This window comes from Erwinia sp. 9145 (genome assembly GCF_000745075.1).
In the GTDB taxonomy this organism is placed as follows: Bacteria; Pseudomonadota; Gammaproteobacteria; order Enterobacterales; family Enterobacteriaceae; genus Erwinia; species Erwinia oleae.
Window position 1 is genome coordinate 2,756,215 of sequence record NZ_JQNE01000001.1, and the last position, 230,686, is coordinate 2,986,900.

General features: G+C 55.5%; 198 protein-coding genes, 5 tRNA genes, 3 rRNA genes, 1 other RNA gene, 2 pseudogenes and 1 other annotated feature (1 of these 210 cut by a window edge). Of the genes and pseudogenes, 77 read left to right on the plus strand and 132 right to left on the minus strand.

All coding sequences use genetic code 11. The features are described 5' to 3' along the window. Nucleotides 1-35: 35 nt before the first annotated feature. The 4 genes from rodZ to ndk all read right to left on the minus strand — a co-directional run bounded on the left by rodZ (nucleotide 36) and on the right by ndk (nucleotide 3,591). Nucleotides 36-1,034, minus strand: coding sequence for a cytoskeleton protein RodZ (rodZ, locus tag FA91_RS13155; RefSeq protein WP_034916376.1), 999 nt, complete (start codon nucleotides 1,032-1,034; stop codon nucleotides 36-38). Continuing rightward, nucleotides 1,024-1,755, minus strand: a complete 732-nt coding sequence (gene pilW / locus FA91_RS13160; protein WP_051937166.1) for a type IV pilus biogenesis/stability protein PilW — start codon at nucleotides 1,753-1,755, stop codon at nucleotides 1,024-1,026. Before pilW ends, rodZ begins: the two co-directional genes overlap by 11 nt. Nucleotides 1,756-1,830: 75 nt before the next feature. After that, nucleotides 1,831-3,000: a bifunctional tRNA (adenosine(37)-C2)-methyltransferase TrmG/ribosomal RNA large subunit methyltransferase RlmN gene (locus FA91_RS13165; protein ID WP_034916378.1), complete on the minus strand. Its 1,170-nt coding sequence runs from the start codon at nucleotides 2,998-3,000 to the stop codon at nucleotides 1,831-1,833. A 159-nt stretch (nucleotides 3,001-3,159) separates the two neighbouring features. Beyond that, the gene (gene ndk, locus FA91_RS13170; protein ID WP_034916379.1) at nucleotides 3,160-3,591 is read right to left on the minus strand and encodes a nucleoside-diphosphate kinase; all 432 of its coding nucleotides are present in this window, start codon (nucleotides 3,589-3,591) and stop codon (nucleotides 3,160-3,162) included. 241 nt (nucleotides 3,592-3,832) lie between these two features. Here ndk and sseA point away from each other — a divergent pair, with 241 nt between their 5' ends. Then, entirely contained in the window at nucleotides 3,833-4,678 is an 846-nt protein-coding gene (sseA, locus tag FA91_RS13175; RefSeq protein ID WP_034919300.1) for a 3-mercaptopyruvate sulfurtransferase, read from the plus strand. Between the two features lie 41 nt (nucleotides 4,679-4,719). Here sseA and sseB read toward each other — a convergent pair whose 3' ends face one another. From sseB to trmJ, 5 genes are all read right to left on the minus strand, one after another. After that, nucleotides 4,720-5,487: an enhanced serine sensitivity protein SseB gene (gene sseB / locus FA91_RS13180; protein WP_034916381.1), complete on the minus strand. Its 768-nt coding sequence runs from the start codon at nucleotides 5,485-5,487 to the stop codon at nucleotides 4,720-4,722. Between the two features lie 68 nt (nucleotides 5,488-5,555). Next, entirely contained in the window at nucleotides 5,556-6,839 is a 1,284-nt protein-coding gene (gene pepB / locus FA91_RS13185; protein ID WP_034916383.1) for an aminopeptidase PepB, read from the minus strand. Between the two features lie 160 nt (nucleotides 6,840-6,999). Beyond that, on the minus strand, nucleotides 7,000-8,202 hold the full coding sequence (locus FA91_RS13190) for an IscS subfamily cysteine desulfurase (protein WP_034916385.1): 1,203 nt from the start codon (nucleotides 8,200-8,202) through the stop codon (nucleotides 7,000-7,002). A 93-nt stretch (nucleotides 8,203-8,295) separates the two neighbouring features. Further along, nucleotides 8,296-8,793, minus strand: a complete 498-nt coding sequence (gene iscR, locus FA91_RS13195; RefSeq protein WP_034916386.1) for a Fe-S cluster assembly transcriptional regulator IscR — start codon at nucleotides 8,791-8,793, stop codon at nucleotides 8,296-8,298. A 116-nt stretch (nucleotides 8,794-8,909) separates the two neighbouring features. Continuing rightward, nucleotides 8,910-9,686 carry a tRNA (cytosine(32)/uridine(32)-2'-O)-methyltransferase TrmJ gene (gene trmJ / locus FA91_RS13200; protein WP_034916389.1) on the minus strand — a complete coding sequence of 259 codons (777 nt, stop codon included), beginning with the start codon at nucleotides 9,684-9,686 and terminating at the stop codon, nucleotides 8,910-8,912. Nucleotides 9,687-9,804: 118 nt separating this feature from the next. Here trmJ and suhB point away from each other — a divergent pair, with 118 nt between their 5' ends. After that, a complete protein-coding gene (gene suhB / locus FA91_RS13205; protein WP_034916390.1) occupies nucleotides 9,805-10,608 on the plus strand; it encodes an inositol-1-monophosphatase in 804 nt (267 codons plus the stop codon). A 39-nt stretch (nucleotides 10,609-10,647) separates the two neighbouring features. On the opposite strand, the gene FA91_RS13210 is transcribed toward suhB, so the two are convergent. Then, the gene (locus FA91_RS13210) at nucleotides 10,648-11,625 is read right to left on the minus strand and encodes a nickel/cobalt transporter (protein ID WP_034916391.1); all 978 of its coding nucleotides are present in this window, start codon (nucleotides 11,623-11,625) and stop codon (nucleotides 10,648-10,650) included. Then, nucleotides 11,616-12,236 (minus strand): DUF1007 family protein, encoded by a 621-nt coding sequence (locus tag FA91_RS13215; protein ID WP_034919301.1) that lies wholly within the window; start codon nucleotides 12,234-12,236, stop codon nucleotides 11,616-11,618. Before FA91_RS13215 ends, FA91_RS13210 begins: the two co-directional genes overlap by 10 nt. A gap of 163 nt (nucleotides 12,237-12,399) precedes the next feature. Here FA91_RS13215 and csiE point away from each other — a divergent pair, with 163 nt between their 5' ends. Further along, a complete protein-coding gene (csiE, locus tag FA91_RS13220; protein WP_034916393.1) occupies nucleotides 12,400-13,668 on the plus strand; it encodes a stationary phase inducible protein CsiE in 1,269 nt (422 codons plus the stop codon). A gap of 56 nt (nucleotides 13,669-13,724) precedes the next feature. Here csiE and glyA read toward each other — a convergent pair whose 3' ends face one another. From glyA to purL, 6 genes are all read right to left on the minus strand, one after another. Beyond that, nucleotides 13,725-14,978 (minus strand): serine hydroxymethyltransferase, encoded by a 1,254-nt coding sequence (gene glyA, locus FA91_RS13225; RefSeq protein WP_034916395.1) that lies wholly within the window; start codon nucleotides 14,976-14,978, stop codon nucleotides 13,725-13,727. A gap of 278 nt (nucleotides 14,979-15,256) precedes the next feature. Next, entirely contained in the window at nucleotides 15,257-15,595 is a 339-nt protein-coding gene (gene glnB, locus FA91_RS13230) for a nitrogen regulatory protein P-II (protein ID WP_004159160.1), read from the minus strand. Between the two features lie 118 nt (nucleotides 15,596-15,713). After that, nucleotides 15,714-17,048 (minus strand): two-component system response regulator GlrR, encoded by a 1,335-nt coding sequence (gene glrR, locus FA91_RS13235; RefSeq protein WP_034916396.1) that lies wholly within the window; start codon nucleotides 17,046-17,048, stop codon nucleotides 15,714-15,716. Then, nucleotides 17,045-17,773 (minus strand): two-component system QseEF-associated lipoprotein QseG, encoded by a 729-nt coding sequence (qseG, locus tag FA91_RS13240; RefSeq protein WP_231566773.1) that lies wholly within the window; start codon nucleotides 17,771-17,773, stop codon nucleotides 17,045-17,047. Before qseG ends, glrR begins: the two co-directional genes overlap by 4 nt. Before the next feature lie 2 nt (nucleotides 17,774-17,775). Then, the gene (locus FA91_RS13245) at nucleotides 17,776-19,203 is read right to left on the minus strand and encodes a HAMP domain-containing sensor histidine kinase (RefSeq protein ID WP_034916398.1); all 1,428 of its coding nucleotides are present in this window, start codon (nucleotides 19,201-19,203) and stop codon (nucleotides 17,776-17,778) included. Between the two features lie 578 nt (nucleotides 19,204-19,781). Next, complete coding sequence (gene purL, locus FA91_RS13250; RefSeq protein ID WP_034916400.1) at nucleotides 19,782-23,669, minus strand: phosphoribosylformylglycinamidine synthase; 3,888 nt, start codon at nucleotides 23,667-23,669, stop codon at nucleotides 19,782-19,784. Nucleotides 23,670-23,937: 268 nt separating this feature from the next. Here purL and mltF point away from each other — a divergent pair, with 268 nt between their 5' ends. Continuing rightward, nucleotides 23,938-25,395, plus strand: a complete 1,458-nt coding sequence (mltF, locus tag FA91_RS13255) for a membrane-bound lytic murein transglycosylase MltF (protein ID WP_034916401.1) — start codon at nucleotides 23,938-23,940, stop codon at nucleotides 25,393-25,395. A gap of 4 nt (nucleotides 25,396-25,399) precedes the next feature. On the opposite strand, the gene tadA is transcribed toward mltF, so the two are convergent. The 4 genes from tadA to murQ all read right to left on the minus strand — a co-directional run bounded on the left by tadA (nucleotide 25,400) and on the right by murQ (nucleotide 28,873). Continuing rightward, complete coding sequence (gene tadA, locus FA91_RS13260) at nucleotides 25,400-25,897, minus strand: tRNA adenosine(34) deaminase TadA (RefSeq protein WP_072032306.1); 498 nt, start codon at nucleotides 25,895-25,897, stop codon at nucleotides 25,400-25,402. Between the two features lie 68 nt (nucleotides 25,898-25,965). Then, nucleotides 25,966-26,604 carry a phosphatidylglycerophosphatase C gene (yfhb, locus tag FA91_RS13265; RefSeq protein WP_034916402.1) on the minus strand — a complete coding sequence of 213 codons (639 nt, stop codon included), beginning with the start codon at nucleotides 26,602-26,604 and terminating at the stop codon, nucleotides 25,966-25,968. Between the two features lie 3 nt (nucleotides 26,605-26,607). Next, nucleotides 26,608-27,969 carry a PTS transporter subunit EIIC gene (locus FA91_RS13270; protein ID WP_034916404.1) on the minus strand — a complete coding sequence of 454 codons (1,362 nt, stop codon included), beginning with the start codon at nucleotides 27,967-27,969 and terminating at the stop codon, nucleotides 26,608-26,610. Further along, on the minus strand, nucleotides 27,956-28,873 hold the full coding sequence (murQ, locus tag FA91_RS13275) for an N-acetylmuramic acid 6-phosphate etherase (RefSeq protein ID WP_034916406.1): 918 nt from the start codon (nucleotides 28,871-28,873) through the stop codon (nucleotides 27,956-27,958). The genes FA91_RS13270 and murQ overlap by 14 nt, the downstream gene beginning before the upstream one ends. Nucleotides 28,874-29,062: 189 nt before the next feature. Here murQ and FA91_RS13280 point away from each other — a divergent pair, with 189 nt between their 5' ends. Continuing rightward, nucleotides 29,063-29,902, plus strand: a complete 840-nt coding sequence (locus FA91_RS13280; RefSeq protein WP_034916408.1) for a MurR/RpiR family transcriptional regulator — start codon at nucleotides 29,063-29,065, stop codon at nucleotides 29,900-29,902. Nucleotides 29,903-30,370: 468 nt separating this feature from the next. Beyond that, complete coding sequence (locus FA91_RS13285; RefSeq protein WP_034919308.1) at nucleotides 30,371-30,622, plus strand: YfhL family 4Fe-4S dicluster ferredoxin; 252 nt, start codon at nucleotides 30,371-30,373, stop codon at nucleotides 30,620-30,622. A 2-nt stretch (nucleotides 30,623-30,624) separates the two neighbouring features. Here the strand turns inward: FA91_RS13285 and acpS are convergent, their stop codons facing one another. The 11 genes from acpS to rpoE all read right to left on the minus strand — a co-directional run bounded on the left by acpS (nucleotide 30,625) and on the right by rpoE (nucleotide 39,955). Continuing rightward, nucleotides 30,625-31,005 (minus strand): holo-ACP synthase, encoded by a 381-nt coding sequence (gene acpS / locus FA91_RS13290; protein WP_034916410.1) that lies wholly within the window; start codon nucleotides 31,003-31,005, stop codon nucleotides 30,625-30,627. After that, nucleotides 31,005-31,736: a pyridoxine 5'-phosphate synthase gene (gene pdxJ / locus FA91_RS13295; RefSeq protein ID WP_034916412.1), complete on the minus strand. Its 732-nt coding sequence runs from the start codon at nucleotides 31,734-31,736 to the stop codon at nucleotides 31,005-31,007. Before pdxJ ends, acpS begins: the two co-directional genes overlap by 1 nt. 70 nt (nucleotides 31,737-31,806) lie before the next feature. Next, the gene (recO, locus tag FA91_RS13300; protein WP_034916414.1) at nucleotides 31,807-32,541 is read right to left on the minus strand and encodes a DNA repair protein RecO; all 735 of its coding nucleotides are present in this window, start codon (nucleotides 32,539-32,541) and stop codon (nucleotides 31,807-31,809) included. Nucleotides 32,542-32,545: 4 nt separating this feature from the next. Next, nucleotides 32,546-33,451, minus strand: a complete 906-nt coding sequence (era, locus tag FA91_RS13305) for a GTPase Era (protein WP_034916416.1) — start codon at nucleotides 33,449-33,451, stop codon at nucleotides 32,546-32,548. Beyond that, complete coding sequence (gene rnc / locus FA91_RS13310; protein ID WP_034916418.1) at nucleotides 33,448-34,128, minus strand: ribonuclease III; 681 nt, start codon at nucleotides 34,126-34,128, stop codon at nucleotides 33,448-33,450. Before rnc ends, era begins: the two co-directional genes overlap by 4 nt. A 133-nt stretch (nucleotides 34,129-34,261) precedes the next feature. Continuing rightward, nucleotides 34,262-35,224 (minus strand): signal peptidase I, encoded by a 963-nt coding sequence (lepB, locus tag FA91_RS13315; RefSeq protein WP_034916419.1) that lies wholly within the window; start codon nucleotides 35,222-35,224, stop codon nucleotides 34,262-34,264. 26 nt (nucleotides 35,225-35,250) lie between these two features. After that, nucleotides 35,251-37,050 (minus strand): translation elongation factor 4, encoded by a 1,800-nt coding sequence (lepA, locus tag FA91_RS13320; RefSeq protein ID WP_034916421.1) that lies wholly within the window; start codon nucleotides 37,048-37,050, stop codon nucleotides 35,251-35,253. 234 nt (nucleotides 37,051-37,284) lie between these two features. Continuing rightward, nucleotides 37,285-37,749 (minus strand): SoxR-reducing system protein RseC, encoded by a 465-nt coding sequence (gene rseC / locus FA91_RS13325; protein ID WP_034916422.1) that lies wholly within the window; start codon nucleotides 37,747-37,749, stop codon nucleotides 37,285-37,287. Continuing rightward, complete coding sequence (rseB, locus tag FA91_RS13330) at nucleotides 37,746-38,699, minus strand: sigma-E factor regulatory protein RseB (RefSeq protein ID WP_034916423.1); 954 nt, start codon at nucleotides 38,697-38,699, stop codon at nucleotides 37,746-37,748. Before rseB ends, rseC begins: the two co-directional genes overlap by 4 nt. Next, nucleotides 38,699-39,349, minus strand: coding sequence for an anti-sigma-E factor RseA (gene rseA, locus FA91_RS13335; RefSeq protein ID WP_034916425.1), 651 nt, complete (start codon nucleotides 39,347-39,349; stop codon nucleotides 38,699-38,701). Before rseA ends, rseB begins: the two co-directional genes overlap by 1 nt. A gap of 30 nt (nucleotides 39,350-39,379) precedes the next feature. Beyond that, nucleotides 39,380-39,955: an RNA polymerase sigma factor RpoE gene (rpoE, locus tag FA91_RS13340; RefSeq protein WP_034916427.1), complete on the minus strand. Its 576-nt coding sequence runs from the start codon at nucleotides 39,953-39,955 to the stop codon at nucleotides 39,380-39,382. Between the two features lie 465 nt (nucleotides 39,956-40,420). Between rpoE and nadB the strand changes: the two genes are divergently transcribed. Continuing rightward, nucleotides 40,421-42,013, plus strand: a complete 1,593-nt coding sequence (gene nadB / locus FA91_RS13345) for an L-aspartate oxidase (RefSeq protein WP_034919309.1) — start codon at nucleotides 40,421-40,423, stop codon at nucleotides 42,011-42,013. On the opposite strand, the gene FA91_RS13350 is transcribed toward nadB, so the two are convergent. Next, nucleotides 42,014-42,751, minus strand: a complete 738-nt coding sequence (locus FA91_RS13350) for a tRNA1(Val) (adenine(37)-N6)-methyltransferase (RefSeq protein WP_034919312.1) — start codon at nucleotides 42,749-42,751, stop codon at nucleotides 42,014-42,016. 132 nt (nucleotides 42,752-42,883) lie between these two features. Here FA91_RS13350 and srmB point away from each other — a divergent pair, with 132 nt between their 5' ends. Next, nucleotides 42,884-44,209 carry an ATP-dependent RNA helicase SrmB gene (gene srmB / locus FA91_RS13355; RefSeq protein WP_034916429.1) on the plus strand — a complete coding sequence of 442 codons (1,326 nt, stop codon included), beginning with the start codon at nucleotides 42,884-42,886 and terminating at the stop codon, nucleotides 44,207-44,209. A 110-nt stretch (nucleotides 44,210-44,319) separates the two neighbouring features. Here the strand turns inward: srmB and grcA are convergent, their stop codons facing one another. Then, nucleotides 44,320-44,703 (minus strand): autonomous glycyl radical cofactor GrcA, encoded by a 384-nt coding sequence (grcA, locus tag FA91_RS13360; RefSeq protein ID WP_034916431.1) that lies wholly within the window; start codon nucleotides 44,701-44,703, stop codon nucleotides 44,320-44,322. A gap of 279 nt (nucleotides 44,704-44,982) precedes the next feature. Here grcA and ung point away from each other — a divergent pair, with 279 nt between their 5' ends. Further along, nucleotides 44,983-45,663: a uracil-DNA glycosylase gene (gene ung, locus FA91_RS13365; RefSeq protein ID WP_034916432.1), complete on the plus strand. Its 681-nt coding sequence runs from the start codon at nucleotides 44,983-44,985 to the stop codon at nucleotides 45,661-45,663. A 37-nt stretch (nucleotides 45,664-45,700) separates the two neighbouring features. Here ung and grpE read toward each other — a convergent pair whose 3' ends face one another. Next, entirely contained in the window at nucleotides 45,701-46,282 is a 582-nt protein-coding gene (gene grpE / locus FA91_RS13370) for a nucleotide exchange factor GrpE (RefSeq protein WP_034916434.1), read from the minus strand. Nucleotides 46,283-46,406: 124 nt separating this feature from the next. Between grpE and nadK the strand changes: the two genes are divergently transcribed. From nadK to bamE, 3 genes are all read left to right on the plus strand, one after another. Continuing rightward, a complete protein-coding gene (nadK, locus tag FA91_RS13375) occupies nucleotides 46,407-47,285 on the plus strand; it encodes an NAD(+) kinase (RefSeq protein ID WP_034919315.1) in 879 nt (292 codons plus the stop codon). An 86-nt stretch (nucleotides 47,286-47,371) separates the two neighbouring features. Further along, the gene (recN, locus tag FA91_RS13380; RefSeq protein WP_034916436.1) at nucleotides 47,372-49,033 is read left to right on the plus strand and encodes a DNA repair protein RecN; all 1,662 of its coding nucleotides are present in this window, start codon (nucleotides 47,372-47,374) and stop codon (nucleotides 49,031-49,033) included. 290 nt (nucleotides 49,034-49,323) lie between these two features. Continuing rightward, nucleotides 49,324-49,674 carry an outer membrane protein assembly factor BamE gene (gene bamE, locus FA91_RS13385; RefSeq protein WP_034916438.1) on the plus strand — a complete coding sequence of 117 codons (351 nt, stop codon included), beginning with the start codon at nucleotides 49,324-49,326 and terminating at the stop codon, nucleotides 49,672-49,674. 77 nt (nucleotides 49,675-49,751) lie between these two features. Here bamE and FA91_RS13390 read toward each other — a convergent pair whose 3' ends face one another. Next, complete coding sequence (locus tag FA91_RS13390; RefSeq protein ID WP_034916440.1) at nucleotides 49,752-50,039, minus strand: RnfH family protein; 288 nt, start codon at nucleotides 50,037-50,039, stop codon at nucleotides 49,752-49,754. Then, complete coding sequence (locus FA91_RS13395; protein WP_034916441.1) at nucleotides 50,032-50,466, minus strand: type II toxin-antitoxin system RatA family toxin; 435 nt, start codon at nucleotides 50,464-50,466, stop codon at nucleotides 50,032-50,034. The genes FA91_RS13390 and FA91_RS13395 overlap by 8 nt, the downstream gene beginning before the upstream one ends. 158 nt (nucleotides 50,467-50,624) lie before the next feature. Here FA91_RS13395 and smpB point away from each other — a divergent pair, with 158 nt between their 5' ends. The 3 genes and pseudogenes from smpB to FA91_RS13405 form a co-directional block, all read left to right on the plus strand. Beyond that, a complete protein-coding gene (smpB, locus tag FA91_RS13400; RefSeq protein ID WP_034916442.1) occupies nucleotides 50,625-51,104 on the plus strand; it encodes an SsrA-binding protein SmpB in 480 nt (159 codons plus the stop codon). A gap of 49 nt (nucleotides 51,105-51,153) precedes the next feature. Further along, nucleotides 51,154-51,517: a transfer-messenger RNA gene (gene ssrA / locus FA91_RS20545) on the plus strand. Between the two features lie 192 nt (nucleotides 51,518-51,709). After that, nucleotides 51,710-52,594: pseudogene (locus tag FA91_RS13405) on the plus strand (integrase arm-type DNA-binding domain-containing protein); the annotation flags it as partial. A gap of 9 nt (nucleotides 52,595-52,603) precedes the next feature. On the opposite strand, the gene FA91_RS13410 reads toward FA91_RS13405, so the two are convergent. Continuing rightward, a protein-coding gene (locus tag FA91_RS13410) for an IS3 family transposase (RefSeq protein ID WP_156103083.1) occupies nucleotides 52,604-53,778 on the minus strand; the annotation gives its coding sequence in 2 pieces (ribosomal slippage) (nucleotides 52,604-53,511 and nucleotides 53,511-53,778; 1,176 coding nt in all). A 226-nt stretch (nucleotides 53,779-54,004) separates the two neighbouring features. Between FA91_RS13410 and FA91_RS13420 the strand changes: the two genes are divergently transcribed. Both FA91_RS13420 and FA91_RS13425 read left to right on the plus strand, forming a co-directional pair. Further along, the gene (locus FA91_RS13420; RefSeq protein WP_034916448.1) at nucleotides 54,005-55,243 is read left to right on the plus strand and encodes an AAA family ATPase; all 1,239 of its coding nucleotides are present in this window, start codon (nucleotides 54,005-54,007) and stop codon (nucleotides 55,241-55,243) included. A gap of 11 nt (nucleotides 55,244-55,254) precedes the next feature. Next, nucleotides 55,255-55,782 carry a hypothetical protein gene (locus FA91_RS13425; RefSeq protein ID WP_034916450.1) on the plus strand — a complete coding sequence of 176 codons (528 nt, stop codon included), beginning with the start codon at nucleotides 55,255-55,257 and terminating at the stop codon, nucleotides 55,780-55,782. 918 nt (nucleotides 55,783-56,700) lie between these two features. Here the strand turns inward: FA91_RS13425 and FA91_RS13430 are convergent. Next, nucleotides 56,701-57,972 (minus strand): hypothetical protein, encoded by a 1,272-nt coding sequence (locus tag FA91_RS13430; RefSeq protein WP_034916451.1) that lies wholly within the window; start codon nucleotides 57,970-57,972, stop codon nucleotides 56,701-56,703. 377 nt (nucleotides 57,973-58,349) lie between these two features. Between FA91_RS13430 and kdpF the strand changes: the two genes are divergently transcribed. The 6 genes from kdpF to kdpE are packed head-to-tail and all read left to right on the plus strand — an operon-like array spanning nucleotide 58,350 to nucleotide 66,139. Beyond that, nucleotides 58,350-58,439 carry a K(+)-transporting ATPase subunit F gene (kdpF, locus tag FA91_RS13435; RefSeq protein WP_034916452.1) on the plus strand — a complete coding sequence of 30 codons (90 nt, stop codon included), beginning with the start codon at nucleotides 58,350-58,352 and terminating at the stop codon, nucleotides 58,437-58,439. Beyond that, nucleotides 58,439-60,124, plus strand: a complete 1,686-nt coding sequence (kdpA, locus tag FA91_RS13440; protein WP_034916454.1) for a potassium-transporting ATPase subunit KdpA — start codon at nucleotides 58,439-58,441, stop codon at nucleotides 60,122-60,124. The genes kdpF and kdpA overlap by 1 nt, the downstream gene beginning before the upstream one ends. 18 nt (nucleotides 60,125-60,142) lie before the next feature. Continuing rightward, nucleotides 60,143-62,185, plus strand: coding sequence for a potassium-transporting ATPase subunit KdpB (kdpB, locus tag FA91_RS13445; protein WP_034916456.1), 2,043 nt, complete (start codon nucleotides 60,143-60,145; stop codon nucleotides 62,183-62,185). 10 nt (nucleotides 62,186-62,195) lie between these two features. Then, nucleotides 62,196-62,771 (plus strand): potassium-transporting ATPase subunit KdpC, encoded by a 576-nt coding sequence (kdpC, locus tag FA91_RS13450; RefSeq protein WP_034916458.1) that lies wholly within the window; start codon nucleotides 62,196-62,198, stop codon nucleotides 62,769-62,771. A gap of 9 nt (nucleotides 62,772-62,780) precedes the next feature. Next, nucleotides 62,781-65,471, plus strand: coding sequence for a two-component system sensor histidine kinase KdpD (kdpD, locus tag FA91_RS13455; protein ID WP_034916459.1), 2,691 nt, complete (start codon nucleotides 62,781-62,783; stop codon nucleotides 65,469-65,471). Then, on the plus strand, nucleotides 65,471-66,139 hold the full coding sequence (gene kdpE, locus FA91_RS13460; protein WP_034916461.1) for a two-component system response regulator KdpE: 669 nt from the start codon (nucleotides 65,471-65,473) through the stop codon (nucleotides 66,137-66,139). The genes kdpD and kdpE overlap by 1 nt, the downstream gene beginning before the upstream one ends. A 26-nt stretch (nucleotides 66,140-66,165) precedes the next feature. Here kdpE and FA91_RS13465 read toward each other — a convergent pair whose 3' ends face one another. Next, a complete protein-coding gene (locus tag FA91_RS13465; RefSeq protein ID WP_034916463.1) occupies nucleotides 66,166-66,528 on the minus strand; it encodes a helix-turn-helix domain-containing protein in 363 nt (120 codons plus the stop codon). A gap of 109 nt (nucleotides 66,529-66,637) precedes the next feature. Here FA91_RS13465 and FA91_RS13470 point away from each other — a divergent pair, with 109 nt between their 5' ends. From FA91_RS13470 to speG, 3 genes are all read left to right on the plus strand, one after another. Further along, a complete protein-coding gene (locus tag FA91_RS13470; protein WP_034916465.1) occupies nucleotides 66,638-67,369 on the plus strand; it encodes an SDR family oxidoreductase in 732 nt (243 codons plus the stop codon). A gap of 407 nt (nucleotides 67,370-67,776) precedes the next feature. Further along, nucleotides 67,777-68,643 carry a nucleoside-specific channel-forming protein Tsx gene (locus FA91_RS13475; RefSeq protein WP_034919319.1) on the plus strand — a complete coding sequence of 289 codons (867 nt, stop codon included), beginning with the start codon at nucleotides 67,777-67,779 and terminating at the stop codon, nucleotides 68,641-68,643. A 119-nt stretch (nucleotides 68,644-68,762) separates the two neighbouring features. Then, on the plus strand, nucleotides 68,763-69,329 hold the full coding sequence (speG, locus tag FA91_RS13480; RefSeq protein ID WP_034916467.1) for a spermidine N1-acetyltransferase: 567 nt from the start codon (nucleotides 68,763-68,765) through the stop codon (nucleotides 69,327-69,329). 35 nt (nucleotides 69,330-69,364) lie between these two features. Here the strand turns inward: speG and FA91_RS13485 are convergent, their stop codons facing one another. After that, nucleotides 69,365-69,784 (minus strand): hypothetical protein, encoded by a 420-nt coding sequence (locus FA91_RS13485; RefSeq protein ID WP_034916469.1) that lies wholly within the window; start codon nucleotides 69,782-69,784, stop codon nucleotides 69,365-69,367. A 162-nt stretch (nucleotides 69,785-69,946) separates the two neighbouring features. Beyond that, complete coding sequence (locus FA91_RS13490) at nucleotides 69,947-70,282, minus strand: DUF2002 family protein (RefSeq protein ID WP_034916470.1); 336 nt, start codon at nucleotides 70,280-70,282, stop codon at nucleotides 69,947-69,949. Nucleotides 70,283-70,498: 216 nt separating this feature from the next. Here FA91_RS13490 and FA91_RS13495 point away from each other — a divergent pair, with 216 nt between their 5' ends. The 12 genes from FA91_RS13495 (at nucleotide 70,499) to emrB (ending at nucleotide 83,718) form a co-directional block, all read left to right on the plus strand. Next, nucleotides 70,499-70,831: a DUF883 family protein gene (locus tag FA91_RS13495; protein WP_034916471.1), complete on the plus strand. Its 333-nt coding sequence runs from the start codon at nucleotides 70,499-70,501 to the stop codon at nucleotides 70,829-70,831. A gap of 265 nt (nucleotides 70,832-71,096) precedes the next feature. After that, nucleotides 71,097-71,336: a glutaredoxin-like protein NrdH gene (gene nrdH / locus FA91_RS13500; protein WP_034916473.1), complete on the plus strand. Its 240-nt coding sequence runs from the start codon at nucleotides 71,097-71,099 to the stop codon at nucleotides 71,334-71,336. Beyond that, nucleotides 71,333-71,743: a class Ib ribonucleoside-diphosphate reductase assembly flavoprotein NrdI gene (nrdI, locus tag FA91_RS13505; RefSeq protein WP_034916474.1), complete on the plus strand. Its 411-nt coding sequence runs from the start codon at nucleotides 71,333-71,335 to the stop codon at nucleotides 71,741-71,743. Before nrdH ends, nrdI begins: the two co-directional genes overlap by 4 nt. Further along, entirely contained in the window at nucleotides 71,740-73,863 is a 2,124-nt protein-coding gene (nrdE, locus tag FA91_RS13510; protein WP_072032308.1) for a class 1b ribonucleoside-diphosphate reductase subunit alpha, read from the plus strand. Before nrdI ends, nrdE begins: the two co-directional genes overlap by 4 nt. 24 nt (nucleotides 73,864-73,887) lie before the next feature. Further along, a complete protein-coding gene (nrdF, locus tag FA91_RS13515) occupies nucleotides 73,888-74,847 on the plus strand; it encodes a class 1b ribonucleoside-diphosphate reductase subunit beta (protein ID WP_034916476.1) in 960 nt (319 codons plus the stop codon). A gap of 381 nt (nucleotides 74,848-75,228) precedes the next feature. After that, nucleotides 75,229-76,428 (plus strand): glycine betaine/L-proline ABC transporter ATP-binding protein ProV, encoded by a 1,200-nt coding sequence (proV, locus tag FA91_RS13520; RefSeq protein WP_034916478.1) that lies wholly within the window; start codon nucleotides 75,229-75,231, stop codon nucleotides 76,426-76,428. Next, entirely contained in the window at nucleotides 76,421-77,596 is a 1,176-nt protein-coding gene (proW, locus tag FA91_RS13525; RefSeq protein ID WP_034916480.1) for a glycine betaine/L-proline ABC transporter permease ProW, read from the plus strand. Before proV ends, proW begins: the two co-directional genes overlap by 8 nt. Nucleotides 77,597-77,659: 63 nt before the next feature. Beyond that, nucleotides 77,660-78,655, plus strand: a complete 996-nt coding sequence (gene proX, locus FA91_RS13530; RefSeq protein ID WP_034916482.1) for a glycine betaine/L-proline ABC transporter substrate-binding protein ProX — start codon at nucleotides 77,660-77,662, stop codon at nucleotides 78,653-78,655. A 133-nt stretch (nucleotides 78,656-78,788) separates the two neighbouring features. Continuing rightward, entirely contained in the window at nucleotides 78,789-79,973 is a 1,185-nt protein-coding gene (locus tag FA91_RS13535; protein ID WP_034916484.1) for an MFS transporter, read from the plus strand. A gap of 325 nt (nucleotides 79,974-80,298) precedes the next feature. Next, on the plus strand, nucleotides 80,299-80,844 hold the full coding sequence (gene mprA / locus FA91_RS13540) for a transcriptional repressor MprA (protein WP_034916485.1): 546 nt from the start codon (nucleotides 80,299-80,301) through the stop codon (nucleotides 80,842-80,844). A gap of 148 nt (nucleotides 80,845-80,992) precedes the next feature. Further along, nucleotides 80,993-82,165, plus strand: a complete 1,173-nt coding sequence (emrA, locus tag FA91_RS13545) for a multidrug efflux MFS transporter periplasmic adaptor subunit EmrA (RefSeq protein WP_034916486.1) — start codon at nucleotides 80,993-80,995, stop codon at nucleotides 82,163-82,165. Nucleotides 82,166-82,182: 17 nt separating this feature from the next. Beyond that, entirely contained in the window at nucleotides 82,183-83,718 is a 1,536-nt protein-coding gene (gene emrB, locus FA91_RS13550) for a multidrug efflux MFS transporter permease subunit EmrB (protein WP_034916487.1), read from the plus strand. A gap of 49 nt (nucleotides 83,719-83,767) precedes the next feature. Here the strand turns inward: emrB and aldA are convergent, their stop codons facing one another. Both aldA and FA91_RS13560 read right to left on the minus strand, forming a co-directional pair. Continuing rightward, nucleotides 83,768-85,207 carry an aldehyde dehydrogenase gene (gene aldA, locus FA91_RS13555; protein ID WP_034916488.1) on the minus strand — a complete coding sequence of 480 codons (1,440 nt, stop codon included), beginning with the start codon at nucleotides 85,205-85,207 and terminating at the stop codon, nucleotides 83,768-83,770. Nucleotides 85,208-85,437: 230 nt separating this feature from the next. After that, nucleotides 85,438-86,472 carry a tRNA/rRNA methyltransferase gene (locus FA91_RS13560; protein ID WP_034916490.1) on the minus strand — a complete coding sequence of 345 codons (1,035 nt, stop codon included), beginning with the start codon at nucleotides 86,470-86,472 and terminating at the stop codon, nucleotides 85,438-85,440. A 183-nt stretch (nucleotides 86,473-86,655) separates the two neighbouring features. On the opposite strand from FA91_RS13560, the gene trxC reads away from it, so the two are divergent. The 5 genes from trxC (at nucleotide 86,656) to FA91_RS13585 (ending at nucleotide 92,367) form a co-directional block, all read left to right on the plus strand. Further along, nucleotides 86,656-87,075 (plus strand): thioredoxin TrxC, encoded by a 420-nt coding sequence (gene trxC / locus FA91_RS13565; protein ID WP_034916492.1) that lies wholly within the window; start codon nucleotides 86,656-86,658, stop codon nucleotides 87,073-87,075. 77 nt (nucleotides 87,076-87,152) lie between these two features. Further along, nucleotides 87,153-87,845 carry a tRNA-uridine aminocarboxypropyltransferase gene (locus FA91_RS13570; RefSeq protein WP_034916493.1) on the plus strand — a complete coding sequence of 231 codons (693 nt, stop codon included), beginning with the start codon at nucleotides 87,153-87,155 and terminating at the stop codon, nucleotides 87,843-87,845. 69 nt (nucleotides 87,846-87,914) lie between these two features. Continuing rightward, the gene (locus tag FA91_RS13575; protein WP_034916494.1) at nucleotides 87,915-90,563 is read left to right on the plus strand and encodes a bifunctional acetate--CoA ligase family protein/GNAT family N-acetyltransferase; all 2,649 of its coding nucleotides are present in this window, start codon (nucleotides 87,915-87,917) and stop codon (nucleotides 90,561-90,563) included. 113 nt (nucleotides 90,564-90,676) lie between these two features. Beyond that, a complete protein-coding gene (gene pssA, locus FA91_RS13580; RefSeq protein ID WP_034916496.1) occupies nucleotides 90,677-92,032 on the plus strand; it encodes a CDP-diacylglycerol--serine O-phosphatidyltransferase in 1,356 nt (451 codons plus the stop codon). A 14-nt stretch (nucleotides 92,033-92,046) separates the two neighbouring features. Further along, the gene (locus FA91_RS13585; protein ID WP_034916498.1) at nucleotides 92,047-92,367 is read left to right on the plus strand and encodes a YfiM family lipoprotein; all 321 of its coding nucleotides are present in this window, start codon (nucleotides 92,047-92,049) and stop codon (nucleotides 92,365-92,367) included. On the opposite strand, the gene FA91_RS13590 is transcribed toward FA91_RS13585, so the two are convergent. From FA91_RS13590 to rluD, 8 genes are all read right to left on the minus strand, one after another. Then, on the minus strand, nucleotides 92,368-93,666 hold the full coding sequence (locus FA91_RS13590; RefSeq protein WP_051937168.1) for an MFS transporter: 1,299 nt from the start codon (nucleotides 93,664-93,666) through the stop codon (nucleotides 92,368-92,370). Between the two features lie 260 nt (nucleotides 93,667-93,926). Continuing rightward, a 5S ribosomal RNA gene (gene rrf / locus FA91_RS13595) occupies nucleotides 93,927-94,042 on the minus strand. Nucleotides 94,043-94,118: 76 nt separating this feature from the next. Next, a 23S ribosomal RNA gene (locus FA91_RS13600) occupies nucleotides 94,119-97,025 on the minus strand. Between the two features lie 217 nt (nucleotides 97,026-97,242). Then, nucleotides 97,243-97,318 (minus strand) — tRNA-Glu (locus FA91_RS13605). Between the two features lie 70 nt (nucleotides 97,319-97,388). Beyond that, a 16S ribosomal RNA gene (locus tag FA91_RS13610) occupies nucleotides 97,389-98,930 on the minus strand. Together the 16S, 23S and 5S rRNA genes with 1 tRNA gene alongside form the textbook arrangement of a ribosomal RNA operon. Nucleotides 98,931-99,384: 454 nt before the next feature. Continuing rightward, nucleotides 99,385-101,958, minus strand: a complete 2,574-nt coding sequence (gene clpB / locus FA91_RS13615) for an ATP-dependent chaperone ClpB (protein WP_034916499.1) — start codon at nucleotides 101,956-101,958, stop codon at nucleotides 99,385-99,387. Between the two features lie 124 nt (nucleotides 101,959-102,082). Next, nucleotides 102,083-102,808 (minus strand): purine nucleoside phosphorylase YfiH, encoded by a 726-nt coding sequence (gene yfiH / locus FA91_RS13620; RefSeq protein ID WP_034916501.1) that lies wholly within the window; start codon nucleotides 102,806-102,808, stop codon nucleotides 102,083-102,085. Beyond that, nucleotides 102,808-103,785, minus strand: a complete 978-nt coding sequence (rluD, locus tag FA91_RS13625) for a 23S rRNA pseudouridine(1911/1915/1917) synthase RluD (protein WP_034916503.1) — start codon at nucleotides 103,783-103,785, stop codon at nucleotides 102,808-102,810. Before rluD ends, yfiH begins: the two co-directional genes overlap by 1 nt. A 129-nt stretch (nucleotides 103,786-103,914) precedes the next feature. Here rluD and bamD point away from each other — a divergent pair, with 129 nt between their 5' ends. The 5 genes from bamD to FA91_RS13650 all read left to right on the plus strand — a co-directional run bounded on the left by bamD (nucleotide 103,915) and on the right by FA91_RS13650 (nucleotide 108,543). After that, nucleotides 103,915-104,646, plus strand: a complete 732-nt coding sequence (bamD, locus tag FA91_RS13630) for an outer membrane protein assembly factor BamD (protein WP_034916504.1) — start codon at nucleotides 103,915-103,917, stop codon at nucleotides 104,644-104,646. A 266-nt stretch (nucleotides 104,647-104,912) separates the two neighbouring features. Continuing rightward, nucleotides 104,913-105,245 (plus strand): ribosome-associated translation inhibitor RaiA, encoded by a 333-nt coding sequence (raiA, locus tag FA91_RS13635; protein ID WP_034916506.1) that lies wholly within the window; start codon nucleotides 104,913-104,915, stop codon nucleotides 105,243-105,245. A 92-nt stretch (nucleotides 105,246-105,337) separates the two neighbouring features. Further along, nucleotides 105,338-105,463: a sequence feature (Phe leader region), on the plus strand. Between the two features lie 20 nt (nucleotides 105,464-105,483). Beyond that, the gene (gene pheA / locus FA91_RS13640) at nucleotides 105,484-106,644 is read left to right on the plus strand and encodes a bifunctional chorismate mutase/prephenate dehydratase (protein ID WP_034916508.1); all 1,161 of its coding nucleotides are present in this window, start codon (nucleotides 105,484-105,486) and stop codon (nucleotides 106,642-106,644) included. 107 nt (nucleotides 106,645-106,751) lie between these two features. Then, nucleotides 106,752-107,810 carry an ABC transporter substrate-binding protein gene (locus FA91_RS13645; RefSeq protein WP_034916509.1) on the plus strand — a complete coding sequence of 353 codons (1,059 nt, stop codon included), beginning with the start codon at nucleotides 106,752-106,754 and terminating at the stop codon, nucleotides 107,808-107,810. After that, on the plus strand, nucleotides 107,803-108,543 hold the full coding sequence (locus FA91_RS13650) for a substrate-binding domain-containing protein (RefSeq protein ID WP_034916511.1): 741 nt from the start codon (nucleotides 107,803-107,805) through the stop codon (nucleotides 108,541-108,543). Before FA91_RS13645 ends, FA91_RS13650 begins: the two co-directional genes overlap by 8 nt. 6 nt (nucleotides 108,544-108,549) lie before the next feature. Here the strand turns inward: FA91_RS13650 and tyrA are convergent, their stop codons facing one another. Next, the gene (gene tyrA / locus FA91_RS13655; RefSeq protein ID WP_034916512.1) at nucleotides 108,550-109,671 is read right to left on the minus strand and encodes a bifunctional chorismate mutase/prephenate dehydrogenase; all 1,122 of its coding nucleotides are present in this window, start codon (nucleotides 109,669-109,671) and stop codon (nucleotides 108,550-108,552) included. Nucleotides 109,672-109,673: 2 nt separating this feature from the next. Then, a complete protein-coding gene (locus tag FA91_RS13660; protein WP_034916514.1) occupies nucleotides 109,674-110,744 on the minus strand; it encodes a 3-deoxy-7-phosphoheptulonate synthase in 1,071 nt (356 codons plus the stop codon). A gap of 355 nt (nucleotides 110,745-111,099) precedes the next feature. On the opposite strand from FA91_RS13660, the gene FA91_RS13665 reads away from it, so the two are divergent. Further along, nucleotides 111,100-111,618, plus strand: coding sequence for a GNAT family N-acetyltransferase (locus FA91_RS13665; RefSeq protein ID WP_034916516.1), 519 nt, complete (start codon nucleotides 111,100-111,102; stop codon nucleotides 111,616-111,618). 128 nt (nucleotides 111,619-111,746) lie between these two features. Here the strand turns inward: FA91_RS13665 and rplS are convergent, their stop codons facing one another. From rplS to ffh, 5 genes are all read right to left on the minus strand, one after another. Continuing rightward, nucleotides 111,747-112,094: a 50S ribosomal protein L19 gene (gene rplS / locus FA91_RS13670; protein WP_034916518.1), complete on the minus strand. Its 348-nt coding sequence runs from the start codon at nucleotides 112,092-112,094 to the stop codon at nucleotides 111,747-111,749. Nucleotides 112,095-112,126: 32 nt separating this feature from the next. Next, complete coding sequence (trmD, locus tag FA91_RS13675; protein WP_051937170.1) at nucleotides 112,127-112,909, minus strand: tRNA (guanosine(37)-N1)-methyltransferase TrmD; 783 nt, start codon at nucleotides 112,907-112,909, stop codon at nucleotides 112,127-112,129. 35 nt (nucleotides 112,910-112,944) lie between these two features. Beyond that, nucleotides 112,945-113,493, minus strand: a complete 549-nt coding sequence (gene rimM, locus FA91_RS13680) for a ribosome maturation factor RimM (protein WP_034916519.1) — start codon at nucleotides 113,491-113,493, stop codon at nucleotides 112,945-112,947. Nucleotides 113,494-113,511: 18 nt separating this feature from the next. Beyond that, complete coding sequence (gene rpsP, locus FA91_RS13685; RefSeq protein ID WP_034916521.1) at nucleotides 113,512-113,760, minus strand: 30S ribosomal protein S16; 249 nt, start codon at nucleotides 113,758-113,760, stop codon at nucleotides 113,512-113,514. 135 nt (nucleotides 113,761-113,895) lie between these two features. Beyond that, entirely contained in the window at nucleotides 113,896-115,257 is a 1,362-nt protein-coding gene (ffh, locus tag FA91_RS13690; RefSeq protein WP_034916523.1) for a signal recognition particle protein, read from the minus strand. Nucleotides 115,258-115,449: 192 nt separating this feature from the next. On the opposite strand from ffh, the gene FA91_RS13695 reads away from it, so the two are divergent. After that, a complete protein-coding gene (locus FA91_RS13695; RefSeq protein ID WP_034916525.1) occupies nucleotides 115,450-116,241 on the plus strand; it encodes an inner membrane protein YpjD in 792 nt (263 codons plus the stop codon). 25 nt (nucleotides 116,242-116,266) lie between these two features. Beyond that, nucleotides 116,267-117,553 (plus strand): HlyC/CorC family transporter, encoded by a 1,287-nt coding sequence (locus tag FA91_RS13700; protein WP_034916527.1) that lies wholly within the window; start codon nucleotides 116,267-116,269, stop codon nucleotides 117,551-117,553. 40 nt (nucleotides 117,554-117,593) lie between these two features. On the opposite strand, the gene luxS is transcribed toward FA91_RS13700, so the two are convergent. From luxS to FA91_RS13790, 18 genes are all read right to left on the minus strand, one after another. Then, complete coding sequence (gene luxS / locus FA91_RS13705) at nucleotides 117,594-118,109, minus strand: S-ribosylhomocysteine lyase (protein WP_034916528.1); 516 nt, start codon at nucleotides 118,107-118,109, stop codon at nucleotides 117,594-117,596. 152 nt (nucleotides 118,110-118,261) lie between these two features. Further along, complete coding sequence (gene gshA, locus FA91_RS13710) at nucleotides 118,262-119,863, minus strand: glutamate--cysteine ligase (protein ID WP_034919327.1); 1,602 nt, start codon at nucleotides 119,861-119,863, stop codon at nucleotides 118,262-118,264. Between the two features lie 175 nt (nucleotides 119,864-120,038). Continuing rightward, nucleotides 120,039-120,611, minus strand: a complete 573-nt coding sequence (gene yqaB, locus FA91_RS13715; RefSeq protein ID WP_034916530.1) for a fructose-1-phosphate/6-phosphogluconate phosphatase — start codon at nucleotides 120,609-120,611, stop codon at nucleotides 120,039-120,041. Between the two features lie 354 nt (nucleotides 120,612-120,965). Next, nucleotides 120,966-121,042, minus strand: a tRNA-Arg gene (locus FA91_RS13720). A gap of 149 nt (nucleotides 121,043-121,191) precedes the next feature. After that, nucleotides 121,192-121,268: transfer RNA gene (locus tag FA91_RS13725), tRNA-Arg, on the minus strand. A gap of 80 nt (nucleotides 121,269-121,348) precedes the next feature. Then, nucleotides 121,349-121,425 (minus strand) — tRNA-Arg (locus FA91_RS13730). A gap of 3 nt (nucleotides 121,426-121,428) precedes the next feature. After that, nucleotides 121,429-121,521: transfer RNA gene (locus FA91_RS13735), tRNA-Ser, on the minus strand. A gap of 311 nt (nucleotides 121,522-121,832) precedes the next feature. Further along, a complete protein-coding gene (gene csrA, locus FA91_RS13740) occupies nucleotides 121,833-122,018 on the minus strand; it encodes a carbon storage regulator CsrA (RefSeq protein ID WP_026112062.1) in 186 nt (61 codons plus the stop codon). Between the two features lie 247 nt (nucleotides 122,019-122,265). After that, the gene (alaS, locus tag FA91_RS13745; protein WP_034916534.1) at nucleotides 122,266-124,893 is read right to left on the minus strand and encodes an alanine--tRNA ligase; all 2,628 of its coding nucleotides are present in this window, start codon (nucleotides 124,891-124,893) and stop codon (nucleotides 122,266-122,268) included. Nucleotides 124,894-125,031: 138 nt separating this feature from the next. Next, on the minus strand, nucleotides 125,032-125,547 hold the full coding sequence (locus tag FA91_RS13750) for a regulatory protein RecX (RefSeq protein ID WP_034916536.1): 516 nt from the start codon (nucleotides 125,545-125,547) through the stop codon (nucleotides 125,032-125,034). Nucleotides 125,548-125,683: 136 nt separating this feature from the next. Then, the gene (recA, locus tag FA91_RS13755) at nucleotides 125,684-126,751 is read right to left on the minus strand and encodes a recombinase RecA (protein ID WP_034916538.1); all 1,068 of its coding nucleotides are present in this window, start codon (nucleotides 126,749-126,751) and stop codon (nucleotides 125,684-125,686) included. A gap of 88 nt (nucleotides 126,752-126,839) precedes the next feature. Then, nucleotides 126,840-127,334 carry a nicotinamide-nucleotide amidase gene (pncC, locus tag FA91_RS13760; protein WP_034916540.1) on the minus strand — a complete coding sequence of 165 codons (495 nt, stop codon included), beginning with the start codon at nucleotides 127,332-127,334 and terminating at the stop codon, nucleotides 126,840-126,842. Between the two features lie 128 nt (nucleotides 127,335-127,462). Further along, on the minus strand, nucleotides 127,463-128,542 hold the full coding sequence (gene mltB, locus FA91_RS13765) for a lytic murein transglycosylase B (protein WP_034916542.1): 1,080 nt from the start codon (nucleotides 128,540-128,542) through the stop codon (nucleotides 127,463-127,465). A 192-nt stretch (nucleotides 128,543-128,734) separates the two neighbouring features. Beyond that, nucleotides 128,735-129,412 carry a respiratory nitrate reductase subunit gamma gene (gene narI / locus FA91_RS13770; protein WP_034916543.1) on the minus strand — a complete coding sequence of 226 codons (678 nt, stop codon included), beginning with the start codon at nucleotides 129,410-129,412 and terminating at the stop codon, nucleotides 128,735-128,737. A gap of 2 nt (nucleotides 129,413-129,414) precedes the next feature. Beyond that, entirely contained in the window at nucleotides 129,415-130,137 is a 723-nt protein-coding gene (narJ, locus tag FA91_RS13775; RefSeq protein ID WP_034916544.1) for a nitrate reductase molybdenum cofactor assembly chaperone, read from the minus strand. Then, nucleotides 130,134-131,678 carry a nitrate reductase subunit beta gene (gene narH / locus FA91_RS13780; protein WP_034916546.1) on the minus strand — a complete coding sequence of 515 codons (1,545 nt, stop codon included), beginning with the start codon at nucleotides 131,676-131,678 and terminating at the stop codon, nucleotides 130,134-130,136. Before narH ends, narJ begins: the two co-directional genes overlap by 4 nt. Further along, nucleotides 131,675-135,436 (minus strand): nitrate reductase subunit alpha, encoded by a 3,762-nt coding sequence (locus FA91_RS13785; protein WP_034916548.1) that lies wholly within the window; start codon nucleotides 135,434-135,436, stop codon nucleotides 131,675-131,677. The genes narH and FA91_RS13785 overlap by 4 nt, the downstream gene beginning before the upstream one ends. 301 nt (nucleotides 135,437-135,737) lie before the next feature. Continuing rightward, nucleotides 135,738-137,132 (minus strand): NarK family nitrate/nitrite MFS transporter, encoded by a 1,395-nt coding sequence (locus tag FA91_RS13790; protein WP_034916549.1) that lies wholly within the window; start codon nucleotides 137,130-137,132, stop codon nucleotides 135,738-135,740. A gap of 373 nt (nucleotides 137,133-137,505) precedes the next feature. On the opposite strand from FA91_RS13790, the gene narL reads away from it, so the two are divergent. Genes narL through dcuR form a run of 3 tightly spaced genes read left to right on the plus strand, consistent with a single transcriptional unit; the run spans nucleotide 137,506 to nucleotide 140,477 of the window. Beyond that, the gene (narL, locus tag FA91_RS13795) at nucleotides 137,506-138,108 is read left to right on the plus strand and encodes a two-component system response regulator NarL (protein WP_051937439.1); all 603 of its coding nucleotides are present in this window, start codon (nucleotides 137,506-137,508) and stop codon (nucleotides 138,106-138,108) included. Between the two features lie 18 nt (nucleotides 138,109-138,126). Beyond that, the gene (locus tag FA91_RS13800) at nucleotides 138,127-139,758 is read left to right on the plus strand and encodes a sensor histidine kinase (RefSeq protein WP_034916553.1); all 1,632 of its coding nucleotides are present in this window, start codon (nucleotides 138,127-138,129) and stop codon (nucleotides 139,756-139,758) included. Then, on the plus strand, nucleotides 139,755-140,477 hold the full coding sequence (gene dcuR, locus FA91_RS13805; RefSeq protein WP_034916554.1) for a two-component system response regulator DcuR: 723 nt from the start codon (nucleotides 139,755-139,757) through the stop codon (nucleotides 140,475-140,477). The genes FA91_RS13800 and dcuR overlap by 4 nt, the downstream gene beginning before the upstream one ends. On the opposite strand, the gene FA91_RS13810 is transcribed toward dcuR, so the two are convergent. Next, complete coding sequence (locus FA91_RS13810) at nucleotides 140,471-141,433, minus strand: FAD:protein FMN transferase (RefSeq protein WP_034916555.1); 963 nt, start codon at nucleotides 141,431-141,433, stop codon at nucleotides 140,471-140,473. The two genes, dcuR and FA91_RS13810, sit on opposite strands and share 7 nt — an antisense overlap. Nucleotides 141,434-141,478: 45 nt before the next feature. Next, entirely contained in the window at nucleotides 141,479-144,256 is a 2,778-nt protein-coding gene (locus FA91_RS13815) for a flavocytochrome c (RefSeq protein WP_034916556.1), read from the minus strand. Between the two features lie 579 nt (nucleotides 144,257-144,835). Between FA91_RS13815 and FA91_RS13820 the strand changes: the two genes are divergently transcribed. Further along, on the plus strand, nucleotides 144,836-146,347 hold the full coding sequence (locus FA91_RS13820) for an anion permease (protein ID WP_034916558.1): 1,512 nt from the start codon (nucleotides 144,836-144,838) through the stop codon (nucleotides 146,345-146,347). A gap of 131 nt (nucleotides 146,348-146,478) precedes the next feature. After that, the gene (gene fumA / locus FA91_RS13825) at nucleotides 146,479-148,125 is read left to right on the plus strand and encodes a class I fumarate hydratase FumA (protein WP_034916560.1); all 1,647 of its coding nucleotides are present in this window, start codon (nucleotides 146,479-146,481) and stop codon (nucleotides 148,123-148,125) included. Between the two features lie 261 nt (nucleotides 148,126-148,386). Here the strand turns inward: fumA and FA91_RS13830 are convergent, their stop codons facing one another. Beyond that, nucleotides 148,387-148,968: an ABATE domain-containing protein gene (locus FA91_RS13830; RefSeq protein ID WP_034916562.1), complete on the minus strand. Its 582-nt coding sequence runs from the start codon at nucleotides 148,966-148,968 to the stop codon at nucleotides 148,387-148,389. Nucleotides 148,969-149,201: 233 nt separating this feature from the next. On the opposite strand from FA91_RS13830, the gene FA91_RS13835 reads away from it, so the two are divergent. The 7 genes from FA91_RS13835 to FA91_RS13865 all read left to right on the plus strand — a co-directional run bounded on the left by FA91_RS13835 (nucleotide 149,202) and on the right by FA91_RS13865 (nucleotide 160,372). Further along, the gene (locus FA91_RS13835) at nucleotides 149,202-150,074 is read left to right on the plus strand and encodes an alpha/beta hydrolase (protein WP_156103084.1); all 873 of its coding nucleotides are present in this window, start codon (nucleotides 149,202-149,204) and stop codon (nucleotides 150,072-150,074) included. A gap of 500 nt (nucleotides 150,075-150,574) precedes the next feature. Next, the gene (locus FA91_RS13840; protein ID WP_034916565.1) at nucleotides 150,575-151,036 is read left to right on the plus strand and encodes a GNAT family N-acetyltransferase; all 462 of its coding nucleotides are present in this window, start codon (nucleotides 150,575-150,577) and stop codon (nucleotides 151,034-151,036) included. Nucleotides 151,037-151,489: 453 nt separating this feature from the next. Continuing rightward, a complete protein-coding gene (locus FA91_RS13845) occupies nucleotides 151,490-153,052 on the plus strand; it encodes an aspartate aminotransferase family protein (protein ID WP_034916567.1) in 1,563 nt (520 codons plus the stop codon). Beyond that, entirely contained in the window at nucleotides 153,045-154,337 is a 1,293-nt protein-coding gene (locus FA91_RS13850) for a lysine N(6)-hydroxylase/L-ornithine N(5)-oxygenase family protein (RefSeq protein WP_034916568.1), read from the plus strand. Before FA91_RS13845 ends, FA91_RS13850 begins: the two co-directional genes overlap by 8 nt. A gap of 1 nt (nucleotide 154,338) precedes the next feature. Continuing rightward, a complete protein-coding gene (locus FA91_RS13855; protein ID WP_034916570.1) occupies nucleotides 154,339-156,693 on the plus strand; it encodes a GNAT family N-acetyltransferase in 2,355 nt (784 codons plus the stop codon). A 94-nt stretch (nucleotides 156,694-156,787) separates the two neighbouring features. Beyond that, complete coding sequence (locus tag FA91_RS13860; protein ID WP_034916571.1) at nucleotides 156,788-158,023, plus strand: MFS transporter; 1,236 nt, start codon at nucleotides 156,788-156,790, stop codon at nucleotides 158,021-158,023. 231 nt (nucleotides 158,024-158,254) lie between these two features. Further along, on the plus strand, nucleotides 158,255-160,372 hold the full coding sequence (locus FA91_RS13865) for a TonB-dependent siderophore receptor (protein ID WP_034916572.1): 2,118 nt from the start codon (nucleotides 158,255-158,257) through the stop codon (nucleotides 160,370-160,372). Between the two features lie 137 nt (nucleotides 160,373-160,509). Here FA91_RS13865 and FA91_RS13870 read toward each other — a convergent pair whose 3' ends face one another. Then, nucleotides 160,510-162,114, minus strand: coding sequence for an HrpF/NolX family T3SS translocon protein (locus FA91_RS13870; protein ID WP_231566774.1), 1,605 nt, complete (start codon nucleotides 162,112-162,114; stop codon nucleotides 160,510-160,512). Nucleotides 162,115-162,352: 238 nt separating this feature from the next. Between FA91_RS13870 and mutS the strand changes: the two genes are divergently transcribed. After that, entirely contained in the window at nucleotides 162,353-164,908 is a 2,556-nt protein-coding gene (mutS, locus tag FA91_RS13875) for a DNA mismatch repair protein MutS (protein ID WP_034916573.1), read from the plus strand. Between the two features lie 229 nt (nucleotides 164,909-165,137). Further along, entirely contained in the window at nucleotides 165,138-166,460 is a 1,323-nt protein-coding gene (locus FA91_RS20110) for a hypothetical protein (RefSeq protein WP_156103085.1), read from the plus strand. Between the two features lie 57 nt (nucleotides 166,461-166,517). Here FA91_RS20110 and rpoS read toward each other — a convergent pair. The 8 genes and pseudogenes from rpoS to ftsB all read right to left on the minus strand — a co-directional run bounded on the left by rpoS (nucleotide 166,518) and on the right by ftsB (nucleotide 172,975). Next, a pseudogene (rpoS, locus tag FA91_RS20555) lies at nucleotides 166,518-167,512 on the minus strand (RNA polymerase sigma factor RpoS). 50 nt (nucleotides 167,513-167,562) lie between these two features. Further along, nucleotides 167,563-168,681, minus strand: coding sequence for a murein hydrolase activator NlpD (gene nlpD, locus FA91_RS13895; protein WP_034916576.1), 1,119 nt, complete (start codon nucleotides 168,679-168,681; stop codon nucleotides 167,563-167,565). Between the two features lie 143 nt (nucleotides 168,682-168,824). Next, a complete protein-coding gene (locus FA91_RS13900) occupies nucleotides 168,825-169,451 on the minus strand; it encodes a protein-L-isoaspartate(D-aspartate) O-methyltransferase (RefSeq protein WP_034916577.1) in 627 nt (208 codons plus the stop codon). Next, nucleotides 169,445-170,206 (minus strand): 5'/3'-nucleotidase SurE, encoded by a 762-nt coding sequence (gene surE, locus FA91_RS13905; protein ID WP_034916579.1) that lies wholly within the window; start codon nucleotides 170,204-170,206, stop codon nucleotides 169,445-169,447. The genes FA91_RS13900 and surE overlap by 7 nt, the downstream gene beginning before the upstream one ends. 239 nt (nucleotides 170,207-170,445) lie before the next feature. Beyond that, nucleotides 170,446-171,495: a tRNA pseudouridine(13) synthase TruD gene (gene truD / locus FA91_RS13910; protein WP_034916581.1), complete on the minus strand. Its 1,050-nt coding sequence runs from the start codon at nucleotides 171,493-171,495 to the stop codon at nucleotides 170,446-170,448. After that, entirely contained in the window at nucleotides 171,495-171,974 is a 480-nt protein-coding gene (ispF, locus tag FA91_RS13915) for a 2-C-methyl-D-erythritol 2,4-cyclodiphosphate synthase (RefSeq protein WP_034916582.1), read from the minus strand. Before ispF ends, truD begins: the two co-directional genes overlap by 1 nt. Then, nucleotides 171,974-172,672, minus strand: a complete 699-nt coding sequence (gene ispD / locus FA91_RS13920) for a 2-C-methyl-D-erythritol 4-phosphate cytidylyltransferase (RefSeq protein WP_034916583.1) — start codon at nucleotides 172,670-172,672, stop codon at nucleotides 171,974-171,976. Before ispD ends, ispF begins: the two co-directional genes overlap by 1 nt. Before the next feature lie 3 nt (nucleotides 172,673-172,675). Beyond that, a complete protein-coding gene (ftsB, locus tag FA91_RS20790; protein WP_034916585.1) occupies nucleotides 172,676-172,975 on the minus strand; it encodes a cell division protein FtsB in 300 nt (99 codons plus the stop codon). A gap of 195 nt (nucleotides 172,976-173,170) precedes the next feature. Here ftsB and FA91_RS13930 point away from each other — a divergent pair, with 195 nt between their 5' ends. The 3 genes from FA91_RS13930 to FA91_RS13940 are packed head-to-tail and all read left to right on the plus strand — an operon-like array spanning nucleotide 173,171 to nucleotide 175,453. After that, a complete protein-coding gene (locus FA91_RS13930) occupies nucleotides 173,171-173,932 on the plus strand; it encodes a basic amino acid ABC transporter substrate-binding protein (protein ID WP_034916587.1) in 762 nt (253 codons plus the stop codon). Between the two features lie 47 nt (nucleotides 173,933-173,979). After that, nucleotides 173,980-174,744, plus strand: a complete 765-nt coding sequence (locus tag FA91_RS13935; protein WP_034916588.1) for an amino acid ABC transporter permease — start codon at nucleotides 173,980-173,982, stop codon at nucleotides 174,742-174,744. Continuing rightward, nucleotides 174,731-175,453 carry an amino acid ABC transporter ATP-binding protein gene (locus tag FA91_RS13940; RefSeq protein ID WP_034916590.1) on the plus strand — a complete coding sequence of 241 codons (723 nt, stop codon included), beginning with the start codon at nucleotides 174,731-174,733 and terminating at the stop codon, nucleotides 175,451-175,453. Before FA91_RS13935 ends, FA91_RS13940 begins: the two co-directional genes overlap by 14 nt. 4 nt (nucleotides 175,454-175,457) lie before the next feature. Here the strand turns inward: FA91_RS13940 and FA91_RS13945 are convergent, their stop codons facing one another. The 9 genes from FA91_RS13945 to cysJ form a co-directional block, all read right to left on the minus strand. Beyond that, on the minus strand, nucleotides 175,458-175,775 hold the full coding sequence (locus tag FA91_RS13945; RefSeq protein ID WP_034916592.1) for a DUF3561 family protein: 318 nt from the start codon (nucleotides 175,773-175,775) through the stop codon (nucleotides 175,458-175,460). 52 nt (nucleotides 175,776-175,827) lie between these two features. Further along, nucleotides 175,828-176,436 (minus strand): adenylyl-sulfate kinase, encoded by a 609-nt coding sequence (gene cysC, locus FA91_RS13950; protein WP_034916594.1) that lies wholly within the window; start codon nucleotides 176,434-176,436, stop codon nucleotides 175,828-175,830. A 1-nt stretch (nucleotide 176,437) separates the two neighbouring features. After that, nucleotides 176,438-177,865 (minus strand): sulfate adenylyltransferase subunit CysN, encoded by a 1,428-nt coding sequence (gene cysN, locus FA91_RS13955; RefSeq protein WP_034916595.1) that lies wholly within the window; start codon nucleotides 177,863-177,865, stop codon nucleotides 176,438-176,440. A gap of 9 nt (nucleotides 177,866-177,874) precedes the next feature. Then, complete coding sequence (gene cysD / locus FA91_RS13960; protein WP_034916597.1) at nucleotides 177,875-178,783, minus strand: sulfate adenylyltransferase subunit CysD; 909 nt, start codon at nucleotides 178,781-178,783, stop codon at nucleotides 177,875-177,877. Between the two features lie 9 nt (nucleotides 178,784-178,792). Then, the gene (cysG, locus tag FA91_RS13965; RefSeq protein ID WP_034916599.1) at nucleotides 178,793-180,199 is read right to left on the minus strand and encodes a siroheme synthase CysG; all 1,407 of its coding nucleotides are present in this window, start codon (nucleotides 180,197-180,199) and stop codon (nucleotides 178,793-178,795) included. Nucleotides 180,200-180,435: 236 nt separating this feature from the next. Continuing rightward, nucleotides 180,436-181,401, minus strand: a complete 966-nt coding sequence (locus tag FA91_RS13970; protein ID WP_034916600.1) for a UV damage endonuclease UvsE — start codon at nucleotides 181,399-181,401, stop codon at nucleotides 180,436-180,438. 158 nt (nucleotides 181,402-181,559) lie between these two features. After that, nucleotides 181,560-182,291, minus strand: coding sequence for a phosphoadenosine phosphosulfate reductase (gene cysH / locus FA91_RS13975; protein WP_034916602.1), 732 nt, complete (start codon nucleotides 182,289-182,291; stop codon nucleotides 181,560-181,562). A gap of 12 nt (nucleotides 182,292-182,303) precedes the next feature. Continuing rightward, entirely contained in the window at nucleotides 182,304-184,016 is a 1,713-nt protein-coding gene (gene cysI / locus FA91_RS13980) for an assimilatory sulfite reductase (NADPH) hemoprotein subunit (RefSeq protein WP_034916604.1), read from the minus strand. Then, nucleotides 184,016-185,821: an NADPH-dependent assimilatory sulfite reductase flavoprotein subunit gene (gene cysJ, locus FA91_RS13985; protein WP_034916606.1), complete on the minus strand. Its 1,806-nt coding sequence runs from the start codon at nucleotides 185,819-185,821 to the stop codon at nucleotides 184,016-184,018. The genes cysI and cysJ overlap by 1 nt, the downstream gene beginning before the upstream one ends. 301 nt (nucleotides 185,822-186,122) lie before the next feature. Here cysJ and queD point away from each other — a divergent pair, with 301 nt between their 5' ends. Next, nucleotides 186,123-186,482: a 6-carboxytetrahydropterin synthase QueD gene (queD, locus tag FA91_RS13990; RefSeq protein WP_034916607.1), complete on the plus strand. Its 360-nt coding sequence runs from the start codon at nucleotides 186,123-186,125 to the stop codon at nucleotides 186,480-186,482. Between the two features lie 30 nt (nucleotides 186,483-186,512). Here queD and FA91_RS13995 read toward each other — a convergent pair whose 3' ends face one another. From FA91_RS13995 to FA91_RS14060, 14 genes are all read right to left on the minus strand, one after another. Then, nucleotides 186,513-188,153, minus strand: coding sequence for a TadE/TadG family type IV pilus assembly protein (locus FA91_RS13995; RefSeq protein ID WP_156103086.1), 1,641 nt, complete (start codon nucleotides 188,151-188,153; stop codon nucleotides 186,513-186,515). Continuing rightward, entirely contained in the window at nucleotides 188,144-188,440 is a 297-nt protein-coding gene (locus FA91_RS20115) for a hypothetical protein (protein ID WP_156103087.1), read from the minus strand. Before FA91_RS20115 ends, FA91_RS13995 begins: the two co-directional genes overlap by 10 nt. 89 nt (nucleotides 188,441-188,529) lie before the next feature. Then, on the minus strand, nucleotides 188,530-189,096 hold the full coding sequence (tadF, locus tag FA91_RS14005) for a tight adherence pilus pseudopilin TadF (RefSeq protein WP_034916611.1): 567 nt from the start codon (nucleotides 189,094-189,096) through the stop codon (nucleotides 188,530-188,532). Further along, nucleotides 189,083-189,613 (minus strand): TadE/TadG family type IV pilus assembly protein, encoded by a 531-nt coding sequence (locus tag FA91_RS14010; protein WP_034916613.1) that lies wholly within the window; start codon nucleotides 189,611-189,613, stop codon nucleotides 189,083-189,085. Before FA91_RS14010 ends, tadF begins: the two co-directional genes overlap by 14 nt. A gap of 26 nt (nucleotides 189,614-189,639) precedes the next feature. Further along, complete coding sequence (locus FA91_RS14015) at nucleotides 189,640-190,395, minus strand: tetratricopeptide repeat protein (protein ID WP_034916615.1); 756 nt, start codon at nucleotides 190,393-190,395, stop codon at nucleotides 189,640-189,642. After that, entirely contained in the window at nucleotides 190,388-191,233 is an 846-nt protein-coding gene (locus tag FA91_RS14020) for a type II secretion system F family protein (RefSeq protein ID WP_051937179.1), read from the minus strand. Before FA91_RS14020 ends, FA91_RS14015 begins: the two co-directional genes overlap by 8 nt. Before the next feature lie 3 nt (nucleotides 191,234-191,236). Next, the gene (locus FA91_RS20120) at nucleotides 191,237-192,169 is read right to left on the minus strand and encodes a type II secretion system F family protein (RefSeq protein ID WP_051937181.1); all 933 of its coding nucleotides are present in this window, start codon (nucleotides 192,167-192,169) and stop codon (nucleotides 191,237-191,239) included. Between the two features lie 3 nt (nucleotides 192,170-192,172). Beyond that, nucleotides 192,173-193,450, minus strand: a complete 1,278-nt coding sequence (locus FA91_RS14030) for a CpaF family protein (protein WP_034916617.1) — start codon at nucleotides 193,448-193,450, stop codon at nucleotides 192,173-192,175. A 3-nt stretch (nucleotides 193,451-193,453) separates the two neighbouring features. After that, on the minus strand, nucleotides 193,454-194,578 hold the full coding sequence (locus FA91_RS14035) for a hypothetical protein (RefSeq protein ID WP_034916619.1): 1,125 nt from the start codon (nucleotides 194,576-194,578) through the stop codon (nucleotides 193,454-193,456). Nucleotides 194,579-194,596: 18 nt separating this feature from the next. After that, nucleotides 194,597-195,043 (minus strand): hypothetical protein, encoded by a 447-nt coding sequence (locus FA91_RS14040; RefSeq protein ID WP_034916621.1) that lies wholly within the window; start codon nucleotides 195,041-195,043, stop codon nucleotides 194,597-194,599. Between the two features lie 12 nt (nucleotides 195,044-195,055). Next, entirely contained in the window at nucleotides 195,056-196,381 is a 1,326-nt protein-coding gene (locus FA91_RS14045) for a pilus assembly protein N-terminal domain-containing protein (RefSeq protein ID WP_051937184.1), read from the minus strand. A gap of 2 nt (nucleotides 196,382-196,383) precedes the next feature. Next, a complete protein-coding gene (locus FA91_RS14050; protein WP_156103088.1) occupies nucleotides 196,384-197,136 on the minus strand; it encodes an SAF domain-containing protein in 753 nt (250 codons plus the stop codon). After that, nucleotides 197,133-197,579, minus strand: coding sequence for a prepilin peptidase (locus FA91_RS14055; protein ID WP_034916625.1), 447 nt, complete (start codon nucleotides 197,577-197,579; stop codon nucleotides 197,133-197,135). The genes FA91_RS14050 and FA91_RS14055 overlap by 4 nt, the downstream gene beginning before the upstream one ends. Before the next feature lie 35 nt (nucleotides 197,580-197,614). Beyond that, nucleotides 197,615-197,860 (minus strand): Flp family type IVb pilin, encoded by a 246-nt coding sequence (locus tag FA91_RS14060; protein ID WP_051937186.1) that lies wholly within the window; start codon nucleotides 197,858-197,860, stop codon nucleotides 197,615-197,617. Between the two features lie 307 nt (nucleotides 197,861-198,167). On the opposite strand from FA91_RS14060, the gene FA91_RS14065 reads away from it, so the two are divergent. Beyond that, the gene (locus FA91_RS14065; protein ID WP_034916626.1) at nucleotides 198,168-199,538 is read left to right on the plus strand and encodes a PLP-dependent aminotransferase family protein; all 1,371 of its coding nucleotides are present in this window, start codon (nucleotides 198,168-198,170) and stop codon (nucleotides 199,536-199,538) included. On the opposite strand, the gene queE is transcribed toward FA91_RS14065, so the two are convergent. The 6 genes from queE to rlmD form a co-directional block, all read right to left on the minus strand. After that, a complete protein-coding gene (queE, locus tag FA91_RS14070; protein ID WP_034916628.1) occupies nucleotides 199,525-200,196 on the minus strand; it encodes a 7-carboxy-7-deazaguanine synthase QueE in 672 nt (223 codons plus the stop codon). The two genes, FA91_RS14065 and queE, sit on opposite strands and share 14 nt — an antisense overlap. A gap of 177 nt (nucleotides 200,197-200,373) precedes the next feature. Further along, complete coding sequence (gene eno / locus FA91_RS14075) at nucleotides 200,374-201,669, minus strand: phosphopyruvate hydratase (RefSeq protein WP_034916629.1); 1,296 nt, start codon at nucleotides 201,667-201,669, stop codon at nucleotides 200,374-200,376. Nucleotides 201,670-201,750: 81 nt separating this feature from the next. Continuing rightward, nucleotides 201,751-203,388 (minus strand): CTP synthase (glutamine hydrolyzing), encoded by a 1,638-nt coding sequence (gene pyrG, locus FA91_RS14080; protein ID WP_034916631.1) that lies wholly within the window; start codon nucleotides 203,386-203,388, stop codon nucleotides 201,751-201,753. Between the two features lie 195 nt (nucleotides 203,389-203,583). Next, nucleotides 203,584-204,366: a nucleoside triphosphate pyrophosphohydrolase gene (mazG, locus tag FA91_RS14085; protein WP_034916632.1), complete on the minus strand. Its 783-nt coding sequence runs from the start codon at nucleotides 204,364-204,366 to the stop codon at nucleotides 203,584-203,586. 20 nt (nucleotides 204,367-204,386) lie between these two features. Beyond that, complete coding sequence (gene relA, locus FA91_RS14090) at nucleotides 204,387-206,615, minus strand: GTP diphosphokinase (protein WP_034916633.1); 2,229 nt, start codon at nucleotides 206,613-206,615, stop codon at nucleotides 204,387-204,389. 31 nt (nucleotides 206,616-206,646) lie between these two features. Then, on the minus strand, nucleotides 206,647-207,945 hold the full coding sequence (gene rlmD, locus FA91_RS14095) for a 23S rRNA (uracil(1939)-C(5))-methyltransferase RlmD (RefSeq protein ID WP_034916635.1): 1,299 nt from the start codon (nucleotides 207,943-207,945) through the stop codon (nucleotides 206,647-206,649). Nucleotides 207,946-208,052: 107 nt separating this feature from the next. Between rlmD and barA the strand changes: the two genes are divergently transcribed. Then, nucleotides 208,053-210,779 (plus strand): two-component sensor histidine kinase BarA, encoded by a 2,727-nt coding sequence (gene barA, locus FA91_RS14100; RefSeq protein WP_034916638.1) that lies wholly within the window; start codon nucleotides 208,053-208,055, stop codon nucleotides 210,777-210,779. A gap of 24 nt (nucleotides 210,780-210,803) precedes the next feature. Here the strand turns inward: barA and FA91_RS14105 are convergent, their stop codons facing one another. From FA91_RS14105 to FA91_RS14130, 6 genes are all read right to left on the minus strand, one after another. Further along, complete coding sequence (locus FA91_RS14105) at nucleotides 210,804-211,946, minus strand: glycerate kinase (RefSeq protein WP_034916639.1); 1,143 nt, start codon at nucleotides 211,944-211,946, stop codon at nucleotides 210,804-210,806. A 73-nt stretch (nucleotides 211,947-212,019) separates the two neighbouring features. Continuing rightward, entirely contained in the window at nucleotides 212,020-212,904 is an 885-nt protein-coding gene (garR, locus tag FA91_RS14110) for a 2-hydroxy-3-oxopropionate reductase (protein WP_034916640.1), read from the minus strand. Nucleotides 212,905-212,930: 26 nt separating this feature from the next. Continuing rightward, nucleotides 212,931-213,701 carry a 2-dehydro-3-deoxyglucarate aldolase gene (gene garL / locus FA91_RS14115; protein WP_034916641.1) on the minus strand — a complete coding sequence of 257 codons (771 nt, stop codon included), beginning with the start codon at nucleotides 213,699-213,701 and terminating at the stop codon, nucleotides 212,931-212,933. A gap of 17 nt (nucleotides 213,702-213,718) precedes the next feature. Then, on the minus strand, nucleotides 213,719-215,059 hold the full coding sequence (gudD, locus tag FA91_RS14120) for a glucarate dehydratase (protein ID WP_034916643.1): 1,341 nt from the start codon (nucleotides 215,057-215,059) through the stop codon (nucleotides 213,719-213,721). 24 nt (nucleotides 215,060-215,083) lie between these two features. Then, complete coding sequence (locus tag FA91_RS14125; RefSeq protein WP_034916644.1) at nucleotides 215,084-216,421, minus strand: enolase C-terminal domain-like protein; 1,338 nt, start codon at nucleotides 216,419-216,421, stop codon at nucleotides 215,084-215,086. 9 nt (nucleotides 216,422-216,430) lie between these two features. Continuing rightward, nucleotides 216,431-217,777: an MFS transporter gene (locus tag FA91_RS14130; RefSeq protein WP_034916645.1), complete on the minus strand. Its 1,347-nt coding sequence runs from the start codon at nucleotides 217,775-217,777 to the stop codon at nucleotides 216,431-216,433. Between the two features lie 520 nt (nucleotides 217,778-218,297). On the opposite strand from FA91_RS14130, the gene garD reads away from it, so the two are divergent. Then, nucleotides 218,298-219,857, plus strand: coding sequence for a galactarate dehydratase (gene garD / locus FA91_RS14135; RefSeq protein ID WP_034916647.1), 1,560 nt, complete (start codon nucleotides 218,298-218,300; stop codon nucleotides 219,855-219,857). Between the two features lie 39 nt (nucleotides 219,858-219,896). Here garD and FA91_RS14140 read toward each other — a convergent pair whose 3' ends face one another. The 4 genes from FA91_RS14140 to syd form a co-directional block, all read right to left on the minus strand. Then, complete coding sequence (locus tag FA91_RS14140) at nucleotides 219,897-220,346, minus strand: flavodoxin (RefSeq protein WP_034916648.1); 450 nt, start codon at nucleotides 220,344-220,346, stop codon at nucleotides 219,897-219,899. Between the two features lie 17 nt (nucleotides 220,347-220,363). Further along, nucleotides 220,364-221,149, minus strand: a complete 786-nt coding sequence (truC, locus tag FA91_RS14145) for a tRNA pseudouridine(65) synthase TruC (RefSeq protein ID WP_034916650.1) — start codon at nucleotides 221,147-221,149, stop codon at nucleotides 220,364-220,366. Continuing rightward, a complete protein-coding gene (locus tag FA91_RS14150) occupies nucleotides 221,149-221,475 on the minus strand; it encodes a YqcC family protein (protein ID WP_034916651.1) in 327 nt (108 codons plus the stop codon). The genes truC and FA91_RS14150 overlap by 1 nt, the downstream gene beginning before the upstream one ends. Before the next feature lie 571 nt (nucleotides 221,476-222,046). Next, nucleotides 222,047-222,607: a SecY-interacting protein gene (syd, locus tag FA91_RS14155; protein ID WP_034916653.1), complete on the minus strand. Its 561-nt coding sequence runs from the start codon at nucleotides 222,605-222,607 to the stop codon at nucleotides 222,047-222,049. Nucleotides 222,608-222,718: 111 nt separating this feature from the next. Here syd and queF point away from each other — a divergent pair, with 111 nt between their 5' ends. The 3 genes from queF to xni all read left to right on the plus strand — a co-directional run bounded on the left by queF (nucleotide 222,719) and on the right by xni (nucleotide 225,926). Next, nucleotides 222,719-223,564 carry an NADPH-dependent 7-cyano-7-deazaguanine reductase QueF gene (gene queF, locus FA91_RS14160; RefSeq protein ID WP_034916655.1) on the plus strand — a complete coding sequence of 282 codons (846 nt, stop codon included), beginning with the start codon at nucleotides 222,719-222,721 and terminating at the stop codon, nucleotides 223,562-223,564. 170 nt (nucleotides 223,565-223,734) lie between these two features. Continuing rightward, nucleotides 223,735-225,099, plus strand: coding sequence for a nucleotide 5'-monophosphate nucleosidase PpnN (gene ppnN / locus FA91_RS14165; protein WP_034916656.1), 1,365 nt, complete (start codon nucleotides 223,735-223,737; stop codon nucleotides 225,097-225,099). Nucleotides 225,100-225,140: 41 nt separating this feature from the next. Beyond that, nucleotides 225,141-225,926 (plus strand): flap endonuclease Xni, encoded by a 786-nt coding sequence (gene xni / locus FA91_RS14170; RefSeq protein ID WP_034916658.1) that lies wholly within the window; start codon nucleotides 225,141-225,143, stop codon nucleotides 225,924-225,926. Here the strand turns inward: xni and rlmM are convergent. The 4 genes from rlmM to FA91_RS14190 form a co-directional block, all read right to left on the minus strand. Then, the gene (gene rlmM / locus FA91_RS14175; RefSeq protein WP_034916660.1) at nucleotides 225,923-227,017 is read right to left on the minus strand and encodes a 23S rRNA (cytidine(2498)-2'-O)-methyltransferase RlmM; all 1,095 of its coding nucleotides are present in this window, start codon (nucleotides 227,015-227,017) and stop codon (nucleotides 225,923-225,925) included. The two genes, xni and rlmM, sit on opposite strands and share 4 nt — an antisense overlap. Next, nucleotides 227,010-227,405, minus strand: coding sequence for a DUF423 domain-containing protein (locus FA91_RS14180; RefSeq protein ID WP_034916662.1), 396 nt, complete (start codon nucleotides 227,403-227,405; stop codon nucleotides 227,010-227,012). Before FA91_RS14180 ends, rlmM begins: the two co-directional genes overlap by 8 nt. 58 nt (nucleotides 227,406-227,463) lie before the next feature. Beyond that, on the minus strand, nucleotides 227,464-228,381 hold the full coding sequence (locus FA91_RS14185; RefSeq protein WP_034916664.1) for a transcriptional regulator GcvA: 918 nt from the start codon (nucleotides 228,379-228,381) through the stop codon (nucleotides 227,464-227,466). Between the two features lie 340 nt (nucleotides 228,382-228,721). Further along, nucleotides 228,722-228,946 (minus strand): YgdI/YgdR family lipoprotein, encoded by a 225-nt coding sequence (locus tag FA91_RS14190; protein ID WP_034916665.1) that lies wholly within the window; start codon nucleotides 228,944-228,946, stop codon nucleotides 228,722-228,724. A gap of 219 nt (nucleotides 228,947-229,165) precedes the next feature. On the opposite strand from FA91_RS14190, the gene csdA reads away from it, so the two are divergent. Both csdA and csdE read left to right on the plus strand, forming a co-directional pair. Further along, the gene (gene csdA, locus FA91_RS14195) at nucleotides 229,166-230,374 is read left to right on the plus strand and encodes a cysteine desulfurase CsdA (RefSeq protein WP_034916667.1); all 1,209 of its coding nucleotides are present in this window, start codon (nucleotides 229,166-229,168) and stop codon (nucleotides 230,372-230,374) included. Continuing rightward, nucleotides 230,374-230,686 carry the 5' portion of a cysteine desulfurase sulfur acceptor subunit CsdE gene (csdE, locus tag FA91_RS14200; RefSeq protein ID WP_034919350.1) on the plus strand. Its footprint extends 128 nt past the window's final position, so 313 of the gene's 441 nt are visible here — the first part of the coding sequence; the start codon lies at nucleotides 230,374-230,376; its stop codon lies beyond the right edge, outside the window. Before csdA ends, csdE begins: the two co-directional genes overlap by 1 nt.

Genomic DNA, 230,686 nt, shown 5'->3' on the forward strand with positions numbered 1-230,686 from the left:
GTGTTTCTCCACAATTACTCGCGACCGCGGCTGCGTCAGGACGCACCCACGGACAGGCGAGCAACCTGGTTTGAACGGATAAAACGACTCAGGTCGACTGGCTGCCCCTGATACTGGATCTGGACTGCACCCGGCGCGCCGATTTTCAGGCGATATGGCGCAGTACCTGAAAGACTGAGTTTACCACCGCTGCGCTGCATACCGCTGAACAGTTTTTTACCGGCAGCATCGGTCACTTCAAGCCAGCAATCCTGGCTAAAATTCATTACCAGCGCGTTAGGATCGGCGGCTGGCGCGCCAACGTCGGCAGCGCCGGTCGGCATCTGGCCGTTGGTGGCATTATTATCAACGTTAGCCTGTGAGGGCGAAACGGCAACCGGCTGGCGGCTGGCATCAGGTGCCGCCGCTGGCGCAGGCTGCGCACTGTTAGCTGCCGCGTCATTTGCCGGTGCGTTGTTCACGGCGGGTTCGGACGGCGTGGGCGCGGAAGGCGCCTGAGCGGTCGCGCTGTCAACGGGTTGAGCGCTGTCAGGCGTGCCGTTTTCCAGCGGGATCGACTGACCGTCGCCGCTGCCGCTGGAGGCATTTTGATCGGCCATTGACACCAAATCGTCCTGCGCGGCCTTGTGATTTTGCCACCACCATGCGCCCGTCAGCCCGACCACGACAAACAGCACCAGCCAGGTGAAAATCATCAGCCAGCCGTCGCGTTTTTTACGCCGTTTACCCAGAGAGAAACTCTGCATTGGCTCAACTTTCGCCGCGCGGACGGGGGCCTGCTTAGCCATCATTGGCAGCAGTTCCTCTTCCGGCACGTGCACCAGCCGCGCATAGGAACGAATGTAACCACGCAGGAAGGTAGACGCCAAATCGGCGGGTGATTTGTCCTCTTCAAGGTCGCGAACGGTGGTCAGTTTCAGACACAGACGCTCGGCAACGTTCTGCTGAGTCAGCCCCATCTGCTCACGGGCTTCACGCAGGCGGGCGCCCGTTGAATTTACTGCTGATTTTTCTTGAGTGGCTTCAGTATTCATTAGCTAAAAAATGCAGGTGCTGTTTCGATTGTGGAAAATTTCGCGCCAGTTCGTCTCCGGCAGAGGCAATGCCTTCCGGTTGCTGCGCCAGCGCGGCGAAGCGAATCTCTAGCCACAGACTTTGTGCCGAAGCCGCAAAGCTGCGTTGATAAACGTCTAACAGAAGCCGCGACGCGTCACGCTCCCTCTTGTCAATTCGCCTTTCGGCTTCAGCCAGCAGTGCCAGACCTTTGTCAGGAACCTGCATTACTGCTTCATCAAACGAGGCGGCTGCTTGCTGCCATTCGCCCTGGGCGAGATAGCAGTAACCGGCATTTTCTGCCGCATCCGCCCGGCTGATGTTTCCAGATAATTCAGCGGCTTTGCTGAAATAGTGCCGGGCCGTCTCATACTGCCTTAAACGACACAGAAACGCACCGTAATTATTGAAGACGCTGCCGTTTTGTGGCGCGAGCTTCAGCGCCGTCTGGTAGGCACGCATCGCATTTTTTTCATCCAAAGCCTGCTGGTGATAGCGTGCTATCGCCAGATGCGCGCGATAGTCCTCAGGCGCCAGCGCAACCGCCTGTCGCAGGTTGCGCTGTGCGGCGGCAAGGTCGTTCACCGCCAGGTATTCAAGCCCTAACTGTAGCCGCGTCTGCGCCAGCTCGCTATGCGGATGTGGCATCGCGCATCCTGTGAGCAGCACAGCAAGCAAACACGCCGGTATTCCTTTACCCATATGGCCTCCAGACTTTCCTGTCAGCGCATTATCTTACGCCCATCATGGCGGCAGGGACAATGGTGTCGCCTTATTTCAGAGCGCTTTCACAGAAATGGCGTCACCGGCCATTTTTTTCCGCAGCGTGCGCTTGGTGCGGTCAACCACTTCCCCCGCCAGCTGTCCGCAGGCCGCATCGATATCATCGCCGCGCGTCTTACGAACAATGGTGGTAAAGCCGTACTCCATCAATACCTTAGAAAAGCGATCGATGCGGCTGTTTGAGCTACGACCATAAGGCGCGCCAGGGAAGGGATTCCACGGGATCAGGTTGATTTTGCACGGCGTATCTTTCAACAATGCGGCCAGCTCGTGAGCGTTATCGGTGCTGTCATTGATGTGATCGAGCATCACGTACTCAATGGTTACCCGGCCCTGATTGGCGTTTGATTTTGAAATATAACGGCTGACGGCGCCGAGGAACGTTTCAATATTGTACTTTTTATTTATCGGAACAATTTCGTCACGAATCCGATCGTTTGGCGCGTGCAGGGATATCGCCAGCGCCACGTCAATCATATCGCCCAGCTTATCCAGGGCAGGCACCACGCCGGAGGTGGAAAGCGTCACGCGGCGTTTCGACAGCCCGAAACCAAAGTCGTCGAGCATGATTTCCATTGCCGGAACAACATTATTGAGGTTCAGCAGCGGCTCGCCCATACCCATCATCACCACGTTCGTGACAGGACGCTGCCCGGTCACTTTTGAGGCGCCAATAATTTTCGCAGCGCGCCAGACCTGACCAATAATTTCCGAAACGCGCAGATTGCGGTTGAAACCCTGCTGCGCGGTCGAACAGAATTTGCATTCAAGCGCGCAACCCACCTGCGAAGAGACGCACAGCGTGGCGCGATCTTTTTCAGGAATATAGACGGTTTCGACCTGCTGACCGCCAACGGTGATGGCCCATTTGATGGTGCCGTCGCTGGAGCGCTGCTCTTCGGCGACTTCCGGCGCGCGGATTTCGGCCAGCGTTTTCAGCTTGCCGCGAAACACTTTGTTGATGTCGGTCATCTGATCGAAATCATCGCAGCAGTAGTGGTAAATCCACTTCATGACCTGATCGGCACGGAAGGGTTTTTCGCCGAGGCTGGCAAAAAATGCGCGCATTTCCTTGCGATTGAGATCGAGCAGGTTCACTTTCTGGTTGACAGGCGCGTCGGCAAGGGTGACGGCAGATGACGGAGTGACAATAGATTCGGACATAATATTCTCTGGCCTCGTTGTTACACGTTATGGCGCTGGGGTAGATAGTAGATAAAAGAAACGCCCCTGCGGAGTGCAGGGGCGCGTATTGTACAGGCCGACGACGACAGGTTCAAAGGGCGTGAGTCAAATAAATTGTAAACGCCCTTTTACATCATATTAACGCGTGCGCGGGCAAATCTCGTTTTCGCCAAAAAACCAGGCGATTTCGCGGGCAGCCGATTCCGCGGAATCAGAACCGTGCGTGGCGTTTTCGGTGAAGCTGTCAGCAAAGTCGGCGCGCAGCGTGCCTGCCAGCGCATTGGCCGGGTTGGTCGCGCCCATCAGATCGCGATGGCGCTGAACGGCGTTTTCGCCTTCCAGCACGGAAACCACGACCGGGCCAGAGGTCATGAACTCAACCAGGCCGTCGAAAAAAGGCTTGCCCTGATGTTCCGCGTAAAATCCCTCGGCCTGCTCTTTGCTCAGGTGCAGCATTTTGCTGCCGACAATTTTAAAGCCAGCGCTCTCAAAACGGTTGAAAATGGCACCAATTACGTTTTTTGCCACCGCGTTAGGTTTTACGATGGAAAATGTACGTTCAACAGTCATACGGACCCCTTTTTTGATATCGAATTGTGTGGCGTAAAGCCTTCCCGTAAACGGCGCTGATTATAGGAGGCATCGCCAGCCTTGCCTATCGGATAAACAACAATTTATTAAAAAAATTCGATCCCGGTTTCTACAATTTTCCAACTTCGGTCACCATTAATAACGCACGCGCAGAGAACATCTTGAGATGGCGTTAAAGATAGCCGACACTGATTTCTTTATTATTTATCACGAGGCCGCTATGACTCGCTCCTTTTTTGTTACCGCCGAATGGCTGGCGGAACATCTTTCAGATAATGCCGTGCAGGTGATTGATGCCCGTATGCTGCCACCGGGTCAGGAACTGGTGCGCGATATCACGGAGGAATATCTGGCGAAGCATCTGCCCGATGCGCCTTTTTTTGATATCGAAGCCCTGTCCGATCACACCAGTCCGTTTCCGCACATGCTGCCCAGAGCAGAGCGGTTCGCGGTCGCCATGCGCGAGCTGGGCGTCAACAGCGACAGGCATCTGGTGGTTTATGATGAGGGGAACCTCTTCTCCGCGCCCCGTGCCTGGTGGATGCTGCGCCAGTTCGGCGCAGAGCAGGTGTCGATTCTGGCGGGCGGCCTGAAAGGTTGGGAGGCGGCGCAGTTCCCGCTGGTCAGCGGGCCGGTTTCGCTACCCGAAGCGGAATTCGACGCCAGTTTCGATCCTGACGTGGTGCTGCGCCTGACCGACGTGCTGTTGCTGAGCCATGAAGGCGGCGCGCAGATTGTCGATGCGCGCGCCGCCAATCGCTTCAGGGGCGAAGTGGATGAGCCGCGTCCGGGGCTGCGTCGCGGCAGAATTCCGGGCAGCCTGAACGTGCCCTGGAACGATCTGGTGGAGAACGGCGAGCTAAAGTCAGAGGATGCGCTGAGGGCGATTTTCCGGCAGCAGGGCGTAAATCTTGCCGGGCCGATTGTCGCCAGCTGCGGGTCGGGCGTCACGGCGGTGGTGGTGATGCTGGCCCTGAGCAGCCTGGGCGTGCAGCAGGTGCGCCTCTACGACGGATCGTGGGGCGAATGGGGAAGCCGGGACGATCTGCCCGTGGCGCTGGGCTGAAGCGGATAATGCAGGCGGCGGGCGCCGCCTGCATATACATGTCAGGCAGGAAGATTGGTGACCTTAAATTCGCGCAGAAAACTGCCCCACCTGCGCTCGTAAAACGGCGTGATGTGCGCGGTGAAAAAGTGGCTGATGCCTTTTTCGTTTTCCACCACCTGGCAAATATCAACCGGCTCGTCTTCCAGCAGCGTATCGGTCGCCACATCACCGGCCGCCTGAATAATGGCGTCAATGTTGCTGTCCGCTTCAATGCCAATTAACAGATTTGGACGATCGTCCGCCGCTTCCTTGATGTGCGCAATATAGGCGCGCCGTACCTGCTTATATTTGGCAAAAAGCTGAGTCAGCGAGGCAATTGTCTGCGCCGGTGGTTCAGCAATTTCCGACAGCAGCAGCGATGTGCCACCCTCAATCACCGTCTGCTGGCTCAGCGCGTTGCCGCCTTCGCCCAGCAGGCTGGCTATCTCTCGCGGCGTAAACTCTTTACCGGAAGGCAGCCTGGGATTGAGAAACAGCGTTTCGCCCAGCGTCATTTCAAACAGTGTTTTTACCGGCATCACCAGAAAGGGCTGCGGCGTGGTGATCGCCTGTTCCATGGCGTTAACGGAGGAGAAAAAAGGAATAACGCTGGTGCCGTCCTCTTTTTCCCAGTGAAGCAGATCGGCCTGCGCGGCATCCTGCTCCGCGCTTTCGCCGGGAACCCAGACGCTCGCCGCCAGCAAAAGGGAGAAAAATTCCGGGCGGTGCGCCGGTTCCGTCGCCGCCAGGGCAAGCACCTCTTCGAGGCGCTGATTTGTTTCATTCATAACGGGTTCCAGAGATAAAGCGGGCGGCCGGCTCGCCGCCTCACGGTGTCGTTCGGGTTACTCACGGCTTATTTCAACAGCAGATTCGCCACGCTGCGAACGCCAAGACCGGTCGCGCCAGCGGACCACTGATCCACCGCGCCTTTACGGTAGGTCGCCGAACAGTCAATGTGTAACCAACCTTTCTGATAGCTTTTCACAAAATGCGAGAGAAACGCTGCTGCGGAACTGGCACCGGCGGTATGCGACGGCGCCGCAATATTGTTCAGATCGGCAAAGTTGGACGGCAGATGGTTACGGTGGAACTCCGCCAGCGGCAGCCGCCAGAACGGTTCATTTTCACCGGCGGCGCTCTCCAGCAGCGACTGCGCCAGCGCATCATCAAAACTGAACAGCGCGTGGTAATCATTGCCCAGTGCGGTTTTCGCCGCGCCGGTGAGAGTGGCCGCGTCAATCAGCAGTTCAGGGTTCTGTTCGCTGGCATCAATCAGACCATCCGCCAGTACCAGGCGGCCTTCGGCATCGGTGTTCATCACCTCAACGGTTTTGCCATTACGATATCTGATAATATCACCAAGGCGGAACGCGTTGCCGCTGACCATATTGTCGGCACAGCACAGCCAGAGCTTCACGCGCTTTTTCAGCCCGCGGGCGATCGCCAGCGCCAGCGAACCGGTCAGCGTGGCCGCGCCGCCCATATCGGACTTCATCGAATCCATTGAGCTGCTCGGTTTCAGGCTGTAGCCGCCGGTATCAAAGGTGATGCCTTTACCGACCAGGCAGGCAAACACGGGCGCATTGTCATCGCCGGTCGGATTGTAATCCAGCGCCAGCAGCGCAGGACTGCGCGTTGAACCGCGCCCAACGGTGTGCAGCCCCATATAGCCCTGTTCGCGCAGGTCATCACCTTTGGTAATGCGATAGCTGACTTTGTCACCGCCGATATCTTTCAGCAAATCCACAGCGCGTCGGGTGAGTTGCTCAGGACTGAGATCTTCCGCAGGCAAATTAATCGTATCGCGCACCCAGTCGATGATCTTCAGGCGATGGGTAAACTCGCGGCCGTCGGCATCGTTAAGCTCCGCCCAGTCAACGGTACGCTCGCCTTTCGGGCCGCGGTATCCCTGCCAGAACGCCCAGCTTTTTTCCAGATCCCACTCGCCGCGCAGGCTGACATGACGAATGCCCTGCCCGTCAATTTTGCGCGCGGCACGCTGAATGATGGCTAAAGGATCGCCGCCGTTAAGATGAATAGTTAAACCGCTGTCGTTGCTGGTCAGGATAGCTTTTTCACCCCAACGCGCGTCCGCCGCTGCCGTTGACAGGGTTATATTCATAGGCGTGGTTGTCATCGCATGGCTCCTTATCAATGTTGTTAGTCCGTTTTCAAAACGGTTGGTCATAACAATAAACCTTTATTTGCCTTCGTCTAACCCGTCAGAAGAATTAAACGTAAAACGGGCCGAATCAACATTCGGCCCGTCGGTTTGAAGCAATAATAGCAACGGCTGCTCAGCGGCGCACGGATTCACTGCCCTGCTGCTGAAAAGCCTGCCATTCCGGTGAGGTTTCACGCAGGCGGGTGACCGACTGACGGATCAGCTGAATGGCATAATCCACCTCTTCTTCCGAAGTGAAACGCCCCAGTGAAAAACGCAGCGAACTGTGTGCCAGCGCCTCCGGCAGGCCCATCGCACGCAGCACGTAAGAGGGTTCAAGGCTGGCCGAGGTGCAGGCTGAACCGGAAGAGACCGCCAGATCCTTCAGCACCATGATCAGCGACTCGCCATCAACGTAATCGAAACTGATATTAAGAATATTCGACGCGCCGCCCGCTAAATCGCCATTCACCTGTAGCGCGCCGATATCGCTGATGCCGTTCCACAGGCGCAATCTGAGCTCGCCCAGCCGCGCCATTTCCGCGTGCATCTCTTCCCTGGCGATACGAAAAGCTTCGCCCATACCAACAATCTGATGAACCGGCAGCGTGCCGGAACGCATGCCGCGCTCGTGGCCGCCGCCGTGGATCTGCGCCTCGATACGTATTCGCGGCTGGCGTCGCACATAAAGCCCACCCATGCCTTTCGGACCGTAGAGTTTATGCGCGGAGAAGGACATCAGGTCGACCGGCAACTGCGTGAGATCGATTGGCAATTTACCGACGCTCTGCGTGGCATCAACATGGAAAATAATGCCGCGCGCGCGGCACAACTCACCCACCGCAGCGATATTCTGCACCACGCCGGTTTCGTTGTTGACGTGCATGAGGGAAACCAGAGTGGTGTCGTCGCGCAGGGCGGCTTCCAGCGTGTGGAGACCGATTATTCCGTTGGATTGCGGCGCGAGGAACGTGACGTCAAATCCTTCACGCTCAAGCTGCGCACAGGCGTCCAGCACGGCTTTGTGCTCGGTCTGGCTGGTGATGATGTGCCTGCCCTTCTCCTGCGCGCTGTGTGCTGCGCCCTTGATGGCCAGGTTGTCGGACTCGGTGGCGCCGGAAGTGAAGACGATTTCACGGGGATCGGCGCCAATCAGTTCCGCAATCTGATTGCGGGCAACGTCTACCGCTTCTTCCGCCTGCCAGCCAAAACGATGCGAACGCGAAGCCGGATTACCAAAGGTTCCGTCGCGCGTGAGAAACTGCATCATCTTCTCTGCCACGCGCGGATCGGCGGGCGTGGTGGCGGCATAATCGAGGTAAATCGGTAACTTCATTGCGTTGGTGCTCCGTACGGCGCGATTGCGCGAAAATCGTGACACCGATTATCGCGCAGCGCCCGCCGTGGCTACAACGGGCTTTCGCAATAATCAGGCACGCAGATTGATGTTAATCGTTTCATGCACACGGCCAACCGGCACGCGATTTTTCTCAACGCTGTTCTGACGATCCGCCACGTCGAGGATCTCCTGGTTGTTAACCAGTTCGGCCAGAGAAATGTTGTTTAAAAAGTCGCTGATGCGTTCGCTCAGATCGCGCCAGAGAACGTGAGTGAGGCAACGCTCGCCGCCCTGACAGCCCTCTTTACCCAGACATTTGGTCGCGTCCACCGACTCGTCAACCGCCGTAATCACTGCGCCAACGGCAATAGCGCTCGCATCTTTGCCCAGCAGGTAACCGCCGCCAGGACCGCGTACGCTCGACACCAAACCATTTTTACGCAGGCGGGAGAATAGCTGCTCCAGATAAGAGAGGGAGATGCCCTGGCGTTCAGAAATATCAGCCAGCGGCACCGGCCCTTCGTGGGAGTGCAGTGCAACGTCCAGCATAGCGGTAACGGCATAACGGCCTTTGGATGTCAGTCTCATGGCGTAACGACCTCGGTTGTACCCGATAAGGGTTTTAACAAAAAGATGGCGCCAGTCTGACATTCCTGAGTGTTTTGGTCAACTATTTAACCAGGTAAAACACTCAAGTATTTAACTTACTGTTTATTCTCAGAACCTTCCGTTTTACCGGCGGACTTTGCCTGCTGTTTATCCGTTTTTGGCTTCTCCAGCGAGGAGAGCATCCCGCGTAAAATGTTTAATTCGTCGCGTTCAGGACGCGCGCGCGTGTACAAACGACGCAGCTTGCTCATCACCTGGCCGGGGCTGCCTTCGCGAATAAAACCGCTGGACAGCATCATCTGCTCCATGTGCTGATAGAAGCGTTCCAGATCGTCCACCAGCGGATAAGGCGAGGCCTCGTACTGCGGTTCAGGCATTACCTGAGACTGCAAAAACGCCATGCGTACTTCGTAAGCAATGATCTGCACCGCCATCGCCAAATTCAGCGAGCTGTAGTCAGGATTGGCAGCGATCGCCACATGATAGTGGCACTTTTGCAGTTCGTCGTTAGTCAGGCCGACGCGCTCGCGGCCAAAGACCAACGCAACCGGTGCCTGCTGGCCCTCTTCAACGCTTTTAATGCCGCACTCGCGCGGGTCAAGCATCGGCCAGGGCAGCGAACGTGAACGCGCGCTGGTGCCAACCACCAGACTACATCCGGCAAGCGCCTCGTCGAGCGTGTCAACAATATGGGCGTCCCCAATGACGTCGCTGGCGCCGGCGGCCAACGCAATTGCCTGCGAGTCGGGTTTAACCAGCGGATTGACCAGATAAAGATTAGTCAGCCCCATGGTTTTCATCGCGCGGGCGACGGAACCCATGTTGCCGGTGTGGGAGGTTTCCACCAGTACGATTCGGATATTTTGCAGCATAGAAAGTCTGACTCAGGAGATAATTTGCGAATGCTATCATATTTTCAGGACATTTTACGAACCCCCTGCTATAATCCGCGCCGTTTTCCCGTTCTTTAACATCCAGTGAGAGAGACCGATGCATCCGATGCTCAACATCGCCGTGCGCGCTGCGCGCAAGGCCGGTAATGTAATTGCCAAAAACTATGAAACCCCTGACGCCGTTGAAGCCAGCCAGAAAGGCAGCAACGATTTCGTTACCAATGTTGATCGCGAGGCGGAGCGCCAGATTATTGAGGTGATCCGTAAATCTTATCCGAAGCACACCATTATCACTGAAGAGAGTGGTGAACTGCCCGGCGAAGATCAGGATGTGCAATGGGTTATCGATCCGCTGGATGGCACCACCAACTTCATCAAACGTCTTCCTCACTTCGCTGTATCCATCGCCGTGCGCCTGAAGGGCCGCACCGAAGTCGCCGTGGTTTACGATCCTATGCGTAACGAACTGTTCAGCGCAGTGCGCGGCCAGGGCGCGCAGCTTAATGGCTATCGCCTGCGCGGCAGCACCGCCCGCGATCTGGACGGCACCATTCTGGCGACCGGTTTCCCGTTCAAAATGAAACAGCACGCCACGCCTTACATCAATATTGTTGGCAAGCTGTTTACCCAGTGCGCTGATTTCCGCCGTACCGGCTCCGCCGCGCTGGATCTGGCCTATGCGGCTGCCGGTCGCGTGGATGGCTATTTTGAGATTGGCCTGAAGCCGTGGGATTTCGCTGCCGGTGAGCTGCTGGTGCGCGAAGCGGGCGGTCTGGTCACCGATTTTACCGGCGGTCACGGCTACCTGACCTCCGGCAATATCGTGGCCGGCAATCCGCGCGTGGTGAAAGCGATGCTGGGCAGCATGCGCGATGAGCTGAGTGAAGCGCTGAAACGCTGACGTTCTGGCCGCACCGTCGCCGGTGCGGCTGATTCAGGGTCAAAATAGTGGGCGGATGCCGCCGGACATCATCGGCGTGGCGCTCAGCCACAGCATAACGCCCGCAACAATCAGCAGCAGGCCGCCGCAAAGCGACAGACACAACACGCCCCTCTTCTGCCAGCCCGGCGCAGAATCTGTCCGACACAGCTTCAGCGCCAGCGCACGCGACATCTGCACCAACAGCGCCATCAGCGAAACGGTCAGCGCCGTTCCCAACGCCATCACCAGCGCGGAAAGCACGCCCCATCCGTAAACGCCAATCACTTTGGAAAAAAGCAGCATCATTATGGCGCCTGAACAGGGCCGCAGCCCCATCGACAGAACCACCATAACCTGCGTTTTCAGGCTGACTGCCTGCGCGAGCGCTGCGTCGTCCGGCACGTGCTGATGACCGCAGCCACATCCCGCATGATGCTGATGATCCACAGGCAACATACGTTTATACACCGGTGGTCGCAGCGTCTGCCGGAGGTTTTTTACCGCGCGCCAGCACACCGACAGCCCAAGCGCTACCACCAGCAGATAGCTGCCTTTTTCCAGCCAGAAGCTGCTGAGATGGAGCTGACGTGACGACAGGCCCAGCGCGCCCAGCAACACCGTCACCAGGCCAATCGCCACCAGGCCCTGAACAACGGCGGCGGCAAGCGTCAGCCGCAGGCTGGTTTTGACGCGTGTGGGATGCGTAGCCAGAAACGTGGCGATCACCACCTTGCCGTGCCCCGGCCCCGCCGCATGCAGCACGCCGTAGATCAGGCTGAACGCCATCAGCGCCAGACCTGCCTGATGCGGTGCGGCGGCAACCTGTTGCAGCAACAGGGTCATCTGCTGGTGCAGCGTTTTTTGCCAGAGCGTGCTTTGCAGCAGCAGGCGGGGCCAGCTCAGCCAGAGCAGCAACCCGCCGCCGGAAATGATCACGGCCAGCGCCAACAGCGGCCAGACGCGTCGCGTGATGGCAACGGTTGGATTTACCGACACGTCAGCGTGACCGTTTGTGCAAACTGCCGACCAAGATCCATCTCCTCGGGCGGCGCGTCGGCTTTATCGAGCGACAGCGCATACGCCTTCATTGAGGCGTCCGGCGCGGGCGTGTTCAGTGAGAGTTGACACTTACCCGCTAATGACGGCGGCAGATGCAGTGATTTTTCAGAATCGTAGGTCATATCCACAAAATAAGTTGGATCGAAGGTTGAAAATACGTAACGCTGGCTCGCCAGCGGCTGCGGTTTATCCAGCGGCAGCACGAACGTCAGCGCCGCCTTTGCGCCCTGTCGGGAAAGATGATACTCCGGCGGCAGATTGCCAAATTTCACCGGTTTTCCCTCGTGTCTGAACTCGCTGAAATAGTGTTGGCCGAGCACGTTCGCCATCACTTCCGCCGCCAGCTTTTTCCAGATTTCGCTGTCGGGTTTGGCCTTGCCCGCATCATAAAGCAGATCGGCAGAGGTGATTTCATCCATCACCCAGACCATTTTCAGTCCGGTAAGCTGGCTGTCTTTCTCCACCGGCGTCACCTGCATCGCAATAAAGCTGTGAGGATGTGACCAGGCCACCGGGCAGGCCGCAAGGGCGACGGCGAAAAAAGTGATCTTAGCAAAAACGTTATAACGTAACAAATTCAATTCTTTTCCCTTTGTGAATAATTATTCTGTGATCCACCTAAAAACCTGTAAAAAAAAGTGGCCCGTTTGCGCTGTCGCAGAATTTTGCAGGCTACGCTTAGCGGTAACTCTTTTTACGGAATGGCAGACGATGAGCTCACCCTCACCCACTTCTTCTGCATTTTCCAGCCCGCAGCGTCACTGCCACCTGATGTTGATGTTTTATCTCCCGGAAACGGTTGTCACCCTGGATTCACTCAGCCAGCTCAACGGTGTCGATCGGTCTGTTACCCGGCAAGATATAGCGAAGGTTGACGCGGAAATCCAGCGCTATCACCGGCTCGGTCTTGTTGAGGATGCCGATGGCAGCTACCGGATGGCCGGTGCGGAGTTGGATCAACGACTGTGCCTGTTTCACTGGCTGAGACGGGCGTTGCGGCTTGCGCCTGATTTCGTACAGGAGCGCTTCACCCCTGCGCTCAGGCGACAGCTTAAAGCACGGCGTGTTAATACCGCGCTTTATGATGAACGCAACCTTAGCGCATTGATCCTGCACTGCGCGCAGGGGCTTTCCCGGGAATTCACCCCGCGCAATCGCCTGTTTCTCCAGCTTTTTATGCAGCATTCTCTTTGCCGGGATGTCTGCGCGACGTTCAGCTCGCCGCAGCGTAGCTGGCTGGTCGGACGGCAGGAGTACCCTGTCGCGGAGAGAGTTATTCGCCACTGGCAAAAACGCTGCGATCCGGCGCCCGACCTCAGCCAGGCCTGGCTTTTTGCGCTGCTGTTCAGCCAGCTCCATGTCCCGTCAATGGCGGCGGCGAAACATGAACACGAGCAGCAGGTGCTGGAGCAGGTCAGGGAAACCATCGCGCGTTTCGAATCGCTTTCAGAGATGCAGTTCAGCGACCGAGAAGGTCTGTGCAGCCAGCTTTATACCCATCTGGCGCAGGCGATGGAGCGATCGCTGTTCGGTATCGGCATTGATAACAGCCTGACGGAAGAGGTCGCCCGCCTCTACCCGCGCCTGTTGCGAACCACGCAAACGGCGGTGGAAGCGTGCGAACAGCGTTACGGCCTGCGTTTTTCGCAGGAGGAGCTGGCGCTGATTGCCATTATTTTTGGTGCCTGGCTGATGCAGGACAACGTGCTCCAGGAGAAGCAGGTGCTGCTGCTGACCGCGCATGACAAGGCGCTGGAGCAGCAGGTTGAGCAGCAGCTCAGAGAGCTGACGCTACTACCCCTGACCATTAAATACCTCAGCGTTGGCGATTTTCAGCGTGACAGCGCGCCAAAAGGCACCGCGCTGGTCATCACGCCTTACGCCACGCCGCTGCCGCTCTATTCGCCGCCGCTCATCCATGCCGAGCTTCCTCTCCAGGCGCATCAGCAACAGCGCATCCGGCTGCTGCTGGAGTCCTGATGTGCAAAAAAAAGCCGGGGCGCTGTGGCCCCGGCGAGAGTCGTTGAAGCAAAAAATCAGGCGTAAACCGGGAAGCGTGCGCAAACTTCCAGCACCTGCTTCTTCACGCGCTCAATGGTGCCTTCGTCGTTGATATTGTCGAGAATATCGCTGATCCAGCCGGCAAGTTCACGAACTTCCGCTTCTTTAAAGCCACGACGGGTAACCGCAGGCGAACCAATACGCACCCCGGAGGTGACGAACGGACTTTTTGGATCGTTCGGCACGCTGTTTTTATTAACGGTGATATTGGCACGTCCCAGCGCCGCATCGGCTTCTTTGCCGGTCAGGTTTTTCTCAACCAGATCCAGCAGGAACAGGTGATTGTGCGTACCGCCGGAAACCACGTTATAACCGCGCTCCAGGAATACGTCGACCATCGCCTTGGCATTTTTCGCAACCTGCTGCTGGTAGACTTTAAATTCAGGCTCCATTGCTTCTTTCAGCGCGACGGCTTTACCGGCGATGACGTGCATCAGCGGGCCGCCCTGTCCGCCCGGGAACACCGCAGAATTGAGTTTCTTGTACAGCTCCTCGTCGCCGCCTTTTGCCAGGATCAGACCGCCGCGCGGACCAGCCAGCGTCTTGTGCGTGGTGGTGGTGACGATGTGCGCGTGTGGCACCGGATTCGGATAAACGTCTGCGGCAATCAGGCCGGCAACGTGCGCCATATCAACAAACAGCCATGCACCAATGCTGTCGGCGATTTCACGCATTTTTGCCCAGTCGCAGATGCCGGAGTAGGCAGAGAAACCACCGATGATCATTTTCGGCTGGTGCTTCTGCGCCTGCGCGGCCAGATCGTCGTAGTCGATTTTGCCGGTTTCGTCGATGCCATAAGGCACCACGTTGTAGAGCTTACCGGAAAGGTTGACTGGCGAGCCGTGCGTCAGGTGGCCGCCGTGCGCCAGGTTCATACCTAAAATGGTGTCGCCGGGCTTGAGCAGCGCGGTATAGACGGCGAAGTTGGCCTGTGAGCCAGAGTGTGGCTGTACGTTGGCGTAATCCGCGCCGAACAGTGCTTTGGCGCGATCGATAGCAAGCTGTTCCACAATATCGACATATTCGCACCCGCCGTAATAGCGTTTGCCCGGATAGCCTTCCGCGTACTTGTTGGTCAACTGAGAACCCTGAGCCTGCATCACGCGCGGACTGGTATAGTTTTCTGAAGCAATCAGTTCAATGTGCTCTTCCTGACGCACTTTTTCCTGCTCCATTGCCTGCCATAATTCGGCATCATAATCGGCAATATTCATCTCACGCTTTAACATCCGCATCTCCTGAATCAGCTAACTTTAATCGGCGATAAACCGCCCGTCCGGGCAGGGGCACCAGTGTAAACTTTTTTGCCTGTTGAGGGATAGCCTAAAACGCGCTTTTAACGCAAACGATTGCACGCGCCGCTGTAAGGCGTTTTTGTTCATTTCTGGCAGGTAAAAGCATCCGGAAATTTCTTCATTCCCCGGATGAATTTTTCGCGCCATCAAAGGTGACATCGACAAAAAAGCCGTCCTGACAGGACGGCTTTTTCAAATTCAACCAGAGGAGATCAGATCGCTTCTTCGTCTTCTTCACCGGTACGGATACGCACCACGCGGGCAACATCGTAGACAAAAATTTTACCGTCACCGATTTTGCCGGTTTGCGCCGTGCGCATAATGGTATCCACGCAGGTGTCGACGATATCATCGGCAATGACGATCTCAATTTTTACCTTCGGCAAAAAATCAACCATATACTCCGCGCCGCGATACAGTTCGGTATGGCCTTTCTGGCGACCGAATCCCTTCACTTCAGTGACGGTCATACCGGTGATACCCACCTCGGCAAGCGCTTCGCGCACGTCATCGAGCTTGAATGGTTTGATTATTGCGTCAATTTTTTTCATGGCAGGCCCTTCCTCCGTCGGAGGCTAAATCCGATCGTCAATTGAGCAGCGGTCATCCCGATCCGCTGCGCTCAGGTGGATAAATTAGCATATCCCGTCAGATAAACCGCACGGAAAATTATGCTTTAAAATCTGATGCATCCAGTTCGTGCCGCGACAGCAGCTTATAAAACTCGGTGCGGTTGCGTCCGGCCAGACGCGCCGCGTGCGTCACGTTGCCTTTGGTCATCTGGAGCAGCTTGCGTAAATAGTTTAACTCAAACTGATTCCTCGCCTCGGCAAAGGTGGGCAAAACGGTATTCTCTCCCGCCAGCGCCTGCTCGATCAGCGCTTCGCCAATCACCGGCGAAGAGGTCAGCGCCACGCACTGTTCAATCACGTTGACCAGCTGACGCACGTTGCCCGGCCAGCTGGCGGTCATCAGCCGTTTCATGGCGTCGGTAGAGAAGCTGCGTACGAAAGGTTTGTGCCGTTCGGCCGAGAGCCTGAGCAGATAGTTTGCCAGCAGCGGAATATCTTCTGAACGCTCGTGCAGGGCGGGAAGCTTCAGGTTCACCACGTTCAGGCGGTAGTAGAGATCTTCACGGAACTCGTTTTTCTCCATCGCTTTCGGCAGGTCGCGGTGCGTGGCGGAAATGATCCGCACGTCAATCTCCAGATCGTGATTGCTGCCCAGCGGACGCACTTTTCGCTCCTGCAAAACGCGCAACAGCTTAACCTGTAGCGCCTGCGGCATATCACCGATCTCATCCAGAAACAGCGTGCCGCCTTCGGCGGTTTGCAGCAGGCCTTCCCGGCTGCTGACCGCGCCGGTAAAAGCGCCTTTCGCATGGCCGAACAGTTCCGACTCCAACAGCTGCTCCGGTAGCGCGCCGCAGTTGATCGCCACAAACGGCTGACCCGCACGCGGGCTGGCGGCATGAATCGCCTTCGCCAACACCTCTTTACCGGTGCCGCTTTGCCCGTTAATCAGCACGCTGACGTCGGACTGGGCAACCATTCGCGCCTGTTCAAGCAGACGGAGCATCAGCGGGCTGCGGGTAACAATATTTTCCCGCCAGCTCTCATCGCTGGCCGGCGCGCGATGCGCCAGCGCCTGGTCGATGGCGCTGTAAAGCGCATCGCGGTCAACCGGCTTGGTCAGAAAGCTGAAAACGCCCTGCTGCGTGGCGGAAACCGCCTCCGGGATTGAACCGTGCGCGGTGAGGATGATAACCGGCATACCCGGCTGCTGCCGCTGGATTTCGCCAAACAGCGCCAGCCCATCCATCTCATCCATACGCAGATCGCTGATCACCAGATCGATCTTGTCGCGCGTCAGCGTTTTCAATGCTTCCGGGCCGCTATGCGCCGTCTGCACGTTAAAACCTTCACTGGCCAGGCGCATGCCGAGTAGCTTCAGCAGGCTGGGATCGTCATCAACCAGCAGTAAATTGGCGGATTTTTTCATCATGGCTGCGTGGCGTCCTGTGTCGCATTTTCCGGTGTGTTGCCGTTCCCTTCCGCTGGAGCGGCGTTATTGTCGCCGTGACCGCTGTCGCTGGCATCCGGCGAGCGGCGCGATGACAGCTGTCGCTCAATATCGGTCAACGTTTCAAGCTTGCGCCGCGTGAGATCCAGTTCGCGGGTCTGGGCGCGCTGCTGCTGTCGCAGCGCATCCAGTTGCGCATCGCTGCTTTGCTGGAGATGATGATAGCGCGTGCGCTCCTCGGAGAGTTGCAGCAGATTAACCTGATTATCGCGCCAGAGCTGGATCAGCGGCCTGATCGATGCCGGATAGTCGCTGATAAACGCATCCAGCCTGAGCAGATATTGTCGGCGCTCTGCCGGCGTGACGTTGCCGTTTGCCAGCAGCACGCCCTGTTTGAGCGCGCCATACCAATGGGTCGCGGGCCAGCGGCGCGCTTCAGCTCTCGCCTCGGCGGGCGACAGCCGCACGGCGCAGTCTATTGCCCGCTGCCAGTACAGACCGCTCTGCATCTCTTTTTCATCGTTGATTTGCCAGATCTGCGGGCATTCGGTTTGCGGGTAGTTCACCATATTGATTTCAGGTTCAACCGCTTTGTGGCTGCCGTGCGCGCCAGGGCCGGGTTTTGTTGTCGTACAGGCCACCAGCATCGTCGACAGGATACCTATCGCCGCCGTGCGCATCGCGGAAAAAATCATTTCTGTGCTCATTATTATTCAGCCCCGGCGATGTCATTAAGTTCAATACGAAAGCAGACGGCGGCCTCGTCGTCGGTCACCAGCCGGAGTTCGCCCTGCAAACGGTGGATACAGTCTTTGGCGATACTCAACCCAAGGCCGCTTCCCTTTACCGCGCCTTTGCGCTGCTGGCTTCCCTGAAAGAAAGGTTCGAAGATCATCGCCTGCTCGGCCGCAGGTACGGGCGTGCCGCTGTTCGCCACGTCGATAATAATCTTACGGCCCATGCGACGGCTGCGGATCCAGACGGTGCCGGACTCACCGCCGTAATGTATTGCATTAGAGTAAAGGTTATCGATAGCCCGCGCCAGTAGCTCAGGTTCGGCGTGACAGACGGTTTCTGCCAGCGAAATCTCTGTTTGCATTGATTTGGCGCGCGCCGTCAGGCTGTGCGTGGCAACAATCGAATCCACCAGCGGCGGCAACCTCACCGGCTCCCGCGCGACCGCGCTGTCGGAGAGCTTGCGATTGTAGTCCAGAAGTTGCTCAATCAGCCGTTGCAGATGGCGGCTGCTGTCATCAAGGATGTTAACCACCTCAAGCTGATCGGCGGTAAGCGGCCCGACCACTTCGTCCGCCAGCAGCGCGGTGCCTTCACGCATACTGGCCAGCGGCGTTTTCAGTTCGTGCGAAATGTGTCGCAGAAATTCATGGCGCTGCGACTCCAGCCAGGCCAGCCGCTCGCTCAGCCACAGGATGCGCTGCCCTAGCGAACGCAGCTCGCGCGGCCCTCTGGCGGCAAGATTGTGCCCGGACGGCCTGCCTTCACCCAGGCGATTGATCATCCGTTCAATGGCGTTCACCGGCCCGATGATCATGCGGGTGAACAGCAGCACCAGCCCAAGACTGAGCAGAAAGAGGATCAGCGCCTGCCAGCCGAAATACTGGCCGCGGGCGGCAATTTCACGCTGAAGCTGTAAACCACGCGCAAACGCCACTTCACGCGTCAACTGTACCAGGCGGCCGTTGGCGGAAGAAAAGACGTCCAGCTCACTGCCGGCGGCGGCAACGGGACTGCTGTTTTCGCAGGCGATTTTTGTCAACTGCGACAGCGACTGGCGCAGCGAGGCCCCGACGGCGGCATCGGGCAGTACGCCGTCATGCGCATCCAGCATCTGCGCATATTTCACGCGCTGCGTTTGGTAAAGCCTGGCGAGCATCGGATCGTCCAGCACGCAATACTGCCGGTAGCTACGCTCCAGTTCCAGCGCCGTGCGCGCCATCGCTTCGCTGCGGCGAACGTCGGTCAGCGTGGTGCGATTGGTCTCCGCCGCCCGGTCGCTCAGCGCGGAAAGGCTCTCCCAGGCCTGCCAGGCCAGCACCAACAGCGGCAGCAGCACCAGCAAAAAGGCCATCAGCACCAGCTGGCGCAGGGAACGGGGAAACAGACGCCATTTTTTCACGGTTTGCTCTCATCTTTTCTGTTGCAGCAGATGCTAGCCGAGTGAGGAGAGAGAAGGAAGCCCTGTGCTGAAACGAAAAATGGCAGATTCAGAGAATCTGCCATTCGCCCGTGCATCACGGAAAATTAGGTGGTGCCTTACTCAACGTTGCGTCCGATGCTTGATAAAGCCACAGCGTGGACTGTTATCGGTGAGGTGGACGGCAGGCACCGTATTGTGCGTCATTCAAAGTGTTATGAAGCGCTTGTCCGCTTGCGCAGGGCTGTCATAGCGAGGCGAATGAGCCACTGAATATAAGATAGCAATAACTATGCCACATGCACGAAATAATTTTAATCTATTGATATTGTTGATTTTATATTTTTATGACGCATTCCATATTAACGGAATATGCCGCCGCAGCGTTAAAGCTGTCGCCTGATGGCAACAGTCAGGCGCGGATTAATTTTTTTGCTGAGAAATCAATGTGCTATATGTCTCCGAACAGAGACGGCGGAAAACGCTGCTGTTGCCAGTATGCAACACTGCCTTAAAAAAAGAGCAACCGCGCCGGGTTGCTCTTTCGTTTAACGGCTCATTCAGCCCAGCTGCCGACGCGCATTGCGGAAAATGCGCATCCACGGGCTGTCTTCGCCCCACTCCGCCGGATGCCAGGAATTGCTGACGGTCCGGAACACGCGCTCAGGATGCGGCATCATAATGGTGACCCGGCCGCTCTCGTTAGTGACGGCGGTGATGCCGTTTGGCGAACCGTTCGGGTTCGCGGGATAGTGCTGCGTCACCTTACCGAGGTTATCCACATAGCGCAGCGCCACCAGTCCTTTGTGCTCAAGCGTTGCCAGATGCGTCTCATCGCGCACCTCAACAAAGCCTTCGCCGTGAGAAACGGCAATCGGCATGCGGGAGCCGGTCATGCCAGCCATCAGCAGCGACGGACTGGCCGACACCTCCACCAGACTGAAGCGTGCTTCAAACCGCTCGGACTGATTGCGCACAAAACGCGGCCAGGCCTCGCTACCGGGGATCAGCTCGCGCAGATTCGACATCATCTGGCAGCCGTTACACACGCCAAGCGCCAGCGTCTGCGGGCGATGGAAGAAGGTTTCAAACTCGTCGCGTACGCGACTGTTGAACAGTATCGATTTCGCCCAGCCTTCACCGGCGCCCAGCACGTCACCGTAGGAGAAGCCGCCGCAGGCAACCAGCGTGTGGAAATCCGTCAGGTCGCGACGACCCGCCAGCAGATCGCTCATGTGTACGTCGATAGCATCAAACCCGGCGCGGTGGAAGGCCGCCGCCATTTCAACATGCGAGTTCACGCCCTGCTCGCGCAGTACGGCAACTTTTGGCCGCGCTCCGGTCGCAATGAACGGCGCCGCCACATCCTCTTCCGGACGGAAGGTCAGCGACACGTTCAGTCCCGGATCGGCGTCGTTTTTCTTCGCCTCATGCTCCTGATCGGCACACGCCGGGTTGTCGCGCAGGCGCTGCATCTGCCAGGTGGTTTCCGCCCACCAGGTGCGCAGCGTGGTACGGCTTTCGCTGTAAACCGTCGAGTCGCCGGCGGTGATGACAAAGCGATCGCCTGGCTGCGCATGGCCCAATACGTGCAGGCAGTCGGTAAGGCCGTTATCGGCAAAGATCTGTTTCACGCGATCGCGATCGGCTTCGGCAATCTGGATAACCGCGCCCAGCTCTTCATTGAACAGCGCCGCCAGCGCATCGCTCCCCAGCGCGGCGATATCCACCTCAATGCCGCAGTGGCCTGCGAAGGCCATTTCCGCCAGCGTCACCAGCAGGCCGCCGTCTGAACGGTCGTGGTAAGCTAACAGCGTCTCTTCTGCCACCAGCGTCTGGATTGCCGTGAAGAAGCCTGCAAGCTGCTGCGCATCGTGCACGTCAGCGGTTTTATCGCCCAGTTGACGATAAACCTGCGCCAGCGCCGTGGCGCCCAGCGCGTTCGCCCCGCCGCCCAGATCAACCAGCAACAGCGCATTATCGCCGCCGGTTTTCAGTTCCGGCGTGACGGTGCGGCGCACGTCCTCCACACGGGCAAAGGCGGTGATCACCAGCGACAGCGGCGAGGTCATTTCGCGCTGTTCAATGCCCTGCTGCCAGCGGGTTTTCATCGACATGGAATCCTTGCCCACCGGGATGGTAATGCCCAGCGCCGGACACAGTTCTTCGCCCACGGCTTTCACCGCCTCATACAAACCGGCGTCTTCGCCCGGATGCCCGGCAGCCGCCATCCAGTTTGCCGAGAGTTTAATGCGCTTCAGCGAGCCAATCTGCGTGGCGGCGATATTGGTGATCGCCTCGCCCACCGCCAGACGCGCGGACGCAGCGAAATCAAGCAGCGCCACCGGCGCACGTTCGCCCAGCGCCATCGCCTCACCGTAGTAGCTGTCGAGGCTGGCGGTGGTCACCGCGCAGTCGGCTACCGGCACCTGCCACGGCCCGACCATCTGATCGCGCGCCACCATGCCGGTTACTGAGCGATCGCCGATGGTGATGAGAAACGTTTTTTCCGCCACCGTCGGCAAATGGAGCACGCGCTTCACCGCGTCCGCCAGGGTAATCTCATCGCGCACCAGCGGTTCGCCCTGCGCCTGTAGCGTGCTGACGTCGCGGGTCATTTTTGGCGTTTTACCCAGCAGCACGTCCAGCGGCATATCGATTGGTTTATTGTCGAAATGGCTGTCGGCGAGCGAAAGGTGCAGCTCTTCTGTCGCTTCGCCAATCACCGCATAGGGCGCGCGTTCGCGCTGGCAAAGGGCATCAAACTGCGCCAGTTTTGACGGCGCAATGGCCAGTACGTAGCGTTCCTGCGATTCATTACACCAGACTTCCAGCGGACTCATGCCTGGCTCATCGCTGAGAATATCGCGCAGGTTGAAGCGGCCGCCGCGCTCGCCATCGCTGACCAGCTCCGGCATCGCGTTGGATAAACCGCCCGCGCCCACGTCGTGAATAAACAGGATCGGATTCTCTTCGCCCAGTTGCCAGCAGCGATCGATCACTTCCTGGCAGCGGCGCTCCATTTCAGGGTTGTCGCGCTGTACCGACGCGAAGTCCAGATCGGCATCCGACTGTCCCGATGCCATTGATGAGGCCGCGCCGCCGCCCAGGCCGATATTCATCGCCGGGCCGCCGAGCACGATCAGCTTCGCGCCGATGCTGATTTCACCTTTCTGCACATGATCGGCGCGAATGTTGCCGATACCGCCTGCCAGCATCACCGGTTTGTGATAGCCGCGCAGTTCAACGCCGTTATGGCTGTTGACCTGTTCTTCATAGGTGCGGAAGTAGCCGGTGAGCGCCGGACGGCCAAATTCGTTGTTAAAAGCGGCGCCGCCAAGCGGCCCGTCGGTCATGATGTCCAGCGCGCTGACGATGCGTGCCGGTTTGCCAAAATCCTCTTCCCACGGCTGTTCAAAGCCGGGAATGCGCAGGTTGGAGACGGAAAAACCCACCAGCCCGGCTTTTGGTTTGGCACCGCGACCGGTTGCGCCTTCATCGCGGATCTCGCCGCCGGAGCCGGTTGCGGCGCCCGGCCACGGTGAAATCGCCGTCGGGTGGTTGTGCGTTTCCACCTTCATCAGAATATGCGCCTGCTCCTGATGGAAATCGTACTGCGCCTTGTCGTCGGCATAAAAGCGCCCAACCTGCGAGCCCTCCATCACCGCCGCGTTGTCTTTGTACGCTGACAACACGTGATCCGGCGTTTTTTCAAAGGTGTTTTTGATCATTTTGAACAGCGACTTCGGCTGCTGTTTACCGTCGATAATCCAGTCGGCGTTAAAGATTTTGTGACGACAGTGCTCCGAGTTCGCCTGGGCAAACATATAGAGTTCAATGTCATTCGGATTGCGTCCGAGCTTTTGAAACGCGGCCAGCAGATAGTCGATTTCATCGTCGGCCAGCGCCAGCCCGAGCCGCCGGTTGGCCTGCTCCAGCGCGCTGCGGCCTTCGCCCAGCATGTCGACGCTTTGCAGCGGCGCGGGTGGGTGATGAGCAAAAAGCTGCGAGGCCTGCTGAAGATCGGTCAGCACGGTTTCCATCATCCGATCGTGCAGCAGCGCCGCGAGCTGCGTCCACTGCGCGTCCGTCAACTGTGGCGCCGTCACGTAAAAGGCCAGGCCGCGCTCAAGGCGCTTCACCTGCGGCAGATCGCAGTTATGCGCAATATCGGTCGCTTTAGATGACCAGGGCGAAATGGTGCCAGGGCGCGGCGTTACCAGCAGCAGACGCCCTTCAGGCGCGTGTCCGGCAAGAGAGGGGCCATATTGAAGCAGCCGCTCAAGGCGCGCTTTTTCATCGGCGCTGAGCGGCGTGCTGACATCGGCGAAATGGACATACTCGGCGTATATATCGCTCACGGAAAGGTGAGCGTCCTGAAAGCGGGCCAGCAGTTTGGTTACACGAAATGCTGACAGAGCGGGCGAACCACGCAGAATTTCCATTATCAGAGATCTCTCTTTTGCGAAGCGCCGGACGACGCTTCTGGGCGCAACGGGGAAAACGGGCGCTATTATAGAGAATCCACACCGGTTACGAAACCGTTTGCGCAGAATTTATCGGGCCTGGAAACTGGCTGAAAAACACGCAATTCCGGATGATTTAAGTTGCAGAGGCGTGTTGAGTTGCGCAAAATGCCCCACGCTCAGGATCAATTAAAGACAATAAATACTGCCGTTACAGACAGAGACCTGCGCAAAATCGAGAGATAACTATTTGAAACGCCTTAAATTTAATTATCTTTTTATCGGGCTTGTCACCGTGCTGCTCGCGCTGGCGCTGTGGCCGTCGATCCCCTGGTATGGCGGATCGCAGGACCAGATAGAACAGATAAAATCGCGGGGAGTTCTGCGCGTGAGTACGCTGACCTCCCCGCTGACTTACTACACCGTCAACAAAGCACCGGCTGGTATGGATTACGAGCTGGCGAAGCGTTTCGCCGATTATTTGGGCGTAAAGCTGGAAATCACCCTGCGTCATAATCTTAACGAGCTGTTTGACGATCTGGAAGACGATAAAGCCGACGTGCTGGCCGCCGGATTGATTTACAACACCGATCGGCTGAGGCGCTTTCGTGCCGGGCCTACTTACTATTCCGTTTCGCAGCAACTGGTCTACAGAATGGGTAAGGCGAGGCCGAAAAACCTGGGCGATTTACGCGGTCGCTTAACGGTTGCCTCCGGCTCCGCTTATCTCTCCACGCTGCGTACGGTGAAACAGAATCAGTATCCCGATCTGGACTGGGCTATCGCCACCGACCAAAGCCCTAACGCGCTGCTTGAAGCCGTTGCCGATGGCAAGCTCGACTACACGGTAGGCGATTCCATCTCCATCGCGCTGCTCCAGCGTATTCATCCGCAGCTGGCGGTGGCGTTCGATATTACCGATGAAGAGCCGGTCACCTGGTACATGCAGCGCGATGAAGACGACAGCCTTTACGCCGCGCTGCTGGATTATTTCAACCAGATGGGCGAACAGGGCGCTATGGCGCGGCTGGATGAAAAGTATCTCGGGCATGTGGGCACCTTCGACTACGTGGACACGCGCACCTTTCTGCGCTCAATTGACAGCATTTTGCCTGGCGTTCAACCGCTGTTCGAGCGCTACGCCACCGCCATCGACTGGCGACTGCTGGCCGCCATCGCTTATCAGGAATCCCACTGGAACCCGCAGGCCACATCGCCTACCGGCGTGCGCGGCATAATGATGCTGACGCGTAATACCGCGGAGAGCCTCAGCGTGCGCGATCGTACCGATCCTGAACAGAGCATTCGCGGCGGCAGCGAATATCTTCGCCGTCTGATGGATAAGGTGCCGCAGACCATACCTGAAGACGAGCGCATCTGGTTTGCGCTGGCCGCCTATAACATGGGGTTTGCGCACATGCTGGACGCGCGCAAATTAACGGAAAAACAGAAGGGAAACCCGGACAGCTGGGCCGACGTCAAACAGCGGCTGCCGATGCTGAGCCAGAGACGTTATTACAGCCAGACCACCTACGGCTACGCGCGCGGGCAGGAAGCCTATAACTATGTGGAAAACATCCGTATTTATCATCTGAGCCTGGTGGGTTATTTGCAGGATCAGGAGCGCAAGCTGGCGCAAAAAGCGGCGGCGGAAGCCGCTCTGGGCGCGGGTTATCCCACGGTGGAACCGCAGGTGGCGCTGAACTGATGCGCTACATCCCGCGCTGTTGCTGCCGCAGCGCCTTTTTCTCGGCGCGGCGGTGGCGAAAAAAATCGCTCAGCATCGCGGCACACTCTTCCGCCAGCACGCCTTCCGTAAACGCCACCTGGTGATTCATGCCCGGATGCCCTAAAACATCCAGCAGCGATCCCACCGCCCCGGTTTTCTCATCCCGCGCGCCAAACACCAGCCGTCCGATACGACTGTGTACCATCGCACCGGCGCACATCACGCAGGGCTCAAGCGTGACGTAAAGCGTGGTATCCAGCAGACGATAGTTTTCCAGCACCGCGCCCCCCTGGCGCAGCGCCATGATTTCCGCATGGGCGGTAGGATCATGATGGCCTATCGGCCGGTTCCAGCCTTCGCCGATCGCGCGTTCGCCCTGCACCAGTACGGCGCCGACGGGCACTTCGCCCTCTTCCCAGGCACGGCGGGCCAGCATCAGCGCGTGGCGCATCCAGACTTCATCGGTCGCTGTGGTGTTCACCTGAGTCTCCAGCAAAAAAAACGCCGGGCATTATAGCCACGGCGCAGGTAAAGACGAAACAACTGATGCTACTCCAACTGCTGTAGCTGACCGCGCGGCGTCACCCGCCAGCGATGCTGGCAGAAAAACAGCAGCGGGTTGTCCTGTTTGCTGTCGCTGTAGCCGCTGTAAAGCTGGAGCGGCGTGCCAATCTTCTCCTCAAGCTGCGCAACCTTTTCGTGCCCCAGACAGCGCATCGCCAGCAGGCGTCCGCCATAGCCGCGCCGCATCTGGCTGGCGATCAGCTTCACACGCGGCAAAAAGGCGGAGTCGAAATAGACCTGTTCCACCAGCGGCTGCGGCGATCCGGTAATCAGCCAGACATCGGCATCGGCGCTGTTGAGATAGTCAATCATACGCTGCTGAACCACGGGAAAAGCGGTTACGCGCTGGCGAAACCACACGGCAAATGCCGCCTCGCGCTTTCTGAGCGCCGTTTCGCTGTGCCCGAAGGTTATCGCCCACAGCAGCAGGCTCATCGGCCAGCGAGCGGCTCGCCCCTTAATCAGCAGGCCCGCGCCGATAACCGGCAGCAGCGGCGCCACCAGTAGCAGGTTCAACGGCTGACGCCATAACAGATAGCGCATAAAGGTGCCAAACATGTCCTGCTGGTGCAGCGTGCCGTCCAGATCGAAAAACACCACGCGTCGCGCCTGACCGGTTGTCAAATATTACTCCTCAGGGTCATTAAATCCCATAAACCACGTAAATATGAAGCCGCCGATCACGGCGGCCAGACAGCCTGCCAGATAGAGCATCACTTTCCCGGAAACAATGGTCAGCGCCAGCGGCAGGCCGGAAAGTCCGAAGGTGATCACGGCGGCGACCTTGCCCGAGCTTATCAACGCGCCGCCAACGGCGCCACCCAGGCAGGCCGCGATGAACGGTTTGCCCAGCGGCAGCGTCACGCCAAAGATCAGCGGCTCGCCGATACCCAAAATACCGACCGGCAGCGCGCCTTTAATCAATTTTTTCAGCCTGTCGCTGCGCGTTTTCATCAGCACCGCAATGGAAGCACCGACCTGCCCCATGCCCGCCATGGCGAGAATCGGCAGCAGCGCGTTAAAACCGTGCGCCTGCACCAACTCCACATGAATGGGTACCAGGCCCTGATGCAGACCGGTCAGCACCAGCGGCAGAAAGGTGCCTGCCAGAACCGCGCCAACCAGCATGCCGCCGCGATCGATCGCCAGCGTGGCGCCGTGCGCTATCGCATCAGAGATCACTCCGCCCAGCGGCTGAAGCACAACTATAGCTATCGTTGCAGTAATAAGTGTAGTCAGAAGCGGATTAAGGATCAGCTCAACGGATTCCGGCAGCCATTCACGCAGCCGTTTTTCAATCCAGCACATCATCACCACCACGAGTAAAACGGCGATCACACCGCCTCTTCCCGGCTGTAGCGCTTCGCCAAACAGCGTAATTTGCGCAAGCTGCGGGCTGGACAAAATCCCTGCCATCACGCCGCCCATCGCGGTAGAGCCGCCGAAAACGCGCGCGGCGTTGACCCCCACAAGGATGTTCATGATCGCAAAAATGGCGGTGCCGAAAATGCCCGCCAGGCCAAGCAGGTTGGGATACTGACTGGCGAAATCGCCGACAACATCCGGACGTTTCAAAATGTTAATGATGCCCACAATCAGCCCGGACGCAATAAAAGCCGGAATTAGCGGAATAAACACGTTCGCTAACTGGCGTAAGGCGTCGCTCATCGGCGCTTTGTATTTTTTCTTCGCCTGCGCCCTGGCGCTGACAGGGTTTGATGTCGCGTCCGGCATCTGCCCGGTCATCAGGCCGCGCATCGCCTCCACCACTTTGGCCGACGCGCCCGGCCCGACGATAAACTGATGCTGTTGCCCCTGGCGGACATAGCCTTTAACGCCGTCCAGCTTGCGTAACGTCGGCAGGTCAACCTGCGCGTCATCGTTAACCTCAACGCGCACGCGCGTCATGCAGTTTTCCAGTTTATTAATATTTCCTGCGCCGCCCATTCCCTGTAATAGTTCGCCTGCAAGACGTTTAGCCTTTTCCATGACCTGATTCCTTTTCTTCCAGCGCCGCGCGCAAAAATCCGTTATGTTTTGCCAGCAGCTCGCCGGCCTGCTCAGCGGTAACGCCGCTCAGCAGCATCAGTATGGCATTCTTCACGTGGAAGTGGCTCTGACGCAACGCCGCTTCCGCGTCTTCGACGGCGCAGCCTGTCGCTTCACACACCATACGGCAGGCGCGATCCACCAGTTTGACGTTGGTCGCCTGCATATCCACCATCAGGTTTTGATAAACCTTCCCGATTTTGACCATCGCCCCGGTTGAGATCATATTCAGCACCAGTTTTTGTGCGGTGCCGGACTTCAGCCGGGTTGAGCCGGTTAACGCTTCGGGGCCGACCACGGGCGAGATAGCAATATCAGCCTCCTGCGCAATCGGCGAGGCCGGGTTGCAGGAGATGGCGGCGGTGCGGCAGCCGAAAGCGCGGGCATAGCGCAGCGCGCCAATCACATACGGCGTGCGACCGGAAGCAGCAAGGCCGATCACCATATCGTTTTTGGTCAGGCCAAGCTGGCGGAGATCCTGCTCGCCCAGTTGCGCATTGTCTTCGGCCCCCTCCACCGCTTTCAGCAACGCGCCGGGGCCGCCCGCGATCAGTCCTACAATCAGGCCGTGCGGCACGCCGAAGGTCGGCGGGCATTCCGCCGCGTCCAGCACGCCCAGACGACCACTGGTGCCCGCGCCCATGTAAATCACTCTGCCGCCAGCCGTCAGTGAAGCCGCAGCGGCATCGACCGCTTTCGCCACCTCAGGCAGCGTCTGGCAAACCGCTTCCGCGACCGTGGCATCCTGCTGATTAAATTTTGTGACCATCGCAAGCGTAGTCAGACCGTCCAGGTTCATCGTATCGGCGTTGCGCGTTTCAGAAATAAGCGAACCAAGGTTCATGTAACGTCTCCAGTGAATATAAAATTCAATATAAATAAATCAATAAGGAATATTATATTCCTTCCCGGCGGCATTTTATCTTACTTTGCCCGTGAAATGTGACTCAGCTATCGATAAACTTAGCGCGATGTCGTTGGCAGGCTATGATCACACGTGTCCGTTGGCATCGCTATCAGGAGATATGAATCAATGAGTTCACTGCTGCGTATTCGTCAGCTCTACCCTACCCTGGCGTTAAATGAGCGTCGCCTGGCTGACTTTCTGCTGTCGCAGCCGGATCGCGCGCGGCACCTCAGTTCACAAAAGCTGGCGGAAGAAACGGGCGTCAGCCAGTCAAGCGTGGTGAAATTTGCGCAAAAACTGGGCTATAAGGGTTTTCCGGCGCTCAAGCTGGCCCTGAGTGAATCGCTGGCGGACAGAGATGCCATTACCGTTCACAATCTCATTCTGAGTGACGATCCGCTAAAAATTGTGGGTGAGAAGCTGCTGACGGAAAAGCTGTCGGCTATTCGCGCCACGCTGGATATTAACAGCGAAGAGATGCTGATGGAGACGCTGCGGCTGCTGCGGCAGGCCCGTCGCATTGTGCTGGTCGGCATTGGCGCGTCCGGTCTGGTGGCGAAGGATTTTTCGTGGAAGCTGATGAAAATCGGCATGAGCGCCGTTGCCGAACAGGATATGCATGCGCTGCTGGCCAGCGTTCAGGCGCTGGACGTGGGCGATCTGCTGCTGGCCATCTCCTATACCGGCGAGCGCCGCGAAATCAATCTTGCCGCGCAGGAAGCGCAGCGCGCAGGTGCCAACGTGCTGGCCTTTACTGGTTTTACGCCGAATACGCTGCAACAGTGCGCCACCCACTGTCTGTATACGGTCGCAGAAGAGCAGACCACGCGCAGCGCGGCGATCTCTTCGACCAGCGCCCAGCTGGCGCTTACCGATCTGCTGTTTATGGCGCTGGTGCAGCGCGATCCTGAACGCGCCTCAAGCCATATTCGTCACAGCGAAGCGTTGGTAAAAAAGTTGGTTTAGGTGGTCTGTATACATTAAGCGCCGATGGCAGCTTGCTGCCTTTAAACTCCCCGGCCGTCGGCGGTTTTTACTGCGTCACTGCATTATAATTTGACTATTGACGTTGATAATATTGATCCACACGGCTTGCTGCGGTTGAAAATCATCAGAATGTGCGCGCCGAAACAGATCCCTGGCATTAATCCGTTTTCATAAACTTACGACACCTCGTTAAACAGCCTTCCGCTGAATCAACACTTTTCCGCAAGGCATATTGCGACAGGTAATTCATCAGGCTGCCGTATTGATCGCCTGGGATACGTTGTTTCAATAAATAGAGAAGGCGCACAAAGAAGTTTGCCAGTTTATTTACGCACATCAGGGAATATCTCTTATAAGGCGGTCAACAAGACATTGGGAGCAGCGAGGGTCTGTGTTAAAATCCGCGCAACGCGCCGATCTTAATTGTTCTGATGATAATTGATTAAAATGGCTTTATTAATTACAAAACGCTGTATTAACTGCGATATGTGCGAGCCGGAGTGCCCGAACGAGGCGATCTTTATGGGCGACGACATCTATCAAATCGATGCCGATCGCTGCACGGAGTGCGTCGGTCATTACGATTCGCCGACCTGCCAGCAGGTCTGCCCGATCGATCACACCATCATCACCGATCCTTCACGTCCGGAGAGCCGTGATGAGCTGTGGGAAAAGTTTGTGGTGCTTGCCGCGTCGTAGCCTCAGCTTTCGATGATCACCGTCGCGCAGGCATAGTTGCGTTCGTCGGCCAGCGTAACGTGCACGTGCGCCACACCCAGTTTTTTTGCCACCTCCGCCGCATGGTCGAAGAAGCGCAGGCCCGGCTTTCCCAGCTCATCGTTGTACACTTCAAACTGATTAAACGCTAAACCACCACGAATGCCGGTGCCAAATGCCTTGGCCGCCGCCTCCTTTACCGCAAATCGTTTGGCAAGGAAGCGCACCGGCTGCCGATGCGCCTGGTACTGTCGCCATTCGTTTTCACTCAGTACGCGCTGTGCCAGACGCTGGCCTGAGCGGGCGATCACCCCTTCGATACGGGCGATCTCCACAATATCCGTTCCCAGTCCCAGAATCGCCATCAGCGGCGCGCTTCCCGCATCAGATCTTTCATTTCTTTTACCGCCTCTGCCAGCCCGCTCATCACCGCGCGCCCGATAATGGCGTGGCCGATATTGAGTTCGTGCATTTGCGGCAGCGCAGCGATGGGCTGCACGTTGTGGTAGGTCAGGCCGTGCCCGGCGTTAACCTTCAGCCCTTTGCTGTGCGCCCAGGCGGCCGCATCTTTGATCCGCCTGAACTCAGCGTCACGCGCCCGGCCCTCTTCCGCGTCGGCGTAGGCGCCGGTATGTATTTCTATGTAAGGCGCGCCGGTCGCCAGCGCCGCGTCGATCTGCTGATGATCGGCATCGATAAACAGTGAAACAGTAATACCGGCTTCTTTCAGGCGTGAAACCGCCAGGCTGATTTTTTCGACCTGACCGGCCACGTCCAGCCCGCCTTCCGTGGTCACCTCTTCGCGTTTTTCCGGCACCAGACAGCAGAAATGCGGTTTGAGCTCGCAGGCGATATCCACCATTTCATCCGTTACCGCCATTTCCAGGTTCATACGCGTCTGAATGGTCTGCCGCAGAATGCGCACGTCACGATCGGTAATATGGCGGCGGTCTTCGCGTAAATGAACGGTAATGCCGTCCGCGCCAGCCTGCTCGGCAACAAAAGCCGCCTGAACCGGATCGGGATAATGCGTGCCGCGCGCGTTGCGTACGGTGGCGATGTGATCGATGTTGACACCTAAAAGAAGTTCAGCCATGACGTTCCCCGGAAAATGCGTGATTGCGTATTATATCCTGTGCCGGACATCTGCCAAGACACCCGTTTTGCTATTGCGTGTCGGGCGGCGTGATGTCGCGTTTTTTTGGTGTGAACTGACGAAATAGCTCCTGACTTTTAAGCGGCTTGCCGCCCAGATAGGGCCGCAGCGCCATCCGCGTGAAACGTTTGGCAGCGCGCAGCGTGTCCCGATCGGGAAAGCTACGCTCACTGAGCGCCCGCAGCTCGCGGCCGGTAAAGGTTTTGTTGCCCATTACCAGGCTGGCGATAAATCCTCTCTCTTCGCGGTACGTATAGGTCATCGCGTCCGTGACTTCTTCTCCGCTGCCCGCGCAGTGCAGGAAATCAATGCCGTAACCAAGATGGCCGAGCATTGCCAGCTCGAAGCGGCGCAGGGCAGGCTCCGGGGAGCCGCTGGCAGAGGCCAGCGCCTGAAGACAGTGAAGGTAATCGTAGAAGAGTTCGGTAAAGGCGGTTTCCTGCTCCAGCACCCGTGACAGCAGTTCATTCACGTACAGACCGCAGTAGAGAGTCATACCAGAGAGAGGCAGCGCCAGCGAGATTGGCTCCGCGCCGCGCAGCGTTTTAACTTCACCACGGCCGCCCCAGCGCACCAGCAGCGGCGTAAAGGGCTGAAGCGCGCCTTTCAGGCTGGAGCGTTTGGCCCGCGCGCCTTTGGCAACCACGCGTATACGACCGTAGTTCTCCGAAAAAAGATCGAGCATAAGGCTGGTTTCGCTCCACGGACGTCCATGCAGGACAAATGCGCGCTGCCAGCCTTCCATCGGATCAGAGGTCGTCTATGTAGCCCAGACTGCGCAACGCCCGTTCGTCGTCCGCCCAGCCAGACTTCACTTTCACCCAAAGCTCCAGGTGAACCTTCGCCTCAAACATCTCTTCCATGTCCTTACGCGCTTCGATACCGATGGTTTTAATTTTGGCGCCTTTATTGCCAATGACCATCTTTTTCTGACCTTCGCGTTCCACAAGGATCAGGCCATGAATATCGTAACCGCCGCGTTCGTTGGTAACGAACTGCTCAATTTCAACGGTCACCGAGTAAGGCAGCTCCGCGCCAAGGAAACGCATCAGCTTTTCACGAATGATCTCTGACGCCATAAAGCGCTGGGAGCGATCGGTAATGTAGTCTTCCGGAAAATGGTGTTCGGCTTCCGGCAGGCATTTACGCGCAATGCTGGCAATGGTATCGACGTTTTTCCCGCTTTCGGCGGAGATCGGCACTATGTCCATAAAATTCATCTGCTGGCTGAGGAATTGCAGATGCGGCAGCAGAATACTTTTGTCAGTGATGTTATCGACTTTATTGATCGCCAGCAGCACCGGCACTTTGCCGTCTTTCAGCTTATTCAGCACCATTTCGTCGTCGGCCGTCCAGCGGGTGCCTTCCACAACGAAAACAACCAGCTCAACATCACCGATTGAGCTGCTCGCCGCACGGTTCATCAGGCGATTGATCGCCCTTTTCTCTTCGATGTGCAGGCCTGGCGTGTCCACGTAGATAGCCTGATACGCACCTTCGGTATGAATACCCATGATGCGGTGGCGCGTGGTTTGCGGCTTGCGCGAGGTAATAGAAACTTTCTGCCCCAGAAGCTGGTTCAGTAAGGTGGATTTTCCGACGTTCGGACGGCCTACAATCGCAATAAAGCCGCATCGGGTAGTTTGTTCGCTCATTCGAGTCCTAACTTGATCAGCGCCTGTTCGGCCGCTGCCTGCTCAGCTTTGCGACGGCTGGAGCCGGTTCCTACAACCGGTTCAGTCATGCCGCTCACCTGGCAGTGAATGGTAAATTCCTGATCGTGCGCTTCGCCCCGCACCTGCACTACCAGATAAGATGGCAGCGGCAGATGGCGACCCTGCAAATACTCCTGCAAACGCGTTTTTGGATCTTTCTGCTTATCGCCGGGACTGATCTGATCCAGACGACTGGTGTACCAGTAGAGGATCAGCTTTTCGACCGTCTGAATGTCACTGTCGAGAAATACGCCGCCAATCAGCGCCTCAACGGTATCGGCCAGGATCGACTCACGACGATAGCCGCCGCTTTTCAGCTCGCCCGGCCCCAGGCGAAGACATTCGCCGAGGTCAAACTCACGCGCCATCTCCGCCAGCGTATTGCCGCGTACCAGCGTGGCGCGCATGCGGCTCATATCGCCTTCATCAACGCGCGGAAAGCGGTGATAGAGCGCGTTGGCAATCACATAGCTGAGAATCGAATCACCAAGGAACTCAAGCCGCTCATTGTGCTTGCTGCTCGCGCTGCGGTGAGTAAGCGCTTGCTGTAACAGTTCCTGATGAGTAAAAGTGTAGCCCAGCTTGCGCTGAAGCCTGTTAATTACGATGGGATTCATGTGTTACCAGTGTCTGAATGCGTCAAAAATCTGCACACGGAACAGGGCTGGACGAACCAACACGAAACTGTTTCGTGTGCAGTGGCTTCCGGTCAGAAGCCACCCCCTTTATCACGCCGCCCGCAGGACGACGTTAATGAATACCGCCAATACGGCTCAGACGGACGCCGGTAGGCCACTCGCCTTCCTGCTTCTCAAAGCTCATCCAGATAGCAGTGGCTTTACCGACCAGATTCCGTTCAGGTACAAAACCCCAGTAACGGCTGTCCGCGCTGTTATCGCGGTTGTCGCCCATCATAAAGTACATGCCTTCCGGCACTACCCATGACGACTGCGGCTGACCCGGCTGCTGATAGTAAGAGCTTGCCTGGCTCTGCGCCTGGGTCACCAGCAGAATATTATGCGTCACCTTGTCCAGCGTTTCGCTACGCGCCGCCAGCCGCAGCCCGCCACGCATTGATTGCTCTTTCGGCACCTGATAAAAACCGTTGCCCACTTCATTGCCGTCAAAGCCGCTGAAGGTTTGAATGAAGTCGCCCGGCTGCACGTCAGAATAGGCGATCGGCAGCGCTTTTTCACAGTGCTGGCTCTCCGCGCAGGCAGGGTTGATCGTCACCGTTTTGCTGTTGGGATCGTAGCTGACGCGGTCACCCGGCAGACCGATTACGCGCTTAATGTAATCCATGCTGGGATCTTTCGGGTATTTAAATACCGCGATGTCGCCACGCTTTGGATGGCCGGTCGGGATCAGCGTCGTTTGGGTAATCGGATCTTTGATTCCGTAGGCAAACTTCTCAACCAGAATGAAATCGCCAATCAGCAGGGTTGGCATCATCGAACCGGACGGGATTTGAAACGGTTCGTAGATAAAAGAGCGCACCACGAATACCAGCAGCAGCACCGGAAACACCGACGCGGCGGTTTCGATCCAGCCCGGCTGTTTCGCCACAACCTTCTGCCCGTTTGCTCCTGCATCCGCCTCGGCGGCCGCAGCGGCGGCACGGCGGGCCGGCGCCCATTTGTAGCGGTCAATACACCAGATGATTCCGGTTACCAACGTTGCAATCGCCAAAATCAGGGCGAACATATTAGCCATTCCAGTTCCCTCGAAGCCCGCGGCCCTTATTTACTGTCTTTACCGACGTGGAGAATGGCAAGGAACGCCTCCTGAGGCAGCTCGACGTTACCGACCTGTTTCATGCGTTTCTTACCCTCTTTCTGTTTCTGTAACAGCTTTTTCTTACGGCTGACGTCGCCGCCGTAGCACTTCGCCAGCACGTTTTTACGCAGCTGTTTCACGGTTGAACGGGCAATGATGTGGTTGCCGATAGCGGCCTGAATCGCGATATCAAACTGCTGACGAGGAATAAGCTCCTTCATCTTTTCAACCAGATCGCGACCGCGGTAAGGCGCATTATCGCGATGGGTGATCAGCGCCAGTGCATCAACGCGTTCGCCGTTAATCAGCACGTCCACGCGCACCATATCGGACGCCTGGAAACGCTTGAAGTTGTAATCCAGCGAGGCGTATCCGCGCGACGTTGATTTCAGGCGGTCAAAGAAGTCCAGCACCACTTCGGCCATCGGGATTTCATAAGTCAGCGCAACCTGGTTGCCGTGATAAACCATGTTGGTCTGCACGCCGCGCTTTTCGATGCAGAGCGTGATGACGTTGCCGAGGTACTCCTGCGGCAGCAGCATATGACACTCGGCGACAGGTTCGCGCAGTTCTTCAATATTGTTCAGTGCTGGCAGCTTGGACGGGCTGTCAACATAGACCGTTTCACCTGCGGTAGTCAGCACTTCATAAACAACGGTGGGCGCCGTGGTGATCAGATCGAGATCGTACTCACGCTCCAGACGCTCCTGAATGATCTCCATATGCAGCAGACCAAGGAAGCCGCAGCGGAAACCGAAGCCCAGCGCCGTCGAGCTTTCCGGCTCGTAAAACAGCGAGGCGTCGTTGAGGCTCAGTTTGCCCAGCGCGTCGCGAAAGCCTTCATAGTCATCTGAGCTGATCGGGAAGAGGCCGGCGTAAACCTGCGGCTTCACTTTTTTAAAGCCCGGCAGCGATTTTTCGGCAGGATTGCGCGAAAGCGTTAGCGTATCGCCAACCGGCGCGCCAAGAATGTCTTTGATCGCACAAACCAGCCAGCCTACTTCGCCGCACTTCAGCACGTCGCGATCGACGCGTTTCGGGGTGAAAATGCCCAGACGGTCGGCGTTATATACCTGGCCGGTGCTCATCACCTTCACTTTTTCGCCTTTGCGCAGGCTGCCGTTTTTAATACGGATCAGCGAAACCACGCCAAGGTAGTTATCAAACCATGAGTCAATGATCAGCGCCTGTAAGGGGCCGTCAGGATCGCCTTCCGGCGCAGGGATATCGCGCACCAGGCGCTCCAGCACCTCCGGCACGCCCACGCCGGTTTTCGCGGAACAGCGCACGGCGTCGGTGGCGTCAATACCCACAATGTCTTCAATTTCCTGCGAAACGCGATCGGGATCGGCGGCAGGCAAATCGATTTTGTTCAGAACCGGTACAACTTCCAGATCCATTTCCATGGCGGTGTAGCAGTTGGCCAGCGTTTGCGCCTCAACGCCCTGCCCGGCGTCAACCACCAGCAGCGCGCCTTCACAGGCCGCAAGCGAACGGGAGACCTCATAGGAGAAGTCGACGTGGCCGGGCGTGTCGATAAAATTGAGCTGGTAAGTTTCACCGTCTTGCGCGTGGTAATCGAGCGTAACGCTTTGCGCTTTAATGGTAATGCCGCGCTCACGTTCAAGATCCATGGAGTCCAGAACCTGCGCAGCCATCTCACGTTCAGTCAGCCCGCCGCAAATCTGGATCAGGCGGTCGGAAAGCGTTGATTTGCCGTGGTCGATGTGAGCGATGATAGAAAAGTTTCTTATGTGCTTCATTATAGAGGTTTTTCTGCCTTACAAATGCTGGAACCATACCGGCTGGCGCCGACGGAGCGTGATATTACAGGCAGCGCTTTGCCCGAAAAAGTGCATTCTACACTACATATCAGGGTGGTGGAATCATCGCAGGCGGGCAATAATCCGCGGAAAAAAACTGTACGAGGGGATCGGGCTGGTTTTGCGGTAAAAATAGCGCATTTTGCAGGGAAACGTGCGCCGTCGCGGCGCGTTTCAGGCATCGCTCTCGACGCGCAACGCGTCAGGTGGAAGTGCAACGCTTAAAATTACCGGCTGATACGCGGCGCTTTTACCCAGATAGCTGGAAAGCCCCTTCGCGATGATGAAGCCGCCGACGCCGCCGAGCAGTGCGCCCGCCGCCGCCGCCAGATCGCTGTGAAACAGCATCTGAAACAGGCCGGCAAGAAGAAACAATCCCAGCAGCGGCGTCATATAGACTAACAGCGCGGAACTGAGCAGGCTTTTTTCTGCGATACCAAGCTCGATACGCTGACCGACCTTGAGCGGTTCAGCGCTCGCCACCTTCATCACGTGCGCGTTCTTCGGGCCCAGCTTATTCAGCATGTGGCTGCCGCATCCCTTGCGGGCCGAACAGCTGCTGCATGACGTTTTCATTTCTGAATGCAGCGTGGCGACGCCGTCCTGCCACGCAACGACCGTGGCCCATTCTCTCATCATCGCGCGGCTCCTGTATTAACGCTTTCAGCGATACGTTTAGCGGTTGACGGCGGCAGCTCACCCACCACCGTAATCTCTCTGTTATTGCGCACTTCCGTCTGTACGGTACGGCGTCCTGTGCGCAGGAGCTGCGCGGCGCTGTTTTTATCCGCTGCGCTGACGTTAACGGAGAAGCTGAACATACCATCGGAATAGAGGCGTGACTCTACCGGTTTGTTCAGCGACGGGATCTGTCTGCGGCTTTGCGTGATCTCTTTCATACCTGCCGGGAGCCAGCCTGGCCGCCAGTCAAAGGTCGCGTTTTCACTCACCGGCACGGAGAGCGACGGCGGCAGCTCCGCTTTTTCCAGCCCCTGCATCATGTTGCGGACGCCTTCATCGACGGCAAAACTCACCACGCGAAACTGTTCCAGCGTGTCGCCGTCGCGGTCGAGCAGGTCAATGCGCAGCGGCAGACGGGTGTCGCTGTCCAGCCAGACAATGTAACTGTAGCGGGTGCCGTCTCGCGCCACAATACGTATGACTTCACACATTTGATCGGCAATGCGCGCGCGCCCAACCGGTACAAAATCATAGTCTGCGGAAATCTGCTGAAAGTCAGCGTAGACCAGCGAAGGCAGCGCATCGACGATGTGGTCGCCCGCGAGGGTGAACGGCTCAAGGCCCGGTTCGAAATAGCTCACCTCTTTGCCACGCTGAATAATTTCACGGCGCGGCCCGTCCATTTGCAGCAGCTGCGCATAGACTTTCTCGTTCAGCACCGCATGGCGGTAACGCAGAGACTCAATGCCAAGCCTGGAAACGTTGATATAGGCGAGTTCATAGTTGAGGGACTGGCTGGCCTGCTCCATCTGTTGCAAGAGCGCCCCGGAGGTGGTTTCCGCCGGGGCGACGCTGGAGTATATCAGGCTGCCAGCCATAAGGCTGACGGCGTACCAGATTTGCTTCATTACTGCTGCTGAATTCCTAACGACTGATTACCCGGAACCTGAACGGCCGCCTGCTGCGCAGGATTTTGCTCTAACTGGAGCCTGTCCGCGTGCAGACGACGTTGCAACTCATAGTCCTGCAACATGGCATTGACCCGGCGACGCTGATCCTGCACCTGCTGCGTCGCGTTGTTGTTAGTCGCGCTTTCAGACGGCACGCCGAGACTTACCGGCGAGGCCTGGCCCATCATCGGCAGCGTGTTGAATACCGGCGAATCCGATTCGACCTGAGCGCCTTCCGGCTGGTTGTAGTGCTGCACGCCGACAATAACAGCCAGTGATACGCAGGCTGCCACGCCGACCTGGACGATCTGCGCCGCCCAGGGACGCGCTTTATGCCAGAAAGGCATATGCCGATACTGCTCAGGTTCGGGCTGCGCTTCCGGTATCAGCGGAGCGATATTTCTTACCGGCTCGTTTGCAATTGCAGAGGCGACGCGCGCAGCGATATCAAAATGAACGTGCTGCCCCACATCTCCACGCAGCGTATCGCGAATGAGATGATAGCTCTCCCACTCCCTCTGGAGCGATGCATCTTCAGACAGTGCGGTTAAAACTTCAGCGTTCGAAGTTTCTCCATCCATTAAAGCGGAAAGTTGTTCTTTCTGCATGCCTCAGTACCCTTCGTGTATCCGCCGTAACTAGCGTTGGATCAGCGGTTGGATTTTACTGTCGATAGCCTCGCGCGCCCGAAATATTCGGGAGCGGACTGTACCGACGGGACACTCCATAATGGCGGCTATTTCTTCATAGCTTAGACCATCCAGCTCCCGCAACGTGATAGCCATTCTTAAATCGTCGGGAAGCGTTTCGATGGTACGAAAAACGGTTTGTCGCAACTCTTCTGACAACATTAAGTTCTCAGGGTTCGAAATTTCTTTCAGCGCGCCTGCGCTTTCAAAGTTTTCTGCGTCAATGGCATCAACGTCGCTGGAAGGCGGACGGCGCCCCTGAGCCACCAGATAATTTTTCGCCGTGTTCACGGCTATCCGGTAAAGCCAGGTATAAAAGGCGCTGTCGCCGCGAAACGATTCCAGCGCGCGATACGCTTTAATAAAGGTTTCCTGCGCCACGTCAGGCACGTCTCCTGAAGGCACATAGCGGGAAACCAGACTCGCCACTTTATGCTGGTAGCGAATTACCAGTAAATTGAATGCTTTCTGATCTCCCTTCTGCACTCGTTCAACGAGAACCTGATCCGTTATCTGCTCGCTCATCCGAGGTAATGTCTCCCCAAACTCTGTGCCATGCGTTCCTGAACGACTCGCAAAAATTCATACTTTTCGAACAAGCTTTCGCTTTGATTAATCGCCATGAGTAAAGTTCCATTACGCCATTATATTTATGATGGAGGGCAGAAAACGTACGACCAGCGATGGTTTTTTTACTTTCTGTCTGGTCGAACAGCCACTACACTTTCTTCGTTACTTTTTCTGTAACCAGCCCCGCCACGCCGCAGAGTACCCCATGAAGCATGCTTTTTCATCTTTAAATCATGGCATTTCGTGACAGTTCGCCATAGTAAACGCTTTCTGTTTTGCTGTGTCTTTTTGCCGATCGCCTTATGGCGACGAACCGCGCGCAGATCCGCGAGTCAGTAGCAACAGAATGAAAAAAAGCATGTTGCATTACCTACAGGAGTGCTAAGCTCGGCAGACCCCTTGTTTAGTAAATTAAACATCATGATCTCTACTCCTGATTATTCATGCGATGTCCTTATCATTGGCAGCGGCGCGGCGGGTCTTTCTCTTGCGCTGCGGTTGGCCGACGCAAACCAGGTCACCGTATTGAGCAAAGGACCGCTCAGTGAAGGCTCAACCTTTTATGCGCAGGGCGGCATCGCCGCCGTTTTCGATGAAACCGACAGTATTGAGTCGCACGTTGACGATACGCTGATTGCCGGCGGTGGTCTTTGCGATCGCGAAGCGGTCGCTTTTATCGCCAGCAACGCGCGGCACTGCGTTCAGTGGCTGATCGATAAAGGCATGATGTTTGACAGGGACAAGCCGGATGAACGCTACCATTTAACGCGCGAAGGTGGCCACAGTCACCGCCGTATCCTGCACTGCGCTGACGCTACCGGGCGCGCGGTGGAAAACACGCTGGTAAGCCAGGCGATGGCCCATCCGAATATTCGGCTCATTGAGCGCAGCAACGCTGTCGATTTGATCGTTTCTGACCGGATAAATCTGCCAGGCGAACGTCGCGTGGTCGGTGCATATATCTGGAATCGCAACTCAGAGCGCGTGGAAACCTGCCGCGCGCGCGCCGTGGTACTGGCGACCGGCGGCGCGGCCAGAGTGTATCAATACAGCACCAATCCTGACGTGGCGTCCGGCGACGGCATCGCGATGGCGTGGCGCGCGGGCTGCCGCGTTGCCAACATGGAGTTCAATCAGTTCCATCCCACCTGTCTGTTTCACCCTGAAGCGAAAAACTTCCTGCTGACCGAAGCGCTGCGTGGCGAAGGCGCGGTGCTCAGGCGCCCCGACGGCACGCGCTTTATGCCTGATTTCGACCCGCGCGCAGAACTGGCGCCGCGCGATATTGTGGCGCGCGCGATCGATCATGAAATGAAGCGCCTTGGCGCGGCGTGCATGTATCTGGATATCAGCCATCAGCCCGCTGAGTTTATTCGTGCTCACTTCCCCATGATCGACGAAAAGCTGCAAACGCTGGGCTTCGACCTGACGAAAGAGCCCATTCCCATTGTGCCCGCTGCGCACTATACCTGCGGTGGCGTGATGGTCGATCACCACGGGCGAACCGACCTTAACGGCCTTTATGCCATTGGCGAAGTCAGCTATACGGGCCTGCACGGCGCGAATCGTCTGGCATCAAACTCGCTGCTGGAGTGTCTGGTGTATGGCTGGTCGGCGGCGGAAGATATCAGGGAGCATTTGCACGCCGCCGATCTGGTTGCAACCTTGCCGCAATGGGATGAGAGCCGGGTGGATGACTCGGACGAACGGGTGGTTATTCAGCATAACTGGCACGAACTGCGCCTGTTTATGTGGGATTACGTCGGCATCGTGCGCACCACGCGACGCCTTGAGCGCGCGCTGCGCCGTATCCGGATGCTGCAACAGGAAATCGATGAGTACTACGCGCAGTTTCGTATCTCCAATAACCTGCTCGAGCTGCGCAATCTGGTACAGGTGGCCGAACTGATTGTTCGCTGCGCAATGGCGCGTAAGGAGAGTCGTGGGCTGCACTTCACGCTGGACTACCCCGAGCCGCTCGACGTCGCCGCGCCGACCATTCTGTCGCCCTGATCAGCGGAACAGATAAAAATCCCGCGTCAGGCTGCAATGTGCATCAGAATAGCGCTGGTCGGGGCCGCGAATGGTCATCCTGTCGAGAAACTGCTCGCCCGGCGCCGGAGAGAGCGCCAGCAGCACGCGGTTCGGCGGGCGCGTCTCGTTGTCTGAAATATCAGTACGCGAACGCAAATGCCAGCCGCGCGACTGCGCCAGCGCCGCCAGCGCATTGCCCGCCTCCGCTGGCAGAATAACGCAGAAAAAGCCGTCTTCAGTGATCAGCGTTTCCGCGCAGGTCAGCAGCATATCGTGCGTCAAATCCGTGGTGTGGCGCGCCGAGGCGCGGGCAGCACTGGCGCATTCGGAGCCGGGCGAGAAATAAGGCGGATTGCTGACGATAAGGCTGTAACGCTGCTCGCAGCGCTGCGACCAGTGCAGGATATCGTCCTGCCAGATATGGATTCGGTTCGCCCACGGCGAGGCCTGAACATTTTCCTGCGCCTGCGCAGCGGCGTCAGCGTCAAGCTCAACGGCATCAATCGTGACGTCCTGAGCGGTTCGCTGCGCCAGCATCAGCGCGATCAAACCGCTGCCGCTGCCAATGTCCAGCGCGCGCCGGGCGCCGGCGACCGGTGCCCAGGCACCGAGCAGCACGCCATCCGTCCCCACTTTCATCGCACAGCGATCGTGCGCGACAAAAAACTGCTTGAAGGTAAAGCCGTTGGCACGTAAAACCGCTTTCTGTTGAGACATTTGATCGATCCGAAAAAGAAACGCCGCCAGCATAGGACAAAGTCAGCGCAAGGAAAAGTCATAAAGGCCACACAAACAGATGAAGATCGTGTTCAATCTGTCTATAATCAGCGCCCCAAACTGAGGTAGACCATGACTGTAACCACTTTTTCCGAACTCGAACTTGATGAAAGCCTGCTGGAAGCCCTGAGCGAGAAGGGGTTCAAGCGCCCGACCGCTATCCAGTCTGCTGCGATTCCGCCTGCGCTGGAGGGTCGTGACGTTCTGGGTTCGGCACCAACCGGTACAGGCAAAACGGCGGCCTATCTGCTGCCCGCTCTTCAGCATCTTCTTGATTTTCCCAGAAAGAAATCAGGCCCGCCGCGTATTCTCATTCTGACGCCCACGCGCGAGCTGGCGATGCAGGTGGCGGATCACGCGCGTGAACTGGCAAAGCACACGCATCTGGACATTGCGACCATCACCGGCGGCGTGGCGTATATGAACCATGCTGAAGTGTTCAGTGAAAACCAGGACATCGTGGTGGCTACCACCGGTCGTCTGCTGCAATACATCAAAGAAGAGAACTTCGACTGCCGCGCGGTTGAGACGCTGATCCTTGATGAAGCCGACCGCATGCTGGATATGGGTTTCGCGCAGGATATTGAAACCATTTCCGGTGAAACCCGCTGGCGTAAGCAAACCCTGCTGTTTTCCGCCACGCTGGAAGGTGAAGCGATTAAAGATTTCTCCGAGCGGCTGCTTAATGAACCAGTGGAGATTGAATCCGATCCGGCGCGCAGCGAGCGCAAGAAAATTCAGCAGTGGTACTATCGCGCTGATGATATTAAGCACAAAACCGCCATGCTGATTCATCTGCTCCGGCAGCCTGAAGTGACCCGCTCTGTGGTGTTTGTGCGTAAGCGCGAACGCGTTCATGAACTGTGCGGCTGGCTGCGTGACGCAGGCATCAATACCAGCTATCTGGAAGGCGAACTTGAGCAGTTTAAGCGGAACGAAGCGATCAAACGCGTTGTCGACGGCCGCGTCAACGTGCTGGTGGCCACGGACATCGCGGCTCGCGGCATTGATATTGACGACGTCAGCCACGTTTTCAACTTCGATCTGCCCCGCACCACGGATATCTATCTGCACCGTATTGGCCGCACCGCAAGGGCCGGTAAAAAAGGCACGGCGATTTCGCTGGTAGAAGCGCACGATCATCTGTTGCTGGGCAAAATCAGCCGCTACATTCAGGAGCCGTTGAAGGCGCGCACCATTGACGAAATGAAGCCGGTCACCCGTCCGCCTAATGAAAAGCTGAATGGTAAGCCGTCCAAAAAAGTGCTGGCGAAGCGTAAAGAGAAAAAAGAGAGCGAAGCAACCAGGCCACGCGTTAAACAACGCCATCGCGATACGAAAAATATCGGCAAACGCCGTAAACCCAGCGCGGCGCTGAAAACCGACGGCGATGAATAAATACGCGCCACAATAAAAAACCGCTCGATTTGAGCGGTTTTTTTATGGCAGTGACGCAAACAAATGCGGTTTTCAATGCAGAAAGCGGCGCAATCGCCTTAAAGTGACGCTTACAGGCTTTCAGTGAAGGTGCGTGCAATTACGTCGCGCTGTTGCTCAGGCGTCAGCGAGTTGAAACGTACGGCATAACCTGAAACGCGAATGGTGAGCTGCGGATATTTTTCAGGGTTTTTAACCGCATCTTCCAGCGTTTCACGACGCAACACGTTTACGTTGAGATGTTGACCGCCCTCAACGCGCACCTCAGGTTTAACCTCCAGCGGCACTTCGCGGTATTCGATGTCGCCCAGATCGGTGACGGCAACAATCTGATCTTCGCTATACTCTGCTTTGGCGCAAACGCAACGCGCTTCGTTTTTTTCGTCGTCCAGCAGCCAGAATGAATTTAACAGCGCGTTGTTGCTTGCTTTAGTGATCTGAATTCCGGTAATCATAAATTGCCTCCCAGGCAGTGCAGGCTGAGCATATCAGCACGGGTTAACGGGTAATTTTTTTCCGCAATGTGTGTTGTATATCAGCCCGCGCCCCTGCGCACCTTGATTCACATCAAAAAATGCCACTGACCAAAACGGCCATTGCGCTCAACTTTATGATTTATATCAAATTTAACCCACTCTCTTTTTCATATTTTTTTGTAAATATTCAAATAATTTTTAATTTTGCCTTTATTGCCGTGCACGTTAAGCTACTCCCAATACTTAAAGGAGGCAAAAATGGCCAATGCGCTGACCTGGCACGACGTGCTGGCAGAGGAAAAAAATAAACCTTATTTCACCGAAACCCTGACCGTCGTCGCTAACGAGCGCGCGGCAGGCAAAGTGGTTTATCCACCGCAGAAGGATGTGTTTAACGCTTTTCGCTTTACCGAACTCAGCGATGTTAACGTTGTGATCCTCGGGCAGGATCCTTATCACGGCCCCAATCAGGCACATGGCCTCTCTTTTTCCGTACGTCCCGGCGTTGCTATACCGCCCTCGTTAATGAATATGTATAAAGAGCTGGAAGCAGAGATCCCCGGTTTCGTCCGGCCAAATCACGGTTATCTGGAAAGCTGGGCGCGTCAGGGCGTATTGCTGCTCAATACCGTACTGACGGTGGAGGCGGGTCAGGCGCATTCTCACGCGCGCTTAGGCTGGGAAGCCTTTACCGACCGGGTGATCGCATTGATTAATGAACATCGGGAGGGCGTTGTCTTTTTGCTGTGGGGTTCACACGCGCAGAAAAAGGGCAGTATCATCGACAGGCAACGTCATCACGTACTTCAGGCGCCGCATCCGTCACCGCTTTCAGCACACCGCGGCTTTTTTGGCTGCGGGCATTTCGTTAAGGCGAATGCGTGGCTGGAAGAGCACGGCAAAAAGCCCATCGACTGGACGCCGCGGCTCCCTGAGTAAGCAAAAAAAAAGCACCGATGACGGTGCTTTCTTCCAGTCAGGATTTTGCTTTAGCCACCGCGACCATCGCCGGACGAAGCAGACGCCCGTTCAGCGTATAGCCACGCTGCATCACCATCATTACATGGTTTGGCGCAACGTCTTCGGATTCCATCATCGACATAGCCTGATGGATCTCAGGGTTGAACGGGACATTCACGTCACCCACCACTTCCACGCCAAACTTGCGCACCGCGCCCAACAGAGACTTCAGCGTCAGGTCGATACCTTCAACCATTGCCGTCAGTTCCGGATTGTCTTTATCGGTCATCTCCAGCGCGCGCTCAAGACTGTCGATAACGGGCAGCAGCTCATTAGCAAATTTTTCCAGCGCAAACTTGTGCGCCTTTTCAACATCCTGTTCCGCACGACGGCGAATATTTTCGATTTCCGCCTGCGCACGCAGCTGGGCTTCGCGAACACCGCCCTGTGATTCGGTCAACTGCGCCTCCAGTTCGGCAATGCGTTCATCACGCGGATCCACGCCTGCTGCCGTCTCTGCGTCCTGAGTGTGTGCCTGCTCCATCCCGATATCATCTGAGACTTGCTCGTTTGGTGTGTTCTGTTCTTTACTACTCATGAATTTCTCCGCGTTTATGCACATTCGTCTCGCTGGTTCGCTTATTATGGGGATCAGAATAACGGTTTCAAGGGAACCCGTCACATTGTCTGAAGGAGCAGGCCTCATGAGGAACGTCAGCAACATGAACAAGCACTTTAACTGCATTGGAATTGTAGGCCATCCGCGCCACCCAACCGCGCTGACCACGCACGAAACGCTTTGTCGCTGGCTGACGGCAAAAGGCTATGACGTCATTATCGAGCAACAAATTGCCCATGAGCTGAAGCTGGACGGTGTGGCGACGGGTACGCTCGCTGAAATTGGCAAACGGGCCGATCTTGCCGTGGTGGTGGGCGGCGATGGCAACATGCTGGGCGCGGCGCGGGGACTGGCTCGCTACGATATTAAGGTGATTGGCATCAACCGCGGCAACCTCGGATTCCTGACCGATCTGGACCCGGACAACGCTCAGCAGCAGCTGGACGACGTGCTGGAGGGAAAATATATTACCGAGAGCCGCTTTCTGTTGGAGGCGCAGGTATGTCGTCAGGGCTGCGAACCGCGCATCGGCACCGCCATTAATGAAGTGGTGCTGCATCCGGGGAAGGTGGCGCACATGATCGAATTCGAAGTGTATATTGATGAAACCTTTGCTTTTTCACAGCGCTCCGACGGGTTAATCATCTCGACGCCCACCGGTTCAACCGCTTATTCGCTCTCTGCTGGCGGCCCGATCCTGACGCCCTCTCTCGACGCCATCGCTATTGTACCGATGTTCCCGCATACGCTTTCTGCCAGGCCGCTGGTTATTAACAGCAGCAGCACCATTCGCCTGCGCTTTTCCAACATGCGCAGCGACCTTGAAGTCAGCTGCGACAGCCAGATTGCCCTGCCCATCCAGGAGGGCGAAGACGTGTTAATCCGTCGGAATGAGGATCATCTGAACCTGATCCATCCACAAAATTACAATTACTTCAATACGCTAAGTTCCAAGCTCGGCTGGTCAAAAAAATTGTTCTGAAATGCATCACGCCTCTTTACTGGTTATAAAACCAGTATATACTGTATGAAAAACCATATCTGTGTTTTCATACAGGAACGATAACTATGCTGGCACAACTGACCATCAGTAATTTTGCGATTGTTCGTGAGCTGGAAATCGATTTTCAACGTGGCATGACCGCTATAACCGGCGAAACCGGTGCGGGTAAATCTATTGCTATTGATGCGCTGAGCCTGTGCCTGGGCGGCCGTGCCGAAGCAGATATGGTGCGCCAGGGCGCGACGCGTGCTGATATCTGCGCCCGTTTCTCACTGAAAGATACGCCTTCCGCCCTTGCCTGGCTGACGGAAAATCAGCTTGATGAAGGGCATGAGTGCCTGCTGCGTCGCGTCATCAGCAGCGACGGTCGCTCACGTGGCTTTATCAACGGCACTGCCGTTCCCCTTTCTCAACTGCGTGATTTGGGTCAGTTATTGATTCAAATTCATGGTCAGCATGCCCACCAACTGTTGTTGAAGCCTGAACATCAGAAAACCCTGCTGGACGCCTATGCGGGTGAAAACGCGCTGATGCAGCAGATGGCGAACAGCTATCGCCAGTGGAACCAAAGCTGCCGCTCGCTGGCTAAACATCAGCAGCAGTCACAGGAGCGTGAGGCGCGCCGCGAACTGCTGCAATATCAGCTAAAAGAGCTGAATGAGTTTGCGCCTGTTGCCGGTGAATATGAAAACATTGATGAAGAGTACAAACGGCTGGCGAACAGCGGGCAGCTTCTTTCGACGAGCCAGCAGGCGTTAATGCTGCTGGCGGACGGCGAAGAGGCCACGCTGCAAAATCAACTCTATTCTGCACAGCAGCTGATTAATGAACTGCTGACGATGGATGACCGACTCAATGGCGTCAGTATGCTTCTCGATGAGGCCGCGATCCAGCTCAGCGAGGCCAGCGATGAGCTGCGCCACTATTGTGAAAAGCTGGAACTCGATCCTAACCGCCTGCATGACCTGGAGCAGCGCCTTTCCCGGCAGATTGCGCTGGCGCGTAAGCATCATATTTCACCGGAAGATCTCCCCGTTTTTCATCAGCAGCTGCTGGAAGAGCAGTCGCAGCTGGACAAACAGGAGAGCGATCAGGACGAACTGGCGCAGGCCGTCGCCACGCACCATCGGCTGGCGATGACCTGTGCGGAACAGCTTCACCAGCGACGCGCTCACTTTGCTCAGGAGCTGAGCGAGCTGATCACTGAAAGCATGCATACGCTCTCTATGCCACATGGCAAGCTGAGTATCGAGGTGCAGTTCAATGCCGATCATCTCACTGCCGAAGGCGCAGACCGCATTGATTTCCGCGTCAGCACCAACCCCGGTCAGTCTTTGCAGCCGCTCTCTAAAGTGGCTTCCGGCGGCGAACTGTCACGTATTGCGTTGGCCATTCAGGTGATTACTGCACGTAAAATGGATACGCCAGCGCTGATTTTCGATGAGGTCGATGTAGGCATCAGCGGACCGACAGCGGCAGTGGTGGGCAAAATGCTGCGTCAGTTGGGCGAATCGACGCAGGTTATGTGCGTGACCCATCTTCCGCAGGTCGCGGGCTGCGGCAACCATCATTTCTATGTCAGCAAAGAGACCGATGGCGCAATGACTGAAACGCATATGCAGCCGCTCGACAAACGCGCCCGCTTACAGGAGCTGGCCCGTCTGCTGGGCGGTAGTGAAGTGACGCGCAATACGCTGGCGAACGCAAAAGATCTTCTGGCGGCCTGATCGCCGCACTTTTTGGGGCAGCCGTGGTCATAACCGTGGTTCGTAGAGGTTTCAAACTGCGAAAAGGTTTATTATCATCACCTTCCTGGCGCCGTAACGGGCGTAATTACCAGAAGCAGATGATTGATGCTCAGGGCATCTGGCGCTATTGTTACAGCCACGCTGAACCTGAAGATTGCCTCACAGGGAAAATGACTCTTCCCTGCGTCAGACAATCAAGCTCAGGTTCAACCGGCAAATAAAACAGCCAGATGCCGAAGGTGTTGGCCCGAAAAGGAATAAAGAGACTTATGCGCTGTAAAACGCTGACTGCTGCGGCAGTGGTTGTTCTGATGATGGCAACCGCTGGATGTTCCACCCTGGGGCGCGTGGTTTATCGTCCGGATATTAATCAGGGCAACTACCTCGTTGCTACCGATGTTTCAAAAATTCACACAGGCATGACCCAGCAACAGGTTGCCTACACGCTTGGCACGCCGATGATGCGCGATCCGTTTGGCAGCAACGTCTGGTATTACGTATTCCGTCAGGAACCCGGCCATGAGCCTGTCACGCAGCAAACGCTGACATTAACCTTTGATGGCAATGGCGTTCTGACCCATATCGATAATAAACCTGCGCTGACAGACAAAAGGAAGTAACAGGAAGCATTCAGGCAGGAAGCCTGATGGTGGACATGCACCCCGGCGTCCTGCCGGGGAAAGTGCACAAATTAGCGCTATTTTTTAGCGGCACGCTCTGCACGTTGACGACGTAACTCTTTCGGATCGGCTAACAGCGGGCGATAGATTTCAATGCGGTCTCCGGCTTTCACCTCATCAGGCAGTTTGACCGGACGACTGAAAATACCGACCTTGTTCTGAGTCAGATCGATATCGCTGCGTATTTCAAGAATACCTGAGGCTTTAATCGCCTGCTCGACGGTACTCCCCTCTTCTACGTTGACCGTATAAAGATACTGCTTATCTGGCAGCGCATAGACGACTTCTACCGCGATATCAGGCACCGTAAACCTCTTTCGCCCGATGCGTAAAGGCCTGAACCATACTGCCGGCCAGCTCTTTAAAGATGCGACCAAAAGCCAGCTCAACCAGCATATTTGAAAATTCAAAATCAAGATTGAGCTCGACCTTGCAGGCATCCTCGCTGAGCGGCGTGAACTGCCAGCCGCCGGAAAGCTTGCGGAACGGGCCATCAACCAGTTGCATGTTAATACGTTGATTTTCCGTTAGTGTGTTACGGGTTACAAAGGTCTTACTTATCCCCGCTTTGGAAACGTCAACCGATGCAGTCATCTGCTGCTCGCTGGAATCAATAATTCGACTACCAGTGCACCCTGGAAGAAATTCCGGATAGGCATCAACATTGTTGACCAACCGGAACATTTTCTCTGCACTGTAGGGCACCAGCGCAGAACGACTGATTTGGGACATAGCGTTTCCTGTTAATTTTCAACCTGTAAATCATACCATCGCTGGCGGGCAAACAAAAATTCTCAGCCGCCTGGCTTCTGCTAGAATAGTTCGTCTCCCCCGCTTCGATGTGACAGGGGATGCCATTAATCCTTGCTTCATGTAAACTAAGTAGCACTATGACAAAGAAAAAACACAAACCCGGCTCTGCTACCATTGCCATGAATAAGCGGGCTCGCCACGAATACTTTATTGAAGAAGAGTTCGAAGCGGGTCTTTCGCTCCAGGGATGGGAAGTCAAGGCTCTCCGTGCCGGCAAGGCAAATATCAGCGACAGCTACATTCTGCTGCGTGATGGTGAAGCCTTTCTTTTCGGCTCGACTTTTCAGGCGCTCAGCGTGGCTTCATCGCACGTGGTTTGCGATCCAACACGCAGCCGCAAGCTTTTGCTAAAGCAGCGTGAGCTGGATACGCTCTACGGCAGAGCAAATCGTGATGGTTATACAATCGTTGCGCTCTCGATGTACTGGAAAAACGCCTGGGCCAAACTCAAAATCGGCGTAGCGAAAGGTAAGAAAGAGCACGATAAGCGCGATGACATCAAAGACCGTGAGTGGAAACTCGATAAAGCGCGCATTATGAAGCACGCAAATCGTTAAGTATCTGGCGCTATAGCAGGTTTTTCTGTTATACTGCCCGACAGTACTTGGGGCTGATTCTGGATTCGACAGGATTTGCGAAGCCCAAGGAGCATGCCGAGGGGCGGTTGGCCTCGTTAAAAGCCGCAAAAAAATAGTCGCAAACGACGAAAACTACGCCCTAGCAGCTTAATAACCTGCTCAGAGCCCTCTCTCCCTAGCCTCCGCTCTTAGGACGGGGATCAAGAGAGGTCAAACCTAAAAGAGATCGCGTGGATGCCTTGCCTGGGGTTGAAGCGTTAAATCCAATCAGGCTAGTTTGTTAGTAGCGTGTCCGTTCGCAGCTAACAGGCGAATGTAAAGACTGGACTAAGCATGTAGTGCCGACGGTGTAGTAATTCTGGACGCGGGTTCAACTCCCGCCAGCTCCACCAAATTCTTGATCGATGGCTACCAGAACCATCCGATGAAGTCCTGAGAGCCTGCAAGGCGTAAGCCCTGCGGGCTTTTTTGTATCTGTAACCTTCCGAATGGATCCGCCTGAATCCAGTGATAATTGGTACACGAATTGGTACACGTTATAATGTGGGCCAAAAACGTGTACCAATTATGGACGGAAACCAGTCATGCCGCGGATGACACGCCCCCTCACCAATAACGAAATCCTCAAAGCTAAGCCTCAAGAGAAAGACTTCACACTGCATGATGGCGATGGACTTTTCCTGCTCGTCAAAACATCAGGTAAGAAGCTGTGGCGTTTTCGCTACCAGCGACCAAATAGTAGTAGCCGCACAAATCTGAGCCTAGGCTCTTACCCTGCCCTGACGCTCGCTGTAGCATGCCAGATGCGTGACCAGTATCTGTCGCTACTTGCGCAAGGGATCGACCCGCAAAAACAGCAAGAGGAAGTATCAGAGCAACGACAAATTGAGCTGGATAGCATTTTTTCAGTTGTGGCCGGAAGGTGGTTCCAGCTCAAAAGCAAAAGCGTCACTGTGGATTACGCGAAGGATATTTGGCGATCGCTGGAAAAGGATGTCTTTCCCGCTATTGGTGAAATTCCTGTCCAACAACTTAAAGCTAGAACGATAGTAGAATCGCTTGAGCCTATCAAAGCGCGCGGAGCGCTTGAGACAGTTCGCCGGTTAGTGCAGCGCATCAACGAGATCATGATTTATGCAGTCAACACGGGGTTGATTGATGCGAACCCTGCTTCGGGCGTTGGTATGGCTTTTGAAAAACCAAAAAAACAAAAAATGCCAACACTACGACCGGAAGAACTGCCAAAGCTAATGCGCTCGTTAGTAATGTCCAATCTATCAATCACCACCCGATGTTTAATCGAATGGCAACTACTTATTCTTGTACGACCGTCAGAGGCCTCTGGAACACAGTGGGCAGAGATCGACTTGGATTTAAACCTTTGGGTTATTCCAGCGGAGCGCATGAAGGCTAAGCGCGAACATGTCGTTCCTTTATCGAAACAAGCTCTCGATATTCTTGAGGTTATGCTGTAGTGGTCAAGCAAAACTGGCCACGGCTTTAGAGTTTTTCCAGAACAATCGCTCTGATTCATTCGGCGTCAAACCACCATTATATTGATGAGGTCTGAGCTGGCTGTAATATCCTGTGATGTAATTCGTTATTGCCGTGCTGGCTTCGCTAAAATTCACGTAGCCGTTATCCGGTACCCACTCTGTTTTCAGGCTTCTGAAGAACCGTTCCATTGGGCTGTTATCCCAGCAATTCCCCCGGCGACTCAGGCTTTGCTTTATCTGACACCTCCACAGTAACTGCCTGAAATTCCTGCTGGTATAGTGGCTGCCTTGGTCCGAGTGATACAGTAAATTAGCCGGCTTTCCTCGCGCTTCCCAGGCCATTGACAGCGCTTTAGCTGTCAATGCAGAATCCGGGGAAAATGACATCGCCCAGCCAACCGGTTTACGGGAAAACAAATCGAGTACAACAGCCAGATAAGCCCAGCGTTTTCCCGTCCAGATATAAGTCACATCACCGCACCAGGCCTGATTAGGCTCGGTAACAGCAAACTGGCGATCCAGATAATTGGGGATCTCAATGTGTTCCTTAGACGCCTTCTTATAACGATGGCCAGGTTGCTGACAGCTGATAATATTGAGCGCTTTCATCAGCTTTGTTGCCCGCCAGCGGCTCAGTTTTATACCTTTGGTGGTGACCATCGCGGCAATGCTTCGCGCTCCTGCTGAGCCGTTACTTTCGCGATAAACTTCACGCACAAGGCTCAGTAATGCCACTCTTGTAGCGTCAGGCCTCTTTGGCTGCCGCCAGTATTTATAGCTGCTGCGATGAACCCCAAACACGTTGCACACAACGGCAACAGGAAACCGCGCCCTGAGTTTCTCAACTAATGAGAACTGTTCAGGGAGTCTGACATCAAGAGCGCGGTAGCCTTTTTTAATATATCCCTTTCCATTTCAACGCGTTGAAGTCTTTTCTTCAACTCACGTATCTCAATCTGCTCAGGTGTAATGGGTGACGCTACGGGTGATTTTCCCGCTCCCTCTTCTCTCAGTTGTCGAACCCATTTGTCCATCGTGGATTTGCCGACATTCATCGCAGTGGCAGCGGCGGCAACGGTGTAGTGCTGATCGAGTACAAGCTGGGCAGCTTCGAGGCGAAACTCGGGGCTAAAATTGCGCCTTTTACGTCCGGTCATAATGTCACCTGTTTTGACTATGAGGTGATGATATCACCTCTATTCAGGTGGCCAAATTCACTATGCCACTACATTATTAATGCAAAAGTTACATATCTAAGTTAAGAGAAAAGGACATTTCGAGAATGCGTCTTGTTGTGATAGATGCCAACTTAAGGCTAGACAGAACAGCCCCTAGTGCTATAGTAGGGCAAATTAAACAAAAATATGTCTAAGTGGGCTCAGTATGATTAAATGGTATAAATTCAAAAATTTTTACTCCTTCAAAGATGAGCAGTTTGTAGACCTGACTCTAAAGGCAAATTCATCTGAATCAAGCATGGATCTGCAATGGATAGATTGTCGTATAGCTAAAGTTCTGGCCGTCATGGGTCCAAATGGCTCGGGTAAGTCAAATCTATTGAAGCCTTTAGCTTTCTTGAGCTGGTTTTGTAGTGAGTCATTTAAATCCATGGACAATTCGGATGCATTACCATTTTATACACACATCTGTAACAAGGAATTACCTGCAGAGCTGGAAATTTGTTTTGTAGATTCAACAACAGTTGATGATAAAACTTTTACAGTCGAATTCAAATACATATTAAAACTTAAAAGAAACCTCATCCTTCATGAGGAAATAAAATATAAAACCAGCCGTTTATTCTCATCTATTTTCTATAGAAAATACGATGAAAAAACTCAGGAATATAAAGTAAGAAGCCATCCAGACTATACTGGAGAAAATGATTTCCCGGAAAAGGAACTCAAGACGCTACCAAAAAATGCTTCTGCCATTTCATATTTCAGGAGAAAGGATGACAACATTGTGGCTAATGCAATGCATAGTATTTTCTATAGCATCGAGAACAATTTAAATGTATTTGGAAAATCCAACTTCAGTTATGATAAAGTCCTAGAAGCAACAGAATATTACAATGATAACCCCGAAGTATTTGAAAAGGCAAAAAAATATTTAACACGCATGGATTTTGGCCTGGACGATATATTACTTAAGACTGAGGATATTATAGATAAAAAAACAGGTGAACATGAAACCAGAGTCATTCCCTATGGTGTTCACTCCCATAATGAAAATGAATTTAAGGTTCCATTCATTATGGAGTCGACGGGTTCGCAAGCTTGTTTTTACTTTATTTATAAATTACTAACTGCACTTCATTTTGGTGGAGTCGCAGTAATTGACGAACTTGATAGTGACCTTCACCCTTATATGATGAATGAGCTATTGGATATGTTTGCTAATGATGGAATCAACCGCCAACATTCCCAGCTCATATTTAGCTGTCATACACCTGAAATATTAAAAAAACTAAATAAGCACAATGTATATCTCGTAGAAAAAAATGATAGTGTAAGTGAAGCATGGAGACTCGATGATGTCCAAGGCTTAAGAAGTCAAGATAATCTTTACGCAAAATACATCACCGGTGCATTAGGTGGCGTACCAAATATTTGTATCTAAGGGATGTTAAAATGGCAAAGAAACAAAGCCTACGCCGCACAATGTGTAGAACTCTTCTTTTGGTTGGAGAAGGTTATGCGGAAAAAGCCTTTTTGTCGCACTTGAGATCCCTTTTCGCAAATGGCTCATTTAAAATTAGCATAGTAACCGCTGGAGGTAAGGGACCCGAGAATGTGATTGACCACGCATTAGGTTGTAAAAAATGTGATGGATACGATTTCGTCGTTGTTCTTATGGACACAGACTTAGTTTGCCCACCAATTTATGTTAAAAAGGCGTTGAGAGCAGGCCTAAATTTGGTGGGTTCAACACCATGCCTTGAGGGCTTGCTATTAGAAATCCTAGGCAAGAAGAAAAAAAGTTCCAACAATGGATGCAAGGATTTATTACATCCCTTATTAAGCGGTTCTTGCACAGATCGTGACAGTTACGCAGGGGTTTTTCCGCTCGAAATATTATCTTCCAGCAAAAATGAAAAGTTAATTTTCTTGATCGATTTTCTAAAAGGCAATGAAAGTAAATCAGTTAATTTACTATGATAATAGGGTCACCTTTTATTTATCATATGATTTTTTCTAAGGGGCATACCACTTAAAGTGGTATAAATCGCTACGGTTGTATTAAAGTATTTTTATATTAACTTCCGAAATGATATTTTATATCCATGGATATATTTTTGCCCCCATCCAAAATCATAACAGCCTTACAGTATGCGGCTATCTTAACTTATAAATCTGCGCATGCCACATTTGTCTACATAATTTTAAAACGTCCGCTTTTGGCTAAGGTGATCACCTATAGTGCACACTAATGCACATCCACCCTCAAATCATTCACCATATAAGCCTATGAATATAATACATAAAAATTAAAAGTGAACAGTGTGAACACTTTTCCCAGAAATCATTTTATTTTGGATTTAGCGCCGTGCATCCGGTATCCTAGCGCAGCCGTTCCGGGGTATGATCCAATAATTGGTACACGTTTAGGTACACGGCGCAAAGTTGAATTAACGAAAAACACTTAATTTCAAGAAGTTGCGAAAATTATTCAGACTCCGCCAGCTTTTAAAACAGCCACTTAGGGACGCAGACCAGACTAACATCTGTCTCGACAAAGAAAAAATGCACGTGCAATTTGATAAACCCCGGCTTTGTGAGTTCGGGATTTTTCTTTCATATAACTGACCGGTCGTCTTCGCGTAATGTTTGAATCTTTAATGCCGCAACATCAACGGTCAGATTCGTTTCTCGCTGCGTATGCGAACGTCGCGGCCACACTGCATACCGTTGCTGACGCCGGTGGTGTTAGTGGACGCCTCGTTGATCGAACAGATTTCAGCGGCAGGTGCCCTTTTCTCTGAATCGGCCGTCACTCGCAGGCTTATATCTGCCTATGTGTAGAATAGAAAATAACTTCATCTGAAAGCCAGCTGTCGCACAGGTAACAGCGGCGCCTCAAGCTGATTTTAGTTTCGCTTCGCCACCGACTTTGCATTGCCAAAGCTCTGATTGAGCGGGCTTGAGAACCAGGTCATCCTCGTCATCAAAATCATCATCGCTATCATCATTGTTGGAAGCAAAGCCATAATTTCGCTCAAAGCTGTCAGCAACTGACGCATTAAGTGGCGACACTGTAAGCTTTCCGTGCTGACTATGCGCTATTGCCATGCTTGCAGCTTGTTGCATCATGGCTTTGGCTGTCCCGGGGTAATCACTGTCAGCGACGACATGATGAATATAAACCTCTTTACGATCCATCCTTTCTACAACCATTAAACCAATCGGCTTTTGGCCCTGGCTACAGGTCATAAAATGAAAGTTATTGCTATGGTTATGATCATCTTTCACCAGGCGCAGGATGCCAACAGCATCAGCTGCACGTGGGTCAGAAGTTGGTTTTGAACGCAGATTTCCCAGCATCTTCTTGATGAAATTTTCGATACTGGCATCACGACCAGAACTAATATTGAGAAGGCATTGAACACCCTGGTTTTGTCCATGGGTTATCGAATAAGGAATGGATCCATTTCCCCCTGCCAGAGACGCGTTTTGGGGGAGCATCCATACGGGCTCGCCCTTCTCAAGCTGGGTGCGTTTGAGTACAGCATATGAGTTTCCATCCTTGTTTTTAACCTCAAAACGCAGTGAATCCCCTTTTACATAATTGCCCACCACTTTTGCTTTTTCGCCCTGAGACGTCAAAAACGGCACGATGTACAAAGCGTTTTGCCAGGCGGCATCCGGGTCCCGTCGGGAGTGAGCAAGTATACTTGTTTCATCGGCACGGCAGGCCACTTCCCCTGCATCGGCGCTGTCTGCGGTTGCGGCCGATCGAGGGTGACCTAACGTCAGCAAAGGTTTGCCTTGTTTATCATTGATACTTAAAAAACCTACTGTATCCGGCGCTGATCCCTCGCGCTGATAGTGTATGTTGGATGCCCCATAGCAGGGGCGGGCCAGAGCGAAATGTCCGCCCAGTTCGTCTTGCGAGATATCACTGACCGCTTCCCGGCCATCCAGTGCGCCCAGAACGACATCCAATAGCTGCAACTGGGCTGAAGTGAATCGCACTTTTTGCGGGTTCAGCCAGCTGCCGGTAAGGCGTAAAGCACTGCCCTTGTTCAGATGGCTGCTGACAGTAATGTCTTGCGGGACTGATGTGCGAGGTTTTTCGGCGAGAGACAGGTGGAGCTGAGCTGGTGATAAGCCCGAAACAGACAGCGGCATGAGATCGTCCTGAACAAATCGAAAAATACCTGTGTGGGCTTTACGGGCAAAGGGTTCCGGACAACCACTGCTTTCTCCAGGCGTTCTGAAAGCCCGCAAGAGATAAGTCCTGCGGGCTTTAATTTCCCCAGGTCTGAGACTGTCTCATTAAACGCGAACCTCTTAGACGTTTCACGAAGCATTATTATTTTACAGTGGCCACAACACCGTGACACGTCTACAAAAACCAGTTAAGCAGTTGACGGTACCTTCGTTCACACCCCTGACGCGCTCTCATTTTTATATTTTCTTTATATCCCTCCCCGGAGTCTTTACGACATTTATATTCACGCTTATTTAAAATCTCAACGTATTCACCCATAGCGGAGAGATGAAAAATGAGTACAGGCGGAATAACCGGCGTGGTGCTGGTATTGCTGTTGCTGGGCTATCTGTTTTATGCCCTTTTCAGAGCGGAGGCGTTCTGATGGCTACGGAAGGATTTTTACTACTGGCCTGTTTTATGGCGGTTTTACTGCTGCTGGCGAAACCGGTTGGCGATTACATGACCGTTATCGCACTCGATCGCCCCTTTAAAGGAGTGCAGAAAATTGAGCGCGCGGTATGGCGACTGTGCGGTATTTCGTCAGAAGAGATGAACTGGCGGCAATATCTTATCGCCCTGTTACTGTTTAATTCTCTGGGCTTCGCTTTTCTGTATTGCCTGCTTCTTATTCAACATCTGCTGCCGCTTAATCCACAGGCGCTGCCTGGTCTTTCATGGCATCTGGCGCTGAATACGGCGATCAGTTTTGTCACCAATACCAACTGGCAATCCTATGCGGGCGAAACCACCATCAGCACCTTCAGCACGATGGTCGGCCTCACCGTACAAAACTTTCTCTCCGCCGCAACCGGCATCGCCCTGCTTTTTGCGCTGATACGCGGTTTCTCGCGACACTCCACGCAAAACCTGGGCAATGCGTGGCGCGATATTACGCGCATCACGCTGTTTTTACTGCTGCCACTGGCGTTGACGATGGCGCTTTTTTTGGTCAGCCAGGGCGTTGTCCAGAACTTTGATGCTCCCGTTACAATCACCACGCTGGAAGGCGCACGGCAGACGCTGCCAATGGGCCCGGTGGCCTCGCAGGAAGCGATTAAAATGCTGGGCACCAACGGCGGCGGCCTGTTTAACGCTAACTCTGCCCATCCGTTTGAAAACCCAACCGCGCTGACGAATTTCATTCAGATGCTGGCGATCTTTCTGATCCCGGCCGCGCTCTGCTTTACCTTTGGTAACGTTGTCCGCGACAGGCGTCAGGGCACAACGCTGCTGTGGGCGATGAGCATCCTGTTTCTGCTCGCCGCCGCCGTGGTGATGCAGGCAGAACTGCGCGGCAATCCTCACTTTATTTCGCTCGGCGCAGATTCCGCCGCCAACTGGGAAGGGAAAGAGTCGCGCTTCGGCATTCTCACTTCAGCCCTGTTCGCCGTGGTCACCACCGCCGCCTCCTGCGGGGCGGTAAACGCCATGCATGACTCTTTTACCGCGCTCGGCGGCATGATCCCGATGTGGCTGATCCAACTGGGCGAAGTGGTGTTTGGCGGCGTGGGCGCTGGCTTGTACGGCATGCTGATGAATGTGGTGCTGGCGGTGTTTATTGCCGGACTGATGATTGGCCGCACGCCCGAATATCTGGGCAAAAAAATCGGCGTCAAAGAGATGAAGATGGCGGCGATTTACATTTTGATCACGCCGCTGCTGGTGCTGTCCGGCACCGCGCTGGCGATGATGACCGACGCCGGGCGCGCCGGGTTACTGAACCCCGGCCCGCATGGTTTCAGCGAAGCGCTCTATGCGCTCTCCTCGGCGGCAAACAATAACGGCAGCGCCTTTGCCGGCTTGTCGGCCAATACGCCGTTCTGGAATCTGCTGCTGGGTGCGGCGATGCTGCTGGGCCGCTTTCTTCCGTTCATTCCGCTGATGATCATTGCGGGCGCGCTGGCGGAACGAAAAACACAGCCCGCCAGCCCCGGCACGCTGCCCACCTACGGGCCGCTGTTCATCGCGCTGGTTATCGGCACCCTTCTGTTGGTGGGCGCGCTCACGTTTATTCCTGCGCTGGCGCTCGGCCCCGTTATCGAACATCTGCAACTGTTGGCGCATTAATCGCCGGAGAACACCTGTATGTCATCTCAGCATCTTTCCCGGGGGCGCAGCGGCATCATACGCACGGCGCTGCTGAACGCGTTGAAAAAACTGGATCCCCGCGTGCAGTTCCGCAATCCGGTGATGTTTGTCGTCTGGCTCGGCAGCGTGCTGACTACCCTGCTCGCCTGCGGCGTGTTCGGTGAAACCGATCGTTCAGGCTTCACCGCAGCCATCAGCGCCTGGTTGTGGTTTACCGTGCTGTTCGCTAACGTTGCGGAGGCTCTTGCGGAGGGAAGAAGCAAGGCGCAGGCCGAAAGTTTGAAAGGGATTACGCGCACCAGCCGGGCAAAAAAACTCTCGTCGCCAGAGCAGAGCGCGTTGCAGGAAAAGGTGGCCGCCGACAGCCTGCGCAAAGGTGATTATGTGCTGGTTGAAGCGGGCGACATTATTCCCTGCGACGGTGAAGTGCTGGCTGGCGGGGCCTCGGTGGACGAAAGCGCCATCACCGGCGAATCGGCGCCGGTGATCCGCGAGGCGGGCGGCGATTTCGCGTCGGTGACCGGCGGAACGCGCATTCTGTCCGACTGGCTGGTTCTCCGGTGCAGCGTCAATCCCGGCGAAACCTTTCTGGATCGCATGATTGCGATGGTAGAAGGCGCCAGCCGCCGTAAAACGCCAAATGAGGTCGCGCTCAACATTCTGCTGGTTTCGTTAACCATCATCTTTTTACTGGCGACCGCCACGCTCTACCCGTTCACGGCCTGGAGCGGCACACCGGTCAGCCTGACGGTGCTGGTGGCGCTGCTGGTCTGCCTGATCCCAACCACCATTGGCGCATTGCTTTCGGCCATCGGCATCGCCGGAATGAGCCGGATGCTTGGCGCGAACGTTATCGCCACCAGCGGACGCGCGGTGGAAGCGGCGGGCGATGTGGATGTACTGCTGCTGGACAAAACCGGCACGATCACCCTCGGCAACCGGCAGGCCACGCAGTTTTTACCGGCAAAAGGCATTACCGAAGAGGCGCTGGCCGATGCGGCGCAGCTCGCCTCGCTGGCCGATGAAACGCCGGAAGGCCGCAGCATTGTGGTGCTGGCCAAGCAGAAATTTAATCTGCGCGAGCGCGACCTGCAAAGCCTGTCGGCAACCTTCATTCCCTTTTCCGCCCAGACGCGCATGAGCGGCGTGAATACCGGGCAAACCCTGCTGCGTAAAGGCGCGGTGGACGCCATTCGCCGCCATGTCGAAAGCAATGGCGGCACTTTCCCGCCCGATGTGGAGGAGCAGGTATCGGCCGTAGCGCGCAAAGGCGGCACGCCGCTGGTGGTAGCCAGAGACAACATCGTAATGGGGGTGGTGGCGCTGAAAGATATCGTCAAGGGCGGCATTCGTGAGCGTTTCGCCGAACTGCGCAAAATGGGCATCAAAACGGTGATGGTGACCGGCGACAATCCGTTGACGGCGGCGGCAATTGCGGCGGAAGCCGGGGTGGATGATTTTTTGTCGGAGGCGACGCCGGAAGCCAAGCTGGCGCTGATCCGTCAGTATCAGGCGGAAGGCCGCATGGTAGCCATGACCGGCGACGGCACTAACGATGCGCCGGCGCTGGCACAGGCCGACGTGGCCGTGGCGATGAATTCAGGCACCCAGGCGGCGAAAGAGGCCGGGAATATGGTCGATCTTGATTCCAACCCGACCAAGCTGCTGGAGGTGGTGCATATCGGCAAACAGATGTTGATGACGCGCGGTTCGCTCACCACCTTCAGCATCGCCAACGATATCGCCAAGTACTTTGCCATCATTCCAGCGGCTTTTGCGGCCACCTGGCCGCAGTTAAACACGCTGAACGTCATGGCGCTGCATTCGCCCGCGTCAGCCATTCTGTCGGCGGTGATTTTCAACGCGCTGATCATCGTGCTGCTGATCCCGCTGGCGCTGAAGGGCGTGAGCTATCGCCCGATGCCCGCCGCGTCGCTGCTGCGTCGCAATCTGTGGCTTTACGGTGTCGGCGGCCTTATCGTGCCTTTTGCGGGCATCAAGCTTATCGATATGTTGCTGACCGTATCAGGTCTGGTCTGAGGTAATATCAATGAACGTATTTCGTCCCGCTGTTTCTCTTTTTCTTCTGCTGACGCTGATAACCGGCGTCGCCATGCCGCTGATGACGACCGGGCTGGCGCAGATAGGGTTTCCGGCTGCGGCAAAGGGTTCGCTGTTGCGCGCCGACGGCCAGGTGCGCGGTTCCGCGCTTATCGGGCAACATTTTACCCGCCCTGACTATTTTCAGGGGCGTCCCTCGGCCACGGCGGAAACGCCCTATAATGCGCTTGCGTCGGGCGGCAGCAACCTGGCGGGCAGCAATCCCGCGCTTGATGAAGCCGTCAGGCAGCGTGTAGCCGACCTGCGCCGCGCCAATCCGCAGGCCGGCGCGCGCGTGCCGACGGAGCTGGTGACCGCCTCCGGCAGCGGACTGGACCCGCATCTCTCCCCCGCCGCCGCGCGCTGGCAAATTCCACGCGTGGCGCAGGCGCGGCATCTGACGCAGGCGGAGACAGAACGTCTGGTCGCTGCGCATACCACGCGTCCGCTGTTATATTTTATCGGCGAGCCGGTTGTGAACGTACTCGAACTGAACCTGGCGCTGGATGCTCAGCGCAAGCCTTAAGGAAACGCTATGACGGACGATCCGCACCGCCCCAGCCCCGATGCGCTGTTGCTTCAGGCGGACAGCGCCAGCCGCGGCAGGCTGAAAATCTATTTCGGCGCCTGCGCGGGCGTGGGCAAAACCTGGGCGATGCTTCAGGAAGCGCGCCGTTTAAGGGCGCAGGGGCTGGACGTGCTGGTCGGCGTGGTGGAGACGCACGGTCGCGAGGAAACCGCCGCGCTGCTTGACGGGCTGGAGATTATTCCCCGCCGGGTTACCGACCGTAGCCGCCATCACGCGTTCGATCTCGACGCGGCGCTGGCGCGTCGGCCCGCTGTGATCTTAATGGATGAGTTAGCACATTCAAACGCGCAGGACGCGCGGCATCCCAAACGCTGGCAGGACATCGAAGAGCTGCTGAACGCCGGTATCGACGTACTGACCACCGTGAACGTACAGCATCTTGAGAGCCTGAATGACGTGGTCAGCGGCGTGACGGGCGTGCGCGTCAGGGAAACGGTGCCAGACCCTTTTTTCGATGCGGCAACCGACGTGGTGCTGGTGGATCTCCCGCCTGACGATCTGCGCCAGCGGCTGAAAGAAGGTAAGGTTTACGTGGGCGACCGCGCCGAGCGCGCCATCGAAAACTTCTTCCGCAAAGGCAATCTGTATGCCCTGCGCGAGCTGGCGCTCAGGCGCACCGCCGATCGCGTGGACGACCAGATGCGCGCGTGGCGCGACGCCAGCGGGCAGGATGAAAAAGTCTGGCATACCCGCGATGCGGTACTGCTGTGCATCGGCGCCACGACGGGCAGTGAAAAGCTGGTGCGCACCGCCGCCAGGCTTGCAGGCCGACTGGGCAGCGAATGGCACGCGCTCACCGTCGAAACACCGTCGATGTACCGAAAAGGCGTGGCGCGGCGGCGCACCGTTTTACACACGCTCCAGCTGGCGCAAAATATGGGCGCGGTCACGGCCACCCTCTCCGATCCTGATGAGGCGCAGGCCGTCCTGCGCTACGCCCGCGAACACAATTTAGGCAAAATTATTATCGGGCGGCCCACGCCCTCGCGCTGGATCTTTCGCCACTGGCTTTCCGGTCGTTTTGCCCGTCGCCTGAGCCTGCTGGCGCCCGATCTGGATCTGATCGTTGTCGCGCCTGATGACGCTTACCCCCCCAACAAAGGCGCTGTCGCTGAGGGGCGGGCAATCCATGAAAAGTGGCGGCAAAGGCTGCATGGTTGCCTGGCGGCAACCGCGGCCTGTACGTTTATTACGCTGTTCAGCAAAGTCTTCCTGCCCGGCTTTTCGCCCATAAACCTGGTCATGCTCTATCTGCTCGGCGTGGTGCTGATTGCCATGCGCTTTGGCAGACTGCCCTCCATTGTGGCGGCGGTGGTGAATATTGTGGCGTTCGACCTCTTTTTTGTGGCTCCGGAAGGGCAGTTCGCGGTGACCGATGCGCAGTACCTGGTGACGTTTTCCGTGATGCTGGTCGTCGGGGTGATAACGGGGAATCTGACCGCCGGTATGCGCTATCAGGCGAAGGTGGCGCGGCACCGTGAACAGCGCTCGCGCTATTTGTCGGAGCTTTCCGGCGGCCTGAGCCGTGCGCGCCTGCCTGCCGATATTGCGCAAATCTGTCAGCCGGTGGTCGGCGCGGCGCTTTTTTCCCGCTGTGAAATCTGGCTTCTGGATCACCAGGGCACGCCGGTTGCCCCGGAAAGCAGAACCCTCAGCACGCTGCCGGACGCCGGCATTATGAAATGGAGCGTTGATAAAGGACAGATTGCCGGTGCGGGAAGCGACACGCTTCCGGGCCTGCCTTATAAGATCGTACCGTTGCGCGCTTCCGCCGCCACGCTTGGGCTGATGATCATTGAGCCGGATAATCTGCGCCATCTGATGATCCCGGAGCAGCAGCGCCTGCTGGCTATGTTTGCCATGCTGATTACCGGCGCGCTGGAGCGCCTTGAACTGACCCGACGCGAACAGGCCTCGCGCGTAACGGCAGAGCGCGAGGAGCTGAGAAACGCCATCCTTGCTGCGCTGTCGCACGACCTGCGCACACCCTTAACCGTGCTGTTTGGCCAGTCTGAGATCCTGACGCTCGATCTCTCGGCTGAGGGATCGAAATATGCGTCGCAGGCCAGCGAAATCCGCCTGCAAACGCTGAGCACCATCCGTCTGGTGAATAATATGCTGGATATGGCGCGCATCGAGTCGGACGGATTTCGCCTGCGCACCGACTGGGTGGCGCTGGACGACGTGATTGCCAGCGCGCTGAAATCGCTTGAGGCCATACTGCCCGCGGAAAATGTCAGCCTGGATCTGCCGTCGCAGATGATTTTGCTTCAGGCGGACGGCCCGTTACTGGAGCGCGTCTTCGTCAATCTGCTGGAGAACGCCTGTAAATACGCCGGGCAGGCGGTGGGAATTACCGCTACGCGATGGCAGGATAAGGTTAAGATTGACGTGTGGGATAGCGGCCCGGGGGTTCCTGTCGGTATGGAGCAGCAAATTTTTGAGAAATTCACCCGTGGGCATGCAGAATCCGCCACGCCGGGCGTCGGCATGGGGCTGGCCATTTGTCGCACCCTTATTGAGATGCACGACGGCAAAATAGCGGCAGCGAATCGCCCTGAGGGCGGCGCCTGCTTCAGCATTACGCTTCCCCTGCCGCCGCTACCTGCCCTGGGCGAAGAACCGGATAATACGTAATGAAAAGTCTGCTGATCATTGATGACGAAAAACAGATCTGCCGCTTTTTGCGCACCGCGCTGGAAAGCGATGAAATAAAAGTGTTTGAGGCCCAGACGCTGGCGCGCGGACTGACCACCGCCGCCGCGCGCCAGCCTGACCTGGTGATCCTGGATTTGGGCCTGCCGGACGGCGACGGCGTCCGTTTTATCAGGGAGTTCCGTCAGTGGAGCGATAACCCGATTATCGTGCTGTCGGCGCGCACCGGGGAAGAGGACAAAATCGAGGCGCTGGACGCCGGTGCAAATGATTTTTTATCCAAGCCCTTTGGCGTCGGCGAGCTTCAGGCGCGGGTCAGAGTCGCCTTAAGGCGAAATCATGCCACCCGCGAGCAGGTGGTCAGCTTTGCCGATGTGGTGGTTAATCTGAGCGCGCATCAGGTGTCGCGCGCCGGCGCGCTGGTGCATCTGACGCCGATCGAATTTAAGCTGCTGGCGCTGCTGGTTAACAATCCCGGCAAGCTGTTGACCCAGGCGCAGATCCTGAAACAGGTTTGGGGGCCGAACGCTGACAACAGCCAGTACCTGCGTATTTATATGGGGCATCTGCGGCAGAAGCTGGAGCACGTTCCGGCGCGGCCCGAACACTTTATTACCGAAAACGGCATCGGATATCGTTTTGTTGAGTGACGCGTTGCCTGCCCGCCATAAACGCGCTATTCCCGCCGATCGTAGGCATCTTGCGCCCGTTCGATACTTCCGCCATGTGTCTGCGCCCATGAAATCAACGCCTTAAAAGGCTGCTGGAGCGTCTTTCCTAACGGTGTGATGGCATATTCTACGGCGATGGGCGACGACGTTATTACGCGCCGTGTGACTAACCCGTTTCTTTCCAGTCGCCTGAGCGCCTCCGTCAACGCTTTATGCGTAATAGGATTGAGCCGCCGCTTAATTGCGTTAAATCGTGCGGGTTCAGTACAGACTACGGTAAGGATCAGCACCGACCATTTGTTGGCAACCTGCTCAAGAATCGGTCGTGTCGCATTGATATCATTAAGTAAAGTTTCAACAGACTGCATCGTAACGGTTTCCTTCTGTATATCTGAGATATATCTGGTGCGTAATTGACATCAGATATACAGAATGTATTTTCTGAAGTCCATATCAGAGACATCAGAGGGCAGTAAAATGCAAAAATTAACAGGTAAAACAGCGGTTGTGACCGGTGGCGGCAGTGGGATCGGGCTGGCGATCGCTCAGCGCTTTGCCCGCGAAGGCGCGCACGTTTTTATTACCGGTCGTCGCCAGGCAGAACTTGATAACGCGGTGAAGCAGGCGGAAGGATCGATCACCGCTGTTCAGGGCGATATGACGAAAGAGGCGGATCTGGCCCGACTCTTTACCGCGGTTAAAGCACACAAGGGAACACTTGATATCCTTGTGACAAATGCCGGCGTCTCAGAACCCGCGATGCTGCATACGATTACGCCCGCCCACTACGACAAAATATTTAATCTGAACGCCCGCGCCACGCTCTTCACCGTCCAGGGCGCATTACCGCTGATGCCGCACGGCAGCGCAGTGGTACTCATCGGATCTATTGCAGGTTTTATCGGCACGCCCGGTTATGGTGTTTATGGGGCGTCGAAAGCCGCCACGCGTGCATTTTCACGTACCTGGACAAAAGAGCTTGCCGACCGTGGCGTTCGCGTAAATACGCTCAGTCCGGGGCCCATTGATACGCCAATGTTTGATGAAGTGACCGATGAGATGCGCAAAGCGTTAACCGACATGATCCCGTTGGGTCGCCTGGGTAAACCAGAAGAAGTGGCGGCGGCGGCGCTCTTTCTGGCGTCTGATGAAAGCAGCTACATCGCCGGCGCCGAATTATGCATCGACGGCGGGATGGCGCAGGTGTAATCACGCCGCATGGATAAAGTGAATGCCGCAGGGAGGCGGCGGTATAACCATAAGCTGCACTTATTGCTGTTCCCCCTGCCCTGTTCACCGTGCGCTGTTCTTTTTTTTGCGAGCGCTTATCGGTCTGCGCAAACCATTTCGACCGGCTGTGAAATATTTTTCCGTGTGGACATAAACACATCCCAATAAAACGTGATTTATATCACGTTTTCCCTTTTATTAAATGAAACAGAGTTTGACAAGTGTGAGCAATATCTATTTCCTAATGCGCGAATAACGGCACACTTGCCGCGTTCTTCACGGGTGCTTCCTGCTGACTATCAGCCACCCTTTCTCCCGACTGAAACTTAATAAGACCCGCGCAGTGGCGGCAGAACAGGGTCGTTAAGTATGTGGTAAAAAATAAAATGAAATATAAATTTCTGATGGCTGGCGCACTTGCGGCGCTCTCTTATAGCGTCTCGTCAACCGCTGCTTCTGAAGGCCCGGAGTTCGCCTCCGACTGGTGGCATCAGAGCGTGAACGTGGTGGGCAGTTATCACACGCGTTTCGGGCCGCAGTTTAACAATGATGTTTACCTCGAATATGAAGCCTTCGCCAAAAAAGACTGGTTCGATTTTTATGGCTATCTCGATCTGACCAACTTCTTTGGCACAGGCAACTCAAATGCTAACGGCATTTTCGATCACGGTTCACCCATGTTTATGGAGATCGAACCGCGTTTTTCCATCGACAAACTGACCAATACCGATCTGAGCTTCGGGCCATTTAAAGAGTGGTACTTCGCTAACAACTATATCTACGATATGGGCCGCAACAGCGATAACCGCCAGAACACCTGGTTTATGGGTCTGGGCACCGATATCGATACGCATTCAGACATCGGGCTGTCGCTGAACGTTTATGCGAAGTATCAGTGGGAAAACTACGGCGCCGCCAATGAAAACAGCTGGGATGGCTATCGCTTCAAGGTGAAATACTTCGTGCCGATCACCACCCTGTGGGGCGGTAACCTCGGCTACGTTGGCTTTACCAACTTCGACTGGGGTTCCGATCTGCGTGATAAAACTGACGCATCGCGCACCAGCAACTCCATCGCCTCCAGCCATATCCTGTCGCTGGGCTATGACCACTGGCATTATTCGGTGGTGGCGCGTTATTTCCATAATGGCGGCCAGTGGGCAGATGGTCAGGAGCTGAATTTCGGACGCGGTCCGTTTGAGGTGAAATCGACCGGCTGGGGTTATTACCTGGTGGTGGGCTATAACTTCTGATCCCCCTGCTTCCACGTCAGCGCAACCGCTGGCGTGGTTCTTTCCCCCGTTCATGACTGCTTTTTATTGCCCTCCGACGTATACTTCCTCAGAAAATATTATTTTTATGGAAGGTATTTATGTCAGCCATGCCTGTCGGAGACGGCGTAAAGCTTCGCCCCCTGGAACGCGAGGATTTACCTTTCGTTCATCAGCTTGATAATAACGCCAGCGTCATGCGCTACTGGTTCGAAGAGCCGTATGAGGCGTTTGTTGAACTGTCAGATCTTTATGATAAACACATTCACGATCAGAGCGAACGCCGGTTCGTGGTTGAACATGAAGGCAGCAAGGCCGGGCTGGTTGAACTGGTCGAGATTAACCACATTCACCGCCGCGCCGAATTTCAAATTATTATTGATCCTAACCATCAGGGTAAAGGACTCGGCAGCAAAGCGGCCCGTCTGGCGATGGAATACGGTTTTTCCGTGCTCAATCTTTATAAGCTGTATCTGATTGTTGATAAGGAAAACGAGAAAGCGATTCACATCTATACGCGCCTTGGATTTAAAATCGAAGGGGAGCTGATCCACGAATTCTTTATTAACGGTGAATATCGCAATACCATCCGCATGTGTATTTTCCAGCATCAATACCTGGAACATACCAAACCCACGCACGCTATGGTAAAACCGACCGCGCAATAGCGCATCAGGGCGGCCTGGCCGCCCCGTTTCTGTTATCAGCCGCGTGCGCCAACCGGATTCATAATGGTATGGACGTTTTCCGGCTCAATGTTGTACATGCCGCCGTTAAACGGATCGATAATCAACCAGCCGGGAACGCCGCCCAAAGGTATATTGCCAAAGATGTACCAGAGATTCGGGTGCTCCTGAAGCGGAATGGTTTTTGACACGTAGCCTTCCCGCTCAAGCATCAACAGATACTTCTTCTTACCAAAATAGGTGCCGTCGGATTTCAGCAGCGTTACGGTTTGCGGTGTTAAACCTTCGGCAACCGCCCGGCCCGTTTCATCCTGCACCACAAACTTCACGCCCGGCGGCCAGGTCTGAACAGACACATCCTGCGTTTTATCGCCAACGATGGTTGCGCAGCCGCTCAGTAACCATGCTGACGCCAGCACCAGTAACAGCTTTTTCATAAGGTTTCCTGCGTCCTGAAAGAGTTAAAAACAGTCTAAGCGTAAAGCGGCAGGTTTTCATTATTTCCGCCCGATAAGAGCAGGCGTAATAAGGGAAATTTTTAGCGGGTTATGGCGAATATCAGGACGAGGCAGGCGCGCGACGAATCGCCGCACGATAGGTTAGTCAAACATCTGCTTCAGGTAGCGCTCCAGCGCCGCACGCGAGCTGAAACCGTGAGGGATGCCGTAGTGATGCTGGCTGTCGTCGTTCAGATACATGGGAAACTGTACGTAATGTTCGCAGGTTTTGAGATCGGACGCGGGGTGGGCGAAATCATGGCTTTTTTCCTTCAGCACCGGGTGAATGATCAACGCCGTGCGACCCATTCGTGCTTCACGATTCACGTATACATAATCCTCACCGCGACGATATCCGTAGACTTTAGTCGTGACGGCGTCCCTCTCAAACCCCGCCTTTTCCAGTACGCGAGCAACCTCATCAGGGCGTAAATACATGCTTATTCCTCTACTAAACTGTCTGACCCGGCCACACCACGTTGTGCCCGGCAACCGCACGCAGTAGCGCACAATTGCGGGACACAGCCTACAACAGCGTGAAGGGCGGTCGCATTCGGATTAATCCATAAACGCGCCCTTTTATGCCCCGCTTCGCTAAAAGCGTGAAGGATAGTCTACAGTTAAGAGTGTGTTTCATTTCAAAGGGAAAGCATTATGTTTAACCGTGCGAGCAAGAAAGAAGACCTCGACATTGATATTAATCAGGACGTCACTGAGCTGGCCGACACCCTTGATGCATTATTAAAATCCTACGGCAGCAAGACGAAAGATGAAGTTGACGATGCCCGTTCGCGTGCCGAGACGCTGCTGAAGCAGACGCGCGCAAAATTAGGCGGCAGCAATCGTGTGACGAAAGTCGCGAAGGACGCGGGCGTGCAGGTTGACAGCTACGTTCGTGATAACCCGTGGTATGGCGTCGGTATCGGTGCCGCGCTGGGGGTATTTCTCGGCGCACTGATTGCGACAACCACGCAGTCACGCTACTAGTTCCTGACGTTTGTCTCAATCATCCCTGCGGCGAAAGCCGTGGGGATTTTTTTTTGCTGTCTGAATCCGCTTCCTGCCTGGCTTCCCCGCCTGACGGCTAAGAAAAGATTAAAATCCTTCAATGTGTAAGGTTGCATTTCACGACCACTATATCTAGTATTCAGATATCACATCAGCCACTACATATGGCGAAACGGCGGCGCGAGAAGCCAGAAGTCAACGCGTCAGAGCACGATAAAACCGGCCAACAAGGTGAATACGAATCATGCGCATTATTATTTACACAAAAGATAACTGTGTCCAGTGCAACGCCACGAAAAATGCAATGGATAAAAAAGGCATTGCTTATCAGGTGGTTAACCTTGACCAGCAGCCTGATGAGATTGAAGCGCTGCGCGCGCTCGGCTATCGTCAGGTGCCGGTGGTGATGAACGGGCAGGATCACTGGAGCGGTTTCCGCCCGGACAAGATCTCTGCGCTGAGTCAGACTGCCGCAGTTGCCTGATCGTGCTGGTCTACTTCTCCAGCCAGTCAGAGAACACGCACCGTTTTGTGCTGCGTACCGGCCTGCCTGCCCGCCGCATTCCGCTTGATCATGCGCAGCGGCTACGCATCGACCAGCCTTATGTGCTGGTGGTGCCCAGCTACGGCGGCGGTTCAAGCCGTGGCGCCGTGCCGAAGCAGGTGATCCAGTTTCTGAACGACGTTCATAACCGTGCGCTGATCCGGGGTGTTATCGCTTCCGGTAATCGAAACTTTGGCGAGGCCTACTGCCTTGCGGGCAGCATCATTGCGCAAAAGTGCGCCGTCCCCTGCCTCTATCGCTTCGAACTGCTGGGCACCGCCGACGACGTCGCAAACGTATATCAGGGAGTAACTGAATTTTGGCAGCGACAGAAAGTACACTCATGAATGCCCCAGCCGCGCTGGATTACCACTCGCTTAATGCGATGCTCAATCTTTATGACGCCGACGGCAACATCCAGTTTGAGAAAGATCGCGAAGCCACGCGCCACTATTTTATTCAGCACGTGCTGCCGAACAGCGTACAGTTTGCCTCCGTTGAAGAACGCCTGCGCTATCTTGTCGCGGAAGGTTATTACGAGGCCGGCGTGCTGAACGCGTACCCGTTCACTTTTGTTACCTCGCTTTTCGCGCAGGCGTATCAACGCCGCTTCCGCTTCCAGACCTTCCTCGGCGCCTGGAAGTTTTATACCAGCTATACGCTGAAAACCTTCGACGGTAAGCGCTACCTGGAAGGTTTTACCGAGCGCGTCTGTATGGTGGCGCTGACGCTGGCGAAAGGCGATCAGCCGCTGGCGCTGGCGCTGATGGAAGAGATGCTCTCCGGCCGTTTCCAGCCCGCCACGCCGACGTTCCTCAACTGCGGCAAACAGCAGCGCGGCGAACTGGTGTCGTGCTTCCTGCTGCGTATTGAAGACAATATGGAGTCGATTGGCCGGGCGGTGAACTCCGCGCTTCAGCTCTCTAAACGCGGCGGCGGCGTGGCGTTTTTGCTCTCCAACCTGCGGGAAGCGGGCGCGCCGATCAAGCGCATTGAAAATCAGTCCTCTGGCGTGATCCCGGTGATGAAAATGCTGGAAGATGCTTTCTCGTACGCCAACCAGCTTGGCGCGCGTCAGGGCGCGGGTGCCGTGTATCTGCACGCGCACCATCCCGACATCCTGCGCTTTCTGGATACCAAACGCGAAAACGCCGACGAGAAGATCCGCATCAAAACGCTGTCGCTGGGCGTGGTGATCCCCGATATCACTTTCCATCTGGCAAAAAGCAATCAGCCGATGGCGCTGTTTTCGCCTTACGACGTGGAACGCCTTTACGGCCTGCCGTTCGCCGATATCAGCGTCAGCGAAAAGTATGAAGAGATGCTCGCCGACGAGCGCATCCGCAAAACCTTTATCAATCCACGCGAGTTTTTCCAGACGCTGGCGGAGATCCAGTTCGAGTCCGGCTATCCCTACATCATGTTTGAAGACACGGTAAACCGCGCAAATCCAATTGCTGGCCGCATCAATATGAGCAATCTCTGCTCCGAGATCCTCCAGGTGAATACGCCAACCGACTATAACGACGATCTGAGCTATCGCCACATCGGTAAAGATATCTCCTGTAACCTCGGCTCGCTCAATATTGCCCACACCATGGATTCGCCGGATTTAGGGCGCACGGTAGAGATTGCCATCCGCGGCCTGACCGCCGTTTCCGATCAGAGCCATATCGTTTCCGTGCCGTCTGTCGAACGCGGAAATGCGCTGTCGCACGCCATCGGCCTCGGGCAGATGAACCTGCACGGCTACCTGGCGCGTGAGGGCATTCAGTACGGTTCTGAGGCGGCGCTGGATTTCACTAATCTCTATTTCTATACCGTTACCTTTCACGCACTGCGTACCTCAAACCTGATTGCCCTCGAACGCGGTGAGCGCTTTGCCGGATTTGAGGCATCCCGCTACGCCAGCGGCGACTATTTTGAGCAGTATGTGTCGCAAACGTGGCAACCGCGCACCGCCGAAGTCGCGGCGCTGTTTGCCCGCGCGGGCCTGACGCTGCCGACGCAGGATGACTGGCGCAGGCTGCGCGAGGCGGTAATGGAATTCGGCATCTATAACCAGAATCTTCAGGCGATCCCGCCGACCGGATCGATTTCCTATATCAATCACGCGACGTCCAGTATTCATCCGATCGTCTCGCGCATTGAGATCCGCAAAGAGGGCAAAACCGGACGCGTTTACTATCCCGCTCCCTTTATGAATAACGAAAATCAGGCATTTTATCAGGATGCTTACGATATCGGGCCGGAAGCGATTATCGATACCTACGCAGAAGCGACCCGCCATGTCGATCAGGGACTGTCGCTGACGCTGTTTTTCCGTGATACCGCCACCACGCGCGATATCAACCGGGCGCAGATCTACGCCTGGAAGAAAGGCATCAAAACGCTCTATTACATTCGCCTGCGCCAGATGGCGCTGTCAGGAACCGAAGTCGAAGGCTGCGTCTCCTGCTCGCTCTGACATGATAAAAGGCCAAAAAATACCATGACTTTACAACGCGTCCACGCCATAAACTGGAACCAGATTCAGGACGAAAAGGATCTGGAAGTCTGGAACCGCCTGACGGCCAATTTCTGGCTGCCGGAAAAAGTGCCGCTTTCCAATGATATTCCCTCATGGAACAGCCTGAGCGGCGAAGAACAACAGCTTACCATTCGCGTTTTTACCGGACTGACGCTGCTGGATACCATTCAGAATACCGTCGGCGCACCGGCGCTGATGGCGGATGCGCTGACGCCGCATGAAGAAGCGGTGATGTCCAATGTCAGCTTTATGGAAGCGGTACACGCGCGCTCGTACAGCTCCATCTTTTCCACCCTGTGCCATACCACCGATGTGGATGCCGCCTATGCCTGGAGCGAAGCGAACGCGCCGCTTCAGCGCAAGGCGGACATTATTCTTGCGCATTATCACCACGATGATGCGCTGAAGAAGAAAATCGCCAGCGTTTTCCTGGAGTCTTTCCTTTTTTATTCAGGCTTTTACCTGCCCATGTACTGGTCCAGCCGTGGCAAGTTGACCAACACCGCCGACCTGATCCGTCTGATTATCAAAGACGAGGCGGTGCATGGTTACTACATTGGCTATAAGTATCAGAAAGCGCTGGAGAAAGAACCACCCGAACGCAAGGAAGAGCTACAGCAGTTTGCAACAGAACTGCTGCTGGCGCTGTATGAAAACGAGGTCGAGTACACCGACGCGCTATACGGTGGGCTGGGCTGGGCGGAAGAGGTGAAAAAGTTTCTGCATTACAACGCCAATAAGGCTCTGATGAATCTGGGGTACGAGGCGCTTTTCCCGGCTGAGATTGCCAACGTCAATCCTGCCATCCTCGCGGCGTTATCGCCCGGCGCCGATGAAAACCACGACTTTTTCTCCGGCTCCGGCTCGTCTTATGTCATGGGGAAAGCCGTCGATACGGAAGACGAAGACTGGAACTTTTAACCCTTCCGCAGGCGGCTGAAAACATCAGTCGCCTTTATCCGTTTTGCAGGGAATAATAACACGTTGTTCCGCTGGCTGTTGTGAAAATAAATGGCGCTGTCCGCCTGCTTATTACTCGCATATTTTCTCTCCTGTTGTCAGGAATTCACCGCGTTGACGGCTTTTCCTCGCCGAAATATTCTTTTTTTTTCGTTGCCTCAAATCCGCCGTAATCCCTTACCCGCCCTGACTTTTTCGGGATACTCATCTCAAATACTACTTTCAGAAATTTCCATAAGGGTTGTCTCAGAATCTGAGTGTGCTAGGGTATAGGCCGCTAATATTCAGTCAGGGCTATTGAAAAATATAAGATATTCAAACAACCAGGAAACTAATTAATGCATGGCCATTAAACTTGAAGTAAAAAATTTATATAAAGTTTTTGGAGAAAATCCCGACCGCGCTTTTAAATATATTGATAAAGGAATAAGTAAAGAGGCGCTTCTTGAGAAAACAGGACTTTCTCTTGGGGTAAAAGATGCCAGTCTGGCCATTGAAGAAGGCGAGATATTTGTGATCATGGGGCTGTCCGGTTCCGGCAAGTCCACCATGGTTCGCCTTCTCAATCGTCTGATAGAACCCACCCGCGGCCAGGTCATTATTGACGGCGTCGATATCGCGAAAATATCTGAAAGCGAGCTGCGTCAGGTTCGGCGAAATAAGATCAGCATGGTATTCCAGTCATTTGCACTGATGCCTCACATGACGGTCTTAAATAATACCGCCTTCGGCATGGAATTAGCCGGTGTACCACTGGAAGAACGTCAGGAAAAAGCCATTGACGCGCTGCGTCAGGTGGGGCTGGATAATTATTCTCATGCCTATCCGGATGAATTATCGGGCGGCATGCGCCAGCGCGTAGGATTAGCGCGTGCCCTGGCCATCAACCCCGATATATTATTGATGGATGAAGCTTTCTCGGCGCTCGATCCCTTAATCCGCACCGAAATGCAGGATGAACTGGTTAAACTCCAGTCGCGACATCAGCGTACCATCGTCTTTATTTCACACGATCTGGATGAAGCCATGCGCATCGGCGACCGTATCGCCATTATGCAGGGCGGTGAGGTCATTCAGGTCGGCACGCCGGATGAGATCCTGAATAATCCTGCCAATGATTATGTGCGCACCTTCTTTCGCGGCGTGGATATCAGCCACGTGTTCAGCGCGAAGGATATTGCCCGTCGTAGCGCTGGCTCGTTGATGCGTAAGGCGCCGGGTTTCGGCCCGCGTTCGGCCATCAAGCTGCTTCAGGATGAAGACCGCGAATATGGCTACGTGCTGGAAAAACAGAAGTTTATCGGCGTGGTGTCAACCGATTCGCTGAAGGCGGCGTTGGCCGCGGGCGAAGGTCTGGAAGGGGCGCTGCTCTCCGCGCCCGTCGCCGTACCTGGCGATACCTCGCTGAACGATCTGCTGTCGCACGTTGCCGGGGCGCCCTGCGCGGTACCGGTGGTTGGCGAAGACAACCAGTACATCGGCATCATCTCTAAAGGCATGTTATTAAGGGCGCTGGACCGCGAGGGAGCAAGCAATGACTAAGCAATCAACCGATCCATGGGCTGCGGCTTCGGCGCAGCCTGACACAACACAGGCAGCCCCCGCTGCTGATGCCTCGCAAAATGCGGCGAGCAGCGATCCCTGGGCAACCGCGCCCGCCGACGGCGCATCGTCCGCGCCCGCTGATGCAGCAGGCGGCGGAGGCGACGCGTGGGGCTCGCCAGCAGGCGGCGGACACGACGCGGCAGCGAGCAGCGACTGGCTGAGCAGCGCGCCCGCGCCGCAGCCTGAACACTTCAATATTCTCGATCCGTTTCATAAAACGCTGATCCCGCTCGACAGTTGGGTCACCACCGGTATTGACTGGATCGTTACGCATTTTCGCCCGGTGTTTCAGGGCATTCGCGTGCCGATCGACTACATCCTCAGCGCCTTCCAGCATTTCCTCACCGGCATGCCTGCGCCGGTGGCGATTGTACTGTTCGCGCTGATTGCCTGGCAGCTCTCCAGCTTCAGCATGGGCGTTGCGACGCTGGTGTCGCTGATCGTGATTGGCGCGATTGGCGCCTGGTCGCAGGCGATGGTCACGCTGGCGCTGGTGCTGACCGCCCTGCTGTTCTGCGTAATTATCGGGTTGCCGATGGGCATCTGGCTGGCGCGCAGCGAGCGGGCGGCGAAGTTTATTCGACCGCTACTGGATGCGATGCAGACCACGCCGGCCTTTGTCTATCTGGTGCCGATTGTGATGCTGTTTGGTATCGGAAACGTACCGGGCGTGGTGGTGACGATAATCTTTGCCCTGCCGCCGATTATCCGCCTGACCATCCTTGGCATCCGCCAGGTACCGGCGGACCTGATTGAAGCGGCGGAATCTTTCGGCGCCAGTCCGCGCCAGATGCTGTTTAAAGTGCAGCTGCCGCTGGCCATGCCAACCATTATGGCGGGCGTGAACCAGACACTGATGCTCGCGCTGTCGATGGTGGTGATCGCCTCAATGATCGCCGTGGGCGGTCTGGGTCAGATGGTTCTGCGCGGCATTGGCCGGCTGGATATGGGTCTGGCGACCGTAGGCGGCGTTGGGATTGTGATCCTGGCGATTATTCTTGACCGCCTGACGCAGTCGGTTGGACGTGACAGCCGCACCCGTGGCCCGCGCCGCTGGTATGCGAGTGGCCCTCTGGGGCTGCTGATCCGGCCCTTCATCAAATAATTCCTCTCTTCTCGGCGGCGTGCCCGCACGCCGCCAGTGACGAAACATCAATAAGGACTCACTATGCGTAAGACAATACTTCTCGCCGCCACGTTAACCGCGCTGGCCGCCACCCAGGTTTCTGCTGCCGATCTGCCCGGCAAAGGCGTTACCGTAAAACCGGTGCAGAGCACCATTTCCGAAGAGACTTTCCAGACGCTGTTAGTGAGCCGCGCGCTGGAAAAACTTGGTTACACCGTTGAGCAGACCAATGAGGTCGATTACAACGTAGGCTACACCACTATCGCTGCGGGCGACGCCACCTTCATTGCCACCAACTGGAAGCCGCTGCATGACGATATGTATAAAGCCGCAGGCGGCGACGCGAAATTCTACCGGGCAGGCACTTACGTGCAGGGCGCCGCGCAGGGTTATCTGATCGACAAGAAAACCGCAGAAAAATACCACATCACCCGCATCGATCAGCTTAAAGATCCCAGGCTCGCGAAGCTGTTTGACAGCAACGGCGACGGCAAAGCGGACATGACCGGCTGTACGCCTGGCTGGGGCTGTGAAGCGGTGATCAACCACCAGATCAAAGCCTTTGAACTGAGCAACACCGTTGAGCACAATCAGGGCAACTATGCAGCGATGATGGCCGACACCATCAGCCGCTTTAAAGCGGGCAAACCGGTGCTCTATTACACCTGGACGCCGTACTGGGTGAGCGATGTACTGGTGCCGGGCCGTGATGTTGTCTGGTTACAGGTGCCGTTCACCTCCATGCCAGGCGAGCAGAAAAATGTGGAAACCAAACTGCCTAACGGTGCCAACTATGGCTTCCCGGTTAACTCTATGCACATTGTTGCCAATAAGGCATGGGCGGAGAAAAACCCGGCGGCGGCGAAGCTGTTCTCTGAGATGAAGCTACCGATTGCGGATATCAACGCGCAGAATTCCCGTATGCATCAGGGACAGTCTTCAGAAGACGCCATCAATGCGCACGTTGATGGCTGGATCAAAGCGCACCAGGCAGAATTTGACGGCTGGATAAAAGACGCGATGGCGGCGGCAAAATAATTCACGCCCTGCTGATCTGAGGCGGCCTGCGGGCCGCTTTTTTTATGGCAGCGCCGGGAAATTATCTTATGAATGAAATAGTTTTTTAGGTTATTATTCACCTTATTGCTATTTCCTGACCCTGTTGAGTACGATGAAATCTGTTCAGCCCGGACTAAATCCCGCTCTGGTTGCCCTGATGTCGCTGGCAACCGGCCTCGCCGTCGCCTGTAACTACTACGTCCAGCCGCTGCTGGCAACCGTTGCACATACCTTCGATCTCTCCGTCAATCAGGCAGGATTTATCGTGACCACCGCGCAGCTCGGTTACGCCGCCGGGCTGCTGTTGCTGGTGCCGCTGGGCGATATGCTGGAGCGCCGGGGGCTGATCGTGGTGATGACCCTGCTGGCGGCAGGCGGTATGGTGATTACTGCCCTCTCGCCCACGCTGCCGCTGATGCTGCTGGGCACTGCGCTGACAGGTCTGTTTTCCGTGGTGGCGCAGATTCTGGTGCCGCTTGCCGCGACGCTGGCCGAGCCGGCGAAACGCGGCAAAGTGGTCGGCACGGTGATGAGCGGGCTGCTGCTGGGCATCCTGCTGGCCCGCACCGTTGCGGGCGGACTGGCGCAGCTTGGCGGCTGGCGCACTGTTTACTGGGTCGCCAGCGTGCTGATGGCGTTGATGGCACTGGCGCTCTGGCGCTATTTGCCCCGTTATAAGCAGGCGGTCTCCCTCAACTATGGGCAGCTTCTTGGTTCCATTTTTACGCTGTTCATCTCCTCACCGCTGCTGAGAACACGGGCGCTAACCGGCTGCCTGGCCTTCGCTAACTTCAGCATACTGTGGACATCAATGGCCTTTCTGCTGGCCGCTGAGCCTTATCACTATTCCGAAGGCGCCATTGGTCTGCTGGGCCTGGTTGGCGCTGCGGGTGCGCTGGCCGCGCGTCAGGCCGGTTCACTGGCGGACAGCGGCAAAGCGAAGATCACCACTACCGTCGGGCTACTGATCATGCTGCTTTCGTGGCTGTTCACCGCGCTGGGCGGCCATTCGCTGATCGCATTGATCGTTGGCATTATCCTGCTGGATCTGGCGGTACAGGGCGTGCATATCACTAATCAAAGCGTTATCTATCGCGAGATGCCTGAAGCGCGCAACCGGCTTACCGCAGGCTACATGACCAGCTATTTCATCGGTGGCGCGGCAGGCTCATTGATCTCCGCCAGCGCCTATCATTTCGCAGGCTGGACGGGCGTCTGTGTGGCGGGCGTTATTTTAAACGTATTGAATTTACTGCAATGGTGGCGCGGCGCACATCATGAAGCGGTGAATTATTAGGCCGCATATAGTAAATATCAGAAATTTCTGCCTTATCGACCTGTTAAGCGGCTGGACACTTTGATAAGGTAAGGCTGTGGTTATGATCAGGCTCATATTTACGCGCGTAATTATAAGATGGGAAAACAGCCCCCGCCTCAGGCGCGCAATACTTATGGGATCTGACCACCCTTTTTAGCTTATCAAATTTTCCATTGATAGCACCCGCATCGACTTTCCGATGCTGTTCACCTTCCAGGTGACGGAGCAACCTGGACACGATTGACGGCGTCACCGCCCGCCGCCGTCATTATATTACTCGTTGCAAATTGTGAGGTTTTACCAAATGGAAAGTTCGTTTACTCCCATTGAACAGATGCTACATTTTCGCGCTAACCGTCACAAAGATTTTCCTTTGCAGGAGATCTTACTGACGCGTCTCTGTATGCATATGCAGAGCAAGCTGCTGGAAAATCGCAATAAGATGCTGAAAGCTCAGGGGATTAACGAGACGCTGTTTATGGCGCTGATCACGCTGGATGCACAGGAAGATCACAGTATTCAGCCTTCGGAGCTGAGTTCCGCGCTCGGTTCGTCACGCACCAACGCCACCCGTATTGCCGATGAGCTGGAAAAGCGTGGTTGGATCGAGCGTCGCGAAAGCGATAACGATCGCCGTTGCCTGCACCTGCATCTGACCGAAAAGGGTAAAGAGTTTCTTCGACAGCTTTTGCCGCCTCAGCATCAGAGCCTGCAACTTCTGTGGTCTTCTCTCTCCGCCGCTGAAAAAACACAGCTTGAAGAGATTACGCGTAAGCTACTGACCAGACTGGATAAAATGGATGAAGAGCAGGTGATTTCTTCACTCTCTCGCCAGAATTTGAAGCAATAGCATATTGTGCGACAACCGCGACGCCAGATATCGCTATTTTAGTGCACCCATTTTCGACCCATGCCAGCGCCAGTGCGCTGGCATTTTTGACTTCGGGCCTGACAAACCAGGCAGGCCCGTGATAGCAGATTAAAACGTGGAGAAAACCATGAGTGCAAATGCGGAGACGCAGAACCCGCAACAGCCGGCCAATAAAAAGAAAAAACGTAAAGGTGCGTTGCTTCTGCTGGCTGCGGTGTTGATTGTCATTGGCGTCGCCTGGCTGATTTACTGGTTCCTGGTGCTGCGTCATTATCAGGAGACCGATGATGCCTACGTGGCGGGGAATCAGGCGCAGATCATGGCGCAGGTTTCCGGTAGCGTGAACAAGGTCTGGTTCGACAATACCGACTACGTCAAAAAGGGTCAGGTGCTGCTGACGCTGGATAAAACGGATGCCGAACAGGCGTTTGAAAAGGCGCAGACCGCACTCGCCACCAGCGTGCGTCAGACGCATCAGATGATCATCAACGGCAGGCAGTATCAGGCCACCATCGAACTGCAAAAAACGGCGCTTGAACAGGCGCAGGCTGACCTGAAACGTCGTGAGCCGTTGGGCGCCGCCAATTTGATTGGCCGTGAAGATCTGCAACATGCGCGCAATGCCGTTGCGACCGCGAAGGCCCAGCTTGACGTGGCGATGCAGCAGTACAACGCCAATCAGGCAATGGTTCTGAATACCTCGCTGGAAAACCAGCCTGCGGTAAAACAGAGCGCCGCAGAACTGCGCGACGCCTGGCTGGCGCTGAAGCGCACCGAAGTGGTCAGCCCGATTGACGGCTTCGTTTCGCGCCGCAGCGTGCAGGTTGGCTCGCAGATCACCTCCACTACGCCGCTGATGGCGATTGTGCCCGCTAACAACCTGTGGGTGGACGCCAACTTCAAGGAAACCCAACTGGCGGGCGTGCGAATCGGCCAGACCGCGACCGTGGTCAGCGATATCTACGGCGACGATGTGACCTATCACGGCAAGGTGGTCGGCCTGGATATGGGCACCGGCAGCGCCTTCTCGCTGCTGCCCGCGCAGAACGCCACCGGCAACTGGATTAAGGTTGTTCAGCGCCTGCCGGTGCGTATCGAACTCGATCCGCAGGAAGTGGAAAAGCATCCGCTGCGCATTGGTCTTTCCACCCTGGTAACAGTGGATACCAGCAACGCGGACGGTGCCGTGTTGGCTACCAGCGCTCGCCAGACGCCCGCCTATCAAAGCGATGCGCTGGCGCTGGATCTGGCACCGGCCAACCAGATGATTGCTGAGATCATTCGTGCCAATGCGAACTGAGAAAGCGGGAGGCTGTTATGGCGCAAAAACCGCTTGAAGGCATGCCGCTGGTTCTGATGACCATCGCGCTGTCGCTGGCCACCTTTATGCAGGTGCTTGACTCAACCATCGCCAACGTGGCGATACCGACGATTGCCGGTAACCTTGGCGCGTCGAACTCGCAGGGCACCTGGGTTATCACCTCGTTTGGCGTGGCGAACGCCATTTCGATTCCGATAACCGGGTGGCTGGCGAAGCGCGTCGGTGAAGTGAAGCTCTTTGTCTGGGCCACGGCGGCGTTCGCCGTGGCTTCCTGGCTGTGCGGCATGTCAGAAAGCCTTTCCATGCTGATCTTCTTTCGCGTTATCCAGGGCGTGGTGGCCGGGCCGCTGATCCCGCTGTCGCAAAGCCTGCTGCTCAGTAACTATCCGCCCGCCAAACGCAGCATCGCGCTCTCATTATGGGCGATGACGGTAATCGTTGCGCCTATCTGCGGCCCGATCCTTGGCGGCTGGATCAGTGATAACTATCACTGGGGCTGGATCTTCTTCATCAACGTGCCGATTGGCGTCGTGGTGGTGATGCTGACGCTTCAGACGCTGCGCAATCGCGAAACTGCCACGGTGGTGCGTCCCATTGATATTGTCGGGCTGACGCTGCTGGTGGTGGGCATTGGCTCTTTGCAGGTAATGCTCGATCGCGGCAAAGAACTGGACTGGTTCAGCTCACAGGAGATCATCACCTTAACCATTGTGGCGGTGATTGCCCTGGCGGTACTGTTGATCTGGGAGCTGACGGACGACCATCCGATCGTCGATCTGTCGCTGTTTAAGTCGCGTAACTTCACCATCGGTTGTCTGTCGATAAGCCTGGCGTACATGCTCTACTTCGGCTCCATCGTGCTGTTGCCGCAGTTGTTGCAGGAGGTCTATGGCTACACGGCCACATGGGCCGGACTGGCCTCGGCGCCGGTAGGGATCATCCCGGTTATTCTGTCGCCGATTATTGGCCGTTTCGCCCATCGCCTTGATATGCGCAAGCTGGTGACCTTCAGCTTTATCATGTACGCCATTTGCTTTTACTGGCGCGCCTACACCTTTGAACCGGGAATGGATTTCGGCGCCTCCGCGTGGCCGCAGTTTATTCAGGGCTTCGCCGTGGCCTGCTTCTTTATGCCGTTGACCACCATTACCCTCTCCGGTTTGCCGCCGGAACGGCTGGCGGCGGCATCAAGCCTGTCGAACTTTACGCGAACGCTGGCGGGCTCCATCGGCACCTCGATCACCACCACCCTGTGGTCGAACCGGGAATCAATGCACCACAGCCAGCTTAGCGAGTCAGTGAATGCTTACAACGTGAATTCGCAGGAGATGTACCGCAAGCTGGAAGGGATGGGGATGAGCCACGATCAGGCGTCCTCATGGATAGCGCAGCAGATCACCAACCAGGGGTTGATTATTTCCGCTAACGAAATTTTCTGGGTATCGGCCGGGATATTCATTTTGCTGCTGGTGTTGATCTGGTTTGCTCGTCCGCCGTTCAGTTCCGGCGGTGGCGGCGGCGGCGCGCACTGACGTACCCTGATGCCAGTCAGCGAACCTGACTGGCATTTTTTATGGGTGATTAATCCTGCAACTGGAGGTAAGCAACGTGCGTCTGGAGATACTCCTCCAGCCCGTGACGCCCGTCCGCACCGCCGATGCCGGATTTGCGCCAGCCCGCGTGAAAGCCCTGCATCGCTTCAAAGTTCTCACGGTTGACGTAGGTTTCGCCAAATTTCAGCTTGCGCAGCGCAATGAAGGTGTTGTTGAGATCCCGCGTATAGAGCGATGAGGTCAGGCCATATTCGCAGTCGTTTGCCAGCGCGATCGCCTCATCCAGCGTTGTAAAGCTCATCACCGGCAGCACCGGCCCGAAAATCTCGTCCCGCACGATCTCCATATCCTGCCGCACATCGGTGATGATGGTCGGTTCAAAAAAGAAACCTTTAGTGCCAACGCGTTTACCGCCGAGCACCACTCTGCCGCCCTGTGCCACGGCGGTGGCAACCTTCTCCTCAACGCGTGCCAGCGCGGCGGCGGTGATCAGCGGCCCCATATCGATTTCCGCCTGCTCTGCCGGATCGCCAAATTTTACCGCTTTGAAAGCGGCGATCAGCGCAGTCATAAACCGATCGTAAATACCCGCCTGCACGTAGACGCGCTCGGCACAGTTACACACCTGACCGGTATTGATCACCCGCGAACTGACAATCGCCTTTACCGCTACGTCGATATCGGCATCGTCCATGACAATCGCGGGCGCTTTACCGCCTAACTCGAGGGAGACTTTTGTTACGTTTTTTGCCGCCGCCGTCATCGTCGCAATACCTGCGCCCACGCTGCCGGTCAGGCTGACCAGACCGACTTTCGGGTTGGATGCCAACGCCTGCCCCACTTCCGGCCCGTAACCATAGACCAGATTCAGCACGCCTTTTGGCAAGCCGACCTGATGCACGATTTCAGCAAAGATCCCGGCATTGTTTGGCGTCAGCTCGCTCGGTTTAATCACGATTGTGTTGCCGGTCACCAGCGCAGGCGCGGCTTTACGGGCAATCAGGAAAAACGGAAAGTTCCACGGCAAAATGCCGGTGGTCACGCCAATCGCCTTTTTGAAAACAAAGATGTTTTCATTGGCGCGGTCGCTGTTGACGATAGCGCCTTCGTAGCGCCGCGCCCACTCGGCCATGTAATCGAAATAGTCTGCGGTGAACATCACCTCGGTATGCGCCAGCGCGTGGGTTTTACCGCCTTCGGCCACCAGAGCGTTGGTCAGATCGGCCACACGCTCGCGGATGGCGCTGGCGAGCTTACGCAGCCAGCGACCGCGTTCTACGGCAGGCAACGCTTCCCAGGCCGGCTGTGCTGCATCGGCGGCGTTGATGGCCCGGTTGGCCTCCTGCGCGGTGCCCTGAGGGATACGCGACAGCAGCACTTCCGTTGCCGGGTTGATGACATCGATCCAGGTTTCTTCAGAATGAGCGACAAAGTCGCCGTTAATATAGTGCTGTAGATATGTTGTCATTTGCAAAATCTCCGATGCCATTTTGTTAAAACAATGTTTTTTGCAAATGCAGCGTGCAATGGTTCGTCATGTCACGCCTTCTTCCTGTTGCCACCTTCGACATCGGGCTGGCAGTGAGCTGAAGTTCGGCATGACAGAAACGACAAAACGAGGTGTTTATGGCAGGGAAGAGAGAGGTAAAAAAAATGCCAGTCAGCATTGACTGACTGGCACAGGCCTGGGTTTATACGTTATGCGTTCTGACGCCACCACTCCGCAAGCAGAATGCCGGTGGCCACCGACACATTCAGGCTCTCGACGTTGCCGGTACCGCCAATCGACACGTTCATATCGCCCTGATGCCAGATGCTTTCAGAAAGGCCGTCGCGCTCCTGCCCCAGCACCAGCACCATCTTCGCTGGCAGTTCCGCCTGCGCCAACGGCGTGCCTTTGTGGCTTGAGGTGGTCACGATGGTGTAGCCCGCCTTGCGGAATTCATCCAGTGCGCCGGCAAAGGTTTCGCCGCCGATCGCCTGTACGTGCTCCGCGCCGCCTTCTGCCGTGCGCACTGCCGCGCCCGACTCCAGCTGCCCGGCATCGTCCACCAGCAGCCCTTTAATGCCAAAGTGCGCGCAGCTGCGCATCATGCCGCCAAGGTTGTGCGGATTGCCGATGTCTTCCAGCGCCAGCACGCAGTCTTTCTGCTCCGCTCTGGCCAGCCAGTCTGTCACCGGCATTCCCATGCGTTTTTTAATCAGGAAGCAGACGCCGCCGTGGTGCTCCGTACCGGACGCTTTTTCCAACTCGTCCTCTTCCACAACGTGGTAAGCCTTGCGGTTGGCCGCCATCCACTTCAGTGCTTCGCGAAAACGCGGCGTGACGCTCTGAATGAACCACGCACGCACAATGCACTCCGGGCGGCTCTGGAACAGCGCCTGACAGGCATTTTCGCCATAAACGCGCGTTTCTTCCATGCGCTGACGACGGATCTGCGCCGGATCAATGAAGCTTTTACCGCTGATGCCGCCGTGATCGGGTTTATTTTCATCACTCCCGACCGGGGCCCGGGATACCGTGCGCCACGGCGAACCGCCCGCAAAATCGTCGTCGCGATCGCGCCCGCCGCGCGGTTTGCTTTCTGTGAAACGCGCCGGACGACGATCGTTGTCCTGACGCGATCCACCCTTACCGGTGCGAGGATTATGGCCGCGTTTTGGGCTTTCATCATCGCTGCGGACGTACATCACTTTGACTTTTCCGCTTTTACCTTTAAATTCGTCGTTCATTTTTCCTCCACCTGGCTGAGCGCGACGCGCGCAGGTTACCTGATGTAGCGGCGCTTAGCTATTAACTTCAGCGAAAGCGCGTTGCAAGTTTGCGACTATTATACCTATCGAACAAATCACTTTGTTGTCCTGAAACCTGAGAATCATACTTGAGACAACGTTATGTCAGGTTTGAGGTGAAGAATGAATACGGTTTGTGCATCATGCCAGGCAACCAATCGCCTGCCGCAGGAACGCGCAGAAGATGGCGCAAAATGCGGCCGCTGTGGCAGCCCGCTGTTTACCGGCGAAGTCATTAATGCCACCAGCGCGACGCTGGACAAATATCTTCAGGACGATCTGCCGGTGGTTATCGATTTCTGGGCGCCATGGTGCGGCCCCTGCGTTAACTTCGCGCCGATCTATAAAGAAGTGGCGGCCGAGCGCGGCGGCAAAGTTCGCTTTATCAAAGTGGATACCGAGGCAGAACCCGCGCTGAGCAACCGCTTTCGTATCCGAAGCATTCCTTCCATCATGTTATTTAAAGAGGGCCAGATGGTGGATATGCTGAGCGGCGCCATGCCTAAAGCGCCGTTTAACGCATGGCTGGACGAAACGCTTTAATGCTGCCTGACAGCCAGCGCCGCTGGCTGTGGCTGCCCTCTTTCCGCTAGAATGGCGTTTTCCTTCGATAACACTCTATGACTGAAAACGCCGTCCTCCGCCTGCGCGCCGAGCGCCTCGCCCGTGCCACCCGCCCCTTTCTGGCGCGCGGCAACCGCATTTTACGCTGTCAGCGCTGCCTGCTGCCGGAGAAAAACTGTCTGTGCGCCACGCTTCAGCCTCAGCAGGCGCGTAGCCGGTTCTGCCTGGTGATGTTTGACACTGAGCCGATGAAACCCAGCAATACCGGCCGTCTGATCGCCGACATTTTGCCGGATACGCAGGCGTTCGGCTGGTCGCGCACCGAACCCGATCCCGCGCTGCTTGCTGCGGTCAGAAACCCGGACGTGCAGCCGATGGTCGTCTTTCCCGCGTCCTACGCCGATGCGGACCGCCGTGTCGAAACCGCTCCGCCACAGGGCGGTAAGCCGCCGCTGTTTATCATGCTGGACGGCACCTGGACCGAGGCGCGCAAGATGTTCCGGAAAAGCCCGTGGCTGGATGCGCTGCCGGTCATGTCGCTCACGCTGACCACGCCCTCGCGCTACCAGCTACGCGAAGCGCACGGCGAGGGCCAGCACTGCACGGCAGAGGTAGCGGCAGAGCTGCTGATGCAGGCCGGCGACGACGCCGCCGGTAGCGCGCTATTTCATCACTTCGATCTTTTTCGACGCCGCTATCTGGCCGGCAAACCGTATCATCCTGCTTATCAGGCTGATTTAAAAATATAAGTGCTATGCCCGACTATCCTCTGTAAAAGCGTTTAGAATCGACCTGAAGGATCTCTTTGGGAGAAGAAAATGAGCCAACGTGGGTTAGAAGGGTTGTTAAAACCAGCGTCGATAGCGGTCATCGGCGCCTCAACACGTTCCGGTCGCGCCGGTTATCTGATGATGCGCAACCTGCTGGCAGGCGGCTTCAGCGGCCCCATTCTCCCGGTCACGCCGAAATATAAAGCCGTGTGCGGCGTACTGGCCTGGCGCGATATCGCCAGCCTGCCGCTGTCGCCCGATCTCGCGGTGATCTGTACACATGCCGATCGCAATCTCGAACTGCTCAACGCCCTGGGCGAACGCGGCTGCAAAGCCTGCATTATTCTTTCCGCGCCTGAAAGCCAGCTTGATGCACTGAAAAAGTGCGCCAGCGCGTGGCAAATCCGCCTGCTTGGCCCCAACAGCCTTGGCCTGCTCGCGCCCTGGCAGGGGCTGAACGCCAGCTTTTCGCCGGTGCCGATCGCCCGCGGCAAGCTCGCTTTTATTTCTCAGTCTGCGGCGGTCTCTAATACCATTCTGGACTGGGCGCAGCAGCGGCAGCTCGGCTTCTCCTGGTTTATCGCGCTGGGCGACAGTCTGGATATTGATGTCGACGACCTTCTCGATTTTCTGGCGCGCGACGGCAAAACCAGCGCCATTCTGCTCTACCTCGAACACCTGAGCGACGCGCGCCGTTTCGTTTCCGCCGCACGCAGCGCCGCGCGCAACAAGCCCATTCTGGTGATTAAAAGCGGCCGCAGCCCGCAGGCGCAACGGCTGCTGAAAACGCATGCGGGACTGGATGCGGCATGGGATGCGGCAATACAGCGCGCTGGCCTGCTGCGCGTACACGATACGCATGAACTTTTCTCCGCCGTAGAGACGCTGAGCTATATGCGGCCGCTGCGGGGCGAGCGATTGATGATCGTCAGCAACGGTGCCGCGCCTGCCGCGCTGGCGCTGGATCAACTGGATGCGCGTAACGGCAAGCTGGCGACGCTGAGCGATGAGATGCTCGCCACTCTGCTGCCTGCGGCAGCCGATGCGGGTAATCCACTCGATCTGAAAGACGACGCCACCGTGGAACGCTATCTGCAAACGGTGAGCCGCCTGATGGACAGCCAGGAGATTGACGCGCTGCTGATTATTCACGCGCCCAGCGCGGTGGCGCCCGCGACGGAAACGGCCCGACAGCTTATTGAAGCGATTGCACAGCATCCCCGCGCCCGACAGATGACGTTGCTCACCAACTGGTGCGGTGAATTTTCGTCGCAGGAGGCGCGACGGCTGTTCAGCGACGCGGGTATTCCTACCTACCGCACGCCGGAAGGCGCGGTAACCGCGTTCATGCATATGGTTGAGTATCGCCGCAATCAGAAACAGCTGCGCGAAACGCCTGCGCTGCCGGTTAATCTCACGGCCAATACCACCGATGCGCATCGTCTGATCCAGCAGGCGCTGGATGAGGGCGCGAACCGGCTGGATACGCATGAAGTGCAGGATATTCTGCGCGCCTATGGCTTAAATACGCTACCCACATGGATAGCCAGCGACAGCGCTGAAGCCGTGCACATTGCCGGTCAGACAGGCTACCCGGTGGCGCTGAAGCTGCGTTCGCCGGACATTCCGCACAAATCAGACGTTCAGGGCGTGATGCTCTATTTGCGGACGGCCAGTGAGGTGCAGCAGGCGGCGGATGCGATTATCGATCGCGTCAGGCTCACGTGGCCACAGGCACGCGTGCACGGCCTGCTGGTTCAGAGCATGGCGAACCGCGCGGGCGCGCAGGAGCTGCGCGTACTGGTGGAGCAGGATCCGGTGTTTGGGCCGGTTATCCTGCTGGGTGAGGGCGGCATTGAGTGGCAGACGGACAGACAAGCCGTAGTGGCGCTGCCGCCGCTGAATATGACCCTGGCGCGTTATCTGGTGATTCAGGCCTTAAAGAGCGGAAAAATTCGCAGCCGCAGCGCGCAGCAGCCGCTCGACGTCACGGGTATCAGCGAAGTGCTGGTTCGGGTATCCAACCTGATCGTTGACTGCCCGCAAATCGTCCGACTTGATATCCATCCTCTTCTCGCCGCCGGTAGCGAATTTTCTCTGTTGGACGTCAATATGCAACTGGCCGCGTTCAGCGGAGAGGCTGAAAGCCGCCTGGCTATCCGCCCTTATCCACACGCGCTTGAGGAGCGGATTACGCTGAAGAACGGCGAACGCTGCCTGTTTCGTCCAATATTGCCGGAAGATGAGCCGCTGCTGCGCGCGTTTATCGCGCAGGTGACAAAGGAAGACCTTTATTATCGCTACTTCAGTGAGATCAACGAGTTCACGCATGAGGATTTGGCGAACATGACGCAGATCGACTACGATCGTGAAATGGCGCTCGTTGCGGTTCGGCCGTTTCAGGGCGCGGATGAGATAATAGGCGTGACGCGGGCGATTTCCGATGCGGACAACATCGATGCCGAGTTTTCGGTGCTGGTTCGCTCAGATCTGAAAGGCCTGGGACTGGGGCGACGCCTGCTGGAGAAGATGATTGATTATACCCGACAGCACGGCCTTAACCAGCTCAATGGTATTACCATGCCCGGCAATCGCGGAATGATTACGCTGGCGCGCAAGCTTGGTTTTGCGGTTGACGTTCAGCTTGAAGACGGCATCGTCACTCTTTCATTGCCGCTTTCCGCACCGGCTGAATAACGTCTGGAAACGTAAAACTGGCCCACTTCGGCCTGACTGATGGTATTATTGCCAGTCAACGTGATGAATTTATGGCAAAAGCCATTCTATAAACAGAGAAGATACGCACTGTGATGTTGTCAAAATTTAAACGTAATAAACACCAACAGCACCTTGCGCAACTGCCAAAATTGTCTCAGTCGGTTGCCGACTACACCACGCTTTACTCTCCGGCCGATTTTCGTAAAACGCTCCTCGAAAAAATCGCTACCGCCACCCGCCGGATCTGTCTTGTCGCTCTCTATCTTGAAAACGATGACGCCGGACGCGCCGTTCTCTCCGCGCTTTATGAGGCGAAACGGCTGCGACCCGATCTGGAGGTGCGCATTCTTGTCGACTGGCATCGTGCGCAGCGTGGTCGCATTGGCGCAGCGCGCGGCGCAACCAATGCCGACTGGTATTGCGAAATGGCAGATCGGCATGCTGATATCGCGATCCCAATTTATGGCGTGCCGGTGAACACGCGCGAAGCACTGGGCGTGCTACATCTTAAAGGCTCAATCATCGACGATACGCTGTTCTACACCGGCGCCAGTCTGAACGACGTCTATCTGCATCAGCATGATAAATACCGCTACGATCGCTACCAGCTGATCCGCAATGTCTCGCTGGCGGAAACCATGATGCACTGGATCGATAAGAATTTGATCCAGGCAGAGGCCGTTCACCGTCTGGATCAGCATGAGCGCCCGAAAAGCCCGGAAATCAAAAACGAAACTCGTCAGTTCCGTCAGGAGCTTCGCGGCTTCGATTATGAATTTGTTGGCGACGCCAACAATGAACAACTGGCGGTAACGCCGCTGGTGGGCCTCGGCAGGCGTAGTCTGTTGAATAAAACCATCTACCATCTGATGCCCTGCGCCGAGCAGAAGCTGACCCTGTGTACGCCCTATTTCAATCTGCCCGCCATTCTGGTTCGGAATATTATCTGGCTGTTGCGTCGCGGACGAACGGTTGAGATCATCGTCGGTGATAAAACGGCCAACGATTTTTATATTCCGCAGGATCAGCCCTTTAAGGTGATCGGCGCGCTGCCTTATTTGTACGAAATTAACCTGCGCCGCTTCCTCAGCCGTTTACAATATTTTGTGAATAACGGCCAGCTTCAGGTTCGCCTGTGGAAAGACGGTGAAAACAGCTACCACCTGAAGGGCGTGTGGGTCGATGACGAATGGATGCTGATTACCGGTAATAACCTGAATCCCAGAGCCTGGCGGTTGGATCTCGAGAATGCGGTACTGATCCACGATCCCCTTCATCAGCTCACGGAACAGAGTGCGCATGAATTGGATCTGATCCGTCAACACACCACGGTAGTCCAGCACTTCCGCGATTTGGAAAGTATCGCCGACTATCCCCTCAAGGTGCGCAAACTGATCCGTCGCCTGCGCCGTATCCGCATCGACAGGTTGATCAGCCGCATTCTTTAACCTCAGGAGAGCCAATGCGTAAGCTGCTGCTACTGTTGACGCTGTGCTGCACCGGCTGTACCCATATGGCGCAGGACAGCTGGACCGGTCAGGACAAAGCTCAGCATTTCCTCTCCTCCGCATTTTTGACCGCTGCGGGCAGCAGCTACGGTGAACATCAGAACTGGCGCGAGCATCGCAGCGCCAGCTTCGGCGTGATGTTTTCTCTTGGCCCTGGCGCGATGAAAGAACTTTATGACAGCCGTGAAGGCGGTACCGGCTGGAGCTGGAAAGATTTTAGCTGGGATTTAGCCGGCGCTGCCACCGGCTATACGCTATGGAACCTGGGCCAATAATCAGAGCTGAATGCCCTTTCCTTTCCGATGTAATAACAACGAAACCAGAAATGCGACCGCGCCCATGGCTGACACATACCAGAAGAAGCTGGTTTCACTTCCTACCGATTTAAGCGACAGCGCCACGTATTCTGCTGAACCGCCAAATATTGCGTTCGCCACAGCATAGGAAAGCCCAACGCCCAGCGCACGAACCTCCGGCGGGAACATCTCCGCTTTCAGTATGCCGCTGATCGAGGTGTAAAAACTGGTGATTATCAGCGAAAGCATCACCAGCAAAAAAGCGATCCACGGGCTGGTGACGCTCTGCAACAGCGTCAATACGGGTACGGTACAAATTGCTGCAAACCCGCCGAAAATAAGCATAGAGCTGCGACGCCCAATCTTATCTGACAGACTGCCGATGACAGGTTGGATCAGCATGAAAATAAACAGCGCAGCGGTCATTATTGCGCTGGCCATTTTCGTGTCCATTCCCGAAGTATTAACGAGGTATTTCTGCATATAGGTAGTGAAGGTATAAAAACTCAGCGAACCGCCCGCGGTAAATCCCAGCACCATGATGAACGCTCGGCGGTTTTTCCAGATACCTTTCAGCGAGCCGGCGTCTTCATGTTCGCGTGTTTTACGGTCTGACGTCTCGTTAAGCGATCGGCGTAAATAGAGCGCAACAATGGCCAGCGCGGCACCCAGAGCAAACGGAATGCGCCATCCCCACGCGCGCAGCGCCTCTTCGCTCAGCACCTGTTGCAGCACCACCACGGTCAGCAGCGCCATCAACTGTCCACCAATGAGCGTAACGTACTGAAAAGAAGCATAGAAGCCCTTCTTACCTTCAATCGCGACTTCGCTCATATAAGTGGCGCTGGTGCCATATTCGCCGCCAACAGACAGTCCCTGAAACAGCCGTGCAAGCAGCAGAAGCGCGGGGGCCCAAATACCAATGGCATCGTAACCCGGCAGGCAGGCTATCACCAGCGAACCAAAACACATCATGCACACAGAAATGAGCATCGACTTTTTACGGCCGTGCCTGTCGCCAATATAGCCAAATAACCAACCGCCAATAGGCCTCATCAAAAAGCCTGCGGCGAATACACCTGCGGTTTGCAGCAGTTGGGTTGTGGTGTTGCCGGAAGGAAAGAAAACGTGGGCGAAGTAGAGCGAACAGAAAGAGTAGACGTAGAAGTCAAACCATTCGACCAGGTTCCCCGATGATGCCCCCACGATAGCCCAGATTCGCTGGCGTGTACTGACGTCGTGCTCTCCCGACTGCATGCCAGATTTATGATTATCCATTTTGATCCTTGCTGGAAATTGGCGATAAGAAAGAAACAGCAAGCAGCAGTAAACCGCATTAGCAGGATGTGAATAAATTGTTTTAATGTTCAGACTTCAGAAAATGTGAAGTTCGTTGGATTATAAGCCGGGTGTGCGAAGCGATCGTAACAGATTCAGGCAGGATAATTAATGTGAATGGGTTTCGTTTTTTCTCGTTTCTCGATGCATAAACGAAAAAAGCCTCATGCTTTCGCATGAGGCTTTTCCGTCTGTATGATGCCTGGCAGTTCCCTACTCTCACATGGGGAGACCCCACACTACCATCGGCGCTACGGCGTTTCACTTCTGAGTTCGGCATGGGGTCAGGTGGGACCACCGCGCTAAAGCCGCCAGGCAAATTCTGTTATCCGGAACATCCGCTGAAAATTCGTCTTCGTCTCTCAATACCACCAGAACGCTTCTGGCGTTGTAAGGTTAAGCCTCTCGGGTCATTAGTACCGGTCAGCTCAACGCATCGCTGCGCTTACACATCCGGCCTATCAACGTCGTCGTCTTCAACGTCCCTTCAGGAGTCGCAAGGACTCAGGGAGAACTCATCTCGAGGCTGGTTTCGCGCTTAGATGCTTTCAGCGCTTATCCGTTCCGCACTTAGCTACCGGGCAGTGCCATTGGCATGACAACCCGTACACCAGTGGTGCGTTCACTCCGGTCCTCTCGTACTGGGAGCAAACCCTCTCAATTCTCCAGCGCCCACGGCAGATAGGGACCGAACTGTCTCACGACGTTCTAAACCCAGCTCGCGTACCACTTTAAACGGCGAACAGCCGTACCCTTGGGACCTGCTACAGCCCCAGGATGTGATGAGCCGACATCGAGGTGCCAAACACCGCCGTCGATATGAACTCTTGGGCGGTATCAGCCTGTTATCCCCGGAGTACCTTTTATCCGTTGAGCGATGGCCCTTCCATTCAGAACCACCGGATCACTAAGACCTGCTTTCGCACCTGCTCGAGCCGTCACTCTCGCAGTCAAACTGGCTTATGCCTTTGCACTAACCTCACGATGTCCGACCGTGATTAGCCAATCTTCGTGCTCCTCCGTTACGCTTTGGGAGGAGACCGCCCCAGTCAAACTACCCACCAGACACTGTCCCCGCGCCGGATCACGGCGCAAGGTTAGAACACCAAACATTAAAGGGTGGTATTTCAAGGATGGCTCCGCGCAGACTGGCGTCCACGCTTCAAAGCCTCCCACCTATCCTGCACATCAAGGCTCAGTGTTCAGTGTCAAGCTGTAGTAAAGGTTCACGGGGTCTTTCCGTCTTGCCGCGGGTACACTGCATCTTCACAGCGAGTTCAATTTCACTGAGTCCCGGGTGGAGACAGCCTGGCCATCATTACGCCATTCGTGCAGGTCGGAACTTACCCGACAAGGAATTTCGCTACCTTAGGACCGTTATAGTTACGGCCGCCGTTTACCGGGGCTTCGATCAAAAGCTTCTCCTTACGGATAACCTCATCAATTAACCTTCCGGCACCGGGCAGGCGTCACACCGTATACGTCCACTTTCGTGTTTGCACAGTGCTGTGTTTTTAATAAACAGTTGCAGCCAGCTGGTATCTTCGACTGGCTTCAGCTCCGTCAGCAAGTGACTTCACCTACGCACCAGCGTGCCTTCTCCCGAAGTTACGGCACCATTTTGCCTAGTTCCTTCACCCGGGTTCTCTCAAGCGCCTTGGTATTCTCTACCTGACCACCTGTGTCGGTTTGGGGTACGATTCTGTGTTACCTGATGCTTAGAGGCTTTTCCTGGAAGCAGGGCATTTGTTGCTTCAGCACCGTGGTGCCTCGTCATCACGCCTCAGTGTAAAGTGAACCGGATTTGCCTGGAACACACACCTACACGCTTAAACCGGGACTACCGTCGCCCGGCCAACATAGCCTTCTCCGTCCCCCCTTCGCAGTAACACCGAGTACAGGAATATTAACCTGTTTCCCATCGACTACGCCTTTCGGCCTCGCCTTAGGGGTCGACTCACCCTGCCCCGATTAACGTTGGACAGGAACCCTTGGTCTTCCGGCGAGCGGGCTTTTCACCCGCTTTATCGTTACTTATGTCAGCATTCGCACTTCTGATACCTCCAGCAGACCTCACAGTCCACCTTCGACGGCTTACAGAACGCTCCCCTACCCAACAACGCATTCACGTCGCTGCCGCAGCTTCGGTGCATGGTTTAGCCCCGTTACATCTTCCGCGCAGGCCGACTCGACCAGTGAGCTATTACGCTTTCTTTAAATGATGGCTGCTTCTAAGCCAACATCCTGGCTGTCTGGGCCTTCCCACATCGTTTCCCACTTAACCATGACTTTGGGACCTTAGCTGGCGGTCTGGGTTGTTTCCCTCTTCACGACGGACGTTAGCACCCGCCGTGTGTCTCCCGTGATAACATTCTCCGGTATTCGCAGTTTGCATCGGGTTGGTAAGCCGGGATGGCCCCCTAGCCGAAACAGTGCTCTACCCCCGGAGATGAATTCACGAGGCGCTACCTAAATAGCTTTCGGGGAGAACCAGCTATCTCCCGGTTTGATTGGCCTTTCACCCCCAGCCACAGGTCATCCGCTGATTTTTCAACATCAGTCGGTTCGGTCCTCCAGTTAGTGTTACCCAACCTTCAACCTGCCCATGGCTAGATCACCGGGTTTCGGGTCTGTACCCTGCAACTTAACGCCCGGTTAAGACTCGGTTTCCCTTCGGCTCCCCTATACGGTTAACCTTGCTACAGAATACAAGTCGCTGACCCATTATACAAAAGGTACGCAGTCACCCCATAAATGAGGCTCCCACTGCTTGTACGTACACGGTTTCAGGTTCTGTTTCACTCCCCTCGCCGGGGTTCTTTTCGCCTTTCCCTCACGGTACTGGTTCACTATCGGTCAGTCAGGAGTATTTAGCCTTGGAGGATGGTCCCCCCATATTCAGACAGGATACCACGTGTCCCGCCCTACTCTTCGAACTCACAACGGCTGCATCTTCGTGTACGGGACTTTCACCCTGTATCGTGCGACTTTCCAGACGCTTCCACTGACGCAACCGCTGATGATGGTTCCGGGCTCCTCCCCGTTCGCTCGCCGCTACTGGGGGAATCTCGGTTGATTTCTTTTCCTCGGGGTACTTAGATGTTTCAGTTCCCCCGGTTCGCCTCGCAACACTATGTATTCATGTTGCGATGATGCAACGGATTGCACCGGGTTTCCCCATTCGGGTATCGTCGGGTATAACGGTTCATATCACCTTACCGACGCTTATCGCAGATTAGCACGCCCTTCATCGCCTCTGACTGCCAGGGCATCCACCGTGTACGCTTCGTCACTTAACCTCACAACCCACAAGCGTCCCGGAGGACACATGCTGTTGCAGGCATTTGAGAGACCCGACCATAGTGTTTGCGCCACTCTATACGCAGAGTGACCCACTATGTCGTTTTCAAATTTTCAGCTTGTTCCGGATTGTTAAAGAGCAAATATCACAAAGCCGACTTGATTAAGTCAGTTTTGGGATACTGAGTGATAACGTCTTTCACGCGTTATCGGAGATGGCGTCCCCAAGGGGATTCGAACCCCTGTTACAGCCGTGAAAGGGCAGTGTCCTGGGCCTCTAGACGATGGGGACTCTGATACTGTTGCTCATTACTTCTATCAGACAATCTGTTGTGGACACTGCGCAAAAAAGTATCTTCTGGTAAGGAGGTGATCCAACCGCAGGTTCCCCTACGGTTACCTTGTTACGACTTCACCCCAGTCATGAATCACAAAGTGGTAAGCGCCCTCCCGAAGGTTAAGCTACCTACTTCTTTTGCAACCCACTCCCATGGTGTGACGGGCGGTGTGTACAAGGCCCGGGAACGTATTCACCGTGGCATTCTGATCCACGATTACTAGCGATTCCGACTTCACGGAGTCGGGTTGCAGACTCCGATCCGGACTACGACGCACTTTATGAGGTCCGCTTGCTCTCGCGAGGTCGCTTCTCTTTGTATGCGCCATTGTAGCACGTGTGTAGCCCTGGTCGTAAGGGCCATGATGACTTGACGTCATCCCCACCTTCCTCCGGTTTATCACCGGCAGTCTCCTTTGAGTTCCCGACCGAATCGCTGGCAACAAAGGATAAGGGTTGCGCTCGTTGCGGGACTTAACCCAACATTTCACAACACGAGCTGACGACAGCCATGCAGCACCTGTCTCACGGCTCCCGAAGGCACTCAGGCATCTCTGCCCGATTCCGTGGATGTCAAGACCAGGTAAGGTTCTTCGCGTTGCATCGAATTAAACCACATGCTCCACCGCTTGTGCGGGCCCCCGTCAATTCATTTGAGTTTTAACCTTGCGGCCGTACTCCCCAGGCGGTCGATTTAACGCGTTAGCTACGGAAGCCACGAGTCAAGCTCACAGCCTCCAAATCGACATCGTTTACGGCGTGGACTACCAGGGTATCTAATCCTGTTTGCTCCCCACGCTTTCGCACCTGAGCGTCAGTCTTCGTCCAGGGGGCCGCCTTCGCCACCGGTATTCCTCCAGATCTCTACGCATTTCACCGCTACACCTGGAATTCCACCCCCCTCTACGAGACTCAAGCCTGCCAGTTTCAAATGCAGTTCCCGGGTTGAGCCCGGGGATTTCACATCTGACTTAACAGACCGCCTGCGTGCGCTTTACGCCCAGTAATTCCGATTAACGCTTGCACCCTCCGTATTACCGCGGCTGCTGGCACGGAGTTAGCCGGTGCTTCTTCTGCGGGTAACGTCAATGTGAAAAGTTATTCGCTCTTCACCCTTCCTCCCCGCTGAAAGTACTTTACAACCCGAAGGCCTTCTTCATACACGCGGCATGGCTGCATCAGGCTTGCGCCCATTGTGCAATATTCCCCACTGCTGCCTCCCGTAGGAGTCTGGACCGTGTCTCAGTTCCAGTGTGGCTGGTCATCCTCTCAGACCAGCTAGGGATCGTCGCCCTGGTGAGCCGTTACCTCACCAGCTGGCTAATCCCATCTGGGTTCATCCGGTAGTGTGAGGCCCGAAGGTCCCCCACTTTGCTCTTGCGAGATTATGCGGTATTAGCCACCGTTTCCAGTGGTTATCCCCCTCTACCGGGCAGATCCCCAGACATTACTCACCCGTCCGCCACTCGTCACCCGAGGAGCAAGCTCCTCTGTGCTACCGTTCGACTTGCATGTGTTAGGCCTGCCGCCAGCGTTCAATCTGAGCCATGATCAAACTCTTCAATTAAAGTCTGATTTGCCATCACATGGATGGCGATGCTCTGTGAATTAAAACGTCGTAATGAATTACGTGTTCACTCAACAAAGACTTGATAGTTCATCTGCCCGAAGGCTGTGATATCAATCCTGCGAGTGCCCACACAGATTGTCTGATAAATTGTTAAAGAGCAGTGCGAACGCGGCTTAACCGGCGGTTCGCGAGGTGGCGTATATTACGCTTTCCTCTTGCAGAGTCAACCCTGTTTTACAGAATTTTCTCTTCATCATCCAGCGCCGGGCGTCTGCCCTGCTGCCGTTCGATGGAGGCGCATTATAGGGATGCCTCCGGGGAAGGCAAGCGCTGATTTTAGAAAAACATACCGAACGCTTATTTTTTGCGCTGAAACAGGCGAATCCAGAGTTTTCAGGGGAATTAACCAACAAAAATGGGCCTTTCGGCCCACTTTGTTCACTAAAAATGTTTACTGGTGCGTAACAATTACACCTTCTTTCACATCCATTTCGATTGTTTTGCCCGGCACCAGTTCACCAGAAAGAATCTGCTGCGCCAGCGGATTTTCAATCTGTTGCTGAATCGCACGCTTGAGCGGCCTTGCGCCGTATACCGGATCGTATCCATTCTCGCCCAGTAATTGCAGTGCGGCATCGGTAATATGTAACGTATAGCCTTTGTCGGCCAGACGATCATAGAGCCGCTGAAGCTGAATTTTTGCAATAGAGGCAATATGCTGTTCGCCCAGCGGATGGAAAACCACCAGCTCATCAATACGGTTAATAAACTCCGGACGGAAGTGGTGCCCGACAACGGTCATCACCATATCCTTCATTTCCGGGTAGCTCAACGCCCCAAAGCGCTCCTGAATCAGGTCGGATCCAAGGTTAGACGTCATGATCACCACCGTATTACGGAAGTCGACGGTTCTGCCCTGTCCGTCGGTGAGCCGTCCGTCATCCAGTACCTGAAGCAGAATATTGAACACATCCGGGTGTGCTTTTTCCACTTCATCCAACAGGATCACCGAATAGGGTCGGCGTCGTACGGCTTCGGTAAGATAGCCGCCCTCTTCGTAACCCACATAGCCGGGCGGTGCGCCGACCAGACGCGACACCGCATGTTTTTCCATAAATTCAGACATATCAAGGCGCACCATCGCGTCGTCGCTGTCAAACATAAAGTTTGCCAGCGCTTTACACAGCTCAGTTTTACCCACGCCGGTTGGCCCCAGGAACAGGAACGAGCCGATGGGACGATTAGGGTCGGCCAGGCCAGCGCGACTGCGCCGAATTGCGTTAGAAACCGCCTCAACCGCTTCATTCTGCCCGATTACGCGCTGATGAAGTTCCTGTTCCATGCGGAGCAGTTTGTCACGCTCGCCTTCCATCATGCGGTCAACGGGAATGCCGGTCCAGCGCGCCAGCACGTCCGCAATCTCTACGTCGGTGACCCGGTTACGCAACAGCCGCATGGTTTTGCCTTCTGCTTGCGTAGCGGATGCGAGCTGCTTCTCAAGCTCGGGAATTTTGCCATATTGCAGTTCTGACATCTGCGCCAGATCGCCGGAGCGCCGTGCCTGCTCCATTGAAAGTTTTGCCTGCTCCAACTGCGATTTTATGGTTTGCGTGCCTGAAAGAGAGGCTTTTTCCGCTTTCCACTCCTCTTCAAGCTCGGAATATTCACTCTCTTTTTGGCCCAGCTCATTCTCCAGCATCTCCAGGCGCTTGATGCTGGCGTCGTCAGATTCCTTTTTCAGTGCCTGCTGCTCCAGCTTGAGCTGAATAATACGCCGCTCCAGGCGGTCAAGCGATTCCGGTTTGGAGTCGATCTGCATACGGATGCTGGACGCGGCCTCGTCAATCAGGTCGATGGCTTTATCGGGAAGCTGCCGATCGGCAATATAACGATGCGAGAGCGTGGCGGCAGCGACGATAGCCGGATCGGTGATCTGCACATGGTGATGCAGCTCATAGCGCTCTTTCAGGCCGCGCAAAATCGCGATGGTGTCCTCAACGCTCGGCTCGGCGACAAACACCTTCTGGAAACGACGCTCCAGTGCGGCGTCCTTTTCGATATACTGCCGGTACTCGTCCAGCGTGGTCGCGCCGACGCAGTGCAGTTCGCCGCGCGCCAGCGCGGGTTTGAGCATGTTACCGGCGTCCATAGCGCCATCCGCTTTACCGGCGCCGACCATGGTATGCAATTCATCAATAAAAAGAATGACGTTGCCTTCGTGTTTGGCGAGATCGTTAAGCACGCCTTTCAGCCGCTCTTCGAATTCGCCGCGATATTTCGCACCCGCTACCAGCGCGCCCATATCCAGCGCCAGTACGCGGCGCCCCTTCAGCCCTTCCGGCACTTCGCCATTAATAATGCGCTGCGCCAGCCCTTCGACAATGGCGGTTTTACCCACGCCAGGCTCGCCGATGAGCACCGGATTATTTTTCGTGCGGCGCTGTAGCACCTGAATTGTCCGGCGGATCTCTTCATCGCGCCCGATAACCGGATCGAGCTTGCCCTGCTCGGCGCGCTCGGTCAGATCGATGGTGTATTTTTTCAAAGCCTGGCGCTGGTCTTCAGCTCCCTGGTCGTTCACGTTCTCTCCTCCACGCATTTGCTCAATGGCCTGCGATAATTTATCGCTGCTGGCGCCGGCGGATTTAAGTAAATCAGCCAGTGAACCGCGTGAGTCCAGTGCAGCTAATACGAACAGTTCAGATGAAATAAAGTTGTCGGCGCGTTTTTGCGCCAGCTTGTCGCACAGGTTGAGTACACGGACAAGATCCGCCGACGGCTGCACGTCTCCGTCAGCGCCCTCGACCTGCGGAAGCCGTCCAATCGCCTGCTCTACACTGCTTTGCAGCGTTGAAACATTAACGCCCGCGGCGGTCAGTAAAGGACGAACGGAACCGCCCTCCTGATTGAGCAGGGCGCTCATCAGATGGAGTGGTTCGATAAATTGATTGTCGCGCCCGAGTGCTAAAGACTGGGCGTCGGCGAGAGCAAGCTGGAATTTGTTAGTAAGACGATCCAGGCGCATATTTCCCCCATTCAGGCCAAATTGCTACTGGAGATTAAATGAGGTCATCCCTCAAATTTTCAAGTTAATGGCCCAAATATTTTGGCGAAAAAAACAACAGCATGGATCGTCTTAGGGCGCCAGGTTACACCAACCAGATCAAACTTACCATACGGCCGGTGACGCCATCGCGTCGGAAGGAGAAAAATTGCTCAGTTGCGGAGAAGGTGCACAGCCCGCCGCCAGAGATATCACGGACACCTTTTCGCGCCAGACGCAAGCGTGCGAGCTGCCAGATATCGGCGAAATATTTGCGGCCTGAAGGGCGAAAAGCGACGCCGTCGTGGCGATGCTGCGCCATAAACGCCTCGCGGACTTCAGGCCCGACTTCGAAAGCATCCGGGCCAATAGCCGGCCCCAGCCAGGCGATAATCTCTTCCGGCGGACACGTAAAGGCATCTATCGTATTTTCAAGCACGCCCGCGCACAATCCGCGCCAGCCTGCGTGCGCCGCCGCCACCTCTTTGCCGTCCTGCGAGCAAAACAGCACCGGCAAACAGTCAGCGGTCATCGCCGCGCAGACCATGCCGCGCCGATCGCTCCAGGCTGCATCCGCCTCCCCTTCCTGCCTCTCACCCGTCAGGCGCAAAACGCGCGTACCGTGAACCTGGGTCAGCCACGCAGGCATGGCGGGAAGATCGGCGACGGTCGCCAGACGTTCGCGGTTAATCTGCACATCATGCGGGCTGTCGCCCACGTGATCGCCAACGTTGAGCGACGACCAGGGCGCCTGGCTGATGCCGCCAGCGCGCGTGGTGGAACAGGCACGCACGCTGGCGGGCGCGGGCCAGTCAGGAAAAATCAAAGACATTACCAGTCCATCTGATCTTTAAACTGTTCGGTATCATCCTTTAACGCGGCGATCAGATCGACCATATCCTGTGGAATTGGCGCATGCCACTCCATTTCGATACCGCTGATAGGATGGTACAGGCGCAGCATAGTCGCATGCAGCGCCTGACGATCGAACTGACGCAGCGTGGCAATGAAGGCGTCGGAAGCGCCTTTCGGCGGACGCGGGCGGCCACCATAAAGCGGGTCGCCAACCAGCGGATGGTTGATATGTGACATATGCACGCGGATCTGGTGCGTACGGCCGGTTTCAAGACGCAGGCGCAGACGCGTATGCGCGCGAAAGTGTTCCATGATGCGGTAGTGCGTGGTGGCCGGCTTGCCCATCGGATGCACCGCCATGTGCGTACGTTTGGTTGAATGACGGCTGATGGGCTCGTTCACTGTGCCGCCGGCGGTCATGCGGCCAATGGCAACGGCTTCATACTCGCGGGTTATCTCCCTCAACTGAAGCGTTTCCACCAGATGCGTCTGCGCAGGAACCGTTTTAGCGACCACCATCAGGCCGGTTGTGTCCTTATCAAGACGGTGTACGATACCGGCGCGAGGCACATCCATAATGGCAGGATAGTGATGCAGCAGCGCATTCAGCACCGTGCCATCGGGATTTCCGGCGCCGGGATGCACAACCAGATCGCGCGGTTTATTGATCACCAGAATATCGTCATCTTCATAAACGATATCGAGCGGAATGTCTTGTGCCTCCCACCGGGCGTCCTCTTCGATTTCTGCATCAAGAGTGATTTGTTCGCCACCCAGCACTTTTTCTTTGGGTTTGTCGATAATTACGCCGTTGACAGCGATACGACGGTCGAGAATCCACTCTTTTATGCGAGATCGGGAATAGTCAGGGAACAATTCGGCCAAAGCCTGATCTAAGCGTTGTCCGAGTTGCGATTCGGAGACCGTTGCGTTGAGTTTTACTTGTTGTGCCATAAACAGCTTCTTCGTTAACGTTGGGTTTTCACGGCGATGCCGTTTAATATAATGTGCTATCGTACTGGTCACTATCGGGAGCTTAATGGACAGCTTCCTGAATAACACTCTGAGGATAATCAAATCGTCATGACGCGTATGAAATATCTGGTGGTTGCAGCCACGTTGAGCCTGGTATTAGCGGGTTGTTCCGGCTCGAAAGAGACGGTGCCTGACAACCCGCCTTCCGAGATTTATGCTACAGCCCAGCAAAAACTCCAGGACGGTAACTTTAAAGGCGCCATAACGCAACTGGAAGCGCTGGATAATCGCTATCCATTCGGGCCTTACTCTCAGCAGGTTCAGCTTGATCTGATCTACGCTTACTACAAAAATGCCGATTTGCCGCTGGCGCAGGCCGCCATTGACCGCTTTATGCGTCTTAATCCAACGCATCCGAATATTGATTACGTGATTTATATGCGTGGTCTGACGGACATGGCGCTTGACGACAGCGCATTGCAGGGCTTTTTCGGCATCGATCGCTCCGACCGCGATCCCACGCATGCGCGCGACGCGTTCCATGACTTCTCTCAGCTGCTGCGGGGTTACCCAAACAGCCAGTACGCGACCGATGCCAGAAAGCGTCTCGTGTATCTGAAAGATCGTCTGGCTAAATATGAACTATCCGTGGCGCAATTCTACACTAAGCGCGAGGCGTATGTCGCTGTTGTTAACCGCGTAGAGCAAATGATGAAGGACTATCCTGATACGCAGTCAACGCGTACGGCGCTGCCGCTGATGGAAAACGCCTATCGTCATCTGCAACTGAATGCAGAAGCGGAGAAAGTCGCGAAGATTATCGCGGCCAATCCTGCGTAACTCTCAATGACGAAAAAGGCAGCCCGCGGGCTGCCTTTTTTATTCTTAAAGCTCGGGGTTCTGCGCGAACCCGCTGGGTTATCTCATCAATAATGCCCATCTTACTGGCTTGCAGCAACCTCATTTTGCAGGTTTACCGTGATGTCTCACAAATTTGTCATGATTGACAAAAAGTGACAAAAAAACACGATCTCAATCACCTGCCAGGGGCTTTTTAGGGTTATGCTAAATCTACATTCGACGGAAATGACAGAGAGGTAAGTACTATGGTTCTGAACATTACCAGCAAGCACATGGAGATCACCCCGGCGATCCGCCAACATGTCGAAGACCGTCTTGCCAAACTTGAAAAGTGGCAAACCCATCTGATTAACCCGCATATCATTCTTTCAAAGGAGCCGAAGGAATTCGTCGCCGATGCAACAATCAATACGCCGAATGGCCCGCTGGTCGCCAGCGCCAAGCATGATGATATGTATGTCGCCATTAATGAACTTATCAATAAGCTGGAGCGACAGCTGAATAAAGTTCAGCATAAAGGTGAAGCGCGCCGCGCGAACGCCAGCGTGAAAGACCTTAGCATCATTGATGAAGAGTAGAACGGCAAAACGACGCGCCTCAGGGCGCGTTTTTTATTGACAGAAATAAATTGCAGCGGTTACTTTACCCTTTCGACCATGCCGGACATGACGATGACCAGATTCCCGTTTTTCTTCGCATTCTTTTTTACCTTCCCCCGATCGGGAGGCCATTCGTCGTGTAAGAAGCCATGCGAAGACGAACAATAAAGCCTCCCGAAAAGGGAGGTTTTTTTTTGCATACCAGACAGGAAAGACTATGACCACTGACAATCCCTTGCTGGCTCTGCGCGATAAAATCACCGCGCTGGATGAAGAGCTGTTGAGTCTGCTTGCTCGCCGCCGTGAACTGGCGATCGACGTTGCTAAAACTAAAATGAACACACGCCGTCCCATTCGCGATATCGATCGCGAGCGCGACCTGCTTGAACGCCTGATTGCCTCCGGGAAAAATCACAAGCTGGACGGCCATTTCATTACCCGCGTTTTTCAACTTATTATTGAAGATTCCGTGCTGACTCAACAGGCGCTGCTGCAAAAACATCTCAACAATACCAGCGCTCAGTCGGCCCGTATCGCGTTTTTAGGGCCAAAAGGCTCCTATTCACATCTGGCAGCGCGCCGCTACGCCGCCCGTCATTTCGACAATTTTATTGAAAGCGGCTGTCAGAAGTTCCATGAGATTTTTCAACAGGTTGAAAGCGGGCAGGCAGACTATGCGGTGGTGCCGATTGAAAACACCAGCTCCGGCTCCATCAATGATGTTTACGATCTGTTGCAGCAAACCAGCCTCTCTATTGTTGGCGAAATGACGCTGCCCATCGATCACTGCGTGCTGGTGACCGGCACCACCGATCTGCAAAAAATTAAAACGGTTTACAGCCATCCGCAGCCTTTTCAGCAGTGCAGCCACTTCCTTCAGCGCTATCCGCACTGGAAAATCGAGTACACCGAAAGTACCGCGGCAGCAATGGAGAAAGTAGCCGCGCTCAATTCACCGGAAGCTGCCGCGCTGGGAAGCGAAGCAGGCGGCGCGCTGTATGGATTACAGGTTCTTGAACGTAACCTGGCAAATCAGCAGCAAAACATCACCCGTTTCATCATTCTTGCCCGCAAAGCGGTGGAGGTGACGCTTCAGGTGCCGGCTAAAACCACGCTGATTATGGCAACCGGCCAGCAGGCTGGCGCGCTGGTGGAAGCGCTGTTGGTGCTGCGTAAGCACAATCTGGTAATGAGCAAACTGGAATCGCGTCCCATTAACGGCAATCCCTGGGAAGAGATGTTTTATATTGATTTTCAGGGCAATCTTCGCGCCGAAGAGGTTGAGCAGGCCCTGCACGAGTTGATGCCTATTACGCGTTCGCTGAAAGTGCTGGGCTGCTATCCCAGCGAAAATATCGTGCCGGTAATACCGGAGTAGTCCCGCGCCCGGCAGACGGCCGGGCGTCATCTACCTCTTGAGAGTCATTCCCATGGAAACGCCATCGTTATATCATAAGGTATATAACGATATTTCAGAGGTTCTCTATGCGCGTTTTTTCCAGGGTGTGCTCGTCTGCTCTCTTTGCTTTACTCCTTCCTTTTGCCGCCCACGCCGACCGGCAGGTGACTGACCAGCTTGGCCGGCAGGTTACCGTTCCCGATCGCGTGGATCGCGTGGTTGTTCTTCAGCATCAGACCCTGAATTTACTGGTACAGCTTGATGCCACTGATACGATGGTGGGCGTTATGGCTAACTGGAAACAGCAATTGGGCGAGGGCTATGCGCGCCTGGTTCCTCAACTCAACAACATCGCTACGCTCGGTGACCTCACCCACGTCGACCTGGAAAAGCTGGTTGCGCTGCATCCACAGGTGGTTTTCGTCACCAATTATGCGCCGCAGGCGATGATCGATCAGATCCAGCATCTCGGCATCGCGGTGATTGCCATTTCCCTGCGTGCCGGTGATAAAGAACAGCAGAACAAACTCAACCCCGATCTGATTAGCGAAGAGCAGGCCTACAACCAGGGGCTGAAAGAGGGCATTCGTCTGATAGGCAACGTCGTGAATCATCAGAAGCAGGCAGAAACGCTGATTGAGGCAACGTTCCGGCAGCGCGCGCTTACCGAAGCGCGTCTGAAGTCGCTGCCTGACGCACAGCGCGTTCGGGCATATATGGCAAATCCCGATCTTACCACCTACGGCTCAGGTAAATACACGGGCCTGATGATGGCGCATGCGGGCGCGCTCAACGTTGCGGCGGCAACGGTAAAAGGCTTTAAGCAGGTGTCGATGGAACAGATCCTTGCCTGGGATCCTCAGGTAATATTTGTACAGGATCGCTACCCGCAGGTCATCGCCGAAATCAATCAGCAACCCGCCTGGCAGGCCGTGGACGCCGTACGGCACCATCGCGTTTACCTGATGCCTGAATACGCCAAGGCATGGGGTTATCCGATGCCGGAAGCAATGGCCCTTGGCGAACTGTGGATGGCGAAAAAGCTGTATCCTGAAAAATTCAGCGATATCGATATGCAGAAAAAAGCTGATGCGTGGTATCAGCAGTTTTACCGCACGCACTATGTCGGGGGAGCAAATGAATAAGATCCGCGTGCTGGCTGCCGGAAGCTTGCGGCTGGTCTGGCCCGTTCTGGTCGACGCGTTCGAAAAACAGCATCCTCCGCTGACCGTTGAGACGCTGTTTGGCCCGGCGGGGCTGTTGCGGCAGCGCTTTGAACAGGGCGAGCGCTGCGATCTTTTCGCTTCCGCCAATGTTGCTCATCCGCACACGCTGCTTCAGGAGGGCAACGCACTGAGCGTCAGCGTTTTTACCTGTAACCGGCTTTGCCTCACGCTGCTGCCGCACCTGAAGGCGCGATCACCGTTGGATCTGCTGAGCGATCCGAGCCTGCGTATTGCAACCTCCACGCCGCTCAGCGATCCCTCCGGTGACTACACCTGGCAGCTTTTCGACCGCGTTGAGCAGCAGCATCCGGGGATGGGAAACGGGCTGAAAAAGCGTGCATTGCAACTGGTCGGCGGTGCACAGAGTTCCCCGGTTCCGCCCGACGAGGTGGCCGGTTGCTGGCTGCTCAAAACTGGCCAGGCGGATATATTTATTGGCTACCGAAGCTATGCGCAGCGGGTAGAACAAGATCGGGCGTTTGCCCTCGTTGATCTTCCTGAATCGTGGCAGATCCGCGCAGATTATGCGTTCGCGATGTGCGAAGCGAAAGCCCGACCGCTGGCGAATTTTTTGTTATCGCCTCGCGCACAGGAAATTTTACAGGCAAGCGGTTTTGATCAGATAAGGAAAGGCCATCCGTTGGCCTTATGAATCAGATTAACGACGACTGTCGTTGGCCTGTCGCAGCAGGGCGCGGCTCTCTAACATGAAACGCTCAGCATAATCGCCAAACCAGTGCTCCACTTTACGAAAGCTGTCGATAAAGGCCTGTTTATCGCCCTGTTCCAACAAGGCAATGGCTTCACCAAAACGCTGGTAGTAACGCTTAATGAGCGCCAGATTGCTTTCAGAGGACATAATGATGTCCGCGTACAACTGCGGGTCCTGCGCAAACAGCCGCCCCACCATCGCCAGCTCCAGCCGATAAATTGGAGAAGAGAGCGCCAGCAGTTGCTCAAGCTGGACGTTTTCTTCAGCAAGATGCAGGCCGTAAGCGAAGGTGGCAAAATGGCGAAGCGCCTGAATAAACGCCATATTTTGATCGTGCTCCACCGCGCTGATGCGATGCAGCCGCGCACCCCAAACCTGAATCTGCTCAAGAAACCACTGATAGGCTTCCGGTTGACGCCCGTCGCACCACACCACCACCTGTTTCGCCAGGCTGCCGCTGTCCGGCCCAAACATCGGATGCAGGCCCAGTACCGGGCCGTGATGCGCCGCCAGCATCGCCTGAAGCGGCGAATTTTTCACCGACGCAATGTCAACCAGAATGCAGTCTTCCGGCAGTGGAGGCAGCTCCCTTATCACCTTTTCAGTCAGGTGGATCGGCACGCTGATGATGACCATTCCGGCATCGGAGAGCAGGCTCTCCGCCTCAGACCACTCCTCTTTATCGAGGATCTTCACCTGATAGCCGGAAAGCGTAAGCATTTTTTCGAACAGGCGCCCCATCTGCCCCTTACCGCCAACAATTACTATCGGCCGCAGCGTCGGGCAAAGCGTTTTAAAGCCCTTGTCGTTTTCGCTGGAATAGGATTCGCGCATTACCCGGCGCAAAACGTCTTCGATCAGGTCGGGCGGAACGCCCAGCTGCTCTGCTTCTTCGCGTCGCGAGGCCAACATTGAGGCTTCACGCTCGGGCACGTAGATCGGCAGCCCGTAACGACTTTTAACCTCGCCAACTTCAGCAACCAGATTCAGACGCCGCGCCAGAAGGTCGAGCAGCGCTTTATCCACTTCATCAATTTGATCGCGCAATGCGGTCAGTTCAGCCACCATAATCAGTCCTTACGTGAAGCCAGTACGCCGTCCAGATCCTGATGTATTTCACGCAGCAGCGTTTCGGTCGTTTCCCAGTTGATGCAGGCATCGGTGACGGAAACGCCGTAGCGCATCTCGCGCTTTGGCTGCTCGGAAGACTGGTTGCCCTCGTTCAGATGGCTTTCCAGCATCAGGCCGATAATTGAACGGTTGCCGTCTTTGATCTGCGCAATGGCAGATTCAGCGACGCCAGGCTGGCGGCGATAGTCTTTGTTCGAATTACCATGGCTGCAATCTATCATCAGTGACGGACGGAGTCCTGCCTGGCGCATCTCTTTTTCGCACTGCGCCACATCTTCCGGGCCATAGTTCGGATTTTTTCCACCGCGCAGGATCACATGACCATCCGGGTTGCCCTGCGTTTGCAGCAGACAAACCTGACCGCCCTGGTTAATACCCACAAACCGGTGAGGCATGGCGGCGGCGCGCATGGCATTGATGGCCGTTGCCAGGCTGCCATCGGTGCCGTTTTTGAAACCGACAGGCATAGAGAGACCAGAGGCCATTTCCCGGTGCGTCTGCGATTCCGTGGTTCTGGCGCCGATTGCTGACCAGCTGAACAGATCGCCCAGGTATTGCGGGCTATTGGGATCGAGCGCTTCGGTCGCCAGCGGCAGGCCCATTGCAACCAGATCGAGTAACAAACGACGGGCAATATGCAACCCTGCTTCCATATCGAACGAGTTATCCATATGCGGATCGTTGATCAGACCTTTCCAGCCAACAGTGGTGCGGGGTTTCTCAAAATAGACGCGCATAACGATATACAGCCGATCCTTCAGCTGTTCTGAGAGCGTTTTCAGGTGGCGGGCATAGTCCAGAGCGGCTTCAGTGTCATGAATCGAGCAAGGGCCACAGACAATAAGCAGGCGCGGATCTTTACCACTGATGATATTGGAAATCGTCTCACGCGAAGCAGCAACCTGCTGCTCTAAGGCAGCGTTAAGCGGAAACTGCTTTTTCAGCTCTTCCGGCGTGATTAAGATTTGTTCATCAGCGATATGTACGTTATTCAGCGCGTCTTTTTGCATGGTCGTATCCCTTAGCTCTCATTATGCTCGTTTCAGTCTTCGTTAAGATGAGGAGTAATGTATCATAATGCGTACAATACTCAAAGCCATCCTGTACATATATTATTACCACCATTAATGGCCTAAAAATATATTATATAAATCAAATGATTAATTTTTAGAACAAAGGCGAAACACTCATCAAGTGTAAATATAATATTACAGTAAAGATTTTCTTGTGATGCGCAAGCGCCATTTTCCTCTGATATAAACGAATTGGGTTTACGTCATAAGGTAACTTCGCGCAATTGAACATCGCGTAAAATCCCGATATAAATCAAGGTAACCCAGCGTAAAGATTGTCCGGAGAGATAATATGGAAATAGTGCTTCGTCCTTACCGCGAGGAAGACGCAACAGCCTTTACCCACGCAGTCCACGAATCGTTAGATACCCTTACTCCCTGGATGACCTGGGCACATGCTGATTTCACCGAGCAGGAAGCTCGTTGCTGGTTTGCCGTGACCCGACTGATGCGCGAAAAAGGCAGCGCGGACGAGCTTGGGCTGTTCGCGAAGGATGGCCGTCTGCTGGGCGGCGCGGGGCTGCGCTTTTCGCCCGAAGAACCTCATCTCTGCTCTATTGGCTACTGGGTGCGCAGCAGTGAACAACGGAAAGGGATTGCCAGCGAAGCGGTGCGACGGCTGGTCGCGCTGGCCTGGCAAACACCGAACCGTGACACCGTCGAAATTCTGGCGGCAGAGGATAACGTTGCCAGCCGTGGCGTTGCGGTGCGAAGCGGCGCGAAGTTTATGGGTATTCTGTACGGACTGGTGGTGTTAGACAGCGGGCCGGTCAATACCGCCGTTTACCATTTCCTGCGTCCTGAACGGTAAATGCAGCCTTCGTAAACTGCTCTCGCTCTGCCGTTGCAAAAATGGCGTGACCTGTAACTTAAAAAAAAGGGCTGACCCTGCGGTCAGCCCTCATGCTATTAACTTTCAGATGTCGCGTTAGCGAAACCTTAGTTAAGACGCTCTTTGATACGAGCAGACTTACCGGTACGCTCACGCAGGTAGTACAGTTTGGCTTTACGCACGGCACCACGACGTTTCACAGTAATGCTGTCGATTACCGGAGAGTGAGTCTGGAATACACGCTCAACGCCTTCGCCGTTAGAAATTTTACGAACAGTGAATGCAGAGTGCAGACCGCGGTTACGAATAGCGATAACCACGCCCTCGAATGCCTGCAGACGTTTCTTGGAGCCTTCAACGACCCATACTTTCACTTCCAGGGTATCACCCGGGCGGAAGGAAGGTACGTCCTGCTTCATCTGCTCTTGTTCAATTTGCTTGATAATGTTGCTCATAATTTAATCTCTTATCCTGGGTAAACTGATATTCAGGCGCCGCGGCCGTAGCCATCGTGCCCATCATCGTTATGTTGCTGTTTACATTCCTGCTGGAACTCTTTCAGCAACCTTGCTTGCTCTTCAGTCAGAGCCAGGTTTTCCAGAAGTTCAGGTCTTCTAAGCCAGGTGCGGCCCAGCGACTGTTTCAGACGCCACCGGCGAATTTCAGCATGGTTGCCCGACAGCAGAACTGGCGGTACTTCCATCCCCTCTAACACTTCAGGTCGGGTATAGTGCGGACAATCCAGCAACCCCTCGGAGAATGAATCCTCTTCGGCCGACGCCTGTTTGCCCAGCACGCCAGGTATAAACCGGGCGACGGAGTCAATCAACGTCATTGCTGGCAGCTCGCCACCACTGAGAACGTAATCACCAATCGACCATTCTTCATCGATTTCGGTTTTGATTACGCGCTCGTCAATCCCTTCATAGCGACCACAAACCAGAATTAACTTCTCGCTGGTCGCCAGTTCGCACACGCCCGATTGATCGAGCCTGCGACCCTGAGGTGACAGATAAATCACCTTCGCGCCTTCTCCTGCCGCCGCTTTTGCTGCGTGGATGGCGTCCCGTAAAGGTTGCACCATCATTAGCATTCCCGGTCCGCCGCCGTAAGGACGTTCGTCCACGGTGCGGTGCCGATCATGAGTGAAGTCACGAGGACTCCAGCTCTGAATGCTGAGCAGGCCATTTTTTACTGCCCGGCCGGTGACTCCGTAATCGGTAACAGCGCGAAACATCTCCGGGAAAAGGCTGATAATGCCAATCCACATCGATTTTGCCGGTGCCGTACCGCTCAGTTCGGAGCTCAAAAACCAGGATCCCAATCTACTTCGACGATGCGAGTAGTGAGATCGACATTCTTGATAACCTGTCCATCAAGGAACGGAACCAGCCGCTCCTTCGCACCAAATGCATCCTTCAGGTTTGCCTTTACGACGAGGACGTCGTTCGAACCGGTTTCCATCAGCTCAGTGATTTTCCCCAGATTGTAGCCTTCAGTGGTGATGACCTGGCAACCAATAAGGTCTTTCCAGTAATAATCACCGCTTTCCAGCTCAGGCAGCTGCTCAGAATCCACGACAATTTCGCAATTAGTCAGCAGACCGGCAACTTCGCGATCGTCAAAGCCTTTGACCTTGATGATCAGATCCTGATTGTGGCGCTTCCAGCCTTCCAGCTCGACAAGCTGCCATTGACCTGCGCGTTGAATAAACCACGGCTGATAGTCAAAAATGCTTTCGGCATCTTCGGTGGAGGAAAACACTTTGAGCCAACCACGGATGCCGTAGGCCGATCCCATCTTCCCTACGGTAATAGGGTTAGCAGGGGGCTGCGCGGCGAGTTGCTTGCTCATTTTCACCACCGTGACAGATTAAGCTGCTTTCTTAGCTTCTTTGATCAGCGCGCCAACGCGATCAGAGAGAGTAGCGCCCTGGCCAACCCAGTGCTCGATGCGATCCAGATCCAGACGCAGTGATTCAGCCTGACCTGATGCGATCGGGTTGAAGAAACCTACGCGCTCGATAAAGCGACCGTTACGTGCATTACGGCTGTCAGTAACGACTACCTGATAAAACGGACGCTTTTTAGCGCCGTGACGTGCCAAACGAATTGTTACCATAACATCCTCTTTAGTTAATAAAACAACCGGGCCCCATTGAGGGAACGGGGCCCGGATGCAATATAAAAAGCCCGAAAATTTTACTCATTTTGGCGTAAAAAGCAATCTAATTCGCCCTGAACCTTTTCGGCTGACTTAACGACCCGGGAAGCCAGGCGGCATCATACCCTTCATGCCGCGCATCATCTTCGCCATGCCACCCTTTTTCATCTTCTTCATCATGCGTTGCATGTCGTCAAACTGCTTGAGCAGGCGGTTAACATCCTGCACCTGTAAACCGGAACCGGTCGCAATGCGGCGCTTGCGGGAACCTTTAATAATTTCAGGCTTTTCGCGCTCTTTGCGGGTCATGGAGTTGATCATCGCTTCCATGCGCACCAGCACCTTATCGTCCATCTGTGACTTCACGTTGTCCGGTATCTGTCCCATGCCGGGCAGCTTGCCCATCAGGCTGGCCATGCCGCCCATGTTGCGCATCTGCTTGAGCTGGTCCAGGAAGTCATTGAGATCGAAGCCGTCGCCTTTTTTCAGCTTGCCGGCCAGTTTTTCAGCCTGCGCGCGATCGACTTTGCTTTCGATATCCTCAATCAGCGACAGCATATCGCCCATGCCTAAAATGCGTGAGGCGATACGGTCAGGATAGAACGGCTCCAGCGCTTCGGTCTTCTCGCCGACGCCCATAAATTTGATGGGCTTGCCGGTAATGTGACGAATGGAGAGCGCCGCACCGCCGCGCGCATCGCCGTCCACCTTGGTCAGCACCACACCGGTCAACGGCAGCGCTTCATTAAACGCCTTCGCCGTGTTGGCGGCGTCCTGACCGGTCATGGCATCGACCACAAACAGCGTTTCAACCGGATTGATGGCGGCATGAACCTGCTTGATTTCGTCCATCATCGCTTCGTCAACGTGCAGACGACCGGCAGTATCCACCAGCAGCACGTCATAAAACTTCAGCTTCGCCTGCTGTAATGCGTTTTTAACAATATCAACCGGCTTCTGACTGAGATCGGACGGACAAAAATCGACGCTGACCTGCTCGGCAAGCGTTTCAAGCTGCCGGATGGCCGCCGGACGGTAGACGTCGGCAGACACCACCAGCACCTTTTTCTTATGCTTTTCACGCAGGAATTTACCAAGCTTGGCGACGCTGGTGGTTTTACCGGCGCCTTGCAGGCCCGCCATCAGCACCACGGCGGGCGGTTGGGCAGCCAGATTGAGCGTATTGTTTTCCGCGCCCATCGCCGCGACCAGCTCGCTCTGCACGATCTTGATGAACTCCTGACCCGGCGTCAGGCTTTTATTAACGTCCTGCCCGACCGCACGATCTTTCACGCGGCCAATAAAATCACGCACCACCGGCAGCGCGACATCCGCTTCGAGCAGCGCCATGCGCACTTCGCGCAGGGTGTCTTTGATATTGTCTTCGGTCAGCCGTCCGCGACCGCTGACGTTTCGGAGGGTTTTCGACAGTCTGTCAGTTAAATTATCAAACATCGTCTCTCGCTCTGCGTAATGAGAGGTCGCCAGGCGACACAATGGCGCGGATTATAACAGAAGCAGCCTGGCTTGTGACCCGCAATTGAAAGCGAACCTTGCACAAACCTGAAACCCCGTTGAGATCGTTTGGAGCCAGGCGTCGCTGGCGCTATACTGCTCTTTTCCCGGACCGGCGGTACTGACACCTATATGTCTGTTTTTGCGATTCTGGCGCTGTTCGCCTACTCTTTCAGCCTTGCTCTGATTATTCCCAGCCTGCTGCGCAAACAGAGCGCGTGGCGTCGTCTGGCTATCCTTTCTGCGATTATCGCGCTTGTCTGTCACGCCGTGGCGCTGCAACAGCGCATCTTCGCCATGGACAGCGGACAAAACCTCAGCCTGCTGAATATCGGCTCACTGGTGAGCCTGCTGATTTGCATCATTATGACCATTGTGGCGTCGCGCAACCGCGGTTGGATACTGTTGCCAATCGTTTACAGTTTTGCCTTGATCAATCTGGCGTTTGCCACCTTTGTGCCCAATGCGTTCATCACGCATCTTGAAACGGCACCTGGCATGATGGTGCATATTGGGCTGGCGCTGTTTGCCTATGCAACGCTGATTATTGCAGCGCTCTATGCGCTTCAGCTGGCGTGGATTGACTATCTTCTCAAACATAAAAAGCTGGCGTTCAGCAGCGATATTCCTCCGCTGATGACCATTGAGCGCAAGATGTTCCACATTACCCAGGTTGGCGTGGTGCTGCTGACGCTGGTGCTCTGCACCGGCCTGTTTTATATGCAGGATCTCTTCACTCGCGAAAACGTTGATAAGGCGGTTTTGTCTATTCTCGCCTGGTTTGTCTATATTGTTCTGTTGTGGGGACACTATCACGAAGGCTGGCGTGGACGCCGCGTGGTCTGGTTCAACTGTGGCGGCGCCTTTTTGCTGACCATGGCCTACTTTGGCAGCCGGACGCTGCAACATTTCCTGACCTCCTGATCCCTGACTACAAGGAACTTCCTCGTTGGAACATGTTTCAACCACTGCCCTGATCATCACCCTGTTCATCATGATTATTGTTTCCGCCTGGTTCGCCGGTTCAGAAACCAGCATGATGACGCTGAATCGCTATAAGCTGCGCCACCTGGCGAAAAACGGCAACCGCGCCGCCCGTCGCGTAGAAAAACTGCTACGTCGCCCCGATCGGCTGATAAGCCTGGTGCTGATCGGCAACAACCTTGTCAATATTCTCGCCTCCTCGTTAGCTACCATTGTGGGTATCCGTCTGTACGGCAATGCGGGCGTGGCGATTGCCACCGGCATCCTGACCTTTGCCGTGCTGGTTTTCGCCGAGGTATTGCCTAAAACCATCGCCGCGCTCTACCCGGAAAAGGTTGCCTATCCCAGCAGCTTTCTGCTTGGGCCATTGCAGATAGTGATGATGCCGCTGGTTTGGCTGCTGAATACCATCGCGCGCATGCTGATGCGGATGGTCGGTATTAAAACCGAAGGCGCAATCAGTGCGGCGCTCAGTAAAGAAGAACTACGCACCATCGTTTATGAGTCGCGTTCGCTGATGTCGCGCCGCAATCAGGATATGCTGCTCTCGGTGCTGGATCTGGAAAAGGTCAACGTTGACGACATCATGGTGCCGCGCAATGAGATTGTCGGCATCAATATCAACGATGACTGGAAATCCATTGTTCGCCAGCTCACCCACTCTCCTCACGGGCGCATCGTTTTGCACCGCGACTCGCTTGACGACGCCATCAGTATGCTGCGCGTGCGTGAAGCTTATCGCCTGATGACCGAAAAGAAAGAGTTTACCAAAGAGGTGATGCTGCGCGCGGCCGATGAAATCTATTACGTGCCGGAGGGCACGCCGCTGAATGTGCAACTGGTAAAATTTCAGCGCAATAAGAAAAAGGTGGGACTGGTCGTTGATGAATATGGCGATATCAAAGGCCTGGTGACCATCGACGACATCCTTGAGGAGATCGTTGGCGATTTCACTACCTCCATGTCGCCCACGCTGGCAGAAGAAGTTATGCCGCAGAACGATGGTTCGGTATTGATTGAGGGCAGCGCCAACGTACGCGAGCTGAATAAAGCCTTCAACTGGACGCTGCCGGAAGAAGAAGCGCGTACGGTTAACGGCATGATACTGGAAGTATTAGAAGATATTCCGCTGCCGGATACCACCGTGCGTATTGGTCATTACGCGGTGGATATTCTCGCCGTGCAGGAAAACATGATTAAACAGGTGAGAATTACGCCGCAGACCTCGCTGAAGGATTCAGTGGGTTCGTGAAGGATATAGCGGGCGAACGCGCCGCCCGCTGTGGCATCGACTAAATGTGCAGCTCTTGCAGTTTTTCCTGCGGTAGCGCCAGCTCATCGTTACGATTGACACGAATATCATTACCAATAATATGACGCGCGATATCCTGCGCTTCATCCAGCGAATGCATCTGATACGTACCGCACTGATACTCGTTCAGTTCCGGGATCTTGTTCTGATCGCTCACTTTCAACACGTCCTGCATGGCTTCTTTCCACGCTTTCGCCACGCGCGCTTCGTCAGGCGTGCCAATCAGGCTCATATAAAAGCCGGTGCGGCATCCCATTGGGGAAATATCAATAATTTCAACGCCGTCGCCGTTCAGGTGATTACGCATGAAGCCAGCAAACAGGTGCTCAAGCGTATGAATTCCCCGCTCAGGCATCACTTCTTTATTGGGTTTACAGAAGCGCAGGTCGAACACGGTCAGCGTGTCGCCATGAGGCGTTTTCATGGTCTTGGCAACGCGCACAGCAGGCGCTGCCATGATTGTATGATCAACGGTAAAGCTATCCAGCAATGGCATATGGTTACCTCAACTTAAGAATTTATTTGTACGTCGGTGAAACTTTTTCTGTGGTGGCCGGTCTGAATTAATGAAAGACGCGCATTTTGTTATCATCATCCCTGACAACACAGAGATGTTACTTGGGCCACAGTGACGTGGCCTTTTTCTTTTCAGCTTCGGCTCTTCAGAAAATCTTCAAAACTAAGCGTATCACTCTCTTCAATTTCCTGCTGATTAACCTTCGAGCGTACGGCTTCCTGCATGAGCTGTGATTCATTGAGGATCTCCAGCGATTCTTCCGTAAGCTGATGACGATATTGCTCCGCCAGCGCCAGGCCGGTTCCGCAGAGACCATGCTCTTTCATCTGCGCCAGAATGCGCGCCGAGTAGGTTAATTCCGGATCGTCAAACGAAGCGACCAGCCGATCGCACACGTCCTGATAGTGACGTTCGCCCTGCTGACCGTCGAGCGTTTCAGCCACGCGACGCAGATCCTTAAACAGCAGCTTGCCTGTATCTGCCAGCAGCGTCTGCGCTTCACCGCAGCCAACGCCCAGCAGCAGACCCGGCTTGCGCCCTTCCAGAATCACGCGGTTCCAGTTTGCGCGGGTACAGAGCAGTTCGTCGCTGCTCATCTCCGGCGCCTCCGCCAGCGCGCACCAAATCAGGAACAGATCGAGAAAACGAACCTGGTTGGCATCCACGCCCGTTGCTGAGAACGGGTTAATATCCAAAGAGCGCACTTCAATATACTCAATGCCGCCGCGCAGCAGCGCATCGGAAGGATTTTCGCCAGAGCGGGTGACGCGCTTAGGGCGAATTGGCGCATACAGTTCATTTTCAATCTGCAAAACGTTGGTATTAAGCTGGAGCCAGTTGCCCTGCGCATCTTTGGTTCCCATGCGGGCATACTCTTCCGACGGCGTTTTTATTGCCGCCTTCAGGGCTTCCACATAGCCCGCCAGGCTGTTAAAGGTGATCCCAAGGCCGCTTTGCGACTTGTTGGTGTAGCCCAGATCGCTCAGGCGCAGTGAGGTTGCCCACGGCAGATACAATGTGCCGTTTTCGGTGCGTTCGAAAGGCAGTCTGGTCTCTTTTCCCTGCAAAAAAGAGGAACAGATGGCAGGCGACGCACCAAATAAATAGGGAATAATCCAGCCGAACCGATAGTAGTTACGGATCAGGCGCAAATAGCCGTCTGAGATCGCTTCCTGACCGCTTTTTTCGTCTTCCACGCCGGCCCAGGCCTGCCAGAACGTTAGCGGAAGAGAAAAGTTATAATGCACGCCGGATATAACCTGCATCAGCGCGCCATAGCGATTCTTTAAGCCTTCGCGATAGAGCGTTTTCATCCGGCCGATATTCGATTTGCCGTATTGCGCCAGTTGAATAGTCGCGCTGTCTTCAATCATGCACGGCATACTCATTGGCCACATATACTCTTCGCCCAGCTCGCGCGCCGTGTGACGATGAATATCGCGTAAAAAAACCAGCAAACGATCGATATCGTCATTTACCGGCGTAATAAACTCCAGCAGCGTTTCAGCAAAATCGGTGGTGATCCACTTGTGCGTTAACGCAGAACCAAGAGATTCAGGGTGCCCGGTCGTGGCCAGATGGCCATCGGGTCTGACGCGCAGGGTTTCGCGCTCAATGCCGCGACCAATGCCTTTTAATGCGTCAGGATGCGCTTCCAGCCAGGATAGCGCTTGTGATACGTCCGGGATCAAATTGACCTCCCGCTCGGAGATTGATTTATTATTGTTAAGCATAATGTTAATCGCAGCGCCGATTATTCGCGAATCATTGCCGCTTTTCCATGCCATAAGTGTATCAGCCATTAAGCTGTTGCTGTGTTGTGCCATCGCTCCCGCCATCTGCGGCAGAGAGCGGGCAATGATAATATGAGTCAGAAAGCCGGGCGTGGTATGACGTGCGGTCTCCAGCCTAACGCAGGCGAACATCCACAAAATCCATCCCTGCCGCCTGCGCTGCCTGAATGCCGAAATCCGCGTCTTCAAAAACGATGCAGCGCTGCGGAGCAACATTCATCAGTTCGGCGCAGCGCAAAAACGTTTCAGGCTCTGGCTTGTGGTGGGTGACATCATCTGCGCCGACGATAGCGTCAAAGTAGTCGCGCAGGCCGAGATGTCTGAGCAACGCATCCGCCATGGCGTGTTCGCTACCTGTGCCTACAGCCATTGGCCTGCGGCCTTTATAGGCCTTGACCACATCAATTAACGGCAAAGGGCGCACAGAATCGCCATCAAGCAGCATCTCTTTTACCGTCGCCGTTTTTTCCGCAGCCAGCGCTTTCGGATCGAGATCGGATTGATAGCCAGCGATCAGTACCTGAGCGATGCGCCAGCTTGGCGAGCCGTTCAGGCCGATAATGGCGTTTTTATCAAACGCCATGCCATTGCGTCCTAAAACAATATGCCAGGCTTCACGATGCGTCGGTTCGGTATCGAGGATGGTGCCATCCATATCAAATATCAGGCCTTCATAGCCATCGTACATAGTCTACTCCACCCTTGATTCAGGAAACCGATACTTTAGCGCAAAGAGCGCCCGTTGTCGCGGTCAGCGGACTAGCGTAAATCCCTTGAAATACAAAGGTATTTTTATTATCAGAATTTGGCGACGGTTAAACCGCAGGCAAAAAGAGAAGGTTAAACATAAGAATGAGTGTTGAAAGGCGGCGGGCGTAAAAAAGAGGAGAAAGGTAACGGACCTGTTGCGACAGTAAATACAGGGCGCGTCCGGGAGATGATTGGGCTGAAGTGTCCGTTGCTGTGGCAACGTTATCCGCCTGAGCTGGCTGTATCATTAACGTCGTTGCCAGTCCGGTGGTGCTATTGGTATTACAAAACATGGTGCATCCGGGAGGATTCGAACCTCCGACCGCTCGGTTCGTAGCCGAGTACTCTATCCAGCTGAGCTACGGATGCATTGGAAATGCTGAAGGGGTAGTGCGTAAAAACCGGGAAAAAAAAACAGGATGGGCTGTGCCTTACCCTTGCGGGCCGTTGCTGAAGCAACGTTATTCTCCCTGCTGCTGGCTGTACTACAACCTCTTTGCCAGCCGCCTTGCAAAATATGGTGCATCCGGGAGGATTCGAACCTCCGACCGCTCGGTTCGTAGCCGAGTACTCTATCCAGCTGAGCTACGGATGCAGTGTAAATTCTGCGATGACGCCAGGTGCCGACTGCTCACCGTTGATACAGGCTGCTAACGCTGCATCGTACTAAAAATATGGTGCATCCGGGAGGATTCGAACCTCCGACCGCTCGGTTCGTAGCCGAGTACTCTATCCAGCTGAGCTACGGATGCAAATGGCGGTGAGGCGGGGATTCGAACCCCGGATGCAGCTTTTGACCGCATACTCCCTTAGCAGGGGAGCGCCTTCAGCCTCTCGGCCACCTCACCATACGCACTCTTACGAGCTGTGCCTCTGAACGTTTCTGCTCATCGGTACTGCGTGGCGCACATATTACTTTGGCGGACTTATAAGTCAAACAATTTTTCCCCTTACGTGTTTGATTGCACAATTCCCACGCAATCCGGATGTTTCAGCGACAAAAAGGGTGATTTATCAACAATGAGAGTTTCATCAACGTGCAGAAAAGTGGGTAAGAAAACGTGAGCAAAAAGGGAGGAAACAGCGAAAAGCGGGAAAATCGAAGGGTGCGGGACAAAACCGGTAGCGCCTCGCTAAAAACAGCGAGACGCCTGATCCGTTAGTAACTCGTTGGCTGAGTTTTTTCGGCCTGAATACGCTGATAAATTTCTTCACGATGGACCGATACTTCTTTAGGGGCGTTCACACCAATGCGAACCTGGTTCCCTTTAACTCCCAGCACCGTTACAGTCACCTCATCACCGATCATGAGGGTTTCACCAACTCGACGAGTTAGAATAAGCATTCTTTGCTCCTTGAAAGATTAAAAGAGTCGGGTTAACTGTCTCCCGGCATTATCCATCATATAACGCTAAATGTAGACTATGACAATTACATCACAACTGCACCATCATACTCATACATTCTGCTGATAGTTAGTTTAGCCGAAATACACACCGCCAACCTGACTTTATGTTTATAGAGGCGCATCAATACAAGAAACGCCGCGGAGAACGCTCCTGCGGCGCCTTCTGAGACGCATTTTTATAGTCTTACAGTTTTGTATCAACCCATGACGCAACGCTGGACAGGGCCGCAGGCAGCGCCTGCGCATCGGTTCCTCCGGCCTGAGCCATATCAGGACGGCCTCCGCCTTTACCCCCGACCTGACGGGCAAGTTCGCCCACCAGCTCGCCCGCTTTGACGCGATCGGTTAAGTCTTTTGTAACCCCGGCAATCAGTGAAACTTTTCCGTCTGCGACGGTTGCCAGCACAATAATGGCGGACTTCAACTGGTTTTTCAGTTCATCCACCATCGTGCGCAGCATTTTTGGTTCTACATTGGCAAGCTCGCTCACCAGCAGCTTCACGCCGCGAACGTCAACGGCCTTGCTGCTTAACGATGCGCTCTCCTGCGCCGCCTGCTGATCCTTCAACTGCTGTAGTTCTTTTTCCAGCCCGCGCACCTGCTCAAGCATGGCGCGGACTTTCTCATTCAGATTGCTGCTGTTCGCCTTGATCAGGTGCGCAATGTCCTGAAGCTGTTCGCTTTGCGCATAGATCTGCGTCAGTGCGCCTTCGCCGGTTACGGCTTCGATACGGCGTACGCCTGCCGCAGTACCTGACTCAGAAAGGATACGGAACAGGCCAATGTCGCCTGTGCGACTGGCATGCGTACCGCCGCACAGCTCGGTGGAAAAATCGCCCATCGTCAGCACGCGTACACGGTCGTCGTACTTTTCGCCAAACAGCGCCATTGCGCCCTGCGCCTTCGCGGTGTCGAGATCCATAATGGTGGTTTCAACAGGAAGGTTGCGACGGATCTGCGCGTTGACGATCTCTTCAACCTGACGAATTTCCTGTGGCTTCATCGCTTCAAAATGTGAGAAGTCGAAACGAAGATACTTGTCGTTAACCAGTGAGCCTTTCTGCGCCACATGATGGCCCAGCACCTGACGCAGCGCGGCGTGCAGCAGGTGCGTGGCGGAGTGGTTCAGACGAATGCGATCGCGGCGGGCCTGGTTGACCTCAGCGGCAAGCCGCTCGCCAACGCGAACATGGCCGGAGGTCAGGCTGCCAATATGCCCTATCGCCTGCCCGTATTTTTGCGTATCGGTGACGGCAAAGCTCGCCGTTTTGCTTTTCAGCTCGCCGGTATCACCGACCTGACCGCCTGACTCGCCGTAAAATGGCGTTTCATCAAGCACGATGACGCCTTCCTGACCGGCAGCGATTTCACTGGCCGCCTGGCCGTTAACGAAAATCGCCTTCACCGTCGCGTTCAGTTCAAGCTGCTCATAGCCTTTAAAGCCTGACGCCTGATCAATGCGGATCACATTATTGTAATCGGTGCCAAAACCGCTGGCGTCGCGCGCGCGCTGACGCTGCTGCTCCATTGCCTGCTCAAAACCTGCTTCATCGATTTTCAGATCCCGTTCGCGGCAGACATCCGCCGTCAAATCAACCGGGAAACCGAAGGTGTCATAAAGGCGGAAAACGGTTTCGCCGTCGAGCGTGTCGCCCTTCAGATTATTCAGTTCTTCATCCAGCAGCGCCAGTCCGCGCTCAAGCGTTCTGGCGAACTGCTCTTCTTCGGTTTTCAATACCTGCTCGACCTGAGACTGCTGCCGCGCCAGCTCTTCACCGGCGGCACCCATCACCTCAATCAGCGGCGCAACCAGCTTCCAGAAAAACGTACCTTGCGCGCCAAGCATGTTTCCATGTCGAACCGCGCGACGAATAATACGGCGCAGCACGTAACCACGGTTTTCGTTGGATGGAATCACGCCATCCGCCACCAGGAAGGCGCAGGAGCGGATATGATCGGCAATGACGCGCAGCGATTTACTGGTCAAATCCGTTGCACCGGTGACGGCAGCAACAGACGCAATCAGCTTCTGAAAGAGATCGATTTCGTAGTTGGAATTAACATGTTGCAGTACTGCCGTAATACGCTCCAGCCCCATACCGGTATCAACAGAAGGCTTGGGCAGCGGCAGCATCGTGCCGTCGGATTGACGGTTGAACTGCATAAAGACGATATTCCAGATCTCAATATAGCGATCGCCGTCCTCTTCCGGACTGCCCGGAGGGCCGCCCCAGATGTGCTCGCCGTGATCGTAAAAAATTTCGGAGCATGGGCCGCACGGACCGGTGTCTCCCATCTGCCAGAAGTTATCGGAAGCGTAAGCGCTGCCTTTGTTGTCGCCGATGCGAATAATGCGCTCGCGCGGCACGCCGACTTCGTTTGCCCAGATATCAAACGCTTCATCATCGGTTTCATAAACCGTCACCCACAGTTTTTCTGCGGGCAGGTTGAACCACTGCGCACCGGTCAGCAGTTCCCACGCAAAGCCAATCGCTTCGCGCTTGAAATAGTCGCCGAAGCTGAAGTTACCCAGCATTTCGAAGAAGGTATGATGACGCGCGGTATAGCCGACATTCTCCAAATCGTTGTGCTTGCCGCCTGCGCGCACGCAGCGCTGCGAGGTGGTCGCGCGCGTGTAGTTGCGCTTGTCGCCGCCGAGGAAAACGTCTTTAAACTGGTTCATCCCTGCGTTGGTGAACAGCAGCGTCGGGTCATTGGTCGGGACAAGGGAGCTACTCGCTACAACCTGATGTCCTTTACTATGAAAAAAGTCGAGAAACGTCTGGCGAATCTCCGCCGTGCTCTTGCTCATAATTATCCTGGAATCTCGCTAACGGACGTCTCGTGCGTTTACTCCACCGGCAGAAAAGTGCTCCCTGCGGCGACACACGAACAAAAAGTGGTGAATAAGATAAATTTTCTTCAGTGGGAAGTAAAATCCCAATGGCGGTCATTCGTCAAAATTTGAGAAAATCTCGCGAATATCTTCAGAAAAGAAGCCCTTGCTCATTAAATAACGCTGCACTTTTGCTTTTTCTTTCCACTCCGTGGGGAAAGGCAGGCCGAACTTACGTTCCGCCACCTCAAAAGCGCGTTTTGCCCAGTCGATGTCTGCTTCATTAAGCGCCTGGTCGGCCAGCGCTTTATCCACCCCTTTTTGACCCAGCTCCATACGAATGCGCTGCGGCCCGTAACCTTTGCGGCTACGGCTGACCACGAACCGCCCGGTAAATCTCGCATCGTCCAGATAGTGATTTTCATAGCACCAGGCAACAACGCGCTCAAGCAGTTCTGGTGAGAGCGGTTCTGGTTCGCGCGACTGCGTTTTCGCAAAGGTGGCGGCGCGTTCAGCCGATAGCGACAGCTTGCGCCGAAGCTCTGCCTCGCTGTGATCACGCATAGCGAGAATACGTATCGCCCTGTCAAGAAAGCGCGAAAACTGGCTACGTTCAGTGATGTCTGACATTCAACTCCCTGCGTTTATGCTGCAAGCAGATTAAGGGTAGCGGGAAGAGATAAAAGAAGGAATAAAAAAAGAGCGGCTTTCAGGCCGCTCTGTCGTGTTAGTGCATTCATCGGCCGATAGTCTACGACCTGCGAACTCAGAAGTTTTCGTCAGCTTCGCTGGGTTCGTGAGCTTCCGCTTCAGTTGGGGTGAAATCGGGTTTGCTGTCTGCGCTGTTCAGCAGCGTAGCACGTAATTTGGTATCGATTTCGTTCGCAATCGCCGGATTTTCCTTCAGGAAATTACCGGCATTGGCTTTACCCTGACCGATTTTGTCGCCGTTGTAACTGTACCAGGCACCCGCTTTTTCAATCAGCTTATGCTTCACGCCCAGGTCGACCAGTTCACCGTAAATATTGATGCCCTCGCCGTACATAATCTGGAACTCGGCCTGCTTAAACGGCGCCGCGACTTTGTTTTTCACGACTTTGACGCGGGTTTCACTACCAACCACTTCGTCGCCTTCTTTGATCGCACCGATGCGGCGGATATCCAGGCGGACGGAGGCATAAAACTTCAGCGCGTTACCGCCGGTCGTTGTTTCCGGGTTACCAAACATAACGCCAATTTTCATACGGATCTGGTTGATGAAGATCAGCAGCGTGCCGGAGTTCTTAAGGTTACCCGCCAGTTTACGCATCGCCTGACTCATCATACGTGCCGCCAGGCCCATATGTGAATCACCGATCTCACCTTCAATTTCCGCTTTCGGCGTCAGCGCTGCAACGGAGTCGACGATAATAACGTCCACCGCACCGGAACGCGCCAGCGCGTCACAAATCTCCAGCGCCTGCTCACCCGTATCAGGCTGAGAGCAAAGCAGGTTATCAATATCCACGCCCAGTTTCTTGGCGTAGACCGGATCCAGCGCATGCTCGGCATCGATAAACGCACAGGTTTTGCCTTTGCGCTGCGCTGAAGCGATGACCTGCAACGTCAGCGTCGTTTTACCGGATGATTCCGGGCCGTAGATTTCGACAATACGCCCCATTGGCAGGCCGCCAGCGCCCAGCGCGATATCCAGAGAGAGCGAGCCGGTGGAGATAGTTTCCACATCCATGGTACGGTCTTCACCCAGACGCATGATAGAGCCTTTACCAAATTGCTTTTCAATCTGGCCCAGCGCTGCTGCCAGTGCTTTTTGCTTGTTTTCATCAATAGCCATTTCAACTCCTAATCAGGCGGGTAAAGCGTTCGCGGCTTTATTCGGTTAACTGAAAGCAATTATACTGTATAGCCATACAGTATCAAGTTTATTTTTTAAGAAAAAGGTCACGCAGCCTCAGGAGCGCGCAGGCCGTGGCCTGACGGCGAACCGATTCGCGGTCACCGGTGAAAATTTTGCACATGGCCTGCGTTGGCGATGTCTTGCAGGCGAAGCCAAACCAGACCGTGCCAACCGGTTTTTCCGCTGAACCACCTTCCGGCCCGGCGATACCGCTGACCGAAACGGCAAAGTGCGCATTTGCTTTTTGCCGCGCGCCTTCCGCCATTTCCCGCACCACCTGTTCGCTGACGGCGCCATAAGCCTCAAGCGAAGCCGTCGCGACGTTAACCAGTTCCTGTTTGGCGTCGTTGCTGTAGGTCACGAAGCCGCGCTCAAACCAGCCTGAGCTGCCGGGAACGTCGGTAAGCACTTTAGCAATCCAACCGCCGGTACAGGACTCCGCCGTGGTGACGGTCGCCCCGCCAGCTTGCAGAAGCGTGCCAATTTCAGTGCTGAGCTGCATGAGTTCTGCATCTGTCATGGGTGTTCCTTATTTCTTCAGGTAGGGCGGCCAAGCCTATCACCTTTCGCCGTCGGATCACGCTACAGGCAGCTGTTTTGCGAGCCTTTTCCCAATATCGCCCTTCATAAAGCGGTCAGGCGAACACCTTATAAACTGTCTTTCGCTTCACGTACCGCCAGCCCCAACTGCCAGACGGCCATCGCATAGTGGTTGCTGTGATTATAGCGGGTTATGGCATAGAAGTTCGGCAGCCCGAACCAGTACTGATAGTCAGTGCCCATATCGAAACGCAGCAGGCTGACCTGCTGGTCGCCAGCCAGTTTCACCTGCGGCGTAAAGCCTTCTGATGCCAGCGAAGCAACGGTGTAGCGCGTTTTAAAACCGGTTTCGCGCGTGGTGGCGAAGCCAGTCACCGGCACCGCGACCGTGCCGTTTTTCTGCCAGCCGTGCGCGTTAAAGTAGTGGGCCACGCTGCCAATCGCATCAACCGGATCCCACAGGTTAATGTGACCATCGCCGTTAAAATCAACCGCATAGCTTTTGAAAGAGGACGGCATAAACTGCCCGTAGCCCATGGCGCCCGCGTAGGAGCCGCGAAGATCGAGCGGATCGTCGCCCTCTTCCCTCGCCATCAGCAGGAAAGTTTCCAGTTCGGCACTGAAGAAGTCGGCGCGGCGCGGGTAGTTAAAGGCCAGCGTGGCAAGCGCGTCGATAATGCGCGTTTTGCCCATCACCCGTCCCCAACGGGTTTCCACGCCAATAATGCCGACAATGATTTCAGGCGGTACGCCGTAGATCTGATAAGCGCGCTGGAGAGCATCCTGATACTGATTCCAGAACGCTACGCCGTTTTGCACGTTTGAAGGCGTGATGAATTTACTGCGGTAGCGTATCCAGGCACCGTTCGGGCCGATCGGCCCCTGAACGACGGGCGCCTGCCTGTCCATCAGCCGGATCACCCAGTCGAGGTTTTTGGCCTGTGCAAGCACGTCGTGGAGCTGCTGGCGCTGAAAGCCATGCTCGCGCACCATCTTATCGATGAACTGCTCCGTCGAGGAGTTGTTGGCAAAATCGCCCGTCAGAGGGTGGTAATCGTGAGTAGGTTCAAGCTGAAAGCCGCCGCCAAACGGATTGCCCTGCGGCTCAACGGCCTGAGGCGGCTGAGGCTTGCTGCTACAGGCGGCAAGCATCAGCACGGCGGGAAAAATGAAAGCCAGATAGCGCATTGAATATCTCTGATGCGATGCGAAAAAGTAGTCGTCATGTTAATTGATTGAATAAGCAGAAGGAACGGGACACAGAAGATATTAGTGATTTTCGTTACTTTTTAACGCGCCGCAGCGTCAGAGAGAAACTTACAGAGGATAAGAACGGAAAAGGCCGGATTTCTCCGGCCTCAGGCTTACTGTTTCTGACCGCTAGCGACGATTACGCACCAGTTGATAGCGACGCGTAAGATACTCCACCGGCGCGCTCCAGATATGCACCAGGCGGCAGAACGGGAAGAGCAGGAACAGCGTCATGCCCAGTACCATATGCACGCGGTAAATCAGCGCCACGCCCTCAAGGTGCGCGGAAGCGCCGCCCTGGAAGGTGACCACCGCCTGCGCCCATCCCACCAGCTTCATCATTTCGCTACCGTCCATATGGTGGGCGGAGAAAGGAATGGTTAACAGCCCGAGGAGTGCCTGCGTCACCAACAGCACCATGATCAGAATGTCTCCGACGCTGCTGGTTGCCCGCACGCGTGGATTGGTCAGACGGCGCTTGAGCAGCAGCAGCCCGCCCGCCAGCGTCATCAGCCCGCACACGCCGCCGGCAATCATCGCCAGCTTCTGCTTCACGTCGATCGGCAGGAAAGATTCGTACATCCAGTGCGGCGTCAGCAGGCCGACGAGGTGACCAAAAAAGATACCGATGATGCCGATATGAAACAGGTTCGACGCCAGCCGCATCCCTTTTTTGTCCAGCATCTGGCTGGAGCCGGCGCGCCAGCTGTACTGACCGTAGTCGTAGCGTAACCAGCTACCGATCAGGAACACCGATCCCGCGATGTAAGGATAGATATCGAAGAATAAGCGAGAGAGAAATTGCATAATTAGTTTCCTGTAGATCGCGTTGTGGCCTGTGCCACGTCGAGATACTGTGGCGCAACCGCCCCGGCAAAGCGGCGCTGATGCGCGGCCTGCTGAGCAGATGCGCAGCCCTGTTCGCCAAGGAACTTAACCTGTTCCTCTTCCCAAACGGCATCCAGCGCCGCCGGCGTGTCGTCGCGGGCCTCTTTCGCCACCTGCGGTTGCAGGCTGGCGGCGTCCACGTCGGCGCCGGAGAGCGACACCAGCGCATCGAACAGCCCGGCGTACGGGCTTTGACGCTGCTGCAACCGGGCCGCTAACAGCGCGAGGATCGGCGCAATATCCTGCAATCCGCCGCGTGCGCGGTCAGCGCTGCCGCTGGAGAGGTACTCCAGATAGAGCGGCAGAAAGTCCGGCAGCTCTTTAGAATCAAGCTCCAGGCCATCTTCCCGATACTGATTGAGCAGATCGACCATCGCCTGTCCGCGATCGCGTGATTCACCGTGGACGTGCTCAAACAGCAAAAGCGACGTGGCGCGTCCACGATCGAACAGCTCGCAGTATTCCGCCTGCACGTCCAGCAGCGGACGTGCGCAAAACGTGTTGATAAAAGCAATCAGGCGGGCACAGTGCCGCGTCTCGAGCTCGCTGGCGGACGCCAGCGCGGCGATCAGTTCCCGGTGATTGTCGAACAACGCCCGATCGGGATAGTCGAGCAGCCGTGCGATAACGCGAAGTGCGATCATGACGCATCCTCCTGACGCGGAGTTCTGACCGTCACGTCGATAGCATCGATACGGCGGCTGTTGAACAGGTTGAACGTTGAATCACTGCCGCGACAGCCGTCGCCGAAACTGAAGCCACAGCTTTTGCTTTCCGGGAAGGCTTCACGCGCCAGTTCACGATGGCTTGACGGCACCACGAAGCGATCCTCGTAGTTGGCAATGGCGAGATAACGATACATCTCCTGCGCCTGTGCTTCGCTCAATCCCACCTGCTCCAGCGCGGTGGTATCCACTTTGCCGTCAACGGTTTCGGCGCGTTTGTAGTGACGCATCGCCAGCATGCGCTTCAGCGCCAGCAGTACCGGCGCGGTATCGCCCGCGGTCAACAGGTTTGCCAGATACTGCACAGGAATGCGCAGGCTTTCGACGTCGGGCAGCACGCCGGTGTGCGCCAGCGCGCCCGCATCCGCCGCAGACTGAATCGGCGACAATGGCGGCACGTACCACACCATCGGTAGCGTGCGGTATTCCGGGTGCAGCGGCAGCGCCAGCTTCCAGTCCATCGCCATTTTGTAAACCGGCGAACGCTGCGCGGCGTCAATGACGCTTTGCGGCACGCCGTCTTTCAACGCCTGCTCAATTACCGCCGGATCGTTGGGATCGAGGAAGATGTCCATCTGGCTCTGATAGAGATCTTTTTCGTTTTCTGTCGATGCCGCCGCTTCAATGCGGTCGGCGTCATAGAGCAGCACGCCGAGGTAGCGAATGCGACCGACGCAGGTTTCTGAGCAGACGGTAGGCTGGCCCGCTTCGATGCGCGGGTAGCAGAAGATGCACTTCTCAGATTTACCGCTCTTCCAGTTAAAGTAGATTTTTTTGTACGGACAGCCGGTCAGGCACATCCGCCAGCCACGGCATTTGTCCTGATCGATCAGCACGATGCCGTCTTCGCCGCGTTTGTAAATCGCGCCGCTCGGACAGGTCGCCACGCACGCCGGGTTGAGACAGTGCTCACACAGGCGCGGCAGGTACATCATGAAAGTGTTCTCGAACTGGCCGTACATCTCTTTCTGGATGTTGTCGAAGTTCTTATCCTTCGAACGTTTTTCGAACTCGCCGCCCAGAATCTCTTCCCAGTTCGGCCCGTTCTCAATTTTCTTCATCCGCTGGCCGGTGATCAGCGAGCGCGGACGCGCAATCGGCTGATGCTTGCCTTCCGGCGCGTTGTGCAGATTCTGATAGTCGTAGTCAAACGGCTCGTAGTAGTCATCCAGCGCGGGAACGTCCGGGTTGGCGAATATTTTTGCCAGCAGGCCGACGCGGCCGCCCATGCGCGGTTCCAGCTTGCCGTTGATTTTACGGATCCAGCCGCCCTTCCACTTCTCCTGATCCTCCCAGGCGTGGGGATACCCGACGCCGGGTTTACTTTCGACGTTATTGAACCAGGCGTACTCCATGCCTTCACGGCTGGTCCAGACGTTTTTACAGGTAACCGAACAGGTATGGCATCCGATGCATTTGTCCAGGTTCAGCACCATGCCGACTTGCGAACGAATTTTCATTGGTTTTTCTCCTGCTGGCTGCCCTGGCAATCGTCGGTGCCTTCGCCGTCTAACCAGTTAATGTTATTCATTTTTCTTACCACCACGAACTCATCGCGGTTAGAACCGACGGTGCCGTAATAGTTAAAGCCGTAAGAGAGCTGTGCGTAGCCGCCGATCATGTGGGTTGGCTTCGGACAGGTGCGCGTCACCGAGTTATGGATACCGCCGCGCTGGCTGGTAATTTCCGAACCGGGAATGTTCACGATGCGTTCCTGCGCGTGGTACATCATGGTCATACCGGCCGGCACGCGCTGGCTGACCACGGCGCGCGCGGTTAATGCGCCATTGGCGTTAAAGACCTCGATCCAGTCGTTATCAACGATGCCCAGTTCACGCGCGTCGTCTTCACTCATCCACACAATCGGGCCGCCGCGCGACAGCGTCAGCATCAGCAGGTTGTCGCTGTAGGTGGAGTGAATGCCCCATTTCTGGTGCGGCGTCAGGAAGTTGAGCGCCTTCTCCGGGTTGCCGTTCGGTTTTTTGTTCAGCAGCGGTTTGGCCGCGCGGGTATCAATCGGCGGACGATAAACCAGCAGGCTTTCGCCAAAGGCACGCATCCACTCATGATCCTGATAAAGCTGCTGACGGCCGCTCAGCGTACGCCACGGGATCAGCTCATGAACGTTGGTGTAGCAGGCGTTATAGGAGACGTGCTCATCTTCCAGGCCTGACCAGGTCGGGCTGGAGATGATTTTGCGCGGCTGCGCCTGGATATCGCGGAAGCGAATTTTCTCGTCTTCTTTGTTCAGGGCCAGGTGCGTATGGTCGCGTCCGGTAATGTCGCTCAGCGCCTGCCAGGCCTTAACGGCGACCTGACCATTGGTTTCCGGCGCCAGCGCCAGAATGACCTCGGCGGCGTCGATAGCGCTCTCAATTTTTGGCCGACCGGCTGCCGGACCTTCCGCTTTGGTGTAGTTAAGCTGTCCGAGGAAATCGACCTCTTTCTGGGTGTTCCAGCTGATGCCTTTACCGCCGTTGCCCAGTTTGTCCATCAGCGGGCCAAGCGAGGTGAAGCGATCCCAGGTGGCCGGGTAGTCGCGCTCAACCGCGATAATATGCGGCGCCGTTTTGCCCGGAATCAGTTCACATTCGCCTTTTTTCCAGTCTTTCACGTCGAAAGGCTGGCCCAGTTCGGCAGGCGAATCGTGCTGAATCGGCAGCGTAACGACGTCGGTTTCCACGCCAAGGTGGCCCACGCACAGTTCAGAGAACGATTTGGCAATGCCTTTGTAAATTTCCCAGTCGCTTTTGGACTCCCAGGCGGGATCGACAGCGGCTGAGAGCGGATGAATAAACGGATGCATATCCGAGGTATTCATGTCGTCTTTTTCATACCAGGTTGCCGTTGGCAGCACGATATCGGAGTAGAGACAGGTGCTGGACATGCGGAAATCAAGCGTCACCACCAGATCCAGCTTGCCTTCGCCGCCCTGGTCGAGCCACTCAACCTCTTCCGGCTTCATGTCGCCCTGCTGGCCAAGATCTTTACCCTGAATGCCGTTCTCCGTGCCCAGCAGGTACTTCAGCATGTACTCATGCCCTTTACCCGAAGAGCCGAGCAGGTTGGAGCGCCAGACGAACAGGTTACGCGGGAAGTTTTGCGGGTCGTCCGGCTGTTCGGCGGCAAAGCGCAGCGAGCCCTGCTTCAGGCTCTCCACCGTAAAATCAACCGGCGACTGGCCTGCGGCCTTCGCCTGCGCGGCGAGATGGAGCGGATTCACGTTCAGCTGTGGCGCAGAAGGCAGCCAGCCCATCCGTTCGGAACGTACGTTAAAGTCGATCAGGCTGCCGCTGAAGCGGGATTTGTCCGCCAGCGGAGAAAGCAGGTCGGCCGGTGACGTTTTTTCGTAGCGCCACTGACTTGAGTGGTTATAGAAAAAGGACGTGCCGTTCATGTGACGCGGCGGACGCTGCCAGTCAAGCGCGAACGCCAGCGGCGTCCAGCCGGTTTGCGGACGCAGTTTTTCCTGACCAACGTAGTGCGCCCAGCCGCCGCCGCTCTGGCCGACGCAGCCGCAGAAGATCAGCATATTGATCAGGCCGCGATAGTTCATGTCCATGTGGTACCAGTGGTTCATACCGGCACCGACGATGATCATCGAGCGACCACGGGTTTTTTCGGCGTTTTCTGCAAATTCACGCGCAATGCGGATGATGTTCTGACGCGATACGCCGGTGATCTGCTCCGCCCACGCCGGGCTGTAGGCTTTCACATCGTCATAGCTGCTGGCGCTGTTGGCATCGTCCAGACCGCGCTCCAGGCCGTAGTTGGCCAGCGTCAGATCGTAAACGCTGGTGACCAGCGCTTCGCTGCCGTCGGCCAGTTGCAGGCGTTTTGCCGGCAGCTTGTGCAACAGGATCTCTTCCAGCGCTACGTTGGTGAAGTTTTCATTAACGATGCCGCCGAAATACGGGAAGCCAACCTCAGCCACCTCGTCGTGGCTGCCGAGCAGGCTGAGCTGAAGCTCAACATCCTGCTGCGTCTGGCCGTCGCGCTGCTCCAGATTCCACTTCCCTTTCTCGCCCCAGCGATAACCGATTGACCCCTGCGGCGCGACCAGTTCGCCATTTTGCTGATTAATGGCGATCGTTTTCCACTCGGGGTTGTTTTCCTGGCCCAGCCCGTCAACAAGATCGCTGGCGCGCAGCATGCGGCCTGCGGCGTAGTGACCGCCTTCACGCGGTTCCAGCAGAACCAGCATCGGCATGTCGGTATAGCGGCGGACGTAGTCGGCGAAGTAGCTCACCTCACGACTCAGGTGGAACTCTTTCAGAATCACGTGGCCCATCGCCAGCGCCATGGCGGCATCGGTGCCCTGTTTTGGATTCAGCCACTGATCGCACAGCTTGGCGACTTCAGAGTAGTCCGGGGTCACGGCGACAGTTTTGGTGCCTTTATAGCGTACTTCAGTGAAAAAATGCGCGTCTGGCGTACGGGTCTGCGGCACGTTAGAGCCCCAGGCCATAATATAAGAGGAGTTGTACCAGTCGGCGGATTCCGGCACGTCGGTCTGCTCGCCCCAGGTCATTGGCGAGGCAGGTGGCAGGTCGCAATACCAGTCGTAGAAACTCAGGCAGGTGCCGCCGATCAGCGAGAGATAGCGCGCGCCGGACGCATAAGAGACCATCGACATCGCCGGGATCGGCGAGAAACCCACGATGCGATCCGGGCCGAAGGTTTTTGCCGTATAAATGTTGGACGCGGCGATCAGTTCGTTGATCTCCTGCCAGCTTGAGCGAACAAAGCCGCCGCGACCGCGCGCGACTTTATAGCTTTTCGATTTTTCAGCATCGCTGACGATAGAACCCCACGCCTCAACCGGATCGCTGTGCAGCGCTTTTGCTTCACGCCACAGTTTGATCAGACGCTTACGCATCAATGGATATTTCAGGCGGTTCGCGCTGTAGAGATACCATGAATAACTGGCGCCGCGCGGGCAGCCGCGCGGTTCATGGTTCGGCAGGTCAGGACGGGTACGCGGATAGTCGGTCTGCTGGGTTTCCCAGGTGACCAGGCCGTTTTTAACGTAGATTTTCCAGCTACAGGAACCGGTGCAGTTAACGCCATGCGTCGAGCGCACGATTTTATCGTGCTGCCAGCGGCTGCGGTAGCCATCCTCCCAGTCGCGGTTGGTATTCAGTGTCTGGCCGTGATTGCCAGAAAAAGGTGTCGCACCCTGTTTAAAGTAGCGAAACCGTTCGAGAAACTTGCTCATCCGGAGTTCTCCTGAAGGCTCTGTTGTTATAAGTGAAGCCTGGTGACATTGCTTAATCTGTGCGCAAGCGTACTGACGCCTGTACCGGTGCAGATTGACGGCGATCAACTGTTGCGGGTTGTAAAACCGAGGGATTTAGTCGGATTACCACTTCAGTGGTATAAAGCCAATCGACAATAACCACATGAAAAATAAGTGAAAAAATCAGCATTCATTGTGGGTTTCCGCTTATCACTCCTCACCCGGTTATTTAGGGGTAGAAGCCGATCGGCACGCTTTTCGCTGCCGATCGGTTTATCAATCAGCGGGTCTTTTTACGGCCATAGGCCAGCCAGGTGATCGCCACGCAGAGCAGGTAGAAGGCCAGGAACACCTTCATCGCATCGGCAGGCGAGCCGGTTAACGCCAGCGACATACCAAAGGTCTGCGGAATAAAGAAACCGCCGAGCGCGCCGATGGCAGAGATAAAGCCCAGCGCCGCAGAGGTTTCCGTCACGGCTTCATGCTGCGCGGTTTTGTCGCTGCCGCCGGCGGCTTTAACCCGCTCGATCGTCTGCTTACGGAAGATCGCCGCAATCATCTGGAAGGTTGAACCGCTGCCCAAACCGGCGTTAATGAACAGCACCATGAAGACGCTGTAGAAGGCGATAAATGAGCCAGGCTGGCCCTCGCCCGGCAGCGTGGTGAACAGCAGCGCGGTGAAGATCGCCATCACGATGAAGTTGAGCAGCGTCACGCGCACGCCGCCGAAGCGGTCAGAGAGCATGCCGCCTGCCGAACGCGCCAGCGCGCCGAGTAGCGGGCCGAAAAACGCATAGCGAAGAATGACCACGTCAGGAAACTGCGTTTTGGAGAGCATGGCGAACCCGGCGGCGAAGCCGATAAACGAGCCGAACGTTGCCAGATAGAGCACCGCCATGATCCACAGGTGAACCCGCGTCAATACGGGCAACTGCTCACGCAGGGAGGATTTCGCCGCAGAGAGATCGTTCATGCCGAACCAGGCGGCCAGCGTAGCCACAATCAGAAACGGCACCCAGATCCACGCCGCGTTTTCCAGCCAGATCGCCTCGCCGTCGCCAATATCCTGCGATGTACCACCGAAAAAGCCGAATACAGCAAAGGAGATAGCCAGCGGCGCAAAGAACTGCATTACGCTGACGCCAAGGTTGCCCAGACCGCCGTTGATGCCAAGCGCGCCGCCCTGCTTCTCTTTAGGAAAGAAGAAGCTGATGTTGCCCATGCTTGACGCAAAGTTCGCACCGGCAAAACCACACAGCAGTGCGATGATGACGAAGGTCTGGAACGAGGTGCCGGTATCCTGTACGGCAAAACCCAGCCACAGGCAGGGAATAAGCAGAATACCGGTGCTGAACGCGGTCCAACGGCGGCCGCCGAAAACCGGGATCACAAAAGAGTAAGGCACGCGTAACAGCGCGCCGGAAACGGCAGGCAACGCGGTCAGCAGAAAAAGCTGATCGGTGGTAAAGGTGAAACCGACTCTGGAAAGGTTAACCGCAACGGCACTGAACAGCATCCAGACGCAGAACGAAAGCAGCAGACAAAATACGGAGATCCATAAGTTGCGACGGGCAATACGTTTGCCGCGATGCTGCCAGAAGTCGGCATCTTCAGGCTGCCAGTCGGTCAGCACCGCGCCATTTTCAGGGCGTCGGGAGGGAGCAAGTTGTGACATAATCTTCTCATGAGTAAGGGAGTATTTGCCCACATCCTGCTTATCGCGTCCTGCACGCAGGTTGATGTAAATCAACGCGCTTGCAGGTAATTTTGCCGTGGTTTATGCCAGTTAACACCTGATAGGTAGAGGGTAATGATCGAGGATAGTGATGACTTTCATAACCTTACTAACGTCATTGCTTTTTCCGGAACCGCTCTCCCCTTTCAAATGAAATTAATGATTAACCCTTTAGTGGTATAGGGTTGGCTGCCGTTATGCGTAAAATAACGCCTCTTACTTTTTCCCCGCCCGGCTCGCCGTGGCACAGACCTGACGGAGAGCCGCCGTGAAAGAAGATGCCGCTACCATCTTACTGATTGACGATCACCCTATGCTGCGCAACGGCGTCAAGCAGCTGATTGGGCTGGACGATCGCCTGGAGGTGATTGGCGAAGCCAGCACCGGCGAACAGGGCGTCGCGCTGGCGGAAGAGCACGATCCCGATCTGATCCTGCTTGATTTGAACATGCCGGGAATGAACGGTCTGGACACCCTGTTGCAACTGCGTATGCTTGAGCTTTCCGGCCGTATCGTGGTGTTCAGCGTCTCTAATCATGAAGACGATGTGGTGAACGCGCTCAAACGTGGCGCGGATGGCTATCTGTTAAAGGATATGGAGCCGGAAGAGCTGCTAAAATCGCTGCATCAGGCCGCTGCCGGACAGATGGTGCTGAGCGAGACGCTGACCAACGTGCTGATTGCCAGCCTGCGGGAAAACCGTCCGGCTGAAGAGCGCGATATTGAGCAGTTGACCCGACGCGAGCGCGATATTCTTAAGCTTATCGCTCAGGGCATGACCAACAAGGCGATTGCGCGCCGCCTGTCGATCACGGAAAGCACGGTCAAAGTACACGTTAAACACATGTTGAAGAAAATGAAGCTTAAATCCCGCGTGGAAGCTGCGGTGTGGGCGTTGCAGAGCGGAAACGATTAACGGTCTTGCGGAGGCCAAATGGGCGAGACAGAGCAGTCATGGACGGTGCGCAAGCGCCCGATGAAACTCAGCACCAGCGTTTTTTTAATGGTCAGCTCGGTAATTATTTTAGTGCTGCTGAGCGTCCATTTACTCTACTTCTTTCAGGTCAGCGACATTGCTCGCGACAGCGTAAAAGATAAGGCGCTGGCGGTGGCGCGCACGCTGGCCACGTCCACTGAAATCCAGCGCGCGCTCACGCGGCCCCCGTCTGACAATATCATCCAGCCTGTCGCCACCGCGGTGCAAAAAAACAACAATCTGCTGTTTGTGGTGGTCACCAGCATGGACGGCATTCGCTATTCGCATCCCAATCAGCGTGCTATCAACCAGCATTTCATCGGTGATGATATTGATGCGGCGCTGAAGGGAAAAGAGAATGTCGCCATCAACCAGGGCATGCTGGACAAAGCGCTGCGCGTCTTTACGCCGGTTTATAATGCGCAGCGTCAGCAGATTGGCGTGATCGCCATCGGCATTTCACTGAGTAAAGTCACCCAGCAGATCAACCATACGCGCTGGAGTATCCTCTGGACGGCGCTGTTCGGCGCGATCGTGGGCGCGCTGGGTACGGTTTGTCTGGTGAAGATCCTGAAGCGCATTCTCTTCGGGCTGGAGCCCTACGAAATATCCACGCTGTTTGAGCAGCGCCAGGCGATGCTGGAATCAATTAAAGAAGGCGTGATCGCCGTTGACGATCGCGGCCACGTCACGCTGGTGAATCATCAGGCGCGGCGACTGTTTGAAAGCATGGACGATGACGACAGCGTCGGCATCATGCAGCGACGCGCCTCCGGCCCGCTACTGGATAACCTTTGCGACGTGCTGCGCACCGGTAAGCCACGGCGGGATGAAGAGATCAGTTTCAACGGCAGGCTGCTGCTCAGTAACACCGTGCCGGTGCGCAGCAACGGGCTGCTGCTGGGCGCGATTTGCACCTTCAGGGACAAAACGGAAATCAGCCAGTTGATGCAGCGCCTGAGCGGCATGGTGAATTACGTTGATGCCCTGCGCGAGCACTCCCACGAGTTTATGAACAAGCTGCACGTCATCCTGGGTTTACTGCATTTACAAAGCTATGAGAAACTGGAAGAGTACATTCTCAAAACCGCCAATAATTACCAGACGGAAACGGGATCGCTGCTTCAGCGCATTAAGTCGCCGGTCATCGCCGGTTTTCTGCTGAGCAAGATCAATCGCGCATCGGATAACGGGCTGCGGCTGCTCTTCAGTGACGACAGTTTTCTGCCTGACAGCGGCAATGAGCAGCAGGTTACCGGGCTTATCACGATCCTGGGCAACCTGATTGAAAATGCGTTTGATGCGCTCGGCCAGCAGCCGGACGGGGAAGTCAGCGTGCTGCTGCACTACCAAAACGGCTGGCTGTCCTGCGAAGTGAGCGACGACGGCCCCGGTATTCCGGAGGAAAATCTGGAAGCGATATTTGAAAAAGGGTTCTCATCGAAGGGAGAGCTGCGCGGCGTAGGGCTGTTCCTTACCCACCAGCAGATTCAAAACCTTGGCGGTAAAATTATGGTCGAATCTGAACCGGGCATTTATACCCAGTTCTTTGTGCAACTCCCCTGGGATGGAGGTAACGTAAGCGGATGATTAATGTGTTAGTGGTCGATGATGATGCCATGGTTGCCGAGCTGAATCGCTGCTATGTGGAGCAGATTTCGGGCTTTACCTGCTGCGGCACCGCCTCGACGCTACAGCAGGCAAAAGATATCGTGCTGAACGGTCAGCGAAGCGTCGATCTGATCCTGCTTGATGTCTATATGCAACAGGATAGCGGGCTGGACCTGCTGCCTGCGCTGCGCAATGCGCGTCGCGCTGTCGACGTTATCATCATCTCTTCTGCGGCAGACGCCGCAACCATCCAGCAGTCGCTGCACTATGGCGTGGTGGACTATCTGATTAAGCCGTTTCAGTTTTCCCGGTTTGAAGAGGCGCTCACCGGCTGGCGTCATAAGAGATCGCTGACGGAAGGCCAGCAGTATTTCGAGCAGGCCGACCTCGACGCGCTTTTACACGGCGCGCCCGTGCAAAGCAGCGCGGATTCCCAGCGGCTACCAAAAGGACTGACGCCGCAAACGCTGCGCACGCTGTGCCAGTGGATTGATGCGCATCCGGGCAGCGAGTTCTCAACGGATGAGCTGGCGGCGGCGGTAAACATCTCGCGCGTTTCCTGCCGGAAGTACCTGATCTGGCTGGCGAAATGCAATATTCTTTCCACCAACCTGCACTATGGACTGACGGGGCGGCCGGTGTATCGCTATCGCCTACAGGCGGAATATCAGGATCTGCTCAGGCAGTTTTGTCAGTAAACGCTCAGGCTGTAGTGGTTGTCGAGTTGAGTAAAGGTAAACTGCCGGGGCGAAGAGAAAACAATCCTGCCGTCTTTGGTAACAAAGATGGCTTCAATGTGCGGAACGTCAGCGAGATAAGCCAGGCCCTTCTCCACGCCCAGCCCGTAAATCAATGTGGTCCAGATATCGCCATCAAGCGAACGGTCGGAAACGATGGTCACGCTGTCGAGTTCGTTATCAAGCGGATAGCCGGTTTGCGGATCAAGAATGTGATGATAGCGACGTCCGTCATGCTCAAAGTAGCGTTCGTAGGTGCCGGACGTCACCACGGATTTGTTGTTAACGCGAATGATACCAAGCAGCGCGTCGTTGTCGTTGAAGGGCTTTTTCAAACCCACCGCCCATCCTTCGCCGCCCGCATCACCAAGCGTCTGCACGTTGCCGCCCAGGTTGATTAACGCGCTGGCGACCTGCTGCTGCGCCAGATACTTCCGCACCAGATCGGCGATATAACCCTTGGCGATGGCACCCAGATCGATCTCCATACCCGCCTGCTGAAGAAAAACCGACTGCGCATCGTCGTCGAGCACCACCTGATGCGGGTCGGTCAACGCCAGCAGCGCGATGATCTCGTCAGCGGGAGGAACCGTACTGCCCTGAAAACCGATTTTCCAGCGTTTCACCAGCGGGCCAATCGTGAAGTTAAAGCAGCTGCCCGGCAGTACGCTCACCTGCCGGGCCTGTTTGATCAAGGCAAAGACGGCAGGCGAGACGCGGACGGGATGCCGACCGGCGGCATGGTTAACCGCCATGACTTCGGAGTGAGCCCGGTTAACCGTTAACAGATCTTCCTGCTGCTTGATCAGACGAAAAACGCGCGCCGCGAGCTTTTCATCATGTTCAAACAGCTTAAGAAGGACAGGCGATCCCATCAGTACGGCGGAATAAGCATAAACGCCCTGCTCTGCGGTCATGATGCTTCTCAATCAGTTAAAGCGTCGGGCCCGAGGGCCCGACGATTAGCGCCGTGCCAGGGCAGCAGCGTTGCGGCCTGCCAGAATACCAAAGATGATGATATCCGCCACCGCATTCCCGCCGATGCGGTTCGCGCCGTGGATGCCGCCAACCACTTCACCCGCTGCCCAGGCGCCGGTGATCACCTGTTTCTGCGCATCGAGAACCGCCGTATCGGTATTGATCGTGACACCGCCCATAGTATGGTGCACGCCGGGCGCAATGCGGATGGCGTAGAACGGGCCTTCGCTCAGCGGATGACGCAGCGCGGTTTTGCGGCCAAAGTCTTCATCATTCTGATAGCGCACGAAATGGTTGTAGCGATCCAGCGTAGCGGTCAGCGCCTGCTGATCCATATTCAGCTTCACCGCCAGCTCTTCCGGCGTTGGCGCAACCTGAACAAAGCCTTTTGCGATATACTCATCGGCTGCTTTGTTGGCGGCGCGAACCTGATCGTCAAACACCACCCAGGCGCTTTTTTCCGGTAGCGCGATGATTTCTGCCGAAACCTTATCGCGGGTTTCCATTTCATTAAAGAAGCGCTGACCGGCCTGGCTGACCAGAATCGCCCCGCCGCCGCGAATGGCTTCAGAAATCAGGTAAGAGGTGGTCTGTTCCACGGTCGGGTGAATCTGAATCTCTCCCATATCTACCGTGTCTGCGCCCAGTTTCTGCAACATCGCAATGCCGCTACCGGTTGCGCCTTTGTGGTTAGTGGTCACAAAACCGTCCAGTTCAGGGCGATATTTCACCACCATTTCACGGTTGGCGCTGAAGCCGCCGGTGGCAACAATCACGCTTTTCGCATTCAGAATGCGGCTGTCATTGTATTCGTCCACCACTCTGACACCGGTTACCGCGCCGTTTTCATACAGGATTTCGTCAACGGCGGTTTCCAACAGCACTTCAATGTTGCGCTTGTTGATATTTTTCACCAGCCCGCTGATCAGGAAGCCGCCGACCGCGGAGCGATCCGCCGGACGGTGGGTGCGGTCGATGCTCATGCCGCCGGTGATGGTGATGTCGTTCAGTTCGATATCATGACTTGCCAGCCACTCAATGGCTTCGGGCGCCAGTTCAACAAACTCCTTCAGCAGCACAGGATTGTTTTTAAATTTACCGCCCTTCAGCGTCTCTTCGTAGAACAGCTCTTTGCTGTCATTGATGCCTTTCAGCTTCTGGAAGCGCGTTTCGGCGGCGTTCATGCCCACCGAGGCCTTAATGGTGTTGCCGCCAATGGTTGGCATCTTCTCGATGATCACCACGCGCGCGCCTTCGTCACAGGCCTGAATCGCAGCGGCCAGACCGGCGCCGCCGCTGCCTACCACCACCACATCGTAATTTTGCGGCGCCATCGGGTTGCCGCCTTCGTCAATCACATGCTCTTTACTGGAGGTGGCCAGCGCGCGCGATACCGCTTTTTTCAGCGCCTCGCTCTGGGTGGTGGCGCCGGTGATGGCATCAACGTGCGGGCTGTTTGCCACCAGAATGCGCGTACGCAGGCTTTCAAAGGTGGTGGTAAAGTCCACGTCGAGCGTATCGTCTGGCACCAGCATGATATCGGTGATGCGGTCGGTATCCAGAGTAACGTTGATTTTCAGCTTCAGCGCTTCGGCTTCAACTTTTTCCTGATAGACGCCGGCTTTGTATTTACGTCCGGCGGTGCTCATATCGCGGATCATGGCGTCAACCAGCGAGAAACGCCACAGCGGTTCAGGGATGTTCAGCGCTTCGCGTTTGGTGCTGTCAATAAACAGGTCGAGATGATCGTTATTAATGATGCGATCGGCCCAGTCCGGGTAGGCAATGCAGGCTTTACCAACGGCGATCAGGTCGAAGCCTTTTTCCAGCCCCAGTTCCGCATCAGCCTTGTTCACCACGCCGCCAACGCCGATGACCGGCACTTTCGCCAGCGTCTCTGAACGCATGGCGCGATATTTCTCAATCAGCGGCGTCGGGTCGTCACGATCGACGATTGAAGAACGCAGCAGCTGACCCACGGAGAAGTGCACGTAGTCCAGCCCGCGCGCGGCAAGTTTTTCCAGCAGGTACATGGTGTCGTCGAAGCGGATGCCGGGAACTTCAATCTCTTCCGGCGAAAAGCGGTAACCAATAATAAAGGTATCATCAGCAAAGCGCTCCGCCATTTTATGGGTGATTTCGAGCACTTCCAGCGGGAAACGGGCGCGGTTATCGCGGCTGCCGCCCCATTTGTCGTCGCGCTGGTTAGAGTTAGGTGAATAAAACTGCTGGATCAGATAGGTGTTCGCGCCGTGGATCTCCACGCCGTCGAATCCGGCTTTGATCGCACGGTTTACCGCATCGCCGAATTTGGTGATCATCACGTCAACTTCTTCAGCGGTAAGAGCTTTCGGCGTGGTGGCGCCTTCGCGCGGCGCGGCAATAGCGCTTGGCGCAACCGGCGTTCTGCCGCCGATCAGCTGCGGCTCAACCATCCTGCCGCCGTGATAGATCTGCAAAATCGCTTTCGACCCTTCGGATTTAATCGCCTCAGCGATTTTCGCCAGTCCGGAAATTTTGTTATCGCTGTCGATGGCGATAGCGCCAGGAAAGGCCGGGCCCAGCGGATCGATGAAGCAGCATTCAACGATCACCGTACCGATACTGCCCGCGCGATCGCGATAGTATTCAACCAGTTCGCTGGTGACGGTACCGTCGTAAAAGCCTGTGCAGGTGGTCATAGGCGCCATCAGCAGTCGATTTTTCAATACGGCGCCGTTTGGCAACGTAAGGGGATTGAGAATTGGCGTGAGCGTATTCATAAGATTAACTCCAAATATTAAAAGCCGGAATTCTTTATCGGTTTCATCTGTTATTCGTTTTTATTTAAAACCGATGACATGGGGTTAATATAACGGTGTTTTTAGTTTCAAAACCTGCAACTTTAGTTAATTAACTAATTAACCCCTTAATTTGAATTAATACCCCTTATGGGATAAATTTTAGTTTACTAGCTGTTAAATTAATAACGTTTTTTAGTAACATTTTATTTACCTCGATTTTAACAGGTAATACCCATATGTTACAGCCATGCAAAAAACCTATGTCAATCGCACCGTTAGAGCACATTTCATCCCAAAATAAGACGCCAGCCTGCAACATTTTTAACGTAACGGTGCGCTTTTTTCTAAATTAAAATCCGCCGCTTTCGAGCTTGATTCAGATCAAAATTTGCTGCAAAGAAAGGCGCATTATGTAATCATTAATGAGTAGCAGATGATTTATCTCTTTTTTAATAAAGAATCATCTACAGTTTGCCGATAATGCGCCTAAATAGAATTAAACGAATACGCGTTATTCCGCTCATCGCCGAATTTTCTTAACTACAAAAGACCAAGACTATGAAACAAATATCAACACCCACCGCTCCCGGAAAAGCGCCAGATGCGCCGAAAGGGAAAAAGAATGCACTGATATTTATGTTGCTCCCGATAGTGGTATCCGTACTGCTGCTGTTGATCCCGGTTCCTGAAGGTCTGGAACCCTATGCCTGGCACTTTTTTGCTATCTTTGTCGGCGTCATCGTTGGCCTGATCTTCGAACCGCTGCCCGGCGCCGTGATCGGTCTGACCGGCGTGGTGGTCATTGCGCTCTTCAGCCAGTGGCTGCTGTTCAGCCCGGCAGAGATTGCCGATCCGAAGTTCAAAATGGCCGCACAGTCTTTTAAATGGGCGGTGAGCGGCTTCGGTAACTCGACCGTCTGGCTGATCTTCGGCGCCTTTATGTTCGCTGCGGGCTACGACAAAACGCAGTTTGGCCGCCGACTGGCGCTGGTTCTGGTGAAGTATCTTGGCCGCCGCAGCCTCACGCTGGGCTATGCCATCACCTTCGCCGATCTGCTGCTCGCACCGTTCACCCCGTCTAACACCGCGCGAAGCGGCGGCACCATCTACCCGATTATCGCCAACCTGCCGCCGCTGTATGGCTCAAAGCCCAACGATCCCAGCGCGCGCAAAATTGGCTCGTACCTGATGTGGGTCGCCATTACCGCAACCTGTATTACCAGTTCAATGTTCTTGTCCGCGCTGGCACCGAACCTGCTGGCGCTGGCGCTGGTGAAAAGCATCGTGGGCTTTGACATCTCCTGGGGAAGCTGGTTTATCGCCTTCCTGCCGCTGGGCGTGCTGCTGATCCTGACTATGCCGCTGCTGGCCTACTGGTTCTATCCGCCAGAAGTGAAAGTGAACGACGAAGTACCGCGTTGGGCGAGCAGTGAACTGGAGAAGCTGGGCCGCCTTTCACGTAACGAAATTCTGCTGCTGGTGTTTGTCTGCTGCGCGCTGCTGATGTGGATTTTTGCCACCGCCTGGATTGAACCGGCGATGGCTGCGCTGCTGGTGATTGTGCTGATGCTGTGGACCGGCGTGCTGAACTGGAACGACATTACCAGCAACAAACCGGCCTGGAACACTTTCGCCTGGTTTGCCACCCTGGTGGCGTTGGCAGATGGTCTGGCGCGCGTTGGCTTTATCGCCTGGCTGGGTAAAGAGGGCGGCTCGCTGCTGACCGGTATTCAGCCGAACGTGGCGGCGGTGATGCTGCTGGTGGCGTTCTTCCTGCTGCACTATCTGTTTGCCAGCACCACGGCGCACACCACCGCGCTGCTGCCTGCCATGCTGACCATTGCGGCTTCCATACCCGGCATCAACATGCCCGTTTTCTGCCTGATGATGTGTACGTCGCTGGGCGTGATGGGCATCATCACGCCGTACGGCACCGGCCCAAGCCCGATTTACTACGGCAGCGGCTATCTGCCTACCAAAGACTACTGGCGGCTGGGCACCATCTTCGGCGGCATCTTCCTGCTCGCCATGATGCTGATTGCCTATCCGTGGATGGTAATGATGTTCTGATCCCGCAGTGGAATGAACGGTAATACTCCTTCACCTGTCGGCCCTGAAGGGTCGGCAGGACAACAACAAAAATGTCGCCGTGATGTTGTCCGGCCAGAAGCGCGGGCAACCTGTCATTAAGTGAGAGCACAATGTCGAACAAGCCGTTTTACTATCAAAATCCCTTCCCGCTACACCATGATGATACCGAATACTACCTGCTGAGCAGCGAGCATGTTTCCATCGCTGATTTTGACGGCCAGGAGATCCTGAAAGTTGAACCTGAAGCGCTGACGCTGCTGGCGCAGCAGGCTTTCCACGATGCATCCTTTATGTTGCGCCCCGCGCATCAGCAGCAGGTTGCCGATATTCTCAGCGATGCAGACGCCAGCGAAAACGATAAATACGTTGCCCTACAGTTTTTAAGAAACTCAGAGATCGCCGCCAAAGGCATTTTGCCAACCTGCCAGGATACCGGCACGGCCATCATTATGGGCAAAAAAGGCCAGCGCGTCTGGACCGGCGGCGGTGATGAAGCGGCCCTTTCTCAGGGCGTGTACAACACCTTTACAGAAGACAACCTGCGCTATTCGCAGAATGCCGCGCTGGATATGTACAAAGAGGTCAACACCGGCACTAACCTGCCCGCGCAGATCGATCTCTACAGCGTGGACGGCGACGAGTACAAGTTCCTGTGCATCGCCAAAGGCGGCGGCTCAGCCAATAAAACCTACCTTTATCAGGAAACCAAGGCGCTGCTCAGCCCCGGTAAGTTGCAAAGTTACCTGGTGGAGAAAATGCGTTCGCTGGGTACGGCCGCTTGCCCGCCTTACCATATCGCCTTTGTGATTGGCGGAACCTCCGCCGAAAGCACGCTGAAAACCGTTAAGCTGGCCTCCACCCACTACTACGACACGCTGCCTACCGAAGGCAACGAGCACGGACAGGCATTCCGTGACGTTGCGCTGGAGCAGGAACTGCTGGCTGAAGCGCAAAATCTGGGGCTGGGCGCGCAGTTTGGCGGCAAATACTTTGCCCATGATATCCGTGTGATCCGCCTGCCGCGCCACGGCGCTTCCTGCCCGGTCGGCATGGGCGTTTCCTGCTCGGCGGATCGCAACATCAAAGCGAAAATCAACCGCAGCGGCATCTGGATTGAAAAGCTTGAGGCCAATCCGGGTCGTTACATTCCTGCCGAACTGCGCCAGCAGGGCGAAGGCAATGCGATACAGGTCAATCTGAATCGCCCGATGCCGGAGATCCTCGCACAGCTTTCGCAGTATCCGGTATCAACTCGTCTGTCGCTGAGCGGCACTATCATTGTGGGTCGCGACATTGCTCATGCCAAACTGAAAGAGCGCATCGATCGTGGTGAAGGGCTGCCGCAGTACGTGAAGGATCATCCGATTTACTACGCCGGACCGGCCAAAACGCCGGAAGGTTACGCGTCAGGATCGCTTGGCCCGACAACAGCAGGCCGCATGGACTCCTACGTTGATTTGCTACAGGCCAATGGCGGCAGCATGATCATGTTGGCGAAGGGCAACCGCAGCCGTCAGGTTACGGATGCCTGTCATAAACACGGTGGATTCTATCTGGGCAGCATTGGTGGCCCGGCAGCCGTGCTGGCGCAGCAGAGTATTAAAAGCCTTGAATGCGTGGAATACCCGGAACTGGGAATGGAAGCTATCTGGAAAATCGAAGTTGAAAACTTCCCGGCGTTCATTCTGGTGGACGACAAAGGCAACGACTTCTTTGAGAAGATCCAGCAGAACCAGTGCGCGAAGTGCGTGAAGTAACCCTTCTCCCCTCCCGTTAGCGGGAGGGGTTTTTCCTCTTTTTATCTCACGCCCGCATAGCGCAGTCCTGCCGTCACCCGCGCGGCGCGGCGTATCCGTCTGCTGCGACAGGCCGACCAGCCCATCTGCCAGGCAAACCAGCACACTGCCTTTAACAACGCCCCTGCTCAAACACGCGTGTCTGAAAAGCATAAACACACCCACCTTCACTGCCGCGCCTGGCACCTTAACGGTAAGAGTCTGAAAAGCAAATCGAAGACGCTATTTTTGCTGCTGCCGGAAGCGGCTGACCTTGGCACGATTTCCACACAGCGCCATGCTGCACCAGCGGCGGCGATGCGCTTTGGTTCGATCATAAAACCACAGCGTGCATTCCGGATGTTCACAACGCCGCACCAGTTCAAAACGATTTTCGGCCAGCAGCGAGGCGGCAAGTTCAGCAACGGGCGCTAACAATGCTTCCGGCGAAGGCGTGCTATAACGGCGCTCCGTATGCAGCTCGCCATCGTCATCAGCCACTAATTGTTGATAGCTGCGGGCCGAGGCCAGAAAGCCGTTCAGCGTTGCAACATCCACCGCTGCGCCGGTTTTTTTCTTTTCCACCCCCTCCCTGATCGTCTCCCGCAGCCGTCGCGCCTGATGCAAAAGTTCACCCGGTTCAAATTCTGCTCTGCCAGCCGACACCTTCAGCGCCCGCGCCAGCCAGGTCAGAACATCCTGATCCGATTGCCAGAAGTCATAAGGCTGTCCTTCAACCTGCGCAACCGTATTCAGGAAATCGAGCGCCGGGTGATCCGCCACCAGCAGCGGCCCGCCAGCCTGTACGTGTGAATGAGAAGTCATGTCGTCTCCTGCCTGATCTGTTAATACGAATTGTAACCGATAAAAATTAAATTAAACAGTTACAAAGTTGAAACAGATAACCTGCTGAAAAATGAAAGTTTTCACGCGCCGCACGGCGGTAAGCAGCTGGCGCCCAGTGTGTAACCCTTAAAAACATATTTGAAAGGTTACATAATTCAGTTAGGCTGTAACTGTTAAATAATAACTTTATCAGTTACCAAAAAGGCGAAATGATGACCATAAATACTCACTATCCGGTTCACTACCGCGCTGTTGAAGCCGACAACCTTCAGGTTTTCTATCGTGAAGCAGGCGAGCCAACTCATCCCACGCTGCTGCTGCTGCATGGCTTTGGCGCGTCATCTCACCAGTTCCGCGAACTTATCCCGTTGCTGGCCGACAAATTTCATCTGATCGCGCCCGATCTGCCGGGTTTTGGTTTTACCGACGTGCCGGCTGAGCGTGATTATCACTACAGCTTTGACGCGCTTGGCCAGACGCTGACGCATTTTGTCGATGCGCTGGCGCTGAAACATTACGCACTTTATGTTTTTGATTACGGCGCGCCTGCCGGTTTACGCCTCGCGCTCAATTATCCCGACCGCGTCACCGGGCTGATTTCGCAAAACGGTAATGCCTATCTGGAAGGTCTGGGCGAGGCATGGGAGCCCGTTCGCGCTTACTGGGCCGATCCCTCTGCGGAGAATCGCAGCGTCGTTAATGATGCAGTGCTGAATCTGGAAGGTATTCGCTGGCAGTATCTGCACGGCGTGAAAGAGGCGGAGCGCGTGGCGCCGGAAACCTGGCATCTCGCCACCCGGTTTGTTGAACAGGCAGACAACAGGGATATTCAGCTGGATCTGTTTCTCGATTATGCCAATAACCTGAAGCGCTACCCTGACTTTCAGGCTTTCTTCCGAGAAACACAGTTGCCCACGCTGGTTATCTGGGGCAAGCACGATCCCTTTTTCATACCGGCCGGCGCAGAGGCGTATAAACGGGATAATCCCAACGCCGTCGTTGAATTACTGGATACCGGACACTTTGCGCTGGAAACGCACGTGGCGCAGATAGCCACGCGCATCCGCGAGGTACTGGACAACTAAGAAGGATTAAGGGTCTTCAGGCCCGTGGCGTTTGGTTTTTTTGTTCGCCGCGGGCCTGAAGAGGTGAGCTTTAATGAAATGAATTTCCCTGGTGCTGGTGTTGAAAAAATTCCCCGGTGCTGACATGCAATAACAAATAAAGAACGCTTTTATCGTGTGCGATTTAATTAATATCGCTTTTGTTAAGATTGATTCTGGCAGCAATTTTATTAAATGAACAGCGCTTATCGATTGCCATTTCCTATCGACATAACGAAATAAATTGATTAAAGGAAAAAGAAATATACACATCTCTATGTTTATTAATATATTTCACTGAATGCATTAAATTAATCACTTTTCCCTCTCGTTGAGATAGTGTTTATCACGCTCTTTACCGCAATAAAGCTTCCCTTTTTTATTTCATAACGAAATCACTGGTCAGAGGTTTTTTCGATTACCCGTTTTTTTTATAATTTGATAAAACAGATACTGACTTTGCCATCGCTAACGAGGTTCCGATGTTCTTGATCAGAGAAGATGATTTGTCAGGTGAAGACGTTCGCGCTCTTCTGGCACTGCATCTTGAAGGCATGCAGGCCAGTTCACCGCCAGAAAACGTCTTCGCGCTCGATCTGTCTGGCCTGCAAGTGCCAGAAATCACCCTCTGGTCTGCGTGGCAAGGCAGCGACCTTGCCGCTCTGGGCGCATTGAAGATGCTGCCGGATGGCAATGGCGAGGTGAAATCAATGCGCACCCACCCGGATTTCATCCGCAGAGGGGCGGCTAACGCTATTCTTAACACGATTATTGCCTCCGCAAAGGCAAAGGGCGCCCGGCGACTGAGCCTGGAAACCGGCCACGGCGAATACTTTGAACCTGCACTTGCCCTCTATCGTCGGCAGGGTTTCAAAGACGGTGCGCCCTTCTCACATTATGAACCCAACCCGTTCAGCCAGTTCCTCCATCTTGAGCTGACTTAAGCTCCGCACGGCGCGCTTCGCAGGGCGCAAAAAATCTCCTGTCATCTACAGCCGCAAGAGGTTGTCAGGCATGCCCTTCAGCCTGCCCCGGCACCTCACCTTGCTATCAGAAAAGTCTCCCCCTCTCTGCACGTGCCGGCTCGGGCAATCTTCTTCTGAATTAAGCGTTAACAATACTTATAAGAAAAAGTTACAACAATCCTATTGAATGATAATGATTGCTATTTATAATAGCATTCTCACAACAAACACCCGAGAATATACGTAAAAACCACACTAAATGAGTATATTTTAACGTTATGCAGCTAATTACTCTCATTTAATGAGGGTTTAGCGTTTTTCCGCTGGGAACGGAAGTTAGAAAAATTTAACTGTCGATCTTTCGCCAGATGTTCACGCTGCCATTTTTCTGTGGCGGCAGGGCCGCTTACGTCTTCAATAAAGGAACAGGATATGGTCTTACGTTCGCAAATTCAGCCGGCGCCTCGCCTGCATCTTTCTCATCAGGCTACCAAAGCTGAAGATTATATTTTCAGCGACCGGCAGTTGTCGGCATGGACGCAGCAGACGCAGGAAGCGCTGGCGCTGATGACCCACACGCTGAAAAGCGTTGAGAAACCCTTCAGCGGCATTCTTCCCCACGAGCTTGCCAGCCAGTTTAGCGAAGTGGATCTCGACAGCCCGCTGGGCAGCAACGATGCGGCGCTGGAGGAGTTGAAAACGCTCTACCTTCGCGACGCGGTCTGGTTCCATCATCCTAAATATGTCGCGCACCTGAACTGCCCGGTCGTGCTGCCTTCCCTGTTGGCTGAGCAGATTATGGCTGCGGTGAACAGTTCGGTGGATACCTGGGATCAGAGCGCCGGCGGCACGCTCATTGAACAAAAGGTGATTGACTGGACGCTCCAACGGATTGGTCTGCCTGCTTCTGCCGATGGAATTTTCACCAGCGGCGGCACCCAGTCCAACCTGATGGCAATGCTGCTGGCGCGCGATAGCTGGTGCGCATCTCACCATCCGGGTCACCTGATTAAACACCAGGGGCTGCCGCCGGATGCCGCGAAATGGCGCGTCTTTACCTCAAAACTCAGCCACTTCAGCATTCAGAAATCGATGGCGATTCTTGGGCTGGGCTACGATGCAGTCATCGCGGTGGATCACGACGAGCATTACCGCATGGATGCATATCAGCTGGAGCAGGAGATCCAGCGCTGTTATCGCGAAGGGCTGATCCCGATTGCGGTCGTCGCCACCAGCGGCACCACCGATTTCGGCAGCATCGATCCGCTTGAAGCCATCTCGACGCTGTGTCGGCATTACGGCCTGTGGATGCACGTTGACGCCGCTTATGGCTGCGGTCTGCTGGTGTCGGAAAATCACCGTCAGCGCCTTTCCGGCATTGAACGCGCAGATTCGGTCACCGTGGATTACCACAAGTCGTTCTTTCAAACCGTCAGCTGCGGCGCATTTTTCGTCCGTGACAAGCAAAACCTGAAGCATGTGACTCACCATGCCGATTATCTCAACCCGCTCAGCGCACAGCAGGATGGGACGCCAAACCTGGTGAATAAAAGCATTCAAACCACGCGCCGTTTTGACGCGCTGAAAATGTGGCTGACGCTGCGCATCATGGGCCCGGCCGCGCTGGGTGAAGCGTTTGACAACATTCTCAGCCTGACGCAGACCGTTCATCAGATGTTAAGCGAACATCCGTCGATTGAGGTGCTCCATGCCCCCGAACTGACCACGCAGATTTTCCGTTACCTTCCCCGACAGGGCATGAACGAGGCACAGGTCGATGAGATCAACGCCAACATTCGCAAGGCGCTGTTCCGCTCCGGCAACGCCGTGATTGCCGGTACGAAAGTGGACGGTCGCCAGTATCTGAAATTTACCCTGCTGAATCCCACCACCACGGCTGCCGACGTTGAAGACGTCATCAGCCTGATTGTGCACTACGGCCGTGAACAGGTCCGGGCCGCTGCGCTGAACCAGCGAGAAATGCGTTATGAATAATACTCTCTATGATTTTATCGGCATTGGTATCGGCCCGTTCAATCTGGGCCTGGCCTGCCTGAGCGAACCGGTCGACGGGTTAAACGGCGTTTTCCTTGACCAGAATGCCGGCTTTGACTGGCATACGGGCATGATGCTGGAAAGCGCGCATTTGCAAACGCCCTTCATGGCGGATCTGGTAACGCTGGCCGATCCTACCAGCCCTTACAGTCTGCTTAACTACATGAAGGTGACCGGGAAAATATACTCTTTCTACATCCGTGAAAACTTTTTCCTGATGCGTAAAGAGTATAACCAGTACTGCCAGTGGGCCTGTTCACGGCTCAGCAATCTGCGCTGGAACACCCGGGTGGAGTACGTCAGCTACGACGCGGAGCTGGAATGCTATCGCGTCCGCGCGGTGGATACGATGAGCGGCAGGCAGCAAACATGGCTGGGAAAACGTCTGGTCCTTGGCACCGGCCCCAGCGCATGGATGCCCGCCTGTAGTCGTCCGCACCGCGAACACCTCACCCATTCCAGCCAGTACCTGGTCAATAAGGCGGAATTGCAGAAGAAACGCTCGATTACCGTGCTGGGAAGCGGCCAGAGCGCGGCCGAGATCTATTACGATCTGTTAGGCGATATCGATCGTTTCGGTTATCAGCTGAACTGGATAACGCGCGCGCCGCGCTTCTATCCGCTTGAGTACACCAAGTTGACGCTGGAGATGACCTCACCGGAGTGGATCGACTACTTTCACAGTCTGCCAGCGGCAAAACGCGATGAGCTTAATGCGCGTCATAAGAATCTCTATAAAGGGATTAACAGCACGCTGATCAATGACATCTATGACCTGATGTATGTGAAACAGCTTGACGGCGAACTCGACGTTAATCTGTTCACGCACGCCGAACTGACCGCTATGCGCTGGCTGCCGGAGGGCGAGTTTGAACTGTCGCTGCATCACCAGGAGCAGGATCGCGCCTTCACCCGCCGCAGTGAAGGCATCGTGATGGCGACGGGTTATCACTATTCTCCGCCGATGTTCCTGGAAGGGATTGCTCAGCGTCTGCGCTGGGATGAGAAAGGCCGTTACGATGTGCAGCGTAACTACAGCATCGATCACCACAATCAGATCTTCGTGCAGAACGCCGAACTGCACACGCACGGCTTCGTCACCCCGGATTTGGGTATGGCCTGCTACCGCAACGCCGTTTTACTCCGCGAGATGACCGGACGCGAGGTCTATCCTGTCGAACGCCAGATCGCCTTCCAAACCTTTCCCGCAAAATCGGAGCGTTAAGATGTCACCACTCCCCCTTTTCAGCACCTCACGGCCGGCGGGCCGGTTTACGCTCCGGCCCATGCGGGCGGACGACGCCTCGCTGATTCACAGCTGGGTTACCCGCGACTACGCCCGCTTCTGGGGCATGCAGAACGACAGCCTCGATCAGGTTACCGACTTTTATCAACGGCTGACCGCTGATAATCCCCACGCCGCGCTGATTGGCTGCTGCAACGATCGACCGGCTTTCCTGATGGAGTTTTATCGCGCCAGCGAGGATGAGATCGGTAAGTTTTATTCGGCCCGGCCGGATGATTACGGCATGCACATTCTGATTGCGCCCGCCAGCACGCCAGTGAAGCAGTTCAGCTGGCAGGTCTTCACCGTAGTGATGGACTACATGTTCAGCCTGCCTGAGGTGAAGCGCGTGGTGGTTGAACCGGACGTGCGCAATAACAAAATTCACCCGCTCAACAAGCGCGCTGGCTTTCGCTACCAGCACACCATTGATATGGGCCACAAAACCGCGTGGCTGGCCTTTTGCCAGCGCGACGATTATCAACACGCCTTGCTACAGGAATCTCTGACGATGAACCAGACAACGCCACTGCTTACCGGCACCCACCTCTCCGGTGACAACTGGGCGCAGGCGAACCGCCTGCTGATCCGCAAAGCCATTGCCGAATTCAGCCATGAAAAGATCCTCGCGCCAGCCGATTTAGGCGTGGGTCGCTATGCGCTGGCCGTGCCGGGCGGTGAAGCCGAATACCACTTCAGCGCCCGGCGACTGGCGCTGGATCACTGGGAAATTGACGCCGCTTCGCTCGGCAAACAGGAAAACGGTCGCGCCCTGCCGCTGGATGCGTTGCAGTTCATCGTCGAATTCAATGAGCAGGCAGGCATTTCACAGGCGCTGCTGGCGACCTACATGGAAGAGATCAGCAGCACGCTGTGCAGCAGCGTATTTAAGCTGCAAAAAGACAATCCGGACAGCCAGGCGCTGGTGAAAGCGGACTTCCAGACCGTCGAAGCCTCAATGACCGAGGGCCATCCATGCTTTGTTGCCAACAACGGTCGTATCGGCTTTGATGCACGCGACTATCTGGCTTTTGCACCGGAAGCAGCCGCACCAATCGCTCTGGTCTGGGTGGCGGTTCACCAGCGCAATGCGCACTTCTCCAGCCTCAGCGATCTTGAGTACGAACAACTTATGCGTGAGGAACTGGGCCAGTCCGCCGTTGACCAGTTCAATGAGCGGCTGGTCGAGAAAGGGCTTCAGCCGAAAGAGTACCTCCTGATGCCGGTTCACCCGTGGCAGTGGCAGAACAAGTTGTTAACCGTCTTCGCGGCGGACATTGCCAATAACGACATTGTTTACCTGGGCACCGGTGACGACCGCTACCAGGCCCAGCAGTCAATTCGCACCTTTTTCAACCGCAGCCAGCCTGAAAAGCGTTACGTAAAAACGGCGTTGTCGGTACTGAACATGGGCTTTATGCGCGGGCTGTCTCCGTATTATATGGCCACCACGCCAGCGATTAACGAATGGCTTGAGGATCTGGTCAAAAAGGATACCTGGCTACAGCGCTGCGGCTTCCGCATTCTGCGCGAGGTGGCGGCCATTGGCTATCATAACCGCTACTATGAAAAAGCCGTTAAGGGCGACTCCGCCTATAAAAAAATGTTTGCCGCGCTGTGGCGCGATAACCCGGTTTCCGACCTCAAACCCGGCCAGCGCCTGATGACTATGGCCTCTTTTCTTCACCTTGATCGGCATCAGAACGCGCTGCTGCCCGCCCTGATTGCTGATTCCGGTTTACCGGCGGAACAGTGGATAGCACGTTACCTCACCTGCTATCTCAGCCCGCTGCTGCACTGTTTTTATCAGTACGATCTGGTGTTCATGCCGCACGGCGAAAATCTGATCCTGTTGCTGGAAAACAACGTGCCGGTCAGCGCATATATGAAAGATATTGGTGAAGAAATTGCCGTGATGAATCCGGATGCCGAACTGCCAGAAAGAGTACAGCGTCTGGCGGTAGACGTGCCGGAAAACCTCAAGCTGCTGTCGATTTTCACCGACGTTTTCGACTGTATTTTCCGTTTTGTCGGGGCGATCCTCGATCAATCCGGCACGCTGCCTGAGGAGAAATTCTGGCAGGCCGTCGCCCATTGCGTGAAGGAATATCAGCAGGCGCATCCGCAGTTTGCCGGTAAGTTTTCCCGCTACGATCTCTTTACGCCTGAGTTCAGCCGCTCCTGCCTGAACCGCCTGCAACTGGCCAATAATCAGCAGATGATCAATCTGTCCGATCCGGCTGAAAACCTGAAATTTGCCGGCACATTAGCCAATCCCATTGCCGGATGGCGTTAAAATTTCAGTAATGCGCACGTGATATGCTGTATGTTGGCGCGGCCGCTTTTCCGGCCGCGTTTTTGATCGTTTCACCTTCGGAAAAGGATCCCCAATGGCTTTTTTTGTACCCGTGTCGACCCTGACGCGACGACACTTACTTTTTCCGCTGTCGCTGGTGCTGTTTGAATTCGCAACCTATATCGCACACGACATGATCCAGCCCGGCATGCTGTTGGTCACGCAGGAGTTTCACGTCGGCCCTGAATGGGTTTCTGCTTCACTGACGGCCTACCTGACCGGCGGCATCGTGTTGCAGTGGCTGCTCGGCCCGCTCTCCGACCGGTTTGGCCGTCGTCCGGTGATGCTCTCCGGCGTGGCGTTTTTTATGCTGAGCTGCCTGGCAACGCACTGGGTACAAAGCATCGAGCAGTTCGTTTTACTGCGCTTTCTTCAGGGGATAAGCCTGTGTTTTATTGGCGCGGTGGGCTACGCGGCCATTCAGGAAGCGTTCAATGAATCGCTCAGCGTAAAAATAATGGCGCTGATGGCTAACGTGGCGCTACTGGCGCCGCTGGCTGGCCCGCTTGCCGGGGCGGCCTTTCTGACCGTTGGCGACTGGCGCACCATGTTTTGGTTATTTGCCGCCGTCTCGGCGCTGGCCCTGCTGGGACTCTGGCGCGCCATGCCCGAAACGGCAGGAGACAGCACCAGCTCGCTCTCGCTCAGCTCGCTGGGTAAAGGCTACTACGCGCTGCTGAAAGATCGCCAGGTGATTAGCGGCTCGCTGGCGATTGGCCTGGTCACCATTCCCTGTCTCGCATGGGTTGCTTTATCACCGGTGATCCTGATCCGCGACGAGGGGCTGAGCCGCATGGACTATGCGCTGCTTCAGCTTCCCGTTTTTCTGGCGATGATCGCAGGCAACCTGACGCTGGGCCATCTCGCCAGCCGCCTTCCCGTTGAACAGCCGCTGCGGCTGGGCGCCTGGCCGATCATTATCGGGCTGGGCATCGCCGCTGTCGCCGCCACCATCAATGCGCACAGCTACCTGTGGCTGACCGCCGGGCTGAGCATTTATGGTTTTGGCACCGGACTGGTCACTGCCGGGCTTTATCGTCTGACGCTGTTTTCAAGCAGCGCCGGGAAAGGAAGCGTGGCGGCGATGTTGGGGATGATCAGCATTGTGGTCTTCGCGCTGGGTATTGAAGCAGCCAAAGCCGCCTACTTTAGCGCAGGCAGCGGCGGATTCAGTCTGGTGAATGCCGCCTGTGGTTTACTCTGGCTGTGGCTGGTGCGGGCGTTTCTGCGCGAAAGCCAGCGCCGCATGCATGAAAAAACAATCTTATAACCGCTTTACCGCATTCTGCCTTCCTCAGGGCAGAATGCGGTCGTCAAAAACGCGATAACCCTACACTTTCTGTATGAAAATCCAGCACATTCATCACTTGAAATACATTGTTATAAAGATAATAATTCTCATTGCTATTAACACTCTCGTTTGCATCGCATGCCCGGATGTCCAACTGTTCTCCCCTACGCACGGAGAACAACCAAACTGATTTTTGTGAAGGAACTGATAATGAGAATGCCTTTTACCCTGAAGCGTTCTGTTCTGCTTTGCGCTTTCGCGCTTTCCGCCCCCGCGCTGACCTTTGCGGCGGACACGCTGGTAGTGACCGCTCAACCCGCTGAAACCGCCACCACGCCGACGGAAGGCTATACGGCAAAAACCAGCCAGGGCGCTACCAAAACCGATCGCCCGCTGATCACCACCGGCCAGTCGGTTTCCGTGGTGACGCGTCAGCAGATGGAAGACCAGGGCGCGATGGATGTTAACCAGGCGTTGAACTATACCGCCGGCGCCTTCACAAACTTCGCCGGGGCGGCCACGCGTTACGATACGGTTTCGCTGCGCGGCTTTCACGGTGGCGATGTGGATAACATCTTCCTCGACGGCCTGCGCCTGATGAGCGATCCGGGCAGCTACAACGTCCTTCAGGTCGATCCGTGGTTTTTAGAACGTATCGATGTGATCAAAGGCCCCTCCTCCGCCCTGTACGGCCAGACGGTGCCCGGCGGGCTGGTCATGGAAACGTCGAAGCGGCCGCAGTTCGCTCCCGAAGGCCATTTCCGCCTTTCGACCGGCACCAACAGCACCAACAGCGCGGCCTTCGATTACACCAACGCCATTAACGATCGGTGGGCGTTCCGCCTGACCGGCATCACCCGCAACAGCGATACGCAATACGACCACACCCGCGAAGAAAAATATGCGATTTCCCCGTCTCTGCTCTGGCAGCCGGATGAAGACACGTCGCTGCTGATGCGCGCCTATTTGCAAAAAGATCCCTCCGGCGGCTATCACAGCGCGGTGCCAGGTGACGGCAGCATTACCGAACACAACGGCCGCAAACTGAGCAACGGTTTTTATGATGGCGACAGTTCACTGGATCAGTTCAAACGTAACGAACAAATCTACAGCGCTGAATTTTCGCATCGCTTTAACGACACCTGGGCGTTTCGTTCCAACGCCAGCTATTCGCACTCCAATGTCGATCTCGACCAGGTGTACCAGATTGGCTGGGATACCACCGATCCTGACCTGCTGAATCGCTACTACTCCGGCTCACGATCCTCGCTGGACGCCTTCGCTATTGATAATCAGTTAGAGGCCGATTTCGCCACCGGTGAAGTCGACCACAAAGTGGTGCTGGGCGCGGAATATCATCAGTATAAAAACGACCTGTATGATGCTTCCGGTTTTGCCAGCCAGCTGAATGCCGTTACCGGAGAAGCCGTCGGCGTGAATCCCGCTTACGCGTTCTCCGCCTCGCAGCGCCGCTACTATCAGACCGGGGTTTATTTACAGGATGAGATGATCTGGAATAAATGGCATCTGGATCTCTCTGGTCGTTACGATCGTATTGTTTCCCAGACTGAAAACTACGATGTGAACAGCAAGTACCGTCGTCAGGACGACCATATTGGCGGCCGCGCGGCGCTGCTTTATGCCTTCGATAACGGCATTTCGCCCTATGCCAGCTACAGCCAGGCCATTACGCCGCAGTCACTCTCCGGTCAGGACGGTAACCTGCTCAAGCCGACCACCTCAGAGCAGTATGAGGCAGGCGTGAAATATCAGCCGGTGGGCACCTCCGATCTCTATTCAGTGGCCGTGTACGATCTGACGCAAAAAGATGTCGGCAACCGCGTCGTGGTCGGTTCCTACTATGAACCGGCAGGAAAAGTGCATTCACAGGGCCTTGAACTGGAAGCGCATAACCAACTCACGCCGCGTCTCAGCACCATCGCCAGCTATACGCTGAACCGCGTACGCTTTAAGGATTCCGTTGATGGCAATGATGGCCATACGCCGTACGTCACGCCAAATTCTATGGCATCGGCATGGGCGAAATATCAGTTTGACTATGGCCTGAGCGTCGGCGCTGGCGTGCGCTACATTGGCAAGCAGTGGGCGGATAACGAAAACACCACGCGTCTGCCTTCAGCGACACTGTTTGATGCGTCCGTCCGCGCCGACCTGGGGGCGTGGAACAGCAGCCTGAAAGGCGCCTTCGTACAGGTTAACGCCAACAATCTGACCGATCGTGACTATGTGTCCGCCTGTTACGGAACCGGTTATTGCTATTGGGGCGCGGAGCGTACCATCGTGGCCACCGTCGGCTACGACTTCTGACAGACAAAGGCCCGCCAGCGGGCCTTTCCCCTTATTTTCCCGTCAGACTGTGCGACTCGAACCGGCTGCTATTTTTATCGGATAACACGTCCGTTTTAACCCGCCGCAGCATCACCGGCACGGCACACAAGGCTGCATCAGCCCTGCGCCCAGACGCGCGGCCCTTCTATCTCCTGATTGCCTGTTGCGGCTGTTTTGGCAGCATCGGCGGCCTGATGAGCGCCCTCTTTCACGCCCTCCTTCACCGCTTCCTTCGCGCCCTGTTTCACACCCTCTTTTACCGCCGCAGTGACGGCAGCGCGCCCTGCCGTTGCCGCCAGGCCAGCCGCGCCGGCGCCTGGTATCAGCATCGACAGGCCGGTCGCCACGTAACTCAGAATATCAAGCAGCTTGAAGATGCCGCCGCCCTTCTCTTTTTTCGCGTCGGGCTGCGTCTCCTGACCCGTAGCCATATCCTGCTGCGCGGTCAGCTCATCAATGGTTTTCGGTGCGCCAGAAAGCCGATCCGGCTCGGCCACCTGATTGCTGCCTTTGCGAATAAAGGCGTCCAGATCGCCCTTGCCGATATTTTTATCATTCGCCTTATTGAAGAAGTTACCGCCCGCCCCGTGTTTACCGTTGTCCAGCATTGAAAACAGCATCGAGTTTGGCTGGCTGAGCAGGTTGGCCGCATCGCGCACCTCCTGGCTGTTTTTCGGATCGTTGGCGATTTTAGTCAGTTTATCCTGCTTGATGCCGCCACCTTTAAAGAAGATGTCTTCATTATTTTTAAGGGTGTCGACAGCCTTGCTCTCCTGCGGCGAAAGCTTGACGTTATAAGCCGCAAGGTCGCACAGCCGATCGCGGGATACGCTGGCGTTAGCATCCTGTTTGCCGGTGAGCTGCTGCCACTGGTCAGGGTGCTGCGTGAAATATTTTGCGGCAGCAGCCACCTGCGGCGGACATTTGCCCATATCCTGCGAACCGTCGGCAATCTTCTGTAAATTCTCCAGGTTCATCTTTTTCGGCAGGCTTTCTGAGTAGAGATACAGTTCACGCATGGCGTCATTGGACGACATCTCACGAGGAGGCGAGCCCGGTTTTGCATCGGACGGCACATAATCGTGCGTGTAGGTTTCTGCTTTCGCGTCGGCATATTGCTTAACGGCCGGGTTATCCTGCCACTGCCGGATGTCTTTTGAACTGATTTTGCCATCGCTCTTACCGTTTTTGGCCGGATCGATCGCGGCGAACATCTCCGGATCGTTGAGCAGCGTATCCAGCGCCTCTTTTGCGTCCGATGGCGTGGAAGGATCGTCACGCAGCTTCTCCAACCCTTCGCGGTCGTGCGGTTTTTTCAGCAGATCTTCATGCCGCCCCAGCGTCGTCACCACCTGCTCGAACGGCATCTTACCGCTTTCACCCTGCGTCGCGCTGGCATCGCCTCCGGCATCGCTCTGCGGCAGCGCAGCGGGATCCGCCATCATTGCGCCTGCGTTGCCAGAAAGCAGTCCCAGCACCGATGACATAATCTGGCTCATCAGCGTGTCGAGTGACTGTTTTCCACCCTGATTTTGTGGCAGAACGTCGTTATTATTCGGTGAGTCCGTCGTCCCGGTGCCGCCCGTTATCTGGGATGAGGTAAAAGAGATGACGCTGTTTTTCCCGGCGGCAACCGACGAAGGCGGCTGGCCGACAGTTTGCTGTCCCTGCGCGCCTTTTGGCGTGGTGAAACTGGAGGGTGAAAAACCGGACAGGCGCATAACATTAGCTCCGCATAAAGAATCGTCTCGCTGTGTGGCATTTGCCGGACAAAAGTTCCGCGCAGTCCGCCCGGCTTTGTCAATCTTTGCGAGTCGCCTTCCGGTTTTACAGGTGTCGCTTCCCCCTGCGCTGCGATAGACTAGCCTGCGTCAGACCCGATGCCAGACGCTGGCTGACTGTATAAAAAAACAAACGCAGAGATTTTACTTCTTCTTCGATGGAACGGATAAAAACCGCATGAACGATACCAGTAAATTCGCCGCCCACACGCCGATGATGCAGCAGTACCTGCGTCTTAAAGCCGAACATCCTGACATCCTGCTGTTCTATCGTATGGGCGACTTCTACGAGCTGTTTTACGACGACGCCAAACGCGCCGCGCAGCTGATGGATATCTCGCTGACCAAACGCGGCGCGTCGGCGGGCGAACCGATACCGATGGCGGGCGTTCCCTATCATGCGGTGGAGAACTATCTGGCAAAGCTGGTGCAGCTGGGCGAATCGGTAGCCATCTGTGAGCAGATTGGCGATCCGGCGCTGAGCAAAGGCCCGGTCGAGCGTAAAGTCGTGCGTATCGTCACGCCGGGCACCATCAGCGATGAAGCCTTGTTGCAGGAGCGCCAGGACAATTTGCTGGCGGCTATCTGGCAGGGTGCAGACGGCTTTGGTTATGCCACGCTGGATATCAGCTCCGGTCGCTTCCGCCTCGCAGAGCCAGAGGACGCGGAGACGATGGCGGCGGAGCTTCAGCGCACCCATCCTGCCGAACTGCTTTACGCCGAAGATTTTGCGGCAATGACGCTGATTGAGCATCGGCGTGGGCTGCGGCGTCGTCCGGTGTGGGAATTTGAAGTTGATACCGCGCGTCAGCAGCTCACGATGCAATTCGGCACGCGCGACCTTAGCGGTTTTGGCGTCGAGCAGGCGCCACGCGCGCTGCGCGCTGCGGGCTGTCTGCTGCAATATGTGAAAGACACCCAGCGCACCACGCTGCCTCACATCCGCTCGCTGACGATGGAACGGCAGCAGGACGGCATCATTATGGATGCCGCCACGCGGCGAAATCTGGAGATCACCCAGAATCTGGCCGGCGGTATCGAAAACACCCTGGCGTCCGTGCTGGACAAAACCGTCACGCCGATGGGCAGCCGCATGCTCAAGCGCTGGCTGCACATGCCCATTCGCAACGTTGAGGTGCTGACCCACCGCCAGCAAAGCATTGCCGCACTTCAGGATCTTAATGCGGAGGTTTCGCCGCTTCTGCGTCAGGTTGGCGATCTGGAGCGTATTCTTGCCCGGCTGGCGCTGCGTACCGCCAGGCCACGCGATCTGGCCCGCATGCGCCACGCTTTTCAGCAACTACCGCAGCTTGATTCACTGCTGGCGGACTCCGCCACGCCGCATCTGCAAACGCTTCGCGCGCAGATGGGGCAGTTCGATGAACTGCGCGAACTGCTGGAGCGCGCCATCATTGAAACGCCGCCGGTGCTAGTACGCGACGGCGGCGTGATAGCGCCAGGCTACGATGCAGAACTTGATGAGTGGCGCGCGCTGGCGGACGGCGCAACGGACTATCTGGATCGTCTGGAGGTGCGTGAGCGCGAAAAACTGGGACTGGATACGCTCAAGGTCGGGTTTAACGGCGTACATGGTTATTACATTCAGGTCAGCCGCGGGCAGAGCCATCTGGTGCCGATACACTACGTACGTCGCCAGACGTTGAAAAACGCCGAGCGCTACATCATTCCCGAACTCAAAGAGTATGAAGACAAGGTCCTGACCTCCAAAGGGAAAGCGCTGGCGCTGGAGAAGGCGCTCTACGAGCAGCTGTTCGACCTGCTGCTGCCGCATCTTGAGGCATTGCAACTGAGCGCCGCCGCGCTGGCCGAACTGGATGTGCTGGCCAACCTCGCCGAGCGCGCGTGGACGTTAAACTACGCCTGTCCAACCTTTAGCGACAAGCCGGGCATTCGCCTTGGCGAGGCGCGACATCCGGTGGTTGAACAGGTGTTGAAAGAGCCCTTTATTGCTAACCCGCTTTCGCTTTCCCCGCAGCGACGTATGCTGGTGATCACCGGCCCCAATATGGGCGGTAAAAGCACCTACATGCGCCAGGCGGCATTGATTGTACTGATGGCTTACATCGGCAGCTTTGTTCCGGCGGCGGAGGCGGAAATCGGGCCGGTGGATCGTATCTTTACCCGCGTAGGTGCGGCGGACGATCTGGCTTCAGGGCGTTCAACCTTTATGGTGGAGATGACCGAAACGGCCAATATTCTGCATAATGCCACCGGGCACAGTCTGGTACTGATGGATGAAATCGGGCGCGGTACCTCGACCTATGACGGCCTGTCGCTTGCGTGGGCCTGCGCCGAAAGTCTGGCAAGCCGCATTAAAGCAATGACGCTGTTCGCCACGCACTACTTTGAGCTGACCACGCTGGCTGAGCAGATGGAGGGTGTGACCAATGTGCATCTCGACGCCATTGAACACGGTGACACCATTGCCTTTATGCACAGCGTGCAGGATGGCGCCGCCAGCAAGAGCTACGGACTGGCCGTGGCGGCGCTGGCAGGTGTGCCGAAAGAGGTGATCAAACGCGCGCGTCAAAAGCTTAAAGAGCTTGAAAAGATGTCCGTCAATGCGGCCACAACGCAGGTCGATGGCGCACAGCTTCCGCTGCTGGTTGAGGAAACCTCTCCGGCGGTTGAAGCGCTCGAGGCGCTCGATCCTGATTCACTCTCGCCGCGTCAGGCGCTGGAGTGGATATACCGGCTTAAAGCGCTGGTCTGACCGTCGCCCGCCTTAACGGCGGGCTTTTTATTAACGTTCATCCGGTTGATCTCCCACTCATATTCACTATTCCTTTCCCTGACATGGAACATTCCCCTCTCGCCTCCCACGAAATGACAGTGATGAAGCGTTCATACAGGTTGCATTGCTTGCTGCTCTCTCCTTAATGAGCCGGGCGGTGTCAGGCCGTTTTATCTCTGTTGTTTATCCTAAACTAGTGGAGAACGTCATGAATATGAGAGTCAGTACGGGTGCATCATTTAAAGATGCTGCAAACCTCAGCGATTTCAATTCGCTTACCACGTTGCAAGGCGGTAAGAAGAGCGAGTCGCCTCTACCAGGAAAATTCGGCCCATTTATGTATAGCGGCGGCAGTGAAAAACCGAACCTTCAATCATTCGCATCGGAATATGATTCGCTTATTGATAAGCTGATGAAACAGGGTCAGGAAGAGTTAAAAAGAATGAAAGAGGAGCTGTCACAGCCGTCCTCTGAAGGTGAACAAGCTCCGTCGCCTGCTGCCTTTAACGACAATACCAGCGCCAGTGGAACCCAGAATACGATGAAGCAGTTGCAGGCGCTGCTTGAGAGCATCACGAAATTTATTCAGCAAAGCCAGCAATCTTCCGGCACCAGTAATCCATCCAGCACCGGTAATTCATCCGAGGCGCAACTCAGTAGTGCGCTGTCACAGCTGAAAGAGATACTTTCAGCTGCTGGCGCATCAGCAACCTCCGGCACGACCGAAACGGCCGCCACCGGCACGGAAAACAGCGGCCCTGCCATGCCGAAAGATGAGAAAGACACCAGCGTGCCCCCTTCCAGCAGTACCCTGTTCAAGAACATGGATGGTGATAACCGCTCTGCCGATCAAATTATCAATGACAACCCGGTGTTGAAAAATCTGGGTAATCAAAAAGATATCAAACAGGATAAATTAAAGGAGCAGTTTGGCGACTGGACCTCTGCTAATCCGGATGAGAAAAGCCGCGCGCTGGCGGCCAAAAACATGTCCTACTTCCTCAACGGCGTAAAAGGACTGAGCAACCGTGAAGGCGGCGATCGCGGCGATATACATAATAACGGTAAGATTGAAGGGTTAACCAAAGACGGCGATGCGCGTCACGGTACGGAAGCCGCGATCGTGAAAGACGTTGCCGAGCAGGGGCTGGATAAGATGTTCCCAAAAGATGGCAAGCTTACCCAGACCAATGACAAAATGGTTAACCTGAACGGCACCAACAAAAGCGGTTTCCAGGGCGTTATGCTCACATTAGGTAAAATATTTGCATTCTTCCCACCGCTGAGCAATTTCATGACCGGTATGGGCAAATCAGAAAGCTCCAATTTTGGCGATATGCTTAAAGAAGGGTTTAAAGGCTACGGCAAAACGTTACTTGATGGACTCAAAGGTATTGTTGAGGGGCTGAAGCGTGGCAAAATCAATCCTATCCAACTGGCACTGAGCGCTTACAAAGGCGAAGTGACCAATACATACGTTGCAAATGACGTTAAATCAGATGTTAAAGATAAATTTAAAGAGATAGTTTAATCAAATCTTAAGCAAAAAAAAGCGGTGGCAAATGCCACCGCTCTTCACATTACCTGATTATTCACGGAACAACGCTTCGATGCTCAATCCCTGACCCTGCAAAATTTCCCGCAGGCGGCGCAGACCTTCAACCTGGATCTGACGAACGCGTTCGCGGGTCAGACCGATTTCACGGCCAACGTCTTCCAGGGTTGCGGCTTCATAGCCCAGCAAACCGAAACGACGCGCCAGCACTTCACGCTGTTTGGCGTTCAGTTCGAACAGCCATTTAACGATGCTTTGTTTCATGTCATCGTCCTGCGTGGTGTCTTCCGGGCCGTTGTCTTTTTCGTCGGCCAGGATGTCCAGCAGCGCTTTTTCAGAATCCCCGCCCAGCGGCGTGTCAACTGAGGTAATGCGCTCGTTGAGGCGCAGCATACGGCTGACATCATCAACAGGCTTATCAAGCTGTTCGGCAATCTCTTCCGCACTTGGCTCGTGATCAAGCTTATGGGCAAGCTCACGCGCGGTACGCAGGTATACGTTCAGCTCTTTAACGATGTGAATCGGCAGGCGGATTGTGCGGGTGTTTGATTCATGATCGCCCGTTCAATCGTCTGACGAATCCACCAGGTGGCGTAGGTAGAGAAACGGAACCCTCTTTCCGGGTCAAACTTTTCTACCGCGCGGATCAGGCCGAGGTTACCTTCTTCAATCAGATCCAGCAGCGCCAGACCACGATTGCTGTAACGACGGGCAATCTTCACCACCAGACGTAAATTACTTTCAATCATACGACGACGCGATGGCACATCACCACGAAGCGCACGACGGGCGAAGAAAACTTCTTCTTCAGCCGTTAAGAGAGGAGAATATCCGATTTCTCCCAGATAAAGCTGCGTCGCATCAAGCACGCGCTGCGTGGCGCCCTGTGAAAGCAGCTCTTCTTCAGCTAATTCAGAGTCAGCAGGTTCGTTTCCGACAAGAGCTTTCTCATCAAAAATCTCAGCTCCGTTTTCATCCAATTCCGCGTCGTCATTTAAATCATTAACTTTCAGCGTATTCTGGTTCATAAGCGGCTCCTACCCGTGATCCCAAGGCAGAACGGCTTCGTTCTGCCAGTTTATCGCTGCGGTAAATAACGCAACGGGTTGACGGATTTCCCCTTGTAACGAATTTCAAAATGCAGTCGTACCGAACTGGTGCCGGTACTGCCCATGGTCGCAATCTTCTGGCCCGCTTTAACTTCTTGTTGCTCGCGAACCAGCATTGTATCGTTGTGAGCATAGGCACTCAGATAGTCATCATTATGTTTAATGATAATCAAATTACCGTAGCCGCGAAGCGCATTGCCTGCGTAAACAACACGCCCTGAGGCGGTCGAAACAATGGCCTGACCTCGCGATCCCGCGATATCGACGCCTTTATTGCCCCCTTCAGAGGCAGAGAAGTTGTCGATAATCTTACCGTCTGTCGGCCAACGCCATGTGCCCACCGGAGTGGAGCTGTTCGTTGTACTGCTAACGGTTGGGGCGGTAACCGGCGCTGTCGTCGTTGCGACAGTTTGTGTACCGGATGATGGCAACATTTTGCCTTCACTTGGTTTACCCGAATCCTCAGAATACGTAATAACTGGCTGATGTGCAACCGTTCCTCCAGCAACCTGTGTAGAGGTCGGCGGGGTCGGTACGCCGCCTGCCGTGGCGTCAGCGGCGGTGATGGCATTACCGCCGGTAATGGTGCCACCGGAGCCGTTACTAACCTGCAACTGCTGGCCCACATTGAGACCATAGGGGGCGGCCACGTTATTGCGCTGTGCTAAATCGCGAAAATCATTGCCGGTAATCCAGGCAATATAGAACAGCGTATCGCCTCGCTTGACCGTATACGTCTGACCGCTGTAGCTACCTTTAGGAATATTCCCATACGAGCGGTTGTAAACAATGCGTCCATTTTGGGTAGCAACGTTGCTTTCCGGTGTGGAATTCGTCATGACAGGCGCGCTGACCGGTGCCTGAACAGGCGCATTGGTCGAAATAGAAGCAGGACGATTAATCAACCCGCCGCCGCCCTCGCTACCGGCGGTACTCGCGCCAGCGGTGCTCATGTCTTCACCGCTGCGGCTGCCAACGGAACTGATCGGTGCCTGTGTGTTATCGCTTGAACAGCCTGTCAGGCAAAAGCCCACAAGCGAAACGGCCGCAATCCGGCGTAGTGTAAAAATTGGGCTTCCCGTGCTCATTCAAATCCCCCGTTACGGCAAAACTGTGACGGCTTCACGGCCTTGCCGGACGCCTGTTTACATAAAAGTTAAATTTTTGAGATAGTAACAACTTCGCCGTCCGCCTGCTATTCACAGATGTATGCAATTGCGTACGCAGGCGATCAGGCCAGATCGCCCTTGACCAACGGCACAAAACGCACGGCTTCGATAGTATTGACGGTAAAATCACCACCGCGGCGGCGAATGCGCTTCAGCTGCTGCTGCTCTTCGCCGACCGGCAAAACCAGAATTCCGCCGTCACTGAGCTGCGATATCAGCTCAATGGGGATCTCAGGGGGCGCCGCCGTAACGATAATCGCCTCAAAGGGGCCGCGCGACGGCCATCCCTGCCAGCCGTCGCCGTGGCGCGTGGAAACGTTGTGCAGATCCAACTGCTTCAGCCGACGTTTGGCCTGCCATTGCAGCCCTTTAATACGCTCAACAGAATAGACGTGTTCAACAAGGTGGGCCAGTATGGCAGTCTGATAACCTGAACCGGTGCCAATCTCCAGCACGCGCGATTCAGGCGTCAGCTCCAGCAGCGAGGTCATTTTGGCTACCATATAAGGCTGCGAAATGGTCTGACCGGAACCGATAGGCAGGGCGGTATTTTCCCAGGCCTTATGCTCAAAGGCTTCGTCGACGAATCGCTCGCGCGGCACCTCTTCGATGGCTTTCAGCAGCCGTTCGTCGTCAATTCCCTGCTGGCGGAGCTGGGCCAGCAGCGTATCAATGCGTCTGCTCACCATTCGAGGCTGACTCCGGCCGTTTCTAACCAGTCCGCCACCACGTCCTGCGCGCCGTGCGCGGTCAAATCCACATGCAGAGCGGTAACGGACACATAGCCTTCGTCAACGGCGGCAAAATCGGTATCCGGGCCGGCGTCAAACTTTTCACCCGGCGGCCCAATCCAGTAGAGCGTATTGCCGCGCGGATCCTGCTGTGGAATGACCTGGTCGCTGGGATGGCGGCTACCGCAGCGGGTCACGCGGATGCCTTTGATCTCAGACAGCGGCAGATCCGGTACGTTGATATTCAGGATACGACCGGTGCGCAACGGTTCTTTAAGCAGCGCGCGCAGAACAGAGCAGGTCACGGCGGCGGCGGTGTCATAGTGCAGATGTCCGTCGAGTGAAACCGCCAGCGCGGGCAGGCCAAGATGGCGGCCTTCCATCGCCGCGGCGACCGTGCCGGAGTAGATCACGTCATCGCCGAGGTTTGGCCCTGCATTAATGCCTGAAACCACAATATCCGGCTTCGGGCGCATCAACGCGTTGACGCCCAGGTAGACGCAGTCGGTCGGCGTGCCCATCTGCACAGCGATATCGCCGTTGGGGTAATGGAAGGTGCGAAGCGGCGTTTCCAGCGTCAGTGAATTAGAGGCGCCGCTGCGATTGCGATCCGGCGCAACAACCTGCACCTCTGCGAATTCCCGCAGTGCCGTCGCCAGCGCCTGAATGCCCGGCGCCTGAATACCGTCATCATTACTCAGCAATATGCGCATTTGCAGCTTAACCCTTTGATATTATCAGACCTGAAGCGGAAGCTCTGAACTTCATATCCGCTCAGGGTTCTGCCGGTCCTGGCGATCTGTTTCTCTGTGTTTGACTGAAGCATTCTAGCCGCAAGGCGCGGCCAGTGGTAGGGGCAAATGTTTAAACGATGCAGAGCGCCCTGACGACAACCTGCGGTGAGTTTACTCACCCTGCCTGCGGGGAGCGCCGCGAACGGCAGGCATAAAGGCTATTCGGCAATATCGATATTATCGCCCTGATCGGTAAGGACTTCACGCACCAGGCTGGTGGCAAAGCTGCCGGCGGGTAGCCAGAAACTCAGTTCGACGGTCGCCTCGTCCTGCCAGTGCCAGCGCAGGTCGCGCGGAACGACCAACTGTGCCCGGCGGGCGGCATCCACGCGCTCGCGCTCAAGCAGGGCGATCAGCGACGCTTCCGCGTTAAGGCTCTGCTGCTCAAACGCCAGTGCGGCGGACTGCGTGCCCCACGCGCCGCTGCCCGGTAGCGGCGCCGTGACCCGCAGCTCGCCGTTATCAACGCGTGACTGGAGCGTTTCCAGCTCCGCTTCATCCGCAACAAACCAGCTACCGCGCCCGGCGAGCTGTAGCGCATCGCCTGCCATCACCCTGCTCAGCGAGCCGTGCAGCGCCAGTCGGTCGCTCACGATCTGGTTAAACAACGCGCTGCGCGCCGCCGAGAGCAGGAAGCTGCGTTTATTGCGCTCACGGACGCGGATCTCATCTGCTGCCCAGCGGCGAGCCAGCGTCAGGTTGTTGCCCGCATGGCCGAAACGCTGTTCGCCGAAGTAGTTCGGCACGCCGCACGTGGCGATTTGCGTCAGACGCTGCGTAACGGTTTCGCGATCGGAAACGGCTCTTAACACCAGCCTGAAGGCATTGCCCTGCAAGGCGCCGGTGCGCAGTTTGCGGCGATGGCGCGCGCTCTCCAGTACCTCGCAGCCTTCAATATTAAAGGCTGAGAAATCCGGCGTCTCTTTGCCCGGAATGCGCAGGCAGAACCACTGTTCGGTGACGGCATGGCGATCTTTCATGCCGGCGAAACTGACGTCGCGCGGCGGGATACCGGCGAATTTCGCCAGCGCCTCGGCCACGAAGCGGGTATTGCAGCCGGTCTTGCGCAGGCGCACCAGCACCTGCTCCCCGTCGCCGTCCGGCCGGTAGCCGAGATCTTCAATGACCACAAAATCTTCCGGACTGGCCTTAACCACGCCGGTTGCCGCTGGCCGACCGTGCAGCCAGCTCAGCTCCTCTGCCCCCATCAGTCCGCCGCCCTGATCAACAGCGCCACCGCCTCGCAGGCAATGCCCTCGCCGCGTCCGGTAAAGCCCAGTTTTTCGGTAGTGGTGGCCTTAACGTTCACTTCATCCATATGGATACCCAGATCTTCTGCAATATGGATGCGCATCTGCGGAACGTGCGGCAGCATTTTCGGTGCCTGCGCGATGAGGGTGACGTCGACGTTGCCCACGCGGTAGCCTTTTTTTGCAATCTGACGCCAGGCCTCACGCAGCAGCTCACGGCTGTCGGCGCCTTTCCAGGCGGCGTCGGTGTCCGGGAACAGTTTGCCGATATCGCCAAGCGCGGCGGCGCCAAGCAGGGCGTCGGTCAGCGCATGGAGCGCCACGTCGCCGTCGGAATGCGCCAGCAGCCCTTTTTCATAAGGAATGCGTACGCCGCCGATGATGAGCGGGCCTTCGCCGCCAAATGCATGTACGTCAAAACCGTGTCCGATACGCATTACGCGCTCTCCTTATTATGTAATTGAGTCAGGTAGAAGGCGGCCAGCGCCAAATCTTCCGGCCGCGTTACCTTGATATTGTCGCTGCGGCCAGCGATCAGTTCGGGATGATAGCCGCAGTGCTCCAGCGCCGAGGCCTCATCGGTGATGGTCGCGCCTTCGTTCAGCGCCCGCTCAAGGCAGGCGCGCAGCAGGTCGGTGGGGAAAAACTGCGGCGTCAGCGCATGCCAGAGATCGTTACGATCCACGGTGTGGGCAATGCGATTTTTTCCCGGTTCGCCGCGCTTCATGGTGTCGCGAACCGGCGCGGCGAGGAGGCCGCCAACCCGGCTGGTGCGGGCAAGGGAGAGCAGTCGCGAGAGATCGTCGAGGTGCAGACAGGGCCTTGCCGCATCGTGTACCAGCACCCAGGACGAAGCGGTAACCGCCTGCAATCCGGCCAGCACTGAATCCGCACGCTCTGAACCGCCGGTGACGCGGGTCACGCGCGGATCGCGGGCCACCGGCAACGCGGAGAAATAAGGATCGCCCGCGCTGACGGCCACTACCACGCGGCCGATTGACGGATGCGCCAGCAGCCCCGCAATAGCGTGCTCAAGAAGGGTTTTATCGCCAATGGTGAGATACTGCTTAGGACGTTCCGCTTGCATGCGGCTGCCGATGCCGGCAGCGGGCACAATGGCTGTAATGCTGTTCATGGCTTATCGTTGCTGAGCACTGCGGCGGTTCTGATCCGGCACAAGCCGATAGAACGTTTCGCCGGGTTTGATCATTCCCAGCTCGTTACGTGCGCGCTCCTCAATTGCTTCAGAACCGCCGTTAAGATCGTCGATTTCTGCAAACAGCTGATCGTTTCGCGCTTTGAGTTTCGCATTATTGCCCTGTTGCACCGCAACATCTTCATTAACACGTGTGTAGTCGTGTATGCCGTTCTTGCCCAGCCAGAGCGAATATTGCAGCCAGCCGAGTAAGACAAGTAACAGCAGCGTAAGTTTTCCCATCCCCGCCCCCTGAAAAACGGCTCAATCATCCCATAACTTTCCGCCGGACTCCACCAGGCAAATGAAATTAAGCCAACAGTCCGCTAACACCTGCATCACTACGGCAAACAAAACTTGCCAGCCATCGCCGCAAAATGTATTTTTATGCACTTAAAATGCATAAATTTGAGTACCATTTCACTGCCAGGAGAAATCATGTTAAGAAAAATCGCTTTTATCGGCGTGGCGCTGTCGCTGTTTGTCGGCAGCGTGCAGGCTGAAACTTACGTCGTCGGTTCCGGCGGCACCTATCGCCCCTTTGAATACGAAAACAGTCAAAAACAGCTTGAAGGTTTTGATATCGACATCATCAAGGCCGTCGCCAAAGCAGAGAATTTTGACATCAGGCTGGTTAACACGCCGTGGGAAGGCATTTTCGCCACGTTAAATTCCGGCGATCGCGATATTATTATTTCCGGCATCACCATTACCGACAAACGTCAAAAAATGGTCGATTTCTCCGCGCCCTACTTCCCGGCCGAGCAGTCCATCGTTGTGCCTGCCAGCTCAACGATCAATTCCCTGGCCGCACTGAAAACGCATAAGGTCGGCGTGGTGAACTCCAGCACCGGCGATATCGTAGTTTCCGACGTGCTGGGAAAAAACAGCACCGATATCAAACGGTTCGACAACACGCCGCTGATGCTTCAGGAGCTGTATGAAGACGGCATCTCGGCGGCGGTCGGCGACGTTGGCGTCGTGAAATACTACATAAAAACCCATCCGGAGAAGAAGTTCACGCTGGTGCCTGATGCGAAGTTCGAACGTCAGTATTTCGGCATCGCCGTCGCAAAAGGCAACGATGCGCTGCGCGATAAGATCAACGCCGGTCTGAAGAAAATCATCGCCGACGGCACCTACGCAAAAATCTACAGCACCTGGTTCGATAACAACGTCCCCACGCTGCCCGCCCAATAAGTTACCCGACGCCATGTCACGTGGCGTCCACCTCACAGGATTGCTGTATGTCAGGATTTCGTTGGGAAATCATTCAGGAATATTTGCCGCTGTTTATCGACGGCGCGATCATGACTTTAAAATGCACCCTGATTTGCGTGATAACCGGTACGCTCTGGGGGCTGACGCTGGGACTGGGCCGTCTGGCGCAGGCGCCGCATGGCCCGTGGAAGCAGGTTTTACGTTATGCGGTGCAGCTTCCGGTTCGCATCTATATCAGCGCCTTTCGCGGTACGCCGCTGTTTGTGCAGATTATGGTGGTGCACTTCGCGCTAATCCCGCTGTTTATTAACCCGCGCGATGGCGTGCTGGTCAGCGGTGGGCTGATGTCCGCTGAGTTCGCGCGCGCGCTGCGATCCGATTACGGTGCTTTTCTCTCCTGCATTGTGGCGATCACCCTGAACGCTGGCGCTTACGTATCAGAAATATTCCGCGCCGGCATTCAGTCTATCGACAGCGGTCAGATGGAGGCGTCGCGCTCGCTGGGGATGACCTGGGGACGCACCATGCGCAAAGTTATCCTGCCGCAGGCGTTTCGCCGCATGCTGCCGCCGCTGGGCAACAATGCGATTGCCATTGTGAAAGACTCGTCGCTTGCTTCCGCCATCGGGCTGGCCGATCTGGCCTATGCAGCGCGTACCGTGTCCGGCGCTTACGCCACCTATTGGGAACCCTACCTGGTGATTTCGCTGGTGTACTGGGTATTTACCTTCCTGCTGTCGCTGCTGGTTCAATTACTGGAAAAGAGGTTTGGCAAAAGTGATTCACGTTGAAAATTTACAGAAAAACTTTGGCGATACCCACGTCCTGCGCGGCATCAGCTGCGATATACAGCCGCAGGAGGTGGTGTGCGTCATCGGCCCGTCCGGTTCCGGAAAAAGTACGTTTCTGCGCTGCCTGAACGGGCTGGAGAGCATTGACGGCGGCCACGCGGAAGTTAACGGCTTCGCGCTGGCGGATCCAAAAACCAATATCAACAGGCTGCGCGAATCGGTCGGCATGGTGTTTCAGCGCTTTAATCTGTTTCCGCACATGACGGTGATGCAAAACCTGATGATGGCGCCGATGGACGTGCTGAAGCTTTCACGCCGTCAGGCCCAGGCGCGCGCAACGGCGCTGCTTGAGAAGGTTGGCCTGAGCGACAAGCTCAACGCCTGGCCGAACAGCCTCTCCGGTGGTCAGCAGCAGCGTGTTGCTATCGCCCGTGCGCTGGCGATGGAGCCGAAGATCATGCTGTTTGACGAACCGACCTCGGCACTCGATCCTGAGCTGGTCGGCGAAGTGCTGGCGGTAATGAAAACGCTGGCCCAAGAAGGCATGACCATGGTTATCGTCACCCATGAAATGGCCTTCGCGCGCGAGGTCAGCGATCGGGTGATGTTTATTGATCAGGGGATCATTCAGGAGATGGGTTCGCCGGAGCAGCTTTTTACCGCGCCGCAAAACCCACGGACGGCGGCATTTTTAAGCAAAGTGCTGTAACCGCTTACCAGCCGCTCAGGAATGAAAACAGCAGCCAGAACAGGCAGATCACCATCGCCAGCGTCACGACGAGGGTCAGCAACAGGTGGCTGCGCAGCACAACGCTGGTGCCGATGCCAATCAGTACCGACACCGGCAGCAGTGCCAGAAACAGCGGCCAGGTATAGAGGAAGAAAAAAAGCGTGTTGGCGCCGTAAAGCACAAACGGGATCGCCAGCGCGAACCAGTACGAGGCGAAACCCACCACGCCTCCGGGGAATGACCAGGAGGGCTCCCGATCGCGATCGTCTTTACGGGCCAGCATCGGCGTCACGTTTTGCATAGGTGTCCTGTTGGCTTACGGCCCCGCATCTTCGACGGTTCGCCGTGGAGTCTCAGGCTTTGATGATATCGCGCTCGCGCAGCAGATCTAACACTTGAACCAGCAATTTTGTTACCAATTGTTCGCCATCCAGATGAATCTCCGCCCGTTCAGGCGCTTCATAGACGGCGTCAATGCCGGTGAAATTGCGCAGTTCGCCCGCCCTGGCTTTTTTATACAGCCCTTTTGGGTCTCGCGCTTCGCAAACGGCCAGCGGCGTATCAACAAAAACTTCGATAAACCCGCCTTCGCCCTGCATATCGCGCACCATCTGCCGCTCCGTGCGATGCGGCGAGATAAAGGCGCTGAGCACCACCAGTCCCGCGTCCACCATCAGCTTTGCGACTTCACCCACGCGGCGAATATTTTCTTTGCGATCGTCATCGCTGAAGCCCAGGTCGCGACAGAGACCATGGCGGACGTTGTCACCGTCCAGCAGATAGGTGCTGATGCCAAGATCGTGCAGCGCCTTCTCCAGCGCGCCCGCTACCGTGGATTTACCTGAGCCGGAAAGCCCGGTAAACCACAGCACCACGCCGCGATGGCCGTGCTGCTGTTCGCGCTCCGCACGCGTTACCGCGTGCGAATGCCAGATAACGTTTTCATCATGCTCAGCGGCCATATTATTTACCGCCCAGCAGATCGCGTGCGCCCCAGTGTGGGAAGTGCCGACGAACCAGCGCATTCAGCTCCAGTTCAAACGCGCTGAAATCGCCGCGTACCTGAACGCTCGCTTCCTGCGGTTCGCGGATCAGTCCGGCGCCGACGGTCACGTTGCTCAGGCGATCGATGAAAATCATGCCGCCGGTCACCGGGTTCTGCTGATAACTGTCCAGCACCACCGGCTCGTCGAAGGTGACATCGACCAGGCCGATACCGTTAAGCGGCAGGCTTTCCACGCTGTGCTGCGTCAGATTATTGATTTCAACCTGATGGCGCACCGCCTCGACGCGCGCTCGCGTTTTCTTACCGGCAATTTTCACGTCGAAGCTCTGGCCCGGCGACAGCGGCTGTTCGGCCATCCACACCACGTCAACGCTGGCCGCCTGCACGGGTTTCAGATCCGCGTCTGCCTCCACCAGCAAATCGCCGCGGCTGATATCAATTTCATCTTTCAGCACCAGAGTAATGGCTTCGCCCGCCTGCGCCTGCTGAAGATCGCCGTCGAAGGTGACGATGCGCGCCACCGACGACTCCACGCCGGACGGCAGCACCTTGACGCGCTGACCGACCGCTATCGCGCCCGACGCCAGCGTCCCGGCGTACCCACGGAAATCCAGGTTCGGACGGTTCACGTACTGCACCGGAAAACGCATCGGCTGCTGTTCAACAATGCGCTGCACCTCGACGGTTTCCAGCACGTCCAGCAGCGTCGGGCCGCTGTACCAGGCCATGGTTGCGCTCGGCGTCGCCACGTTTTCGCCTTCCAGCGCCGACAGCGGCACGAAGCGGATATCCAGATCGCCCGGCAGCTGTTCGGCAAAATCCAGGTAATCCTGTTTGATCTGCTCAAAGGTGTCCTGCGCGTAATCCACCAGATCCATTTTATTCACTGCGACAATCAGATGCTTAATACCGAGCAGCGTGGAGATAAAGCTGTGTCGCCGGGTCTGATCCAGCACGCCTTTGCGCGCGTCAATCAGCAGGATCGCCAGATCGCAGGTCGAGGCGCCGGTCGCCATGTTGCGGGTGTACTGCTCGTGCCCCGGCGTATCGGCAATGATAAATTTACGTTTCTCGGTGGAGAAGTAGCGGTAGGCCACGTCAATAGTGATGCCCTGCTCGCGCTCCGCCTGGAGGCCATCCACCAGCAGCGCCAAATCCAGCTTGTCGCCCTGGGTACCGTGACGTTTACTGTCGTTATGCAGCGAAGAGAGCTGATCTTCGTAGATCTGACGGGTGTCGTGCAGCAGACGCCCAATCAACGTACTTTTACCGTCATCGACGCTGCCGCAGGTCAGGAAGCGCAGCAGGCTTTTGTGCTGTTGGGCATGCAGCCAGGCTTCCACGCCGCCCTGGTCGGCAATTTGTTGTGCAATTGCGTTATTCATAACGGCTCCTCAGAAATAGCCCTGGCGTTTCTTCAGCTCCATCGAGCCTGACTGATCGCGGTCGATAACCCGCCCCTGACGCTCGCTGGTGGTCGATACCAGCATCTCTTCGATGATTTCCGGCAGCGTCTGCGCTTCCGACTCCACCGCGCCGGTCAGCGGCCAGCAGCCCAGCGTGCGAAACCGCACCTTGCGCTGCTTAATCACTTCACCAGGCTGGAGGTTGATGCGATCGTCATCAATCATCATCAGCATGCCGTCGCGCTCCAGCACCGGCCGTTCGGCGGCCAGATAGAGCGGCACGATCTCGATGTTTTCCAGGAAAATGTACTGCCAGATATCCAGCTCGGTCCAGTTGGAGAGCGGAAAGACGCGAATGCTCTCGCCTTTGTTGATCTGGCCGTTGTAGTTATGCCACAGCTCCGGGCGCTGGTTTTTGGGATCCCAGCGGTGGAAGCGGTCGCGGAAGGAGTAAATACGCTCCTTGGCGCGGGACTTCTCTTCATCCCGACGCGCGCCGCCAAACGCGGCATCAAAGCCGTACTTGTTCAGCGCCTGCTTTAACCCTTCAGTCTTCATGATGTCGGTGTGCTTCGCACTGCCGTGGACAAACGGGTTGATCCCCATCGCCACGCCTTCCGGGTTGCGGTGAACCAGCAGTTCGGCGCCGATTGCTTTTACCGTGCGGTCGCGGAAGTCATACATTTCGCGAAATTTCCAGCCGGTGTCGACGTGCAGCAGCGGAAACGGCAGCGTGCCAGGATAGAAGGCTTTGCGCGCCAGATGCAGCATCACGGAGGAGTCTTTGCCGATAGAGTACATCATTACCGGATTGCCAAACTCCGCCGCCACTTCACGGATGATATGGATACTTTCCGCTTCCAGTTGACGCAGGTGGGTGAGTCGTTGTTGATCCATTATCTTTCCTCAAGCCAAATTCACCACGGCGGAGTCCCGCCGTGCAGCATGTTGAAACCACGCCAGTTGCTGATGCAGATTGACCACTTCGCCAATCACCAGAAGCGCGGGCGTTGGCGCGCGATGCGCGAGTTCTTCGAGTTTTGCCAGCGTGCCGGTCAGCACCTGCTGGTCAGGGCGCGTACCGCGCCCAATCACGGCCACCGGCGTCGCCGCGTCGCGGCCATGACGGATAAGCTGTGCGGCGATCTCCGCCGCTTTAACCGTGCCCATATAAACCACCAGCGTCTGCCGCGCGCGGGCCAGCGACGGCCAGTCCATCCCGTCGCCATCGGCACGGCAGTGACCGGTGATAAACAGGGCGCTTTGCGCATGGTCGCGATGCGTCAGCGGAATGCCCGCGTAGGCGGTAGCGCCCGCCGCCGCCGTGATGCCGGGCACCACCTGAAAAGGAATGCCCGCCTCTACAGCGGCCTGAAGCTCTTCGCCGCCGCGACCGAAAATAAAGGGATCGCCGCCCTTAAGACGCACCACCCGCTTGCCCTTTTTCGCCAGTTCAACCAACAGGCGATTAGTCTCTTCCTGCGGAACGCTGTGCGCGCTGGCGCGTTTGCCCACGCAGATGCGGTCGGCGTCGCGACGAACCAAATCCAGTACCTCGTCACTGACCAGATGATCATAAAGCACTACGTCCGCCTGCTGCATCACCTGAAGGCCGCGAAGCGTCAACAGGCCCGGATCGCCCGGCCCTGCGCCAACCAGAATGATTTCACCCTGATTTTCTTGCGTATCGTTTAACTGCCTGTCGAGCGTCTGTTTCGCGCCCTCCAGATTGCCGGAAGCCACCTGGCTGGCGAACAGGCCACTGAAGGCGGCTTCCCAGAAACGGCGGCGATCCGACATTTTGCGATAGCGCAGCTTCACTTTGTCACGCCATGCCCCGGCGATCCCGGCCATCTGCCCCAGACTGGCCGGCAGCAGCGCCTCCAGTTTTTCGCGCAGCAAACGCGCCAGTACCGGCGCTGTTCCGCTGGAAGAGATGGCTACCACCAACGGCGAGCGATCGACGATAGAAGGAAAAATAAAGGAGCACCTGGGCTGATCGTCAACCACGTTGGCCAGCAGGTGACGATGCTGCGCGTCGTCGAAAACACGGGCGTTCAGTTCGCCGTCGTCAGTGGCGGCAATCACCAGCAGCACCCCATCGAGCTGCCCGCGTTGATATGCGGTGGCAATCCATTCGACTTCGCCGTTTTGCTCCAGGGCCGACAGCTCCTCACACAGCGCCCGCGCGGCAATCTGCACCCGTGCGCCAGCGCGGCGCAGCAGGACGATTTTGCGCGCGGCTATATCACCACCGCCCACCACCAGCACCGGTTTGTTTCGGATATCCGCAAAGATTGGGAGATAGTCCACGTCAGCCTTGTCGTAATAACAAATAGTTAACGCGACTATACGACTGCGCGCTGAGCCTTATGAAATTACTAATTGGAATGAGTAGTTACCGAATGGAATAACGTACCGGCAAAGCTAACAACAAAATGTGCTTAACGGATGATATTTCGGGAGTTTACCTGGCAACCGGCGTGACGAGCCCGCAACGGGCGGCGGCACCAGCGCCGAAAATATTTTCTGCCGGTGCCACATGAGGGTTACGCCGACTGGTTGGACATGGCATAGCGATACAGTGCATCTCGCGCGAGATTTTTCATTTTTACCTCGCACATGATGTCAAAGCCTGTAAAAGAGAGCGCCCAGTCGTTCAGCGTCGGGTTGAAGTAAAAGTCAGAATGCGCCCGCAGCTTGCTTTTCGGCACGCCCAGCATGGTTTGATCCGGGAAACCCGCGTCAGGAATGATCCCCTCCTGAGAAATGGAGTAGTGCAGCACCGGCGTTACGCCGCGCCACGAGTCTTTGATCTGCTGAAGACGCGGATCGTCGGGCCGAATAAATTCATTCTCTTTCACCCAATGGTGGTGAATATCCGGCACAACCGCACAGAGCGTGCCAGCCTGCAAAACATCGTCCAGCGAGCAGGAGATCTCATCGTTTTCTACCGTCAGCATTCGTCTCGCTTCCGGACTGAGCATGCCGAAGGCCTTTTTGAATCCGGCAAAACCCGCCTTCCCGTTCATATGGATATTGATTTTGAAATCCTGGAAAGATTTGCCGTATCCCATCAGCGTGGCGCAGGTGGTGTGGTATTCCACATCAATAATGGCCCGATCCACTACCGCCGGATTATCTGACGCCAGCACTGAATACTGCCCCGGATGAAAAGAGAGCCGGATAGCGTTGGCCCTGGCGAATTCACCGCATTCTGCAAACAGCGGATGGAGTTCCGCTAAAAACGCTTTATACAGCGGCATGGCTTCTGGCACGGTATAGAGCGGCAGCAGATCGCTGCCGATGCGCATCATGCGCAGCGCGGGCGGCAGGCGTGACAGCGCAATAAACGTCTGATAAAGGTTGTTCAGATTGGCAGTGGAAAGCGCATAAATCAGCTTCACCCTCTCTTCGTTATTCAGACTCAGAAATCGCGTGCGGGTGGTGGCTTTAAAGGGAAAAGGCTGTCTGAATTCCGAATCCAGAAACTTACAGGCGAAGCCTAATTTCATGTGTCCTCCGAATGAATGCTTCCCGCAAGTGTAGCAGTTCCCTTTCGTCTGCGGACAGCGCCTCGCGCATTGCCTGCCCGGCAGAAAACAAGACTGATTCGGCTAAAAATGTCCAAAAAAAAGCGGCATCGCTGCCGCTTTTCCCATTTTGATTTGCGCTATTCGTGCAGGCCGCACTCGCGCTTGAGTCCGAAGAAACGCGTCTCCTCTTCGGCCATACCCGGCTCCCATTTGCGGGTCGTATGGGTGTCGCCCACTGACAGATAGCCCTGATCCCACAGAGGATGGTAACCGAGGTCATTGTCCTTCAGGTACTGATAGACCTGACGGTTGTCCCAGTCGATAATCGGCAGGATCTTGAACACGCCGCGCTGAATAGCCAGCACCGGCAGGCTGGCGCGGCTCCCGGACTGCTCGCGGCGTAAACCCGCGAACCAGCTCTGCACGTTCAGCTCTTTCAATGCGCGGTTCATCGGCTCAACTTTGTTGATGTCGTTGTAGCGCTCAATGCCTTCCACACCCTGCTCCCACAGCTTGCCGTAGCGCGCCTCCTGCCAGGCAGGACTCTGCACCGCGCGGTATACCTTCAGGTTGAGATCGAGTTTCCCGGTAAGGTGATCGATAAACTGATAGGTTTCAGGAAACAGGTAGCCCGTGTCGGTGAGGATCACCGGGATGCCCGGCTTCGCCTGGTTCACCAGATGCAGGCTGACCGCGGCCTGGATACCAAAACTGGAGGAGAGCGCTGCCTCGCCGGGAAGATTTTCCAACGCCCACAGCACGCGCTCCTGCGCCGACAGCCTTTCCAGTTTTGCGTTGATTTCCGCCAGCGCCATGATGCGTTCAACTTTAGGCAGGTCGTTCAGAGCAGAGAGATCGAGTACAGACATATCACGCCTCCGTTATTCCCAAAAATCGCGGGCCGGGTCAAGCACCGGTTTGATAATGCCGGCGCGAATAGTGAAGTCGCCGAAGCCTTCATCTGCCTCACGCTCTTTCGCCCAGCGGCCCGTCAGTTCATCAAGGGTAGACAAAATTTCGTCTTCGGTGATGTTCTCCCGGTACATGCGTGGAATACGCGTACCGATGCGGTTGCCGCCGAGATGCAGGTTGTAACGCCCCGGAGCCTTGCCCACCAGGCCTATCTCGGCCAGCAGCGCTCGTCCGCAGCCGTTCGGACAGCCAGTGACGCGCAGCACGATGTGCTCATCACCGACGCCGTTGCGGGTCATGATCTCCTCAACGCGCGTAACAAACTGCGGCAGGAAACGTTCGGCTTCCGCCATCGCCAATGGGCAGGTGGGAAATGACACGCAGGCCATTGAGTTCTCGCGCTGCACGGTGACGCTTTCCATCAGGCCATGCTCGCGCGCCAGCGCCTCAATGGCCGGTTTTTCGGCTTCGGGCACGCCCGCCACGATCAGGTTCTGATTGGCAGTAAGGCGGAAATCGCCCTGATGCACTTTCGCAATTTCGGCGATGCCGGTTTTCAGCGGGCGGCCCGGATAGTCAAGCAGACGGCCATTTTCAATAAACAGCGTCAGATGCCATTTATTATCAATGCCTTTCACCCAGCCGATACGGTCGCCGCGCGTGGTAAATTCATAAGGGCGAATCGGCTCAAAGGTCAGACCGGCGCGGCGTTCCACTTCCGCTTTAAAGGTTTCCACGCCCACCCGTTCCAGGGTGTATTTGGTTTTGGCGTTTTTACGATCGGTACGATTACCCCAGTCGCGCTGCGTGGTGACCACCGCCTCCGCCACGGCCAGCGTTTTATCCAGCGGCAGATAGCCAAACTCGCTGGCGGTGCGTGCATAGGTGGCTTTGTTGCCGTGATCGATAGACAGCCCGCCGCCGACCAGCAGGTTAAAGCCAACTAATTTGCCGTTTTCGGCAATGGCAACAAAATTGAGATCGTTAGCATGCAGATCGACATCGTTATGCGGCGGCACCACCACGGTGGTTTTGAATTTACGCGGCAGATAGGTTTCACCGAGGATCGGTTCTTTATCAGTGGTCGCGACTTTTTCTTTATCCAGCCAGATCTCCGCATAGGCGCGGGTCTGCGGCAGCAGGTGCTCGGAGAGTTTTTTCGCCCACTCGTACGCCTCCTGATGCAGTTCAGACTCTACCGGATTGGACGAACACAGCACGTTACGGTTTACGTCGTTGGCGGTCGCCAGCGAATCAAGCCCCACTTCATTCAGCATCTGATGCGCAGGCTTCACGTTTCCTTTCAGAATGCCGTGAAACTGAAAGGTCTGGCGATTGGTCAGGCGAATACTGCCGTAAATCGTGTTGTCGGCGGCGAACTTATCGATGCCGAGCCACTGTTTCGGCGTGATGATGCCGCCAGGCAAGCGGCAGCGTAGCATCATCGCATGGCGCGGCTCCAGCTTCTGCTCGGCGCGCTCGGCGCGAATATCGCGGTCGTCCTGCTGATACATGCCGTGAAAACGGATCAGCAGAAAGTTGTCGCCGGTAAAGCCGCCGGTCAGGCCGTCCTGCAAATCGTCAGCAATGGTGCCGCGCAGAAAGTTACTCTCTTTCTTCAGGCGTTCGGCGTCGGTAAGTTTGCCTTCAACCACCAGCGGTCCAGGATGTTTTTCAGTCATTAGTACACGTCTCGCTGATAACGGCGCTCAATGCGCAGCTCACTTAAAAATTCGTCGGCGGTGTCAAGATCCATGCCGCCGTGCCCGGCCACGATCTCAAGCAGCGCCTGCTCAACATCTTTAGCCATTCGGTTTGCATCGCCGCAGACATAAATATGCGCACCCTGTTCAATCCAGCGCCATACCTCTTCACCCCGCTCGCGCAGCTTATCCTGCACGTAGACCTTGTGCTGCTGATCGCGTGACCAGGCCAGATCGATGTTGGTCAGCAGGCCATCTTTCACATAGCGCTGCCACTCAACCTGGTAGAGGAAATCTTCCGTAAAGTGCGGATTGCCGAAGAACAGCCAGTTCTTACCGGATGCGCCGTCGTTGTCGCGCTGCTGCATAAAGGCGCGGAACGGCGCGATGCCGGTGCCCGGCCCGATCATAATTACCGGCGCATCAGGATTTTCCGGCAGGCGGAAATTATCGTTGTGCTCAATGAAAATGCGCACTTCGCCGTCTTCTTCAAGCCGATCGGCAAGGTAACCGGAAGCGCCGCCCGCACGCTGGCGTCCGTCAATTTCATAGCGCACCACGCTGACGGTAATGTGCACTTCGCTTTCGCTTTCCGCCTGCGAAGAGGCGATGGAGTAGAGACGCGGCGTCAGCGGACGCAGCAGCGCGATCAGCTGTTCCGCATTGAGCTCAACCGGCGCCTGCCGCACCATATCCACGATCGGCGTGGTTTGCGCATAGTGCTGCAACGTCGCCTTTTCACCGATCAGCGACAGCAGCGTCTCATCGCGGCACAGCTTACCGTACGCTTCAACGATCTGCGGCGTGTTGACCGTCAACTCAAAGCGCTGTTGCAGCGCAGCGGCGAGCGGCAGCGTCTGGCCGTTAACCTCAACGCTCTCGTCGCCCTTCAGCCACAGCAGTTCAAGCAGTTCGGCCACCAGTGCAGGATCGTTTTCATACCAGACGCCCAGCGCGTCGCCGGGCTGATAGCGCAGGCCGGACTCGCCGAGGTCGATTTCAATATGGCGGACGTCTTTGTCAGAGTTGCGGCCGGTAATTTTCTGGTTCAGCGCGAAGCTGGCGGTGAGCGGCTCCTCTTTGGTGTAAGGGCTGCTGAAGACTTCGTTCACGCTTCCGGCCGCAGTTACCGCCGCCTGCACCGGTGTCTCGGCAGGCACGCGCGCTTTAAGGATGTCGGTTATCTGTTTGCGCCAGTGTTCGGCGTCGGCGGCATATTCCACGTCGGCGTCCACGCGATCGAGCAGGCGTTCGCCGCCCAGCTCGCCCAGCCTGCCGTCAAAGTCTTTACCGGCCTTGCTGAAGAATTCGTAGGAGGTGTCGCCCAGGCCAAAGACCGCAAACGCCGTGCCGTCCAGCTTCGGCGCTTTTTTCGACAGCAGAAACTTATGCAGCGCAACGGCTTCTTCCGGCGGATCGCCCTCGCCCTGCGTTGAGGCCACCACGATCAGCAGCTTTTCCTGTGCAATCTGCTTGAACTTGTAGTCTCCGGCATTCACCAGGTTGACGTTCAGCTTCGCCGCCAGCAGGTCATCGCGTAGCTGTTCAGCCAGACGGCGCGCGTTACCGGTCTGGGAAGCCGAGAGCACGGTAATCGTGGAGCTTGCCGCCGGGGCGGGCGCGCTTGCCTGGGCGGTGCCGGGGTGCTGATTAACCACGCCCCAAAAGTAGCCGGAAAGCCAGGCCAGTTGGGTGGTTGAAAAATCGCCGGTCGCCGCCTGTAACCGCGCGAGCTGCTCCGGGCTGAGCGGAAGCAGTGAGCCTGAAGGTGCCTGAGTTGTCATTATGTCGGAAGTTCCATTATCGGGCCGGGCCGTAAAAACAGCATGTTGAGCACAGGGTAACGACAACGATAATAACCATTAAATAAGGGTTGGTAATAATAAATAACTAAAATGACTTAACGATTTTATGGGTAATATCTAGTGGCAAAAACGGTTAATTAATTTGCTTCCTTTCAACAGGTTATAAAAAACGAGAGTTCGAAAATCGCCTGAAAGCGCCCTTAGCGGAGAAAACCGTGTGTGCGAAACGATTTTCCTGTAAACTTCGCCGGTTTTTTTGTGATGAAGTTGAGACTGTTTTATGGCCACCACGCTGTTTAAAGATTTCCAGTTCGAAGCGGCTCACCATCTGCCGAACGTCCCTGCTGGCCACAAGTGCGGCCGCCTGCACGGTCATTCATTTCTGGTGCGGCTTGAGATTACCGGCGAAGTGGATGCGCACACCGGCTGGATTATGGATTTTGCCGAACTGAAAGCGGCATTCAGGCCGATTTACGACCAGCTGGATCACTACTATCTGAATGAGATCCCAGGGCTTGAAAACCCCACCAGCGAAGTGCTGGCGAAGTGGATTTGGGATCGGATGAAACCTGCACTGCCGCTGCTCAGCGCGGTGATGGTGAAAGAGACCTGCACGGCAGGCTGCGTCTATAAAGGCTAAACCAGCACGGTCGCTCTGGCGACCACGCTGTCAGCTCGCAAAGTGCCCCGTTTCATCTGAAATAATACTTCTCAGGATATCGATCAGCGCCTTTTCTGACGTTGCCGTCGTGGCGCGCTCTTTCCCCACGCACTGCCTTCCCCATATCGCCACATTTTCTCCGCTAAAACTGGTGGAAATGTAATACATATCAACCGTAGTATCTTTTGTTTGCGCGCGTGCGATCAGCCCTTCTTTAATTTTCCCACAAACGTTCTTCTCCTTCAGTAACTCCTGAGTGACGCCATCCCAGCCGCCATGCTGCCCGTCATGCAGAAGAATAAACACTTTCCGTCTGTTTTTACCTTTTGCCATCACCGGCACCGAGCGGAGCAGGCCGCTGGAAATTTGCGCTTTGCCCGCCTGCGTCATCGTCTGCAAGCTTTCAAGGCGCTGCAAATCATTGGTTAACTCAATCATCCACGATTTTGGCTGCGCATGGGCCATATCGCCTGAGTTCATACTCCAGCCGCCGCTTTGACACATATTGTCAAAGGTACGGTAATAATAACGAAGTGGCGTCCAGGGCAGAGGCAGATTAATTATCGCCTCCTCGGTAAACATCTTTTCAAGCATTGCGTCAAGGTCGGCTGATGCCTGATGCATAATCGTCATAAGGGCATTGTGCCGGGACCACGCATGAAACGCTTTTTGATACTCCTCTTTAATAATTTTCGATGAATCTTCAGAAAAAATATCGCTGTAAGGTTCGTCGGCTGTTTTACAGGAATGATGATACTGGCCTACCGTTCTGCCGCTTTCGCTATTAGCTTTACACCAACGCTGCTGCATTTGCGTTTCCGCTATAACCGGCGTGGCCGTTCTGACAATCTCGTTATAATACTGATAGCGATAACGGTCCATTTCATACATTCTGGCATTCCAGTCAGAGCTGGTGATCAGGTTTTTATCAGCCCAGAATGCATAATTAATGGCGTATTCAGGGGTTGGGACAAACAAAATTGAGCAGGCAATTTTGCGGCCGCCCCGCTCATTGGTTTCATTCAACAACACCGGCACGCCAACGCTGAAGGGAATATAGGCTATTCTGGAGTCGGGATTATTATCAATAACCTCATGGCTGATTTGCTTTACCACACGTTTCAGCCCATCCATTTGCAAGCCGCTTTGTTTGTCAGAAAAGTCCATGACAAACACATAATCCGTCGCGATTGAACTGAATTTTCTGATTTTCAGTTCACTGATACCCAACGTCACCTCCCGATTTAAACCGGGAATAGCGCGAAACAGCAAAGGAACATTGACCCGCACCGCGAAATGGTAATTCAGCGAGTTCAAATCATACTCATTTTCCGCATCTGTACTCGTTACTATGTTTATTTCTGGCTTACCGATCATCGCCGGTATGTAATAGCGCAGATAGTTATCAATCAGCGCGTTGGTTTCCTGACTCTCCCCGGCCGTCATTTCCGTTTTCCCGGCGGCGGCCACGCCCATCGACGCTTCCGCCATCGCAGTGGAAAGGCGGGCGCGCTGCGACATCGCGTTGGAACCGTCAATACCTAACGACAGCATGCCGAGCAGCACCGGCAGTAAAACCGCAAACGCGGGTGCCAGTGCGCCCGTTGTGCCGCAAATAACCTTGCGCAAGCGCCGTTTGATCATAAACACGATCTTATCTCCCTGGCCGAAGCCATTTTTATATAAACCGTTTTTTTCCCCTTCAGACAAAAAAGCGAGGGCGTCTCCGCCGGGCGATACTTTTCCGCCCAGATCCCCTGCCGGTCTTTTATATATCCGGCCGGCCCTGACAGGCTTTCCCCCTGGGGATTAATGTCGATAATGGTTACGCTTAATCTGCGCTGAAGCTGCTGACTGAAATAGAGCTGGTGCTGGATCTCCCGCACCAGCTTATTATCTTCCGGCTGAGTAGAGTTGACAAAAACAACAATGCTCACCGGTATTGCCGCCTGCGCCCGGATAATAGATAACGCGCCAAGCAGTATAAGAACAGAACTGAGTGGGTAACCCATAACGATCCTTGTCGTTAACGACGAATAACAATGCTTGCAGCGTTAATGTCGTCAGGGAGCAGAGTAAGCGTTTGCAGACTACTTTTTCGGGCCGGTACGCTGAGGGTGAGTTGGTAGAGCGGGATCCAACGCTGCCGGTTACTCCAGACCGACAGGTCGGTTAAATCGGAAAGCAGCGTTGCCGGACGCGTGCTATTGCACTGAGCCATGCCGCTATTATAACGACGATAATCCTCCACCGCTCTCTCTTCGCCAGCCCGAAACGTCATTGATTCCACGCTGAGACAGAAGTTTGCCGCTTCCGGATGGTCAAGAAGCGTTGCCGCGAGGGCTGCCAGCTGATCGACATCTGCCTGAGTAATGATTTCCCGATCGTCATAGAGATGTTTACGTTCGCGTAAAACCGAGGCCAGGGAGTAACTCACGCTTTCTGTACGCCCTCTTTGAGCGATAAAACCGCCATAATCAATGGCGCCGACACAGAGCGATACCAGTACCGTGAATATAAAGGCCGCTTCGGTAAGAATCGATCCGGCGACTGCGTCTGAAAAGTCGCGAACTACCGTTTTAAGATTGATCATCCCTGAAAACCTCCTCTCTTTCGTACTCCTGCACCAATACCAGCCGCCGGGTTAGGGAACTTTTTAATGCGCTGATTAATTTTTCCGAGCCCGCTACCGCGCCGTTAAAAAGCAGTGGTTGATAATCGTATTGAACCTGATAAATAGCCAGGGCCTTACCGGCAGCCTCATTTTTATTACATTCACCATTGACTGCCTGGGCGATTGAGTGACAATACAAAATTGTAACGTGGTAATTGCCTCCATCAATAAACGTTGACCAGAGACGGCTTTGCTCAGCAACGACATGGTGAAAAATGGCCGCATAATCGGCCTTTTTTTGTAATCGCGATGACGTTATTCTGGCCGATTCTGCCAGCGTCAAATCTATTGCGGACGAGACAAACATATAACGGCTGATTTCGAAAATAAAAAAGGTAAAAAATATAAAAACGATAATAACCAGAGAAAACTCTATTGCGGCTATCCCTTTTTTATCACGATAAAAATGCGTTAATCGTTGAAAAAGTAATCTCATTTGTCTTTCTCACTTCAGATGTCGCGCTACAGCGGCGCCATATTACTTTCCACTTCAAACAGTGCGGACACCAGCGTATCGGGATAGCGTGAAAGATTTTCCCGCTTGATGATCTCCTTCGCATAACGCAGATCGCCATCCTTAACCAGCGCAAAAATCAGATTATGGGTGAAATGGTTATCACGATAGCCGCGCAGGTAAACGGGCAGCAGCATCTGTATAGCCTGCGAATAACGACGTTCGGCTATATGCACCAGTGCCATGTTATTCATGACCTTTTCTTCCGGATAGAAAGCATTGCGCGCCTGTTCAAACGCGCTCATGGCCGTTTTCAGCTCTCCTTTATTGGCCAGAATAACGCCGCGCAGATTCAGTGCTTCGGCATTGCCCGGTTCACGCTGAACAGCCATATTGATAAATTTCAGCGCGCTGTCGTAATTTCGCTGCGCGATCAGGTTTTTTCCCTGAAGAAGATAGACACGAGCAGCGGGTGATTTAAGCAGCGACTCTTTTAAATAGTGCAGCGAGGAGTTGTAATTACCGGCCAGATAGTAATATTCCGCCAGGCGGAAGCGGACGTCAGGATCTTCTTTCTTTTTAAGCAGCTCACGATTCGATTCAATAAGCGTTTCGTAATTCTGCGTTTTAAGTAGAATCCGCTCTTTTTCGGCAATTTTCCTCGCCTCTCCACCGCGACTGCCGTCGATGCGATAAGGCGTTTGCGAACAGCCCGTAAGCATTAATACCAGTACGGCGAGAACAGGCAGCACTTTTTTATCCATTTGACAGCACCCTCATAACGCCCGGAACAGCGACAACCACCACCACCGGGAACATAAAAAACAGAATAAGCGGCACGCTCATTTTTGCGCCCAGCTTGCCAATCTTTTCCTCAACGGCGAGGAGCTGAACCTCGCGGATATCACGCGACAGGTTAATCAACTGCTCATAGAGCGATGAGCCGTATTGCAGGCTTTGTTCAAGCGTGGCGCACAACATGCGGTTTTCCTGAGAGGGCAGCTCCAGGTAGAAACGCTTCAGGGCATCGCTCATGCCGCTGACCTCGGTTCTTTTGACCAGACGCTCAAGGAATGGCGTGAAGTCCGGATTGATGCCGGCCATTTTTTCACTGAGGAAACGGAAAGACGCCTCCGGACTCATGCCGCACTGTACGCAGACCGCCAGCAGATCCACCAGCCAGGGAATTTCACTGCTCATTTTTTTCACCCGGCGATGAACAATCATGCCGCGTATTTTGCCCGGCAGAACAATGGCAATGACCATCACGATAACGGCGCTTAATACCAGGCTGGAATCATCCATTTCAAGCGACAGCAGAAAATTAGCAAGACAGATAACCGTAATGCAGACCGCCGTCAGCCCGGCTTTCCAGCTCATATTACTGTCGAGCCTGCGCGCCATGCCGAGCAGAATATTCTTTTTCTCCAGAATCATTTCGGCTTCATGATTATTTTTTAGCTGCTGTATTTTGTTCTCTTTCTTCTCTTCGGCAATAAAATTGATCAGGGCGGAAAGCCGCTTTATTCTTTGTTGCCGATAAAACATGATCGCCAGCAGCGCGACGCTGATGAATATCAACAGAGCCAGAACAATTTTCATTACTCAAATCCCCCTCATCAGGAACTTAAGGATGGCTGCACCGGTCGCGACGCTGCCGAGCAGATAATAAAGAATCGCTTTTCCTTCCTCGTGATAAATGACGTACTCAAAGTCCTGTGGATTGATAAACTTCAATATCAGCAGAAAAATAAATGGGATCGCGCCGGTGATTTTCGACGCCATGCGCATCTCTGAGGTCATCGACAGCATCTTTTTTTCCATTGCCACGCCGGTGGCAATGGAGCGCTGTAGTTTGAGCAACACCTCTTTTAAGCGTCCGCCGCCGCGCACGTTGAGCAGGATGGCCACAATAAAAAAGTAATATTCGCGGTAGGGATAGTTCTGCCAGGAGTCATGAAACACCTGATCGGCATTCTCCCCCATATTCAGCCGTCGGCTGATCACGCCAAACTCATGGGCAAGCTTGCTGTCGCTGATCAGTGCGTAATCCGCCATTGCCTGGAGAAACGTTCGCCCCGATGAGATCGCACCATTGAGCGTGGTCAACGCCTCGGAGAAATTGAGGTTGAACTCTTTACGTCTGCGTTTGCTGAGCATAGCGAAGAACACCGTATAAGCCGTGACGGCGCCCGCCGGGGCCACCCACATAAGCGGTAAGCCGACAAATTTGCTGTTAACCATGACCACCCCGACCGCGCCAGCCGCCGGAATAAGAAGGTTGCGAACAAACACCTTTTTATCTTTGAAATCCAGCACATTAAGCAGCGTATAAAGCCGGTCGGCTATCGTCCGGCGCAGCCTGTCCAGCACCACGTCAGACCGCTCCTGCTGCTGGTGGCTGAGCACCATTTTTAACGATCTGACGCGTCTGCCCTGCCATGAGGTAGCCTTCTGCGTCAGATGACGACGCTGAAAAAGCACAAAAATGCAGAGAAAACCAAAAATGAGGATCAGAACAAAGAGGTTTCTCATCATGGCTCAGCCAAATATCGCTTTAAGATACCCTTCACAACCGTGCTCCACCGCCTTGCGGTAGACGGCCGATCGGCTTGAAAGGCCGGGCGTCACGAACTTACCGGCTATCTTGCCGCCGGATCCGGCGCTGTTATCCAGCTCATAAGTGAAAATATCCTGAAGCACGATGGTTTCCCCTTCCTGGCCCATAATTTCACTGATATGGGTGATTTTTCGTGAGCCGTCATGCAGACGCGATGCCTGCACAATCAGGTTCACCGCCGAACTGATATTGCGGCGGATCGCTTCCATCGGCAGGCTGAGATTCGCCATCATCACCATGTTTTCCATACGTGACAGCGCGTCGCGCGGCGTATTGGCATGCAGCGTGGTCATTGAGCCGTCGTGGCCGGTGTTCATCGCCTGAAGCATTTCAAAGGTTTCGCCGCCGCGACACTCGCCAACGATGATCCTGTCCGGGCGCATACGCAGGGTGTTGATCATCAGCTCGCGCATGCTCACCATGCCGCTGTTTTCCACGCCCGCCATGCGCGTTTCCAGACGCACCACGTGCGGCTGCTGTAGCTTGAGTTCTGCCGCATCTTCCAGCGTGATAATGCGTTCATCGTTGCCGATATGCTGGGAAAGCGCATTAAGCAGCGTGGTTTTACCTGAACCGGTTCCGCCTGAGATAACAATATTTACCTGGCAGCGCGCCGCAACGGAGAGGAAGTTGGCCATCCGCTCATCCATTGAGCCCCATGCCACCAGATCATGAAAGGTGCGCGACACTTTGCTGAACTTACGAATCGAAATTGAGGTGCCGTCCAGTGCGATGGGAGCGATAACCACGTTCAGACGGCTGCCGTCGATCATACGTGCGTCAACCAGAGGCTGGGATTCGTCGATACGTCGCCCGACGCGCGCGACCAGCCGTTTGGCGATTTCAGTGAGCTGATCGTTGTCGATAAAGCGTTTGTTGGTTTTCACCAGCTTGCCGCCGGTTTCCACAAAAATATTGTCCGGCCCGTTAACCAGCACGTCGCTGATGCTGCTGTCTTCCATCAGTTCACGCAGCGGCCCAACGCCAGTAATTTCATCAGCGATAGCCGTTGCGAGTATCTGCATCTCTTCTGACGGCAGATAGCGGTTAGTTTCCAGTCCGACCTGCTGGATGACGCCAGCCACCTCTTTTACCAGCGCGGTACGATCCGTAAGCAGACGATCGATCATATCCAAATCGAGGCGCGGCAACACCGCCGCGCGCATGCCGCGCATTAACTCATCATACTGACTTTTCATCGATTATCGCTTCCTGCGGATCAGACTGAATAAACTGCGGGCACTGCCCGCCTGAGGACTATTTCCCCTGCGCCCCAGGGCGAGATGGGTTAACTGTTCGATCAACCCGCTGTTTTTGCCGCTGAATTCCAGCGGGCTGGCCGGATCGCCATTTTTTTTAATCCACGGAATGGCGATATCCACCGGCTGTCCGATCAGGCTGCCGGCTTCCTGAGCGGTGATGGCGCCTGTAATACGCGGTTGCGCTTCGTTAAAACAGACAAAAATTTTCTTCACGCCGCTTCCGTTGTTCTGCAAATGCTGGTTGTAATCGACAACCTTTTTCGCATTCCGCACAGAGGCCAGGTCGTGATTACAGACCAGGATCACGCAGTGCGTGTGGTTCAGCGCGTGCTCTATTTCATTCACTTCCGCATTGTGAACGGTGTGGTCAAAGAGCACGAAATCATAGGTTTCGTACAAAGGCAGCGTGAAATCCCAGCGATGCTCGCGCTGCTCGTACAGCGCAAAGAGATTCTCCTGAAGTTTGATGACGTCGCTGGCAATATCGCCGCGCGCGATAAGATCGAGATTGCGCGTGCCGCCCGCGCCCTGCACCAGCAGCAGCGAGTGTTGTCGCACCTGCACCAGCTTTTTTGCCAGATGGTAGCTCAGCGTCGAATTTCCCACGCCGCCTTTACAGGCCAGCATGCTTATTTTCAACGACGAACGGTTCCACTGCATGCGGTCGGTTTGCCTGTCGAGAATTTGTCCCAGCTTCGGCATCTGATCGGGATGGTAAAAAATGTAGTAGATGCCTTTAGCCTGTAGGGCGGACGCCAACAGCAACGAATCGATATTGCCTATTGCAATGCAGCAGGTCTCTTTGGATAACAGCAGCTCAATTCTGTCGAGAAACCGCTCGCACTCCTCTGCGCTCTGTACGTCAAAAATAAAATAGCTGATTTCACCGCTGAGCATTTTCGTATCAAAGGCGTCAGGGCCGATCTGATACTTATCCAGTCGGCCCGCGCCGCGCATCTCAAACTGCGTGGTGACGCTGTCGATCACTTCGCTACGGGGAGAGATCAGAACAGAGATCGGCTCTTCTTTGTCGCTCTTATCTTTTGCCGTTTGAAAAAGCAGCATGACGTCGTTCCCTCAACGTTAAAAAACAACTTTCTGCCGGTCGCGTAGTGACATAAAAAGATTATTTTCACTGGCGCAGCCCACTGCTTCATCCGCATCAAAGGCGTAGTACTGACGATGGTAATCACAGGTATAAGGAAATCTGGCCCGCTCCAGCGAGACAACAATCAGCGCGCCCGCCTCTCTTTTTCCGCCCGGATACTGTTTATCCATAATAATATCGCTGGCCGCCACGCCTGCTTTAATCAACGCTTGTTTAAGCTGACTGGCTAAATTATCCGCCTCGTTGCGCAGCCATGACACGCGTACGGTTCCACTGAGAAACTGATACTGGCTCACCACCTCGGCGGAAAGTATTTCCCGATCGATATCGTTGCGGCTGTAGAGCATAAATTCGCTGACGTTACCGGCATTCGTCGTAACCGCCCACAGCAGCGTAGTGATAAAAATGACTATTTTTTGCATGGTGGTTATTCCTTAATAAATGAACCCACTCTCTTCCATGAACTGAACCACCTCGCGGTGCCCTTTATTTTTAACCAGTGCGTTAATATTAAAGAAGCGCTCAAGCAGGGAGCTGCGAACGTAGCCCGGCAGCATCACGTTGCGCGGAGAAACCGGCCTGACCAGATTTACCGTGGCGATCATCACCAGTTCGGTACGCTCGCGCTGGGATTCGGTGTGGCGAAAGAGCGCGCCGAGGATGGGCACATCGCCAATAAAAGGTATTTTCGACAACGACTCCCTTTCCGATTCGCTGAGCAGGCCGCCCAAAACAAAGCTTTCGCCATCGGCCAGTTCTATCGTGGTGCGCGCCTTACGCGATCGCAGCGTGGGTACGCTGAGGATTTGCCCGTCAACAGAGCTGACTTCCTGCGCCAGGGTGAGCTTAACTTTCTGACTGCTTTCAACCTTCGCGGCGACAAACATTTTCACGCCGAACTCTTTATAGGTGACTTCGGTGCCGTTATCGGTGCGGGTAATAATCGGCAGCTCGCCGCCTACCAGAAAATCTGCCGTTTCGCCTGATAAAACCGAGAGGTTAGGTTCAGCCAGGACGCGGGCGAGCGATTCGTTGCCGATAGCATGAATAACGCTTATCAGGCTGTTAGCATCAAACTTAAATTTGCCGAGCAGAAACTCGCCCACCTGTGAGGACGCTTTCCAGTCAATACCAAGGTTGTCCGCATAGGATTTATTCATTTCAACCAGGGTGATTTTGACATTAACCTGATTCGCAACGGGCAGCCTCATGCGATTTTGCAGCTTCTTAAAGCTGATATAGTCGATGTATTTCAAATCGACATTGATATTAAAACCAGAAGGATCGTTGTTTTTAAGCTGCGTCTTGAGAGTTTCACGCTCCAGGTCGAGCGCTTCGCCCACCATCAGATGAATGGCATCACGGCTCTCTTCATCGGCTGCCGTCCCGCCCAGAATATAGTTATTACCCACCTTTTTTAATTCAATCTGGCTGCCGGGAAATTCATCCTGTACCTGTTGGGCAAGGCGGCCAATTAATGGATCAACCAGAATCGTGATGCTACGGCTTTTACCCGACTGAATGAGCAACAGTTCTCCGCGTCCGTTAGCCACGCCGTAAACCACCACTTCGCGATCGCCAATGACCTGATAATCGACCACGTCCGGGTTGGAGGTAAATACGGTATCAATGCTCTCACTGACTTTGACCGTTCTCGCCCCGCCCTTTTCAAGATAAATGGTTTCGGCATGAACCAACCCGCTGGCAACCATCAGCAGCAGCCCACTCAGGAGCAATAATCCATTAAGCTTAAGGCACATTCTCATCCTGCATTTCTCCCGCGAATTTCTGTGATCGTTTCAGGGATAGAGACGCGACTGGTTACGGCGGTGACCGGCGTGTTTGCCGGATAAGCCAGCAGTTCGCCCATATGGCTGAGCGTTTGTAAGGTGGATTTGTCTTCACTGTTCAGCTCGATGGAGAGCTGGACGCGGGCGCTGCCTTTGCCGTTGAGCACGCCGCCAATGTCGCCTTGCGTGAGGGCGTTAAAGCGTTTATTGCTTAACAGCTTAATGACTTTGACCACGGATTTTGCGATGGGCTTCCCTTCGCGATCGACAAGGCTTTTACTCTGTCCCCGGCCGTCTTTGAGAATGTAATAGCGTAAATAGATATCAATCAGCTCACCCTTATTCAGTTCAGCTATCGGCAGGCTGTCTTCCTGATTGAGGACGATCTGATAAAGAAAATGATCCTGCCGTTTTTCAAAGTTAACCGGCGCTGGTAACGAAATAGCGTTCAGCGTTATCACCGCGCCCTGTGCAATATCCTCAGCGGCAACGTAACCCTCCAGGCTTTCCGGCATTCTTTCCGGGGTTTCATTACTGTCCGGCGTTTTAGTGGCGCGCGTCCAGTTTTCCGGGGTCAGCGCCTCGCCTTTTTTCAGCGTTTTGCTGGCGGTGTAAACGGTCACGGTTTGCGCTTCCTGAACCTCTTCACCCGAAAAGAGCAGCAGTCCGCATACGCCCACGACCAGCAGCAAAACGGCAATAATCATTAATAATCTCTGGTTCATGCTGGCACCCTGAGCAAAAGAGACGTCGCCAGGTATCCGCTTACGATAGCGATCCCATACGGGAGGTTTTTCTTATTTTTTCTGCCGTAAAAGCGTGATGAACAATAATTGATGATAAAAATCACCAAAATAAGCGGCAGTCCGGCCAACGCGGTGGCAAACAAAAAGGCCAGCGTGGTTTCCGTGTCGAAAGAGAGCGCAAGCGCGGCCATTAGCTTAATATCTCCGGCGCCGATAATATTAAAAAGACTCAGAAAAAACCCTCCCAATAATATGCACAGGGCGGGTAGCCAGAAAAAACCGGCGGGTGAAAAAAGACTGTCTCCGGCACAGAGAATAGCAACGAGTAGCGTGGTGTGATTTCTGATTATTCTGTAACGCGCATCGGTGTAACACACATCAATCAATAACGGAACCAGTAAGATGAAAAGCCATCCTGCCATATAAAATCCACCACGCTCAGAGAAGTAATTACTGCTTATTTTTTCGAGCCTGTACCGTTCAAAGCATCAGTAAGAGAATCGAACTTGGACTTAAGCGCCGAGGTGAAATTGCCCTCATCACCAAAGATCGACATCAGCGCAGCGGTTACCGCAACGGCGATAACCGCATATTCAATCGCCGTAACGCCATCCTGCTTATTGATAAAGTTCACTACGCGCTGGCGCGCGCCGGAGATAAGATTTGATGTACTCACGCATGACAGAAGGATCATGTCTTTCATAATAATTTCCTTATCAGTTTGTTAAAAATAAATGCCACATATTCAATGAGGAACGCATCCTGCTCACAACTTTGTCGTGTCAGATAGTACACAGGAACGGAAACAGGGCAAAGATACAGCACAGAAAAATATTTCAGACACAATAAAACGTCAGGCGTGACAGTAATAACATTAATGTCAATGGCACCGTAAAATTAAATACATAAAAACGTTACGCGAAATACTCATTAAGTAAATGTGCTAATAAGAATGTATTGCCATCGATAATTTTAAAAGACAAAATCCGTAAAAACGGGAGGCATAATAAATGATTATTGAAACAACTAATACGACCGGCGCCAGGAACAGCATTGTCGAAAACATTACCAGCATGATCATTAACGGACAATTAAGTAAACAAGACGTTCTTCCGTCAATTCGTATTATGAGTCAGCGTTACGGCGTTTCACGCAGCACGGTGGTATTGGCCTATAAGGAGTTGGAAAGTCTCGGTTATATCCAAGGCAGGGAGCGAAGCTGCTATGTTGTGCTGCGCAGCGGTATGGCGGGGCACAGCAGCGATGCTCCGGCACAACTTACCGTTGATTTCCCCTTACCTGCCGACGATGCCAACCTGCTCACAATTGCCGAGCGGCTTTCCCGACATGATAACGCCATGCTGCCTCCCCATTTCATCAGAAAATGGTGCAAAGATCTCAGCTACGTGAATGACGCCTGGTGGAGCGGAAGGGAAAAACATAAGCACGCCGCCGCGTTGAAACATAATTTTGTTCGCTACCTTAAAATTACCCGCGGCATTGAGGCGCGGCATGACAATATGCTGTTTATGCAGGGGCCACAGGAGGCGCTGGCCGCCATCGCCTGGTACGGTAAAATGCGTAATCCCCGCCCGACCGTCGTTCTGGAAGATCCCTGTTCCCCTCAGGCGTATCAGCTTTTTAGCGCGCTTGATTATGAGATTATTTCTGTCAGGAGCGGTGATGCAGGACTGGAGGTGAGCGCTCTGCCGACACAGCCGGTTGATTTCGTCTGTGTCTCACCGGCGAACCATTTTCCCTCGGGCGCGCGTATGAGCATGAGCAATCGGGAAGCCTTGCTGGCATGGAGTCGCCGCTATAACACCCTGATCGTTGAGAGCGATGCCAGCTTTACGTTTGGTTTTACACAGGAGGCGATCCCGCCGCTCTGCGCCCACTATCCCGCTGATAATGTAATCTATCTGCACAGCTTCGCCGAACTGACGGGTTACAGCACCAGCCTGAGCCTGGTGCTTGCGCCAACGCATTTACTGCATCCGCTGGACGAGGTAAAGGCGCTGCTGAGCAGCGATGCGCCCTGGCTGGGCATTAATATGATTGGCGCGTTCTCAGGTTCACCCCATTTGATGAAGTACCTGGCGTCCACGCTTCAGCTACGAAAGGAAAAGTATATGCTGGCGCGTGAAGGCCTGACGCAGTTACTACCGCGCCCCGATCCCTGGGGCCTGATACACGCCGGCTACTTCAGTTTCGCGGCGGAAAGGGGAACGGAAGCGCTGCTGAACACGTTTTGTTATCCGCTGGCGCTGTTTTGTCGGCAGCTGCCACAGCAGGCTGAGCCGCTGCGCTACGTCTATCCCGTCGGCACCCTGACGGTGCAGGAAATTGAAAAAATAAATACGCGGCTCAGGCAATATTGAGGTATTTGTGCGTCTGCATGGAGAGACGCCAGTTGCGCGCGATACAGGTTTCAATGCACAGCCGCGTCGCCTCATCTTTCTGGCTGATGGGCTGTAGGGCGATAATGCGTTTTTTATCGTCCTGCAACGTTGCCAGCAGCGCATCAAGCGCCTCCACGTCACGCTGTCGCGCCACGGGATGTTTGACCTCATCGGCCCGCACCAGCGCCTGATTGAGGACGTCATAGCCGCCGCGCATATTCACCTTCGGCGAAACCGTCACCCAGGTGCTGTCGCTGCAAAGCACATCGTGCGTGCCGCTGGTTTCAATCTGGCAGCCGTAGCCGTTCTGCTCCAGCTTCTGCGTTAACGGCGTCAGATCGTGAATGCACGGTTCGCCGCCGGTAATCACCACATGCTTTGCCGTCCAGCCCTGCTGCACAATAATCGTCAGCAGCGCTTCTGCATCCGCCGCGCCCCAGAAATCACTCTCTGCGGTCTTGACTAAAATATCCCCCAGCGAGGTTTCCCGATCGGCCAGCTTATCCCAGGTGTGTTTGGTATCACACCAGCTACAGCCTACCGGACAGCCTTGCAGGCGGATAAAGATTGCCGGTACGCCGGTGTAAAAACCTTCGCCCTGCAACGTCTGGAACATTTCATTTATCGGGTACTGCATCACTTCTCTCTGGGTGGTTGAATTTAAGGGCGCAGATTATCGCAGATCGGCGACGCTTCGCCTAATCGCATTGTGCTGGAAGTCTGCCATCATCCTGACAAAAAAAATCAGGCCCGGACTGGCCGGGCCTGATTGCTTTTATCGCTTGCCGGACGCTGTCGCCCGGCAAAAGTCAGATTACTGACCTTTAACTTCTTTCAGACCATTGAATGGCGCACGGCTGCCCAGCGCTTCTTCGATACGGATCAGCTGGTTGTATTTCGCCACGCGGTCAGAACGGCTCATTGAACCGGTTTTGATCTGACCCGCTGCCGTACCCACCGCCAGGTCAGCGATGGTAGCGTCTTCGGTTTCGCCTGAACGGTGAGAGATCACGGCAGTATAGCCCGCGTCTTTCGCCATTTTAATAGCAGCCAGCGTTTCGGTCAGTGAACCGATCTGGTTGAATTTAATCAGGATCGAGTTAGCGATACCTTTATCGATACCTTCCTTCAGGATTTTGGTATTGGTAACGAACAGATCGTCGCCAACCAGCTGAATTTTATTGCCCAGCACTTTCGTCTGATAAGCAAAGCCTTCCCAGTCAGATTCGTCCAGACCGTCTTCAATAGAAACGATTGGATACTGTTTGGTCAGGTCTTCCAGGAAGTGGGTGAACTCTTCAGAGGTGAACGCTTTGTTGCCTTCGCCGGCCAGAACGTATTTACCGTCTTTGTAGAATTCAGACGCCGCGCAGTCCATCGCCAGGGTGATGTCTTTGCCCAGCTCGTAACCTGCTGCTTTTACCGCTTCAGCGATAACCGCCAGCGCTTCGGCATTGGAGCCGAGGTTAGGCGCGTAGCCGCCTTCATCACCAACGGCGGTGCCCATGCCTTTGGACTTCAGCACTTTCGCCAGGGTGTGGAACACTTCAGAACCCATACGAATGGCTTCTTTCAGCGTTTTCGCGCCAACCGGCTGGATCATGAATTCCTGAATGTCGACGTTGTTGTCGGCGTGCTCACCACCGTTGATGATGTTCATCATAGGCAGCGGCATAGAGAATTTGCCTGGGGTGCCGTTCAGTTCAGCGATGTGCTCATACAGCGGCATACCTTTCGCAGCGGCGGCGGCTTTAGCGGCTGCCAGAGAAACGGCCAGAATAGCGTTGGCGCCGAATTTGGATTTGTTCTCAGTACCGTCAAGATCGATCATGATCTTGTCGATGTTCGCCTGATCTTTGGCGTCTTTACCGGTTACCGCATCGGCAATTGGGCCATTAACAGCAGCAACGGCTTTGGTAACGCCTTTGCCAAGGAAACGTGATTTGTCACCGTCACGCAGTTCCAGTGCTTCGCGAGAACCGGTAGACGCGCCTGATGGTGCCGCAGCCATACCAACGAAACCGCCTTCCAGATGCACTTCTGCTTCAACGGTCGGGTTTCCGCGTGAGTCGATGATTTCACGACCGATGACTTTAACGATTTTAGACATTAGTTTTTCCTCAGTACAAGTTATCAAAACTATAAACTCAGACAAACAACGCGCGAAAAGTTCGCGCGTTGTTATAAAACACTATTTTGCCAAACGCTTCTGATACTCGCTGGCCGCTTTCACAAATCCGGCGAACAGCGGATGGCCATCACGCGGCGTCGAGGTGAATTCCGGGTGGAACTGACACGCGACAAACCACGGATGCTCCGGGTTTTCGATAATTTCTACCAGCTGATCGTCGCCGGAACGACCCGCTATGCGAAGCCCCGCGGCTTCAATCTGCTTAAGCAGCATATTATTCACTTCATAGCGGTGGCGATGACGCTCAACAATAGTGTCAGAACCATACATCTGCTGAACCAGGCTGTTATCGGTCAGCTGGCACTGTTGACTGCCAAGGCGCATGGTGCCACCAAGATCGCTATGCGCTGAGCGAACTTCAACATTGCCTTCTTCATCGCGCCATTCGGTGATCAACGCCACCACCGGGTATTTACAGTCTGGCACAAATTCGGTGGAGTTGGCGTCCTGCATTCCGGCCGCGTGACGGGCAAATTCAATCAGCGCAACCTGCATACCCAGGCAGATGCCGAGGTAAGGAATGTGATTTTCACGCGCATAGCGCGCGGTCATGATCATCCCTTCCACGCCACGGTAGCCGAAGCCGCCGGGCACCAGGATTGCATCCAGGTTTTTCAGCACATCGACGCCGCGACTTTCCACGTCCTGCGAGTCGATCAGCCTGATGTTTACCGTTACGCGTTTCTTCAGACCGCCATGCTTTAACGCTTCAATCACCGATTTATAGGCGTCCGGCAGCTCAATGTACTTGCCCACCATGCCAATGGTGACTTCACCGCCGGGATTGGCCTCTTCATAGATAACCTGTTCCCATTCGGCAAGATCCGCTTCCGGCGCATTGAGGTTAAAGCGCTTACAAATATAGTCGTCCAGCCCCTGAGATTTCAACATGCCAGGGATTTTATAAATGGAATCAACGTCTTTCAGTGAGATGACCGCTTTTTCCGGCACGTTACAGAACAGCGCGATTTTTGCACGTTCGTTAGCCGGTACGGCGCGATCGGAGCGGCAGATCAGCACGTCAGGCTGGATACCGATTGAAAGCAGTTCTTTCACTGAGTGCTGAGTAGGTTTGGTTTTGACTTCGCCAGCCGCGGCCATGTAAGGCACCAGCGTCAGGTGCATATACATGGTGTGCTCGCGGCCAACGTCAACGGCCATCTGACGAATTGCCTCAAGGAACGGCAGCGATTCGATATCGCCGACGGTGCCGCCGATTTCAACCAGCACCACGTCGTGACCTTCGCCGCCTTCAATAATGCGCTCTTTAATGGCATTGGTGATGTGCGGGATAACCTGAATGGTGGCGCCCAGATAGTCGCCGCGACGCTCTTTGCGCAGCACGTCTGAATAGATACGGCCGGTAGTGAAGTTGTTTCGACGACTCATTCGCGTGCGGATGAAACGCTCATAGTGGCCTAAATCAAGATCGGTTTCTGCGCCGTCATCGGTCACAAAAACTTCACCGTGCTGAGTCGGACTCATGGTGCCCGGATCGACGTTGATATACGGGTCCAGCTTCATGATAGTCACGTTGAGGCCACGCGCTTCAAGAATAGCGGCCAGGGAGGCTGCGGCAATGCCTTTACCCAGAGAGGAGACGACCCCGCCGGTCACAAAAATATAGTTCGTTGTCATGCTGAACCTGAGAAAGTAGGTTTAAAGACGATGGAATAACCAGGACGGGAAAACAGTATACGGGATTCCCCGGCATGCCACAATTGCTCGTTTCGGGTTATGTGCCTGCCATCGCATTGACCACCCAGAGCGTACCGGACAACGCTCAGGCGTGGATTGACGCAAATCACACTTTTGTTGAATCGAGTCAGCTGTTTATTCCCGGGACTTCACCTGCTGCCACGCCGCTTCCATCTGCGCCAGCGAGGCGCTCTGCATCTCAAGCCCCTGCCCGGCAATGATGCTCTCGACCTGACGAAAACGCCGTTCGAATTTATCATTGGCTTTTTGCAGCGCGGTTTCCGCTTTGCTGCCGAGATGACGCGAGAAATTAACGGTAGCAAACAGCAGATCGCCAATCTCTTCTTCCAGCTTCTGCTCATCGATGACGGCCTGCTGCGCTTCGTGCATCACTTCGTCGATCTCTTCGTGTACTTTATCCAGCACCGGCCCAAGGGTGTGCCAGTCAAAACCAACGGCGCTGCATCGCTTCTGGATTTTGTGCGCACGCATCAGCGCGGGCAGCGCGCGGGGAATATCATCAAGCGCGGAATGCTGAGCTTTTTCCGCCCGCTCGCTGCGCTTAATGCGCTCCCAGTTGGCCAGCACCGTTGCGCTGTCGTGCGCCTCAGCGTTGCCGAAAATATGCGGATGACGTCGCTCAAGTTTATCGCTGATGGCGTTACAGATATCATCAAAGTTAAAGCGCCCTTCTTCACTCGCCATCTGCGCGTAAAACACCACCTGAAACAGCAGGTCGCCGAGCTCGCCGCGCAGATCGTCGAAGTCTTCCCGGCTGATAGCGTCCAGTACTTCATAGGTTTCTTCCAGCGTGTAGGGCGCGATGCTGGCGAAGGTCTGCTCGCGATCCCACGGGCAGCCCTGCTGCGGATCGCGCAGCGTTTTCATGATGCCCAGCAGGCGGTCGAGTGCGTTCATAGTCAATTTCCGAGCCTTAATTAATGTAATCTCTTCGCATCGATAATATCCGGCAGTTGGTTGAGCCGCGCCAGCACCCTGCCCAGCACCTGCTGGTTATAAATTTCGATATCCATATCAATGGTGGCAAGCTGCTTTTTGGTATCGCTGCGGCTGGATACGCCCAGCACGTTAACCTTTTCATTCGCCAGAATGGTGGTGATATCACGCAACAGGCCGCTGCGATCGTTGGCCGTCACCCTCACCACCAGCGAATAGCCGCTGGAGTAGCTCTCGCCCCATACGGCATCCACGATGCGCTCCGGCGCGTGTGAAATCAGCTCGCTCAGCTGATCGCAGTCGGCGCGATGGATCGAGATACCGCGCCCCTGGGTTATAAACCCAACGATATCGTCGCCGGGGATTGGCTGGCAGCAGCGGGCAATATGATGCATCAGGTTGCCGACGCCTTCGACCACCACCTCCCCACTCTCTTTGCTGCGCGGCGCATAGGATTTCTGCGTAAGCTGGCGCAGCGCTTCGCGATCTTCCTCTTCCGCGCTGGGCTTGTTCAGCTTTGCCTGGAGGAAGTTGCTCATCTGGTTAAGACGGATATCGCCGCCGCCAATGGCCGCCAGCAGCTCATCCAGCGAGTTGACGTTGTAGCGCGGCAGCAGCAGCTTTTCCGCCTCTTTCAGGTTGATATCGAGATGATCCAACTCGCTGTCGAGGATCTGACGTCCCGCGGCGATGTTTTTATCGCGATCCTGCTTGCGGAACCAGGCGTGAATTTTTGAGCGCCCGCGACTGGTGGTGACGTAACCGAGGCTTGGGTTCAGCCAGTCACGGCTTGGGTTCGGCTGTTTCTGGGTGATGATATCGATCTGATCGCCCATCTGGAGCTGATAGGTAAAGGGCACAATGCGCCCGCCGATCTTCGCGCCGATGCAGCGATGACCGATATCACTGTGAATATGATAGGCAAAGTCGAGCGGCGTCGATCCGGCAGGCAGATCGACCACGTCGCCTTTTGGCGTAAACACATAAACCCTGTCGTCAAAGACCTGGCTGCGCACTTCGTCCAGCATTTCGCCGGAGTCAGCCATCTCTTCCTGCCACGCGATAAGCTTACGCAGCCAGGCGATGCGTTCTTCGTGGCCGGACGCGCCACGCGCGCTGCCGGTGGTGGTGCCCTCTTTGTACTTCCAGTGCGCGGCAACCCCCAGCTCGGCGTCTTCATGCATCTGCCGGGTGCGGATCTGAATTTCAACGGTTTGACCTTTCGGCCCCAGCACCACGGTGTGAATCGACTGATAGCCGTTAGGCTTGGGATTGGCGACGTAGTCGTCAAATTCGCTCGGCAGATGGCGGTAGAGCGTATGCACAATTCCCAGCGCGCCATAACAGTCCTGTAGGCGCTCAGCAACGATGCGCACCGCGCGCACGTCGAACAGCTCGTCAAAGGTCAGCGATTTTTTCTGCATCTTGCGCCAGATGCTGTAGATATGTTTCGGACGGCCGTACACTTCCGCCTTGACGCCCTCTTTCACCATCTCCGTGCGCAGGGAGGTAACAAAGGTTTCAATATACTGTTCGCGATCGATGCGGCGCTCATGCAGCAGTTTGGCAATGCGCTTATATTCGTCCGGGTGCAGGTAGCGGAAGCAGAAATCTTCCAGTTCCCACTTCAGCTGACCAATTCCCAGGCGATTCGCCAACGGCGCGTAGATGTTGGTACACTCTTTCGCTGCCAGAACCCGCTCGTCTTCCGGCGCGTCTTTGACTTCGCGGAGGTGGGCAATGCGTTCGGCCAGCTTGATCACCACACAGCGAAAGTCTTCAACCATCGCCAGCAACATCCGGCGAACGTTATCAACCTGCTCGGAAGCCATAGAATCGTTGTGGGTGGCCTTTAACTGACGAATGGCGTCCATATCACGCACGCCGTGAACCAGCGAGACAATCGGCTTGCCAAACTTCTCTTCCAGTACCGTTTCGGAAACGACATCGCTGTTGGCCAGCGGAAAAAGCAGTGCCGCGCGCAGGCTTTCGCTGTCCATACTGAGCATGGAGAGGATCTCCACCATCTCCACGCCGCGCCACAGCAGCAGCGGCGCATCAGAATGATGGCGCGTGGCCTCTTCACAATAGCGCCAGGTATCGGCCAGTTGCTCACATGACTGCGGGCTTGATATGCCCAAACGGGCAATCCATTGGTCGAGCGCAAACTCGCCAGCCGTATTCAGATGTGCACTTCTTACCGCAACCATATTTTCTCCTGCGTCGTTCCCGGCGGGAAACTTATTGTCGGCTGAACAGCACCATTGATTCGACATGCCCGGTGTGGGGGAACATATCAAGCAGCGCGACCCGCTCCAGCCGATAGCCCTCTGCCAGCAGCGTCTGGCAGTCACGGGCAAGTGTAGTCGGATTACAGGAAACATAGACCACGCGTTCGGGAGCAAGTTTAATAATATGCTGCATAACGCCTGCCGCGCCGGCGCGAGCCGGATCCAGTAATACCTTGTTGAAACCCTCCGCCGCCCATGGCTGAAGGGTGACATCTTCTTCCAGATTATGCTGATAAAAGAAGAGATTATTCATATTATTTAACGCTGCATTGTACGCACCCTTTGCAACTAATGCTGCAACCCCTTCGACACCCGTGACGTTTTCTGCAAGCGCTGCCGCTGGAAGCGAAAAATTTCCCATGCCGCAAAACAGATCCAGCAGCCGGTCATGAGGTTGTAAATCCAGCCACTGCAACGCCTGATGCACCATGCGCTGATTTAAAGCACCATTAACCTGAATAAAATCACGCGGGCTGAAGGTCAGTTTTATGTCATCCAGCATATAAAATGGCATATCGCCACTGACCTGCTCAAGCGTATCACTGTCCGGCGCCAGCCAAAGCGCAACGTGATGATTATGCGAAAAACGTTCCAGTTTTTGTCGATCTGGCTGACTTAACGGAGCAAGATGGCGCAGCACCAGCAGCGGCCCGTTTTCTGCCTGTACCAGCTCGATGTGGCCCAGCCGCCGCACCGCCTCTAATTCGCTCAGCACCTGATGCAATGCGGGGATCAGCGCATTAAGTTCGGGCATCAAAACGGGGCACTGGGTAACAGAAACCAGATCGTTTGAGGCCGCCTGGCGAAAGCCCATTTGTAGCGTCTGGTGACGATAGTTCAGCCCCAGCCGCGCACGGCGGCGGTAACCGTAAGGTTCGCCAGAAATAACGTCCGTCACCTGAGCGGCTCCGCCGAGCAGTCGCTCCAGCGCGTTAACCTTACTCTGCCGCTGAAGCGCGGGCGCTATGTGCTGCTGCTGACAGCCGCCGCACAGGGAAAAATGCGGGCAAACGGGCGTGACGCGCTGGTGGCTCACCGAAAGCAGCCGTTTAACGTTGGCGCGGGCAAAGCCGCGTTTCTCTTCTGTCAGTTCAATCTCTGCCCGCTCACCCGGCAGCGCGCCGCTGATAAATATCACTTTTCCATTGTGCCGTGCGACACCCTGACCCGCGCCGTCAAGGTCATTAACCGTCACAGTCATGATCTGGCGCGTCGTCACGCGCTTTTTTGCAGAGTAGAATTGCGCCATTATTCCGTTTGAACCCGTTCATTAAGAAAAACGCGCGTAGCCTACACCAGCGCTGGCATTAATTCGATACGAATAAGCGTGCAGGCTACGCATGCTTCAGGACGACTATGACCAAATATAGCCTGCGGGCACGAATGATGGTGTTGATTGTGGCGCCGACATTAATGATAGGGCTGCTGCTGAGTACTTTCTTTGTGGTACATCGCTATACCGAGCTACGCCATCAGTTGGTGGATGCGGGAGCAAATATTATCGAACCGCTGGCCGTTTCCAGCGAATATGGCATGACCTTTCACAATCGAACATCGATTCGTCAGCTTGTCAGCCTGCTGCATCGCCGCCATTCTGACATCGTACGGGCCATTACCGTTTTTGATGTACAGAATCAGCTGTTCGTCACCTCAAACTATCATATCAGTCAGCAACGGTTGAGCCTGCATAAAGGCGAGGTAATACCCACCGCACTGACGGTTGAGCGGAAAGGCAATGCGATCATCCTGCGCACGCCTGTCATCCCGGAGAGCTATTTACCGGATGAGTCGCCGGGCGAAGATGCCAAACCAGGCGGTAATCCGCTGGGTTACGTGGCGATTGAGCTGGATTTACAGTCGATGCGCCTGCAACAGTATAAAGAAGTGTTTATCGCCACTATGCTGCTGCTGTTATGCCTGTGTATCGCCATTCTGTTCGCTTACCGACTGATGCGCGATGTGATCGGGCCGGTGCGGGATATGGTCAGCACCGTTGATCGTATCCGACGCGGCCAGCTTGACAGCCGCGTGGCGGGCCAGATGCCGGGCGAGCTGAATATGCTGAAAAACGGCATTAACTCGATGGCGATGTCGCTCACCGCCTATCACGAAGAGATGCAGCAGAATATCGACCAGGCGACGTCGGATCTGCGCGAAACCCTGGAGCAGATGGAGATCCAGAACGTCGAGCTGGATTTGGCGAAAAAACGCGCGCAGGAGGCGGCGCGCATTAAATCTGAGTTCCTGGCGAACATGTCTCACGAGCTGCGTACGCCGCTCAACGGCGTTATCGGCTTTACCCGTCAGACGCTGAAAACGTCGCTGAATGTGACCCAGCAGGATTACCTGCGCACCATAGAGCGTTCGGCGAATAATCTGTTAAGCATCATCAACGACGTACTCGACTTCTCTAAACTGGAAGCCGGAAAGCTGGTGCTGGAGAGTATTCCTTTCCCCTTACGCGCAACGCTGGATGAAGTTGTGGTGCTGCTGGCGCAGTCGGCGCATGAAAAAGGGCTGGAGCTGACCATCAGCTTTGCGCAGGGCGTGCCCGATAACGTGATTGGCGATCCGCTGCGCATGCAGCAGATTGTCGTCAACCTGCTGGGCAACGCGATCAAATTTACCGAGCAGGGCAATATTGATATTCGTGTTGAAAAACGCTCGCTGAGCAATAATCACGTAGAGCTTGAGGTGCAGATCCACGATACCGGCATTGGCATCTCGGAAAAACAACAGTCGCAGCTGTTTCAGGCGTTCCGCCAGGCCGACGCCAGCATCTCACGCCGCCACGGCGGCACCGGCCTCGGGCTGGTGATCACTCAGAAGCTGGTGAATGAGATGGGCGGTGAAATCTCGTTCCACAGCCGCCAGAACCACGGCTCGACCTTCTGGTTCACCATCAATCTTTCGCTGAACCCGAACGCGGCCCACGATCCGCGCGCAATGGCCTGTCTGCATGGCAAACGCCTGGCCTACGTTGAAACCAACGAGGCCGCCGCGAAGGCCACGCTGGAAATTCTCAGCGCGACGCCGATGGTTGTCAGCTACAGCACCACGCTCGCTGACCTGCCGGAAGAGAACTACGATGCGCTGCTGGTAGGCCTGCCGGTGGTCAATGCCTCAGAACGGGAGGTCACCGCAGAGGAGCTGCTTCCTGCCCTGAAACGCGCTGACAACGTCATTCTGGCGCTACCGTGCCAGATGCAGGTTCATGCGGAAGCGCTCAAGGCGCGCGGCGTCAGCGCCTGCCTGATCAAACCGGTTTCACTGACCCGTCTGCTGCCGGTACTGATTGAGAATCATACGCGGGAAGCGGACGGCGCTCCGCTCCGGCAGCGTCTGCCGCTGACGGTGATGGCGGTGGACGATAATCCGGCGAACCTCAAGCTGATCGGCGCGCTGCTGGAGGAGCAGGTGGAAAATATTGTGCTGTGCGACAGCGGCAAAGCGGCTATTGAGCAGGCGAAAGCGCGGGATCTGGATATTATTTTGATGGATATTCAGATGCCGGAAATCGATGGTATCCGCGCCAGCGAAATGATTCGTGCGTTTTCACATCACGTCACCACGCCGATTGTCGCCGTGACGGCGCATGCGCTGGACGGTGAGAAAGAGAAACTGATTAAAGCCGGGATGAATGACTATCTGGCGAAGCCGATTGATGAAGCAAAACTGGGCCATCTGCTGGCGCGTTATCTGCCCGGCGTCAGGCCCATCACGGTAAAAACACCCGACCTTTCCGCCTCGCTGGACTGGGATTTGGCGCTGCGCCAGGCCGCCAATAAACCTGATCTGGCGCGGGATCTGTTACAGATGCTGGTTGATTTCCTGCCTGAAGTCCGTGCCCTTGTTGAGCGCTATATTGCGGAAGACGACGCCATCGGCCTGCGTGACATCATTCACAAACTTCACGGCAGCGCCAGCTACAGCGGCGTACCGCGCATGAAGCAACTGTGTCAGCAGTTGGATCAAAGCCTGCGAATGAATGCGCAGATTGCGGACAGCGAACCGGAGCTTTTCGAGCTGCTTGATGAGATGGAAAATGTCGCCAGGCTGGCGAAGGAGAGGCTGCGTTGCTAGCGGGCATTGCGCCCGCCGTTTTCATTATTTCAGCGACCGGCCGATGGACAGCGACGCGGCGATATTACGTGCGGTCATGCGGACGTTTTCGCCGGCATTTTCCAGCGCCTCTTCCAGCGTACAGATGCTGTAGATCACGCTGAACACCGCGTCAAGCCCGTGCTGATGCACCACCGCCACATCGTCAGTGAGGCTGCCGGCAATACCGATAACCGGCACGCCGTAACGCTTCGCCACCTTCGCCACGCCGATAGGCACCTTGCCGTGAATGGTCTGGCTGTCGATGCGCCCTTCGCCAGTGATCACCAGCGAGGCGTCTTTCACCAGCTCATCCAGCCCCAGCGCTTCGGTGACGATCTCAATGCCGCGTCGCAGTTCAGCATGGCAAAATGCATGCAGCGCCACGCCCATTCCGCCGGCCGCGCCGCCGCCAGGAACCGACAGCACGTCGATATCCAGATCGCGACGGATCACTGCGGCATAATGTGCAAGCGCATCGTCAAGCTGCTTCACCCGTTCCGGCGACGCCCCTTTTTGCGGGCCGAAAACGGCGGAAGCGCCCTCTTTACCCAACAGCGGGTTGGTAACATCGCAGGCCACCTCAAACCGGCAGTGCGTGATGCGTGGATCAAACTCGCTGAGATCGATACTCTCCAGCTGCGGCAGCGCGCCGCCGCCGTAGCCAATCTGGCTGCCCTGCTTGTCCAGCAGCTTTGCGCCGAGCGCCTGCACCATGCCCGCGCCGCCGTCGTTAGTGGCGCTGCCGCCAATGCCGATAATAAAGTGCTCCACGCCCTTATCCAGCGCGTCGCGGATCAGTTCGCCGGTGCCCCAGGAGGTGGTGATTTGTGGATCGCGGCGCGAAGCAGGAACCAGCTCCAGCCCGCTTGCCGCCGCCATCTCAATAAACGCGCAGCTTTTATCACCGGACAGACCGTAAAAAGCGTCCACCGGTTCGCCCAGCGGGCCGGTCACGCTGAGTCGCACCTGCGTGCCGCCAGTCGCGGCCACCATCGCTTCCACCGTTCCCTCGCCGCCGTCCGCCACCGGAAGCCGGACGTACTGTGCATCGGGAAAGATCTCACGAAAACCCTGTTCAATCTGTGCGGCGACCTGCTGCGCAGACAAACTTTCTTTATATGAATCCGGGGCGATCACTATTTTCATACATTATCCGGGCGCTGTTGACCGGTCTGGGCCGGTGATGCAGAGTCCGGCCCGGACGGGCCGGAACACGGAACTATCTGGTGATATCGATTTTGGCTAATTTTTCATAATAGCAAGCCAGCGCACTGTGATCCGCCGACCCTAATCCATCAGCCCGCAGCGCCTGCATCATCTCCATTACCGCCGCCGTCAACGGCAGCTGCGCGCCGACGCCGTGCGAGGTATCCAGCGCGTTAGCCAGATCTTTAATATGCAGATCGATACGGAAACCGGGCTTGAAATTCCGATCCATCACCATCGGCGCTTTGGCATCCAGTACAGTACTGCCGGCCAGGCCGCCGCGAATGGCCTGATAAACCAGATCCGGGTTAACGCCCGCTTTCGTCGCCAGCGTCAGCGCTTCGGACATGGCGGCAATGTTCAACGCCACGATCACCTGATTAGCCAGCTTGGTAACGTTACCCGCACCGATATCGCCAGTGTGAACGACCGATCCCGCCATCGATTTCATGATGTCATAACACTTATCGAACAGTTCTTTGTCGCCGCCCACCATCACCGACAGCGTACCGTCAACGGCCTTGGGTTCGCCGCCGCTCACTGGCGCATCCAGCAAACCCACATTCTTTTTCGCCAGTTCCGCATGAATTTCGCGGCTGGCCAGCGGCGCAATAGAACTCATATCAATGACAATAGTACCCGGCTTCGCGCCGTCGATAACACCGTTTTCACCCAGCACCACCTCTTTCACCTGCGGCGAATTGGGCAGCATGGTGATGATAATATCGCTCTGCTCTGCCACGGCTTTTGCGCTGTCGGCAGCAATCGCGCCAGCGCTGACCAGTTCTGCCACGCTCTCCGGATTGTGGTCGCGCACCACTAATGAGTAGCCCGCTTTAATCAGATTTTTACTCATGGGTTTGCCCATGATGCCAAGGCCAATAAAACCAATTTTCATCCTGTCTCTCCAGTCATAGTTGCGAATTATTTTTTGAATCGATCGCACAGCGTTTGGGTGGCGTTGCGGAAAACGCCCAGATCGCTGCCGACGGCGACAAAACCCGCGCCCCATTCAAGGTAACGGCGGGCATCGGCTTCAACCGGGGCGAGGATGCCGCTCGGCTTACCGGCGGCTTTCGCGCGTTCAAAAATGTACTGGATCACCTTCAGTACTTCAGGATGCGCCGGCTGGCCCAGGTAGCCCAGTGCGGCAGAAAGATCGCCAGGGCCGACAAAAATGCCGTCCACGCCCTCAACCGCGGCGATAGCGTCGATGTTATCGACGGCTTGCTGCGTTTCGATCTGCACCAGCACGGTGATGTTGTCGTTAACGGTGCCGTTATAGTCAGGCACGGTGCCGTACATATTGCTGCGATGCGACACGGAAACGCCGCGAATGCCCAATGGCGGATAGCGGGTTGATGCGACGGCGCGTACGGCTTCCTCTTCCGTTTCAACGAACGGGATCAGGAAGTTTGAAAAACCGATATCCAGCAGACGCTTGATGATCACCGGTTCGTTGGTCGGCGGACGTACTACCGGCGCGCTGACGCTGCCCTTCAGCGCCATCAGCTGCGGCAGAAAGGTGGTGATATCGTTCGGCGCGTGCTCGCCGTCGAGAACAAGCCAGTCAAATCCGGCCAGCCCCAGGACTTCAGTAGTGATCGGATTTGCCAGCGCACACCAGCTCCCGATCAGCGTTTCTCCGGCCAGCAGGCGCTGGCGAAAGCTGTTTGGATTACTTACATAGCTCATCAGTGACTCCTAAAAAATTAGCGCACCAGACATGGGCGTTTATTGTCGAAGGTCCAGTTCGGCACCAGAAACTGCATGGCCTGCGCGTCATCGCGCGCGCCAAGCCCGTGCTGTTGATAGAGCTGGTTGGCTTTCATCACCTGATCCATATCCAGCTCAACGCCCAGCCCGGGTTTCTGCGGCACCTGTACCATGCCGCCTTTAATTTGCAGCGGCTCGCGGGTCAGGCGCTGATTACCCTCCTGCCAGATCCAGTGCGTATCGATAGCGGTGATATCGCCTGGCGCAGCGGCGGCAACGTGGGTAAACATCGCCAGTGAAATATCGAAATGGTTATTGGAGTGCGAGCCCCAGGTGAGACCGAACGCGTGACACATCTGCGCCACGCGAACGGAGCCCTGCATGGTCCAGAAATGCGGATCCGCCAGCGGAATGTCGACGGACTGTAGAGATAAAGTATGGCCCATCTGCCGCCAGTCGGTGGCAATCATATTGGTGGCGGTTGGCAGGCCGGTTGCCCGGCGAAACTCGGCCATCACCTCGCGGCCGGAGTAGCCCTGCTCGGCGCCGCACGGATCTTCTGCGTAGGCCAGCACGCCTTTCAGCTGTTTGCCCAGTCCGATCGCCTCTTCCAGCGACCACGCGCCGTTAGGATCGAGCGTCACGCGCGCCTGTGGGAAACGCTTCGCCAGCGCGGTCACGGCTTCCGCCTCTTCGCTGCCGGCCAGCACGCCACCTTTCAGTTTGAAATCGTTGAAGCCGTATTTTTCGTAAGCCGCTTCCGCCAGCCGCACCACCGCCTCCGGCGTCAGCGCTTCTTCATGGCGCAGGCGATACCAGTCGCAGGCCTCGTCCGGCTGGCTTTGGTATTCAAGCGACGTTTTGCGACGGTCGCCCACATAGAAGAGATAACCGAGCATTTCCACGCGATCGCGCTGTTGTCCATCGCCCAGCAGCGAGGCCACGTTGACGCCAAGATGCTGCCCGAGCAGATCCAGCAGCGCCGCTTCGATGCCGGTCACCACGTGAATGGTGGTGCGTAAGTCGAATGTCTGGGTGCCGCGTCCACCCGCGTCGCGGTCAGCAAAGGAGGCCCGCACGTGGTTGAGCAGGTTCTTATATTCACCCAGCGAATGGCCGACAATCAGCAAGGCCGCCTCCTCAAGCGTTTTGCGGATCTTCTCGCCGCCGGGTATCTCACCAACGCCGGTGTGGCCTGAGTTGTCTTTAATCATTACGATATTGCGGGTGAAGAATGGCGCATGCGCGCCGCTGAGGTTAAGCAACATACTGTCGCGGCCCGCAACGGGAATGACCTGCATTTCTGTGACCTTCGGGGTGGAACTTGTCTGACTCATGATTTTTTCCTTATATCCTGTGGGTCAGCGTCCGAAAGCTGGCCGTCTGCGATCGAATGTCCAGCCGGGAACGAGGTACTGCATCGCCGTCGCGTCGTTCCGCGAGCCGCCGGGCAACGTTTTGTAAAGCGCATGCGCCTGTTCAATCCGCTCCCAGTCCAGCTCCACGCCCAGCCCCGACGCGTCGGGCACGGCGATCTTGCCGTTGCGGATTTGCAGCGGTTCGCGGGTCAGGCGCTGATCGCCCTCCTGCCAGATCCAGTGCGTATCAATCGCCGTTGGCTTGCCCGGTGCGGCGGCGCCAACGTGGGTAAACATCGCCAGCGAGATATCGAAATGGTTATTGGAGTGGCATCCCCATGTCAGCCCCCAGTCATCACACAGCTGTGCCACGCGCACCGCGCCGCTCAGCGTCCAGAAGTGCGGGTCAGCCAGCGGAATATCGACGGCGTTGAGCATCACCGCATGGTTCATTTCCCGCCAGTTGGTGGCGATCATATTGGTGGCGACCGGCAGGCCGGTTGCGCGGCGAAATTCGGCCATGACTTCGCGTCCCGAATAGCCCTGTTCGGCACCGCACGGATCTTCGGCGTAGGTCAATACGCCATGCAGGTCTTTGCAGAGGGCGATCGCTTCATCCAGATGCCAGGCGCCGTTAGGATCGACGGTGATGCGCGCGTCCGGGAAGCGTTTCTTCAGCGCCTTCGCCGCATCAATCTCCTGCTCGCCCGGCAGCACGCCGCCTTTGAGTTTAAAGTCTTTGAAGCCGTATTTATCCTGCGCCGCCTCGGCCAGACGAACCACCGCCGCGCTGTCCATCGCCTTTTGATGGCGCAGGTGGTACCAGTCGTGCGTCGCCGCTTCGCCCGTCAGATAGGGCAGATCGGTTTTTTCGCGATCGCCGATGTAGAACAGGTAGCCGAGCACCGTCACCTCATCGCGCTGCTTGCCGGGGCCGAGCAGTTCAGCCACCGGCACATTCAGGCACTGGCCCAGCAGGTCAAGCAGCGCCGCTTCCAGCGCGGCCACGGCGTTCACCCGCAGTTCGAAAGTCCAGGCGCCTTTGCCGAAGGTATCGAAATCGGCAGACTGATTTCCCTTATGCACCGTCTGCACCAGCCGGTTCATGCGGGCAATCTCCTGCCCCTTCACCTGCGGAACAGCCTCCGTCAGCGTGCGGTAGATGGTTTCGCCACCCGGCGCTTCGCCCACCCCGGTATGCCCGGCGCTGTCCGTCAGCACCACGATATTGCGGGTGAAATACGCGCCGTGTGCACCGCCGATATTCAGCAGCATGCTATCGTGCCCGGCTACCGGAATGACCTTCATATCGGTGATAACCGGACTGCTTTGCGTCGTCATAACTCGTCCTTACAGAGATTTCAGTTCGATACGTTTGATGTCACGCACCAGCACCAGGTAGCTCAGTACGGCAACGAACGCGTGAATACCCACGTAGATCAACGCCCCGTTATAAGAACCTGTTGTCGCAATGATGTAGCCGATAGCGATGGGCGTGATGATGCCGGAAGCATTACCAAACATGTTGAACAGACCGCCGCTGAGGCCGCTGATCTCTTTGGGCGCCGTATCGGCCATCACCGCCCAGCCCAGCGCGCCGATGCCCTTACCGAAGAAGGCCAGCGCCATAAAGAACACCACCACCCATTCGGTATCAACGTAGTTACATACCACCATGGAGATGGAGAGCAGCATACCCAGCACAATCGGCGTTTTACGGGCGATATTCAGCGAGCCGGTTTTACGCATCAGCCAGTCGGAGATAACGCCGCCCAACACACCGCCGAGGAAACCGCAGACGGCCGGGATCGACGCAACAAATCCCGCTTTCAGGATCGACATGCCGCGCGCCTGCACCAGGTAAACCGGAAACCAGGTGATAAAGAAGTACGTCAACGCATTAATGCAGTACTGACCCAAATAGATGCCCAGCATCATGCGTGAACTGACCAGCTGTTTGATCTGATGAATCCTTTCGCCCCAGCCTGTTTTGCGCTCTTCCGCCTTGCGCTGATCCATATTGATCAGGGCGCCGCCCTGCTCCATGTACTCCAGCTCGGCCTGATTGACACCGGGATGGTCGTTTGGATCGTGAATGGCCTTCAGCCAGATAAAACTGATGATGATGCCCAGGCCGCCCATGAACCAGAAGACGTGCGCCCAGCCCACGGCGGAGGTCAGCCAGCCCATGATGGGCGCGAAAATAACCGTGGCGAAGTATTGTGCGGAGTTGAAGATTGCCACGGCGGTGCCGCGCTCCTGCGCCGGAAACCAGGCGGCAACAATGCGGCTGTTACCGGGGAAGGAAGGCGCTTCGGCCAGGCCGACGAGGAATCGCAGCATAAACAGCACGGCAACGATGGTGAAACCTTCGAAAAGGTCGACAAATCCCTGTAACAGCGTAAACAGCGACCAGAGGAAGATGCTCCAGAAATAGACGCGTTTGGAGCCGAAGCGGTCGAGCAGCCAGCCTCCGGGGATCTGCCCTATCACGTAGGCCCATGAGAATGCAGAAAAGATATAGCCAAGCCCTACCGGGTCAAGACCTATCTCTTTGGACATCGCGGAGCCGGCGATAGCGATAGTCGCGCGATCGCCGTAGTTGAAAGAGGTGACGATAAATAACATCACCACTATCCAGTAGCGAGCATTAGTTTTTTTTTGCACGGCGCTCGCGGCACTGCTGGTTGAATTCATGATGCACTCCTGAAATATAGCGGTCAGCTATTTTCACTCTGAACTGCATACACATCGCGTTGGGTATCAGAATGACATAGGGTTAAACACAGCGATTATTTTGCAGAATAGTCGTTACGCCACGTGGAATAACTTATCGTTCCGTTCGTTAAAAAGTATAAAAACCGTCGCATGCAATGGCATCGGAAAATAGCCCTATATATCCGCTCACTTAGCCGCAATTTTATGGCATATGCACATGACATTGCGTACTGGCTCACGCTTCGCCAGTGTTCTGTGGCAAGGGTCACACTCTTTTCGCTTATCCCTCTTCTTTGTGAGCACTCTCACTAATAACTGGTCGTATGCCACAAAAGATACTTTATCAGCCAGTTGATATCAGACAATTGCATAATGTGTTTGCCCCTGCCGCCTTCTATACTGATCCCAGCAGAACACGTCATTACATCACAATAATTAAAATGCTTTCGTTATTCAGAAAAACGTCCCTTTCTATCATTCAGTCAGGACATAGTGAGCAATGAACACTCCCGGAAACGATTCACCTCTGTATATAAAGGTGCATGAAAACGATAACGTCGCCATTGTCGTAAATAATAATGGGCTGACGGCGGGCACAGCATTTTCATGTGGTCTGGTATTAAAAGAGCATATTCCCCAGGGGCACAAAGTTGCCTTATCTGATATAGCTAAAGGCGCCGATATTATTCGCTACGGCGAAGTTATTGGTTACGCGCTGCGCGATATTGCGCGTGGTTGCTGGATTGACGAATCTCTGGTTATTTTGCCGGAAGCGCCCGATTTGGCCAGCCTGCCGCTGGCAACTGCCGTTCCGCCCGCGCTTGAGCCGCTGAAAGGCTATACCTTTGAGGGCTATCGCAACGCCGACGGCAGCGTCGGCACGCGAAATCTGCTGGCGATCACCACCAGCGTGCACTGTGTGGCGGGCGTGGTCGATCACGTGGTGAAAATCATTGAACGCCAACTGCTGCCCAACTATCCCAACGTGGACGGCGTAGTGGCGCTGAACCATCTCTACGGCTGTGGCGTGGCGATCAACGCGCCTGCCGCCGTGGTGCCTATCCGCACCATTCATAATCTTGCGCTGAACCCCAATTTTGGCGGTGAAGTGATGGTGGTCGGTTTGGGCTGTGAAAAACTCCAGCCGGAACGGCTGCTGGAAGGCACGCCTGACGTGCAGGCTATTTCGCTGGACGACAGCGATATCGTGCGTCTTCAGGATGAAAAACACGTCGGTTTTGAGTCGATGATCGTCGATATTCTTCAGGTCGCCGAACGTCATCTTCAGCGTCTTAATCAGCGTAAACGCGAAACGGTGCCCGCCTCGGAACTCGTTGTCGGTATGCAGTGCGGCGGCAGCGACGCATTCTCCGGCGTGACCGCCAATCCTGCCGTTGGCTTCGCCTCGGATCTGCTGGTGCGCTGCGGCGCCACGGTGATGTTTTCAGAGGTAACGGAGGTGCGCGATGCGGTGCACCTGCTGACGCCGCGCGTGGTGGACGAAGCAACCGGCAAACGGCTGCTGGAAGAGATGGCCTGGTATGACGACTATCTGAACATGGGTAAAACCGACCGCAGCGCCAATCCGTCGCCGGGAAACAAGAAAGGCGGACTGGCGAACGTGGTGGAGAAAGCGCTGGGTTCAATTGCCAAGTCCGGCCGCAGCGCCATTGCGGAAGTGCTTTCGCCCGGTCAACGCCCGACAAAACGTGGGCTGATATACGCCGCCACCCCCGCCAGCGATTTTGTCTGCGGTACGCAGCAGATGGCCTCTGGCATTACGCTCCAGGTATTCACTACCGGGCGCGGAACGCCTTATGGCCTGGCGGCCATTCCGGTAATTAAAATGGCGACGCGCAGCGCGCTGGCCGATCGCTGGCACGATCTGATGGATATCAATGCGGGCACCATCGCCACCGGCGAGGAGACGATTGAGCAGGTTGGCTGGCGGTTGTTTGAGCTGATTCTGGATATTGCCAGCGCCCGTAAGGAGACCTGGTCCGATCGCTGGGGGATTCATAACGCGCTGGCGGTGTTCAATCCGGCGCCCGTCACCTGATAAACCGCCGCCCCGACGACAACCTCGGGGCGGCCTGTTTCACTCTAACAGCGTCGCCCACGCTTCTATCCAGGGTGAGGTGACCTCTTCCGGCTCCGGGTTTTCCGCCGCATCCACCGTTAATACGTCGCCCAGGCGCGTGGCGCCGTGTTCCTGAAGCAGCGCATCGAATTTTTTACCGCCGCCGCAAAAGTGATCGTAGCTGCTGTCGCCAAGCGCGATGACGCCGTAGCGCAGCGTCGGCTGATGACCCAGTTTGTCATGAATATCGCGAAACAGCGGCGCAATGCTGTCCGGCAGTTCGCCCTGCCCGGTGGTTGATGTGACCACCAGCGCAACGTGTTGGGCATAGCGTTGCCAGTCATCAAGCGTTGGATCTTCAAAAATTTTTACCTGATGTCCCCGATCTGCCAGCAGCGGCTCCGCTTCTTCTGCAACCAGCAGCGCGTTGCCGTACATTGTGCCAACAAATATGCCTACCTGAGCCATTACCTTTCCTCTTCAACCTACGCGTTTACCGATGCACTATCCTGAATGCTGTCTGACGCAAACTCAACCCCGGCAACATCAGGGAGAACGTGCCGCCAGCCAAACTGCGCGATCGCATTCTGCCATACGGCGTCCATTCCGGCGCGAAGGACCAGCGGCTCGCCGGTGACCGGATGGTTGAGCCGCAGCTCGCTGGCATGCAGCATCAGTCGATCCATGCCAAAATTTGCCGCCGCGCTGCGGTTCTGGCGCAGATCGCCGTGCGCACTGTCGCCGATAATCGGGTGGCGGAGATGCGACATATGACGGCGCAGCTGGTGCTTGCGGCCCGTTTCCGGCTCAAGCGCCATCAGCGTAAAGCGTGATGTGTCGTAACGGCTCACCGCAACGGGAAGCTCCGCCGTCGCCAGCGAACGCCAGCGCGTGACCGCTGGCTGCGGTGCTTTTTCCGGCTGGCTGAATTTGTCTGCGATTTTATCCAGCTCTTCGGTCAGATCGTATGAGAGCCGCTCCTCGCCGCTGAGCCAGCCTCTGACCACCGCGTGATAGGTTTTTTGCAGCTGATGCTGCTCAAACTGCGTGGAGAGCAGACGCGCGACTTCGCCCGACAAGCCCATCAGCAGCACGCCGGAGGTGGGACGATCGAGCCGGTGAACGGTGAAAACGTGTTGACCTATCTGGTCGCGTACCGTCTGCATTACAAAGACTTTTTCGTGGCGATCCAGCCAGCTACGATGCACCAGCCACCCAGAGGGCTTATTCACCGCTACCAGCCAGCGATCCTGATAAATGATTTCCAGCATCAGCCGTTCGACTCAAAGAGCTGGTCGAGTTGATTCAGCGCGTGCAGCAGCTTTGCGCGTCCGGGCACGGCGCCTTCCAGCGCCATTTCATAGTAGGGGGCGATGGCGAGTTTTTCAGGCAGGGGCGAGCCCGCATCCAGCAGCGCCTGCATTCGTGGCAGAAAAACCCATTGCAGCCACTGCTCTGGCATCATGGTATCCACGCAAAAAGGCTCCTGACTTTCAAAGGCCGTGCTGCCAGGTGCGCAGGATTGCCAGAGGCCCGTGTCGTGCAGCACCTCTGCAATCGCCAGTAAGCGCGTCTGTACCTCTTCTGTGCGGATCATCAGATGTCTCCTGTTTCAGGTGTAGTAACGGTCACAAGCATAACATTCGCGGATGGCGCTGAGAAAAGTATGCACGAAAAAAGGGAGCACTGTGAAAACAGTGCTCCCGGTTCGTTTGCAGCTATCCGGCTACGTTAGTGCTCCCTGCTCGTCCTTGATAACTTTGTCCCTTGCGTCTTCCTTACAATTTCGCCATCCTGGCGAAGTCCCTGGCGTCCTGGCTCGCTGCCTATACTGGCAACTCTCATTCTCCATCCTGGAGGTGTCCCTGATCTCTTCCTGAGATATCCTTGCTTCTTCCTGAAGCCTGTCCCTGAATCATCTTCCCGATGTGTCCTGACTCATTCCATAAGTCACAGCATCCTTTCCGATGTCGCCTATTTTGACGGAAACGCATAACGAAACAATATAGCCGGGCAACGTAAAATGCGTAGTCACAGGTTTAGTGCACTGGCCAGAAATATAATTTTTTGATTCATATCACATTTATCATTTTGGCTTACGCTATGTCCGATCGTTTAAAAGCGATCTCTTACAGTCTATGTAAGAGATGTCTCACAAAAAGCGCAGGTTAAAATCTTACGTCGCCCGCTGATGGCGTGAGCTCATGCAGGAAAACGTCGGTCGTCGCCGCCAGAACGCTTCTTCTGTTGGTTCCCAGCGTTTCCTTAATCACCTCGCCGCTCAGATTACATACTGAGACAACATCCAGTTCAGACGATAGCGTGCCGATAAAAAGCGTCGGTGAGTGTTTGAGCCGGCGCTTCATCAGCAGGTGCCCAATCAGATTTTCCTGCACGCGGACAAAGTCCTCTTCGCTCCAGGTTTGCAGCAGCGTCACTCTCTCTCCGGCCAGCTCAGCATGCATGTCACCGGCAAACTGCGTCGTGTACCAGGCCACAACCGAAGGCTGAAGGCGTATATCAAGCGCGCGCTCAACCGCATCCAGATTTTTTGCCAGCGTAAAAGGCTGCGGAAGCCAGTAAATCTCATCGGTCGTGGTGCTTTCAATACAGGGCGAAGGCACGCCAAAAAGTTCGCTGCTGGCAGGCGGATGCGCGCGCTCATGCTGCCATGCATCACAGTAGCGGCGGGTAAAATCGCTAAGGGCCTGAGCCGTTTCATCAATCATTATTTTTTCACTCTCTGCTGCCTGAGTTACACTAGGTTTACGCCAGACCGGGACAGCACCGCCGGTCTGCCCTTTTTTTTGCCAGGCCCAGGCTGGCCATAAGAGAATACGATGTCTTCACAGAATTCGCATCAGGCGTTAAGCGGCCTGACGTTGGGAAAACCCACCGAATATCACGATACCTACCAACCCTCTTTACTCCAGGCGGTGCCGCGCAGCATGAATCGCGAGCCGCTTGGGCTTTTCCCGGAGAGCCTGCCGTTCCACGGCGCCGATATCTGGACCCTGTATGAACTCTCCTGGCTGAATGCCAACGGCCTGCCACAGGTCGCCCTGGGCGAAGTGACTCTGGATGCCAGCAGCCAGAATTTGATCGAATCAAAAAGCTTCAAGCTCTATCTTAACAGCTTTAACCAGACTCGTTTTGCCCATTGGGACGAGGTGCGCGCCACGCTGGAGCGTGACCTCCGCGCTTGTGCGCAGGGCGACATTAACGTTGAGCTGTTCTCTTTGCAGACGATCGAGGGGCAGCCCGTGGGCCATTTCGCCGGTCACTGTATTGACGCGCAGGATATCGCGATTGATAACTATCACTTCACCACCGACTATCTGGTTAACGCCACCCACCCGGAAAAGGTGGAAGAGCAACTGGTGAGCCACCTGCTAAAATCCAACTGCCTGATCACCAACCAGCCGGACTGGGGTTCGGTGCAAATTAGCTACAGCGGGCCGCGTATCGATCGCGAAGCGCTGCTGCGCTATCTGGTGTCGTTTCGGCATCACAATGAGTTTCATGAGCAGTGCGTGGAGCGGATTTTTAATGATATCCAGCGTTTCTGCCAGCCGGAGAGCCTCAGCGTTTATGCGCGTTACACGCGTCGCGGCGGCCTGGATATTAACCCCTGGCGCAGCAACGGCGAGTTCAGCCCTGCGCGCTCGCGCCTGGCGCGTCAGTAAACGGGGCGTTTTTGCGTAGCGCTACGCATTGTTTATCACATCTGATATCTAATCTCGCTAAACACAACTATTCTGAGGACGGTTTATCCCGTCTCAGGGACATTTTCTCTTCACGGCTTTTGCATCCGCCAGCCGTGAAGCGCCGCCCGGAGGGGCGTAAAGGAGTAGATTTGATTACACATATCAGCCCGCTGGGCTCAATGGATCTGCTTTCGCAGCTTGAAGTGGACATGCTTAAGCAAACGGCCAGCAGCGATCTGTACCAGCTTTTCCGTAACTGTTCTCTTGCCGTACTCAACTCCGGCAGCCAGACCGACAGCAGCCACGAGCTGCTTGCGCGCTACAAAAATTTTGACATCAACGTGCTGCGCCGCGAGCGCGGCGTTAAGCTTGAGCTGATCAATCCACCGGAAGAGGCATTCGTTGACGGGCGCATTATCCGCTCGCTTCAGGCGAACCTGTTCGCAGTGCTGCGCGATATTCTGTTCGTGAATGGAAAGCTGAACGGCGCCAGCCAGGCGACGCACCTGAGCAGCGATGATTCAGTGCATATCACCAATCAGGTATTTTCCATTTTACGTAACGCGCGCGCGCTTCACGTTGGTGAAGAGCCCAACACCGTGGTGTGCTGGGGCGGTCACTCCATCAACCCCGTGGAGTATCAGTACTGTCGTAACGTGGGTTCGCAGCTTGGCCTGCGCGAGCTGAATATCTGCACCGGCTGCGGGCCGGGCGTGATGGAAGCCCCCATGAAAGGCGCCGCCGTAGGTCATGCGCAGCAGCGCTATAAAGAAGGCCGCTTTATCGGTCTGACCGAGCCATCAATCATCGCGGCAGAACCGCCGAATCCGCTGGTGAATGAGCTGATTATCATGCCGGATATTGAAAAGCGACTGGAAGCCTTTGTGCGCATCGCTCACGGCATTCTCATTTTCCCTGGCGGCGTCGGCACGGCGGAGGAACTGCTCTACCTGCTCGGCATTCTGATGAATCCACACAATAAGAATCAGGTGCTGCCGCTGATCCTTACCGGCCCGAAAGAGAGCGCTGACTACTTCCGCGTGATGGACGAGTTTATTGTGAGTACGCTGGGCGAAGCGGCGCGCAAGCATTACACCATCATCATTGACGACGCGGCAGAAGTGGCGCGGCTGATGAAAGACGCGATGCCGCGCGTAAAAGAGCATCGGCGGCAAACCGAGGACGCCTACAGCTTCAACTGGTCTATACGTATTTCGCCCGATCTCCAGATGCCATTTGTGCCAACGCATGAAAATATGGCTGACCTGAACCTTTATCCAAACCAGCCAGCGGAACGGCTTGCCGCCTCGCTGCGCAGGGCTTTTTCAGGCATCGTGGCCGGAAACGTGAAGGATGTCGGTATCAAAGCCATCAAAGAAAAAGGCCCTTACCAGCTGCACGGCGACTCTGACATGATGCGCCGCATGGACGATTTGCTACAGGGATTTGTCGCTCAGCATCGTATGAAGCTGCCGGGCACCGCGTATATTCCCTGCTACAAAATCATCAAGTAACCCTAACGGAGCGGCCAGCCGCTCCTTATCAGACGCTGCTTATGACTCTTCACCTGCTGATTGTTGATGCTCTTAATCTTATTCGCCGCATTCATGCGGTTCAGGGATCGCCCTGCCAACAGGCATGCGTGCATGCGCTACAGCAGTTGCTGATGCACAGCCAGCCCACCCACGCTGTGGCGGTATTTGACGACGAGGAACGTCGCGAAGGCTGGCGGCATCGGCTGCTGCCTGACTACAAGGCCGGGCGAACGCCAATGCCCGATTCGCTGCAACAGGAGATGCCCGCGCTGCGCACTGCGTTTGAAAGCGCGGGCGTGCGCTGCTGGCACAATGCCGGCGAAGAAGCGGACGATTTAGCCGCTACGCTGGCGACGAAGGTGGCGGAGAGCGGTCATCAGGCCACTATCGTTTCTACGGATAAGGGATATTGTCAGCTTCTGGCGCCGCAAATTCTGATCCGCGACTACTTTCAGAAACGCTGGCTGGACGTGCCTTTTATCGCCAGCGAATTTGGCGTGACGCCCGCACAGCTGCCGGACTTTTGGGGACTGGCGGGCATCAGCAGCAGTAAAGTTCCCGGCGTGCCGGGCATCGGCGCAAAAAGTGCTGCGGAGCTGCTGCAATCCTTTGAGTCGATTGAGGGTATTTACAAAAATATCCAGTCCGTACCAGAGAAATGGCGTAAGAAGCTGGAGCAGCATCGCGATGCGGCGCAGATCTGTCGGCAGGTCGCCACCCTAAAAACCGACCTGGCGCTGGAAGGAAACCTGAAGGATTTAAGATTGCCGCCCCCGCCCGCCGATCGAACGGGTTTACCGGACTAGTCGCGACGACCCGGCGAGGCGCTCCAGATGCGGCGGATATGCACCGTCACCTCTTCACGATCGTGATAGAGCTGCCGCGCCTGGATCTGCGCGTTGATGCCGTTGGCTTTCAGCTTCTCGTCGATCATCGCCAGGTTCTGTGAAACCTCTTCATAGCGCTTTTTCATCGGCAGCTTGAGATTGAAAATGGTTTCGCGGCACCAGCCGTTTACCAGCCAGTCCGCCATCAGATTAGCCACGCGAACCGGTTTTTCCACCATATCGCACACCAGCCAGTAGATGTTGCTGCGCGTCGGACGGTATCTGAAACCATCTTCACGGTGATGGAAAACCTGCCCGGTATCCATCAGGCTCGGCGCCATCGGGCCGTTATCCACCGCGTGAACCATCATGCTGCGCTTCACTAACTGATAGGTCCAGCCGCCGGGGCAGGCACCCAGATCCACCGCATACAGACCGCTGCCGAGGCGCTCTTCCCACTCATCGGCAGGCACAAAAACGTGAAAGGCTTCTTCCAGCTTCAGCGTGGATCGGCTTGGCGCATCGGCCGGGAATTTTAATCGCGGTATGCCCATAAAGAATGGCGAATTGTTTTGCGGCAGCGAGTAGCCCACATAGCAGTGGCCGGGAGCGATGAAAAAGACATGCACCACCGGGCGCTTATTGCTCTCATAGTTGAGCAGAATACCCGTCGAACGCAAGCTGGCCCGCAGCGGAACGGTGAATTTACGGCAGAACTTCAGCAGCTCTTTACTTTCATTGGTGTCCGGCACCTCAACGCGCAGTTCACCGCCCTTCTCTACCGCCCCGGTAAGCATCGCCACCACCGGCGTAATGCGATCCTCAGAAGGAAGATCGCGCAGCAGTTCGCCCACCACCAGCATCTGACGAGAAAAAATAAGCTGGCTGAACGGCAGCGTGGCAATCAGCTTTTCCGCCTCGCCGGGCTGATAACACTCAAAAAGCACATAGCCGGAATCGTCTTTAACACGCGTAAAACCGAAGATTTCCAGAGCGGCGGCACGGGCGGTAATTTCCGCCGCGCACTCTTTCTCAAAACCCTGGCGGCAATAGAGTAAAACCTTATTCATGACGTTCTGCCTTCTTTTTCAGACGCAGCGCGCCAACTAACATTAACAGCCAGCCCACCAGGAAACAGGTGCCGCCGACGGGTGTTACGTACACCCACAATTTAAGATGCGACAGCGCCAGACAATAAAGGCTGCCGCTAAAAAGCACCGTTCCCAGCGCAAGCAGCGCGCTGCTCCAGTAAAACCAGATATTGGCGCGCCGCAGCATGGCGGCAGCCAGCCCGATAATCGCCAGCGTATGGAAGCCCTGATAGTCCAGACCGGTTTTCAACCAGGCCATCTCAGTTGGCCCCAGAGACTTACTCAGTACATGAGCGCCAAACGCGCCCAGCATGACAAACACCAGCCCGCTAATCGCTGAAAAAACCAGCATTGCACGACTCGACATCACCGTCATCCTCTATGGTGGTACGCGCCGCCTCGGCCACGCGTAATAAATTCATTACTCAGCTTTCATAACGAAAGCGAAACTTTTCCTGCTCGCTGGCCGCTTTTGCCAGAATCCACTGCCGGAAGGCGGCTATTTTACCCAGTTCTGCCTGGCTGTCATGACAAACCAGATAAAAAGCATGTTTACTGACTAAAACGTCGTTAAACGGGCAGACCAGACGCCCCGCTTCGATCTCCGTTTGCGCCATCACGTTATTGGCTAATGCAATGCCCTGACCGTGGATCGCCGCCTGCAACACCATCGCGCTGTGGCTGAAAATCGGCCCCTGCTGAACGTTAATATGCGCCACGCCCAGCTGGCGGGTATAGGACTGCCAGTCGCGCCGTGACGCGTCATGCAACAGCGTGTGGTTAGCCAGATCTGCCGGCGTTTTTAGTGGGCGATCGCCGGTCAGCAGCAGCGGCGAGCAGACGGGCAAGAGATACTCGGCATAGAGTTTTTCCACCCGAAGGCCAGGCCAGTTGCCGCGCCCGTAAAAAATCGCCACATCGACATCGTCGGCCAGTTTCTCTTCATCGCGGTCAACGGCCTGAATGCGTACGTCGATCCCCGGATAAGCTGTATTAAAGCTGGAAAGGCGAGGCACCAGCCACTGGATCGCAAAGCTCGGCAGCAGGCTGACGGTCAGCGCGCCCTTGGCGCTGCGTGCCTGAAGCCTGCGCGTGGCGTCATTGAGCGCGGTAAAAATGTCTTTGATATCGAGAGAGTAACTTTGCCCCTCTTCCGTGAGCAGCAGTGAGCGATTACGGCGTCGGAACAGCTTCAGGCCAAGGAAATCTTCCAGCGATTTAATCTGATGACTGACCGCGGCCTGGGTCACGAACAGCTCCTCAGCGGCTTTGGTAAAGCTGAGATGACGCGCGGCAGCATCGAAAACGCGTAGCGCATTGAGTGGAGGAAGACGTTTGGACATGTTTACCGGATACGTGAGTCAGCGAGTCAGACGCAAGGCGCCTTGTGGCACATTACGTATTAGTTTTTTTTATCCGAAGCATTATAAATTGTCCGTTGAGGATGCGCCAGCAAATACCTATAGTTGCCGCACTTCCAGAGCCGGAACGAAAAACGGTTTAAAGTTTGAGTTGTTACGCAGATTTTAGCGGTTTTTGGCTTGTGGTCGTGATGTTGTGTTTGCAATTGATCTGACGATTTTCAGATCCGGTAGCGTCGCTACCTTTTAACGTAAGATTTACCTGTCTGTCCAAAACGATTTAACAGCACCGCAAATTGCGGTGCTTTTTTTTATCTGGAACTTACTGGCCCATCTCTACCATCTCTTTAACATCAGAGCGGTTAATTTGCTGTTTGTTACCATTGGCATCCTTATAGCTAATCATACCGGTATCATCATCAACGACAGGTTTGCCGTCGGCAACGATAGTGCGACCATCATTGGTATGCATAACATAGTTGCTGGAACACGCAGCCAGGGTAAAGGTCATGGCGCAGGCGGCCATAATAGCAGCTAATTTTTTCATCTTTATATCTCCTTGCAGATAGAAGTGCGATAAACCACCCTAAGAGCGTAGCCTGAAAGTAAAACACAGCCAGCCGGAAGGTCTCTTATTTGCGGGTAATAGTCTAAACCTTGCATAATCCAGCATAACGCGCTTTGGCAACATTGCCAGAAAATGGCCTGTAATTCAGTCTGGTCCTGAACAATACCGCACTTATTCATTAATGATGCAGAGAAGAAAATGACTCTATTTAACGTCACCGACTTTCGTCAGCAGTTCCCCGCGCTGAACGATGCAGGCGTTTACCTCGACAGCGCCGCCACCACGCTGAAGCCGCTGGCGGTGATTGACGCAACGCGCCAGTTTTACAGTCTCAGCGCCGGTACGGTGCACCGCAGTCAGTTCGCTGAAGCGCAGGCGCTGACGGAACGCTACGAGCACGCCAGAAGCCAGGTCGCTGGTCTGTTGAACGCGCCTGACGCAAAAAATATTGTCTGGACTAAAGGCACCACCGAAGCCATCAATCTGGTGGCGCAGGGCTACTTTCGTCCCCGCTTACGGCCGGGCGATGAGATTGTGGTCAGCGAGGCCGAGCACCACGCAAACCTGGTGCCCTGGCTGATGGTTGCGGCGCAGACCGGCGCGAAGGTAATAAAGTGGCCGCTTGGCGACGATCGCCTTCCTGATATCAACCAGCTCCCGGCGCTGCTCTCAGTGCGAACAAAAGTGCTGGCGCTGGGGCAGATGTCGAACGTTACCGGCGGTTGTCCGGATATTGCGCGCGCCATTTCGCTGGCGCATCAGGCTGGCGCAAAGGTGATGATCGACGGCGCGCAGGGCGTGGTTCACGCGCCGCCGGATGTGACGGCGCTGGATATCGACTTTTACGCTTTTTCCGCCCATAAGCTCTATGGCCCGATGGGAACTGGCGTGCTGTATGGCAAAACGGCGCTGCTGGAAGAGATGCAGCCCTGGCAGGGCGGCGGCAAGATGCTGAGCGTCGTGAGCTTTGACGGCTTTACGCCGCAGCCGGTTCCATGGCGCTTTGAAGCGGGCACGCCAAACGTGGCGGGCGTAATCGGCCTGAGCGCCGCGCTCTCCTGGCTTGAAACGTGCGATATGACGGCGGCAGAGAGCTGGAGCCGCGAACTGACCGACCGGGCTGAAGAACGCCTCGCCGCCCTGCCTGGTTTCCGCAGCTTTCGCACCAGCGGCGCCAGCCTGCTCTCCTTCGATATTAAAGGTCTGCATCACAGCGATGTGGTCACGCTACTGGCGGAAAGCGGCATTTGTTTGCGTGCGGGGCAGCACTGTGCGCAGCCGCTGATCCAGGCGCTGGGCGTCAGCGGCACGCTACGCGCCTCCTTTGCCCCATATAATACGCACGCGGACGTCGAGGCGCTGGTCAGCGGCCTGGCCACCGCCGTTGATCTTCTGGGAGAGTCATGATGAGTAACGAACTGCTCGCCCCGCATCCCTTTGGCGACCTGATTACCATCGATAGCCTGAAGCTGAAATTTTCCGCCTTTACGCAGTGGGAAGAGCGCTATCGTCAGCTTATTCTGTTGGGTAAGCAATTGCCGCCGCTGCCGGAAGCGCTGAAGGTGGCTGAGATTGAGCTAAGCGGCTGTGAAAATCGCGTCTGGCTGGGGCATCAGACGCTGGCGGACGGCAGGCTGCATTTCTATGGCGACAGCGAAGGCCGTATCGTTCGCGGGTTGCTGGCGGTGCTGCTCACCGCCGTAGAGGGCCAGCACGCGG

Excerpts from the sequence above, each read along its gene's own strand:
- rodZ (WP_034916376.1), bottom strand. The coding sequence starts at position 1,034 with ATGAATACTGAAGCCACTCAAGAAAAATCAGCAGTAAATTCAACGGGC.
- pilW (WP_051937166.1), bottom strand. The coding sequence starts at position 1,755 with ATGGGTAAAGGAATACCGGCGTGTTTGCTTGCTGTGCTGCTCACAGGA.
- FA91_RS13165 (WP_034916378.1), bottom strand. The coding sequence starts at position 3,000 with ATGTCCGAATCTATTGTCACTCCGTCATCTGCCGTCACCCTTGCCGAC.
- ndk (WP_034916379.1), bottom strand. The coding sequence starts at position 3,591 with ATGACTGTTGAACGTACATTTTCCATCGTAAAACCTAACGCGGTGGCA.
- sseA (WP_034919300.1), top strand. The coding sequence starts at position 3,833 with ATGACTCGCTCCTTTTTTGTTACCGCCGAATGGCTGGCGGAACATCTT.
- sseB (WP_034916381.1), bottom strand. The coding sequence starts at position 5,487 with ATGAATGAAACAAATCAGCGCCTCGAAGAGGTGCTTGCCCTGGCGGCG.
- pepB (WP_034916383.1), bottom strand. The coding sequence starts at position 6,839 with ATGACAACCACGCCTATGAATATAACCCTGTCAACGGCAGCGGCGGAC.
- FA91_RS13190 (WP_034916385.1), bottom strand. The coding sequence starts at position 8,202 with ATGAAGTTACCGATTTACCTCGATTATGCCGCCACCACGCCCGCCGAT.
- iscR (WP_034916386.1), bottom strand. The coding sequence starts at position 8,793 with ATGAGACTGACATCCAAAGGCCGTTATGCCGTTACCGCTATGCTGGAC.
- trmJ (WP_034916389.1), bottom strand. The coding sequence starts at position 9,686 with ATGCTGCAAAATATCCGAATCGTACTGGTGGAAACCTCCCACACCGGC.
- suhB (WP_034916390.1), top strand. The coding sequence starts at position 9,805 with ATGCATCCGATGCTCAACATCGCCGTGCGCGCTGCGCGCAAGGCCGGT.
- csiE (WP_034916393.1), top strand. The coding sequence starts at position 12,400 with ATGAGCTCACCCTCACCCACTTCTTCTGCATTTTCCAGCCCGCAGCGT.
- glyA (WP_034916395.1), bottom strand. The coding sequence starts at position 14,978 with ATGTTAAAGCGTGAGATGAATATTGCCGATTATGATGCCGAATTATGG.
- glnB (WP_004159160.1), bottom strand. The coding sequence starts at position 15,595 with ATGAAAAAAATTGACGCAATAATCAAACCATTCAAGCTCGATGACGTG.
- glrR (WP_034916396.1), bottom strand. The coding sequence starts at position 17,048 with ATGATGAAAAAATCCGCCAATTTACTGCTGGTTGATGACGATCCCAGC.
- qseG (WP_231566773.1), bottom strand. The coding sequence starts at position 17,773 with ATGAGCACAGAAATGATTTTTTCCGCGATGCGCACGGCGGCGATAGGT.
- FA91_RS13270 (WP_034916404.1), bottom strand. The coding sequence starts at position 27,969 with ATGGAAAAGGCTAAACGTCTTGCAGGCGAACTATTACAGGGAATGGGC.
- murQ (WP_034916406.1), bottom strand. The coding sequence starts at position 28,873 with ATGAACCTTGGTTCGCTTATTTCTGAAACGCGCAACGCCGATACGATG.
- FA91_RS13280 (WP_034916408.1), top strand. The coding sequence starts at position 29,063 with ATGAGTTCACTGCTGCGTATTCGTCAGCTCTACCCTACCCTGGCGTTA.
- FA91_RS13285 (WP_034919308.1), top strand. The coding sequence starts at position 30,371 with ATGGCTTTATTAATTACAAAACGCTGTATTAACTGCGATATGTGCGAG.
- acpS (WP_034916410.1), bottom strand. The coding sequence starts at position 31,005 with ATGGCGATTCTGGGACTGGGAACGGATATTGTGGAGATCGCCCGTATC.
- pdxJ (WP_034916412.1), bottom strand. The coding sequence starts at position 31,736 with ATGGCTGAACTTCTTTTAGGTGTCAACATCGATCACATCGCCACCGTA.
- recO (WP_034916414.1), bottom strand. The coding sequence starts at position 32,541 with ATGGAAGGCTGGCAGCGCGCATTTGTCCTGCATGGACGTCCGTGGAGC.
- era (WP_034916416.1), bottom strand. The coding sequence starts at position 33,451 with ATGAGCGAACAAACTACCCGATGCGGCTTTATTGCGATTGTAGGCCGT.
- rnc (WP_034916418.1), bottom strand. The coding sequence starts at position 34,128 with ATGAATCCCATCGTAATTAACAGGCTTCAGCGCAAGCTGGGCTACACT.
- lepB (WP_034916419.1), bottom strand. The coding sequence starts at position 35,224 with ATGGCTAATATGTTCGCCCTGATTTTGGCGATTGCAACGTTGGTAACC.
- lepA (WP_034916421.1), bottom strand. The coding sequence starts at position 37,050 with ATGAAGCACATAAGAAACTTTTCTATCATCGCTCACATCGACCACGGC.
- rseC (WP_034916422.1), bottom strand. The coding sequence starts at position 37,749 with ATGATGAGAGAATGGGCCACGGTCGTTGCGTGGCAGGACGGCGTCGCC.
- rseB (WP_034916423.1), bottom strand. The coding sequence starts at position 38,699 with ATGAAGCAAATCTGGTACGCCGTCAGCCTTATGGCTGGCAGCCTGATA.
- rseA (WP_034916425.1), bottom strand. The coding sequence starts at position 39,349 with ATGCAGAAAGAACAACTTTCCGCTTTAATGGATGGAGAAACTTCGAAC.
- rpoE (WP_034916427.1), bottom strand. The coding sequence starts at position 39,955 with ATGAGCGAGCAGATAACGGATCAGGTTCTCGTTGAACGAGTGCAGAAG.
- nadB (WP_034919309.1), top strand. The coding sequence starts at position 40,421 with ATGATCTCTACTCCTGATTATTCATGCGATGTCCTTATCATTGGCAGC.
- FA91_RS13350 (WP_034919312.1), bottom strand. The coding sequence starts at position 42,751 with ATGTCTCAACAGAAAGCGGTTTTACGTGCCAACGGCTTTACCTTCAAG.
- srmB (WP_034916429.1), top strand. The coding sequence starts at position 42,884 with ATGACTGTAACCACTTTTTCCGAACTCGAACTTGATGAAAGCCTGCTG.
- grcA (WP_034916431.1), bottom strand. The coding sequence starts at position 44,703 with ATGATTACCGGAATTCAGATCACTAAAGCAAGCAACAACGCGCTGTTA.
- ung (WP_034916432.1), top strand. The coding sequence starts at position 44,983 with ATGGCCAATGCGCTGACCTGGCACGACGTGCTGGCAGAGGAAAAAAAT.
- grpE (WP_034916434.1), bottom strand. The coding sequence starts at position 46,282 with ATGAGTAGTAAAGAACAGAACACACCAAACGAGCAAGTCTCAGATGAT.
- nadK (WP_034919315.1), top strand. The coding sequence starts at position 46,407 with ATGAACAAGCACTTTAACTGCATTGGAATTGTAGGCCATCCGCGCCAC.
- recN (WP_034916436.1), top strand. The coding sequence starts at position 47,372 with ATGCTGGCACAACTGACCATCAGTAATTTTGCGATTGTTCGTGAGCTG.
- bamE (WP_034916438.1), top strand. The coding sequence starts at position 49,324 with ATGCGCTGTAAAACGCTGACTGCTGCGGCAGTGGTTGTTCTGATGATG.
- FA91_RS13395 (WP_034916441.1), bottom strand. The coding sequence starts at position 50,466 with ATGTCCCAAATCAGTCGTTCTGCGCTGGTGCCCTACAGTGCAGAGAAA.
- smpB (WP_034916442.1), top strand. The coding sequence starts at position 50,625 with ATGACAAAGAAAAAACACAAACCCGGCTCTGCTACCATTGCCATGAAT.
- FA91_RS13420 (WP_034916448.1), top strand. The coding sequence starts at position 54,005 with ATGATTAAATGGTATAAATTCAAAAATTTTTACTCCTTCAAAGATGAG.
- FA91_RS13425 (WP_034916450.1), top strand. The coding sequence starts at position 55,255 with ATGGCAAAGAAACAAAGCCTACGCCGCACAATGTGTAGAACTCTTCTT.
- FA91_RS13430 (WP_034916451.1), bottom strand. The coding sequence starts at position 57,972 with ATGCCGCTGTCTGTTTCGGGCTTATCACCAGCTCAGCTCCACCTGTCT.
- kdpF (WP_034916452.1), top strand. The coding sequence starts at position 58,350 with ATGAGTACAGGCGGAATAACCGGCGTGGTGCTGGTATTGCTGTTGCTG.
- kdpA (WP_034916454.1), top strand. The coding sequence starts at position 58,439 with ATGGCTACGGAAGGATTTTTACTACTGGCCTGTTTTATGGCGGTTTTA.
- kdpB (WP_034916456.1), top strand. The coding sequence starts at position 60,143 with ATGTCATCTCAGCATCTTTCCCGGGGGCGCAGCGGCATCATACGCACG.
- kdpC (WP_034916458.1), top strand. The coding sequence starts at position 62,196 with ATGAACGTATTTCGTCCCGCTGTTTCTCTTTTTCTTCTGCTGACGCTG.
- kdpD (WP_034916459.1), top strand. The coding sequence starts at position 62,781 with ATGACGGACGATCCGCACCGCCCCAGCCCCGATGCGCTGTTGCTTCAG.
- kdpE (WP_034916461.1), top strand. The coding sequence starts at position 65,471 with ATGAAAAGTCTGCTGATCATTGATGACGAAAAACAGATCTGCCGCTTT.
- FA91_RS13465 (WP_034916463.1), bottom strand. The coding sequence starts at position 66,528 with ATGCAGTCTGTTGAAACTTTACTTAATGATATCAATGCGACACGACCG.
- FA91_RS13470 (WP_034916465.1), top strand. The coding sequence starts at position 66,638 with ATGCAAAAATTAACAGGTAAAACAGCGGTTGTGACCGGTGGCGGCAGT.
- FA91_RS13475 (WP_034919319.1), top strand. The coding sequence starts at position 67,777 with ATGAAATATAAATTTCTGATGGCTGGCGCACTTGCGGCGCTCTCTTAT.
- speG (WP_034916467.1), top strand. The coding sequence starts at position 68,763 with ATGTCAGCCATGCCTGTCGGAGACGGCGTAAAGCTTCGCCCCCTGGAA.
- FA91_RS13485 (WP_034916469.1), bottom strand. The coding sequence starts at position 69,784 with ATGAAAAAGCTGTTACTGGTGCTGGCGTCAGCATGGTTACTGAGCGGC.
- FA91_RS13490 (WP_034916470.1), bottom strand. The coding sequence starts at position 70,282 with ATGTATTTACGCCCTGATGAGGTTGCTCGCGTACTGGAAAAGGCGGGG.
- FA91_RS13495 (WP_034916471.1), top strand. The coding sequence starts at position 70,499 with ATGTTTAACCGTGCGAGCAAGAAAGAAGACCTCGACATTGATATTAAT.
- nrdH (WP_034916473.1), top strand. The coding sequence starts at position 71,097 with ATGCGCATTATTATTTACACAAAAGATAACTGTGTCCAGTGCAACGCC.
- nrdE (WP_072032308.1), top strand. The coding sequence starts at position 71,740 with ATGAATGCCCCAGCCGCGCTGGATTACCACTCGCTTAATGCGATGCTC.
- nrdF (WP_034916476.1), top strand. The coding sequence starts at position 73,888 with ATGACTTTACAACGCGTCCACGCCATAAACTGGAACCAGATTCAGGAC.
- proV (WP_034916478.1), top strand. The coding sequence starts at position 75,229 with ATGGCCATTAAACTTGAAGTAAAAAATTTATATAAAGTTTTTGGAGAA.
- proW (WP_034916480.1), top strand. The coding sequence starts at position 76,421 with ATGACTAAGCAATCAACCGATCCATGGGCTGCGGCTTCGGCGCAGCCT.
- proX (WP_034916482.1), top strand. The coding sequence starts at position 77,660 with ATGCGTAAGACAATACTTCTCGCCGCCACGTTAACCGCGCTGGCCGCC.
- FA91_RS13535 (WP_034916484.1), top strand. The coding sequence starts at position 78,789 with ATGAAATCTGTTCAGCCCGGACTAAATCCCGCTCTGGTTGCCCTGATG.
- mprA (WP_034916485.1), top strand. The coding sequence starts at position 80,299 with ATGGAAAGTTCGTTTACTCCCATTGAACAGATGCTACATTTTCGCGCT.
- emrA (WP_034916486.1), top strand. The coding sequence starts at position 80,993 with ATGAGTGCAAATGCGGAGACGCAGAACCCGCAACAGCCGGCCAATAAA.
- emrB (WP_034916487.1), top strand. The coding sequence starts at position 82,183 with ATGGCGCAAAAACCGCTTGAAGGCATGCCGCTGGTTCTGATGACCATC.
- aldA (WP_034916488.1), bottom strand. The coding sequence starts at position 85,207 with ATGACAACATATCTACAGCACTATATTAACGGCGACTTTGTCGCTCAT.
- FA91_RS13560 (WP_034916490.1), bottom strand. The coding sequence starts at position 86,472 with ATGAACGACGAATTTAAAGGTAAAAGCGGAAAAGTCAAAGTGATGTAC.
- trxC (WP_034916492.1), top strand. The coding sequence starts at position 86,656 with ATGAATACGGTTTGTGCATCATGCCAGGCAACCAATCGCCTGCCGCAG.
- FA91_RS13570 (WP_034916493.1), top strand. The coding sequence starts at position 87,153 with ATGACTGAAAACGCCGTCCTCCGCCTGCGCGCCGAGCGCCTCGCCCGT.
- FA91_RS13575 (WP_034916494.1), top strand. The coding sequence starts at position 87,915 with ATGAGCCAACGTGGGTTAGAAGGGTTGTTAAAACCAGCGTCGATAGCG.
- pssA (WP_034916496.1), top strand. The coding sequence starts at position 90,677 with ATGTTGTCAAAATTTAAACGTAATAAACACCAACAGCACCTTGCGCAA.
- FA91_RS13585 (WP_034916498.1), top strand. The coding sequence starts at position 92,047 with ATGCGTAAGCTGCTGCTACTGTTGACGCTGTGCTGCACCGGCTGTACC.
- FA91_RS13590 (WP_051937168.1), bottom strand. The coding sequence starts at position 93,666 with ATGGATAATCATAAATCTGGCATGCAGTCGGGAGAGCACGACGTCAGT.
- clpB (WP_034916499.1), bottom strand. The coding sequence starts at position 101,958 with ATGCGCCTGGATCGTCTTACTAACAAATTCCAGCTTGCTCTCGCCGAC.
- yfiH (WP_034916501.1), bottom strand. The coding sequence starts at position 102,808 with ATGTCTTTGATTTTTCCTGACTGGCCCGCGCCCGCCAGCGTGCGTGCC.
- rluD (WP_034916503.1), bottom strand. The coding sequence starts at position 103,785 with ATGGCACAACAAGTAAAACTCAACGCAACGGTCTCCGAATCGCAACTC.
- bamD (WP_034916504.1), top strand. The coding sequence starts at position 103,915 with ATGACGCGTATGAAATATCTGGTGGTTGCAGCCACGTTGAGCCTGGTA.
- raiA (WP_034916506.1), top strand. The coding sequence starts at position 104,913 with ATGGTTCTGAACATTACCAGCAAGCACATGGAGATCACCCCGGCGATC.
- pheA (WP_034916508.1), top strand. The coding sequence starts at position 105,484 with ATGACCACTGACAATCCCTTGCTGGCTCTGCGCGATAAAATCACCGCG.
- FA91_RS13645 (WP_034916509.1), top strand. The coding sequence starts at position 106,752 with ATGCGCGTTTTTTCCAGGGTGTGCTCGTCTGCTCTCTTTGCTTTACTC.
- FA91_RS13650 (WP_034916511.1), top strand. The coding sequence starts at position 107,803 with ATGAATAAGATCCGCGTGCTGGCTGCCGGAAGCTTGCGGCTGGTCTGG.
- tyrA (WP_034916512.1), bottom strand. The coding sequence starts at position 109,671 with ATGGTGGCTGAACTGACCGCATTGCGCGATCAAATTGATGAAGTGGAT.
- FA91_RS13660 (WP_034916514.1), bottom strand. The coding sequence starts at position 110,744 with ATGCAAAAAGACGCGCTGAATAACGTACATATCGCTGATGAACAAATC.
- FA91_RS13665 (WP_034916516.1), top strand. The coding sequence starts at position 111,100 with ATGGAAATAGTGCTTCGTCCTTACCGCGAGGAAGACGCAACAGCCTTT.
- rplS (WP_034916518.1), bottom strand. The coding sequence starts at position 112,094 with ATGAGCAACATTATCAAGCAAATTGAACAAGAGCAGATGAAGCAGGAC.
- trmD (WP_051937170.1), bottom strand. The coding sequence starts at position 112,909 with ATGTGGATTGGCATTATCAGCCTTTTCCCGGAGATGTTTCGCGCTGTT.
- rimM (WP_034916519.1), bottom strand. The coding sequence starts at position 113,493 with ATGAGCAAGCAACTCGCCGCGCAGCCCCCTGCTAACCCTATTACCGTA.
- rpsP (WP_034916521.1), bottom strand. The coding sequence starts at position 113,760 with ATGGTAACAATTCGTTTGGCACGTCACGGCGCTAAAAAGCGTCCGTTT.
- ffh (WP_034916523.1), bottom strand. The coding sequence starts at position 115,257 with ATGTTTGATAATTTAACTGACAGACTGTCGAAAACCCTCCGAAACGTC.
- FA91_RS13695 (WP_034916525.1), top strand. The coding sequence starts at position 115,450 with ATGTCTGTTTTTGCGATTCTGGCGCTGTTCGCCTACTCTTTCAGCCTT.
- luxS (WP_034916528.1), bottom strand. The coding sequence starts at position 118,109 with ATGCCATTGCTGGATAGCTTTACCGTTGATCATACAATCATGGCAGCG.
- gshA (WP_034919327.1), bottom strand. The coding sequence starts at position 119,863 with ATGCTTAACAATAATAAATCAATCTCCGAGCGGGAGGTCAATTTGATC.
- yqaB (WP_034916530.1), bottom strand. The coding sequence starts at position 120,611 with ATGTACGATGGCTATGAAGGCCTGATATTTGATATGGATGGCACCATC.
- csrA (WP_026112062.1), bottom strand. The coding sequence starts at position 122,018 with ATGCTTATTCTAACTCGTCGAGTTGGTGAAACCCTCATGATCGGTGAT.
- alaS (WP_034916534.1), bottom strand. The coding sequence starts at position 124,893 with ATGAGCAAGAGCACGGCGGAGATTCGCCAGACGTTTCTCGACTTTTTT.
- FA91_RS13750 (WP_034916536.1), bottom strand. The coding sequence starts at position 125,547 with ATGTCAGACATCACTGAACGTAGCCAGTTTTCGCGCTTTCTTGACAGG.
- recA (WP_034916538.1), bottom strand. The coding sequence starts at position 126,751 with ATGGCTATTGATGAAAACAAGCAAAAAGCACTGGCAGCAGCGCTGGGC.
- pncC (WP_034916540.1), bottom strand. The coding sequence starts at position 127,334 with ATGACAGATGCAGAACTCATGCAGCTCAGCACTGAAATTGGCACGCTT.
- mltB (WP_034916542.1), bottom strand. The coding sequence starts at position 128,542 with ATGCGCTATCTGGCTTTCATTTTTCCCGCCGTGCTGATGCTTGCCGCC.
- narI (WP_034916543.1), bottom strand. The coding sequence starts at position 129,412 with ATGCAATTTCTCTCTCGCTTATTCTTCGATATCTATCCTTACATCGCG.
- narJ (WP_034916544.1), bottom strand. The coding sequence starts at position 130,137 with ATGATCGCACTTCGCGTTATCGCACGGCTGCTCGACTATCCCGATCGG.
- narH (WP_034916546.1), bottom strand. The coding sequence starts at position 131,678 with ATGAAAATTCGTTCGCAAGTCGGCATGGTGCTGAACCTGGACAAATGC.
- FA91_RS13785 (WP_034916548.1), bottom strand. The coding sequence starts at position 135,436 with ATGAGCAAGTTTCTCGAACGGTTTCGCTACTTTAAACAGGGTGCGACA.
- FA91_RS13790 (WP_034916549.1), bottom strand. The coding sequence starts at position 137,132 with ATGTCACAACTTGCTCCCTCCCGACGCCCTGAAAATGGCGCGGTGCTG.
- narL (WP_051937439.1), top strand. The coding sequence starts at position 137,506 with ATGCTGCGCAACGGCGTCAAGCAGCTGATTGGGCTGGACGATCGCCTG.
- FA91_RS13800 (WP_034916553.1), top strand. The coding sequence starts at position 138,127 with ATGGGCGAGACAGAGCAGTCATGGACGGTGCGCAAGCGCCCGATGAAA.
- dcuR (WP_034916554.1), top strand. The coding sequence starts at position 139,755 with ATGATTAATGTGTTAGTGGTCGATGATGATGCCATGGTTGCCGAGCTG.
- FA91_RS13810 (WP_034916555.1), bottom strand. The coding sequence starts at position 141,433 with ATGACCGCAGAGCAGGGCGTTTATGCTTATTCCGCCGTACTGATGGGA.
- FA91_RS13815 (WP_034916556.1), bottom strand. The coding sequence starts at position 144,256 with ATGAATACGCTCACGCCAATTCTCAATCCCCTTACGTTGCCAAACGGC.
- FA91_RS13820 (WP_034916558.1), top strand. The coding sequence starts at position 144,836 with ATGAAACAAATATCAACACCCACCGCTCCCGGAAAAGCGCCAGATGCG.
- fumA (WP_034916560.1), top strand. The coding sequence starts at position 146,479 with ATGTCGAACAAGCCGTTTTACTATCAAAATCCCTTCCCGCTACACCAT.
- FA91_RS13830 (WP_034916562.1), bottom strand. The coding sequence starts at position 148,968 with ATGACTTCTCATTCACACGTACAGGCTGGCGGGCCGCTGCTGGTGGCG.
- FA91_RS13835 (WP_156103084.1), top strand. The coding sequence starts at position 149,202 with ATGACCATAAATACTCACTATCCGGTTCACTACCGCGCTGTTGAAGCC.
- FA91_RS13840 (WP_034916565.1), top strand. The coding sequence starts at position 150,575 with ATGTTCTTGATCAGAGAAGATGATTTGTCAGGTGAAGACGTTCGCGCT.
- FA91_RS13845 (WP_034916567.1), top strand. The coding sequence starts at position 151,490 with ATGGTCTTACGTTCGCAAATTCAGCCGGCGCCTCGCCTGCATCTTTCT.
- FA91_RS13850 (WP_034916568.1), top strand. The coding sequence starts at position 153,045 with ATGAATAATACTCTCTATGATTTTATCGGCATTGGTATCGGCCCGTTC.
- FA91_RS13855 (WP_034916570.1), top strand. The coding sequence starts at position 154,339 with ATGTCACCACTCCCCCTTTTCAGCACCTCACGGCCGGCGGGCCGGTTT.
- FA91_RS13860 (WP_034916571.1), top strand. The coding sequence starts at position 156,788 with ATGGCTTTTTTTGTACCCGTGTCGACCCTGACGCGACGACACTTACTT.
- FA91_RS13865 (WP_034916572.1), top strand. The coding sequence starts at position 158,255 with ATGAGAATGCCTTTTACCCTGAAGCGTTCTGTTCTGCTTTGCGCTTTC.
- FA91_RS13870 (WP_231566774.1), bottom strand. The coding sequence starts at position 162,114 with ATGCGCCTGTCCGGTTTTTCACCCTCCAGTTTCACCACGCCAAAAGGC.
- mutS (WP_034916573.1), top strand. The coding sequence starts at position 162,353 with ATGAACGATACCAGTAAATTCGCCGCCCACACGCCGATGATGCAGCAG.
- FA91_RS20110 (WP_156103085.1), top strand. The coding sequence starts at position 165,138 with ATGAATATGAGAGTCAGTACGGGTGCATCATTTAAAGATGCTGCAAAC.
- nlpD (WP_034916576.1), bottom strand. The coding sequence starts at position 168,681 with ATGAGCACGGGAAGCCCAATTTTTACACTACGCCGGATTGCGGCCGTT.
- FA91_RS13900 (WP_034916577.1), bottom strand. The coding sequence starts at position 169,451 with ATGGTGAGCAGACGCATTGATACGCTGCTGGCCCAGCTCCGCCAGCAG.
- surE (WP_034916579.1), bottom strand. The coding sequence starts at position 170,206 with ATGCGCATATTGCTGAGTAATGATGACGGTATTCAGGCGCCGGGCATT.
- truD (WP_034916581.1), bottom strand. The coding sequence starts at position 171,495 with ATGGGGGCAGAGGAGCTGAGCTGGCTGCACGGTCGGCCAGCGGCAACC.
- ispF (WP_034916582.1), bottom strand. The coding sequence starts at position 171,974 with ATGCGTATCGGACACGGTTTTGACGTACATGCATTTGGCGGCGAAGGC.
- ispD (WP_034916583.1), bottom strand. The coding sequence starts at position 172,672 with ATGAACAGCATTACAGCCATTGTGCCCGCTGCCGGCATCGGCAGCCGC.
- ftsB (WP_034916585.1), bottom strand. The coding sequence starts at position 172,975 with ATGGGAAAACTTACGCTGCTGTTACTTGTCTTACTCGGCTGGCTGCAA.
- FA91_RS13930 (WP_034916587.1), top strand. The coding sequence starts at position 173,171 with ATGTTAAGAAAAATCGCTTTTATCGGCGTGGCGCTGTCGCTGTTTGTC.
- FA91_RS13935 (WP_034916588.1), top strand. The coding sequence starts at position 173,980 with ATGTCAGGATTTCGTTGGGAAATCATTCAGGAATATTTGCCGCTGTTT.
- FA91_RS13945 (WP_034916592.1), bottom strand. The coding sequence starts at position 175,775 with ATGCAAAACGTGACGCCGATGCTGGCCCGTAAAGACGATCGCGATCGG.
- cysC (WP_034916594.1), bottom strand. The coding sequence starts at position 176,436 with ATGGCCGCTGAGCATGATGAAAACGTTATCTGGCATTCGCACGCGGTA.
- cysN (WP_034916595.1), bottom strand. The coding sequence starts at position 177,865 with ATGAATAACGCAATTGCACAACAAATTGCCGACCAGGGCGGCGTGGAA.
- cysD (WP_034916597.1), bottom strand. The coding sequence starts at position 178,783 with ATGGATCAACAACGACTCACCCACCTGCGTCAACTGGAAGCGGAAAGT.
- FA91_RS13970 (WP_034916600.1), bottom strand. The coding sequence starts at position 181,401 with ATGAAATTAGGCTTCGCCTGTAAGTTTCTGGATTCGGAATTCAGACAG.
- cysH (WP_034916602.1), bottom strand. The coding sequence starts at position 182,291 with ATGTCTGTACTCGATCTCTCTGCTCTGAACGACCTGCCTAAAGTTGAA.
- cysI (WP_034916604.1), bottom strand. The coding sequence starts at position 184,016 with ATGACTGAAAAACATCCTGGACCGCTGGTGGTTGAAGGCAAACTTACC.
- cysJ (WP_034916606.1), bottom strand. The coding sequence starts at position 185,821 with ATGACAACTCAGGCACCTTCAGGCTCACTGCTTCCGCTCAGCCCGGAG.
- queD (WP_034916607.1), top strand. The coding sequence starts at position 186,123 with ATGGCCACCACGCTGTTTAAAGATTTCCAGTTCGAAGCGGCTCACCAT.
- tadF (WP_034916611.1), bottom strand. The coding sequence starts at position 189,096 with ATGATCAATCTTAAAACGGTAGTTCGCGACTTTTCAGACGCAGTCGCC.
- FA91_RS14010 (WP_034916613.1), bottom strand. The coding sequence starts at position 189,613 with ATGAGATTACTTTTTCAACGATTAACGCATTTTTATCGTGATAAAAAA.
- FA91_RS14015 (WP_034916615.1), bottom strand. The coding sequence starts at position 190,395 with ATGGATAAAAAAGTGCTGCCTGTTCTCGCCGTACTGGTATTAATGCTT.
- FA91_RS14020 (WP_051937179.1), bottom strand. The coding sequence starts at position 191,233 with ATGAAAATTGTTCTGGCTCTGTTGATATTCATCAGCGTCGCGCTGCTG.
- FA91_RS20120 (WP_051937181.1), bottom strand. The coding sequence starts at position 192,169 with ATGATGAGAAACCTCTTTGTTCTGATCCTCATTTTTGGTTTTCTCTGC.
- FA91_RS14030 (WP_034916617.1), bottom strand. The coding sequence starts at position 193,450 with ATGAAAAGTCAGTATGATGAGTTAATGCGCGGCATGCGCGCGGCGGTG.
- FA91_RS14035 (WP_034916619.1), bottom strand. The coding sequence starts at position 194,578 with ATGCTGCTTTTTCAAACGGCAAAAGATAAGAGCGACAAAGAAGAGCCG.
- FA91_RS14040 (WP_034916621.1), bottom strand. The coding sequence starts at position 195,043 with ATGCAAAAAATAGTCATTTTTATCACTACGCTGCTGTGGGCGGTTACG.
- FA91_RS14045 (WP_051937184.1), bottom strand. The coding sequence starts at position 196,381 with ATGTGCCTTAAGCTTAATGGATTATTGCTCCTGAGTGGGCTGCTGCTG.
- FA91_RS14050 (WP_156103088.1), bottom strand. The coding sequence starts at position 197,136 with ATGAACCAGAGATTATTAATGATTATTGCCGTTTTGCTGCTGGTCGTG.
- FA91_RS14055 (WP_034916625.1), bottom strand. The coding sequence starts at position 197,579 with ATGGCAGGATGGCTTTTCATCTTACTGGTTCCGTTATTGATTGATGTG.
- FA91_RS14060 (WP_051937186.1), bottom strand. The coding sequence starts at position 197,860 with ATGAAAGACATGATCCTTCTGTCATGCGTGAGTACATCAAATCTTATC.
- FA91_RS14065 (WP_034916626.1), top strand. The coding sequence starts at position 198,168 with ATGATTATTGAAACAACTAATACGACCGGCGCCAGGAACAGCATTGTC.
- queE (WP_034916628.1), bottom strand. The coding sequence starts at position 200,196 with ATGCAGTACCCGATAAATGAAATGTTCCAGACGTTGCAGGGCGAAGGT.
- eno (WP_034916629.1), bottom strand. The coding sequence starts at position 201,669 with ATGTCTAAAATCGTTAAAGTCATCGGTCGTGAAATCATCGACTCACGC.
- pyrG (WP_034916631.1), bottom strand. The coding sequence starts at position 203,388 with ATGACAACGAACTATATTTTTGTGACCGGCGGGGTCGTCTCCTCTCTG.
- mazG (WP_034916632.1), bottom strand. The coding sequence starts at position 204,366 with ATGAACGCACTCGACCGCCTGCTGGGCATCATGAAAACGCTGCGCGAT.
- relA (WP_034916633.1), bottom strand. The coding sequence starts at position 206,615 with ATGGTTGCGGTAAGAAGTGCACATCTGAATACGGCTGGCGAGTTTGCG.
- rlmD (WP_034916635.1), bottom strand. The coding sequence starts at position 207,945 with ATGGCGCAATTCTACTCTGCAAAAAAGCGCGTGACGACGCGCCAGATC.
- barA (WP_034916638.1), top strand. The coding sequence starts at position 208,053 with ATGACCAAATATAGCCTGCGGGCACGAATGATGGTGTTGATTGTGGCG.
- FA91_RS14105 (WP_034916639.1), bottom strand. The coding sequence starts at position 211,946 with ATGAAAATAGTGATCGCCCCGGATTCATATAAAGAAAGTTTGTCTGCG.
- garR (WP_034916640.1), bottom strand. The coding sequence starts at position 212,904 with ATGAAAATTGGTTTTATTGGCCTTGGCATCATGGGCAAACCCATGAGT.
- garL (WP_034916641.1), bottom strand. The coding sequence starts at position 213,701 with ATGAGCTATGTAAGTAATCCAAACAGCTTTCGCCAGCGCCTGCTGGCC.
- gudD (WP_034916643.1), bottom strand. The coding sequence starts at position 215,059 with ATGAGTCAGACAAGTTCCACCCCGAAGGTCACAGAAATGCAGGTCATT.
- FA91_RS14125 (WP_034916644.1), bottom strand. The coding sequence starts at position 216,421 with ATGACGACGCAAAGCAGTCCGGTTATCACCGATATGAAGGTCATTCCG.
- FA91_RS14130 (WP_034916645.1), bottom strand. The coding sequence starts at position 217,777 with ATGAATTCAACCAGCAGTGCCGCGAGCGCCGTGCAAAAAAAAACTAAT.
- garD (WP_034916647.1), top strand. The coding sequence starts at position 218,298 with ATGAACACTCCCGGAAACGATTCACCTCTGTATATAAAGGTGCATGAA.
- FA91_RS14140 (WP_034916648.1), bottom strand. The coding sequence starts at position 220,346 with ATGGCTCAGGTAGGCATATTTGTTGGCACAATGTACGGCAACGCGCTG.
- truC (WP_034916650.1), bottom strand. The coding sequence starts at position 221,149 with ATGCTGGAAATCATTTATCAGGATCGCTGGCTGGTAGCGGTGAATAAG.
- FA91_RS14150 (WP_034916651.1), bottom strand. The coding sequence starts at position 221,475 with ATGATCCGCACAGAAGAGGTACAGACGCGCTTACTGGCGATTGCAGAG.
- syd (WP_034916653.1), bottom strand. The coding sequence starts at position 222,607 with ATGATTGATGAAACGGCTCAGGCCCTTAGCGATTTTACCCGCCGCTAC.
- queF (WP_034916655.1), top strand. The coding sequence starts at position 222,719 with ATGTCTTCACAGAATTCGCATCAGGCGTTAAGCGGCCTGACGTTGGGA.
- xni (WP_034916658.1), top strand. The coding sequence starts at position 225,141 with ATGACTCTTCACCTGCTGATTGTTGATGCTCTTAATCTTATTCGCCGC.
- rlmM (WP_034916660.1), bottom strand. The coding sequence starts at position 227,017 with ATGAATAAGGTTTTACTCTATTGCCGCCAGGGTTTTGAGAAAGAGTGC.
- FA91_RS14180 (WP_034916662.1), bottom strand. The coding sequence starts at position 227,405 with ATGTCGAGTCGTGCAATGCTGGTTTTTTCAGCGATTAGCGGGCTGGTG.
- FA91_RS14185 (WP_034916664.1), bottom strand. The coding sequence starts at position 228,381 with ATGTCCAAACGTCTTCCTCCACTCAATGCGCTACGCGTTTTCGATGCT.
- FA91_RS14190 (WP_034916665.1), bottom strand. The coding sequence starts at position 228,946 with ATGAAAAAATTAGCTGCTATTATGGCCGCCTGCGCCATGACCTTTACC.
- csdA (WP_034916667.1), top strand. The coding sequence starts at position 229,166 with ATGACTCTATTTAACGTCACCGACTTTCGTCAGCAGTTCCCCGCGCTG.